Genomic DNA, 228628 nt, shown 5'->3' on the forward strand with positions numbered 1-228628 from the left:
ACACAACCAACACCCCCGGAAATAACGGAAGAAGAAGGCTGCAAAATTTGAAACCAGCTGTAAAAACCAGACCACACCACGGGGTGGCGGATCCAGTCAATTCAACCAATTAATAATAAATTGGTATCAACAAACTTGGCACACTATTGAGTTCTCAAACAACAGACACACCCGGCACCACCACAACAACATTCCGTCATGGATCGCTCCGGAGCAACTTTTCAAACTTACCGGCTGATCTCACTCTTGTCAAACCGGCGTCCGCGACCTTCATCAGCCTAAGGCTTTCGTGTCGATTTTTCCGTCTGACTCCGTGGAGCAGCGCGGAAATAAACTCTACCACCACTTTGCGGGGTTGGCCACCCAGCCCCCGAACAGCCTCCTGCTACCCCTCCATCATCCAACGAAAAAGCCCGGAATCTCAAGGGATTCCGGGCTTTTTCGTCTTCTTTTAAGAGACCGGCTTCACAGCTGGCTGCGCACCGGCCGGCTGTCCATCCGCCGTCTGCGCCCCGGGCTTGAAGTATGCGGCACCCAGCGGAGGCAGCGTAACGGTCAACGTTGCCGGCTGACCGTCAAGGCCTTCGCCGGTGGCAGTCAGGGGCCCGGTGTTCAGGACACCTGATCCGCCATAGGCCGCCGCATCGGTATTGAGCACCTCCACCCAGCCTCCGGCCGCCGGAACCCCAAGCGTGTAGCCCACATGCGGGCCACCGGAGAAGTTGATGGCGACGACCAACGGATTGCCGTCCTTGTCCCAACGGATGAAGGTCAGGACGTTGTGGTCGGCGTCGCCACCATTGATCCACTGGAAACCACCGGGCTCGTTGTCCCGGGTGTACAGTGCCGGCGTCGAGCTGTACAGCTCGTTGAGGTCCTTGGTGAGGAGCTGCATTCCGCGGTGCGCCGGAATTTCGGCGAGATACCAGTCCAGGCCATGCTGTTCGGACCATTCTGCTTCCTGGCCGAACTCGGTACCCATGAAGATGAGCTGCTTACCGGGGTGGGCCCACTGGTACGCCAGGAACGCGCGCAGGTTGGCCAGCTGCTGCCAGCGGTCACCGGGCATCTTGCGGAGCATGGACCCCTTGCCGTGCACTACTTCGTCGTGGCTGATGGGGAGCAGGAAGTTCTCAGTGAACGCGTACACCATGGAGAACGTCACGGTTCCGTGGTGCCACTTTCGGTTAACCGGGTCCTCGGAGGCGTACTTGAGGGAGTCGTGCATCCAGCCCATATTCCACTTCAGCCCGAAGCCCAGGCCGCCATGGCTCGTCGGAGCCGTCACGCCGGGGAAAGCCGTGGATTCTTCGGCAATCATTACCGCGCCGGGGTGGGTCTTGTAGACGGTGGCGTTGACTTCCTGCAGGAACGACATCGCCTCGAGGTTCTCCCGCCCGCCGAAACGGTTGGGTGACCACTGACCGTCTTCCCGCGAGTAGTCCAGGTACAGCATCGAGGCCACCGCATCCACCCGGAGCCCGTCAATGTGGAACTCGTCGAGCCAGTACAGGGCGTTGGCCACCAGGAAGTTCCGCACTTCCGTCCGGCCGAAGTCGAAGATCAGCGTTCCCCAGTCGGGGTGCTCCCCCAGGTTCGGGTCGGCGTGCTCGTACAGCGCCTCACCGTCAAACTGGGCCAACGCCCAGGAATCCTTCGGGAAGTGCGCCGGGACCCAGTCCAGGAGCACACCGATGCCAGCCTGGTGCAGGGAATCCACCAGGAACCGGAATTCGTCCGGGTGGCCAAACCGCGAGGTCGGCGCAAAATAGGACGTCACCTGGTAGCCCCAGGAGCCGCCGAAGGGGTGTTCAGCCACGGGCATGAACTCCACGTGCGTGAAGCCGAGCCACTTGACGTATTCCACCAGTTCCTTGGCGAGCTCGCGGTAGCCCAGGCCAAGGCGCCACGAGCCCAGGTGGACTTCGTAGACGCTCATGGGGGAATTGTGCGGGTCGCGCTGGGCGCGTGCTTCCATCCACTCGGCGTCCTTGAACGCGTAGGACGGCTCAACCACCCTGGAGGCTGTCAGCGGCGGGACCTCGGTGCCGAACGCCAAAGGGTCCGCTTTTTCCACCCAGTTCCCGTGCTTGGTCTTGATCTCGAATTTGTAGCACGCCCCTGCTAAAACGCCGGGGACGAAGACTTCCCAGACACCTGAGGAGCCCAGTGACCGGAGCGAGTTCTCGCGGCCGTCCCACGCGTTGAAGTCGCCCTTGACCCTGACGGCCTGCGCGTTCGGAGCCCAGACGGCGAAGGAAACGCCATCGACGTCACCAAGCGAGGACTTGTAATGCTGGACATGGGCGCCCAGGACTTCCCAGAGCTTTTCGTGCCGCCCTTCACCAATCAGGTGCAGGTCCACTTCACCCACTGTGGGCAGGTAGCGGTAGGGCTCGTCCACTGTTACAGGTTCGGCCCCGGCGTAGGTAACCTGCAGCCGGTAATCCGGTACGTGGCCAGCCTGGAGCGGTTCCAGGACCGCCACCCAAACGCCATGTTCCTCATGCGTCATGGGGACGGAACCGGCGGCAGTCACGACGCTCACGGCCTCCGCGAGGTGCTTGACCGTCCTGACGGTGACGTGGCCGTGGTCGTCCAGGTGGGCACCGAGTACCGAGTGCGGCGCGTGGTGTTCGCCGTTTGCCACCTGGCCCAAAGTGTCCGGGTCCACGTGAAGCGGCACACTCGGCCTGTCTGTTGGTGCTGAGCCTGTCATGTTGATACCTTCCGATGCTGCGCCGGACTGTTCGCCGGAGCCTTTAACGCTAAGGAGCCGCCTGGACGCATTCGTCGGAATGGCCAGCCAGTCAGGTCTGTTCCGCAATTCATAGACGACTTCGTAAAGTGCCTTGTCCAGCCACAATGCCACAAAGAGCGGCGAACGGCGGTCGATGGTGCCTGGCATGACCGTGCCATAGCCGGCGAGGAACGCGTCGGCGCAATCATCCACCCAGGATGCCGGAACGCGTGCCCCCTGGTACTCCCGTTCGGCCGCGCCGGCCGCATAGTCGAAGGAACGCAACATGCCCACCACGTCCCGGAGCGGAACGTCGGGGAAATTGCGTTCGGCGATGGGCCGCAGGGGTTCACCCTCGAAATCCAGGATGGCCCACCGGCCAGACTCCCCACCGTGGCCCGGGACCTGCAGGATCTGCCCAAGGTGGAGATCGCCGTGGATCCGCTGCAACGGTCCGGCCGCCACGCCGTCGAGCCCGGAAAGCAGCGCCTGCAGCGCCTCGTCATAAGACCCGACGGCGGAACGGGCTTCCACCCACGCCTCGCGGACACGTTGGGCTACTCCAGGCGCAATGACCTGGCCCGGCACGGGCTCCACCGATGTGCCAAGTGCATGTGCCAGCCTCCGGTGGACGGTGGCCGTAGCCGCGCCGAGGGCATGTGCCTCCGCAGTGAAATCGGCCCCCGTCCGGGCGGCATCCACGGCCAGTCGCCAGGCGTCGCGGCCGCCGGCAAGGAATTCATGGGCTACTGCAAGCTCGCCCCTGGCCGGGCGGGGACCGGACGGAAGCCCACCGGGCCCGCTCGGCCCCGGCGCCTGCCATTCCCCACGCACCCAACCCAGGGTGGCAGGCACCTCGGAAGTACCCTCGGCGGTCAGCGCTGCGCCTACCTCGACCTCCGGGTTGACGCCTTCCGAAAGGACCCGGAAGAACTTCACGATGGCCGCGGACTCGCCGTCGTCGACGATCACGGAACTATTTGACTGCTCCCCGGACAGCACTTTGACCATGCCGTGGGCAGTGGGCAGGCGGTGGTCCGACGCCGTGCGGTGCCCGGTCGCCGCACCTGAGCGCGAGCCGGACTCGGAACGGATCAGTTCCAGCCAGGCGGACACAAAGGAAGGATCATGCACGGCGTCGTAGATCCAGTGCAAACCGGCATCAGGTGCCCGGCCCACCAGTGCACCTTCGGCACCAGCGAGCGGAACATCGCGATAACTCAGCGGAACCTGGACCACATCGGTCCGCTGTCCGCCGTCGGCCGTCCTGGAGGAAACGGCCAGCAGGAAGACCTCCAGCCGCGCCTGCCCGGCCGGGTCCTCGAGGCTCAGGCTGCCCGCCTGTGCGAGCGAAAAATCGCCTGACTTCACGGGGAACCAGCGCTGGCGCGGAAGCCATTCCCGCAGGGCGGCACCCAGCGTGGGCGTAAGAATGGGCTCGTTCATGTCAGTTCTCGATGGACAGGATGGGGAGTGCCTGCGTGTAAGGGGACGTCGGATTGGACGTCGCCGACCGGACCCTGAGCCAGAAGAAATCATGGCTGCCCAAGGTCAGCGTCAGTGATCCGTCGTCGTCGATCCCGGGGAACGGCTGGCCGCCGAAGACGTCCCGCAGACCGCGGCCGGCGAACTGGGGGATGCGCAGTTTTGCGGCGACGGGGTGCTGGGAAAGGTTGAATGCGCACAGAATGGATTCCCCAGGCAACCCAGCGGTGTTGTCATCCGAGAGTTCCCGGAGGTACGCCACCACGGCGTCATGGTCGGCCTCGACATGCTTGAACGCCCCCAGGCCGAACACCGGGTGGTTCTTGCGGACGCTGAGGATCTGCCGGGTCCAGCGGAGCAGCGAACCGGAATGGGCGGCCTCGGCTTCCACATTGGCCATGTTGTAGTTGTACACCAGCGACTGGATGACGGGCAGGTAGAGCTTGCCCGGATCGGCATTGGAGAACCCGGCGTTCCGGTCCGGGTTCCACTGCATGGGCGTGCGCACCGCATCGCGGTCCTCAAGCCAGATGTTGTCCCCCATGCCGATTTCATCCCCGTAGTACAGGAACGGGCTGCCAGGCAGCGATAGAAGCAGGGCGTTGATCAGCTCGATCTCGGCCCGGGAATTGTCCAGCAATGGCGCCAGGCGGCGTCGGATACCAATGTTGGCGCGCATCCGCGGGTCCGGGGCGTACCAGCCGAGCATGGCCGCGCGCTCGTCCGCTGTGACCATCTCAAGGGTCAGCTCATCGTGGTTGCGCAGGAACGTCCCCCACTGTGCCCCTTCGGGGATCTCCGGGGTGTCATGCATCGTCTCGATGATGGGCGCGGCCTTCTGGTCGCGCAGGGCGTAGTAGAGCCGCGGCATGATGGGGAAATGGAAGGCCATGTGGCATTCGGGCTCTTCTGCTGTCCCGAAATATTCCACCACCTCGTTGGGCGGCTGGTTGGCCTCGGCGATGATGACGCGCCCCGGGTAGCTTTCATCCACCATGGCCCGCAGCTTGCGCAGGAAATCATGCGTGGCCGGCAGGTTTTCGCAGTTCGTCCCCTCTTCCTCGAAGAGGTACGGAATCGCGTCGGCCCGGAACCCGTCGATGCCCTGGTCCAGCCAGAACCGCACCACATCAAAGAGCGCCTCGATGACCCTGGGGTTTTCAAAGTTGAGGTCAGGCTGGTGGCTGAAGAAGCGGTGCCAGAAGAACTGCCGGCGGATGGGGTCGAAGGTCCAGTTGGACTCCTCCGTGTCCACGAAGATGATGCGGGCGTCCTGGTACTTCTCGTCAGTATCGCTCCACACGTAGAAATCGCCGAAGGGTCCGTCGGGATCCTTGCGCGATTCCTGGAACCAGGGGTGCTGGTCCGAGGTGTGGTTCAGCGGCAGGTCGATGATGACGCGCACGCCGCGGGCGTGGGACTCGGCCACCAGCCGCTTGAAGTCGCTGATGGTACCGAACTCGTCCAGGACGGAGTTGTAGTCCGAGATGTCGTAGCCACCGTCGCGCAGCGGCGACTGGAAGAACGGCGGAAGCCACAGGCAGTCCACGCCCAGCCACTGCAGGTAGTCAAGCCTGTCGATCAGGCCCGAGAAATCGCCCGAGCCGTCCCCGTTCGCATCCGCAAAAGCCCTGACCAGTACTTCGTAAAACACGGCCTTCCGATACCACAGAGGATCGTGGGCCAGGCCCGGCGCGTTTAGCTCAAACGTGCTTTTGGGGGTGAAATGCTGACTTGAACTCTGCGGATTAAAACTCACTGATGCAATCTCCGTACGCTCAGAATGTGTGCGGGTTCGACATGCGCGTCCAGACGGACGTAATTGTATTCGCCCCATTCCCAGGATTCACCGGTGATGAGGTCCTCCACCCTGAAGGCACCGTTGGGCAACAAATCCTCGGGATCGAGTTCCAAGGCGGCCAGATCCAGCGATACGGTGCTTTCCCGGGTACCGTGCGGATCCACGTTGACCACCACAATGATGGTGTCCTTGGTGCCGTCCGGCAGGGTCTTGTGCTTGGAGTAGACAACTGTCGCGTCGTCCGAGCTGTGGTGGACGGTGAGGTTCTGCAGGTCCTGCAGCGCGGGGTGCGCGTGCCGGATGCTGTTGAGCCTGGTCAGGTACGGCGCCAGCGTGCGGCCTGATTCGGCGGCGGCGTCCCAGTCACGGGCCTTGTATTCGAACTTTTCATTGTCGATGTATTCTTCCGCTCCGGGGCGGGCTACATGCTCGTAGAGCTCGTAGCCGGCGTACACGCCCCACAGCGGGCTGGCAGTGGCGGCCAGTGCAGCACGGATCTTGAACGCCGCCGGGCCGCCGAACTGGAGGTATTCCGTAAGGATGTCCGGGGTATTGACGAAGAAGTTCGGGCGGAAGAATGCCGCCGATTCGTGGCTGACCTCCGCGAAATAGGTTTCCAGTTCCTTCTTCGTGTTCCGCCACGTGAAGTAGGTGTAGGACTGCTGGAATCCGGCCCGGCCCAGGGCATGCATCATTGCGGGGCGGGTAAATGCCTCTGCAAGGAACACCACGCCAGGAGTCTTTTTGTTGACCTGCGCAATGAGCCATTCCCAAAACCAGACCGGCTTCGTGTGCGGATTATCCACCCGGAAGATCTTGACGCCGTGGCTGACCCACAGCTGGACCACCCGCAGGATTTCCTTGGACAGCCCTTCGGGATCATTGTCGAAATTCAGCGGGAAAATATCCTGGTATTTCTTCGGCGGGTTTTCCGCGTAGGCGATGCTGCCGTCCACCCTGGTGGTAAACCACTCGGGGTTTGATTCCACCCAGGGGTGGTCCGGCGCAGCCTGCAGCGCCAGGTCCAAAGCAACTTCCAGTCCCAGTTCGTTGGCCCGGGCCACAAAGGCGTCGAAGTCCTCGAAAGTGCCAAGGTCCGGGTGGATGGCGTCGTGGCCGCCCTCCTTGGCGCCGATAGCCCACGGCGAGCCGGGATCATGCGGGCCGGCGATCAGGGTGTTGTTTGGACCCTTGCGGTGCTGCACGCCGATCGGGTGGATCGGCGGCATGTAGAGCACGTCGAAGCCCATGGCCGCCACCGCGTCCAGCCGCTTTGCCGCCGTCCGGAAGTTACCCGAGGTCCATGCCCCCGTGTTGTGGTCGCGGACAGCACCTTCGGAGCGTGGGAAGAATTCGTACCAGGCTCCGCGGCCCGCGAGATCGCGCTCAACCAGCAACGGGAACTGCTCGGACACCGTCACCAGTTCACGGATCGGCTGCCGGTCCACCAGAGAGGCCACGTCAGCACTGAACCCGCCAGCGAGGCGTTCTTCCTCGGTGAGGGATGCGTTGCCCAGAATGGAAGCAGCCATGCGCAGGGTGCGCCGGTCCGACGCACTGCGGGAGACGTCGTCGGCCGCTTCTGACAGCAGGGCCTCGCCCTCGGCGAGCATCAGCTCCACGTCGATGCCCGCGGCCACTTTAACCTCGGCGTTGTGGTGCCAGGTTCCATAGCGGTCGTGCCATGCCTCGATGAAAAAGGTCCAGTTTCCAACGCCCGACGGCGTGAGGATGCCCTCCCAGCGATCAGTTCCGAGGCCGCGTTCCCCCCTGGGCGGCGCCAGCCGGACGCGCTGGCGTTCCTTGCCGCGGGGATCCAGGAGCACGGCGCTGACGCCGAGTTGGTCATGGCCCTCCCGGAAAGCAGTGGCACCGACCACGATTCCCTCACCAGGCAATGCCTTGGCAGGGTATTTTCCACCCTCAACCACAGGCTGCACGGCGGTGATCGGAAAACGGCCAAACCTGAGGCCGTCGGTGATTTTGCCTTTGGGCTTTTTCTTGGAGGCGGCGATGGTTCCTGAGTTAGTCGTCACATCCTCGACGTTAGCGAGAAATGATCCAGATAGCTAAGCGTGCGATGCTTTTTGACAACAAGATTCGACTTTTCCGCGACGCCCCCTGTCATTTACCTAAAAGAAAGCCATAGCGGTTCCAGACGTTGATGTTGTCGGTTAGTGTGACGCAGGTGAAGGCAATCCGCAGATTTACCGTCAGAACCGTCCTCCCCGAGCCCATCAGGCCCCTGGTCCGGTTGGCGACCAACCTGCGCTGGTCGTGGCACCGGCCCACCCGGGAACTTTTCGCCAGCCTGAACCTCAGGAAATGGGAGGAAAGCGGGCAGGATCCCGTCAGCTTCCTGGGCCGGGTCAGCCGCGAGGAGTTCCAGGCCCTGGCGGCGGACCAGTCCGTGGTGGAACGCGTCCGGGCCGCCGCCCAGGACCTCGACCGGTACCTTGAGGAGCCGCGCTGGTATCAGGGACTGGGCGCCGACGCCCCCGCCGCCATTGCGTATTTCTCCCCCGAATTTGGCATCACGGAGGTCCTGCCGCAGTACTCCGGCGGCCTTGGCATCCTGGCCGGAGACCACCTCAAAGCGGCATCGGACCTGGGCGTGCCCCTGATCGGCGTTGGACTCCTGTACCAGGCCGGCTACTTCAAGCAGTCCCTCTCCCGGGACGCCTGGCAGCAGGAAACGTACCCGGTCCTGGACCCGGACGGCCTTCCCCTGACCCTGCTGCGGGAGCCGTCCGCCGACGGTAATGGCAGGCCCCTGCAGATCGCCCTGCCACTGCCCAACGGCAGGCGGCTCCTGGCACACATCTGGCGTGCCGACGTCGGACGTGTTCCCCTGCTGCTTCTGGATTCCAACGTTCCGGGTAACGACGACGCCGCCCGCGGCGTCACCGACCGGCTCTACGGCGGCGGCGGTGACCACCGGCTGCAGCAGGAACTCCTGCTGGGCATGGGCGGTGTCAAGGCACTGCGCGCCTACCAACAGCTCACGGGGACCCCGGCTCCCGAGGTGTTCCACACCAATGAGGGCCACGCCGGCTTCCTGGGGATCGAACGGATCCAGGAGCTGATGGCCGGGGAAGCGGCCCTGACCTTCGACGAAGCCCTCGCCGCCGGCCGGGCGTCCACCGTGTTCACCACCCACACCCCGGTACCGGCCGGCATCGACCGTTTTGAAATTTCCCAGATCCAGCACTTCTTCCAGGCCGGGCTGGCGCCCGCCGTGCCGGTGGACCGGATCCTGGAGCTTGGCCGGGAAAACTACGCTGACGGCAACCCGTCAGTCTTCAACATGGCTGTCATGGGACTCCGGCTGGCCCAGCGCGCGAACGGCGTGGCCAAGCTGCACGGCGAAGTTTCACGCGGGATGTTCTCGGCGCTGTGGCCTGGTTTTGACCATTCCGAGGTGCCCATCACCTCCGTGACCAACGGCGTACATGTGCCCACTTGGGTTGACGGGCGCATCGCCCAGCTCGCCCGGGAGAAGTTCGGGCCCGAGGCCGAAGCCAACGGCCGCTGGGACCTGGCTTACAACGTCAGCGACGCCGACGTCTGGGCGCTGCGCCGCGCAATGCGTTCGGCCCTGGTTGACGATGTACGCCGCCGGCTCAGGGCCGCCTGGAAAAAGCGGGGTGCGGCCGACGCCGAACTCGCCTGGACGGATAGCGTGCTGGACCCCGATGTGCTCACCATCGGCTTCGCCCGCCGCGTCCCCACGTACAAACGGCTCACCCTGATGCTGCGCGAGCCGGACCGGCTCAAGGCACTGCTGCTGCACCCGGAACACCCCATCCAGTTGGTGATCGCCGGAAAATCCCACCCCGCCGATGACGCGGGCAAGAAGATGATCCAGGACCTGGTCCGTTTCACGGATGACCCCGAAGTCCGCCACCGGATTGCCTTCCTGCCCAATTACGACATCGCCATGGCCAGGACACTCTTCCCGGGCTGCGACGTGTGGCTCAACAACCCGCTGCGTCCGTTGGAGGCCTGTGGCACGTCAGGCATGAAGGCCGCCATTAACGGTTCGCTGAACCTCTCCGTGATGGACGGCTGGTGGGACGAGATGTACGACGGCGAGAATGGCTGGGCCATCCCCACCGCCAACAATGACGCGTCCCCCGAGGAGCGCGACGACATCGAGGCGGCGGCGCTGTACGAACTGCTGGAAACCCAGGTGGCACCGCGCTTTTACGGCAACACTGTGTCCAGCAGCGCCGGAGCGGCCGGCCCCTCCAGCACCGGAACCGAGAAGGTCCCGACGCACTGGGTCTCCATGATCAAGCACACGCTGTCCCACCTGGGTCCGGCCGTTTCCGCGGAACGTATGCTTCATGATTACGTCAATGTCCTCTACCGGCCGGCAGCCGAGGCCGGACGCCGGGCCGTGGCTAACTCCTACACGCAGGCACGGGCCCTGGCAGCCTGGACGGCCCGGGTGCGTGCTGCCTGGCCGCTGCTGCATGTGGAGCACGTGGACTCCGTGGGGGTTTCCGAGGATCCGCAGATCGGGGACACCATGCAGGTGAACGCCTACGTCGCGCTGCACAACCTGACACCGGCTGACGTTGCGGTGGAGGTCGCCTACGGCCGCGCCGAGGAAAGCGACACCCTGTCGGACGTGACCCTGATGGAGCTGCACGCCAAGGAAGACCTGGGCGGCGGGCGCCACCTGTTCAGCGGCTCCCTGAGCATTGACCGCTCCGGCCCGTTCGGCTACACAGTCCGTGTCCTGCCCCGGCACGAGGCGCTGGCGTCAAAGGCTGAACTGGGGCTGATCGTCAACGCCTGATCCCCACCGTCTCCCTAACCTCGCAAGCTCGCCCAGGGAACCCGGACGGCGTGGGCCCAGGCTGACGGCTAGAGCAGGATGGCTGTGACCGTCAGGTCGTTGCCGGCGTAGCTCTCGGCATCCTGGAGGACCTCGCAGATGATCCCGAAGGAACGGTCGCCGCGGAATGCCGCGGCGACCTGCCAGAGGAGCGTGACCGGGGCGTTGCCGTTTTCGCTGATGCTGTCCGCGAAATCGTGGAGTGAATCGTTCAGTGCGTCCAGGTTCACGCCGTAGTGCTCGGGGAAGGACAGGACCTCGCCGAAGGTTTCGAGGACCGCCCGTTTGCTGTCCGCGGCGGGCACCACCAGGATGCGGCGGCCGGCATCGGCCACCTGTTCCTGCAGTTCTTCCATGGTCCAGGTATCGGCGGAGTAGATTTTCATACCGGTGTTCAGCTGCCTTCTGCGATGAATTTGAACGAGTCGTAATGGTCCTGCGTGTAGTACTTCTCTCCCCCGGCGCCGGTGACGATCCGGCGGGCTCCCCGGTCCGATTCCCCCGGGGTGGGTACGGTGTACTCCCGGTAATAGCCTGAACCCTGCCGGGGCAGGATGCGCTCAAAGTTGCCGAACGTCTTGTCATCCTGGCTGTACGAGTAGGGCCCGCCGGCACGGATCAGGGCGAGGGTCCTGCGTGCTTCCGCCGGGAGGGCCGACTCGCGGATCGCGGGAAGCCCGGAGGGATTGGCGGGAGCTGCGGCCGGTCCTGGTACCTCCGCCGGACCGCGTGTGGGAGCATCCGAAACAGGTGCTCCGCTGGAACTCGCTGCCGGCGTCGGGCTTCCCGTCAGGGATTCAAGGAGCCCGGTGCCGCCGGAAGCGAGCAGGGCAACGGCCAGCAGTCCGGCCAGCAGCAGGGCAACGACAGAGCGGTTGCGCATTTTTGTCCCCTCCGCAGCTACGTGCGGTAAATATTGATCGAGTTTGCCTCGACCAGGTCCGTCTCGCCGGAGGCCACCCGGCCGCCTTGGCGAAGCTCGTGGAGCGGCGAGGTGGTCAGCCGGAGCTCGAACATCCGCCGCGGCGTGCCGTCGTCGTTGGTCACGTCGGGGAGGGTGATCTTGACGTCGGAACTGCTGCCGTTGACCACCACGAGCCCCGCCAGCGTGCCGTCGTCCGAGCCGAGCAGGAGCTGCATTACCCGGTGACGGGGGTCATTCCACCCGTCCATGGACATGGGTTGTCCGGCCTGGTCGAACCAGTACAGGTAGGACTGCTCATCCCGGGCCGGAAAATCGTGCGGCTGGCTGGCCAGGAACTCCTTGCGCAGGCGGACATAGCGTTTGGTGCTGCGGAGCATCTCGTGGGATTCCGGCGTGCGCGTCCAGTCAATCCAGGCCAAGGGGTTGTCCTGGCAGTAGGCGTTGTTGTTGCCCTGCTGGGTGCGTGCCAGTTCGTCACCGCCGGTGATCATCGGCACGCCGAGCGAAATCATCATCGACGCCATGAGGTTGCGCCGGGACTGTGCCCGCTGGGCCAGGATGTCCTCGTCCTCGGTGGGGCCTTCGAAACCGTGGTTGTAGCTGCGGTTGTCCCCGTGCCCGTCCCGGTTCTGTTCGCCGTTGGCCTCGTTGTGCTTGCGGTCGTAGGAAACGAGGTCGTTGAGGGTGAAGCCGTCGTGCGCCGTGATGAGGTTGAGCGACGCCAGCCTGGAACGGCCGGATGCTTGGAAAAGCCCGGCCGAGCCGGACAGGGCATCAGCGAGTCGCGCCACGGAGCCGCCTTGCCCGCCGGACTCGATGGCCGCGCGGTCGGCAAGCCAGAAGGAACGGACACCGTCCCGGAAATGATCGTTCCAGTCAACCCAGCCGCCAGGGAAGCGTCCCGTCTGCCAGCCGCCATAGCCGACGTCCCAGGGTTCGGAGATGAGCTTCACGTCCGACAGCACAGGATCAGCGGCCACAGCCACCAGGAAGGGGTGCCGGGGATCGAATTCGTTGTCCGCGTTCCGGCAGAGCGTCACGGCCAGGTCAAAGCGGAAGCCGTCGATATGGAATTCGTCCACCCAGTACCGGAGCGAGTCCAGGACCAGCTGAACCACCCGGGGTTCGCCGAAGTTCAAGGTGTTCCCGCAGCCGGTGGTATCCACATACTTCCCGTGGCCATCCGTGCGGTAATACGTTTCCTCACCGAGGCCGCGGAAGCTGCTGGTGGGGCCATCAGGTCCGCCCTCGGCGGTGTGGTTGTACACCACGTCAAGGATCACTTCCAGTCCGGCCGCGTGGAGCAGCTTGACCATGCCCTTGAATTCATCCTGGACAGCCTGCGGACCGGCTTCCTGGGCAGCCTTCGTGGCGTAGTCGGGGTGCGGAGCAAAGAAGGCGGCGGTGTTGTAGCCCCAGTAATTAGTCAGGCCGAGGTTCTGCAGGTGCTGCTCATCAAGGTGGAAGTGCACCGGGAGCAGCTGGACAGAGGTGATACCGAGGCTCTTGAAGTGCTCAATGATGGCCGGGTGGGCCATGCCCGCGTAAGTTCCACGCAGTTCCGCCGGCACATCGGGATGCAGCATGCTCTGGCCACGGACGTGGGCCTCGTAGATGATGGTGTTCCGCCACTGCAGCCGCGGCCGCTGGTCGGTACCCCAGTCAAAATCGCCGGCCATCCGGACGCTCGTCAGGAATCCCTCGCGCTGGTCAACCGCCCGCCCGTAAGGATCGAGCAGCAGCGGCTGCCCGGCGTCGTCATCCAGGTCAAGCATAGGAAACGACAGCGGCAGCGCTTCGGACTTGGGGGCAGCACGGAACCCGTAGCGCGATCCATACGGGAAATCCACCACAATCCCGTGGTGTACGCCGTGGGTAACATTGGGAAGGGCCTGCCGGCGCCACTCGCCACCCGGGGCCTTGTAGGCAATCTCGAGGTTCTCCACGCCCGGCGCGAACACAGCGACGTTGGCGCTGGAGGGCACGGCACCGTGCGGACCGGTCCCAGGGCGCGGCACGCTGACACCGAGTGGATGCGCCGAAGAGGCATCCATGGTGGAAGCGGTGTCAAATAGCGGCATAACCATCACCGTCAATGGTAGCGGCCGTAGCCTGTTCAGCTGCACTAACGCTTTTGTGACGCCCCGCCAGCCACAGCCGGCGGTTTGCCCATGGCGGCAACGCAGGGTTGCATACTGGAAGAAACGTCAAGACGGAGGTGCACAGTGCGGGTTGCGCTGGCTCAGATCATCAGCGGCCGGGACTTGGCCGGCAATTTGTCCATCCTGGAACAGGAGGCGCGCAGGGCCAAGGCTGGCGGGGCCGGCATGGTGGTGTTCCCGGAGGCCTCAATGCGGGCCTTCGGGAACACCCTGCTGGATGTTGCCGAGCCCCTGGACGGGCCGTGGGCCTCCCGCGTGCGGAGCATTGCTGCTGCGCTTGAGATCGTGGTGGTGGCAGGAATGTTCACGCCCGGCTCCGCCGCCGGACACGGGGCATCGTCGGGAGAAGGGCCCGGCGCAGCAGCCGGCAAGGTGCGCAACACCCTGCTGGCAACCGGCCCCGGCGTGGAAACCAGCTACGACAAGGTCCACCTCTTCGACGCCTTCGGCTTTCTCGAGTCGGACACAGTTGACCCGGGTACACAACCGGTGACCTTCGACGCCGGCGGCCTCACCTTCGGCCTCGCCACCTGCTACGACATCCGCTTCCCGGCCCTGTTCACGGCCAGTGCCGAACGAGGCGCGGAGGTTAACATTGTCTGCGCATCATGGGCCTCGGGGCCCGGCAAGGTGGACCAATGGCAGCTCCTGGCCCGGGCCCGCGCACTGGACTCCACCACGTACGTCCTCGCCTGCGGGCAGGGTGACCCCGTCACCCAGGGCGTCCCGGCCAAGGCCGGGGCACCCACGGGGGTGGGGCACTCCGCCGTGGTCTCACCGTTCGGGGATGTCATCAACGAGCTCGACGGCGCCCCCGGCATGCTGTTCGCAGACCTGGACGCCGCCGTGGTCAAGGAAGCCCGCCAAAAGCTTCCGGTCCTGGCAAACCGCCGGGAGTTTTAAACAAGAGCGAGACCCCTCCCGCCGTGGTGTGGCGTGAGGGGTCTCGACAGGCTCGAACGCCGGCTGGCGTGGGGCTTCGGCGGCACAGGCAGTGTCCGGAAGCGTGCAGCAGAGCGACGGAGGAGCAGCACGCGGAGGAGCAGCACGCGGAGGACAGCGGCTGTGCCGCCGCCTCGCAGCGCGTTACTTGGCGGCGCGCTGCCTGGAGATTTCGTACAGCGAGATGCCGACGGCCATGGAGGCGTTGAGTGATTCCATGGCGGAGTCGATGGGGATGGAGACAATCTGGTCGCAGTTTTCGCGGACCAGGCGGCTCAGGCCCTTGCCTTCGGAGCCAACCACGATGCACACGGGTTCCGTGGCGAGGGTGAGGTCCGGAAGAGAGACGTCGCCGTCGCCGTCGAGCCCCAGGACGAAGATGCCCATGCTCTTGAACTGCTTCAGCGCGCTGTTAAGGTTGCCCGCGCGGGCAACCGGAACGCGCACTGCTGCGCCGGCGCTGGTCTTCCAGGCCGAGGCCGTGACGCCCACGGAACGGCGTTCCGGGACAATGACGCCGTGGCCGCTGAAGGCGGAGACGGAGCGGATGATCGCGCCCAGGTTGCGGGGGTCCGTGATGCCGTCCAGCGCGACGAACAGCGGCGCGTTGGAAACGTGGCCCTTCTTCCAGCGGTCCACGGTTTGCTCGGCGAGGTCGTAGGCGTCCTGGTACTCGTAGGGCGGGATCTGGAGGACGAGGCCCTGGTGGACGGCGTCTTCGGTCATGCGGTCCAGTTCGGGCTTGCCCGTCTCGAGCAGCGGGATGCCGCGCTCGGCAGCGATCTTCAGGGATTCCTTAACACGGTCATCCATTTCGATCCGGATGGCGATGTGCAGGGCCTTGGCGGGGATACCGGCACGGAGTGCTTCGACCACCGAGTTACGGCCGGTGACGACTTCCTCGGTGGCGCGTCCCTTGGGACCGGAGCGGGCTGCGCCGGCGCTGCGGGCCCCGGTGCCGCGTTTGGCAGCAGAGCGTTCCGCGAGCTGCTTGCTCTTGTGTGCTTTGTGGTACGGGCGGTCCTCCGCCTTGGGCGTGGGGCCCTTGCCTTCCAGGGCCTTGCGGCCGTGTCCACCGGTTCCGATGGTAGGCCCCTTCTTTGCTTTGACCGACCGGCGACCGTTGTTGGCCATGAGAGTTCCACCCTTGATTGTTTGACTGAGTCTGCTTAACAGTCTACTGAATCAAGTAAAATCGCCGGTTCAGTCCCGCTGGAGGCTCCAGGTGGCGCCATCAGCGCCGTCCTCGACGGCGATTCCCGCCGCTTTGAGCGTGTCCCGGATGGCGTCCGAGGCGGCCCAGTCCTTGGTTGCCCGGGCCTGGGCTCGGGCTGCGAGCTGGGCTTCCACCAGCACCTCGAGGGCCGCCGATTCGCGGGCGTCCCCCGCCGCACCGGTTGCCACCGCGTTCAGGCCCAGGACGCGCAGCATGTCATGCACATCATGCAGCGCCTGGCGCGCGTCCTCCAGCCGGCCCTCCGTCAGGGCGGTGTTGCCCGCTCGGACGGTTTCGTGGACCACCGCGAGGGCCTGCGGAACGTTAAGGTCGTCATCCATCGCACGCTCGAACGGCTCCGGCACTTTGCCGTAAGTGGCGAATGAGTAGTTGCCACCCGCGGGCGGTGCGCCCAGAGACAGGGCCCGGACGGTGCGGCTGATGAACCCATCAATACGTTCGACGGCGGCGGCGGCCTCCTCCAGCGACGTGGGACGGTAGTCCAGCACTGACCGGTAGTGGGCCTGGCCGAGGTAGTACCGGACGACGCGCGGAGGGGCGAGTTCCAGCATCTCAGCGGGGCTGATGGTGTTGCCGATGGACTTGGACATTTTTTCACCCTGGTAGGTGACCATGCCGTTGTGCATCCAGAAGTTGGCGAAGCCGTGCCCCGCCGCCTGGGACTGGGCCATCTCGTTTTCGTGGTGCGGGAAGCGCAGGTCCAGTCCGCCGCCATGGATATCAAACTCAGTGCCGAGGTACTTGGTGACCATGGCGGAGCATTCAAGGTGCCAGCCCGGACGTCCGGCACCCCACGGCGAAGCCCAGCTCGCCGTCGTCGGTTCTCCCTCTTTGGAACCCTTCCACAGGGCGAAGTCGCGGGGGTCTTTTTTGCCGCGCGGATCCGCGTCCTGGGCGCCCTGCATGTCATCGATGTTCTGGCGCGTGAGTGACCCGTACTTGTCCCAGGACCGCACGTCGAAGTAGACATCGCCGGAGTCGTCCAGCGCCGGGTAGGCGTGGCCGCGGTCGATCAGCTGCTGGACCAGGGCATGCATCTCCGGGATGTGGCCGGTGGCGCGGGGTTCATAGGTGGGACGGGAAACGCCCAGCGTGTCGTAGGCCTTGAGGAATTCCTGTTCATAGCGGTAGGCCAACGCCCACCATTCCTCCTCGCGGACCGTTTCCGGGCCCGACTCGAAGTCCGGTTCGAAGGACTCGGCGGACTTGGTGAGGATCTTGTCGTCGATATCCGTGACGTTCCGGACGGCTGTGACGCGCAGGCCCCGGTACTCAAGCCAGCGGGTGAGCTGGTCAAAAGCGATGGCCGAGCGGATGTGGCCCACATGCGGCATGCCCTGCACCGTGGCTCCGCAGTAGTACAGGCTCACTTTTCCCGGGACGAGGGGAACGAAGTCGCGGACTTCGGCGGATGCGGTGTCGTAAAAACGGAGGGTCACCGCTCCAGATTAGCCGATGCGGCCCGGTTACTTGGGATACACCAGGGCGGTGGCAACGGCGGAAATGCCTTCACCGCGGCCGGTGAAACCCAACCCGTCGCTGGTGGTGGCCGTGACGCTGACCGGAGCCCCGGCCGCCGCGCTCAGCACGTCCTGGGACTCCTGCCGACGGGGACCGAACTTGGGCCGGTTAGCCACGAACTGCACCGCCACATTGCCGATCTCAAACCCTGCCGCACGGACGATCCTGGCCGCCTCCGCCAGGAGCGTGACCCCGGACGCCCCGGCAAACTCGGGGCGGTCCGTGCCGAAATGCGTACCCAGGTCCCCGATGCCGGCGGCCGAGAACAGGGCATCCGCAGCCGCATGGGCCACCGGATCCCCGTCCGAGTGCCCCGCGAGACCCCGCTCACCGTCCCAGAACAGGCCGCCCAGCCACAGCGGACGGGGAAGGTCTTCGGAGGCGTACGCGTGGACGTCCAGCCCAATGCCCGTGCGCGGCAGGATCATTTTGGCATCGCTCATTTCTAGCCCTCCACCCAGCGGATGCCCAGCGGGCCTTCCAACAGTCCCTCGGCAATGATCAGATCCAGGGGCGTGGTGATTTTCAGCGACTGCGTGGCACCATGCACGGCGTGCACGGGAACACCCAGCAGTTCCACGAGCATGGCATCGTCCGTGACAGCGGCCGCCTGCTTGTCGTCGAAGCCCAACGCCGCCTGGTGGGCCTGAAGCAGCGTGGAAAGCCGGAACCCCTGGGGGGTCTGGACCGAACGCAGTTCCTCCCGGGGAGCCGTCCCGGTAACGAGTTCAGGGGCGATCGTGGTGTCATCACCGCTCGTCGGCGACACTGTTTTGACGGTGTCCACCACCGGTATCGTCGGGATCACCGCAACGGCGCCGGCGGCCAGCGAATCCACCACCCGGTGGAAAACGGATTCAGGCGCCAGCGCCCTGGCGGCGTCGTGGACCAGCACAACTTCGGTGCCATCAAGCAGGGCGGCCAGCGCCGACCGGACGGACGCAGCCCGCGTGGCGCCGCCGTCGACCGTTGTCATCAGGGGAATCTGCGCCTCAGGGTTCCCATCGTGCCCGGCCCGCAGTTCCTCGGCGAACGTCTCGCACAATTCCTGGAGGACAGTATCGCCCGGCGGGAGGGCCACACAGATCTGGCGCGCAACGCCGGCAGCAGCCACACCGCGGAGGGCGTGCGTCAGGACAGTGTCGCTTCCCAGGGGGACCCGCGCCTTGGGCATGCCATAGCCCAGCCGTTCGCCGGAACCGGCAGCGACAATAATGACGGCGGTGACAGGGCGGGGCAGTCCGTTGCTCATGCCGTCTAGCCTACGTCCCGGCTCACCTACCCGGCGGAACGCGACGGAACCGAAAGTGAGGGCCGCAGGCCACAGGTCCGGCCGTAAATGGGCAAAAAGAAACCCCGAAGGTACTTTACGTACCCCCGGGGTTCAATTCTTAGGAAGCCAGGACCTCGTCGAGAACGCTTGCTGCCTTCTCTTCGTCGGTCTTTTCAGCCAGGGCAAGCTCTGAAATCAGAATCTGCCGGGCCTTGGCCAGCATGCGCTTCTCGCCTGCGGAAAGGCCCCGATCGTGATCGCGGCGCCACAGGTCGCGGACGACCTCTGCTACCTTGATGACGTCACCGGATGCAAGCTTCTCCAGATTTGCCTTGTACCTGCGTGACCAGTTGGTGGGCTCTTCTGTGAACTCGGCCCGCAATACGTCAAATACGTGCTCCAAACCTTCCTTGCCCACAACGTCACGGACCCCAACAAGGTCAACGTTCTCTGCTGGAACTTCAATGGTCAGATCACCCTGGGCCACCTTGAGCTTGAGATACATCTTCTCTTCGCCCTTGACAGTGCGCATCTTGATTTCTTCAATTTTTGCTGCACCGTGGTGAGGGTAAACTACTGTCTCGCCGACCTCAAATACCATGTAAACATTCCCCTTTCCCGCAGACCAGTTTATCACGATTCAGGCATATGACCGGCCCGGAACCGGGCCCGGAACCCAGTAAATACGCGGAAAATGGGCGAAATCGGACCCCTCCGACCCCTTGACGGATGCAGATAATAGTGCATGCGGGACCCCCTGCCAAGGCCCGTATGACCGTCCGGAATCCTCGTTTGGGCCGGTTTGCCGCTAGGCTATGGCTGAATAATGTTTCCACACTCTCGAGGAGTACGTGACGTGCGTTTCACTGCGATGAACCGGGCCCAGAGCGGCAAACTGGCGCTGGCGGCAGGAGCCCTGGCCCTGGGCCTGGCAACGATGACCGGCTGCGGCTACATCAACCCCCAGCAGACCACTCACCAGTATGCTTCCTCCGATGGCATCCGTGCGGACCTGGGCCCGCTGCAGCTGCGAAACATGATGATCGTTTCCGCGGGCGAGGACAAGCCCGGCCGCCTGATCGGCGCCGTCTACAACTCCTCTTCGCAGGACGTCAACCTCACGGTCAACGGCGCCGCGGGCTCACAGACGCAGGTACCGGTGAAGGCCAACTCCTACACCCTCCTCAACGACTCCACCGATGAAGCAATCCTGTCCACCAGCGGCGCCATTCCCGGCTCCCTGGTGGACATCAAGGTCACCGAAGACGGCACCAACGTCACCAAGACTGTCCGGATGCCTGTCCTGGATGCCACCCTGGCCGAATACAAGGCGTACCTGCCGGCCGGCAGTGAACCGACCGAATCTGCCTCGCCCACGCCGTCGCCGTCGGAAAGCGCAGCAGGCGCAGCCCACTAGCCAGACACAGCAAAGCAAAAAGGAGGGGCTCCCCGCTGGGGCCCCTCCTTTTGCGCGTGTTGGCTGTTGGCCGCCGGCGGCCGCTCCGGCCTACGGCTCGAACTTGTAGCCGAGGCCGCGGACGGTCACCAGGAAACGGGGCACCGAAGGGTCCGGCTCGATCTTGCCGCGGAGCCGCTTGACGTGGACATCCAGGGTCTTGGTATCGCCCACGTAGTCTGAACCCCAAACGCGGTCGATCAGCTGGCCGCGGGTCAGCACCCGGCCGGAGTTCCGCAGCAGCATCTCCAGCAGCTCGAACTCCTTCAGCGGCAGGAGAACCTGCTCGCCGTCCACGCTGACCACGTGCCGTTCGATGTCCATCCGGACAGGGCCGGCCTGGACTGTGGCAGAGATCAGTTCCTCAGGCTCACCCTGCCGGCGGAGCACCGCGCGTACGCGGGCCACGAGCTCGCGGGAGGAGTAAGGCTTGGTCACATAGTCGTCGGCCCCCAGTTCCAGGCCAACCACTTTGTCAATCTCGGAGTCCTTGGCCGTGAGCATGATGACCGGAACGCTGGAACGCTGGCGCAGCTGGCGGCACACCTCCGTGCCGGACAGTCCGGGCAGCTGGAGGTCCAGCAGGACCAGGTCCGCCCCGTTCCGGTCGAACTCCGTGATGGCATCGAGGCCGTTATCAACCACCTCAACCTCGAACCCTTCCTTGCCCAGCAAATAGGACAACGGGTCGCTGAACGATTCCTCGTCCTCGACAATCAAAATCCTGCTCAAGCGCTGGCTCCTTGCTCATGTACGCCGGGCTCTTTGACACGCTCGGGTACGGCTCGATCTCTAACAACTGAAGTTTCAGGTTCGTCCTGGCTTTCCATCTCGGGAAGCCTCAGGGTAAAGGTGGATCCTTGGCCGGGGCGGGACCACAACGTCACTTCGCCGCCATGGTTCGATGCCACGTGCTTGACGATGCTCAGGCCCAGGCCGGTGCCGCCGGTGTGGCGGGACCGGGCGGCGTCCACCCGGTAGAAGCGCTCAAACACCCGTTCCTGGTCCTCCGGGGCCAGCCCCTCGCCCTGGTCCGTGACTGACACAGCAATGAGTCCGTCCTTCGACCGGACGCCCACTCCCACCCTCGTGTTTTCCGGCGAGTAGCGAATGGCGTTATCGATCAGGTTCCGCAGCGCAGTCACCAGCAGGTCCCGGTCACCATAGACCGTGGCGTCCACGCGCTCACCGACGACGATCTGGATCTTCTTGCTTTCGGCGGGGAGCTGGGAACGGTCCACGGCTTCGGCGATCACAGCGTTGATGTCCACCGCCGTTCCCTCCTGGGTCACGCTGGCGCCCTGCAGCCGGGACAGCTCGATGATGTCCTGGACGAGGGCGGCAAGCCGTCCCGACTCCTTATGCATCCGCTTGGCGAACCGGCGGACGGCCTCTTCGTCATCTGCGGAGGATTCGAGTGCCTCCGCAAGCAGGGAAATCGCCCCGACCGGGGTTTTCAGCTCGTGGGATACGTTGGCCACAAAGTCGTTGCGGATCTCCTCGGTGCGCGTGATCTCAGTGCGGTCATCGGCCAGCAGCAGGATGTATTCCTCACCGAGCATGGCAGCACGGACCTGCACGATGATGGTGCCCTGGCCCAGCGGGCCGCGCGGGAGTTCGAGCTTCTTCTCCAGGATCACGCCGTCGCGGCGCACCCCGGCGGTCATGTCCAGCAGCTCCTTGTGCACCACGGTGTGCCCGCGCACCAGGCCGTAGGCATATGCAGCCGGGCTGGCCCTGACCACGCCATCCACTGCGTCCACCACCACAAAAGCCCGCCCGACGACGGCAAGCACCTCCGCGGCGCCTTTCGGCAGGGAGAGCTCGTCGATATAGACGTCCACCAGTTGGCGCTGCTTTTCGCTGACCCTGAAAGCGAGCACGCCAAAGGTGCCGAGCGACAGGCCGACAAGCCCTGCAATGACACCGATGAGCATAGGATCCACAGCTCCAGCTTATGCTCTGCCTCATGGCCTTCCGGTGCGTCCGGGGGCTTTGCGCAGACGGTTCAGCTAACGTTCATCTACAAGAGACTAACCGTTCACCACACGCTGGCAGAGTTACGGGTTGGAGTGCCGAACGGCGACATGAATTCCGTCTGCCACATGGGGGCGGGATTCCAGAGAAAGGACGCCCCCGTGCGTAAGGTTTTTCAGGAAGAGCTGACCCACGTCGGCGAGCAGCTGATCGAGATTTCCAAGTTGGTCAGCGAAGCCATGGAGAAGGCCACAATCTCCTTCCAGGTTGCAGACGTTGATCTGGCCGAAGACGTCATTGCCGCGGACGCCCGGATCGATTTCCTGCAGAACAGCCTGGATGAGCGCGCCATTGACATCCTCGCCCTGCAGGGTCCGGTAGCCAGCGATCTCCGGATGATCGTCGGATCCCTCCGGATGAGCGCCTCCCTGGAGCGGATGGGGGACCTCGCCCGCCACGTGGCCCAGCTGGCCCGGCTGCGCTTCCCGTCCACCGTCATCCCCGCCTCCATGGCGGAGACGTTCAAGAAGATGGCCGAACAGGACCAGCTGATTGCGGACAAGCTCACCGTGCTCCTTGAAACCCGGGACCTCGAAGTGGCCCGCGACATCCTCAAGGCCAACAACACCATCGATGACCTGCACCTGAGCGTCTTCAAGGCGATCGCCTCCCCCGACTGGGCCGAGTCTCCCGCCACCACCGTGGACGTTGCCCTCGCGAGCCGCTACTTTGAACGCTTCGCTGACCACGGCGTCTCCGTAGCCCGCAAGGTCACGTACCTGGTGACCGGCGAATGGCAGCCGCAGGCCCTCTAGCCGGAAAACTTCACCGCTTACGACGGCGGGCCGGTCACCTCAAGGTGACCGGCCCGCCGTCGTTATGGCTGCTTTTGCTTATTTCTTGCCCTGGTTGGCCACGGCAAGGATGGCCTCCGCGGCGGCGGCCGGGTCGAGGTACGTGCCGCCCGGCTTGACCGGCTGGAACTCCTCGTCGAGGTCGTAGACCAGCGGGATGCCCGTGGGGATGTTCAGGCCGGAGATGGCCTCGTCGCTGATGCCGTCCAGGTGCTTGACCAGGGCGCGCAGGGAGTTGCCGTGGGCGGTGACCAGGACGGTCTTGCCTGCCTTCAGGTCTGCCTTGATGTCCGACTCCCAGTAGGGCAGCAGGCGGACCAGAACGTCCTTGAGGCACTCGGTGCGCGGCAGGGCGTCGCCGAGGTCCGCGTAGCGGGGATCGTGGGCCTGGGAGAACTCGCTGTCATCCGACAGTGCCGGCGGCGGGGTGTCGTAGCTGCGGCGCCACTCCATGAACTGCTCTTCGCCGAACTCGGCCAGGGTCTGTGCCTTGTCCTTGCCCTGCAGGGCACCGTAGTGGCGTTCGTTCAGGCGCCAGTCGCGCTTGACGGGGATCCAGCCGCGGTCTGCCTTGTCCAAGGTGATGTTCGCCGTGTTGATGGCGCGCTTGAGCAGTGACGTGTACAGGACGTCGGGGAGGATGTTGTTCTCCACCAGGAGCTCACCGCCGCGGGCCGCTTCCTCGCGGCCTTGGTCGTTCAGGTCAACGTCCACCCAACCGGTGAACAAGTTCTTGGCGTTCCATTCGCTGTGGCCGTGGCGCAGCAGAATCAGCTTGTAGGTCATGATTTTCATCCTAGCCGAGCCGCGCTGCAGCCCGTTTTCCGTTACGAAGATAGGGTTGGGCCGTGGTGCAAAAAGCTGAACGCGTGAACGCTCCCCATAGTCGGAGCGGCAAGCCTGTGGGCAACGTCACCCGCGGCACCACCAACCCCAACCGGATGCGCCGTGTGGACCGCTGGCTCACCGGTCCCCAGGCCTGGCGCCTGCGCGCCGCCGAAGACCCGTTGGTGGTTGATCTGGGCTACGGCGCCACGCCCGCCACCGCCGTCGAACTCTTTGACCGCCTCCGCACCACCAGGCCGGATGTGCGTGTGTGCGGAGTCGAGATCGAACCGGAACGCGTCCGGGCGGCCAAACCGCTGGAACGGCCGGGACTGAGCTTCCAGGTGGGCGGCTTTGAGCTGGCCCTGCCAGGGCGCCCGGTGCTGGTGCGCGCCTTCAACGTCCTGCGGCAGTACGAAGAAGCAGACGTGGCGGGGATCTGGCGGCTGGTCCAGGACCGGCTCTCCCCTGGCGGACTGTTTATTGACGGAACGTGCGACGAGATCGGGCGGCGGGTGACCTGGATTGCCCTCGATGCGGAACGGCCGCTATCACTGAGCATGTCCATGCGGTTTGGCAGCTTTGACCTGCCGTCGGATATTGCCGAGCGGCTGCCGAAGGCGCTCATTCACCGCAACGTCCCCGGCGACCCGGTACACAAACTCATGCAGGCCATGGACCGGGCCTGGCTGGCGTCAGCGCCGCTGGCCTCGTTCGGCAACAGGCAGCGCTGGCAGGGCATGTGCACGGCACTGCGCGACGGCGGCTGGCCCGTTCAGGACGGGCCGGCGCGGTGGCGTCTGGGTGAGTTGACGGTGGGCTGGGAAGCCGTGGCGCCTGGCTGTCACCAGCCGTAGGGTCCGGTGCTGCGGCTGCCGCCGCGTCCGGCGTCCTTGACGGCCGGGCGGACGTCGGCGAGGTAGATGGACGCTGCCACGACGGCGGCCAGGCCGAACAGTCCGAGCGTGCCGAAAATGCCGCCGCTGCTGAAGAGTGAGATGACGCCGATCAGGGTGGCGCCGCCGGTCAGCGCCAGCCAGAACGTCTTGGTCCGTTTACCGGTGGCTTCAAAGGCTGCCGACTTGTGCCGGACGCAGTCCAGCAGCGCCCACACCTCAAGTCCCAGTGCCACCAGGGCAAGGATAAAAAACACTGCCTGCTCAACAGGCCGAATAATCAGTTCACCGTCCACCGTCCAAGCCTAGCCGCCCAGCGAGTCGAGCGCCTGCTTCAAATCGGCCCAGAGGTCCTCAACATTCTCGATGCCCACGCTGAGACGCACCAGGTTGTCCGGCACGCTTAGCGGTTCGGCAGCGTGCCGGCGGCGCCGTTCGATCAGTGACTCCACGCCGCCCAAGGAAGTGGCCGGCAGCCAAAGCCGCAGTGCCCGCACCAGTTTGTCTGCCGCCTCCGCTCCGTCGAGGCCCGCAACCGGTGCGACCTGCACGCAGACGATCGACCCGAAACCCGTCATCTGCATCTTTGCCCGTTCGTGGCCGGGGTCAGCAGGAAGCCCCGGGAACCTGATGCTTTCGATCAGGGGATGCGTGCTCAGGCGTTCCGCCAGGACAGCCGCGGAAGCCTGCGACCGCTCCACGCGCAGTGCCAGGGTCCGGAGCCCGCGCAGCGCCAGCCAGGCTTCGAAGGGTCCGGCGATGCCCCCGTGAATGGTGCGGTTATGGAGGAGCGCTGCCCGGATGTCCGGGTTGGAGGTCACCAGGGCGCCGAGGACGACGTCGGAATGGCCGGCCAGGTACTTGGTCACCGAATGCAGCACCACGTCCGAACCCAAGGACAGCGGCTGCTGGACCAATGGGGTGGAGAAGGTGTTGTCCGTGACCACAATGGCGCCGACCTCATGGGCTGCCGCTGTCAGTTCGCGGATATCGGCGATGCCCAACATGGGGTTGGTGGGACTTTCCAGCCACAGCATCCTTGCCGCTTTGGCATCGGGTCCCTGCGGCGCGAGCTGTTCTTTGACAGCGGCCGTGTCCGCGATGTCCACAGTCCGGAGTTCCAGGAAGCCCTTCTGCGCCAACTCGCCGGCCATCACCAGCGAGCCCGCGTAGCTGTGCGAGGGCATCACCAGAACGCCGCCGGCGGGCAGCAGGGACAAGGCGGAACTGACCGCGGCGAGCCCCGACGCGTAGAGCAGGCCCGGCAGCGCGGACCCCTCGAGCTGGCCCAGGGCCTCTTCGAAGGGGTCCCACGTGGGGTTGGCGTAGCGGCCATAGCCTCTGTCCCCGTCGCCCAGCGCTCCCGTGCCGAAATACGTCGAGGACAGCACGAGGGGCGGGTTGACAGGCTCGTCGTGCTCCCGCGGGGGCCGGCCGGCGGCAACCACCACGGTTTCGGCGGACAGGGACGCTGCGTGCTGCTCCGTGAGACTCATGGTGAAAGCGTACTTCGACGCGTACAGCGCCCCGAAGTCGGTAGGCTGGAGCAGTGACCACCACCAACAGCCCTGGACTTTTCATCGCCTTTGAAGGCGGCGACGGCGCCGGCAAGTCCACGCAGGCTGCCCTGCTCGCCGAGGCCCTGGAATCACGCGGCCTGACGGTCCTGCGGACCCGCGAACCAGGCGGGACGCCCATCGGCGAAAAGCTGCGTTCCCTGGTCCTCGACCACGGCCATGGCCACATTGATGCCCACACTGAAGCCTTGATCTTTGCAGCCTCGCGCGCGGCCCACGCCAGCCAGGTAATCCGCCCGGCGCTGGAGCGGGGCGAGGTGGTCCTGACCGACCGCTACATCGACTCGTCCGTGGCGTATCAGGGTGCCGGCCGGGATCTTGGCCCCGACGCCGTCCGTTCGCTCAACGAATGGGCCACCTCGGGACTGCAGCCCGACCTCACCGTGCTGTTGGACGTGGACCCGGCCGTTGGCCGGCGCCGCCGCACCGCCGGTGACGCCACTGAAGACCGGCTGGAATCCGAAGCTGATGAGTTCCACACCACCATCCGTGATGCGTTCCTGGAACTGGCAGCCCGCCGCCCGGACACCTATCTTGTCCTGCCGGCACACCTGTCCGTGCACGACCTCGCCGCGCAGATCCTGTCCCGCATCGATTCCCTGCTGGCGACAGCGCGAGGTGCCGCATGACAGTGTGGGAGGACCTCCAGGGCCAGCCCGCCGTCGTCGAACAGCTCCGCCAGGCGACGCTGGGTGAGGGGCTTACCCATGCCTGGCTGTTTACCGGCCCGCCCGGTTCCGGGCGTTCAAACGCTGCGAAGGCGTTCGCGGCCGCACTCAACTGCAACCAGGAAGACGTGGCAAGGCGCGGCTGTGGCGAGTGCGCCGCCTGCCTGACGATCCTCGGCGAGACGCATTCCGATGTGACGTTCGTCCGGACCGAGAAGGTCACCATCACCATCGACGAGGCCCGCGACCTTGTGTCCGCGGCGGGTAACCGGCCATCGTCAGGGCGGTGGCGGATCATCGTGGTGGAAGACGCCGACCGTATGGCCGAGCGCACCACCAACGTGCTGCTAAAGGCGATCGAGGAACCTACTCCGCGGACCATCTGGATGCTGTGTGCGCCGTCGCCTGCTGATGTCCTGGTCACCATCCGTTCCCGCTGCCGCGCGGTGGCGCTGCGCCTGCCCCCGGCCGCCGACGTCGCGGCATTGCTCGTCAAGCGCGACGGCGTGGAGCCGGCCCTCGCCGAACGCGCGGCCCGCGCGGCGCAAAGCCATGTGGGGATTGCCCGCCGCCTGGCGCGGGATCCGGAGGCGCGGGAACGCCGGCTGGAAACGGTGCGGTTCCCGCTCGGACTGCGCGGCGTCACCGCGGCGGTGATGATGGCGGACAAGCTCGTGAAGATCGCCACCGCCGAAGCCAACAGTTCCAATGAAGAGCGCGACGCCGCCGAGAAGGCATCGCTGCTCGCTACTTTGGGTGCCCCCGAGTCGGGGACGCTACCGCCGGCCATGCGGAGCCAGATCAGGCAGCTGGAAGAAGACCAGAAGCGCCGGGCCAAGCGGTCCATCACCGATTCCCTGGACAGGACCCTCACGGACCTGCTTTCGTTCTACCGGGACGTGCTGATTATCCAGCTGGGGAACAGTGTGGAGCTGGTGAACGTTGAACTCAGGACTGAGTTGGAGGAATTTGCCGGCCGGTCCGCCCCCGAAACAACGCTTGCCCGCATGGACGCCATCAATAAAGCCCGCCAACGCATCACCACCACCAACGTTGCTCCGCTGTTGACCATTGAGTCCATGGCCGCCAGCCTCATATAGCCCTTCCAAGGAGACCTACCGATGACTGCTCGCCCCCTGCCCGCAAGCTCCCGATCCCTGGTGATTGGGTTGCGGGCTGCCGGCGCCCTGGTCCTGGCCATAATGCTGGCATCGTGCAGCCTCATGGGCGGCGAAAAACCGGATGAGGGACCCACCACGGCCAAGGCGGATCCCTCCATCGTGGCGTCCGCCCCTGCCGGACTCGACTCGTTCTATTCGCAGGAAGTGGTGTGGGAGCCCTGCGAAAACGGCTTCCAGTGCGCCAAGGTGACAGTGCCGGTGGACTACGCGAACCCTGGCGGGGACACTATCCAGCTCGCCGCGCTGAAGGCTCCCAGCACAGGCAAAAAGGCCGGGAGCCTGCTCATCAATCCGGGCGGTCCCGGCGGCTCGGGCTACGACTTCGTCAAGGACGCCGCGGGGATTCACTTCTCCGAGTCAGTCCGCGCGAACTACGACCTGGTGGGCTTCGATCCGCGCGGAGTCAAACGCTCCGCCCCCGTGACCTGCATGACGGACGCGGAGCGGGACGCAGCGCGGGCAAAGATCTATAACTACGAAACCGACGCGGGCCTGGCCGCCGTGCTGGCCGACAACAAAGCCATCGCCGCCCAGTGCGCGGCCCAGACCGGACCGATACTCGGCCACATCGACACCGTCAGCTCAGCCAAGGACCTGGATATCCTGCGGGCCGTGGTGAACGACGCCAAGCTCAATTACCTGGGCTACTCCTACGGCACGTTCCTTGGTTCCACCTACGCCTCGCTGTTCCCGGACAACGTGGGGCGGATGGTTCTGGATGGCGCCCTTGACCCGTCCATCAGCAACGAAGAGCTGACCAGTGGCCAGGCCGTTGCCTTCGAAAAGGCCATCAGGGCTTACGTAGCCGATTGCCTCCAGCAGGACGGCTGCCCTCTCAGCGGCGATGTGGACAGTGGAGTCCAGCAGATCCGTGGCCTCATCAACTCCGTCCAGGACACACCCCGGAAGGCCAATGACGGCCGCATGGTGAACGGCACGATGTTCGTCAGCGGCCTCATCACGCCGCTCTACAATGACCAGAGCTGGCCCGCACTGACCCAGGCCCTCGAAGCCGCTGTGACAGGAGACGTGAGCCTCATGCTCCGCCTGGCGGACCTCGGCGCAGACCGCGGCTCGAACGGTAAGTACACGTCCAACTCCACCTTCGCCTTCAGCGCCATCAACTGCCTGGACTACCCCATGGTCTCCGACACCGCCGCCATGCGCGCCGAAGAGCAGCGGCTGCGGCAGGCCTCCCCCACCCTGGGCTACTACTTCGCCTACGGCGGCACCAACTGCGTGGACTGGCCGTATGACAGTGTGCGGACGCCGGCCCCGGTGGAATACAGCGGGGACTCCCCGGTGGTCGTGATCGGAACCACCGGAGACCCTGCCACGCCCGTTGAATGGGCCGCCTCCCTGCGCAAGCAGCTGGGGAACGCGTCCCTGATGACCTGGCAGGGTGAGGGCCACACGGCGTACGGCCGGGCGAACAGCTGCCTCGAAGACGCGGTGGACCGCTACCTCGTGGACGGCAAGGTTCCCGCCGACAACACGGTTTGCTGACGGGCGTTCCTGATCCCATTTTGACCCGGACGGCGGGACTCTATTACAGTTGACTCTTGCATGAACCGCCCGGTTACGCCGGGAGATTCCATGCGGTGCTTCCTTAGCTCAGTCGGTAGAGCGTTTCACTCGTAATGAAAAGGTCATCAGTTCGATTCTGATAGGAAGCTCGGGACAAACCCCCTAGAAACCACGGTTTTTAGGGGGTTTTTCGCTGGTTAAGCTACGCCCTGGTTCGAGAGACGGCATCCCCGGCCCAGAGCCGGTGAGTCATGATGACGGTCTCACACTCACAGCATGTTGAAGGCAGCGTTCCAGCAGCATGGCGGAGGATGAGGGTGTCCGTCGCGTGAACTCTCCGTAAAGCCTTGGCTCGGACCTTCCGTGCGGGGGCCCGGTGCCGGACACTGGGTCAACGGTGTTCTCCGTGCTCCAGGAAAGCAGGACCCTCATGAACGACCCGATCACCCTGGTGGCCCTGACTGGGCCCAAAGACGACCGGCCAGCACTCGTCCCCCTCCGGGCCCTTGAACCTGCTGACCTCCCCGAGCTCCGACGAGCGCAAAAGCACGCGTATGCCGATGCGCCTGAGCTGCCAGGCACTCCGTGGGGCCAAACTGCAGACCCAGAGGTCCACGGCGCCGTAATTCAAGAGGCATCACTGGTCGCTTCCGGCCCGGGCCGTCAGATTACTGCCGCCATCATCGTCACTGAACGCGGCGGTACAGCGGTCATCACGGAACTTTTCACCCACCCCGATCACCGCCGCCAGGGACTGGCTGAAGAACTCCTCCGCGAGGCACTGCATGTCCTCCACACATTGGAGCACGGCACTGTGACCGTCAGTGTGGACGACACCAACTCGGCGGCATTGGCCCTGTACCTCTCCCGGGACTTCCGCCGGCTCGTAGGCGACGGCGAAGACGACGACGTGTATGCGTAAGCGGACCCGGGGTTGGCTGGCTGAACGAGTCCGGAGCCTGCTTCATTTTGACCGGATCCGGGACCTGGCCAGCCGCCAGTAAATCCTGGCTAGGCTCCTGAACTCCGGGCCGTTGGTCGAGTGTCCGTCGAGTCAGGATCGAGTACTCCCTACTCGTGTGTTCCGCCTCTCCTCCGGCTAGCGTCAGTTGTAAGTCCTGGGGACGTGGAGTGGTGTGTCGACGGTCGGGGAGATCATGGACGACAAAAACCTGCCGCTACTGGATCGGGCAGCTTTGGAAAGGCTGCGCGACGAACTCGACGACGAAGACGTCTGCAAGATTTTTGTCAGGAACTTCATCGCACTTCTGCCGCAAAGAGCTGAGAATGTGCGGAGGACCCTGACCACCGGAGACGTGCCAGGCGCACTGGATGCGGTCCTCAGCCTCAAGACCTCCAGCCAGATGGTGGGCGCGGAACGCCTCGCGGATCTTGCCACCGATCTGGAGCGGTTCCTCCGTGGAGACGCCCATCACACGGGGCCCGCCAGCCTGTTGCCTCGGCTGGCAGCAGATAACCTCGCGCGGATCACCAGATGCGGTCGACAGACCACTGACTTACTGCTGAAGTACGTAGCCTAAACTGCAACGCCGCCCGGGTCACAAGGTTCGGGTCCCGATGGGCCTGAGCCTGCGCCCTCGGCAGGTTTTCCGTACAGGCACGCTACACGTCACACGTTTTGTCAACGAGTGAACTATCCCTGCAGGAGGCTAAAAAGCTTCGAGACTCGCTCCACGGCAAGAAAAGAAGGCATCACCTTGAGCCCTGCAATATAGTAAGTTGCCTTATGACTTGAAAGTTACCGTGCCGCAATGCACCGGAAGGAACGGGTATGGTGGCGGATTCGCCGAGCTCCATCAGCATTGACGTGGTCGGCGAACGCTACCGGCTGGGCGAGGTAATCGGCCGCGGTGGAATGTCGTCTGTGTACCGGGCAAAGGATGAGAATCTGGGCCGGGACGTGGCGTTGAAGCTCTTCGCACCGCGGGCCACCGACGCGGGCGAACTCAAACGCCAGGAAGCTGAGATCAGGCTGCTGGCGACCCTGAACCATCCCAGCCTCGTGACGCTGTTCGATGCCGGCGTCGACACGCGCATTCCCGATGAGCCCCGGCCGTTCCTGACGATGGAACTGGTCGAGGGACAGGATTTGCGCAGCCGGATCAGGCACAGTGCAGTCCCCCTGGACGAACTCGCCGTCATCGGAGCCGGGATCGCTGACGCACTGGCCTATGTCCACGGTTTGGGCATCATCCACCGCGATATCAAGCCCGGCAACATCCTCCTCGTGCAGACCCGGCCCGGGGAGCCTCTGCGGGCGAAGGTCACAGACTTCGGCATCGCACGAATCGCCGATTCAACACGCTTGACCGTTACGGGGGCAATGGTCGGCACTGCAGCGTACCTCAGCCCCGAACAAGCCACGGGCTCACCCCTCAGCCCTGCAACAGACGTCTATTCGCTCGGGCTGGTCCTGCTCGAATGCGTCAAGAAGGCAATGGAGTACCCCGGCAGCGCGGTCGAATCCGCCGTGGCCAGACTGCACCGCGCGCCGTCCATTCCCCAGGATCTCCCGGCCGGATGGGCCGACCTGATCCGCTCGATGACCTCCCTCGAACCGCGGGAACGTCCCACGGCCGCGGACATCGAGACGGCGCTGCGGCAGGCCCTGGTTTCGCCGACGTTCTCTCCCGGCAACCTGGCACCGGAAACCACACGCGTACTGCCCGCCAGGCCCTTCAGGGCGCCGTCCGTCACAGCAGACTCGCCCTCCCCCAATCTGCCGGCCAGGCCTACCACAGGACACCCCAACGGCAATGATTTTGCCCACGCCAACCAGTCGCTGCCGGGGCCTTATGCACCCCAACCAACCACCCCCCGGGGAACATACCCGCGGCGGCCGTCCCGTGCGGGCGAGAGGCTGCGGCTCCCGGTGGCTATCCTGACCCTTCTTGCGCTGGCAGGTGGGGCCGCCGCATTCACGGCGAGCCAGGCCCCACCGTCCACATCCGGCATCACGCCCTACCCCGCAGTTACCGGAGCGCTCGGCGATCACCTCCAGGAACTTCAGAACAGCGTGCAGCCATGACTTTCACTTACTCCCGAAGCCGGCGCTCAGGAGCACGCCGAGCCTGTCTTGCCGTTGCCCTTGTGCTAGTGGCTTCCCTCACCGCCTGCGGCCCTGCCGCTACCGGCCTGGAGCAGGACACTGCCCACCAGCTCCAGGAACAGGTCCTCGGCGTGACCAAGGCTGCGGCCAGCAATGATCATGCAGCCGCTCTCACGGTCCTGAACAAACTCGAAGCTGACGTGGCGGCTGCAGCCGGCAACGGCCAAATTTCCGAGGAACGGCGCCGTCGTATCATGACCAGCGTTGCTGCCGTCAGGGCCGATCTCACCGGCGCCATGGACGCGGCCGCTGAAGCAGCCAAAGCAGCTGAGGAGGCGGCCGCCGCAGCAGCGGAAACGGCCGCGGCAGAGAAAATCAAAGCTGACGCGGCAGCGGCGGCGAAGGCTGCACAGGAAAACACCACGCCCGTGATTGTTGCCCCCTTACCGGGGCCGGCACCGGAACAGGCAAACGGCAAGAAAGGCAAAGGCAAAGGCAAGAACGAATAACCGGGTTCCGGTGTAGCGCGTCCAACAGGGCCGCGAGTTCACCACCGGAAAGCGCGGGAATCGGCTGGACCGAGGACCTGGCCGCTAAACGGACTCCGCAGCTCTGCCCGGACAGATAACGAAACAAAAGCGGACGACGGCGGGAGGTCCTTGGGTTCCAGTGGTCGCCCGGGCTACCGCCGCGCTATTCAGGAGTTTCCCCTTGACAGTCCCACGATCAGGGGACTCTCATCGAGTACTACGTGAAGACGAGAGGGGGTGGCGGCTATGCCTGCCACTCAAACTGCCCCGGGGAACCAGTCCCGCCTCCGGCTAGGAGCCGCTCTCATGACGCTTGCCGGGCTGGCCTTTGTGGGGTACGCCGCAGTGTTCCTGGTCCTCAACTTCACGGGCGGCTTCCTCGAGCTGGGTATCGGCCCCGATCAAGTGGACAAGGGAAAGGCGGAGGTAGAGGCGTTCAGCCCGCAGCTGCACCACTACATCAGCCACCTGCACATCGCGCTCAGCGGCTTCATCGCTGCGACCGGGCTGGCCGTAGCCGGCCTGTCCTGGTTCGGGGTGCGCCGGGGAGAACGGTGGGCCTTCGCCACCGCCGTCATCGTCCCCACCGTCGGACTCGCAGTAGCCCTCCCCGCGCATTACCCGTGGGGTCTGGCCACGCTTGGGCACCTCGGCCCGGTCTACGTCGCTGTCCTCATTTTCCTGGCAGGGGTTGGGGTGGCGTGCAGCGGAATGCGGAGCCCTGCGATGAAACATCACTGAGACACTGAATCCCGCTTTTCCGGAGTCCTATTGGGGCACGATCGCGTAGAAGATCACCCAGTTCATGGCGAGGTTGAAGCCGGCATGTGCCGCCACAGCGCCAAGCAATGATCCAATGAGCTTCCGAAATCCGTAGAACACCAGGGACGCCACGAACATCGCGGCGACCCAGAACAGCGCCGGCAATGGCAGGAACGCCCAGACACCGGCAACATACACCACACCGAAGTGTGCAAGATGCGTCACTGCGAACGCTGCCGCGTCGATGAGGGCTGCCCGGCGGTCGCCGAGTTGCGCTGCGAAACTCTCGTGGGCCACACCGCGGTACAGCACCTCTTCCCCGATCGGGCTGAAGAGCATTCCGATGACAGCGAAGATGATGAAGTAGATGAGCCGATCGTCCTCGGAGGGTGACACCGGCACGCTCGAGTAGGAGAGCGCGATATAGGCAAACGGGTGGGACAGGCTGTGGCCCCACAGGGTGGTGGCAGCCGAGTGCACCCCGAGCGCCATCGCCACGCCGGCCAGCCCGGCTGGCAGTACCCAGCGGCGCCGCGTCGGCCGGACCATGCCAACGTGTTTGCGCCCTTCCCTGGTCAGAAGCACCCACGGCAAGGCGATCATCGCCACGAACACGACGCCGACAGCCTGATAGCTGCCGGTGACATTCGCCTGCAGGACGAGCGCCACTCGCACAAGCCCGAAAATGATGAGCAGCAGAATGCCGGTGCCCAGGTTCAGCGGGAGGAGCGAGCGGAACGGTGGACGGACAGTTGGGGTACTCACACCGTGAGTGTATTGCCAGCGGGCCGGACACGGCTTGAACCAGGTTTGGCACCCGTTCTTCGTGTCCCAGACAGTCGTGCCTCCCGTTGGAGGCACCCTTCGAGGGCGCAGTGCACGTTTCGCGCGTAGTGGTTGCAATCCACTGCCGCCAGGTAATACCGTCTCGACAAGCGGTTGCAGACCACAAGCGGAGGGCATTCCATGCTGAAGGAAGTCGCTGAGGGCGTTCTGGTTCGCGAGAGTGAGTTCATCCAAAGTAATTCGGTTGTCGTGCAGGGCCGGGACGGTGTGTTGCTCATCGACCCCGGCATAACGGCCGACGAAATGGCGGCCCTCGCGAACGACCTTCGCGAGTTAGGGCAGCCCGTCGTGGCAGGCTTCTCGACGCATCCCGACTGGGACCACGTGCTCTGGCACGCGGACTTCGGCGACGCGCCCCGTTACGGTACAGCCCGCTGTGCGGCCTCTATCCGGGACCTGCTGTCGAACGCGGATTGGAGGGCCCGCGTTGCCGAGGTGCTACCGCCGGAGTACGCCGAGGAATTACCGATGGATCTGCTCGGTCTCATTACCGGCCTGCCCGCCGATACTGCGCAGATTCCTTGGGATGGCCCCCAAGTCCGGATCATCGAGCATCAGGCCCACGCCATAGGGCATGCGGCGCTGTTGATCGAGGAGCGCGGCGTCCTCGTCGCCGGCGACATGCTTTCTGACATCCTGATGCCGTTCCTCGACCTGGAGGCCGCGAATCCCATCGAGGACTACCTCGCCGCGCTACGGCTGTTCGAGAGCGTGGCCGACGGCGTTGATACCGTCATCCCCGGTCACGGCTCAGTCTGCGGAGCTGGTCAGGTACGAGCACGAATCAAGCAGGATCGCGCGTACGTTCAGGCCCTGCGAGACGGCGGTGTTCCCGATGACGCACGCGTCGGTCCATCGGCCACGTTGGATTGGCTGCCCGATGTGCATGCATGGCAACTACAGCAGCTCGCTCAGAAGAAGCGCGACGGAACGCCGGAATAGCGGCCGCCTTACGGAGAATACGCGCCGCTGACCTGCAACGTGGCTGTCTCGCTCATAACTCCATCCGTAACTAGATATTGACGACCGGAATGTCGATGCTGGCCCCGTTGCTCTTGAGCCAGTATTTCTTCAACTCGGCCTCACGAGGCTGGATGACGTCCAGCTGGATCGCGATCCTGTCCCGGTAAGGCTCCAACCGGTACAGCTCCGCGTCGTCGTGGCCGGTTCTCAGATGGCGCCACCGCTTTGATGCTGCCTTCATGTTCGAATCGATGTCTGACCAGCCAAAGCGCTCAGCCTCGTCCAAAGCGGCAAGGATTTTGGGCCTGTTTCGCCGGGGTGTCCGTACTTTGACAACGTAATAGGAGCCGCCCCAGAGGAGCAGCATTATTCCGGCAAAAATGCCGATGGTGATCAGGGCTTCCATGAGACTGTGGCCTTTCGGGGGGAGGGATGGTTGCGATCCGAACGACGGGTGCTTCTCGACCGTACGTCGTTGTGTGGGCTGCACGGGCATCGCGTTAGCCGCCGGATGACGAACTCAGGCTTGCGCCTTTTTCCCGTTCTGGATCGCTTTTGCTTTGCGTTCCTTCAGCCATTCAGCCCGGCGCCTGGCCAGATGGAAACACCACCACGTCTTGTAGGAGCAAAGACCAACCATGACGAAGATGGCGGAAACGACGCCGCCCACGCGGACTCCGGTAGGACTCATGTTGGTCATGACGGTGAACGCCGGAGTGTAATCCGGCGGGGTCCCCCAGGGACCGTACTTCTCGTCCCAGTCTTTCGGCCGAGCCATCAGATTGCTGCCTGCTTACGGAGGATCCGGGATTCCGGGAAGTACTCGAGGGTCACGGGAATGTGCGGCGAAGGGTGCTTCAGGAACCATTCATAGGCGTGGTCGTCTGCCGCCTTCCACCAGGGCTTCGGGAGGCCCTTGAGTTTGCGCGCCTTCCTCCCCCGCCATTCTTCTTTGACATTGAAGCAGCACTGGAGGACACCGAAGCCGAAGAGGGCGCCGAAGAGCACCATAACGAGCGCCATGACTGGCATCTCGAACAGCGCAAGGACCCCGAACAGCAGACAGCCCAAAGCGACCGGCGTGAGCAGGACTGTCAATGCCAAGCTGAAGTAGAAGGACCGGATCAGGTTGTGGTCCCCGCCGCCGGAACTGGCGCCAATGCCCCACTCTTCCCTTGTGTACGAATAGACGGTTTTACCCCTCATCGGATACCCGTAGTAGAAGGGACGGTTGACCATCATTCGGTAGTGCTCTTCGCCTGTCGTCGCCACGGCTTCGATCCTATCCGCACTCATGCTTTGAGTTCCCCGTCAGCCACTCCAGTGCCAGCGCCGGTGAAAGACTGGACGCATGAATTCAGCGTCTGACGGGGAACGGCCCATTCTCGTATTCATCCACGGCGGCGGAATAGGACCGTGGATGTGGGCGGACCAGGCAGCTTCCTTCTCGCATGATTTCGCCGTCCTCACCCCAACCCTTCCTGGCCATCACCTGAATGGCCAAAGCTCCTTTTCCACGCATACCGGGGCAGCAGAGGCCGTTGCGGACGACGTAGGCCTCCTGGAACTTCCCCGTCCGGTGACGGTCATTGGATTTTCGCTCGGAGGGCAGACGGCGATCCAGTTGGCGGCGTCCTACCCGGACCACGTTGAACGCCTCGTGGTGGTCAGTTCGCTCACGAACCCGTGGCCTTGCGCAACCGCCCTCGGCTTCCTCGCCGCGGCTTCCGCTCCATTGTCCAAACCCCGTCGTTTTGCCCAAGCCCAGGCGGCTCAACTCTCCGTCCCGGAAGGGAGTTTCGAAGACTACTACGCCCTGTCCCGGTCCATGTCGGCCCCAACTCTGCGGCGTTTGATTCAGGCAAATTTCTCCTTTGCCGTGCCTGACAAGGTTCTGTCCTCCTCACGGCCGCTTCTCCTCATGGCCGGGAACAAAGAACCAGCCCGGCTTTTGCGCGGCATGGAGGACCTCCATTCAAAAGTCCGGAACAGCTCCCTCCAGGTTCACGAGGGCGTTGGGCACGGTATGCCTTTGGCCCAAGCCGGATTGTTCAACACGTCCCTCCGTCACTGGCTTGAGGCAACTGCCACAGCCTAACCCTGCGACCGGTGCTGGAAAGGAGCTTCCAGGCCGGCCTTAGCTGCCCGGCATTGTGAGTTCGATCGGCGGAGCCTCCGACGGTCCGCCGCATTGGGCCGAGCCGCCCACGCGCTTCCACTCGAGGTCGGTGTCCTTTTCGATGAGAACCTCGCCCGCGGACGTAAGCACCCTCGCCGTGACATGGTCCGGGGAGCTCATGTTGACGGCGAACCGCCAGGTGCCGGCGTCGATCCGCTCGGCGTAGAACGGCGCCATGGCCGGCGGGGCCTGCCGGGTGACCCGAGCGGTGGGATCCAGCGGCGTGGTGACAACAATCCGCGGTTCTGCTGTCCGGGGCTCCGGGCGAAGTTCCGAACACGCGCCATCAGCACACAGCTGCACCGTCGCTACCTGCGACACGTCGCCAGTCAATTCAACCGTGACGGAGTTGACCCAGCCGATCGCCGGACAGGCGGTTGAACAGCCTGCTACCGGAGCACAGACTGCCAACAGCAGCACCGCAGGCCGGACAATGAGCCCCCACCCTCTTCCCATGCGGCCAGTCTAGGCGCTCGACATATCCTGCGGCGGAGCAGGCTCCGCCTATGATGGCGTGCATGGATGACAAGGCACTGACGGCCATTGCGCTGGACCTGTATGCCCTGCCATTCGACGAATTCATGGCAGCCAGGACAGCGGCAGCTAAGGCATCGCCCAGTTCCGCAAAGGAGCTCATGGCCGCTGTCAAAGCCCTCCCGAAGCCGTCCGTGGCGGCCTGGGCCGTCAACATGATGTCGGTGCACGAGCCCGCGGTGCTCGCGCAGCTCGCCGACCTCGGCCAGCGGATGCGCGCTGCCCAGGCATCCCTGGACGCCGGCGCGCTCCGGGAACTGTCGCGGGAGCGCCGCACCCTCCTGGCGGCCGCCGTCGACACCGCCCGTTCTGTCGCGGAACGCCACGGACGCGCCATCAGCGCCACCATCGCCACCGACGTCGAACAGACCCTGCGTGCGCTGACCGCGGACGAGGGCGCCGCGGCCGCCGTCCAAAGCGGGCTGCTGGTCCAGACACTGTCCGCCGACGGCGTGGACACTGTGGATCTCGACGGCGCCGTGGCAGTCCCCGGAGCAGTGCCGCCCCCGCGCACCGCGGTGCCAAATACCGCCGCCGTGCCCACCGCGGCCGCGGCAGAACAGAACGCGCAGGAGCAAGGAAAGCGCACGACGGCGGAACCTGCCCGCCGCCAACCAGCTGACCAGCCGCGGCTCAAGGCAGTCCGGGAGACTCCGCGACCGGCGTCCCCTTCCGCCCTGGAGAAGGCCAAGGCCGCCTTGGCCGAGGCGCGGGAAGCCGAAGCGGAATCCGCCCGGCTGGCGGCAGAACGGCAAGGGCAGTCGGAGGAGGCCGAGGTTGAGGTTGCAGAGCTGATCCTCGAAACCCGGGACCTCAGGGCGCGGCTGAAGACCGCCGAGGAGGAGCTGGACAGAGCCCGGAAACAGCAGGCCACGTCCGCAGCCGAAGCCAAGCAGGCGGCCAGGGCGGCCGAGAAGGCGCAGCGTTCAGCCGTGCTCGCGCAGGAACGGGTACTCCGGCTGGGCAACACGCGGGACTGATGACCGGTGATTGTCAGACCCCGGTTGCACACTGGATTTATGGAAAACCAACTCGCTCACGAATACCACGTCACGTACTTCGACGCCGATTGTGGCCGGATCCGCAACGAAACATTCGACTCCCGGACGGAGGCCGAACGGTTCGCCGGCCGGCACTGCGTCGGCGAGGACTCTTGGGCCGTCATCGACGAAGTCGCTGTAGAACAGGCCCGGATCGCCGCCTGACGGTTTCCGGCTCAACCTAGCCGGAGAGACTCTCCGGCCTGCCGGCGGCATCCTCCGCGAGCCGGCGTTCGGCGTCGGCCACCTGCTCGAACACCGATTCCGCACGCCGGCGCACTGACGCTGCCCCAACTGGGATGGGCCCGACGGCGAGGCGCAGCATGGCGGCAGCCTCGGCCGTGGTGGCCAGCGAGTTGCCGGCCTTGGACAGCGACCGGTGGACACCTGCCAAGGCCCCCGGAATGTCCAGCCCGTCGCTGGGCGAACGCCGCTGGGCCGCAACGCAGACCGTGCGGACGCGTTCCAGGAGGCCGGCCAGCTCATTGGCGATCTCAACCAGTTCGTCATACAGCTGGTCGTCTTCGACGCCCTCAAGCACCTGGTGGTAGCGGTCCAGGCCGCGGTGGAACCGGTCGTGGGCGCGGCGCCACAGGCCCTTGCCGAGATCGGCATCGTCTTTGCGCCCCTGGCGGGCGGCAGTGAAGAATCCCACGGAAGAGGCCTAGAGGTACTGTCCGGGGCCGTGGTCCGGGTCTTCCGGACGGCCTGGTGTTGCCGCGCCGGGCCGCTGGCCTGCCGTGGCCCGCTGCGGTTCGCCGTTCTCTCCGATGACTACTCCGGGGGCGATCATGGTGCCCGGCGGCAGCTGCTTGAGCTGCATCTGTGCGACGGCGTGCTCGCGGGCGGCGTGCTGTGCAGCGATGGCCGTCTGGATGCCGTGGAACAGGCCCTCCAGCCACCCGACCAGCTGTGCCTGGGCGATCCGAAGTTCGGCGTCCGACGGCGTGGCGTTGTCCGGGAAGGGAAGGCTGATCCGTTCCAGTTCCTTAACGAGTTCGGGGGCCAGCCCGTCCTCCAGTTCCTTGATGGAACGCTCGTGGATCTCGGCCAGGCGTTCGCGCGCGGCGTCGTCCAGCGGTGCTGACTTAACCTCTTCCAGCAGCTGCCGGATCATGGTGCCGATCCGCATGACCTTCGCAGGCTCATCCACCAGGTCCTGCAGGTTGCTGCCCTTGGCCTTGTTGCCCATGCCCGGAGTATCAGGCCTTGCAGCCTCTGGACCACTACTGACGGGCCCGGCCGCAGCCGGCACAACTGGTTCGCCGTTGTCGAGGGTCGTGCCCTCAACAGGAACATCATCAGGCTGAGTGTCGTTCGGATCGCTCATGCGTTCATACTCTCACGCGCCGGCGACGCGCGGTCCAGTCGATGACGCAGTGCAACTCCCGACACCGGCCAGCCGTCCCCACGATGATGGATAACGCCAGTCCGCCCCCCAAACGTACACGGCCTGAAGCCGGCCAGCCCGTGAGGGCTGGCCGGCTGGTGCAGGCTCGCGGTGGTCGGCGTCAGCAGCACCGGCCCTGAGGGTTGGAGTCCTGGCGGTCCGTCCTGTCGCGCCAGAACTCCCGCTCACTCAGGGGCGGCTCCGTGTGTCCTGCTGCGCGGTGGTACTCCACATATTTTGTGTAGGCATCCGCACCCATCACACCGCCAAGGTACCGGGCAAACCCGCGGAACCCCGTTGCCAGGGCAGCCAGACCCGTGCTCATCAGTGGTGCCGTGCCCTTTCGAACCGGACGTCTGCCGGCAACTTGTTCCATTCAGCCATCAGTTCCTTCTCTGCCGGCGTGGGAATCAGGCCTGCGGGAGCGAAAACCTTGGACGGACGGGCCGGATCCTCATTGTTCGGGTTCGGGATTCCCGCTTGCTGGTTCCGGAAGGCCCGGGCGGTGGCCATCACCGCGGTGGCAATAACGATGATGCTCAACACCACAAAGATGACCGACAGCCACCCCTGGATGGCGGTATTGCGGACCACGGCTTCCATCGCGGCAACGCTCTTCGCTGAGCCGAACTCGGTTTTGCCGTCCGCGAGGGCCTTGCTGAAGGCCGCGTTGTTGGCGAAGTAGCCGACGGCGGGCGTGGACGAGAAGATCTTCTGGTAGCTCGCGGTGATGGTCACCACCGCAGCAAACGCCAGCGGCAAGGCCACGATCCACAGGTATTTGAATGTTCCGCGCCGGGCGACAATGGCCAGGCAGACAGACAGCGCAATGGCTGCCAGCAACTGGTTGGCGATGCCGAACAGCGGGAAGAGCGTGTTGATGCCGCCGAGCGGATCCGTCACGCCCATCAGGAGCACCAGCCCCCAGGCGGCCACCATGATGGCCGTGCACAGCCAGGCGCCGGGGCGCCAGGAGTGTTCCTTGAACTTCGGGGCGAAGTTGCCGATGGAATCCTGGAGCATAAAGCGCGCAACGCGGGTTCCGGCGTCGACCGCGGTCAGGATGAACAGCGCCTCGAACATGATGGCGAAGTGGTACCAGAACGCCATCATTGCCGTGCCGCCGATGAACTGCTGCATGATGTGTGCCAGCCCGACCGCGAGGGTGGGTGCGCCGCCGGTGCGGGAGACGATGCTTTCTTCGCCGACGTTCCGGGCCGTCTCGGCAAGCAGTTCCGGGCCGATGTTTACCCCGGAGAGGCCCAGGCTGTTGACCCAGGCGGCGGCCGTTTCCACCGTTCCGCCGGTCAGGGCAGCCGGAGCGTTCATGGCGAAGTAGAGGCCCCGGTCAATCGAGATGGCGGCAACGAGGGCCATGATGGCGACGAAGGACTCCATGAGCATTCCGCCGTAGCCGATGTAGCGGGACTGCCGTTCCTTCTCGATGAGCTTGGGGGTGGTGCCGGAGGAGATCAGGGCGTGGAAGCCTGACAACGCTCCGCAGGCAATGGTGACGAACAGGAAGGGGAAGAGCGCCCCGGGGAAGACGGGCCCGTTGTCCCTGCTGGCAAATTCGCTGAACGCGGGGACCGTGATTTCCGGGCGGACCACGATGATGGCCAGCGCGAGCATCACGATCACACCGATCTTCATGAACGTTGAAAGGTAGTCGCGGGGTGCCAGCAGGAGCCAGACCGGAAGGATGGCCGCGATGAAGCCGTAAACGATGAGTCCCCAGGCAATGGTCACCTTGTCCAGGGTGAAGAACGCAGCCCCCCACTCGGTCTCCGCCACGAGGCCACCGCCGATGATGGCTGCCATCAGCAGCACAAAGCCAATGAGGGACACTTCCATGACTTTGCCCGGCCGGAGGAACCGAAGGTAGACGCCCATAAAGAGTGCGATGGGAATGGTCATGCCCACGGAGAAGACACCCCAGGGGCTTTCGGCCAGGGCGTTGACGACGACGAGCGCCAGGATGGCGACGATGATGACCATGATCAGGAGGGTGGCAATCAGCGCAGCCGTTCCGCCGACGACGCCGAGTTCCTCACGGGCCATCTGGCCCAGGGAACGTCCGCCGCGGCGCATGGAGAAGAACATTACGACGTAGTCCTGGACTGCACCGGCGAGCACGACGCCGATGATGATCCAGATAGTGCCGGGGAGGTAGCCCATCTGGGCGGCCAGGATCGGGCCGACCAAAGGACCGGCGCCCGCGATGGCGGCAAAGTGGTGGCCGAACAGGACGTTGCGGTCAGTGCGGACGTAGTCCTTGCCGTCGGCCTTGTACTCAGCAGGCGTGGCGCGCCGGTCGTCGGGCTTGGTGATGTAGCGCTCGATCACCTTCGAATAGAAGCGGTAACCGATGAGGTAGGTACAGACCGAGGCGAAGACGAACCAGATGGCGTTCACGGTCTCGCCCCGGATAATGGCCACCATGAACCAGGCCACACCGCCGAGCAGGGCGATGGCCGCCCATAGGGCAATCTTGGCCGGGGTCCATTTTTTCTCCTCGGCCTCGCGGACCGCGTCATCCACGGCAGTGGGTGGAAGTTCCGCACTGGCGGTCAGTGGGCCGCCCCGTTTCGCTGAACCTGCCGGTTCCTCAGGCCTGTTGGCCATGTCTCCTCCTTGAGAATTAATGCTTCGATCGATTGCTCAAAGGCACCCTACCAACGCGGCACCGCCGCAACTGCGGCCCCGCGCCAGCGCCGTGTGTACATGCGGTGAACGGCAGGCTGGAGGCGCTCAGTGACGGACCTCATGCCTCCCACCGTAGGCCTGCCGCCGCCAATGGAAAAGGCCCAACTTTGTAACGGATTTCGGCTGCTGCCTCGCCCCGGGGCTGGTCAGGTCCCCATTTCCCGGCGGGACACTGGCAGCTTGGCCCGCGTAAACAGCCAGGCGAGGGCTGCACCGGTCAACGGCACTGCGACCAGCAGCGCCGCGAGTTGCAGCCAAGGCACGACGGCGGTACGCGCCAGTCCTGTGGCTGTCACCAGCAGGACTGCGGGGATGATCCCGGCAACACTCCCCAGCACGGTTCCGAGGCCGGCGGTCATCAGCGCCTGGGAACCTGCGAGCGCCTTGCGCAGCCGCGGGGCAGCACCTACGCCGGCCAGGGTGATGTGGTCTTTCCGCGAGTCCGCCATGGACAGCCCGGTGGTGATGCCGGCGGCGCTGAGGGTGATCAGCGCCCCCAGGCCAACGATGGACCAGAGGATCAGGGATGAGTCCCGTTCTGCGCCACGCTCCACGTGCATGGACGCGTACCGGTTCTTGTAGATCCCGGCTAAAGCCGAGGTGACTTTGTCCATCTGGGCGGCACCAGGGTAGACGCTGAGCTGGACCAGCAGGGCGCTGTTGTCCACCCGCATCCCGGCCGCCGCCGCAGCTTCCGGGGACACCACGCCGAAATACTGCACCGGGACCTCCGGCTCCACCACGGCGGCCGCCACGACCGTGCGGCCCGTCTCCTGGAACCCCTGGAATGCTGTTGAGGCGGGAACCGAAGGCTGGGGCTTGCGCACATCATGGGCCACCAAGGACGCCTGTCCGTCGCGGACGAACACCGGGTTGGCGACCACCATGCCGCCCGCCGCCAGCACGTCCCGGGCTTCCGCCGTCGGCGCCTTTCCAAACAGCCGTTCCACGTCCTCCGCCGTTCCGACCACGATGGAGTCGATGCTTCCCTGGGTCGGGTACGGACGCATCGCTCCCTGGCAACGCCAGTCATCCGGATCGAGGACCCGTTGGCCGGCAGACATGGGACATTCGTTGCCTTCCGGCGTTGCCAGCGAGTATTGCAGGCAACTCGACGCCGGCGTCTGGGCCGTCGTCCCAGCTTCGAGTTCCGGGCGCATCTCACAGTTCCGGATGGCAGGCGTGCGCAGGACGTGGGTCCATTCGACAGTGTCCAAGGCCCCATCCAAGGCCGAAACCACTGTGGCCGGATCCATCTGCACCGGCTCCGGCGACGTTCCGTCAGCCAGCATGGGCTGACCGGCAAACAGCGGCAAAACAGCCTGATTCTTCAATGCTGACCACTGGTGGTTCTGCTGTTCGTTCGCTTGCTGGCTGGCGGCAAGCACCATGGCGGCACTGGCCAGGGTTGCCGCCGCGAGGACCGCGGCAACAGCAGGAACCGTCCGGCTGCGGTTCCGGGATGAGTCGCGGGCGGCCATGCGCCCGGCCAAGGGGAGACGGCCGGCTTGGCTGGCCAGAAGAGCCACCACGGTGCCCGTGAGCAGCACGAGGGCCGTGACGCCCAGGACGGCCCCGCCCAGCAGCAACCAGGCGATGACCGGAGTGCGGGCGATAAAAACATCCGGGTCTTCGCTGGTGACCGCTAACCACGTGCCGGCCGCCAACGCCGCAACCGCGACGCCCAGGAGCGCCCAACCCCATACTGTGGGCGCCCGGCCGGCAGTCTGTGGTGACCGGCCCGATTTCAGGGCGCCGAGCACCGCCTGACGTGCCACCTGCCGTGCGGGAGCCAGTGCGGCCAGCAGGCAGGCGGCGAAGCCCATGGCCATGACCAGCACCGTCAGCAGTGCGTCCGGATGGAACCCCGGGAAACGGACCGAGCCGTTCAGGCGCGCCACCATCACCACCGCGCCGGCGGCGGCGAGTCCCACCACAGCGCCGGCAGCGACACCGATGCCGCCAAGCCAGAGGGCAGCTGCCATCACCACGGAGCGGACGGTGGGTGTCTCAGCGCCGGTTGCGGCCAGCAGCGCCAGCTCGCGGACCTGGCCCTTGGCACCGACAGCGAAAGCGGCGCCGGCCAGCAGGCCCACTTCCAGGAGCGCCAGCGCGCCGAGGAGCGCTCCGCCGGCGTAGGCCGCCAACGGGATGGACGAATTGGATCCTGCCGCCAGGTTGTCCGCCCCGCGCTGGTCTGCCGGCGGCGGATTCAGTGCCACCGATCTGGAGAGCACGGCCACCCCCGCAGCGTTGGCCTCCCGGATCTGGCTCCAGGTCACCGGTTCGGCGCCCACGAGGTAGTACAGCGTGGAGTTGATGGATGCAGCCGCGGCAGCCGGAGCTGCGGAGGGCACCTGGTCACGGCTCGCCACAGTGCCCTGCCCGGGCCGGAGATAGGCGATGGAATTGCTGTCGGAATAGCCGGCGTCGCGAAGAGTCCCCACCGCGGTGAATGTTCCGGCCGAGGTGGGCAGCTTCTCCCCCAGTTCCAGCGCGAACCGCTCCAAGAGCCCCGGCGATACCAGGATTTCGGTGTCATCGGCGGGCGCCCTGCCCTGAAGCAACGTGAATTTTCCGGTGAAGGCAGGATTCAGTGCATCCACCGCGCGGCCGAGAAGCGGCAGGTCCGCTGCCCCCGACGCGGCCGTGAGTTCGAGGTCCGCCTCGGTGAGCACGGTGTAGCCCGCTGGAACCAGCTCCCTGGGGTCCTTCGAAGTGAAGTCGGGGTCGCTGTCCCAGTTCGTGGAGTTAATCCGGGTCTCGTCCACCGGATCCTGGACCATGGTGCCGTTGGGCACGGCCATGGCCCGATAGCGCGCCTGTGTGGTGCCGAGCTGGTATTCGACCCGTTCGGCGGCGGTTTCCCGGGTACTCTCGAACAACGTGAGCGCACCCGTCATGGCGGCCACCGGCAGCAGGATGAGCAGGGCGATCAGCAGCGAACGTCCTTTGTGGCGGCGGATATCGCGCCGGGCCATCCGCACGGCCACGCGGAATGAACGCCGGCGCCCACCGGGTGCCGGGGTGAGGCTCAGCGCCATGTCAGTAGCCAGCCTGCGCGAGCAGCATTGCGGGATCGTGCATGGCAGCTGCCTGGTCCACGATCCGGCCGTCCCGAAGGAAAACCACACGGTCTGCCCAGGCGGCGTGCCGGGCCTCATGGGTCACCAGCATGACTGCCGCACCCGCGTCCGCCCGGCTGCGGAGCACTTCCATCACGCCGAGGCCGGTGGTCGAATCCAGGGCCCCCGTGGGTTCATCGGCCAGGATCAGCCGCCGCTCACCCACGATGGCCCGGGCAATGGCCACCCGCTGCTGCTGCCCGCCGGACATCTGGTCCATAAAGCGGTCCGCGAGGTCCGGGATGCCCACCTGGCGCAACGCGTCCAGAGCCTGGCGTTGCGCCTTCCGGGCGACGGTCCCGTCCAGCTCCAGCGGAAGGGCCACGTTTTCGGCAGCGGTCAGGGTGGGCACGAGGTTAAAGTCCTGGAAGACGTAGCCGACGGCGCGGCGGCGCAGCCGGGCGAGTTCGTTAAGTCCCAGCCCGCCAAGGGGCGTCGACTCCACAAAGACCCCGCCCGACGTCGGCCGGTCCAGTCCCCCGGCCAGCGCCAGGAGGGAGGATTTCCCGGAACCGGACGGTCCCATCACGGCGACGAACTCGCCCGCGCTGATGGTGAGGTCAACCTCGCGCAACGCGGCCACCGCCGTCGCCCCTTCACCGAATGTCCTGCTGACCTTGGCGAGTTCCAGGACCTGCTGGGGCCCCTGGACGCTCACCGGCGTGTTTCCGCGGTGAGCGGGGCAGCCTCTTCCGTGGTGACCCCGTTGGACGATTTACGTGTTGTGCCCAGGCCGTTGGAGCCCTGGCCTGCGTTCTGCGTCTGCTGCACCATCCGCGCCTCGCACAGGTCCAGCCAGCGGACCTCCGCCTCCGTCTGGAAGATGAGCGAATCCAGGACCAGCAGCCAGGCCGTGTCCGCCGACCGCTGGGTGGCGGCAGTGTCCCGCCGGGACTTGGTGTAGTCCTGCAGCGCCCGGATGGAGGCCACCCGCTGGGCCTGGATGATTGCCTGCACATCCACGCCGGGAAGCGTCACGGCGAGCGCAAGCTTGATGGCCAGTTCATTGCGTGGAGGATTGGCCTTTTCCACGGGGGCGGCAAACCAGCCCTGGACCTCTGCCTTGCCGGCCGCGGTGATGCTGTAGACCACGTGGCCTTCGCCGTCGCTGCCATCGTTGCTGACCAGGCCGTCGCGTTCCAGGCGGTCCAGTGTGGTGTACACCTGCCCAATGTTCAGCGGCCAGGTGGATCCGGTGCGGTTCTCGAACTCAACCCGGAGCTGGTAGCCGTAACGCGGCTGGTCCTGCAACAGGGCGAGGAGGCTGTGGCGGATAGACATGTCACTCCTGGCGGGGGCGTGAGCTTCGGCATGCACGGACCCCCAAGACGCGTGCATACTGCGTATATAGCGAGACTAGCCCAGCGCGCAGGTGGAAGCAATACTCAGTATTTACCGAGGCCTGTTGCCTTGCCGCCGCTACATGACCAGCAGGATCTTCCCCACGTGATCCCCGCTATCGAAGTACTCGTGCGCGGCACTGGCCTGGTCCAACGGGAAAGTCTTGGCCACCAGCGGACGGATCCTGCCGTCAGTGATGAGCGGCCACACGGACTCACGCACCGCGTTCATGATGGCGCCCTTCTCCTCAACCGGGCGCGGCCTCAGCGCTGTTGCCACCACGGCAGCGCGCTTCCGCAGGAGCTGGCCGAGATCAAGCTCGCCCTTAACACCGCCCTGCAGCCCGATGACCACGAGCCGGCCGTAGTCGGCCAGTGCGTCAACGTTCTTCCCCAGGTATTTGGCACCCACCACATCCAGGATGACGTCGGCTCCCTTGCCGCCGTTCTGCCGGCGCAGGCTGTCCGGAAATTCTTCTTCTTTGTAGTTGATGGCGATGTCCGCCCCCAGGAAGGCCTTGGCGGTGCCAACCTTCTCGTCCGACCCCGCGGTGGTGGCCACCTTGGCGCCGAAGGCCTTGGCCATCTGGATGGCCATGGTGCCGATCCCGCCGGTGGCGCCGTGGATCAGGACAGTCTCGCCCGCCTGCAGCTGTGCCGTCATGATCAGGTTCGAGTACACCGTGGCCGCCACCTCCGGCAGGGACGCGGCAGTGACCAGGTCAACGCCGTCGGGGATCCTCAGGACCTGCTCCGCCGGCACGGCTACCTTCTCCGCGTAGCCTCCGCCGGCCAACAGTGCCACCACCTTGTCACCCACAGAGAACGCCTTGGTGACGCCGGGACCGAAGCCGGCGATCCGGCCGGAGACTTCCAGCCCGGGAATCTCGGAGGCACCGGGCGGCGGCGGGTAAAAGCCCCGGCGCTGCTGCACATCCGCGCGGTTCAGGCCGGCGGCGACGACGTCGATCAGCACCTCCCCGTGGCCGGGCACCGGAGCGTCCACTTCACGGACTTCCAGCACTTCCGGACCACCGGGTTCTGCAATGTAGATGGCTTTCATGGAGTACTCCCGTTTTCTAGCTGATTCGTGCCCCAGAACCAGTGTGCACCGGACGCACGGCAGACTCTGTTTTGTTGCAGCCAACTGCCTATGAAACACTACTCGGTAGGGAAGGTTGTCCGAGCGGCCGAAGGAGCTAGTCTTGAAAACTAGTGTGCGGTAACCCCGTACCAAGAGTTCGAATCTCTTACCTTCCGCGAATGGAACCCCGGTTTGCCAGCTTATGGCGGACCGGGGCTTCTTCGTTTCCGGGACTTTCCGGGGCGGAGCCCCAACCATTGAAACTGTCGGGGCCCGGGCATAGGGTCATTTCTGTTGCCATCCCTCAACAGAAATGAGTCCACTATGCCTGCACCCGAGATCACCCCCGGCGCACCCTGCTGGATCGACCTCATGACATCGGATATCGCCAAAGCCCGCCAGTTCTACGGCGAACTCTTCGGCTGGGAGTACGAGACCGGTGATGAAGAAAAGTACGGCGGCTACACCACCGCCCGGAAGAACGGCAAGACCGTGGCCGGCCTCATGCAGAAGGACGAGGAGCAGGCCGGCATGCCGGATATCTGGTCCACCTACCTCCGCTCAGATGACGCTGCGGCCACCGCGGAATCGGTCACTGCCAACGGCGGCCAGGTGTACATGGGACCCATGGACGTACCGGAGCAGGGCCACATGGCCTTGTTCGGAGATGCCTCCGGCGCGGCCATCGGCGTGTGGCAGCCCCGCGAAATGCGCGGGTATGAACTCGTGGCCGAGCCCGGCGCTGCCGCATGGCATGAGCTGCACACCAAGGACTACGACGCCGCCGTGAAGTTCTACCAGAACGTCTTCAACTGGGACACGGATGTTATGAGCGATAGCCCTGAGTTCCGGTACACCACCCTGGGCGCCGGGGATTCCGCCAAAGCGGGCATCATGGACGCCTCGGGTTACCTTCCCGCCGAGGTTCCGTCCAATTGGCAGATCTACTTCAACGTGGAAGACGCCGACGCTTCGATTGAGAAGGCTGTTTCTTTGGGAGCCACGGTTCTGGATGGTCCCGAGGACTCGCCGTTTGGACGGCTGGCCTCACTGGCCGACCCCACCGGAGCGATGTTCAAAATCATTGCCTAAGGAAGTTCCCTCGACGAATTACCGGCCGGCAGCTTCCAAAAAAGCTACCGGCCGGTACTGTTTGCCGCATGCACGTTCCACCGGATGCACACGCCATCAACCCTGCGTTCATTCGGTGCTGTTTTGCTTTGCCGGACACCACTTGACCAGGAGCGGAGTCCGGTCCAGTCCGTAGGTACAACCCGGACAACATTCCATCGGGTCCCCTATCCGGGACACCCCTATGAAAGTAAGAGCGGATGCACAACAAACCTTGGAAACTAGCGCTGGGCACAGCCCTGTCAGTGGGGCTCATCGCCGCCCCGCTGGCAGCCGTCCCCGCCGCTGCGGAGGTCTCACCTGCCGCCGGAACGTCGCCCGTTGTGATCAACGAGGCGTACCTCAGCGGCGGCAGTGCCGGTGCGGCCTACAAGAATAAGTTCGTCGGGGTGTACAACACGTCCGATACTCCGGTTTCCCTGGACGGCTGGTCACTCCAATACCGTCCGGCCACCGGCGTTGCTGCTCCCACCGGAGTTGCGGCATTGTCGGGGACCATTCCCGCCAAGGGCCACTACCTGGTCCAGGGCAGCAGCAACGGCGCGAACGGCGCGGACCTTCCGGCGCCGGATGCCGTGAACTCCAGCCTGAACTTCCAAGGCCAAAACGGGACGATCGTCCTGGCCAAGCAGGCCACCGCTCTGACGGGCCTGGCCACCGGTCCCGTCATCGAGGCGGCCGGCGTGGCTGACCTGCTGGGCTACGGCACCTCGAATACGTTCGAAACGCAAGCTGCGAAGGCCCCGACCGTCAACACGGACGTCAAGAGCCTGAACCGCGCCAATGCCGCGGACAGCAACACCAACGCCGCCGACTTCGCGCTCAACGCGGCCATTACCCCCACGCCGGCCGGCGGCACCGTGGACCCGCCCGTTGATCCGCCAACCGACCCAACGCCCGATCCTGACCCGGCACCGGGCGCGAAAACCATCGGCGAAATCCAGGGCACCGGCGCCGCCAGCCCGCTTGCAGGCTCAACGGTGACCACCCGCGGCAAGGTCACCGCGGCGTTCCCTACCGGCGGTTTCGCCGGCTACTACGTCCAGACCCCCGGGACCGGCGGCGACATCAACCCGGCCAGCCACACGGCGTCGGACGCTGTTTTTGTGTACTCCCCCGCCACAGCGGGTTCCGTCCAGATCGGCGACTTCGTCGAAGTCACCGGCACGGTGTCCGAGCACCTCGGCATGACCCAGGTCAGCGTGGCGGACGCCGCCGGCCTCGCCAAGCTCACGGACGCTGCACCGGAGGTCAAGGCCACCAACTTCACGCTGCCTGCCGCTGAAACCTTCCGCGAAACACTCGAAGGCATGCTGCTCGCCCCGCAGGGTCCGGTCACCGTGACCGACAACTACTCGCTGAACCAGTACGGCGAAATCGGGCTCGCAGGCGGGACCACCACACTGGTCCAGCCCACCGCCGTCGCGCCCTACGGCTCGGCGGGGTATGACGCCGCCGTGGCGGACAACGCCGCCCGCGGCATCAAGCTCGACGACGGCTCCACTACCAACTTCCTCCGCGACGCCGGCACCAAGGCCCAGGTGCTGCCGTACCTGACGGCTAAGGACCCTGTCCGCGTCGGCTCCCCGGTGACCTTCACCACCAACGTGGTGCTCAGCTACGCCAACAACGCCTGGAAATTCCAGCCGCTGAGCCACCTCACCGAGGCCAACAGGGGCGCCGTCCAGCCGGCGAGCTTCGCTGCCACCCGCACGGAGGCTCCCGCCAAGGTGGGCGGAAACCTGAGGATCGCCTCCTTCAACGTGCTGAACTACTTCCCCACCACCGGCGACCAGCTCGCCGGCTGCACATTCTACGAGGACCGCAACGGTAACCCGATCACCGTGCGGAGCGGCTGCGACGCCCGCGGCGCCGCCAACGCAGAGAACTTCCTCCGGCAGCAGGACGAAATCGTCGCCGCCATCACCAAGTCCGGCGCCGACGTTGTGTCCCTCATGGAGATCGAAAACTCGGCACAGTTCGGCAAAAACCGCGACGACGCCCTGGCCAAACTGGTGGAGGCGCTCAACATCGCCACCCCCGGCATCTGGGACTACGTCCGCACACCCGCCAACGCTCCCCCGCTGGCCGATGAAGACATGATCCGCACCGCATTCATCTTCAAGAAGGCCGCGGCCGAACCGGTGGGCGAATCCGTCATCCACAACGACACTGTGGCCTTCGCCAGTGCCCGCAAGCCACTCGCCCAGGCCTTCAAACCGGTGGGGGCAGCCGATGACAAGACGTTCATCGCCATCGCCAACCACTTCAAGTCCAAGGGCTCCCCGCCTCCGGCTGACCCGTCGGACACCGACAAGGGCCAGGGTGCGTCCAATCTCGCCCGCTCGGCCCAGGCCAAGTCACTCCTGGACTTCGCCACCAAGCTGCAGGCCGACAAGGGCACCAACAAGGTGTTCCTGATCGGCGACTTCAACGCCTACGCCCACGAAGACCCGATGAATGTCTTCACGGAAGCCGGCTACGTCAACCAGGATGCCAAGGCCAAAAACGCCGACGGCTCGGCAAAGCACTCCTACCTTTTCGGCGGGCTGGTGGGTTCGCTGGACCACATTCTCGCTTCCCCGGCCGCCGATGCAGTAGTCACCGGCGCCGACATCTGGAACATCAACTCCGTGGAGTCCGTGGCGCTGGAGTACAGCAGGTATAACAACAATGTGACCAACTACTATGCGCCGGACCAGTTCCGCGCCAGCGACCACGATCCTGTGGTGGTTGGCCTGGACCTGCCCGCCGGCCCGGTCACCCCGGCCAGCGTTGAGCTGAACTTCCTGGGCATCAACGATTTCCATGGCCGCATCGATTCCAACACCGTCCTGTTCGCGGGGACCGTCGAAGAGCTGCGTGCGTCCGCACCCGGCGCCACCGCTTTCCTGTCCGCGGGCGACAACATCGGGGCGTCGCTGTTCGCCTCGGCCGTTGCCAAGGACCAGCCCACCATCGACGTCCTGAACGCCCTGGAGCTGGACGCGTCCACCGTGGGCAACCACGAGTTCGACGGCGGCTGGGCGGACCTGCGCGACCGCGTCATTGCCGGCGGCAGCAACGCCACGTTCCCGTACCTCGGCGCCAACGTCTACAGGAAGGGCACCACCGAACCGGTCCTGCCGGAGTACACGGTCCTGGAGATGGACGGCGTGAAGGTTGCCGTCATCGGCACCGTCACCCAGGAAGTCCCGTCACTGGTAACACCGGCCGGAATTGTCGATCTTGAGTTCGGCGATCCTGTGGACGCCATCAACCGCGTGGCGGCCAAGATCACGGCAGAGAACCTCGCCGACGTGATCATCGTGGAAAACCACGACGGCGCCGGGTCCGGCACCCCTGAGGGCGCCACCCTGGAGCAGGAAGTGGCAGCCGGCGGACCGTTCGCGAAGCTGGTCACCGAAACCTCCGCCGACGTGGACGCCATCTTCACCGGCCACACGCATAAGGAATACGCCTGGGACGCTCCGGTCCCCGGAACAGCGGGCAAGACGCGTCCGATCGTCCAGACCGGCAACTACGGCGAGAACATCGGCCAGATCAAACTCACCGTCGACACCGCCAGCAAGCAGGTCACGGCCTACACGGCGGGCAACGTCAAGCGGACCACCCGCCCGGTCGATGAGCTGAAGACGGCCTACCCGCGGGTGGCGGCCGTCGATGCGATCGTGCAGAAGGCCCTCGCGGCCGCAGCCGAAGTCGGCAACCAGCCGGTGGGCGCGCTCACCGCTGATATCACCACCGCCTTCTCGGCGGACCCCGCAGGCGGACCGGCCAAACGCGATGACCGTGCCAGCGAATCCACTCTGGGCAACCTCGTGGCCGACTCCCTGCGCGACTCGCTGAGTCCCGCTGACCTCGGCGGTGCGGAGATCGGCGTCGTCAATCCCGGCGGCCTCCGCAACGAGCTGTACTACGCACCGGACGGGACCATCACCTACGCGGAAGCCAACTCGGTGCTGCCGTTCGTGAACAACCTGTGGACCACGTCCCTGACCGGTGCGCAGTTCAAGACGCTGCTGGAGCAGCAGTGGCAGACCAACGCCGACGGCACGGTTCCCAGCCGCGCGTACCAGCAGCTGGGCCTGTCCAAGAACGTCAACTACACCTACGACGCCGCCCGCGCCGCAGGTGACCGGATCACCTCGATCCGGGTGGATGGTGCCCTTATCGACCCGGCGAAGTCCTACCGGATCGGCACGTTCAGCTTCCTGGCCACCGGCGGTGACAACTTCCGGATCTTCAAGGACGGAACCGGCACCCGCGACTCCGGGCTCGTGGACCGCGACGCTTGGATTAAGTACCTGCAGGGGCACAACCCGGTGTCACCGGATTTCGCCCGCCGCACCGTGGCCGTGCTGAACACCACGGCCGCCGAGGTCAAGCCCGGCGATGCCATGACCTTGACGGTCAGCAAGCTGGACCTGACCTCCCTGGGCAGCCCGGTCAACACCTCCCTGGCCGCGGCATTCACCGACAGCGCAGGAGCCACCACGGACCTTGGCACAGTGCCTGTTTCAGCCGGCCGCGCCGTGGTGGAGCTGGCTGTTCCGGCAGGCGCCGCTGCCGGAGCCGGAACTTTGGTGCTCACCGCTGCCGAGTCCGCCACGGTGGTGAAAACCGCGGTGCAGGTGGGCGCCAGCGGACCTGTTGCGCCGGCCTGCACGGCCCCCGTGCCGCCGAAAAAGTGGTACGACGTCCTGGGCTGGCTCCACTACGGCATCGCCTGGATCCAGTACCAGCAGTGCCTGCGCGGCTAACCGCCTCGAACTGAAACCAACGCGGGGTCACGTATCGCCCATTCCGAAGGGAATATCCGGCGAAATGTCCCCACCCGCACCCTAACCTCGCAAGCTCGGTCAGGGAACCCTGCGGGCGTGGGCCCATGCCACTTAAGGCGTGGGCCCACGCTGGTCTAAGCGGATTGCGGGATTCGCTCGAAGGAGTTGGCCGGGACTGCCAGTCCAAAGTGGTCCCGGAGCGTGCGGCCGGTGTACTCGCGGCGGAACAGCCCGCGGTCCTGGAGGATGGGAACCACTTGGTCCACGAAGATCTCCAGGCCGGACGGCAGCACGGGCGGCATGATGTTGAAGCCGTCCGCTGCGCCCGCCTGGAACCAGTCCTGGATGGCGTCCGCCACCTGCTCCGGGGTGCCGGAGAACGTCCGGTGCCCGCGGCCGCCGCCCAGCCGGCCGATCAGCTGGCGCACCGTGAGCTGTTCACGGCGTGCCAGGTTCACGATCAGCGTGTACCGGCTCTTCGCGCCCTCGATCTCGTCCTCCGACGGGAGATCGGCCGGCAACTGGGCGTCCAGCTTCAGCGATTCGGGGGCAACCCGCAGGACGTTGGCGAGTTGCCGGCGGGCGTGTTCTGGCAGGATCAGTGCGTCCAGCTCCCGCTCCAGCTTCAAAGCTTCGGCCTCCGTGGACGCAATGACGGGAACAATACCCGGCAGGATCTTGATGGACTGCGGATCCCGGCCCGCCGCCGTCGTCCGCTTTTTCAGGTCGGCGTAGAAGTCCTGCGCATCGGCCAGGGTCTGGTGCGCGGTGAATACCGCCTCCGCGTACCGGGCCGCGAAGTCCTTGCCGTTCTCGGAGGAGCCGGCCTGGATGATGACGGGGTGACCCTGGGCGGACCTGGGGACATCCAGCGGGCCTTCCACCTGGAAATGCCGCCCTTCATGGTTGACGGCGTGCACGCGGGAACTGTCTGCCCACACTCCGGCACCCTTGTCCGCCACCACTGCGTCATCGTCCCAGCTGTCCCAGAGTTTCTTCGCCACGTCCAGGAATTCCGCGGCCCGCTCATACCGCTGCGAGTGGGCAGGCTGGCCGGCCAGGGAGAAGTTCCGGGCGGCAGCGTCGCCCGCCGTGGTCACAACGTTCCACCCTGCCCTGCCGCCGCTGATGTGGTCCACGGAGGCAAAGCGCCGGGCCAGGTTGTAGGGCTCGTTGTAGGTGGTGGAGGCGGTGGCGATGAGCCCGATCCGCTCGGTGACCGCTGCGATGGCGGCGAGAAGCACCGTGGGTTCGAGGCTGGTGTACGGCCGCTGGCCCACGTTCCCGTGCAGCACCGGCGAATCGGCGAAGAAGATCGAATCAAGTTTCCCGCGCTCGGCCGTCTGCGCCAGACGCTGGAAATGTGCCACGTCCGTGCTTGCGCGGCTGTTGCTCTCCGGCAGCCGCCACGATGCCTCGTGGTGGCCGGTGCTCATCAGGAAAGCGTTCAGGTGCAGCTGGCGGGGGCCGCTGGCCGCGCTCACGCGTGGACCCCGGCAGCTTCAGGAGCAGCTGTTTCAGGAACGACGACGGTCTCGGAGTAGGCGGACGAGTCGCCCTTGATGGAGGTGCTGCTGCGGCCGTCCAATCCGCGGGGAATGTCGCCGGCGATGGTCACGCGGTTCAGCTGGCGGGGCTGGTCGTCGTAGTTGGCCGGTGCGTAGTGCTGGGTGATGCGGTTGTCGAAGAGCACCAGCTGGTCCGGCTCCCAGTTCACGCGCACCACGTTTTCCGGCCGGGTGACGTAGGCCTGTAGGAGCCGCAGGATGTCCTTGGACTCGGTGTTGGACAGGCCCACGATCCGTAGGCGCTGGGCGAAGCCGCCGATAAAGAGGCCCCGTTCCCCTGTCAGCGGGTGGACGCGCACCACGGGGTGGGCGGACTCGAAGTGGATCCTGGTGAATTCCTTGCGCCGTTCGTCGGCGTTGGCGTGCTCCAGGTTCTTCGGCACCGAGTAGTCGTAGTCGTTCGTGTGGATGGCCCAGAGGGTGTCCGCGAAGTTCCGCAGTTCCGCCGGCAGGTCCTGGTAGGCACCGGCCGAGGACGCGATCAGGGTTTCGCCGCCGTAGGCCGGCAGAGTGATGCTGCGCAGGGTTGAGGCCTGGGGCGGGTTGACCACAAAGGTGACGTCCGTGTGCCAGTTGTTGGCGCTGCCGTTTTCACTGTCCACGGGCAGGACAGCGGGCTTGCCGTCCACTGAGGCCACCGTGGGGTGGGCCTTGGTGAGCGGGCCGAAGCGGCTGGCGAAGCGCACCTGGTCCTCGTCGGTGCGGATGTTGGCGTTGCGGAAGACCAGGGCCTTGTGGACGTTCAGGGCGGCGCGGATCTGCGCCACGGTGTCCTCGCTCAGGTCTGCGCTGAGGTCCAGTCCGCGGATTTCTGCGCCGATGCGGGAGCCCAGCTTGGTGAATTCGAGCTTGGTTTCAGTAAGGACATTGGTTTCAGTGATGGCAGTCATGGGATGGTTCCTTTGCAGTTTCAGAAGGGTCGGTCAGAAAAGGAAGTTCGGAAAGGGGCGGTTCACAAGGGGCGCCTCAGAAGGCTGGGTGGCTAGGAGGTGGAGCCGACGGCGGTTCGCCAGCTGGAGAAGTGCCGTTCCAGTGCCACCAGCAGGACGTTGACCAGGAGGCCCAGGACCGAGACGGTCAGGATGCCGGCGTACATGTCCGGGATGAGGAAGCTCATCTGGGAATTAACGATCAGGTAACCCAGCCCGGCTTTGGCACCCACCATTTCGGCGGCGATCAGCACCAGGATGGACGAGGTTCCGGCCATCCTGATCCCGGTGAAGATCGTGGGGACGGCGGACGGCAGGATCACTTTCTGGAAGAGCCGGAAGCTGTTCAGCCCCAGCGACTTCGCCGCCCGGATCAGCAGCGGGTCCACGGTCCGCACGCCGGCGATGGTGTTCAGAAGGACCGGGAAAAACGCAGCGTAGGCCACGATGGTGATCTTTGATTCCTCGCCGATGCCCAGCAGCAGCGTGAATACCGGCAGCAGGGCCAGCGTGGCAGTGTTGCGGAAGAGCTCCAGCAGCGGGTTCAGGAACGAATTCAGCCAGCCGTACCACGCGATCAGGAGCCCCAGGACAACGGCGGACACCACGGCGATCCCGAAGCCGGACGCCGAGCGGGTCAGGCTGGCCTGCAGGTGGCTTTGCAGTTGCCCGTTCTCCAAGAGCTTCGCGCCGGCGGCGAGCACTTCGTGCAGCGGCGGCAGGAACACCCGTGTGGCCGGGCTGGCCAGATATGTCGGGCCGAATTCCCACAGCGCCAGGAAAAGCAGCACCGCGAGCGACTTCCAGCCGGCCCGGCCGGCGACGCCTGTCAAGGCACTCAGCCTTCCCGCCGCCGTCGGGCGTTGGCCGCGTTCCTTGCGGGAGGGTCCGGACTGCTGCAAACCAGAGTCCAGTGAAGGGTCGACGGCGGCAGCCGCCTCTTGCGGTCGGGTCAACACAGTGCTCATCAGGCGGCACTCCTTTCCAGGGGCTGTTCGTCGGGGGCGGTACCGTCCGGGAGGATCTTCCGGTGGCCGGAATCCTGGGCCAGGCGGACCTCGTTGTGCAGGAGAGACCAGACCTGGTGGCGGTGTTCCACAAAGGCCGGATGCGAGCGGATGTCCGCGTCGCCGTCGCGGTCGGGGATATTGATGTTCACGATCTCCTTAAGCCGGCCGGGGCGGGCGCTGAGCACCGCCACGCGCTGGCCGAGGTAGACCGCCTCATCGATCCCGTGGGTGATGAACACGATGGTCTTACCGGTGGCCTTCCAGATTCTTAGGAGCTCGTCCTGGAGCTGTTCGCGGGTCTGCGCGTCCAGCGCAGCGAACGGCTCGTCCATCAGCAGAATGTCCGGCTCATAGGCGAGGCTTCTTGCAATGGCCACGCGCTGCTTCATACCGCCGGACAGTTCGTGCGGGTACCGGTCCTCGAACCCTGCGAGGCCCACCAAATCGAGGAACTCGCTGGCTTTCGCCGCCCTTTCCTTCCTGGACAGTCCGGTGTTTTCCAGGCCGATGGAGACGTTGGCCGACGCCGTGCGCCAGGGGAACAGCGCGTACTGCTGGAAGACGACGGCGCGGTCCTGGCCCGGCCCGGTCACCTCCTTGCCGTCCACCAGGACCTGCCCGGATGTCGGGCGGGACAGCCCGGCGAGCAGATCCAGGAGGGTGGTTTTGCCGGAGCCGCTGGGGCCAACGAGGGCGAGGAATTCGCCGTCGGCCACATCCAGGGTGAGGTCATCCAGCGCTGTGAGGACGGAGGGCCCCTCCTGGCGGCGGAGGCTTTTGCCCGAGCCCTTGCCTGACCGGACAGTGAATTCCTTGGTGACGTTTTGGAGACTGATCTTGGCGGTCATCGCCTATCCTTTCGACGTTGGTGCAGCGTCAGTGGTTGCCAGGCCGTTGAACTCGTTGGTGTAGAGCTTTTTGGTGTCCAGCTCGCCGGTGATGATGCCCGCCGACTTCAGGTAGTCGGCCCAGCGGGTGAAGTCCGTGTCCTGGATCCGGCCGCCGGTGGAGGCCACGCCCACGCTCTTCCAGTACTTCAGCGCCTCCGTGCTTTCGTTGCGGCCGCGTTTGGCGATGATTTCCTCGAACTTGGCGATGACCTGCTCGCGTGGGGTGGTGCGCTCCCATTCGATGGCCTTGGCCACCCCCGTGACCACGGTGCGGCTGGTTTCCGGATTCTTGGCGATAAAGTCCTTCCGCAGGACGTACTGGCCTGCGTCGAACGGGCCACCGATCACCCCGGTATCCGTAAACAGGGCGCGGATGCCGCCCTCGGCGAGCGCCCTGTCCTGGAGCACCCCGCCGAGCGTCCCGACGTCGACCTGTTTCTTCCGGAGGGCAACTTCGGTTTCGTTCGGCGGAACCACCACGAGCTGGACCTGCTTGATTTCTTCGGGGGTAAGCCCGCTGTTTTTCAGGTGGGTGGTGATCACGGCTTCGTGGTGGGCGCCCAGGGTGTTCACGGCGACCTTCTTGCCAATCAGGTCCTTCGCCGTCCGGATGGGGCTGCCTTCCTCAACGTAGTAACCGGTGAAGGTCTCCTTGTCCTCGCCGTAGTAGTTGATGACAGCCTGGACGGGGGCGCCGGCCTCGATCAGTTTGATCACGGCACCGGTGAAGGCTCCCCCGATGTCCGTCTGGTCGGTGGCGACGGACTGGATGCTCTGTGGACCGCTGGTGGTGTTGCTGACCCACTCGAGCTTGACGTCGCCGAGGTAGCCGAGGTCTTCTGCGACTTCCAGCAGGGCGACGGTGTTGGGTGACCCCTGGTATCTCACTGTCTTCACCTCGGCGCCACCGGTACTGCTGCCGTTGGCACCGGACTGGGCCGTCGCTGTGCCGCCGCAACCGGTCAGCACCAGTGAGAGCGCCAGGGTGGCTACGGCAGCTGCGATGCCTGCAGTCCTGCGTGCAGCCTTCCCTGCAGTTTGACCTTCGGGGCGTGCCGTTTGTGCGGTTGGATTTCGGTTTTTCATGGCGGAATCTTTCTGAGCTGGGGAAAACCGGCGGTGGTGGGGTCCGGGCCGGCTGGCTTGTGGCAACCACTAGAACAGAGAAAATGCGGCGGCAACAGGGCGTCGTTCACCGCGCGAAACGGCGGGAAATGGCACGAAATAACGAGAAATCCCGGGTAACGGACTGCCGCGCGGCGTAGTGTTTCGCCTTGATGTCCCTTAGCGCGACGCGGGGCGAAACGCTACGTCGTCCGGGGAAAGGCACCAGGTAACGCGCCGTCATGACCGGACACAAGAAGACTCATCCGGAGGCCGGCAGTGACATGTCTGCCCGCTCCTGGAGGCGGCATCGGAACCGCACCTGCGGGTGGAGTCAAGTCGTAGGACTCAGACCCTGACGTTGTGCTGTAGAAGACCTGCAAATATTTCCGTACGGGCCTGCGGGAATTGGATTAAATAAATTTGCTTTATTAAAGCCTGTTTTAGTGTGGACCCCGCATGTTTTTGGGCGTACGCTCCGAGTGGCGGCCCAAGCCGCACCACTTCGGCGATGCCTGTCTCAGCAGTCGAACTAGATCTTCGCCGCAGGTCTCGCGGCTCCTTTCAGTCCGGTGGACAGATTCGAACTACAGCCTGCCGACTTCGCATGCTGGGCTTCCATCCAGACTTCAACTTTGAGCTTCGGGGGCAGTTGTCCCATGGGGGAAGGCAACACCGTGAAACATTCTCTGTCCATAAACAGGTGCGACCAACGCAGGACCAGAACTCGGCGCGCAGCAGCCACGATGATAGGCGCCGCGGCCACTGTCGTCGCGCTGTTTGCCTGGCTGGCAGGCCTCACCCCTGCCTACGCTGCGGATGCCCCAGTGGGGCTGGGAACCGCGGGGAGTTACGCGGTCCTCGGCGGGCAAACTGTCACGAACACCGGTCCTACCGTCCTCAACCGAGACCTTGGTGTGAGCCCAGGAACTGCGATCACCGGATTCCCGCCAGGTCAGACAACGGGCACGCTGCATTCCGCCGATGCCCACGCTGCGCAGGCACAGTCGGATCTCACCATTGCCTACAACGATGCGGCCGGGCGGCCTTCCAGCGCCTCTGTAGGCGTCCTGGTCAGCGAGACGCTGCTCCCCGGCGTCTACACTGCGGGCTCGGCGATGGCCGTTAACGGGGCCTTGACGCTCGACGGGCAAGGCAATGCCAACTCCGTCTTCATCTTTCAAGCCGGCTCAACACTGACTACCGCGTCGGGAAGCAGCATCGTTCTGACGAACAGTGCGCAGGCCTGCAATATCTTTTGGCAGGTGGGCAGCTCCGCAACGCTGGGAACCGGCACCAGCTTCAAGGGCAACATCATGGCATTGACGTCCATCTCAGTCACCACCGGTGTCACCATTGAAGGCCGGGCACTGGCCCGTAACGGCGCCGTCACCCTGGATACAAACGTGTTCCTCGCCCCCGGCTGCGCCACCACTCCCACCGGGACAGCGACAGCGACGGTAACGCCGACCGAGACGACCACTGTCACGCCGACACAGACGAGCACCGTCACCGCGACGCAAACAACCACCGCTTTAGCCACGCAAACCGCGACGGCGACCGACACCGTTTCGCCGTCCACCACCACGCCGTCCACCACACCTGCGGCTGTTGCGCCGCTTGAAACCTCAACAACGACGCCGGCGAACGACGCTCCGCTGGCTGACACCGGCGAAGGGGCGGCCAGAAACAGCGGCGTGAACATAGACTCCGCCGCCCACGCTGCACAGGAAACTCCGGCACGGCTTGCCGGCGTGGCAGCAGCCCTCATCGCGTTGGCTGCCGCGATTTATCTCGGTTGGACTCTGCTGATCCCAGCCAGACGCCGGGTCGGCTAAATCAGTCATCAACGGCGGGTTGGCACCGCGGCCACTTTCCCAGGCAGCGGACAATGGTGCGGTTAGCGGGCCGTCACCGGCTCACTACCGGCCGGCGCCGCATCGGCTCCGCAGCGCCGGCCTGCCCCGGCTCACGCCGGGGCAGGCTGCTGACTGTGCAGAAGCTGCTCGGAGTATCGGTGCTGACCCTTGCCACCATTGCCCTTGACCCGTTGCAACCGAAAGCTTCCGCTCCGGAACAGGACCTTCCCGTGATCAACCAACAGGTCCTCAGCACACCCGAAACCAAAATCTCCCCGGCAACCGAGGTGGTCCGTACGCCAACGCATATCCGCTACCCGGCCGCGGGAATGGACCAGGCCGTGCTTCCGCTCTCATCAACCGAGCAGGAAAGCGGAACCGGATCCCTTACGCCGCCGCAGACGCTGAAAGCCTACTGGCTCACTGCCTACGGCAGTCCGGGGCCGGGGTCGACCAACACCACCTATATTGTGGGGCACAGCTCAGATGTCCTCGACTCGGCCTTTAACAACTTCAGCTCCCTGGCCGAGGTTGGCGATCAGCTGACCATCACCACTGCCGACGGCCCACAGCTTTATCAGGTCCATGCGATCAGCACCGAAAACAAGAACACGCTCAAGGACAGCCATATCTGGACCAAAGTGCCGGGCGGACTTGTCCTGGTCAGTTGCTACACGGCCGATCTCTGGGGAACGAACATCATCATCGAAGCCAGTCCGCTGAACGCCGGCGGCTAGGCGCGTCAAGACGGCCGGGTCAGTAGCCCAGGACGGCCTGCGCGATTTCGTCGGCGTCGCGCAGGGTCCGTTGCCCGCTGGCGTAGAACGGGCCCCCTGGCTGGATCGCTTCCGCAGCGATGGCTGTGCCCCACTGGCTCGAGGACAACTGCAGGCCCAGCACGTACAGCCCTTCGCTCACCGAGCCGTTGGCTGCCACCGGGCGGTACGGGTGTGGCATGACGTCCAGCCCCGTCGCCTGAACGGGGGCACCCTCCGCCGACATCATCAGCCGGGGGCGCACCATGCCGTCCGCAAGGAGCTGCTGCAGGAGCGGTGAATCATTGACGGCCACCCGGTTGCCGGGCGCCAAAGCCTCCACCATCGTGGTGGCCGTCAATGGCGGACTGCCCACCCACGGCGAAACAGCGGTAAACCGGCCCGCCCGGCGGTCCACGCTGAACCGGGGATCGGGCCCCACAAAGCTGACCACTCCGGCGCGCGCCAGGGCGGCCAGCTGCTCTGAACGCAGCGCGGGCGGTCCGCTGGCCAGGCCCTCCACAAACGACTCGAACCAGCCACGAAGTCCGGCAACCCAGGACTCATCGGTGATGCCGCCGTCGGCCACTGCGGTTTTCAGTACTGCGCGCCCGTGGTGCAGCGCCCCGATGGCCATTTTCACCGGATCCTGCTCACCCAGCGCGGAACGGCGTGCGTCATCAAGGAGGTAATCGACGACGGCGGCGTCCAGTTCCGCGCGCGAGGCAAACGACCGCCCGGACAAGGGAGAGGCAAGGCCCAGCAGGTCCAGCCGGTGCCGTGGCCCGACGTGCACGGCCAGGACGCTTTCCACCGCGTCTTCCCAGTTTGTCGAGCTGTGGGCGTGGGGGCGAAGTGCCTCGTCCAGGTCGTCCAGGAACGCCGCCTGGTCAGGAACCGCCCCTGGCTGCGAACGCACCAGCGTGGAGTAGTAAGCCCAGAGCGTGTCGCGGTGCAGCAGCGGCCAGAGATCGTGGTCGAAGCCCGGGCGGATTCCTGCAGTCTCGAACCGGCGCAGCGTGGCTTCCGTGAGGTAGCGCAGCGTGACCGACGACGGGTAGTAGCCGTCCAGCGCGGCCTTGGCACGGTAGGGGGTACCGCGGCGGGACGCGGCGACGATCAGGGGCTCCCGGCCGGAGGGCTGGTACTCGAGCCGGGGTCCGGCGTCGACAAACTTACCGCCGCGCCCCTCCGTGAGCTGGCCCATCACATCGAAGAAGTTCAGACCCATGCCCCGGACCAGGACCGGTTCACCCGCCGGGATGGTGGACCAGTCCACATCCGCGGGCACGGCCGGCGGGAAGTAGCGCAGGCCCAGCTGAGTGGCTGACGCCTTTAGCTCGCGCTGCTCGATGTTGAGCTTGGATGGAATGTGCCCCAAAGCCAGGACCACGGAGTCTGCCGCGAGGGAAGCGCCGCCGGCAAGTCCGACGTCAAACGCGGTACCACCGTCTGCTGCCGCACGCGCCGACAAAGCCTCCGTTTCGTGGAAAACGACGGTGACGCCGTCGGGCAGCTGTTCCAGGAGGTCCGCCACGGTGCAGCGCAGATACCGGCCGTACAGGGCACGGCTGGGAAAGTCCCGGGACCCCAAAGCTTTCAGTTCAGCGAGCTCGTCCGGCGTCAGGAAGGGCAACGGGTCGAGCTGCTGCTGGGCACGCCAGCGGTCGAACGTGGCGCCGGCAAGGGGCGGAGCCAGCCGGGGATCCTCCGGAATGACCGTGGGATAGAACGACTGGGTGTTCATGAGGTACAGCCGGGACTGCCCGGGCTGCCACACGTGCCCCGGACCTGCCGGGTAGGGGTCGACGACATCGATATGGAGGGACACGGGGCCGGTTTGGGCGGCTGCGTGGGCGAGCAGGCGCTCCAGCGCGCTGGTACCCCGGGGGCCTGCGCCGATAATGGCTACCCGGATGCTCGTCGATTTACCCACGGCATACAGAGTATCGGCACGGGCCTTGGACGCTTGACTTGCTTGCTGCGGGCAGATGTTGTTTGGATGGGGCGCATGACCACCACTGCAGCTGATCAAGCGCCCGGTTCATCGTCCGCCAACACCTCCTCTTCCGGGGCCTCCTCGTCCGCGGTTGCCCCGGAGCCCACCGATGAGAACGTCTGGCTGGAGGAAATTTACGGAGAGGAACCGCTGGCCTGGGTCCGGGAGCAGAACGCCCGCACCGAGGACCTCCTGGAGGACGCCGACTACGCGGCCCTGGAAGGCAGCATTCTGGAGGTCCTGGACTCCACGGACAGGATCGCCATGGTGGGAAAGCGCGGCGACTGGTACTACAACTTCTGGAAGGACCAGGCGAACCCGAAGGGGCTGTGGCGCCGCACCACGTGGGAGAGCTACCTCACCGATTCCCCCGAATGGGATGTCCTGCTGGACGTGGACGCGCTGGCCGCCGCGGAAGGGGTCGAATGGGTGTTCCACGGGGCCACTTTCCTGCGCCCGGCCGCCGGGGAACGCTACCGGCTGGCGCTGGTGGCGCTCTCCCCCGACGGCGGCGACGCCAACCGCTACCGCGAGTTCGACGTCGACACCCGCACCTTTGTGGACCCGGCCGCGGGCGGCTTTGACCTTCCGACGGCGAAGGGGAACGTGTCGTGGCTGGACGCGGATACGCTGCTGGTCGCCTCCACCGCGGAGGGTCTGCCCGCGACGGCCTCCTCCTACGCCCGGACGGCCGTCACCCTGCGGCGCGGTGTGGCCCTCGCCGCCGCTCCGCGTTTGTTCGAGGTCCCGGAAGACCACATGCTGGCCGTGGTGGCCCATGATTCCACTCCCGGCTTCGAGCGCACGTTCGCCGTGGACTACATCGACTTCTACAACCGCAGCACGTTCCTCCGGGCCGAGGACTCCTGGGTGGAGATCGAAGCACCCACCGACGTCAACCTCAGCGCCCACCGTGAATGGCTCCTCTTCAGGCCGCAGCAGGACTGGGCTGTTGGCGGCATGACGTACCCGGCCGGGTCCCTGCTGGCCGCCAGATTCGACGACTACCTCGCCGGTTCACGGGACCTCCTGGTGCTCTTCACGCCGGATGCGCACACCTCGCTGCAGTCGTGGAGCTGGACCCGGAATTTCCTGCTGCTGAACCTCCTGCGTGACGTCTCGTCCGAAATCCGGGTGCTGGATCCCGCCGCGCCAGCGTCCGGGCCGGCCGGGTCCGGAGGGGCTGCATCCGGCGAGGCTGTATCCGGTGGGACCGCATCCGGCGGACCCGCATCCGGTGAGGCCGCTGCAGGCGCCTGGGCGTCCTCGCTGCTGGACGCCTGCCCGCCGCTGCACGACGTCAACGCCTATGCCGTGGACGATGAGGATGAAAGCCCTGCCGACGGCGGTGCCGGCGACGATTTCTGGCTGGTCGCCAGCGGGTTCACCACCCCCAGCACGCTGATGCGCGGCACGCTGGAGCGCGCTGCTTCCGGGAGCTCAGATTCCGGGATCACTGGTTCCGGGAGCGCCGGGGCGGGCACTGGTGCGGTGAGCGCCGGCGTGGTGAGCCGGCACGCGGAAGTGAAGGCATCGCCGTCGTTCTTTGATGACGCCAGCTACGAAGTGCAGCAGCACTTTGCCGTGTCCGCGGACGGCACGCGGGTCCCGTACTTCCAGGTGGCCTCCCGCGGCCTGGTCTTGGACGGCCAGAACCCCACACAGCTCTCCGGCTACGGCGGCTTCGAAGTCTCCCGCACCCCCGCTTACAGCGGGACCGTGGGCAGGGCCTGGCTGGAGCGGCGGACCACGGCAACCGGCGTCGCAGGAGAGGCGCCGTACTCCCGCGGCGGTGTCTACGTGGTGGCCAACATCCGCGGCGGTGGCGAATACGGGCCGGGCTGGCACCGGGCTGCCTTGAAGGAAAACCGGCACCGGGCCTACGAGGATTTCGCGGCCGTGGCCAAGCACCTCGTGTCCCGCGGCGTCACCTCCCGTGAGCGGCTTGGCTGCGTGGGCGGGTCCAACGGCGGGCTCCTGGTGGGCAACATGCTCACCAGCTATCCGGAGCTTTTCGGTGCCGTCTCCTGTGGCGTTCCGCTGCTGGACATGCGACGGTACACCAGGCTCTCGGCAGGGCACTCCTGGATCGCCGAATACGGTGACCCGGACGTGCCGGAGGAATGGGAGTACATCAAGACGTTCTCGCCGTACCACCTGCTCAAGGACGGCGTGGAGTACCCCGAAACCTTCATCTGGACAGCTACGTCCGACGACAGGGTGGGCCCGGTCCAGGCCCGGAAGATGGCCGCCCGCATGGAGGCCATGGGCATCCGGAATGTCTGGTTCCACGAGGCGCTGGAGGGTGGCCACGCCGGAGCCTCGGACAACCGGCAGGCCGCCGCTCTCCAGGCCCGCAGCCAGCATTTCCTGTGGCGGACCCTGGCAGGCGGCTGATGCCGGAGTTGTCCGTGCGGCGGGCCGTCCCTGCTGATGTGGAACGGCTGGCCGAAGTCCATTTCCGCTGCTGGCAGGAGACGTACCGCGGCATGCTGTCCGACGCTTTCCTGGCCGCAGTGGATCCGGCAGGCCGGCTGGCACTGTGGCGCCAACTGCTTGACCGGCCGGAACCCGCCGAGGCCTGGGCAGCGTGCCACGACGGCACGGTAGTCGGGTTCGCGGGCATCCGCCGGCTGCCCGCTCCCGGTTCCCCGGAGGGCCACCCGCCGCCGTCTTCCGGCGAGCTGGAGCTTTGGGGACTGTATCTGTTGGCATCGCATCAGGGGCTGGGCCTGGGCCGCCGGCTTCTCGAAGCCGCCCTGGGCAATGACGCCGCGAGCCTGTGGGTCGCAGCAGACAATGCCAAGGCCATAGGCTTCTACACCCGGTTCGGCTTTGCGCCCGACGGCGCCGAGGACGCCATCACGGACTGGGAAAACCTCCGCGACATCAGGATGGTCCGCCCCGCGCAGCCCGAAACGTGTGTTGGATTGCGTCCCCCGCTTCCTTCCCCGGCGCACAGCAACGCGGGGTCACTCGATGCCCAATAACCAGCCTCTCATCGGCGAGGAGTGACCCCGCGTTGGCCGTTTTGCGCTCGGTGCCCGGTTCTGCGTATCCTTGGTGGGCTAGGAATAGCAATTGGAGACGTGCCAGAGCGGCCGAATGGGCTTCACTGCTAATGAAGTGTGGGGCACAACTCCACCGGGGGTTCAAATCCCCCCGTCTCCGCGTTTGGCCCCGGTCCTGGACCGGGGCCTTTTGCGTACCCGGGCCTCCTGCATAACCGGACCGCCACGCCCCCACAGTCCGCGGTGCGGACGGGCACCGCCCGCCCGGCCACGCGGTGGCAGGATGGTGCAATGCCAGCACGCAGCACCCCGGCCGTCGAACCCGGCACCAGCCAGGCGTGGAATCCCCGCCTGGCGCTGCTGGTGGCCGCCACCCTCTTTATGGAATTCCTCGACGGCACCGTCCTCACCACCGCCATTCCCAACATCGCCGGCGACTTCGGTGTGCCGGCCGCCGACGTGAACATCACGATGACCGCGTACCTCATGACCGTGGCCATGGGCATTCCCCTGAGCGGCTGGCTCGCCGAACGGGTGGGTGCACGCAAGGTGTTTTGCCTCGCAATCGCCCTCTTTACGATCGCGTCATTGGCCTGTGCCGTGAGCCCTGACCTCACCGTGCTGACGTTAAGCCGGATCGTTCAGGGTGCCGCTGGCGCCATGATGGTCCCGGTGGGCACGCTCCTGGTGCTTCGCGGGACACCCAAATCGGAACTCCTGCGGGCAACAGCCTTCCTGGTGTGGCCAGCGTTGCTGGCGCCTGTCCTGGCGCCGCTTGTGGGCGGCGCACTGACCACCTACCTCTCCTGGCACTGGATCTTCCTCATCAACCTGCCGCTGGGGGCGGCCGCGTTCATCGCGGCACTGCGAATCGTGCCGGCCGTTGCCGGTAATCCGGCCCGCCGGCTGGACTGGTTGGGGCTCCTGCTGACCACAACGGGAGTCGGTGCCCTGGTGGTTGGCCTGGAACTGGCTACCGCCCATCCCGACGGGCCGTGGGCCGCCATCTGCGCAACTGCCGGAGCGGCAGCCCTCGCGGGCGCCGTGTTCTGGATGCGGCGGGCAAAGAATCCGTTGTTTGACCTTTCGGTCTTTGCCACCCGGACTTTCCGGGCCATGGCCACGGGCGGGTTTGTGTACCGCCTGACCATCAGTTCGGTGCCTTTCCTGCTGCCCCTGATGTTCCAGGCTGGCTTCGGCTGGTCACCGCTGCACGCAGGGATCATGGTGGCGGCCGTGTTCATCGGCAACATCGGCATCAAACCGGCCACCACTCCGCTGATCCGGCGTTTCGGTTTCCGGGCCATGCTGGTCCTGGGTTCGCTGGCCTCCGCCGTAACCTTCGCGTTGTGTGCCCTGCTTACTCCGGACACACCCCAGGCCGTGATCTTTGCCCTGCTCGTGTGCAGCGGGGCCTTCCGCTCCATCGGGTTCTCCGCGTACGCCTCGGTGCAGTATGCGGACATCTTGCCGGCCCAGCTGACGTCGGCCAACTCTGTTTCAGCAACGCTCGTGCAGCTGGCCGCCGGCTCCGGGATCGCCGTCGGCGCGCTGCTGATCCGCCTGTTCGACGGCGTGGCGGTCTTCGACGCGGACTCAGCTGGCCCGTTCCGTGGCGCGTTCCTGACCATGGCGGTCCTGATGCTCCTGAGCACGGCGGACAGCCTGTCCCTGCACCGGCACGCCGGCGCAGAGGTCAGCCGTCCCGGCGGTCCGCGTGGTGCAGAAGTCAGCCCGCCTGGCCAAGGACCAGCGGAAGAACAGCCCCCGCCCCCGCCTGGCGCAGGGCACGTCCAGCAACAGTGACGCTCCACCGGCTGTCTACAAGATCGTCGATCAGCATCACGCCCTGGCCGCGCAGTGATGCCATGGCTGCCTCGAGTTCCGGCCCCACCACCAGCCTGTCCCAGACTCCCGCCAGCCGGTACGCGCTGTTGCCGCCGCGGCCGCCCGTCGGTCCGCCGTGGCCCAGGGACAGCTCGCCAAGATAAGGCATCCGTCCGATTTCCGAGATCCCCTGGGCAAGGGACCGGACCAGTTCAGGCTTGCTCCGGGAGGGCATGCTGACAATCGCTGCCGGCCTTCCCGCACCGCTCCAGCCCGGGTTGCGGCCGTCTCCGGTTGCCCATTCGCGCAGGACCTGAACGCAGGCCTGCAGCATGGCCGGATCCACGGGCCGGTCAGCGGCCCCCGCCGCGAAGAGTTCCCGCAATGACCCGCCCCAGCCGAGATCGGTGAGCCTGGCCAGAATGCGGCCGTGGGCCAGTGCCTCGTCCGCCTTGATCTTGCCCTTGACCGGGACGCCCAGCCGGTCCATGCCGCTGGGCCACTGCAGCCGCGCCTCCAGGACGCCGCCGGCACGGCTCAGTGTCTGGCCCGCGGCCGCCGTGGCATCAGCGGCAATATCTGCGGGGAACCAGCGGCCCGCACAGTTGTCGCACCGGCCGCACGGGTGGGCAGTCTCGTCGTCGAGCACTGATGTGATGTACTCCATCCGGCACCCCGCAGTGTCCTGGTAGATCACCATGGAGTCCTGCTCATCCACCCTGGCCTCGGCAATCCGGCTGTACCGCTCTGCGTCGTAGACCCACGGCATGCCTGTGGAACGCCATCCCCCGCCGACGCGTTCCACCGCGCCGTCCACGGCCAAGACCTTCAGCAGCAGCTCCAGCGGTGTGCGCCGGAGGTCAACGCGTGCTTCCAAGGCAACCGTGGAAACGGCGGTGCCAGCCTCCGCCAAGGCGGTCAGTACGGCAGTGGCTTTCTCCTCCGAGGGCATGGACGCCGTGGCGAAGTACTGCCAGATGTCGCGGTCCTCGGATCCTGGCAGCAGCAGCACATCGGCGTTCGCTGCGCCACGGCCCGCGCGGCCCACCTGCTGGTAGTACGCCACCGGAGAGGACGGTGCACCGAGGTGCACCACGAATCCAAGGTCCGGCTTGTCAAAGCCCATCCCCAGCGCCGACGTGGCCACGAGTGCCTTTACCTGGTTGTCCTTAAGCAGCTGCTCGGCTCGCTCCCGGTCGGCGGGATCAGTCCGGCCGGTATAGGCCTGCACCTCATGCCCTGCTTCGGCGAGGAGCCGCGCGGTGTCCTCCGCGGCGGAAACGGTCAGCGTGTAGATGATCCCGCTGCCTGGCAGATCGGCGAGATGGGTCAACAGCCAGCCCAGCCGTTCGCGCGAGTCCGGCAGGGTGAGGACGCCCAACCGCAGGGAATCGCGGCCCAAGGTGCCGCGGATGGTCAGGACGCCGGCACCAAGCTGTTCCTCGATATCGTGGACCACACGCGAGTTCGCCGTGGCAGTGGTGGCCAGGACGGGGACCGACTCCGGCAGTTGCGTGATCAGATCCGCGATACGCCGGTAATCGGGACGGAAGTCATGGCCCCAGTCGGAAATGCAGTGAGCCTCATCAATCACCAGCAGGCCAGTTCGCCGGATAAGCTCCGGCAGCTGGTTCTCGCGGAAGGACGGATTGGTGAGCCGCTCCGGCGATACCAGCAGGACATCCACCTCGTCGGCGGCGAGCTGCTCCCGGACGGTGTCCCAGTCGAGCTGGTTCGCCGAGTTGATAGCCACAGCACGCACGCCGGCCCGGGCAGCGGCGGCCACCTGGTCCCGCATCAAGGCAAGCAGCGGCGAGACGATCAGAGTGGGTCCCGCACCACGGCGCCGGAGCAGCAGCGAGGCCACGAAGTACACCGCCGATTTTCCCCAGCCGGTTCGCTGGACCACCAGGGCCCGCCGTCCGCCGTCGACCAGTGCCTCAATCGCCTCAAACTGGCCGTCATGGAATGCCGCCTCCGGATGTCCCACGAGTTCCCGGAGGACCGCCAACGCCTGGACCTTTGTGGTGGACGGCGAATCGGGGGAAACGGAAAGAAGAGCGGCGTTCTGGGTATCGACCATTGATTCAGTATCCCAGCCCCCACTGACACGCCTAAGCCGGGAGCTACCCATGTGGACAACCCCACATGCAGAAACCCAACCTGTGGAGCCCCACCGTCACATAGCCGGGCACCTACTCCCCCTCAACAGGCACCTGTGCACTTCCACGTAAGATGAGACCCGTGACTAGCGAACAGACAAAGACTTTTGACCTCTCGGCTTCCTTCAAGGCCTACGACGTCCGGGGCATCGTGGGCGATTCCATTACGGCCGAAATCGTCGAAGCCGTGGGAGCAGCGTTCGTGGATGTCCTCAAGCTGGAAGGCCAGACCGTCCTGGTAGGCGGCGACATGCGCCCCTCCTCCCCCGAGTTCGCCAAGGCCTTCGCCGACGGTGCCGCCACCCGCGGCGCCAACGTTCAGCTCCTCGATCTCATCTCCACCGACGAGCTCTACTACGCCTGCGGCTCCCTGAACGCAGCCGGTGCCACGTTCACCGCCAGCCACAACCCAGCCGAATACAACGGCATCAAGATGTCCAAGGCGGGCGCTCAGCCCATCTCCTCCGAATCGGGACTCAAGGAGATCCAGGCCCTCGCCGAGGAGTACCTGAACACCCGTTCCATCCCGGCTGCCGCCACACGCGGCCAGATCGGCGTCCAAGATGTCCTGAAGGGCTACGCCGAGTACCTCCGCGAGCTGGTGGACCTGTCCGGGTCCCGCCCGCTCAAAGTGGTGGTGGATGCAGGAAACGGCATGGCCGGCCTCACCACCCCCGCCGTGCTGGGCGACGCCCTGCTGCCGAAGCTCCCCTTCGAGATCATCCCCCTCTACTTCGAGCTGGACGGTTCCTTCCCCAACCACCCGGCCAACCCCCTCGAGCCGGAGAACCTCCGCGACCTGCAGGCCGCCGTCATTAAGCACGGAGCCGACATTGGACTGGCTTTCGACGGCGACGCCGACCGCTGCTTCGTCATCGACGAAAAGGGCGAGCCCGTCTCGCCGTCGGCCATCACGGGGATGGTGGCCCGCCGCGAAATCGCGCGAGCCCAGGCACAGGGCGAGGCGACGCCTACCATCATCCACAACCTGCTCACCTCCCGCGCGGTTCCCGAACTGGTGGAGCACGACGGCGGACGCGCCGTCCGCACGCGCGTGGGCCACTCCTTCATCAAGGCAGTCATGGCCGAGGAAGGTGCCGTCTTCGGCGGTGAGCACTCCGCACACTTCTACTTCCGCGACTTCTGGAACGCCGACACCGGAATGCTTGCGGCAATGCACGTGCTCGCTGCGCTCGGCGAACAGGACGGCCCGCTGTCCGAGCTCGGCCACGAGTACGAGCCCTATGTTTCCTCCGGTGAGATCAACTCGGAAATCGAGGACAAGGCGGGAGCCGTGGAGCGGGTCCGCGTAGATTTTGCCGCTGAGGACATCACCGTGGACACCATGGATGGCAGCACGTTCACGGCCAACGACGGCAGCTTCTGGTTCAACCTGCGCCCGTCCAACACCGAGCCGTTCCTCCGGCTGAACGTGGAAGCCACGGACCGCCCGCTGATGGAACGCGTGCGCGACCGAGTGCTGGCCAATGTCCGGCGCTAATCCGCATGTTGCAAACGATTCCGCGGACAGTCCGGCGGCTGTGACTTCCTGGCGGGATTCCGTTCCGGAGGCCTCAGCCACGGACCTGGAGAACCTGCTGGGCACAGGTATTGGTGCCGCCCAGGAACAGCTCCAGCGAAACGGCGGCTTCCTGCCGTTCGCGCTGGTGGTGGAGAACGACGGCGAGGTCCGCCTGATGGCCGTGACGCCGGCGGATGCCGAGGAAGGATCCGACGGCGACTTCGACGCGGATTCGATGATCAGCGACCTCACCGAAGTGCTCCGCCAAAACCGGGCCGATTTCCGGGCCGCCGCTATTGTCTGCGACATCCTGCTGGTCGAAGAGGAGTCGGATGCCATCCACGTGGCAGCTGAACACCGCGACGGAACAGTTTTCGCCGCCGTCCTCCCCTACGCTGCCAATACAGCAACGCACGAGTGGGACTTCGGCCAACTGGCCGCCGACACCAACGAACCCTCCATCTGGGTGGACTAGACCGCATCAGATGGCCATGAAAATCAATGCATTCGCCGACGTCAGCCTCCGTGCCCTCATGGTGCTGGCCGCCGCCCCCGAGGCCACGCTGCTCACCACGCAGAACATTGCCGACGCCGTGGCCACCCCGTACAACCACGTCAGCAAGGCGATGGCCAAACTGAGGGGCCTGGGCCTGATCGAAGTTGAACGCGGCAGAAGTGGCGGGTCCCGGCTAAGTCCCGCCGGCCGGCTCGCCACAGTGGGCCAGGTCCTGCGGGCGCTCAATACGCGCATGGACGCCGCCGACTGCGTCGCTCCGAGCGGCGACTGCCCGCTGATTAATGAGTGCAAGCTCCGCGCCGCCCTCTCCCGCGCCCGCGAGGCGTTCTACCGCGAACTGGACTCAGTGGTTATCTCTGAGCTCCCCGGATCCACACAGATGGCTCCCGTGTTCCGGATGATCGGACTGCGTCCTGGCCTTGAGGCCGGGGCCGTCCCTGTCGCCTAGCCCGGTCCGTAAAAATTCGCTGAGCCGGGCCTACTCCGGCCCGTGACGCCCTCGATTTGCTTCTGATTTCTACGAGGTGTAGAACTTGGGTATCAATACACGTATTTCAAATACACGTATTATCCGACCGGACGCCCCGGTCACCTACCTCAGGAGTACGCATGCTCTCGGACAAATCCCGCCCTGTCATTGAGGCCACCCTGCCGCTTGTCGGCTCCCGGATCGGCGCCATCACCCCCAAGTTCTACGCCCGCCTGTTCGCCGCGCATCCCGAACTGCTCGACGGCCTGTTCAGCCGCTCCAACCAGCGCTCAGGCGACCAGCAGCAGGCACTCGCCGGAAGCATCGCCGCTTTCGCCACGCACCTGGTCAACAACCCCGGCACCCTCCCGGAAACCGTGCTGTCCCGGATCGCCCACAAGCACGCCTCCCTGGGAATCACCGAGCCCCAGTACCAGGTTGTCTACGAGCACCTGTTCGCGGCCATCGCCGAGGACCTCGCCGAGGTCATTACGCCGGAAATCGCGGAGGCCTGGACAGAGGTCTACTGGCTGATGGCAGATGCCCTCATCAAGATCGAAAAGGGCCTCTACGCGGCCCAGGCCAACGGCAAAATGTGGGCTCCGTGGCGCGTCGCAGCCAAGACTCCGGCCGGCACCGGCGCCATGACCTTCACCCTGGAACCGGCGGACGATACCCCCATCACGTCCGCCCTGCCCGGACAGTACGTCAGCGTCAAAGTCCAACTCCCGGACGGCCTGCGCCAGGTCCGCCAATATTCGTTGTCCGACGACGCCGGCACCAGCCGGACCTTCACCACCAAGCTCGACGACGGCGGTGAAGTCTCCCCGGTGCTGCACCAGGCCGTCGAGGTGGGCGACATCCTGGAAATCTCCAACCCGTACGGCGAAATCACTCTCAAGGAGGGCGATGGCCCGGTGGTGCTGGCATCGGCCGGCATCGGCTGCACTCCCACCGCTTCCATTCTGCGTTCCCTCGCCGAAGCGGGGTCGGAGCGGCAGGTACTGGTGCTGCACGCAGAAAGCACCTTGGAAAGCTGGGCCCTGCGCGGCCAGATGACGGACGACGTCGACCGCCTCGCGGGTGCGGATCTGCAGCTCTGGCTGGAGGAACGACGCCCGGGGTCCCGCGAAGGGTTCATGTCCCTGCGCGAAGTTGACCTGCCCGCCGACGCATCGCTCTACCTCTGCGGTCCACTGCCTTTCATGAAGCACATCCGCAACGAAGCCATCAATGCCGGGATCCCCGCCACGAGAATCCACTACGAGGTTTTCGGTCCGGACATCTGGCTCGCCAACTGACGAAATTTACCGGGTAAAAGAACGACGGCGGCCCCGCACCCTTCATTGAAAGGTGCGGGGCCGCCGTCGTACTTTCTGGGAAGTCAGCCCAGGCGGGCCTTCAGGCCGGCCAGCTCGGACTGCAGTGCCTCGGGGAGGGACTCGCCGAAGTTGGCGTACCATTCCTCGATGGATGCCAGCTCGGTGGCCCACTCGGCCGGATCAACACGAACCGCTTCCTCAACCTGAGCCGGGGTCATGTCCAGGCCCTTGAGGTCGATGGACTCGCCTGTGGGAACAAATCCGATGGGCGTCTCGACGGCGTCTGCCTTGCCCTCGAGGCGCTCGATGGCCCACTTGAGGACACGGGCATTGTCGCCGAAGCCAGGCCAGGCGAAGCCACCCTCGGCCGTGCGGCGGAACCAGTTGACCAGGAAGATCTTGGGCAGGCGCTCCGGGTTGGCCTTGGCAGACAGGTTAACCCAGTGGTTCAGGTAGTCGCCTGCGTCGTAGCCCATGAAGGGCAGCATGGCCATGGGATCGCGGCGGACCACACCAACTGCGCCGGCAGCTGCAGCGGTGGTCTCAGAAGACAGCGTGGAACCCATGAAGATGCCGTTGGACCAGCTGCGCGCCTCGGTCACCAGGGGGATGGTGGTCTTGCGGCGGCCGCCGAACAGGATCGCGGAAAGCTCCACACCGTCCGGGTTGTTGTACTCCTCGGCCAGCATGTCGATCTGGTCGATCGGCGTGCAGAAGCGGGAGTTCGGGTGGGCTGCCGGCTTGTCCGAGTCCGGTGTCCAGGAGTTACCCTGCCAGTCGGTGAGGTGGGCGGGCACTTCCTCGGTCATGCCCTCCCACCACACGCCGCCGTCGTCGGTCAGTGCGACGTTGGTGAAGATGCTGTTGCCCTTGGCGATGGCGCGCATCGCGTTGGGGTTGGTGCCCCAACCGGTGCCCGGAGCCACGCCGAAGAGGCCTGCCTCGGGGTTGACGGCGCGGAGTTCGCCTTCCTTGCCGAAACGCATCCAGGTGATGTCGTCACCCAGGGTCTCCACCTTCCAGCCCTCGATGGTGGGATCAAGCAGCGCGAGGTTGGTCTTGCCACAGGCGGACGGGAAAGCAGCCGAGATGTAGTAGGTCTTCTGCTCCGGGGAGGTCAGCTTCAGGATGAGCATGTGCTCGGCCAGCCAGCCTTCGTCGCGGGCCATCACCGATGCGATGCGCAGGGCAAAGCACTTCTTGCCCAGCAGCGCGTTACCGCCGTAGCCGGAGCCGTAGGACCAGATGGAACGTTCCTCGGGGAAGTGGACAATCCACTTGTCCGGGTTGCACGGCCAGGGCACGTCGGTCTGGCCGGGCGCCAGCGGGGCTCCCAGGGAGTGCAGCGCCGGCACGAAGAACGCGTCGGTGGCGGTGATCTTGTCCAGGACCTTCGTGCCAATGGTGGCCATGATGCGCATCGAGGCGACCACGTACGCGCTGTCGGTGATCTCGACGCCGAACTTGGGATCCTCAGCGTCGAGGTGCCCCATCACGAACGGGATGACGTACATGGTGCGTCCGCGCATGGAGCCGGCAAACAGCCCACGCAGCTTCTGCTTCATTTCATCCGGAGCCATCCAGTTATTGGTGAAGCCGGCGTCATGCTCCTTCTCGGAGCAGATGTAGGTCTGCTCTTCCACACGGGCCACGTCCGCGGGATCAGAGAATGCAGCGAAGGAATTGGGGAAGAGCTCCTGGTTCAGGCGCGTCAGCGTTCCAGCTGCGACGAGCTCGTCCGTGAGACGCGTGTTTTCCTGTTCGGACCCGTCGACCCAGTGGATCCGGTCGGGCTGCGTTAGCTCAGCAACCTCTTCGACCCATGCCAGCAGTGCTGCATGCGTGGTGGGTGCTGTTTCAAGCAGCGGCTTCTGCGCCAGATCGCCCATTGCGGTTCCCTTCCTCGGGTTCATCGGTGTGTCCTAAATGCTATTGGCCGCCCGGGGGTCCCAGCGGGCGCCTGCAGTGCACGTTTCTGCTCGTAAGGGGAGGAAACCGCGCAAATTCAAGGAAACGCTAAACAATTTAGTGAAAATAAGTGACGAAGGTCACGTAGACCGGTCTAGTTGGCTATATTACATGCCTCTCGATTTGGCACTAAGGCCCAGCCTCGCGTAAAGTAATTCGAGGTTCGGGGAGCGAGATACTCCGCGAAACAGAATATGCGCCCATAGCTCAGCTGGATAGAGCGTCTGTCTACGGAACAGAAGGCCGGGGGTTCGAATCCCTCTGGGCGCACAGAATGAAGGTCCGCACCGGTTCGCCGGTGCGGACCTTCTGTGTTAAGTACCATGCACTTCCCGCAACGCCCGCAGGGCGCGCAGACCGCGGCGCAGACCGGCGTATCCATGGTTGCCCCCGGCCGGAATGCGTCACCTTTAGTCACGGAACCACTCCGGACCCCTGAAAACGTGCGGCCCCGCCGCCCGCGCCTGGCCAAAAGTTACGCAATTCGGCAGGCAGACCGTGCTCCCCGCCGCACGGAAGCCGGGCGTAGGCTGGATAAATGACACCCCAAGCCCTGGAACGCGAATTCGATGTCATAGTGATCGGCGCGGGCGCCGTGGGCGAAAACGTGGCGGACCGGGTGGTCCAGGGTGGACTCACAGCTGTAGTGGTTGAGGCCGAACTCGTGGGCGGTGAATGCTCCTACTGGGCCTGCATGCCATCGAAGGCGCTGCTCCGTTCGGGCACCGCCCTGCACGGGGCACAGACCGTACCCGGCGCCGAAGAAGCGGTCACCCGCACACTGGATGCCGCGGCAGTTCTCAAGCGACGCGACTATTTCACTGCCAACTGGCAGGACGACAGCCAGGTGAAGTGGCTGGAAGACACGGGGATCGAACTCATTCGCGGACGTGGCCGGCTCACCGGGCAGCGCGCCGTGGAAGTAGCCGGACTGGACGGCAACACCTACCAACTCACGGCCCGCCACGCCGTCGTACTGGCCACCGGCTCCACCCCCAACAGGCCACCCATCGCCGGCCTGGCCGGCCTCCCGGTCTGGGGCACGCGTGAAGCCACGTCGGCGAAGGAAATCCCGGAACGCCTGGCCGTGCTGGGCGGCGGAGTGGCTGGCACTGAACTGGCGCAGGCCTTCGCCCGCCTGGGCGCGGCCGTGACCCTCGTGGCAAGGAGCGGACTCCTGGGCAGCTTCCCGGCCGAAGCCAGCGAACTCGTGGCCGCGGGACTCCGTGCGGACGGGGTGGAAATCCGGCTCAACACAGCCACCCAGAGCATCCGCGCGAACGACGACGGCACGTTCACCCTGACGCTGCACGATCAGGCTTCTGGCGGCCAAACCACTGCGACGGCCGACAAGGTCCTGGTTTCCACCGGCAGGCATCCCGCCCTCGACGGCCTCGGCCTGGAAAGCGTGGGCTTGGGGGCGCAGGACGGCCAGCCCCTGGAAGTCGCCACTGACTCAACCGGCCTAGTCCACGGAGCCCCTGGTGAAGAACCTTGGCTCTATGCAGTGGGGGACGCTGCCGGAAAGAACTATTTCACGCACCAGGGCAAGTACGAGGCGCGTGCCACGGGCGACGCCATCGCCGCCCGTGCGAAAGGCGAACTGCAGGGCGCCCCGCCGGCCTGGAGCCGCTACGCCCAGACCGCCAACCAGCATGCTGTGCCCAGCGTGGTGTTCACCGACCCGGAGCTCGCAGCTGTGGGACGGACGGTGGAGCAGGCCCGGGAGGACGGCTACAACGCCTCGTCCGTGGAACTGCCCATCCAGGTATCAGGATCCTCGTTGCACTCGGAGAACTACGAAGGCTGGGCGCAGCTGGTGGTGGACGAGGACCGCGGAGTGCTCCTGGGCGCCACTTTCGCCGGTCCGGATGTGGGCGAGTTGCTGCATGCCGCCACGGTTGCCGTGGTGGGCGAGGTCCCGCTAGAGCGCCTGTGGCATGCGGTGCCGTCGTACCCCACCGTCAGTGAAGTGTGGCTTCGGCTGCTCGAGAAGTACGGACTGTAACCAACTATTTGAACTGACCGGTCAGTTCGGTTAGTCTAGGCGGAGACATACATCGGCGAAAGGTCACTTTGCTCTCCGTACAGCAGCTCCACGTGAAAGGCCGGCGAGACGATCTCCTTCCGCCCACCTCTCTGCGCGCCAGCCGGGGTGAGCTGCTCCTGGTGGCAGCCGACCGCCAGGACCAGCGCACCGCGCTCGCCCTGGCCATCAGTGGCCGAATGAAGCCCAGCGGCGGCCAGATCTCCTGGGCGGGGAACTCCCGGATAAAGAGCCTCAGGCTCGCCAGCGCGCTGGTTGATTCCCCGGGTGTCAACGAACCGGAGCAGCACCTCAGCGTCAGCGACCTCGTGACCGAGGACCTTGCCCTGGTCCCCCGGCGGTACCGGGGCGCGGTCCTCAGCAAGCCGTGGCTGAAGGTCAACAGGTTCGAGGACATCGCCGATCTCTGGACCGAACAACTGCCCGCCGGGAAGCGGATGGAGCTGCTGACCGCCCTCGCCCTGGCCAACCCGCACACCGATCTCCTGGTGGTGGACTCTCCGGACAGGCACAGCGCCAGCGCAGCGGACTGGCTGCCGCGGCTTGAGCAGTTGGCGTACGACGGCGGCCGGCCACTCGCCGTCGTCGCCACCGTCACTGCCCTCCCGGACTCGTGGACAGGACCTGTGGCGGTGACCGGCAACGCGGTCCACCGGCCGGACGATACTCCCCGGACCCAAGAAACTGCCGTGAACGATGACCCTGCCCCGGCTGACGACGAAACAGAAGCCTTCCTACTCGAAACCGAGGATGCCAAGTGACCGTGCTGCGGCTGGCCCGTTCCGAACTCAAGCGGATGACCGGCGGGCTGCTGCCAAAGCTCACCATCCTGGCTCTGATCATGGTGCCGCTCCTGTATGGGGCGGTATACCTTTACGCCAACTGGAACCCGTACGGGAACCTGGACCAGATCGACGCCGCCCTGGTGGTGGAAGACACCGGAGCCACCTCGAGCGACGGCACCCAGCTCCAGGCGGGCAAGGACGTGGCTGACGGGCTGATCAATGGCCGCGTCTTCAACTGGAAGCCGGTCACCACCGCGGCAGAGGCCGACGAAGGTGTCAGCAGCGGCAAGTACGCCTTCGCGCTGAAGATCCCGAAGGACTTCTCTACCAATCTGGTCTCCCCCGGCAGTTTCGATTCAGCCAGCCAGGCGATGCTCAACGTCACCACCAACGACGCCAACAACTACCTTCTGAGCACCATCGTGGACAAACTGACCACGTCGGTGCACAGCACGGTGGCCAAGGAGGTGGGCGAAGAGACAGCAAACCAGCTCCTCACGGGCTTCGGAACCATCCACGCGCAGATGCTCAAAGCAGGTGACGGCGCAGGACAGCTGGCCGACGGCGTCGCCACGCTCCGCGACGGGGCAGGCACCCTGCACGCAGGGACTACCGAACTCAGCACCGGGGCCAGTGAACTCTATGACGGGCAACTGAAACTGCGGGACGGAGCCAACCAGTTGACGGACGGTGCCGGACAGCTCAGCAGCGGCCTCACCGTCCTCAAGGACAAGACCGCCACCCTCCCCACAGACGCCCAGACCCTGGCCAACGGGGCCGCAAGCGTGGCGGCAGGCAACGCCCAGCTCAATACCAAGATCCAGAACGTTGTCACGCAACTGGACGCCGCGGACCAGGGGCTGCGGGCGCAGGTTGAAACCGCAGCCCTTGCAACTTTGACCCCGGAGGAAGCGGCGAAAGTGATGCAGGCGTTCGACGATGCAGCTGCCTCCAGCCCGGTGGCCTCGGCGAAAACCACCATCCAGGCCGATGCCGCCCAGATCCAGCAGCTGGCGGACGGCTCCGCGGCCGTGAGTGTAGGCGCTGCGCAGCTGGCCACGGCCACACCTGCCTTGAAGGACGCGGTGTCCCAGGCTTCCGGTGGCGCCGACCAGCTCCACACCGGGGCCGCCACCTTGGCCACCGGCCAGCAGGCCGCCCTCGACGGCGCCGGCCGCCTTGCGGACGGGGCGCAAACGGTCGACGCCGGTGCGGGGCAGCTTGAAACGGGCGCCGGCACGGCAGCTGACGGGTCGCGGACGCTGGCCGACGAAATTGCCCGCGGTGCCGGGCAGGTGCCCAACCCGGACAATGCACAAAAGGACAGTCTGTCGCAGGTGATCGCCGATCCCGTTGCGGTCAGTAACGTCTCGCAGGCCAAGGCGGATTCCTACGGCGCTGGCCTGGCGCCGTTCTTCCTGACCCTCGCGCTGTGGATCGGCATTTTTATGCTGGTCCAGGCCATGCGGCCCATCACCCAGCGGGCCCTGGCCTCGAACGCCCCCGCCTGGAAAATCGCCGTCGGCGGCTGGCTTCCGTTCCTTGCAGTCTCAGCGGTCCAGGCGACCCTCCTGACCCTGGTCGTGAACCTCGCGCTCGGGCTCAACCCTGCACATCCAGTGCTGATGTGGCTGTTTATGCTGGCGGCGGCAATGGCGTTCAGCGCCATCATCCAGGGCGTGGTGGCTTTGCTGGGATCCCCCGGCAAGCTGGTGGTGCTGATCCTGCTGGTGCTGCAGCTGGTTTCCTCGGGCGGCACCTTTCCATGGCAAACCACCCCGCAGCCCCTGCACGTGGTGCACGAGGTCCTCCCCATGGGCTACGTGGTCACCGGCATGCGGCATCTGATCTATGGCGCCGACCTGTCCATGATTGTGCCCACAGTCCTGGGGCTGCTCGGATACACATTGCTGGGCGCCGCGATGTCCACGTTTGCCGTCCGCAAGCACAAGTATTGGACGCTAAAGACACTCAAGCCCGAGATTGCGGTATGAGTGCCGTGATACCGGACCACAGTCCGGCTGAGAAGAAACTCCGCCCCGCCCGGACCAACGCCACCCGGCAGAAACTGTTCGATGCCTCCATGGAACTGATCGGCCAGCGGGGTGCTGCCGGCGTCACCGTGGACGAAATCGCCGCGGCGGCCGGCGTCTCCAAGGGGACCGTCTACTACAACTTCGGCAGCAAATCCGATCTGATCGAGCAGTTGCTGCGGCATGGCGTGGACATCCTGAAGGCACGCCTGCTGAGCGCCGCCGGAGACACCGGGGCTGCCGGAAACGTGGGGTCTGCAGGTGACGCCGGGGCTGATCCCCTGGCAGCAATGGAGGAAATGATCGGGCAGGCCATGGATTTCATGGCTGACTATCCATCCTTCGCGCGGCTGTGGGTCAGCGAAAACTGGCGCACGCCGAGTGTGTGGCGCGATACGTTTGCCGTGCTCAGGTCCGAACTCCTGGCCGTGATCGGGGACGCCATCGAGTCCGTGGCGGCTGTCTATCCCGTGGACACGTCCATATCGCGTGGCAGCCTGGAGACGGCGATCTTCGGCGCGTGCTTTGTGGTGGGCCTGGACCGGCAGACCTACAACCCGGAGCGGAGCCGTGACCAAAGCGTTGCAGCAATCATGGCCATCATGCGCGGCTACGTGGTGAAGTAGCTCCACGCTCGGGGATGATTGATCCCATGCGCCACATGGGTATCAGCGGGAAGTTCGCCGTGATCACGGCCGTCGCCGCCTTGGGCATGCTGGTGCTCACCGCCATCACGCTCGAGGAAGCCGTCATGGTCACGTTCATGGGGCTCGTGGCTGTTGCCTATGTCGCCGCCGTGGCTGAGGTTGTGATGCGGCGCCGGCACCTTGCCCTGCTGGCCACCGGCGTGGGAAGCAGCCTCACCATTGCCTTTTCCCTGGCCTTCGTCAGCACATGGGAGCTCGCGTTCGTGGATCAGTCGACCATCATTGGCACGCCGCTCCCCACCAATGACCCGGACAACTACTTCTTCGGGGCCGCCGCCTCAGCCGTCGCCACAGTGCTTGTCCTCTTTTTGGGGGCTGTCTGGCCGTCAGGCCGGCGGCTCGGTGCCGGGGGACGGCCGGTGGCCGGGGGGCGCAAACCTTCGTCGTTGAGTCGCCGTCCGGCCGCGGCTCCTGCACGCCGGCCCGGAGCCCGTGGCACTGCAACCGGTACTACAGGGTCCCGCGGTGGCACTGCCGCTCAGCGTTACTCAGGCTCCCGGGCGCCTGCCCGGCTGCCCGCGGCCGCACGCGGACCTGGGGCACCGGTGCCTGCGGCGGCAGCCAGTCGGCCGTCGTCGTCCGCTGCCCCGGTGCGTAAACCGGCACCCAAATCAGCGCCCAAGCCGGCACCCAACTCCGGTGCCAAAACTGCGTCCCGCCGCTGACGGGGCCTGCGGCCTCCGGTGAGGACCGCCGCCGCCACCCCTCCCAGGAGCAGTGCCCCGCCGGCCAGTTCAGCCGGCGTCGGGATTTCCGCCAGAATCAGCCAGGCAGCGCTCATCCCCACCACGGGAACCAGCAGGGTGAACGGCACCACGGCCGACGATGGATAGCGGGCCAGCAGCCGGTTCCAGATTCCGTAACCCACCAACGACCCGAAAATGGCGGTGTACAGTGCGCTGAGGATGGTGACGGGCTGCAGACCGGCCAGCGTACCGAGGACTGCGTCCGGACCGTCCATCAGGAACGAGAGTCCGGCGAGCGGCAGCGGCACCACGGCGCCGGACCAGACCACCAGCCCAAGCCCTGAGGCGGCCTTGGCCTGGCGGGCGATGACGTTCCCGGCTGCCCAGGACAGCGCAGCGCCGAGCACGATGATCAACGGCAGCAAGGGCGCCACGGCACTCCGGCCCACGGCCACAACGGCCAGGCCCGCAACGCCAAGAATCACGCCGAAAAGCTGGCTTCGGCTGGGCCGCTCCCCGAGGAACCCGGCCGACAGGAGAATGGTCAGCAGCACCTGCGCCTGAAGGACAAGGGAAGCGAGGCCGGTCGGCATTCCAAGGGCCATGGCGACGTACAGGAGGCCAAACTGGCCAGCACTCATAAAGAGGCCGACGCCGATGATCGCCCTCCAGCTGACATCCGGCTTACGGACGAAGAAAATCAACGGGAAGACAACCAGGACGAACCTCATGGCGACGAACAGCAGGGGCGGTACTTCCCTGCCGTCCGTATGCAGTCCCATATCGATGGCCACAAAGTTGAGGCCCCAGAGAACGGCGACCAGGAGGGCCAGGAGGGAGTGTCGGAGGTTCACCGTTCAAGCCTGGCAGACTGGCCGACGGCGGCCCAACGCTGAACACAGGCTGGACGCGGGGTCAGTGGGCGGTGCCTAGTGGGCGCGGGGAACCTTGAACTTGGTGATCCGGGCGTCCTGGCCATCCAGCTCGGCCCAGGACTTTTCTGTTTCCAGGACCGTGAGCGCACTCGTGGGGTAGCGCGTTGCGGCGTCCATGTAGGCGTCGTGGTTCGAGTCCCGCGAGGCCAGGTGCATGGCGAGGTCCTGGACGCCGGGCATGTGGGAGATGAGCATCAGCGTGGTGACGGTGTCCGGCACATGGTTGACCACCGTGAGCATTCGCAGTGCGGAGGCGGCGTACAGGCCATCCTCGAGTTTCGGCGTCGGGGCCTTGTCCCCCAGTTCGGAACACACCCAGGTGCATGTCTGGCGGGTGCGAAGCGCGCTGGAACACAGGATGAAGTCCGGGAGGATGCCGTGTTTGAGCAGCCACTTCCCAGCCAGAGGCGCTTCGCGGTGCCCGCGTTCCTCCAGCGGCCGTTCGTGATCGGCCACGCCGCCGGGCCAGTCAGCTTTGGCGTGGCGCATGATCACCAAGCGTTTGATGTGGTGGTCGCTCATCCCCCAAGCCTAGCGCCCGCTCACTTCAGCCGGGGTGGCCGCTTCCGCTTTCGCGCGACGATCCCTCTGCGCCTGCGCTCGTACCTCACGCAACAACGGCGCTTTCGGGATGTCACGCTGCGCTGCAGCGCCCTTTCCAGCAACTTCCGCTTGAGGCGCCCGGCTCGTGGGTTCGTCTGCGGGGATGGCGTGCCGCCTTCTGGCGGTGCTGAAGTTAGAAGCTAAATCGAGTATTCCGGAGCGGCCCAGACCACTACTTCGGGGTGCTCGTAGAAGCGGTAGCCCTGGCCGCGGACCGTGCGCACAGTGTTGGCCAGGCGGCCAAGCTTTGAGCGGAGGCGGCGGATGTGGACGTCGATGGTGCGCTCGTTGGGGACTTCCTCGGCGTTGCGCCACAGGCCTTCGAGCAGTTCATCACGGCCAACGGTGCGGGTGCCGTTTTCCACGAGGTAGTTGAGAAGTTCGAACTCCTTGAAGGTCAGGTTCAGGGATTCGCCGTCGAGATGGACTTCACGCCGGGCCAGGTCGATCAGAACACCGGACGGACGGGGCTCCGCGGACTGCTGCAGCCGGGCAGTTTCGGTGCGCTTGTGGGCATTCACGGTGGGGTCGCCGAAGGTGGAACGGACGACGTCGAGCGCGGAACCCGGGGTGCCGGCCGGGGCCATGGCCACGGCTGCGTAGGTTTCGGCACCGGTCACGAGGGACTGTGCGTAGGCACGGATTTCCTGGGCAAGCTTGGCAATGGAGGTTCCGGCAGCCGCTGCAGTCTCCTCGTCGATGCCCATGTAGAGGACGAACCCGCGGGCCACGTTGTCGTTGGCGACGGGCCGCGGGGCATTGGTCCCTGTGACAACCGGCGTCGGCGAGGTGAACGGCGCGGTTTCGGCGGGCGGAACCGAGCGCAGCTGGCCATAAGAGTTGGGGTTATAGCCCTGAGGTACGTAGCCGGGGGCGGGAAAGCTGGTTCCGGGGGCGGCCGGAGCGAACGCCGGACGGGTACCAAAACCTTGGCGGAGACCAGAGGCCTGGCTGGGCTTACCTGCGTTACGGACGGAGATGTGGACGTATCCGGATGCAACTGACATGAATGCTTACCTCAATGTGAATGGCCGCCATCGCGGCTCGAATGCTGGGGTTGCCCGCAATGAGAATCTGGGAGGGCGCCCTACGCTGGGCTGGGGGGCGAATGCCTAAGAACTTCGTGGGGTCTGAAGGTCAGGCGTGCATTCGACAACAGCGCATGTCGGCAGCAGCGGATGTGCTGGGCCAATATTCTGCGGCTGCAGGTGCTGTTGAGTTCTTGTTCACAATTGAAAGTGTGCAACGTAACAATGAAAACTTGCAAGTAACAAAGGGCGTATCGTTCCGCATTGTGAGACAAAGCGGCTAATTGTGGTGTAGATCACGATTCTGGCAGAACGATAAAATAACTGTTGTTATCCACCGAAGAGGCCAATCAGCGCCATCTTCGCGAACATTGTTCGGCTGCGACCCTTCGTAAACACTTGAAATTCATCAAGGTATGGTTTACCCAAATTGTCTCCCCCGTTTTGTGCTCTGTCCAACCGCGAAGCCCCATCAGCAGTCAATGCCCACGTTCCTGGCGCGCAGCGTGAGGAACCCGTCATCCGTGCCGCCGGGAGGCCTTTCCACATACGGCCGCATTGCGGTATCCAGGCCCATTCAGCTCGCTAGGCTGGGATTCACAGCTTGCGCACAGGAATCCCAAAGCGCGGGCTAACCGAAAGATCAGAGAGTTGTCCCATGGCCACTTCGCACTCCATGACCAACAACCTTCCGCAGCTGACCCACCCGGACGGCTCCCCGATCCGCGCCCTGGTAGTTGACGACGAACCGAGCCTTTCCGAGCTCATGAGCATGGGGCTGCGGATGGCCGGCTGGTCTGTTGCCGTAGCCGCGGACGGGCCGGAGGCCGTCAAGCTTGCCAAGGAGTTCCGGCCGGACGTCCTGGTGCTGGATGTGATGCTGCCAGGGTTCGACGGCGTTGAGCTGCTTGGCAGGATCCGTGCCTTTGCGCCGGAGGTCCCGGCGCTTTTCCTGACTGCCAAGGACGCGGTCCAGGACCGGATACTGGGGTTGGCTGCCGGTGGGGACGACTACGTCACCAAGCCCTTCAGCATGGAAGAGGTCCTGCTGCGGCTGCACCGCCTGGTCCAGCGTTCCGGCGTAGCCGCGATGGACACGGCCGAGCTGGTGGTGGGCGATCTTGTCCTCAACATCGACACGCGGGAAGTCATCCGGGCCGGAGACGAGCTCCAGCTGACGGCTACGCAGTTCGAGCTGCTCCGCTATCTCATGGAGAACCCCAAGCGTGTGATCAGCAAGGCCCAGATCCTGGACCGCGTCTGGAACTATGATTTCGGCGGCCAGGCGAACATTGTTGAGCTCTACATCTCCTACCTGCGCAAGAAGGTGGATGCAGTGCACCCGCCCATGATTCATACCGTCCGGGGTGCGGGTTACGTCATCAAGCCGGCAGAGTAGCCGCTCCATGGCTACGCCGCGAGCAACCCCCGCACCGGCCCGGAGCTGGCTGAAACCTGCCACCTGGCATTTGCGCACGCGCCTGATCCTGCTGACCATGACCCTGCTGGTGGCCATCTGCGGCGCAGTGGGCCTTTTCAGCTACGCATCCATGGATTCCTTTCTCACCAGGCAGCTGGACGACCAGCTGAGCCAGGCCGCCAAGCGTTCCACTGATCCGGGCCGCCCTCCCCTGGGCGGATTCAACGGCAGGCCCGACCCCCTCGATGCTCGCGGGCAAAGTGTTGGAACGCTGAACGCTCGCATCCTGAACGGCCAGATCCCCAGTGGCGGATTCCTGGACCCGGACACCACACGACTGGCGCTCGACGCCGACGACAAGGAAACCTTGCTCGCGCTGACTCAGGATGGCAATCCCGTGGACCGCTCGCTGTCGAACGGGGATTACCGGATTGTGGCTGTGGAAACCGGCTACGGCGATGTGCTGATCACCGGCCTTCCGCTGGCCGCAAAGGAGAGCACGCTCGCCTCACTCGTATGGACCTTCGTTTTTGTTTCCCTTGGCGGGCTGGTGCTGATCGGGCTGGCAGGGACTGTGCTCATCCGCCGCACCATGAAGCCCCTGGAGCAGCTCTCCGAGGTAGCGACGCGCGTGGCCCGGCTCCCGCTGGACGCCGGCGAGGTGGCACTCGCGGTGCGCGTCCCGCCGTCGAACGCCAATCCTGGAACGGAAGTGGGCAGCGTGGGCCACGCCCTGAACCTGATGCTGGAGAACGTCGCCAGTGCGCTGGAGGCGCGGCAGCGGAGCGAGACCAAAGTGCGGCAGTTCGTTGCCGATGCCTCCCATGAACTGCGCACTCCCCTGACCGCCATCCGCGGGTACACGGAACTGATGCGGATGACCGAGGACTTCACACCGGACGGCCGGAAGTCCCTCGCCCGGGTGCAGAGCCAGTCCGAACGCATGACCACGCTGGTGGAGGACCTGCTCCTGCTGGCCCGCCTCGACGAGGGGCAGCCCCTGAAACTCGGCGAGGTTGACCTGACGCAACTCGTGATCGAGACCGTCAGCGATGAAAAGGTCATCGCACCGGATCACCACTGGCATCTGGAACTTCCGGATGAGCCGCTCTCCGTAAACGGCGATGCGTCGCAGCTGCGCCAGGTGCTGGTGAACCTGTTGTCCAACGCCCGCAAGCACACAGCCCCGGGGACCACCGTGGTCACCAGCGTGCAAAAGTCCGCCGATGGCAGTGCAGTAGTGGCCGTGACGGACGACGGCGCCGGCATTCCGCCGGAATTCGTGGACCACGTTTTCGCCAGGTTTGCCCGCGCAGACGTTGCCCGCAAGGGCTCGTCGCCGGCGTCCGGGGCAGCTGAGGGCACCAGCGGCCTGGGCCTGTCCATTGTCCAGTCCATTATCGAGGCGCACGGCGGCACCGTGGAGGTGACGTCGGGACCGGGCCGCACGGAGTTCGTATTGCGCATACCTACTGGAGTCGCTGTACCGCAAGGCAACGCGCCGATGTCGTGATCCCTGTTACCAAAATGTGACTTAAGCTCCAAGCTCCTGTACCGTCGATTAGGTGCGGATCCCGTTCGGGCCGCATATCCGGATGACGCCAAGCTCTGCCGCTTCCCGGATCTCCGTATTCAGAGGCAGAGGCGGGGGACCCAGAGTCCCGGACCCAAGTGTCCTTGGGGTGAAGCCAGCACGTGATTTTCCGTGTGGCCGGATGCCCTCATCCGAACCCGACAGCTAACTCCGCAGGTGTGAGAGGCGATCCATCATGTCTGAATTCAAGGTACAAACGCGCCCCGAGAACGGGTCAAACAAACGTGACCGCAAGATTTCCTCCCTGGGGCAGCGTGCAGCCGTAGTCACCGCGGCATGCGCACTCCTCATCGGGGTGGGGGCAGCGGGCCAAGCGACCGACGCCAATCAACTGGCAGCGGTCAGCGACACCCAGCAGGTGTCCACTAACGACACCGAGTCAAAGCTGAAGATGGAAAAAGCTGAGATTCAGGCCAAGCCTGCACCGGCACCGAAGGCGGCTGAAATCAAGGTTGCCCCGCAGGCCGCTGAACCGGCGCCCGCCGCGAAGCCGGCACCCGCCCCTAAACCTGCCGCCAAACCCGCTCCCAAGCCCGCCCCCAAGCCTGTTGTGGCCATCAACGACCCCGCCGGAGCCCAGGCCTACGCCGCCAGCCAACTGGCCAACTACGGTTGGTCTGCGGACCAGATGCAGTGCCTGAAGACGCTGTGGACCAAGGAATCAGATTGGACCACCACGGCCACGAACGCCAGCAGTGGCGCGTACGGGATCGTCCAGTCGCTGCCCGCTGAGAAGATGGCGAGCGCCGGCCCGGACTACCGCACCAACTACCGCACGCAGATCAAATGGGGCCTGAACTACATCCAGGAGCGCTACCAGTCACCGTGTGGCGCGCTGAACTTCCACTTGTCGAACAACTGGTACTGAGCCCGATTCTCCTGACCCCGCCAGCCGCAGCAGGCCCTGAATCCCCCGGTTCAGGGCCTGCTGTTCTGCATCCTGGCCTCCACCCAAACAGGAGTTACCGCAGCAGCTTTGCAGTCGTGGGCGGGCAGCCAGGGCGGCCGAAAGCCGCGCCCGGCGGATAGCGACAGTGGTCGCCGACCTCACAGCCGGAAAGAGATGATCCGGCGGCCCTCGGCGTCCGTTTCCACGGCTGAAGTGACTGAACTGTAGTCCGGGATATGCAGCACCCCGTCCGGCAGCTGACCGGTGTTTGGGCCCACCGCCACGGTCCGCATTCCAGCGGCCACGCCGGCAGCAATTCCAGCCGGCGCATCCTCGAACACCACGGCGTCCGCCGGCTCCACGCCCAGAAGTGAAGCAGCCGTAAGATAACCTTCCGGATGCGGCTTGCCTCGAGCCACCAGGTCGGCCGTGACGGCGGTTGCCGGCATCGGGAGCCCGGCGGCTTTCATGCGGATGTCCGCCAGGACGCGGTCAGCCGAGGTCACCAGCGCCACTGCGTCAGCCGGAAGGCTGCCGAGCAGGTGAGCGACGCCCGGCAGAGCGACGATTCCCGCGGTCCGCACGCGTTCCATGGCGCCGAGTTCCTCGGTGAGGCCCACCACATCTGCCCCTGCCGGTGCGAACCGCCGCACAGTGTCGATGGCCTGGACCCCGTGGGAGGTCCGGATGATCTCGGCGATGTCCAGTCCGTAGCGGACTGCGAACTCGCCCCAGACCTGTTCCACAACAGCTGTGGAGTCCACCAGAGTGCCGTCCATGTCGAAGAGGACTGCCCGGCAGGAAAGCGTACGTGTGGGGGCAGGCGCTGGGGTGCTCATCGCTCCATTTTGCCTTAGGACTCACGCCCAGGGATGTATTGCACAGCCCACTTGTTTCCGTCGGGATCCGCAAAGTACACAAAGTGTCCCCAGGCCTGAACGTCCACGTCGCTCACGTCCACCCCGTTGTTTTTGAGGTGGTCATGGGCGGCATGGATGTCGCTTACGACTATCTGCAGGTTGGGCGCACTGCCTGGCGGCGCGTCCGTGAGCCCCTCCCCGATGCAGATCGAGCAGGCAGAGCCGCGGGGCGTCAGTTGTACAAAGCGGATGCCGTCCATAGGCCGCTCATCAAAATCGGCGTTGAAGCCGACCTTGTTAACGTAGAAATCCTTCGCGCGGTCCACATCTGAGACGGGGACAAAGACAAGTTCAAGTTTCCAGTCCATCCGCACAGGCTAGCTGCGGCCTGTTAAATCCGGAAGGCCTTAAATGTCACCGGCGCCCCGAACTGCCGGCCGGATCTGCCGCCCTGAACCCGCAGCATGACACCCGGCCGGAATTTCCAGAACTAACCGGCGATGCCGTACAGCCGGTCTCCCGCGTCGCCGAGGCCCGGCACAATGTACGACTTTTCGTTCAGCTTCTCGTCGATGGAGGCCAGCACGATAGTCACGTTGGCGTCAGCAAGTTCCTCTTCCAGCTTGGCCAGGCCTTCCGGCGCGGCCAAGAGGCAAATGCAGGTGACGTCCGAGGCGCCGCGTTTGAAGAGGAACTTGATGGCTTCGCGGAGGGTCCCGCCGGTGGCCAGCATGGGGTCCAGGACAAAGATCTGCCGGTCCGTGAGGTTCTCAGGGAGACGTTCGGCGTAGGTGATGATGTCCAGGGTTTCCTCGTCGCGGGCCATGCCCAGGAATCCCACTTCGGCTGTGGGGACCAGTTTGGTCATACCCTCCAGCATGCCGAGGCCGGCGCGCAGGATGGGGACCACCAGCGGAGTAGGCTTGGTGAAGGCGGTGCCGACGGTGGTGCTCACTGGTGTCTCGATAGTCACGGGCTGGGTGCGCACATCGCGGGTGGCCTCATAAGCGAGCAGTGTCACCAGCTCTTCCGTCAGCATCCGGAAGACCGGCGAAGGCGTGTTTTTGTCCCGCAGGACGGTGAGCTTATGGGCGACCAGCGGGTGGTCCACAACGAGAGTGCGCATGGGTCAAAACTATCATCCGGGCGGGCAGCCCCTGCCGGGAATCAGCTGGGCTGTTCGTCCCGGATGGCGGGATGCTCGAATGTGGGTGCCGGACCGGCGTGCTCGCGTTTCCGCAGGACATGGAACAGCCGGTGCGCCAGAATCACGATGCCCACCCATGCGAGCCCCAGGAACCAGCCGGCCATAACATCCGTCAGCCAGTGGTGACCGAGGAAGACGCGGCTCAGGCCCATGGCGATGATGAAGACCACCCCGGCAGCGATGGCCGTGATGCGCGCCCACGCTATCTCGAACTGCAGGCACATGATGTAAACCAGGACGCCGATCACCACCGTGGTGTTCAGCGTATGGCCGCTGGGGAAGGAAGGCGACGTCTCGTACGGCGGGACCGCCTCGACATGGTCCGGACGTGTGCGGCCAACCAGACGCTTGCCGATGGTGGTTGCCACGGTGGACACGGCCGCTGCACCGCCCACCAGGATGATGGGCCGCCAGGTTCGGCTCAGGAAGGTAAGCCAGGCCGTCAGCATACTGGCCAGGATCGGCATGCCGATCCCACCGCCAATGTTGGTGAACGCGGTCACCCCCGCGTCCAGCGCCGGGTTCCGCAGGCTCTGGGACAGCTCCAGCGCCGGCAGGTCCAGGGACGTGAGCCCTTCGTCGTCCACCACGTTGTCGTAGACCTCGGCACCCAGCAGCGCCATGATCACCACCAGGACCCCACCCACCAGCATGGTGATCCACAAAGCTGCGTACGGTTTGAACCAATGGCCTGCACGGGCTCGAAATGTATCGAGGTCCACGAATTCCTCCTGGCGTCAGTGGGTGGCAAGGATGGATATCCCTCGAAACTATCATTGAGCCATGGCCCCCGGCGAAAACAGACACACCGAGTGGATGGGCCTTGCCCTTGACGAGGCCCGGAGCGCACTGGCCACCGAGGACGTTCCGATCGGCGCCGTGGTGATAGGACCCGACGGCGGCGTGCTGGGTTCCGGACGGAACCAGCGGGAAGAACTGGGTGACCCCACCGCCCACGCGGAGGTGGTGGCCATCCGCCAGGCAGCGGAACGGCTGCGGGAGCTTTCGAAACTGGACGGTGGTAACGGCGACGGCTGGCGGCTGGCGGACTGCACCCTGGTTGTCACGCTCGAGCCGTGTGCCATGTGCGCCGGCGCCGTGGTGCTGGCCAGGATTCCCCGCGTGGTTTTCGGCGCCTGGGATGAGAAAGCCGGGGCAGCCGGTTCCGTGTTTGATGTCCTCCGCGAGCGCCGGCTCAATCACTGGGTGGAGGTTTACGGCGGGATCCGGGAAGATGAATGCGGCGCCCTGCTCAGGGACTTTTTCGCCGCCCACCGTAGAGGCTAGTCCGAACCAGCAGCGTCCAGGGCGTCGATCCGGTCCTGGCGGGAGGCCGGCGAGTCCAGGCTGAAGGAGCGGAAGTCGCCCAGCTCGTCCCTGATCCAGTTCTCCACCTCGGCGATGCGCCGGGTTACCGCGGGCGTGGGACGGCCAAAGAGCCAGTGGGCGATCCGCGCGTTTTCCGGATCGTACTGCCACAGTCCGATGATCCGGCCGCGGTCCACGATGGCGTGGTCGGGAAGGTCGGCCTGCAGCGCCAAGGTGGAGCCCAGCACTTTCTTGTCCCTGTCCGCTTCGGCGAACATGTCCGCTGAGTTCCGCCGCAGCAGGACCAACGAGTCGGTCCCGGCGAGCAGCTGAATCTGCTCCTCCACAGGTGCGTCGAACGCGGCGAGGCCGCCGACGTCGTCGGGCATCATCCACAGCACCTCACCGTTGGCCGTGGGAACTTCCACGGCACCGATCGCGGCGAACGCCGCCTTGATGTGCGCCAAGGTGTAGCCCGTGAACCACTGCGACTGCTTGAGCGTGGCACCGCCGGTCCAGCCGAGGTAGCGCTCCAGGAGGAGTGCCCGGGCCGCGTCGTCGTCCATTGCAGTGCGCGGCAACCCCCACAGCGTGTAGCCGTAACGCTGCTGATCCAGCCGGCCATTGACCGGCACGCGCCGGATCCGGCCATCCGCCTGGAGGAGGCCAAGGGCTGTGGGCAGCGTGGTGGCGGCGCCCTTCTTCTTGCCTTCCTCGCCCAGGTTCCGCACCGAATCGCCGAGGAGTTCCTTGAGCTGTTTGGGGTCCAGCGGGCCGCTGGCTTCGGCCAGGGCGTGGAGAATCTGGTCCTCCAGGAGCGTGATCTCGCCGCGTTCGACGCCCATCCTGGCAAGGACGCGGAACGGTGCTACGGCGGCGTCGCGACCGATTTGGAGGCCCCACGCGAAGTCTTCCCCGCCCAGGACGTAGGTGCAGCCGCGGGCGGTGGGCAGCTCGTGAATCTTCAGGGACAGGACGTCGGCGTCCGCCTGCGCGCGGCTGATGCCGGCGCGGGCAAAGAGGGTGAGGTACGGGTTGGCGCCGCCGACGGAGCGGGCCCAGCCTGCCTGAGTGAACACATCCGCCGCGTCCGCGCCCTGCAGCGTGCCGTCAAGACCCTGCTTGTGCCAGGCCCACGCCCTGAGGATTTCCGGCGTCAGGAGCTCCGGAGTGGGCAGCTCGTGAGCAAGCGTCTGCGGAGTGGGGCCGACGGCGGTGGTCGCGTGCGTGGTCATGCCTCATTGTGCACCGGCGGTCCCCGTGGCGGTAGGCATCGGTCCCGACGCTCCATGAACGGTTGTCTCGTGAACTGGAGCAGCCCTGTGAACGGATGCGTCCGGAAAGGGTGCCCTGGAAATAGGTGCCTCCAGAATGGCCAGCACCTTCCGCGCGGTGGGGTCCCAGCCGGGCAATTGTTCCCGGGCCCCAAGCGCGGCGGTTTGCCATTCTGCCCGGAGCCCCGGGTCTAACAGCCATTTCCGGATCACCGCCGCGAGGACGTCCGGATGGTTCTGCTCAGGACCGTCAAGTACGACGGCGGTCCCTGGCAGGGCGTCCGCCTTGCCCTCTGGCGTACGGTTACCTATGCCCAGCGCCTCCACAGCCCCGGTTCCTTCCCGGACGATGGCCGGGATGCCACGGGCCAACGATTCTGTAACCACCAGGCCAAAAGCTTCGGCCCGCGACACGAGCAGGGTCAAGTCCGCACGATGCCATTCCTCCGCTAATTTTCCCCCGGCAAGCTGGCCCGTCAGCCGAATCCGATCGTCCAGCCCATGCGAAGATATGGCCGCCCCGACTTGCGCCGCATAGGCGGGATCGGCGTCGACCGTTCCTACCAGGGAGGCAGTCCAAGCCAGGTCCTGGAGCTTGGCCAGCGCCGCCACAACCAGCAGCTGGCACTTGTTGGGCAGCAGGGCAGCCACCGCAATGATGTGTGGCGGCTGCGAACCGGCTGCCAGGGTTGCTGGATCCGTCCCCGGCAAGGCAACCCGGCTGGGCGGCGCGCCGTGACGTTCGCTGATATGAGCCGCAGCCGACGAACTGGTGCAGATCACGCCGGCGGCCGCCCGCAGAGCCCGCCGTTCGCCGTCGCGGTGAGTGGGCGACGGCATGTGCAGCAGGACCCAAGCGGGGTGGCTGGCGGCGGCGGCCGCCTCCAGTTCGTCAGCGGCGCCGCACGCGATCAGCCCATCCACCAACGTGACCGTTCCCGCCGTGGATTCCGCCCCAGGCTCGTGGGCGCTCAGCAGGCTGCCCAACCGCCGTCGTTCATTGGCACCAGCTTCCGGCCAGGAACCATCCACAGTAAGCACTTCAACATCGGCTCCCAACGACCTCAGGCCTTGGGCAATACGCGCGTTGTAGACGTTGCCGCCGGAGTTGTGGCGGATGTTGCCGGGGATCAGGAACCTGACGTGCACGGTCAGGCGGACAGGTCCAGGGCGTACGTGGCCCAGGCGTCCGGATTTTCGCGCAGGGTGACGTCGATGCCTGCAAGCTCGCGGCCGTCGTCGCTGTCTTTGAGCTTCCCGGCCACAGTCTGGGCGATGTATTCGGCCAGCGCCTCGGTGGTGCTGAGCTTGCCGGCAAAGTCCGGATGCTCATCGAGGTTCTTGTAGTTCAGCCCGGCCAGGACGGCTTCGATGATGCCGCCGGCGGCTCCGATGTCCAGCACAATCGCGTCCTTGCTGAGGGCACGACGCCGGAACGTCACCTCCGCCACGAAGGTCGCCCCGTGCAGGGCCTGGGCAGGGCCAAAAACCTCGCGCGGGAGGCTGTGGGCAATCATGAAGTGTCGGCGGATGGTCAGGCTGAACACGGGCTACCTCTTGTCTTCGGGGTTGGCTTCGGCTGCTGCAGTGGATTGTCCGGAACCGTCGGTCTCTCCAGAATCTTCAGCGTTTCCAGGACCGTCAGCATTTGGGGAACTGTCAGCGTTTGGGTATTCGATCACATGGCACAGGGCTTCGAGCTTCCCGTCGGCCAGGTTTTGCACCACTTCCGGCAAGTCCGTGAAGGGAGAGGCGCCGGTGAGGAAAGCATCAAAGACTGGGTCTTGGAGGAGCGAAACCGCAATATTCAGGCGATCGGCATTGGTGCGCCGGTGCCGCCGTGCCCGGGCCACCACGCCCACCTGGCTGGCTCGAATGGAAAGCCGCCGGGCATGGAAGTCCTCGCCGAGCGGCAGCGTGACCTCGCGGTTGGCGTACCAGGACATCTCGATGACGTCGCCTTCGTCGCCGACCAACTGCAAGCTGCGCTCCAGGCCTTCCTGGGACGCGGAGCAGTGGAACACGATGTCGCAGTCCGGCTTGGCATCATCGGGGTGGGCAAATTCCACGCCCAGCTTGTCCGCCAACAGCTTGCGCTCGGGGTCCAGGTCCACGAGCTGCAGCCGGGCCAGCGGGAAAGTCCGCAGGAGCGTCGCCACCATCCCGCCCACCAGGCCGGCACCGACCACGGCGATCCGGTCCCCCAGCCTGGGTCCGGCTTCCCAAAGTGCGTTAACGGCGGTTTCCACAGTGCCGGTAAGCACGGCGCGACGGGCGGGAACCCCTTCAGGAATCCGGGTCAGCTCGTCCGTGGCGATCACATAGCGGTCCTGATGCGGGTTGAGGCAGAAAACCTTCTGTCCCATCCAGTCATCGGGGCCCTGTTCGACGACGCCGACTGACAGATAGCCGAACTTCACGGGGGAAGGGAACGCGCCCTCCTGGTGCGGGGCACGCATTGCCTGCGCCACGCGTGGCGGGACGGAACCGGTGTGGACCACGATTTCCGTGCCTTTGCTGATACCTGAGTACAGCGTCCGAACGAGCGCCTCGCCTTCTCCCGGTACGTGGAGTGTCTCGTCCCGGAGCTCGCCATGTTGCAGGCCAGTGGTCCAATATGCCGTTGCCTGTGTTGGTCCCTTTGTATTAGTCATCTTGCTTACGAATCTAGTCCGCCGGGTGCGGACGGGGGAAGCCAGGACCGGCGAACGTGACCTACGGGACTGCAGTCCAGCGTGAATCTGCTGCAGAGGCACGGCGGTTGCACGCCGGAGGTATCTGGGAAGCGCTGCACTCGGAGTGCTACATCAACGCGCACGAACGCTACAGATACCATCAAAGCTCCGGTGCGGGCATCGTCAGATCCCGAGACTCCCGGCCATCTTGCGGCTCTGGGCCTTGGGGCAGCGGAACTTGTAACGGCAGGCCATCTCGGAGCTCCGACAGTTCGACCGCACCCTGCCCATCCTGACGTGCCGGCTCGGGCCAGGTGGGTGGTTCCCAGTCGGGGTGTTCGCTTTGGTAGTGCCGCCCGGAGGGTGAGATCCAGCCGGGTGGCTGGTCCTTGGTGGGTGTGGTGGGTGTCCAGGCGGTGGTGTGTCTGAGTTGGTGGTGTTTGCGGCACGGCTGGCCGAGGTTGCTGATTCCGGTGATCCCGCCTTTGGCCCAGGCCAGGACGTGGTCGGCTTCGTTGTCCAGGGACTGGTTGCTGCAGCCGGGGAACGGGCATTTGCCGTCCCTGAGTCTGAGCCATTGGCGCTGGGCTTTGGTGACCGGGTAGCTGGTGCGCCCGATTTCCAGCGGTGCGCCGTCGCGTGGGTCGATCAGGACCCGGTGGAAGGAGGTGGCGCCGTCGGCGATCAGTTGGCGGGCCATGGACGGCGGGATCGGCCCGTACCCGTCCAGCATCGCCGGCTCCTCTGTCACACCCAGCAGGGCCATCACCGGGACGGTGATCAGCACCTGCGCCCGCGGCGAGGGCACGCCGTCACGGGGACCGGCATTGTCCGCGCCTCCGGAACTACCGCCGAGGAGCCAGGTCGCGGCGATGTCGGCGCGGAGCTGGGTGAGGGTCCGGGGCTCCTCAGGGCCTTGAAGGGCCCGGGCCGCTGCGGTGGTCCGTTCCCAGATCCCGGAGGCCGTGTCGGCGGGCAGGTAGGCGGAAAGCCAGGCCATCCCGTCCCGGGCAGGAGAAAACAGCACCCGCCGGTCGGTAGCACACTTGGTGTGGCGTTTTTCGATGCTGACCGGGTGGTGCCGCTCCCGCCACGTCCGGGCCCTGGCCCGGAACCGGCCAGCCACCATCTCACCCGCGGGACAGCCCCGGAGCGGGTTCGGCGCCTCCGGGTCCAGGAAATGCGCCTCCAACGCCTGCGCCCCCTCCGGGCCCAAGCCGCTGGTCTCATCCACCATGACCCGGGCATGCCGCCAGGAAATGGACCCGGCCTGTAATGCGGACATCGTCAACGGCAAGGCCGTCATCAGTTCGTGGGCCTCGGCCACCAGATCAGCGGCGGCCGGTTCGCTGACAGTCAGCGCACCCGCCAACTCAGCCACGAGAGCCATCTCCTGCGCTGTATGGTCCTGCAGCGACACCGCCGGCGGGGCCAACGCCTCCGCCGCGCCGACGTATCCTGCGGTCAGATGGACTCGGACCGCAGCCACTTGCGCGTCAATCCTGGACGTTCCAGCCAGCGCGTCCAGGAAATCATCCACCATCTGCCGCAGCGGATCAGCTTCACCAGGCCCAACGGATGCTGGGCCCTTAAGTGCGGCAGCAAGCGCGGCGGCAGAAGCCGCCAGGGCCTCCGCTGCCTCCACCGCTGCTCTGCGTTCCATACTCAAAGCATCCCAGCAGGCACCCCCAAGCCAGCCCAAGCAAATCTCCTATGTGGATAAGTCCCCCCGCGCCAACTGTTGGCTCGCCGTCGTGCCGCCAGCTCTGCGAGAATCCGTTCCCGTCATCCGAATCACCAGCCGTTTTGGGGATGTGAGCCTTGCTCCGGTACCCTATTCAGGTTGGTGACGTGTCCGAGCGGCCGAAGGTGCAACACTCGAAATGTTGTTTGGTGTCAAAGCCAACGTGGGTTCAAATCCCACCGTCACCGCCACCTAGCAAGGCCCCGGTTCCCTTCGTCAGAAGGGAACTGGGGCCTTTGCTTTGTCCGAAACTCCGAAAACGGAGCCCCGCCGGGAGCGCAAGACGGTCAGTACAAGACCATCAGAGCTTGTCCGTCCTGTCGTCCCCCTTGTGCCCGCCGCCCCGGAGGTTCTCCTGGACCTTGCCGAAAAGATCCTTGATGGTGGACTCGGTGTTCGTCAGCATGTCCGGCTGAAGGTAGACGTGCTTGCTGACGGGGAGGCTGTAGCTGGACTGCAGGCCGCCGGTTCCATCCACGCCCTGCAAGGCGATGGTGACGCCACCTTCCTTCCGCGCAATGGCAGCAATCTTGCCGAATACCATAGTGAATTCGTCCGGCTCGAAGCTGACCGTCTGCCCCACATGGGTCCGGTTGAGCTCGCTGGCCAGAACCGCCTTTTCGTTGCCAGTTCCTGAGTAGTTCATCGTGTGCTCCCTGAGGTAGTTGGCGACTTACGCCAGCAGTCTAGCCGCGCCCAATGTCGCGGTACATAGCTCGACGACCGGGCGAAGATTGCCCCCGTCACCAGCAGACTTGGGGCGGGAAGCCAGTGCTGCGAGACTGGACTCCGAAGCCACCAGTGACCGTCCAGGAGCCCCGCATGCCAGCTGCCCAGAACACCTCCGCCCGCCCGAACCGCATCACCGCTCTCTTCGGCACGGACGTTCCGGTGGTCCTGGGCCCCTTCGGAGGTGTCTCCTCAGTCGAGTTGACGGCAGCAGTGAGCGGCGGCGGCGGACTGGGTTCCTACGGACTGTACGGCTACAGTGCCGAGGCCATCCTCACCACCGCGGCCCAGCTCAAGAAAGCCACGGCCAAGCCGTTCGCCCTCAACCTCTGGATTCCCACCGGCGACGAAACCCCGTCGATCCCCAAGGAGGAGTTCGACCATTACGTCGAAACCCTGAAGCCCTACTTTGACGAAGTGGGCCTGCCGCTTCCGGAAATGCCCCACCGCTACCTGCCGGACTACGACGAGCAGGTGGCTGCCGTGCTGGAGGCGCGTCCCGCCGTCGTCAGTTTTGTCTTCGGCGTGCCGGCGCCCGAACTCGTCGAGGAGGCACACCGGCGTGGAATTGTGCTGGTGGGTACCGCCACCACCGTGGCCGAAGCCGTGGCCCTGGAGGCCGGCGGGGTGGACGCCGTGGTTGCCAGCGGCATGGAGTCCGGCGGCCACCGGGTCTCATTCCTGAAGCCCGCGGAAGAATCGCTCATCGGCACGTTCGCCCTGGTTCCGCAGGTGGCGGACGCTGTCAGCATTCCGGTGATTGCCGCCGGCGGCATCGCGGACCGCCGCGGCTATGCAGCAGCACGGGCCCTCGGCGCAGACGCAGTCCAGGTGGGCTCGGCGTTCCTTGCCACCCGGGAATCCGCCGCGGTGCCGGCCTACCGGGCAGTCCTCCACAGCCCTGCCGCGAGCGAAACGGTCCTGACGCGTGTCCTCAGCGGCCGGCTGGCCCGTGGCATCCCGAACCGCGTCATCGGCGAACTCTCGACGACCGCGGGGACGGCACCGTTTCCCGTCCAGAACTGGCTTACCGGCCGTTTCCGGCCGCAGGCGGCGGCTCAGGGAAACACCGAGCTGATGTCACTCTGGGCAGGCCAGGGCACGCCACTGATCCGCCATGACTCTGCCGCAGACGTCCTGGCCGAACTGCTATCAGGCGGCGAAATCCTCGCCTAAAGAGCCGCCGGTAGAATATGATCGTCGTCACCTGAGCGTCCACCGGGCCGCCGGCGCGACACGCCACTGGCAGCATTGAGAGCTGGCAGCATTGAGAGAAGGGAGGGCCAGTGCGCACTCACCACGTCCGCGCCCCCTTCCATTTCCTCCGTGCCACGTCGCTCTCCACCGGAATCCTGAGCCTCGCCGCGGGAGCCCACGTGCTGGGCGGCGGCGACCTCCCCTCCCCCGAAATCCTGCTCGCCGTCCTTGCATTGACCGTCCTGACAGCCACCACCGCCACCCGGATGAAGCTGAATTTCGCCGGCCTGGCAGCCCTCCTGGGCGCCGGTCAGTTAGCGCTCCACGAAGTGTTCACCGCCTTCAGCACCCCTGTCCTCGCCGCCGGTCACCCCGCACCAGACGCCCACCACCTTTCCGGCACGGCAATTCCCGCGCTGGAGGCCACAGCACATCTCCACGCCACGGATTCCACTGCGGGCGTCCTGATGGTGGTGACCCACGCCGTGGCCACCGCTGCGTGCGCGCTCCTGCTCGCCAAGGGTGAAGCCGCCCTCTGGGCGCTCGCCGCCTGGCTCAAGCCGTTGATCCGGCTCCCAGAAGCAACAGCGCCCGACGCCGGTCCGCCCCGTGCGGTGCCCGGCGCACCAGCGGTTCTCCCCCTCCGCCCCTGGCGGAACCTGAGGCAACACAGCCGACGCGGCCCGCCTTCCGCCGTCGTGCTTCCCTGACCCAGCCCGCACCGGACTTCACCGGCAGGCAGGCCCAAACCCCCGTACTTCCGCATGCCACAACTGGCGTGCGACCGAAAGGCCAACCCCATGGACACCACCACGCTCCGCCGTACCCTCACGTCGGCGGCCGCCACTGCCGGCGCCGCCGCCCTCCTGCTGACCGCCGCCACCGGCGCTTCGGCCCACGTTGGCGTCACCCCGGACAAAACCTCCGCCAACTCCTACGCCCTGCTGACCTTCGGCATCCCCCATGGTTGCGAAGAATCCAGCACCACCAAGGTGGCCATCACGCTGCCCGCAGAACTCAACGACGCCCAGCCCACCGTTAACCCCAACTGGACTGTCGAAAAGGTGACCGAACAGCTCGCCCAGCCCAAGAAACTGGCCGACGGCACGTCCATTACCAAGCGCACCAGCCAGATCGTCTACACAGCCAAAGCCCCGCTGGACCACGACCTGCGGGATGCCCTGGTCCTGTCCGTGAAGTTGCCCGATGCCGCCGGCACCACGCTCCACTTCCCCACCTTGCAGTCGTGCGAAAAGGGCCAGACGAACTGGTCGGAGATCGCCAAGGACGGCCAGGACCCGCACTCGCTGAAGGCCCCGGCACCGTCCATCACCATCACCGAGGCAGCTGACGCCCACGGCGCGGCTTCCCACTCGGCCACCACGGTTGCTGCCGGGACCGAGCAGGCGGCCGCCGTCACCGACAATGGTGCCGACGCACGCAGCTGGGCAGGCCTCGTGGCTGGCATCGGCGGACTGGCCCTCGGCGCTGTGGCGTTCCTCCGGAGCGGCGCCAAGCGTAAGCAGACGGCCGGCCAGTAACCCTCCTGAACCCATTTGATGCCCGGATCATCACGATCCGGGCATCAAATCCCCACTGGGACACGCGCCGTCGTTGACTCACGCAACCCCTGCCGTAATGGTTATGGCATGAGGTCTCAGAGAATTTCACACGGGTTGTTGATTACGACGGCGGCTTCCGCGGTGGCACTGTTGCTCACCGCCTGCGGTCCAAGCCAGCCGCAAGCGCAGGGCACCACAGACGCCGGCACCGGCTCGGCCAGCCCCACCCCCTCCGCGACGGCCCCCAGTACGTCCCAGCCGCCGTCGTCGGCTCCTGCAACAACCGCCGGGCCGGCACGCTGCAAGGCTGCCACCCTGTCCGCCGCCACGGACGCCACCGGTGGCGGGGCCGCAGGCAGCGTCTACATGACCCTCACGCTCACGAACACCGGCACCGGGCCGTGCCTCTTGAAAGGTTACGCGGGCGTCTCCCTGGCCGCAGATGCCAAAGGCGCACCCATCGGCGCACCCGCCACGCGCGACGAGTCAACGCCGGTTACGGACGTCCTGCTGGCACCGGGCCAAGGCGGCAAGGCCGTGCTCCGCTACACCCAAGCAGGCAACTACCCCGACTGCAACGTGACGCCTGCGGCTGGCTACCGGATTTATCCGCCGGAGGATACGGCGTCCCTGTTCCTGGCCCAACCCACCCGGGCGTGCAGCAACGCGGCTATTGAACTGCTGACCATTGGCGCCTTCCAGGCGTCGTAGGGCTATGGGCTGAAACGCCGATGATAAGTAGACTTAGCGTCCATGACGTCCCTCTGGTTGGACCGCGAAAAATCGTTCAGCTCTGACCCCTTCCAGGCAGGCACGAAGTACGACACCGTGGTGGCCGGGGCGGGACTGACCGGGCTGGTCACCGCGCTGTTGCTGGCCCGGTCCGGGCAGAATGTCCTGGTGATGGAAGCCCGATTCCCGGGTGCTGTCACCACCGGAAACACGACGGCGAAGGTCAGCCTGCTGCAGGGTACCGTCCTGGCCGCTTTGTCACGGCAGTATTCGGACAAACAGGTTCAGGCCTATGTGGAGGCCAACCGCGAGGGGCAGGCCTGGCTGCTGCGCTACCTCGATGAGAACAGCGTCCCTTACCAGCGCCGGGACGCCTACACTTACGCCACCACTGGTGAGGGGGCCGAGCGGCTCCGCGAGGAAGTGATCGCGGCAACCACCGCGGGACTCACCGTGGAGTACGTGCTCGACGCCGCCCTCCCCTTCCCCATCCAGGGCGCCTTGCTGCTGGCGGACCAGGCCCAGATCAATCCGATGGACGTTTTGGACACGCTGCTGGCCGACGTCCGCGCCCGCGGCGGCACCGTGGTGGGCGGGGTCCGGTTGCGGGGTGTCACCGGCAGCGGGCCGTTGACGGTCAAGACGGACCGGGGCACTGTCACGGCAGGCCACCTCGTGCTGGCGACGGGCACCCCGGTGCTGGACCGTGGGCTGTACTTCGCGAAGCTGAAACCGCACCGGTCCTATGCCGCGGCACTCGAACTGCCGCCCGGGCTGACGCCGCCGCCGGGCATGTACCTGTCCGCCGAGGAGCCCACGCATTCGCTGCGCGACTATGAGGCGGACGGACGCCGGCTCTTGTTAGTGGGCGGACACGGACATCATGTGGGGCGGACGCCGTCGGAAAAGTCCCACTTGGCTGGCCTGCTGGACTGGGCGGGAACCCACTTCCCCGGCGCCACGGCCACCCACACATGGTCCGCACAGGACTACCAGGCCACCAACCTCATGCCGTTCTTCGGCAAACTGCCGCGGGGCCGGGACAGGATCCTTTTCGGCACCGGCTACAACAAATGGGGCATGACCAACGCTGTGGCCGTCGCCCTCGGGATTTCAGCTGACATCCTGGGCGGCCAGCTCCCGTGGGCTGACACGATCCATCATCGCGTGACATCGCCCGCTGGTGCTTTCTCGGCTGTAGCCCTCAACGCCAAAGTGGCTGCGACCCTGGCCACCGGCTGGGGAAAGCTGGCCTCTGACGGGGCGGCGCTACTGCCCGACGGCGCCGGAAAGGTCTATCGCGACGGCGCCCGGCCCGTGGCGGTCTCCACAGTCGGCGGAACCACGTGCAGGCTCTCCGCGGTCTGCACGCACCTGGGCGGAATCGTGCACTGGAACGACAGCGAACTGACCTGGGATTGCCCGCTCCACGGCTCCCGCTTCAGCAGTGACGGACAGCTCCTCGAGGGCCCCGCCACGAAGAACCTTCCCCGGGCTGGGAAGGGTTGACCCGTCCGGTCGGCGGTCCCGGCAATCCCGAGCCCGGAAGCCCTGTCAGTGGGGTAGGGCATGATGGAGGAATGCAGGAGCAGCTACCGCCGGGAGCGGGTCCGGACGCCCTTCCCGGCACTCCCATGGGGCGGTTCAGCCGGCCCACCCGGGACTGGTTCCTGGGCGCCTTTTCGGAGCCAACGCCCGCTCAGGACGGTGCCTGGGACGCCATTTCCTCCGGCTCGCATGCCCTGGTCGTAGCCCCCACCGGGTCCGGCAAAACGCTCGCCGCCTTCCTGTGGGCCCTTGACCGGCTGCTGGTGTCGGCGCCGGCTCCTGACCCTGAACTCCCCGATCTGGGCACTGCGCCGGCCAAGGGCCGCCGGCCGCGGACGCGGACGCCCAAGCGGAAGACCCGGGTCCTGTACATCTCCCCGTTGAAGGCCCTTGGCGTGGACGTGGAGCGGAACCTGCGCGCACCCCTGATCGGCATCACTCAGACGGCCAAGCGGCTGGATCTTCCCGCGCCCCTCATCACTGTGGGGGTCCGGTCCGGTGACAGCACGACGGCGGACCGCCGCTCGCTCCTCAGTAATCCGCCGGACATCCTCATCACCACGCCGGAATCGCTGTTCCTGATGCTCACCTCCAGGGCGCGGGAAACGCTCACCGAGGTGGACACCATCATCGTGGACGAGGTCCACGCCGTCGCGGGCACCAAACGGGGCGCTCATCTGGCGGTTTCCCTGGAACGCCTCGATGCCCTGCTGCCCAAACCCGCCCAGCGGATCGGGCTCTCGGCCACGGTGGAGCCCCGGGAACTGGTGGCCCAATTCCTGGCCGGTTCCGCACCCGTGGAGATCGTGGCGCCGCCGTCGCGGAAGAACTGGGACCTGACCGTCTCCGTGCCTGTGGAGGACATGTCAGATCTCCAGGGCGCCGCGGGTGCCTTCGACTCGGGTCCGGCTTCCGGGCTGCAGCCGCAGGCGTCGATCTGGCCTCACGTGGAGGAAAAGATCGTTGACCTGGTGCTGGCCAACCAATCCACCATCGTGTTCGCCAACTCGCGCCGCCTGGCTGAGCGCCTCACAGCCCGGCTGAATGAGATCTACGCCGAACGCCAGCTCGTGGCAGTGGGCGGCGGCTGGGATTCATCCGGACCTGATGCCGCAGAGTCGGGGCCTACCGGCATACCTACATCCACGGCCACGCCGGCCCACATGATGGCGCAGGCGGGCAGCACCGCAGGAGCTGATCCGTTGCTGGCCCGCGCCCACCACGGGTCAGTCTCCAAGGACCAGCGTGCCATGATCGAGGATGACCTGAAGTCCGGCCGGCTCCGCTGTGTTGTGGCCACCTCGTCCCTGGAACTCGGCATCGACATGGGCGCCGTGGACCTGGTGGTGCAGGTGGAGTCCCCGCCGTCGGTGGCCAGCGGCCTGCAGCGCGTGGGGCGTGCCGGTCACCAGGTGGGAGAGATTTCGCAGGGCGTGCTCTTTCCCAAACACCGGGCGGATCTGGTGCACACGGCCATCACCGTGGAACGGATGCTTGAGGGGAAGATCGAGCGGCTTTTTGTCCCTGCCAATCCCCTGGACATCCTGGCCCAGCAGACCGTCGCTGCCACCGCTCTCGGCAGCATCGATGTGGAGGAATGGTTCGCCACGGTCCGGCGGTCAGCGCCCTTCGCATCCCTCCCCCGGTCCGCGTTCGAGGCAACTCTTGATCTGCTGGCGGGCCGCTATCCTTCGGATGAATTCGCCGAACTGCGGCCCCGCATCATCTGGGACCGCAATGCCGGCACCATCGAAGGACGGCCCGGCGCCCAGCGGCTGGCTGTGACCTCCGGTGGCACCATCCCCGACCGCGGGCTGTTCGGCGTTTACATCATCGGCACCGAGGTGGAGGGCACGGCCTCGTCTTCCGGTGATGGCAAGACGTCCACCCCCTCCCCCGCCAAAGGCGGCCGCCGGGTGGGCGAGCTGGACGAAGAGATGGTGTACGAGTCCAGGGTGGGCGATATTTTTGCCCTCGGCGCCACCAGCTGGAAGATCGAGGACATCACCCACGACCGCGTCCTCGTCTCCCCGGCCTTCGGCCAGCCCGGCAAGCTGCCGTTCTGGAAAGGCGACTCGCTGGGCAGGCCGGTGGACCTGGGCCGCGCCCTGGGTGCGTTCGTCCGCGAACTGTCGGCGTCCGACGTCGGCCCTGCCACCGAGCGCTGCACCGCCAGCGGGCTGGACACGTTCGCCGCGAACAACCTCATCCAGTACTTGAGCGAGCAGAAGCTCGCCACCGAGGTGGTCCCCAGTGACACCACCCTGGTGGTGGAACGGTTCCACGACGAACTCGGTGACTGGAGGGTCATCCTCCACAGCCCGTTCGGCATGCCCGTGCACGCGCCGTGGGCACTCGCCGTCGGACAGCGCCTGCACCAGCGGTACGGCATGGACGGGTCCGCGATGGCGGCCGACGACGGCATCGTCCTGCGGGTGCCCATGATGGAGGACGAACCGCCCGGGGCGGAGCTGTTCCTGTTCGACCCCGAAGAACTTGAGCAGATTGTCACCGCGGAAGTGGGTGGCAGCGCCCTGTTTGCCTCGAGATTCCGGGAGTGCGCCGCCCGTGCCCTGCTGCTGCCACGCCAGACGCCGGGCAAACGGCAGCCTCTGTGGCAGCAGCGCCAACGGTCCGCGCAGCTGCTCGATGTCGCGCGGAAATACCCCACCTTCCCGATTGTGCTGGAGACCGTCCGCGAATGCCTCCAGGATGTTTACGACCTCCCGGCGCTGAAGGACATCGCCGCCTCGGTGGAGCGCCGCGAGCTGAGGATCGTCGAGACCACCACGCAGCAGCCGTCGCCGTTCGCCAAGTCCCTGCTGTTCGGGTACGTGGCGCAGTTCCTGTACGAAGGTGACTCGCCGCTGGCTGAACGGCGTGCAGCTGCCTTGGCCCTGGACTCGACACTCCTCAATGAGTTGCTCGGGCGCGTCGAACTCCGCGAACTGCTGGATGCCAAAGTCATCGACGCCACTGAGCTCGAACTCCAGCGGCTTGCGCCGGACCGCCGTGCCCGCGGGATGGAAGGCGTGGCTGACCTGCTCCGGCTACTGGGTCCGCTGACGCCGGAAGAAGCCGCCGCCCGCCTGGACCCGGTTATGCCAGTCGAAACCGGGGCGGTTGAGCCAAGCGCGGCGGTTGAGCCAGCCGCGGTGGGTGAACCTGTGGAACCCCATGCGGGAGAGCCGGTGGTTGAGCCTGTCGAAACCCCGCATGCCGATACCGCTCTGGCCACGACCCATCTGGTCGCGCTGCAGCGGGCCAACCGCGCCATCAAAGTAAACATCGGCGGGGCCGAGCGCTATGCCGCTGTCGAGGACGCAGGGCGCCTCCGTGATGCCATCGGTGTGCCGCTGCCCATGGGCGTGCCGCTGGCCTTCATTGAACCGGTGGCCGACCCCCTCGGCGACCTTGTGTCCCGTTACGCCCGCACGCACGGACCGTTCACGGCGATGGAAGCCGCGGCCCGGCTGGGCCTCGGCGTCGCGGTAGTCGGCACAGCGCTGAAGCGGCTCGCGGCAGACGGCCGCGTCGTGGAAGGCGAGTTCCGGCCACACGCTGCGCCGCCCGAAAGCCCGGCCACCGGACCGGACGAACAACAGCAGCAGCCGGTCCCCCAGGGACCACAGTCCACCACCAGTGAGTGGTGCGACGCCGAAGTTCTCCGCAAGCTCCGCCGTCGTTCACTGGCTGCCCTGCGCGCCGAAGTGGAACCGGTGGACGCCACCGCATACGGCCGCTTCCTGCCCGCCTGGCAACACATCCGCACGCCCGGTTCCGGGCGCGGCCAGCCGTCCTTGCGCGGTCTGGACGGAATTGTCACGGCCATCGACCAACTGTCCGGTGTGCCGGTGCCGGCGTCTGCCTGGGAGCCGCTTGTCCTGGCGAGCCGGGTCTCCAACTACCAGCCCGCCATGCTGGACGAACTCATGGCTGCCGGCGAAGTCCTCTGGTCCGGGGCCGGTGCGCTCCCCGGCAACGACGGGTGGGTCAGCATGCACCTGGCCGATTCCGCCGACCTGACACTGAATCCCGCCATCGATTACGAACCGGGAGATGCTCAGCAACGGCTCCTCGATCACCTCCGGAACAACGGCGGTGGATACTTCTTCCGGCAACTGACCGACGTTGCCGGCGGCATGGACTCGGTGCTGAGCGACCAGAATGTGGTCTCCGCGTTGTGGGATCTGGCCTGGGCGGGCCGGATTACCGGGGATACGTTCGCACCGGTCCGCGCCCTCATCGCCGGCGGCCACACCGCCCACCGACAGGTCGCCAAGGCGCCAAGGTCACGCGCACCCAGGTTGAGCCGGCTGGGCCGCGCCCACGGCACCGGACTCCTGGGCTCTTCGGGTTTGGGTTCTCCAGGTCTCAGCGGCGGGAGGTACGGCTCGTCTTCCGGTGCGGCGGCCACACCGCCGATGGCTGCCGGACGGTGGTCTGCGCTTCCTTTGCCCGAGCTGGACGCCACCATCCATGCCCGTGCCACCGCAGAATTGCTGCTGGACCGCTATGGCGTGGTGACCCGCGGATCGGTAATGGCTGAACAGATCCTTGGCGGTTTCGGCCTGATGTACAAAGTCCTGGCCCGGCTTGAGGAGGCTGGCCGGTGCCGCCGCGGGTACTTCATCGAACATCTCGGCGCAGCCCAGTTCGCGGTCCCCGCTACCGTGGACCGGCTGAGGTCCTATTCCGAGGACAGCCAGCTGGCGAAGTCCGAACCAGTTGCCCTGGCGCTCGCTGCCACCGATCCGGCGAACCCGTACGGTGCCGCGCTTCCATGGCCCGCCCTCAACGAGGAAGCCGGCACGGGGCACCGGCCCGGGCGAAAAGCCGGCGCCTTGGTGGTGCTCGTGGACGGCGCCCTGATCCTGTACGTGGAGCGCGGCGGCAAGACCCTGCTGGCCTTCAGCGGGGACGAAGACATCCTGTCTGCTGCCAGCGCGGCACTGGTGGGTGTGGTCACCCGCGGTGCCGTGGACAAGCTGATCATGGAGAAGGTCAACGGCCACGACATCCTGGACACCGCCGTCGCCAAGGCCCTGGCAGCTGCCGGCGCCTACTCCACCCCCAAGGGACTGAGGATCCGTGCCTGAGGGGGACTCCGTCTGGCGGGCCGCTGCCCAGCTCCACCAGGCGCTGGCGGGGCAGACGCTCACGGCTTCCGATTTCAGGGTTCCCCGGTTTGCCACGCTGAACCTGGCTGGCTGGACCGTGACCGAGGTTGTGCCTCGCGGCAAGCACCTGCTCATGCGTGTGGCGGGACCGGAAGAACGAGAACTCACCATCCATTCGCACCTGAAGATGGAGGGCGCCTGGCAGGTCTACCCGCCCGGCGGACGCTGGCGGAAGCCCGGATTCACGGCAAGGTGCGTGCTGCGCACGGCGGTGGCGGACGCCGTCGGCTTCTCCTTGGGGATTGTGGAGGTGGTCCGCACCGCCGATGAGGACAAAATCGTGGGTCATCTGGGGCCGGATCTGCTGGGCACAGACTGGGATCCGGCCGAAGCCGAACGAAGGATCCGCTCGGCCCCTGACGTCCCCATCGGCGTGGCGCTGCTGGACCAGCGCAACCTCGCGGGCATCGGCAACATCTACCGCTGTGAGACCTGCTTCCTGTCCGGCGTCCATCCGGCGTCGCCCAGCTCCGCAGTCGCCGATCTCCAAACCATGATGACGGACGCGAAGCAATTGCTGGAAGCTAACCTCGGACCCGGACGGCGGGTCACCATCCTGAATCCGCGCGGGATGCCCGTGGGAAGGATGGCCGGCCGGCCCGGTTACTGGGTTTACCGCCGCGAACATCAGCCGTGCCTGAAATGCGGCACTCCCATCCGCCGCAGTGTGCTTGGGAAACTCAATGGCGAGGAGGAGCGGGACATCTACTTCTGCCCGCAGTGCCAGCCGCTGCTGGACTAAGACCGAAGGACGCCTGGTTCCAGTGGCTCGGACTCCCGGGACCCGGGTGTGAAGGACTCGGGCCGGTGGGACCCGGGCGCGAGGAACTCCGGATTCTGGGGCTGAGGCACTCCGTCTTTAGTCAGGGACCCGGATTCTCCGGCCGCGTCCTTCACGGCGGCGGGGACCATGAACCAGGGCAGCAGCAGCTGAACCAGTGGCCCGATGGCCAGCGCGTAGACCACCGTTCCCACCCCGACCGATCCGCCCAGCAGCCAGCCGACGCCCAGCACCACCACTTCGATCAGCGTGCGGGACAGCCGGACCGACCAGCCGGTGCGGCGCGCCAAGCCCGTCATGAGTCCGTCGCGGGCCCCGGGGCCAAAGCGGGCGCCAATGTAGCAGGCCGAGGCGATGCCGTTCAGCACCACGGCGCCGGCGAGCATCGCGATCTGGCCGCCGAGGTGGGAGAACGCGGGAATCAGCGCCAGCCCGACGTCGGCGAATACCCCCACCAGGACGGCATTGGCCAGCGTTCCGACGCCGGGCTTCTGCCGCAGCGGGATCCACAGCAGCAGCACCAGGAAGCTCACGGCCACCACCACAGTGCCGATGCTGAGCCCGCTCAGTCCGGCAAGTCCCTGGTGAAACACGTCCCAGGGGTCCAGTCCGAGTCCGGCGCGGATGAACATGGCCAGCGAAATGCCGTACATCGCGAGGCCGATCAGGAGCTGGGTGATTCTACGGGTCATCATGAAAATATATTCACCGACAACTGGCCTTGCTTTCCATAGCCAGTTCGGAATACTGGTCTTATGTCCCCGTCATTGAACCCCTCCGCCCTGGCGCGCCTCCTCGGTGCATGGAACCTCGGTGCGGCGCCCGCCTACCGCGAACTGGCCGACGTCGTGCGTCTGTTGATCATGGACGGCCGCATCCCGCTGGACGTCGCACTTCCCAGCGAGCGCGCACTTGCCCAGACCCTGGGCTTGAGCCGGACCACCGTCACGGCCGCGTATGCGGGGCTGCGGGAGCAGGGCTTCCTCAGCGCAGGCCAGGGCAGCCGCGGCCGGACCGGTATTCCGCACCGGACCGTGCCGGTGAGCGCACCCGGTGTCGCCCTCCCGGACGGGATCCTGGACCTGGCTTACGCTTCGCTCCCTGCCACCGGCGAGGTGGTGCACCGGGCCTTCGCGGATGCACTGACGGACCTGCCCGCGCTCCTGCCCGGCTTCGGCTACGACGCGCTAGGGGTTCCCGCTCTCCGGGAAGCCATTGCCGAGCGGTACACCGCCGCGGGCGTCCCCACCACGGCCAGCCAGATCCTGGTGACCTCCGGCGCGCAGCACGCGTTGAACATTGTGTTGCGAACCCTCGCCGGCAGGCAGCAAAGGGTTCTGGTAGACCATCCCACCTACCCGAACGCCCTCGATGCCATCCGCGCCTCCGGTTCGAGGATCATCCCGGTGCCACTGCCGCCGCCCACCGCCGCGGGGGCTGCGGCCAGCCCGGGGTGGGACATGGACGCCATGGTGGCCGCGCTGCAGCAGCAGCGCCCCGCCATGGCGTACATGGTCCCGGACTTCCACAACCCCACGGGCCGGCTGATGTCCGATCTGCAGCGCCGCCGCCTGGTGCGGGCTGCCGCCGCATCAGGGACGGTGCTGGTGGTGGACGAGACACTGCGGGCCTTAAACCTCGACGGCGGAACCACCTCGCCGCTTGCAGCATTCAGTGCCGCCGTGGTGTCCATTGGATCGCTGAGCAAGTCGCACTGGGCGGGACTGCGGACGGGCTGGATCCGTGCGGAAGAGGACCTGCTGGGCCGCTTTATCGCCACGCGGACCACCATGGACCTGGGCGGGCCCGTCGTCGAACAGTTGGCTGCGGCGGGGCTGGTGCGCTCGCTCGAAGAGCCGCTCGGCGCCCGGCTTGCAACGCTGCGCGAGAACCGGACCGTCCTTCTTGAACTGCTGGCCGAGCACCTGCCGGACTGGCAGCCGGAGCGGCCCGCAGGCGGCCTGACGGTGTGGTGCCGGTTGCCGGCCGCGTCGAGCACCGCCCTGACCGTGATCGCGCCCGAGTTCGGCATCCGGCTGGCCGCCGGCCCACGCTTCGGCGCCGGCGGAGCCTTTGAGCAGTTTCTGCGGGTGCCGTTTACGCTCCCGCCGGACCAGCTCGAAACGGCAGTCCGGGCCCTGCGCTCCGCCCAGGACAGGCTCGACGCCGCCCCGCAGCTACGCCGGACGCTGAAACCCGCCCCGGCCGTAGCCATCGCCTGACACGCAGATTCGCAATCGACGCGCAAAATACCTGGCGCACCCGGTATAAGGCCGCGTCAGGTATTTTGCGAGTCGAAGTGCACGTTCCGGGTCGACAGATCCCCTAGGCGTAGACCTTTTCCAGGAACCCGCTCCAGGCTTTGGCGGTGGCTTCCGGGTCCCCGCTGCCGCTGAAGTCGTGGACCGTCATGCCCACGGGTGCCCCGAAGGCGTTGCGGCCGAAGAACCGGTACATCGCGTCGGCGGTCCGCAGTCCGAGGAAGTGCTCGTTGGCGAAGTCCACTTCCCCGGAAAGCTGCCCCACGCCGTCGACCGCCACGTCCACGGCGGAACCCTGCGCCGCAGAGTCAACGCCGAGCGCCTTCTTCAGCCGCTCGAACCCGTCCGGGGCCTGCGATGCGGCGGGACCCTGGATGTCCGTGAACACCACCGGCTTGCCGTCGAAATGCGCCAGGTACTGGCCAAGGGTGTGGAGGTAGAACTCGGTGTGCTTACTGGCGCCGTCGTACTGCTCATCCCAGTTGTCCGCGAAGATCCCGCTGTGCACGTAGTGGAGCCTGGCGCGGCCGCCGTCGAGCGGTTCCAGGACGTGCTCCAGCTGGTTGAACCAGCCGTCCGGGCCATCCATCCGGGAGACGAGATGCGTTGGGTACTCCTGCACGGTCTTGACGTCCGGCCACTGGTCCGTGGGGAACATCCACGCCGGGGTGCCCTTTGTCACGGCTTCCCAGACGCGCTCCGGAGTGCCCGGCAGTTCGGTGTCGTAGACGATCTCAAACTCACGGTTGTCAGTCATTGTCCTGCTCCTTCACTGAATGGGTCTTGTTAGGGGTCTTGAGTACGGGGTGAAGCGCGACGACGAGCCGGTGCTTCCGCCCGCCGCCCGCCGGAGTGCCTCCAGAGTGGGAGGCACTGCCGCCGCTGTGATATTTGTCCACGAGCTGGGTCACGGCAACGCCCAGCTCCTCCGCAAAAGCGGCCCGGTCCGCGGCGGTACGGAAGGTGATCTCGCCGTCGATCGCGAACGTGGCGAGCTTCTGCCGGGCCGCGGCGGCGCCGGCGATCAGCTTGCCCACTTCCTGGACCATCCGGCCGGCGAGCGCCAGCAGCCAGAAGGCGGAAAAGCGGTCCGAGAACCGGTGCGGGTCCGGTGCCACCGAGGCGAGGGCCACCGGTGAAATCAGGTAGGAGGCCGCCGTGGCCTGCAGGACGCGTTCGGTGACGTTGCCCTTGCGCCGCTCCTCCACCAGCTCCACCAGCCCGTGCCGTTCGAGGGCCTTGAGGTGGTAGTTGACCTTCTGCCGCGGCAGGCCCACCTTGGCGGCAAGCTGCGTGGCAGACCCCGGCTCCGCCAGCTCCTGGAGGATGCGGGTGCGGATCGGATCCAGCGACGCTTCCGCCGCGGCCGGGTCCTCGATCACTTCGATGTCCAACATGCTTCCATCATGCCAACCGACAACTTTTCTTGTCAAGAACTTTTTTTCCGTCGGATGGCAGCTCGGTTGCGGGCCTGCTCTCCGAGCCTGGAGCGGCCCGAAGCACGCACGGCAGGCCCCGCAAAGTAGAATGGACCGGTGATGCAATCCCCCCTCCCCGTGCGTGACGGCGTCAACGCCACCCGCCTGCGCCTCCCGGACGAGGGGCCGTGGACCACCGCGATGGACTACATGATGCACCGCTGGGGCCACATCGATCCGCAGGGCATCGAGGACAGGTTCGACGCCGGCGAGATCGTAGGCGAGGGCGGAATCCCCCTGGACCGGGCCACCAAGCTCGATGACCACACCTTCATCTGGTACTACCGCACGCTGCCCCCGGAGGCGCGCATCCCGGTGGACATCAGCATCCTGTACCAGAACGAACATCTGCTGGTGGTGGACAAGCCGCACTTCCTCCCCACGACACCCGGCGGCACCTACATCCAGGAATCGGCCCTGGTCCGGCTGCGCAACCAGCTGGACCTGCCGGACCTCATTCCGATGCACCGCCTGGACCGCATGACCGCCGGCGTGCTGCTGCTGTCCACGAATCCCGAGACCCGCGGCAAGTACCAGGTGCTCTTCGAGAAACGCCAGGTGCAGAAGGAATACGAGTGCGTCTCCGCCGCGGAGCCTGCAGCCGGGTACTCCGCCGTCGACTTCCCTGTGGTGGTCCGCAACCGGATGACCAAGTCCCGCAGCTACCTGCTGGCCGAAGTGATCGACGGTGAACCGAATGCGGAGACCCGGATTGAACGGCTGGAAACGTTCGACGGCGGCGCCTCCCCGAGTGCGGCAGGCACCTCAGCCGCGGGCATCCACGGCCCGCCCCGCCTTGCGCGCTACCGGCTGGAGCCGCATTCCGGCAAAACGCACCAGCTGAGGGTGCACATGGCCTCATTGGGTCTTGGCATCGTCAACGACGCGTTTTATCCCGACCTGCTGGACAAGGCTCCGGACGACTACACCAGGCCGCTGCAGCTTCTCGCCCGCGGCATCCGATTCGTGGACCCCATCAGCAGGCAGCCCGTGGAATACCGCAGCCGCCTCGAGCTCACCCTGGCAGCTCAAACACCGCGCTGAACGCGTCCTCCATCTCGGAGCTGAACAACACAAACTCCACCGCCTCAAGTGCGCTGGCCGGATGCGAGGCACCAAACCCTGTGACGGCGTCGTACGCGGCTTCTGCCACCTGCCGGCCTGTCCACCCATAGACGCCGCCGCCCACCGCCGGAAACGCGACGGAGGCAGCATTCAGCGAATCCGCCAGCCGCAGGCTTTCGCTGAAGCACGAAATCAACAGCACCCGGTTCGTTTGCCCGGCATGCCGGTTTGGCCCCACGGTGTGGATGACCCAGCGGGCCGGGAGCCGGAACCCGGCAGTGGCGACGGCGGCACCCACGGCGAGCCCGTGCGGCAGCTCAGTGGCACGGAGTTCACGGCAGGCTGCCAGGAGCTCAGGCCCGGCGGCGCGATGGATGGCACCGTCCACCCCGCCGCCGCCCAGCAGCGAGGAATTGGCAGCGTTCACGATCGCGTCCACTGCCCGGGTGGTGATATCAGCCTGAAGAATACTGATCCGCATGCGGCCAGTTTGGCACCTGCGGCTTGGCTGATAAATGGTTCAATTAATCACGGCGAAGGACGGCTCACAGGCCCTGCGTCACGGCAGCCGCGGCACGCCGCCACGCCTCGCGGGTGTAGGGCTGCAGCGCCAGGTAGTTGAGTGGACCGCCGGAGACCAGGGAACTGTCGTAGGGACGTCTAGGACTTCCCTCGTCACGCGGAGTGCAGCCGGTCGAACTCACGACTTCCGATGGTGGCGGCCCCCGCGGCGTCCTCGTCGGAGGCCAGGACGTCGAACTGCGTGGAACCCTGATAGCGCACGTAGCGGTCCAGATCCCCGATCCTTCCGTCACCAGGTTGAGCAGCTCGGAAAGCTGGACAATCTGCCCGTCTCCGCGCTGAAGCAGCTAGCTGCGGTCCTCCAGCCCGAGCCTTCAACAGGGCCCAGGAAAACAATCCCCGGAACAGGGGGTCCAGCGATGTGCAAACACGGCATCAGGTGCTGTTGTCACTTTCCCCACCAAGTTGTCACTATTGCCCCTCCCAAGGGTTATGCCTCTTGTTGTGCACTAAATGCGGTGGGCATACCCCGACATTGGAGCATGCCCACCTTTCTTAGAGATCCTGGCGACCTACCGTTGGACAACCAGCAGGTTCTGCCAGGCCTCCGAGTTCGCCACGGAACCTATCGAGGCCGCACTGATGGCCATCGACAGATTCACGGCGACTATGGGAGAGACGTTGATGTTGAAGAACAGCGTTTGCTGGACTACGGCGATGTTCTGGAAGGCAGTGCTATGAGCCACTGCAAACAGTGAGCCGGCGTTCAGTGCGAGAGAGGTGTTGGTCGCGTAAACGTTTGCCCAGTTGGTGTCCAGGAACAAGGTCTCCCGCGATGGCAACAGCTCCACCGGCTGGCCTTCCAGTTCCTGAATTGTGAGTTCCTTCATGTAAATCACCCCCCCTTTCGAAGTCTCCCGCTCAGTCAACGCGGCACCCCTTGGCGTCTTCATTACTGCTGAGTTATTTTGCGTTGTTTTGGGAAACTATGACGTGACAGTCTTTGACTTGGGCGCCGAATAATCTATGCCTAGGATGGTTTATACCCGACAGTAATGTTCGTGGATTATTTGCGAATTACAGACAAGGAAAGCAGGGCGCCCGCTCATGGCGGACATTGAAGGCACAATGGTTATCCGCGCGTGGGCCGAGCCTGCACAAAACAACCGGATCCGCGCACGTCTCATTTCCAGCCGGCCCGGCCAGAGCGGGGAATTCGTGGAGGCTGCCGGCGATGCAGCGGAAGTCCTCCAGGCTGTCCAGCGCTGGCTCGATTCACTGCAACCGGAAGACACCACAGCCAACGCCGGGCGCACCGAAAAGCCCCACCATATATCCGGCCCTACCCCACTTGATCCCCCGCCCTACCCCAGTTACTAAAATGACTTGACATGATTGGGCCAAGTGCCACGATGGTAGCTGGAGGACGCGTGGATCCGGCCGCTTGAGAGGGATGAGCATGACGGTTGCTCTCGCACAGGATTGGCACTTGAGTCTGCTGGGGGCTTGGCGGTTACGCTGCGGCAGCAACACAGTGACGGTGGCCAGCCGTGAGCAGCGGCTTATAGCCTGCGTGGGACTTCTAGGCTGCCGCCACCGGAGTTTTTTGGCCGGCCTCCTGTGGCCGAAAAGCAGCGAAACGCAGGCAGCGGGAAACCTCCGTACCACCGTCTGGTGCATCTCCCACGCTTTCCCTCACCTACTCCATGCGGGGCCAGACACCCTGGAGCTAGACGAATCTGTCCGCGTCGACGTCGCAGCCCTGCAGCAGCGCGTCGCCAGAATGCACGCGGAGCCTGAAGCACAGGTCCCGGACAGCTACCTGGACCACCTGAGCCGGGCCGAGCTGCTGCCTGGCTGGTATGACGATTGGGTGGTCTTCGAACAGGAGCGGCTCCGGCAAATGCGACTCAGCGCCCTTGAGCTGATGGCACGGCAGCATCTGGTGGCCGGTGAACCGGGCTATGCCGTCATCGCGGCACTGTCAGCGGCAAGCATCGAACCGCTCAGGGAATCGGCGCACCTCCTGCTGGTTCAGGCCCACCTTGCAGCCGGCAACAGGGCAGCTGCGGTCCGGGCCTACACGATGTTTGCCAGCAGGCTGGAAAATGAACTGGGCGTCCAGCCCTCAAGCCAGCTGACCGAGCTTGTCTCGGCGTTCCGGCCGCAAGTCGGCCTCGTACCTGGCGGTATGTAGAGACAGTCCATGGACTAACTCTGGACGCCATGCGGCACCTCCGCCACGCCGGACACTGACCAGGACACCCGCGCCGGCCGTCCCACCACCCAAAGTGCGGTACTTTGTGGCCATGGACTTTGGCAACGCGGACAGCTGGGGGGCGGCGATCTACTTTTGGATCATCCCCGTGGTGCTCGGCGACGCCATCTTTCCGCCCATCCCGTCCGAGATGGTAGTGATTACCGGCGGCGCCCTTTCGGCGGAGGGACGGGCCAATTTTTTCCTCGTCGCAGCCCTGTCCGCGGCGGCGTCCTGGATCGGTGACATGGTGGTTTTCCAACTCTTCAAGCGCCGGCTCAGCCATATTCTTGACCGGTGGCGCTGGGGCAGGAAAGTCCACCACGGCATCCATGATGCGATCGCCAAGGCCGGCCGGTCCTCCACGTACGGGACCATCATCGGCGCCCGCTTCATCCCCGGCGGCCGGCTTGCGACGTCGGCCGCAGCAGGGATTGCCGACGTCTCCGTCCGCGGTTTCAGCCTCTGCGCCGGCCTCGGCGCCGTCTTATGGGCCAGCTGGCTGGTAGGCCTGGGCTACTTCACGGGATCGGCAACCAAGCTTCCGTTTTGGGCCAGTTCCCTCATCGGTGTGGGACTCGGGCTGGTGATCGGAGCCGTCGTCGGGGTCATCGTCACCCGACGCCGCGGCACCCGCTCTCCGGTGGACGAACCGCCACCAGTGATTGAGCCCGCGCCCGGCGACTGAAGCGTCAAAGGCGGCGGGGCTACACCGGTGCCCAGCGGCCGCGGTTGCGGCGGAGCACCATCAGTGAGCCGGTCAGCGCAACGCGTTCGACGGCGTCGCGCATCATCGCTGCCGATTCGCGCGCCTGCTGGTTCTCACCGTGGTATTCCGTAGCCTCCACCAGGAACCGAAGGTTGAGTTGGGGAACGCCGCCGGCGAGCTCCAACTGGTTGGCCTCCACATGGTGACGCGTCTCCAGAGCCTCCACGGCGGCGGCCATCACCGCCTCGGGCGGGTTGCCCGGCTTCAGGCCGGTGATCTTCAGGCGGGTCTGGAACGAAGGCATGCCCTCAACCCTATCCCGGCCGGCTTCTTGCCCGGCTAGCCCCGCTGCTCGGGGCCGCCCTCCGTAACGGGCACTGACCAGCGCTCCTCGATGTGGCCGAAACGCCACACGCCCAGGGCAAGGAGCCACGTGAAGATGAACAGCGCAACCGTGGTGTATCCGACGGCTGCGAGGTCCAGCCCGCCAATCACAGCCAGAGGCCCTGAGCGGATCCCGGCGCTGTCCACCAGGAGGGAAATCAGCTGCACAGAGCCGATGCCCAGCGCTACTGCCACGGACAAACCGGTCACCACCACGTTGTAATAGATCCTGCGGACCGGCCGGGAAAGCGCCCACCGGTATGCGAATGTCATGAAACAGCCGTCGAGCGAGTCCAGCAGGCTCATGCCCGCCGCGAAGAGGACCGGCAGTGTGAGGATCGCGTACCACGGCAGCGCCGAAGCAGCGGCTCCGGCTGCCAGGATCAGCAGGCTTACCTCCGTGGCAGTGTCAAACCCCAGGCCGAACAGCAGCCCGACCCCATACATCTGCCAAGGCTTGGTGATCAGGCGGGTGAACCTGCCGAAGAGCCGCGTCATCAGTCCGCCGGGGCACGGCTGGGTCTCCAAACCGGCGTCGTTGTTTTGGCTGGACCGCAGCCGCCGTGCCGATCGGAGTACTTCCAGGAGGATCACCAGGTTCAGGGCACCAATGAGGTAGAGAAAGAGGCCCGAGACTGCCGTTCCGAAGACCTGCAGGCTGGCCTCGGTTTCGCCCGAAACTACTCCACCCTGGTCCGACAGGCTCCGGATTCCAGCGGCCAACAAAGCACACAGGCCAAAGACGATGCTCGAGTGGCCCAGGGAGAACCAGAAGCCCACTGTCATGGGCCGGGGTCCCAACCGGGAGTGCCCGTCACCGGAAAGTTTCCGCGTGGTGTTGTCGATGGCGGCGATGTGATCGGCGTCGAATGCGTGGCGGAGCCCCAACGTATACGCGGCGACGCCCAGGCCAACACCGAAAACGCCGGACGAGCCCGCGGGAAGGTTTCCGGGTGCCACCACTGCCAGAAGCACACCCCAGCCCACTACATGGAGCAGCAACACCACGGCTGCCATTCCTGCGATCGAGGACCGCTCCCGCCTGGTCAAAACGATTGCGGACCGACCTGTCGAGGCCTCGGGCTGCGTGCTGTTTTCAGCTTCCGGTTGCTTCACTTCCGAGCCTCCGGCTTCCGCGTCATTGCAGAATAATGAGACGACTATACGCCCATACTCGATGAACGTGCAGCTGTCAAATTTTTGGGTTGCGTTATGGCCGGGACGAGCCTATCTTGACAGAGAGGGGGCACAGCCGATGCACGAACTCTCGATCGTACAAAGCCTCATAGACGCGGTTCTGGACCAAACCGGCAACCGTGCGGTTACCGGCGTCAACCTTCGGATCGGGCCGTTGTCAGGTGTGCTCCCGGATGCCCTCCGTTTCTGTTTTGACGTTGCCTCGGCGGGAACCACCCTGGCAGGGGCGCGGCTGCGGATCGACGAGCCGCAGGGACGGGGGCTGTGCCGCACGTGCGGCAACGACTTCGCGCTCACCGATATGTTCCTCCTCTGTCCCTGCGGCAGTGCCGACGTCCACGTGGTGACCGGACGCGAACTCCAGCTCGTTTCGGTGGAGGTGGCATAAGTAATGTGCGCAACATGCGGCTGCGGCGAGGACGCCACTCCCCGGGTCTATGCCCTCGATGTCCCCAGCGCGCAGGGGCATGATCACCCCCACGATCACGGGCACGACCACACGCACGCCCACTCTCACGACCCGGGCCACGCCCACACGCACCCCCACGATCACGGGCACGACCACACGCACAACCACGGCAACCTCCACGCGCCCGAGCTCATCCCGCTGGAGCAGAACCTGCTGGCCAAGAACGACCTCCTCGCGGAACGGAACCGCGGCTGGCTGGCGGGACGGAAAGTGCGGGCGCTGAACATGATGAGCTCGCCCGGCGCCGGGAAGACCACGCTCCTGGTGCGGACGCTCACGGAACTGGGAGACAGGCTGCAGGCCGGGGTCATCGAAGGGGACCAGGAAACCTCCCTCGACGCCGACCGGATCCAAGCGGCCGGCCGGCCCGTGGTGCAGATCAACACCGGAGCGGGCTGCCACCTCGACGCAGACATGCTCCGCCGCGGACTCGACGCGCTCGATCCTCCGATGGGTTCAACCGTGTTCATCGAGAACGTGGGAAATCTCGTCTGCCCCGCCCTCTTCGACCTGGGCGAAGCAGCCAAAGTAGTAATCGTCTCAGTGACGGAAGGTGATGACAAACCGCAGAAATACCCGCACATGTTCATCGCAGCTGACCTGGTGATCATCAACAAGTCGGATCTGCTCCCCTACGTCGAGTTCGACGTCGACGAATGCGTTCGCCGTATCCGTCACCTCAACGCCCACGCAGAATTCCTGGTCCTCTCAGCCACTACCGGCGACGGCGTTGCCGCCTGGTATGACTGGCTGGACGGCCGTCCCTCCCGGACAGCGACCCGCGCAGGGTCTTCGACAGGGCCTCTGGAAGAGTCCCTGACAGACGCACACTGAGCCCCCTCACGGGCCGCGGAAAGAGGCAACGATGCCTACCGAAACTTCCCTCAAGGCCGAAGAAACCCTGATTCACGTGCTCTGGATCAACGCAGGGCTGAGCTGCGACGGCGATTCCGTCGCCCTGACAGCAGCCACCCAGCCCAGCGTGGAGGAAATCGCCCTCGGCGCCCTGCCTGGCCTGCCCCGCATCGCCATGCACTGGCCCCTGATCGATTTCGAGTGCGGCCCCCAGGAAGGGGCGGACGACTTCCTGGAGTGGTTCCGCAAAGCGGACCGCGGCGAGCTGGAGCCGTTCGTCCTGGTGGTGGAAGGGTCTATCCCGAATGAGAAACTGCACGACGCCGGGGGCTACTGGTGCGGGTTCGGCAACGACCTGGCCACGGGCCAGCCGATAACCACCAGTGAATGGCTGGACCGCCTGGCACCTAAGGCGACGGCCATCATCGCTGCCGGCACCTGTGCAACATACGGCGGTATCCATGCCATGGCGGGAAACCCCACCGGCGCCATGGGCGTTCCCGACTACCTGGGCTACGACTGGAAATCCAAGGCCGGCATCCCCATCGTCTGCGTTCCCGGGTGCCCCATCCAGCCGGACAACCTCTCCGAAACCATGACCTACCTCCTCTACCAGGCCACCGGACAGGCCCCGATGATTCCGCTGGATGATGCACTGCGCCCCACGTGGCTGTTCGGGAAGACCGTCCATGAAGGCTGTGACCGCGCGGGCTACTACGAACAGGGCGACTTCGCCACGGAGTACGGCTCCCCCAAGTGCATCGTCAAGCTCGGCTGCTGGGGCCCGGTGGTCAAATGCAACGTGCCCAAGCGTGGCTGGATGAACGGGATCGGCGGCTGCCCCAACGTTGGCGGCATCTGCATCGGCTGCACCATGCCGGGCTTCCCGGACAAGTTCATGCCCTTTATGGACGAGCCACCCGGCGGCAAGCTCTCCACCAGCACCATCCGCCCCTACGGCGCCGCAATCAGGGCGCTGCGCGGCATCACCACCCACACGCTGGACCAGGAGCCCAAGTGGCGCCGGCCCGGACGCGAACTGCTGACCGGGGCACAGCGGACCTGGTAGTCCCCCCTTTCCAGACAGGTGAAGAACATGACCTCAACGATTCCTATGCCGTCCGGAAGCGGGACGGATAACAGCAACCTCGTGGAGATGGCCTGGGATCCCATCACCAGGATTGTGGGCAGCCTGGGCATCTACACCAAGATTGATTTCGCGAACAACCAGGTAGTGGAGTGCAAGAGCACGTCCTCGATCTTCCGCGGCTATTCCATCTTCATGAAGGGCAAGGACCCGCGGGACGCCCACTTCATCACCAGCCGTATCTGCGGGATCTGCGGCGACAACCACGCCACCTGTTCCTGCTACGCGCAGAACATGGCCTACGGCGTGAAGCCACCGAATCTGGGTGAATGGATCGTGAACCTGGGCGAGGCCGCGGAGTACATGTTCGACCACAACATCTTCCAGGAGAACCTGGTGGGCGTGGACTACTGCGAAAAGATGGTGTCCGAGACCAACCCCGGCGTCCTGGCCAAGGCCGAAAATACCCGCGCACCGCACGAAGGCGATCACGGCTACCGGACCATCGCGGACATCATGCGCTCCCTGAACCCGTTCACCGGGGAGTTCTACCGCGAGGCGCTGCAGGTCAGCCGGGCCACCCGCGAGATGTTCTGCCTGATGGAAGGCCGCCACGTGCATCCGTCCACGCTCTACCCCGGCGGGGTGGGGACCGTGGCCACCATCCAGCTCATGACCGACTACATCACCCGGCTGATGCGCTACGTGGAATTCATGAAGAAGGTCGTGCCTATGCATGACGACCTCTTCGACTTCTTCTACGACGCGCTGCCCGGCTACGAGCAAGTGGGCCTGCGCCGTACGCTGCTGGGCTGCTGGGGCTCCCTCCAGGACCCTGACTACTGCAATTTCGAGTACAAGGACATGACCGAGTGGGGCCGCAAGATGTTCGTCACCCCGGGCGTGGTGGTGGACGGCAAGCTGGTCACCACGGACCTGGTCCGGATCAACCTGGGCCTGCGGATCATGCTGGGTTCCTCCTACTACGAGGACTGGGAAGACCAGGAGATGTTTGTGACCCGCGATCCGCTGGGCAATCCGGTGGACCGCCGCCATCCCTGGAACCAGCACACCAATCCGCGGCCACAGAAGAGGGACCTGAAGGAGAAGTACAGCTGGGTCATGTCACCGCGCTGGTTCGACGGCGAGAACAACCTGGCCCTGGACACCGGAGGCGGCCCGCTGGCGCGGCTCTGGGCCACGGCCCTGGCCGGGCTGGTGGACATCGGCTACATCAAGGCCACCGGCAGCAGCGTGCAGATCAACCTTCCCAAGACAGCGCTCAAAGGCCCCGTCACCTTTGATTGGAACATCCCGCAGTGGAGCAACACCCTGGAACGCAACCGGGCCCGCACCTACTTCCAGGCCTACGCGGCCGCAGCGGCCCTCCATTTCGCGGAGAAGGCGCTGGAGGAAATCCGGGCCGGCCGCACCAAGACCTGGGAGACGTTCACGGTTCCGGACGAAGCCATCAGCTGCGGCTTCACCGAAGCGGTCCGCGGCGTTCTGTCCCACCACATGGTGATCCGGGACGGCAAGATCGCGAACTACCACCCGTACCCGCCCACCCCCTGGAACGCCAGCCCCACCGACTCGTCCGGCACACCCGGCCCGTATGAGGACGCGGTTCAGGGCCAGCCCATCTTCGAGGAGAACGACCGCGAGCACTTCAAGGGGATCGACATCATGCGCACGGTCCGGAGCTTCGACCCGTGCCTGCCGTGCGGTGTCCACATGTACCTGGGCAACGGCCAGACCCTGGAACAGCTGCACTCGCCCACCCAGACCCTCACCGGAGAGTAAGCCGCCATGCCCGGCGGGGAACGGCCGCTGCAGACCGGCGAGCGCATCAGTACGCTCCTCGACGCGCTCGGAGCCGGCGGCGCGGTGGCCCGCGGCCGTGCCGAAGACCTGGTCCGCCAGGTCACCGACATGTACGGCTCCGGGCTGGAACGGATCCTGGAAATCCTGGATAGGGAGGGAAAGCTCGACGACGGCACGCTGGCGGCGCTCGCCTCCGACGAGCTCGTATCCGGACTGCTCATCATCCACGGCCTGCACCCCGAGTCGATGGAGACGAGGGTGGCCGGCGCCCTGGACAGCGTCCGGCCATACCTTGGGTCCCATGGCGGCGACGTTGAGCTGCTGGACATCAGCCCGGAGGGCGTGGTGCGGCTGAAGCTGCTCGGCACCTGCCAGGGCTGCCCGTCGTCGTCCGTTACGTTGAAGTTCGCCGTCGAAGAGGCGATCGAGACGGCCGCCCCGGAGGTCACCGCCATCGAAGTGGTGGAAGCGGAAAAGCACGCCGCCACCCCTGCCTTCATCCCCGTGGACTCCCTGCTGGTCAGGATGAACCACACAGACCAGCCGGAGGGGTCCTGGGAGCCGGTCCCGGGCGTCGCCGATCTGGAACCCGGTGACGTGGCCGGGTTCCAGGTGGGCGGCTATTCGCTCCTGGCCTGCCGGACCGGGCAGGACGTCTACGCGTACCGGGACTTCTGCCCGCGCTGCGAGAGCTCCATGGCGGGCGCCATACTGCAGCGCGCCCTGGCAGCCCCTGCCGGGGGCGGCCTGCTGCGCTGTCCCACCTGCCGCGCACACTTCGACGTCCGCCAGGCGGGCTCCTGCCTGGAGGACCGAAGCCTGCATCTGGACCCGCTCCCACTGCTCATACGTGGTGGCGTGATGTCCGTTGCCGTGCCGGTTGCCGCAGGGAAGGGCGGCTGAGATGGAATCACCCGGCCTGCCCGTAGCGTTGCTGCGACGGATCGCCGCTGCCCCGCCGGCCGCTCCCGCCGGCGAGCGCTGCGAAATGTGCGGGGAGCCCATCGCCTCCGAACACCAGCACGTCGTGGACCTGGAGAGCCACGCCATGATGTGCACCTGCCGGCCCTGCTACCTCCTCTTTACGGACAGCAATGCCCACCTGAGGTACCGGTCCGTGCCGGACCGGTACCTGTCCTTCCCCGATTTTGAGCTGGGCCCGGGCCAGTGGGACGAGCTGGAGATTCCCGTGGGACTGGCGTTCTTCTTCCGCAGTTCCAGGATGGAGCGGACGGTGGCGTTCTATCCCGGACCTGCCGGTGCCACAGAATCCGAACTGCCGCTGGACGCCTGGGATGCCGTGATGGCGCGGAATCCGGCCCTGTCCATAGCAGCCCCGGATACCGAGGCCCTCCTGATCCGGGGGCCCGGCCAGGAACGCCCCCAGGCCGACTGCCACCTTGTCCCCGTGGACGCCTGTTATGAACTGGTGGGACACCTGCGGCGCCTGTGGCGGGGTTTCGACGGCGGCCAGGAGGCCCGCGACCAGCTCACCTCCTTCTTCGCAAAGATCAGCAGCCGCAGCACCCCGGTCCACGAAACCACCCGGCAATCAACGTCCGGAGGCCTGCCGTGATCGCCCTGGCCTTCGACGTCCTGGACATCCAACCGGAACCGTATGCGGCAGCGCCCCAGCTCACCGCGACGCTGCGGGTGACCGAGTCCACCGGGGCCGCAGTACACGCCATCGCTCTGCGCTGCCAGGTCCGGATCCTGCCCCAGCGCCGCGGCTACACACCCGAGGAAGAGTCCGGTTTGCTGGACCTCTTCGGCGAGCGCGGCCGCTGGCCCACCACCCTGAAGTCCTTCCTCTGGCTGCAATGCAGCACCATGGTCCAGGGCTTCACCGGCCAAACCGAGGTCCGGCTCCCGCTGCCCTGCACTTTTGACTTCGACGTTTCCGCCGCCAAGTACCTGCAGTCCCTGCGAGACGGTTTGGTCCCGCTGGAACTGCTGTTCTCCGGCACGGTTTTCACCCGAGGTGAGGCAGGCTTCGGCGTGGAGCAGGTGCCTTGGGACCTCGAAGCCTCCTACCGGCTGCCGGTCGACGCATGGCGCCGGCTGATGGACCAGTACTTCCCCAACACCGGCTGGCTGCGCCTGGACCGGGACGTGCTCGCGGACCTGCTGCATTACAAGGCGGCCCGGGGCCTGACCTCCTGGGATGCCACCGTGGAGAGCCTGCTGGCACACGCCGCGGCGGTGTCCCCTGCGGCCCTGTCAGGAAACTCGCTGTCAGGAGACCCGCTGCCATGAGCATGAGCCTGAGCCTCGCCCGCGCCGTGGCGGATGCCGTCCTCTACGAGGGCTACCTGCTCTACCCGTACCGCGCGTCCTCGCAGAAGAACCAGGCCCGGTGGCAGTTTGGCATCCTTGGCCCGCCAGGCGCCGCCGCTTCCGGCTCCGGCGAGGAAGCGGACATGTTCGCCGACTGCCTGCTCACCCCCGGCCGGAACGCTGCCGTCGAGATTCACCTGCGTTTCCTGCAGCTCCAGGGGCGGTCGGCTGAGAAAGCGGACGACGACGGAGGGTTCACGGCGGTGGATGAGCTCACGGTCGGTGCCGCCCGCTGGCTGAGCTGGGACGAGGCGGTGGAGCGGGAAGTCACGCTGGGGCCGATCGCGGTGGCCGGGCTCAGCGGGCAGCCGACGGTCCTGCCGGTGGAGGTTCCCGGCGGCGAGGACACCGAGGAACTGCGCGACGCTTCGGGGCGGCTGGCTGGGAGGCTGGTCCGCCGCCGTCGGCCGCTTCACGCTGAGGTGGGGCTGGCAGCGGCGTCAGACGCAGGTGCCTTGGTGAGACTGCGGGTCGGCGTAGAAAACGTCGGGGTTGCTGAAACGGCCGCGGACGCAGCATGCGGTGCGGCTGGCTGGAGCAGGCAGGATGCGATCGCCGAATCCTTTATCGGCACGCACCTGCTCCTGAGCGTTCAGGACGCAGATTTCCTCTCCCTGTTGGAGCCACCACCCAACGCGGCCGCCGCGGCGGCCGCCTGCGGGCAGCACCGGTGCTGGCCCGTTTTGGCCGGTCCGGAGGGGCAGTCGGATGTGCTGCTGGTTTCCCCGATCATTTTGTACGACCACCCCGCCGTTGCCCCCGAAAGCTCGGTGGCACTGTACGACTCCACCGAAATCGACGAGATCCTGACGCTGCGCGTGCTGACCCTTACCGACGAGGAAAAGGCCGAAGCCCGGGCCACCGATCCACGGGCGGCTGCCATTATCGACCGGTGCGAGGCCATGTCCCCCGAAGAGCTGCAGCAACTGCATGGCATCCTGCGCAATCCCCATGCCATGGACATTCCAGAACTCCATGAAGGACGCGGCGCCCCGCAAGATGCGTGGTGGACGCCCGAAGCCGAAGCACTGGTCCAGCCTCACCTGGATGCCGTCCTGATCAACGGGGTTCCGGTGGCCCGGGGCAGCCGCGTCAGGGTCAATCCGAGCCGGCGCGCCGATGCCCAGGACCTGTTCTTCGCCGGGCAGACGGGCCGCGTTACCAGCGTCCACTTCGACGTTGACGGCAGCACCCATGTTGGCCTCGTCCTCGAGCAGGACCCGGCGGCAGACCTCCACGAGGGCTACGGCAGGTCCTTCTATTACTCACCCGAAGAGCTCGAACCCCTGGGTCCGGATGGAAAGGAAGGCACGCCATGAGAATCATAGGAATGGCCACCGTAGCGTTGCTGGCAGGATTGGCACTCGGCGCCATCTACGTTGGGATCCGGTCAGTTCCGGACATCCAGCGTTATCTGAAGGCACGGCGGATGTGACCCCGGGATGACTGTTCTGGTTGCAGGCGTAGGCAACATGTTCCTGCGGGATGACGGTTTCGGGCCGGAGGTCGCCCGCCGGCTGGCTTCGGAAGGACTGCTTCCGGCCGGCGTGGACGTAGTGGATTACGGCATCCGCGGGATGCACCTCGCGTACGACCTCCTTGCCGGTGTGGACGTGCTGGTGCTGGTGGACGCCGTGCCGCCGGACCGCGGAACAGAGCGCAATGGGTCCCTGCCGTCAGCTCCAGGCACCCTCCGGGTGCTCCGGATACACAACGAGGATCTCGACGGCGGCGCCTCCCTGGACCCCCACGGCATGGACCCTGCCGCCGTCCTGGGCAGGCTCCGGACACTGGGCGGCGAGGTTCCCGTGACGTACGTGGTGGGCTGCGTTCCGGCTGACCTCACCGAGGGCGTGGGCCTGACTCCCCCGGTGGCCGCAGCTTTGCCGGGGGCGGTTGCCGCCGTCGTCGATCTCCTCAGCCAGCACACCTCCAGAACCTAAGGCGGACCACATGTGCCTCGGAATCCCCGGCCGGGTCATCGGCCCCATTGATGGCTACGGCGATCAGCTCGCCCTGGTGGACGTGGCCGGCGTACAGCGGAAGATCAACATCGGGCTCCTGGACGAGGGACCGCCGCCGCCGGGCAGCTGGGTCCTCATCCATATGGGCTTCGCCCTCGAGCGCGTGGATCCGGCGGGTGCGGAACGCGCGATGAGCGGCCTGGAACTGATGGGCCAGCCACGGCAATCCGACGACCCCCACGCCGGCGCCGGCTGACCACCACCATCAAGCATTACCGGAGCAAGGAGAACGCCATGACACCGATGAATCCGTCCGAGCCGACCGGCCCTGAACCACGCGACACTGGGCCCCGCGATCCCGAAGCAAACGGCGGGGAGCAGGGAACCTCGCCGGGCACCGCCCGTGCGTGGGGCAGCGAACCGCCGCTGAAGGAGCCCGCGCAGCCGGGTGCTGATGAGACACCCGAGGACGCGGCCATGGCTCCGGACGGCGTCGGCGAGAGCACCACCAGGCGTGGCGAGGACGTCGTCAAGGAGGAAGGCAAAGAGGCCGGCCGCGAAGACACCGGCACCGACGCAGGCCCGGTGGAGCGTCCCACCGGTGAGTCCACTCCCCGCGATGCGACTGGCGTCGAGACTCCGGAGGACCCCGATTCCGCGGCTCCACAGTCACCGTAGGCCCAGGTTCCACGGTGGTGAGGGACCCAGCGCTTCAGGGCTTGGCGGACCAGCCCTTGTTGTTCGAGGACTTATCGCTCAAGGGCGATGGCTGCGCCGCGATGCTCCACGCCCACGTTGGCGATCTTAAGGTGCCTGCCAGTAAAGAGTTTCAACTGCTGCAGCTGGTGGGGTGTCAGCCGGTCACAGACCCAGTCCCAGTGCAGCGACACCACGTCGCCCGCTGCGAGCCCGGCAATGAAGCCGGTTCCGTTGACTGCATACTTGGCGGTTTCCACCACGGGTTCGCCCACGGCCAGGGAAGTCCCGTCCCATGTCAGGGGACGGGACTTGACCACGGCTTCATCGCCCGTAATGGCCAGGACTTCGCCCCACCGGATCCGGCAGCGGTCCAGAACGTTCAGCGCCGTGGCGTAGCGGCGGTCATCACGCAGCAGCCCCAGCCAGGGATAGATTTCGAAGACGTGGAAGCTGTGGTGCGGGACGCCGCCCGCCAGGACGCCTTCCACGAGGTGCGGAAACTGCCGGCCGGTGCGGGCACGGAACCGGTCTTCCATCGAGTTGCCCATCATGCTGATGCCTACGGTGTCCAGGAGGCTATTTCCCACCCAGTAGGCCTCCACCACGCGGGCGTCCAGCGGGTCGTGGATGCCGTGGGAACCGGCAATGAGTTCCAGGTAGGGCCAGGCTCCGGCAAAGCCCTTCGCGAGTTCGCGCAGGCCCTGGTCGGTGACGCCGGACTGGCCGTAGTGCAGCAGCGCGTCACTGTCGGGAGGGCCGCAGCTGCCTCGGGAATTGGGCGGGTACGCGTACCGGACAAACAACTGGGCACCATCGACAACCATGGCGTGGCCACCTTCTCCGAGGGTCTTTTGAACGTAGCACCGCTGCCTGCCCCGGACAAGGGCCGGTTGGCCGCCGCCGCACCACTAAATCCGTTGACAGCATCCGCGCAGGTGCGGGCGCACAAGCAGACCGAAAGCAGGGCTCACACACCATGGCATCCACTGATCTGAACCGCCGCGCCGCCCTACAACTTCTGGTGGCGGGCGGCTCCGCAGCCCTGCTGGCAGGATGCGCCGGCACCCCTGGTTCGCCGCCGTCGTCGGGCCTTGCCACGAACGGCGCGAACGGCGGCAGCGGCGCGATCAGCGTCACCGATCAGCGTGGCAAGACCCTGACCTTTGCCCGGCCGGTGACGCGGGTGGTGACCATCCCCATGCCTGCGGCGTCGTTGCTGGTGGCCGTGGACCGGACGGCGGACCACCTCGCGGCAATGCACAACGCCTCCTGGGTGGCCATGCGTGACGGGATTATGGGCACCATCTTCCCCAAGGCCCTGGAGCTGCCGCACGAGATCGCCACACAGGACTTCACTGCCAATGTGGAGAGCGTGCGTGCCCTGGACCCCGACGTGGTGATCCAGTGGTCCGACGCGCAGCTCATCGACCCGCTGGAGAAGGCAGGCCTGAACGTCATCGGGCTGACCAACCGGGGCAAGCAGGAGGATGTGGACGCGTGGGTGGCCATGTTCGCCGCCATGCTGGGGAAGCCCGAACGTGCCGTGGATATCAGGACCCGGAGCGATATGGAACTGGCCGTGGTCAAGGATCTGGCGGCCGGCAGGGACTCAACCGGGCCCAGCATCCTGTACTTCAACCGCTTCACCGGTGGCCTGAAGGTGGCCGCGGCCAACAGCTACAACGACTTCTACATCAAGCTGGTGGGCGGCACGAATCCCGCCACCGGGGGCGATCCGCTGAAGGGCTCCGGGATGGTGGGCCTGGACGTGGAGCAGGTGCTCCGCTGGGATCCGGAGATCATCCTCCTGGGGAATTTCGACAACGCCATGCCGCAGGACCTCTACTCAGACCCTGTCTGGCAGACCGTTTCCGCGGTCAGGAACCGGCGTGTGTACAAGGTGCCGCTGGGTGGGTACCGGTGGGATCCTCCCGGGCAGGAATCACCGCTGATGTGGCACTGGCTGAGCGATATCGCGTTCCCCCAGCAGCAGTCCCTCCTCAGGAACAAGGTGGTGGAGTACTTCGATTTCCTGTACAGCCACAAACCCTCCGCGGCCGAACTGGACAAGATCCTGTGGACCACCGCCAACGCCGACTCTGACCACTACCGGCAGTTCAATGCTGCATGACGCCAGCGACGAACGGCTTGACGCCAGCCGTGTCCGGGCATCCGGTGGCCCGGACCGGGATGCGGGCGCGGCCGGGGACGTTGACGACGGCGGCCGGCCGCGTGGGGAGCCCGTTGGCGGCGGACGGCGGGGACCGTCAGCCCTCAAGCCGATCGCCATCAGCGGAGTCTTCCTGGTCACCGTGACCCTGGTGGCCCTGGCCGTGGGCCGGTACAACGTTCCGCTCTGGCACGTGGTGCAGATCCTCGTGGGTCAGGTCGTCCCGGTCCCGGTCGAGGCAACCGCCACGGAGGAAAATGTGGTGCTGTTGGTCAGGCTGCCCCGCGTGCTGCTGGCGCTGCTGGTGGGCGGGGGCCTGGCCATCGGCGGCACGGCGCTGCAGGCCATCTTCCACAATCCGCTGGTCAGTCCGGACATCATCGGCGTGTCTGCGGGTGCGTCCTTCGGCGGGGCGCTGGCGATACTCCTCGGGCTGGGGACGTTCGCGCTCATCACGAGTTCCTTTGCGTTCGGCCTGGTTGCCCTGGCCACGCTGTTCCTGATCACATCCGGGCGCGGCGGGACTCCCCTGCTGATGATTGTGCTGGGCGGCGTGGTCACGGGCTCGTTCTTCTCCGCGCTGGTTGCCCTGGTCACCTACATCGCTGATCCGAACACCACATTGCCGGCCATCGTGTTCTGGCTCCTGGGCAGCGTGGCCACTGCCACCTTCGGCAAAGTGGTGGTGGCACTGATTCCTGTTGTGGGTGGCGCACTGGTGCTCCTGGCGTTGCGCTGGCGCATCAACGTGCTCTCCCTGGGCGACGACGACGCCGCCGCCCTCGGGGTCCGGCCCCGGCCGCTGCGCTGGGTGGTGCTGGTTTCGGTGGCATTGATCGTGGCCGGGGCCGTCGCGGTCAGCGGCGCCGTCAGCTGGGTGGGCCTGGTGATCCCCCACCTGGCGAGGATGTGGGTGGGTCCGGACCACCGCGTGCTGCTGCCGGTCTCCTTCCTCCTGGGTGGCGCCTACATCATGCTGGTGGACACTGTGGCACGAACTGCGACGGCGGGCGAGATCCCGCTCGGCGTGCTGACGGCGCTGATCGGGGCGCCTGTCTTTTTTGTCCTGCTGCGCCGGAACCGGGAGAGGATCTGGGAAAGTGCTTGAGCTGGAGGGCGTGGGCTTCGGCTACGGCAGGACGGATTGGGTGTTCCGGAATCTCAGCTTCCAGGTACTGCCTGGAACGGCCACCGCCGTCCTAGGACCCAATGGCAGCGGCAAAACCACCCTGGTGCGCTGCGCCGCCGGGCTGCTCGCCCCAGTAGAGGGAAGCGTCATCCAGGCGGCCAGGGCCGGCTACGTCCCGCAGGCCCATGGCAGTACGTTCGCTTACCGTGCCCTGGACATGGTTCTGATGGGACGGGCGCGGCAGATCGGTCTCTTCCGCTCGCCGGGTGCGGCGGACCGGGCTGCTTCGCTGGAGGCCATGGACCGGGTGGGTATCGCCGGCCTCCGCAGCAGGTTTTTTCCCACGCTCAGCGGGGGCGAGCAGCAGCTGGTCCTGATCGCACGGGCCATCGCCGCCGGCTGCCCCGTCCTGGTGCTGGACGAGCCCGCCACAGGCCTGGACCTGAAAAACCAGGTCCGCGTCCTGCGGCTCCTGCGCGAACTGATGGCGGACGGCATGGCCGTGCTCCTCAGCACCCACCACCCGGACCACGCCCTGTACGTCGCGGACCGCGCAGTCCTGCTCTCCCCCACTGGTCCCCGGACCGGCGACGCCCGGGAACTCCTGAGCGAGAAGGAACTCACGGCGCTGTATGGCGTCGGCGTCAGCACCGTGCCGTATGTCGATGGCCCAAGCACCCGCCGGACCGTGGTGGTGCACTACGGCGACCGGTAGAGAGCGTCCGAGGGGGGTGGCGGGTTAGCCGGTGTTGCGCAGGCCGGCGGCCACCCCGTTGACGGTGATCAGCATGGCCCGCTGGAGGCGTTCGTCGATCTCCGCCCCGCTGATGCTTGCGTCTCCGGCTCCCTGAGCGGCCCGGATACGCCGGAGGAGCTCCACCTGGAGGTAGCTGATAGGGTCCAGGTACTGGTCGCGAATCTCCAGGGAGCGCTTGAGCGTGGGCTGGGCGTCCAGGAGCGTGTTCTCGCCGGTAAGGCTTTGGATCTCCCTGACCGTGAGGTCATACTCCTCGCGGATGGTGCGGAAGATGCGGTGCAGCTCCTCTGGAACCAGGGTGGCCACGTAGTACCCGGCGATGTCCAGGTCCGTCTTGGCAAGGGTCATCTCAACGTTGGAGAGCACCGAGCGGAAGAAGTGCCAGTGCTCCATCATCTCCACGAGCTGGCCGGAATGGCCGGCCTCCCGGGCCGCCTTCAGGCCCGAGCCCACACCGAACCAGCCCGGTACGATCTGCCGGGACTGGGTCCAGCCGAACACCCACGGGATGGCCCGGAGGCCGCCGAGGCCCGCCCCGGAATCGGGGCGCTTGGACGGACGTGAGCCGATGTTCAGCGAGCCCAGCTGCTCCACCGGGGTGGAGGCCAGGAAATATGCGGGCAGGTCGGGATCGTCGATGAGCTTCCGGTACCGGTCAAAGGCGCCGTCGGAGATGGTCTCCATAACGTGGCCGTACCGCTCGCGCTGGTCGTCGGACGTGCGGGGATCACGGTGCAACGCCGAGCCCTGGAGCACCGCGGCGAGCGAAAGCTCCAGGTTCTCCCGGGCAAGTTCCGGCAGGGAATACTTGTCAGAGATGACCTCGCCCTGTTCGGTGAACTTGATCTCGCCTTCCAGGACTCCGTTGGGCTGGGCCATGATGGCATCGTAAGTGGGCCCGCCGCCACGGCCCACGGAACCGCCGCGGCCATGGAACAGGCGGACCCGGACGCCGTGCTTGGCCGCCACGTCGCGCAAGTTGCGCTGGGTCTTGTGGATCTCCCACTGGCTGGTCATCACACCGGATTCCTTGTTGGAGTCCGAGTAGCCGAGCATGATTTCCTGGACATCGCCACGCAGCCGGACCAGGTCGCGGTAGGACGGGACGGACAGCAGCTGGTCCACAATCTCAGCCGAGGCCCGCAGTTCCTCCACGGTTTCCAGCAGCGGCGCGAAGCCGATCTTGGCGTACGGCGACACGCCAAAGAGGTTGATCAGGCCAGCTTCGCGCGCCAGGACCGCTGCGGCCAGGACGTCGTCCGCGCCGCGGGTCATCGAGATGATGTAGGTTTCGACGACGTCCGGACCGTAGGTGCGCAGGGCGCGGCGGATCTCACGGAAGACGTCGTACGTTCCGTCAGCGACGCCTTCGAGCTTGATCGGGTGGCCGGAGAGCGGGCGGCGGGAGGCCAGTTCCGATCCCAGCACTTCGAAGCGTTCGGCCCGGCTCAGTTCCGCGTAGCGGATGCCCGGCCCGCCGAGGCGGTCCATCAGCTGGCCGACGGCGTCGTGGTGGTGGTCGGCGTGTTCACGGATATCGAGGGTTGCCAGATGCAGGCCGAACGACGCCACGGCGCGGCGGACGCGGGCCAGGGCACCGTCGGCTGCGAGCGACGCCGAGTGGTTGCGGAGCGACAGCTCCAGCAGTTCAAGGTCGGTCAGCAGTTCGCTGGTGGAGCTGTAATCCCGGCCGTGTTCATGGGTGGAGTCCGCGGCCACACGCTTGCCGGTGTTGATGAGCTTTGCCTTGATGCAGGTGAGCTTGAGGCGGTAAGGCTCCTGGGCGTTGAGTTCCAGGACACGGCGGTCAAGGCCCGGTAGCTTCCTCAGGTCCTCGTCAATCGAGTCCAGCAGGCCCTGGTCCGCACCTGCAAGTGAGGTGGAGTTGGACAGGATGGAGATCAGTTCGTCCATCATCGCGATGCTGATGCGGACGGCGTGCTGGTTCTGGATCTGCAGGATTTCCCTGGTGACTGCCGCCGTGACGTTGGGGTTGCCGTCACGGTCGCCACCGATCCAGGAACCAAACCGGATGGGGGCGTCCTGGGACGAGAGGCTGACTCCGTGCTGGCCAAGCAGTTCGGAGAAGTCCGACAGCATCTCAGGCATGGCGTCGGTCAGAATGCCGCCGAGGTAGTAAATGGCGTTGCGGGCCTCGTCCACCGGGGTGGGGCGCACCTGGCGCAGCTCGTCCGTCTGCCACATCTGGTCGATGACCTCGGACAGCTGGCGGTCCTGGCGGCGGCGGGCCGTGGTGCCTTCCTTCGTCGATTCGGACAGCACATCGGAGAGCTTGCGGATCTTGTCCAGCACGGAACGGCGCGAGGCCTCGGTGGGGTGGGCGGTAAAGATCGGACGAACATCCAGCCCGTTGACCACTTCCTGCAGCCTTCCGGGTCCCGCCTGGGCGGCGATGTCGGCGACTGCCTTGGCCAGCCAGCCGTCCTTCTCCTCCCTGGTACGGAGGGTGCGGACGCGGTGGACCTGCTCGGCCGCGTTGGCGAGGTGGAAGTAGAACGCGAACGCACGCACCAGGTCCGTGGCCTGCTCAATCGGCAGGGAGCCGAGCAGCTCGCGGACCTGCTCAACGACGTCGTGCGCGCTCCAGGGCCCCGTGGCGTCAGCGCCGCCGCGGGCCGCTTCCTTGGATTCCTTCGTGAGGAGGCGGACCTGCTCTACCAGGTCCAGGAGCTCCGGGCCGTGCTGGCGGACCAGGGACTCGCCCAGTAGGGAGGTGACGCGCCGGACGTCGGCCCTCAGTTCAGAGGCGAGGTCGGTTGTGGGATTCACTGCAGTGTTAGCCATGGAAACTGTCTTTCGAGGGTTCGGACTTGGCTCGTACACTGCGCTGGATACTGTGAGCCGCGTTACTACCTATCGATGCTACCCGTCCGGCGCGGCGAAGGTGGAATCCGTCTCAGATCATGTCTGTGCTTGACGTATGCCGCAGGGAACGCCAGCGTGGAATGAAGGCCCTCCCTGGATGGTTGTAGCCGGCGAATCAGAACCCAGGAGGAACAATGACTGTCACCGCAGCCGCGCAGCTCGAACGCTGGCAGCGCTTCCGCACCAACCGGAACAAGGCCCTCGCCACCCGCCATGGCTGGCTCACCCTCACCTCCTTCCAGTGGCTGGAACCCGAACCGTCCGCCGTCGACCTCGTCCCCGGCGTCTGGTCAACGGACGGTACGACGGCGGCACTCACGGCCGCGGCGCAGGATGGCCTGACGCTCGTGGCCACCGGAGAGCCCGTCAATGGGAGTGTCACCGCCACCCTCGCCGATGAGGAATCCCTGATGTGGGTGCAGTTCGGCGGTGCAGACGGGCAGCAGGTGGTGGTTGAACTGGCCATGCGCGCGGACCGGTACGCCATCCGCACGCGGGATTCCGGCTCACCCGTACTGACCGAGTTCGACGGCGTGCCCACGTTCGGCTACAACCCGGACCTGGTGATTGAGGCGGGCTACGAGCCGTATGCCGAGCCGGTGGCCATCCCGATCGGAACGGCCAATCCGCTGGTGGACGGCATGCATTATTCCGTGGGCGAGGTGGTTTTCCGGCTCCCGGGGATTGACCATGAATACCGCCTGCATGCCGAGGAGGAAAAGCTGGGGGCGCTGACCATCACGTTCCATGACGGGACCAACGGGGAGTCAACGGACGAGTGGCGGAAGGTGTCCACACCCAGGCCCAGGGTGGACGCCGCCGGCAACGCCACGGTGGTGCTGGATTTCAACCGCGCCATCAACTACCCCAGCGCGTTTACACCGTTCGGCACCTGCCCCATGCCGGTGAAGAACAACAGCCTGGACGCGAGGATCGAGGCCGGCGAGAAGCAGCCCACCCTCGCCGACTGAAGCACGGGCTTAGACGATCGCCGAGACTCCGGTGACGGCCCGGCCCACGATGAGCGTGTTGATTTCAAACGAGCCCTCATAGGTGAAGATGGCTTCGGCGTCGGCGAAGATCTTGGCCATCCGGTAGTCGGTCACGATGCCGTTGCCGCCCAGGATGGATCGGCCCAGCGCCACGGTTTCGCGCATCCGGGCGCTTGTGTAGGACTTGGCGAGGGCCACCTGCGGCATGTCGGCGGCGCCGTCGTCCTGCAGCTGCGCGAGCCGCGCCATCATGCCCATGCTCGCAACGGTGTTGCCCAGCATGGTCACCAGCTGCTGCTGGATGAGCTGGAACCTGGCCAGCGGCCGGCCGAACTGTTGGCGTTCGACGGCGTACTGCCGGGCGACGTCAAACGCCGCCATCTGCTGCCCCACGGCCTGCCAGGCCACCATCAACCGTGAGCCGCGCAGGAGCTGGTTGGTGTCCTCGAAGCTGCTGATCCCGGCAAACCGGTCAGCCTCGGCAACCCGGACATTCTCGAGGACAATGTCGGCGTTCTGCACGGTCCGCAGCGCGATCTTGTTCTCGATCCGGCTCCGGCTCACCCCCGGCAGGGAAGCATCAACAATGAACCCGCGGACCGCGCCGGGCCCGGCGGTGCCTGCGGATTCGTCCCTGGCCCACACGAGCATGTAGTCGCAGAACGTCCCGTTCCCGATCCAGCGTTTGGCGCCGTTGAGCACCCAGGCGTCGCCGTCGTCGTCGGGCTCTCCGGTGATGCTGGAGATCCGCCGGGCCCGCGTTTCCATCCCGCCGGCCACATCGGAACCGTGCCCGGGCTCGGTAAGGGCGAACGCGCCGGTGATGCGGAGGCTTGAGGCGTCCGCGAGCAGCCGTTCCTTCTGGCTGGCCGAGCCAAAGCCGTACAGCGCCTCCACAAACAGGTCGTGGTGGACCAGGAAGAACGTGGCGATGGAGGTGTCCACGCGGGTCATTTCGGCAATGACCAGTCCCGCGAACAGGTTGCTGTAGCCGCGCTGGGCCGGGGTGCTCAGTTCCAGGGCGGCCAGTTTGGGAAGGATGTGCGCCGGAAACTCGGCCTTGTTCCACCAGTCCGAGGCGTAGGGGGCGATCTCCGCGGCCAGGAATTCGCGCAGCTCGGCCAGCTTGGCCCGCTCCTTCGAACTGAGGAGCGACTCGAAGTCGAAGAAGTCGGCCGTGGGCAGCCCGTTCACTTCGGGCCCATCCGGATGGCGCCGTCGAGCCTGATGGTTTCCCCGTTGAGCATGGCGTTCTCCACGATGTGGACCACCAGGCTGGCATACTCTGCCGGTTTACCCAGGCGCGAGGGGTGCGGAACCTGCTGGCCCAGGGAAGCCTGGGCTTCATCGGACAGCGTGGCCATCATGGGTGTTTCGAAGATGCCGGGGGCGATGGTCACCACACGCACCAGCGAGCGCGCCAGCTCCCTTGCCAGCGGCAGCGTCATGGCCGCGACGGCGCCTTTGGAGGCGGCATAGGCAGGCTGCCCGATCTGCCCGTCGAAAGCCGCCACTGACGCCGTGTTCACGATGACGCCGCGCTCGGGACCGCCCAGCCCCGTGCTGACCGGCTCGGTGCCCACCATTGCCGCGGCCGCGAGGCGGAGCACGTTGAACGTCCCAATGAGGTTCACTTGGATCACCCGGTTGAATGTGTCCAGCGGGAGGACGCCGTCCCGGCCCAGCACCTTGCCCGGCGTAGCGATACCGGCGCAGTTCACCACGATCCGCAGCGGCCCCATGGTGACAGCGGTGTCGACGGCGGCCTGCACCTCAGCCTCGTTGGTAACGTCGGCAGGGACGAAAAAAGCCCGCTGGCTGGTTTCGGCGCCCCGGCCGTTCAGCTCCGCCGCGAAAGCCGCGCCGGCAGACGACGGCAGGTCGATCAGCACCACCGAGGCGCCGGCGTCGAACAGGCGTTTAGCCGTAGCAGCACCCAAACCGGATGCCCCGCCCGTAATCAGCGCGACCGTACCCATGACGTCCATACATCCTCCTTGATGTAGCCCCGCAAGCGCGCCGGCGGCGACCATTAGTTAGTGAATGTTAACTGAATTTCGGACGGCCCGCACGCGCCCGCGCCCCGCCCGGCACCCGCCCCGCACCAGCCGCGCAGCCGCGGGTCGCCGCAGGCCCCCGGATAGGCTGGACGCATGACTCCGCCGGACACCAGCCCTGAAGCCAGCACTCGGGACACCGCCGACTGGCAGTCCCGGGCCGACGAAGCCGCCCGCTCGGTGACGGCGCGCTTCGGCCAGCGGCTGCTGTTCCTGCCGGGAACCCACCTCGGGGCGGTCCTCTGGCCGTCGAACAGGCTCAGGAACCTCTTCCGCCCTTGGCACTACTGGTGGCAGGCGCACTATGTGGATTGCCTGGTGGATGCCGGCCGCCGCGAACTGGGCAACGGGACCACGCCGCCGGCAAGGTTCAACGGCCCCGGCAACCCCAGTGCCGGCAAGCTGGCGTCCAGGCTTGTCACGGGCATCCGGCTGAGGAACGCCTTCTCGTTCGTCAACAGCTACTACGACGACATGGCCTGGCTGGCGCTCGCCACGCTCCGGCTGCAGAGCCTGGCGGAGGAAACGCGCAAACCGGGCCGCCGCCGCAATGCCAGGATCCACCAGACACTGACCCTGCAGTTCGATTCCGCCTCCACCGACCATCTGGGCGGCGGGACCTTCTGGAGCAAGAAGCGGGACTTCAAGAACACGCCGGCAACCGCTCCCGTGGCGCTCTACTACGCCCGCACCGGCCAGCAGGCAAAGGCGCAGCGGCTGGTGGACTGGCTCAACACCGTCCTCTTTGATAAAGCGCAGGGCCTCTATGTTGACGGGGCGCGGCTCAATGCGGCCGGCGAGATCACGGTGGAGAACACCATCTATACGTACAACCAGGGGCCGGTCCTCGGCGCCCTGCTGGAGCTCGGCGGCGAGGCCAACCTCGCCCGGGCCGCCACCGTGATCGGGGCGGTGGACAAGCGCCTGACGATACCCGCCGATGCAGTGGTGCCAGGCAGCCCCCCGGACACCCGCACAAGCATCCTCCGCTGCGACGGAACGGGCGACGGCGGACTCTTCACCGGGATCCTCTGCCGTTACCTCGCACTCGCCGCCCGTGACACGAGGCTCCCGGAGGGGGCCCGTGCCACTGCCGCTGAGCTCGTGACCGCTACCGCAGAAGCGCTCTGGGCGGGCCGGCGCACCAGCGGTGAGCCGATCTTTTCTGTCCACGCAGCACAGCCCGCGGCTGCCACCTATCCGCCGGGCGCCGCCGTCGAGCTCTCCACCCAGCTGCAGGCCTGGATGGTACTGGAGGCCGCCGCCAGCCTCCAGCAAAAAGCGGCACCGAATTAGGTCACGCAACAGTTCCGTAATGCATGTGATCCTGATCACTTAAAGGCTGCCGCGCTTGGTTTCTTAGGTTTGGCTAACCTACAGTTTCCCCAGTGAGCTACCCCTTCCCCAGGCTCGCCAGGACCCCCGGGTCCACACACTTTTTCCCCAGAAAGTAGCCCCTCAATGAAGATCCGCAACAGCGCCCTGGCCGGCATCGCACTCGCCGCCACCGCAGCCCTCGGACTGACCGCCTGCGGCGGCTCCACCACCCCGGCCGCCACCGGCTCGGCATCCGCCTCAGCCGGAGCCGCCTCCGGCGAGATCACGGTGTACAACGCCCAGCACGAAAGCCTCACCCAGGAATGGATTGAAGCCTTCACGGCTGAGACCGGCGTCAAGGTGACCGTGCGCCAAGGCTCGGACACCGAACTGTCCAACCAGATCGTCCAGGAAGGCGCCGCCTCGCCGGCCGACGTGTTCCTCACCGAAAACTCCCCTGCAATGGCGCAGGTTGAAAACGCCGGCCTCTTCGCCGACGTGGACAAGGCCACCATCGACCAGGTTCCGGCCGAGTTCCGCCCGTCCACGGGCAAGTGGACCGGCATCGCCGCCCGCTCCACCGTCCTTGTCTACGACAAGGCCAAGCTGACCGAAGCCCAGCTGCCCAAGTCCATGGTTGACCTGGCAAATGCCGAGTGGAAGGGCAAGTGGGCCGCGTCGCCGTCCGGCGCCGACTTCCAGGCCATCGTGGCCGCGCTCCTCGAACTCAAGGGCGAGGCCGCCACCGAGGAATGGCTCAAGGGCATGAAGGAAAACTTCAAGGCCTACAAGGGCAACAGCACCGCCATGAAGGCAGTCAACGCCGGCGAGGTTGATGCCGCGCTGATCTACCACTACTACTACTACGGCGACCAGGCCAAGACCGGCGAGAACTCCAACAAGGTCACGCCGTACTACTTCAAGAACCAGGACCCGGGCGCGTTTGTGTCCGTCTCCGGCGGCGGTGTCCTGAAGACCTCCAAGAATGCTGCCGCGGCGCAGGAATTCCTGAAGTTCATCACCGGCAAGAAGGGCCAGGAAGTCCTCAAGAACGGCACCTCGTTCGAGTACGCCATCGCCTCTGATGTGCCTGCCAACGACAAGCTGGTTCCGATCAAGGACCTGCAGGCCCCCACCGTGGACCCGGCCAAGCTGAACTCCGCTAAGGTCACCGAGCTGATGACCAAGGCAGGACTCCTGTAATTCGGTGACCTCTGATCTATCGGCTCCCCCGGCAGCGGGGAGCACGACGACGGCGGGCCGGGGCAAACGCCCCCGCCCGCCTTTCGGCGTTTCCACGCTGTCCATCCTGGCTGTCCTGATCGCCCTGTTCGCCCTGATCCCGCTGGGGTACGTCGTGTACATGACGGCCGCAACCGGGTGGGACACCGCCGTCGGGCTGATCTTCCGCCCGCGCGTTGGCGAACTGCTGCTGAACACGATCCTGCTGATGGTGATCACTGTCCCGCTCAGCATTTTCCTTGGTGTTGGCGGCGCCTGGCTGGTGGAGCGGACACGGCTGCGTGGCCGAAAGATCTGGGCCGTTCTGCTGGCGGCACCCCTGGCCATCCCGGCCTTTGTGAACAGCTATGCCTGGGTGTCGGCGGTGCCGTCACTGGAGGGTCTGGGCTCGGGAGTCCTGATCGCCACGCTCTCCTATTTCCCGCTGGTGTACATTCCCGCAGCGGCAACCCTCAGCCGCCTTGACCCTGCCATCGAACAGTCCGCCGCCGCACTGGGGCTCGGCAATTGGCGGGTCTTCTTCCGGGTGGTCCTTCCCCAACTGCGCATCGCCATGACCGGCGGTGCGTTGCTGGTGGGCCTGCACCTGCTCGCCGAATACGGTGCGTTTGCGATGATCCGCTTCGACACGTTCACCACGGCGATCATGATCCAGTACCAGTCCACGTTCAACGGCACGGCCGGCAACATGCTGGCCAGTGTGCTGGTATTTTTCTGCCTGATCCTGCTGGTGGTGGAGGTCCGCGGCCGCGGCAGCGCCCGCTATGCCCGGATCGGCTCGGGTGCGCAGGCCAAGGCCCTGCGCCTGCCGCTGCACGCCTACCACGTGCCCGCCCAGCTTGCCCTCCTTGCCCTGACGGCATTGGCCTTCGGGCTGCCGCTGTTCCAGGTCCTGCGGTGGGTCGCGGCGGGTGGTTCTGCCATCTGGGCGGCAGACGAGTTCCTCCCCGCACTGTTGACCACCCTGGGCTACGGCCTGGCCGGCGCCGTCGTGACCACCGTCGTCGCGTTTCCCATGGCTTTCCTGGCAGTCCGGCACCCCAGCTGGTTCAGCAAATCCCTGGAACTCTCCAATTACGTCACCAGCTCCCTGCCGGGAATTGTGGTGGGCCTGGCGTTCGTGACGGTCAGCATCCGCGTGGTCCCGGGCATCTACCAAACCGCCGGGGTGCTGGTGGCCGCCTACGTCCTGCTGTTCCTGCCACGGGCGCTGGTGAACCTGCGCGCCGGCCTGGCCCAGGCGCCGAAGGAGCTCGACGAGGCGGCCCAGGCTTTGGGCAAACCGCCGTTCCTGTCCTTCATCCGGGTGACGCTGCGGCTCACGGCTCCCGCCGCGGCCGGAGGCGCGGCTTTGGTGTTCCTGGCAATCGCCAACGAGCTCACTGCCACGCTCCTGCTCTCCCCCAACGGCACCCGGACGCTCGCCACCGAATTCTGGAGCAAGAGCAGCGAGATCGATTATTCAGGCGCCGCTCCGTACGCCCTGCTGATGATCCTCCTCTCCGCCCCAATGACCTACCTCCTCTTCCAGCAGTCCAAGAAAGTGGCCGGACAGTGACCGATTCCTACATTTCGAATGAGGCCCCCTCCAGGCTTCCGGAACCGCGGATCGCTCCGTCCGTGGAGCCGTCCACCAACAGCCACCTTCAGATTGCGGACGTCACCAAGAATTTTGCGTCCCAGGCTGTACTCAAGGGCGTCAATTTGTCCGTGGCCAAGGGCGGCACCACCGCCATTGTGGGTCCGTCCGGGTCAGGCAAAACAACGCTTCTGCGGCTCATTGCCGGGTTTGAACACCCTGCCACGGGCAGCATTTCCCTGAACGGCACCAAGGTGGCGGGCGATGGCGTCTGGCTCCCCGCCCATAAACGCCAGGTGGGGTACGTGGCCCAGGACGGTGCCCTCTTCCCCCACCTCACGGTGGGCCAGAACGTTGCCTTCGGGCTGGACCCGGCCAAGCTGGCGGGCGGCCGCCGCGCGGTGGCCGGCCGGATCAGTGAGCTCCTGGACATGGTCTCCCTCGACTCCGCCATGGCCAAACGGCGGCCGCACCAGCTTTCCGGCGGCCAGCAGCAGCGTGTTGCACTCGCCCGCGCGCTGGCCCGTGAACCCGAGCTCATGTTGCTGGACGAGCCGTTCTCGGCCCTGGACGCGGGCCTGCGGGTGGCAACCCGGCGGGCCGTGGCCAAGGTTCTGAGCGACGCCGGCGTCACCACCATCCTGGTCACCCACGACCAGGCAGAAGCACTGTCCTTCGCGGACCAGGTGGCTGTGATGCGGGGCGGCAAGCTGGCCCAGATCGGCAACCCGTTTGTGGTCTACACCCGCCCCGCAGACCGCGCCACCGCGGAATTCCTGGGCGACGCCGTCATCCTTGAGGCGTGGATGGAAGGCTCCCTGGCCACATGCTCGCTGGGTGGAATCCCTGTCCGCCGGCCGCCGGCCCAGGGCCGCGTGCAGCTGATGCTACGGCCCGAGCAGATCCGCATCGCGGAGGGCGGCCCCATCCGCGGCGTGGTGGTGGACACCGACTACTTCGGACCCGAAACCACCGTGCGGCTGAAACTGGCCGTCCCGCCGGAACTGGCAGGTGGCAGCGACCACCGCTATCCTGGCGGCGGCGAGGTCATCACCATCCGGCACTGGAATGCCTCCATCGCCCGGCCTGGCATGGAACTCTGCTTGCGGGTGGTCGGCGAAGGGGTCGCTTTCCCCCTGGAGGACTGAGCCCAACTCACTGCCGAAATCAGGCGGGCTTCTTCTTCTGCGGGTACGGCGTCTCGCCGCGGGCCAACATCTCCACAAAGCCTTTGATCTTCCGTTCCCGGGTGGCTGCTTGCTTCACCGAGTTCGTCCGGTAGATCAGGGCAAACCGGTTAACGGATGTGAGGACGTCGAACATCGCCTGGGCCTCGGGGACGGCAGCGATTGCGGCGGCCAGATCGGCAGGAAGTTCCGCCGCTGCCTGCCCTACATAGGCTGCCTCCCAGCGTCCGTCCGCTTTGGCGGCTTCGACGGCTGCGCGGCCCGCGGCAGTCATCCTGCCGTCAGCATCGAGCTTCCCGATGCGGTCCACATTCCGGGCGGACCAGACGCTCTTCGGGCCCCGGCGGGTCATCCGCTGGAAGGAACTGTCGTCGTCGCGCCTTTTGCCCTGACCGTCGATCCAGCCGAAGCACAGCGCCTCCTGCAAAGCCGCTTCGTAGTCGAGTTCGGTGACGTTGCCACCCTTCTTGTGGAGGACCAGCCACACGCCGGGACTGTCCGCGTGGTTGGCCTCCAGCCAGGCCCGCCACGCGGCCGCATCCTTCACCAGCAGTTCCTCAAGTTCAATGGCCATGGCACCATTCTGCACGGTGCCGGCGGATTCAAGAGGTGGCATGATGGCGGTAACTTCGCTGTCCCGGATTCGAGGAGAAACCATGCTGCGTGTCAGGCCCGTTCACTTCACGTCCCGCCCGGAAAAATGGGAAGAGCTCCTAACGGCCCTGGGCGTGGCCAAGACTGTTGCTCAAGGCCCGTGGCGGGAGTTCGACGCCGGTTCCGGCCGCCTGGCCCTGCACGTTACAGAGCCCGGCTCCCCCGACGACGGAACCACGTCGTTCGGCGTCGAAGTGGGCGACCTCGCCGAGTTTGCCCGCCGCACCGGCCTTTCCGCGGAGGAATCGGGCAGCACCACCGCTGAACTCATCACCGCGGACCACGGCGAATCCTGCCGCATCACCGGCCGGGACGGCTTCACTTTCCTCGCGGACCTGGGTGTCCGCGAAGTGAACAGCACAGGCTCTGATCCCGCAGTGACCGTCGTCGGCGTCTGGTTCACCGCCGATCCGGGCGCTGCCGCCATGACGCTGCAGGACATCGGGGCCAGGTTCCGTCCCGTCCCGGACGCCGACGAAACTGCCGACTTCACAGCAAAGAACGGCGGGGTGCTGATGGTGCGCCCCGCGTCGGGCACGCCGCGTGCTGGCTTGGGATTTGAGTATGACGGCGACCTGGGCACCCTGCGCAGCCGGCTCGCCGCGGCCGGCCTGGACGTCAGCGAAACGGAGGAAGCCTTCGGCCGGACGCTGCACCTGGCCAACCCGGACGCAGCGGGCCAAGGAGAAACCGGCCTGACGACCACCGCCCCCGAAACCAGCGCGGCCCAGCACGTCCCGCCCACCCTCTGGATCTCGCAGCGGCTCCCCCAGGCGTAACTCAAGGGTGACATCTCAGCGCTAAAAGCGTCGCTTTACGCTGAGAGCTCACCTCTCACCGGCCCGGACGCGTGAGATGGGGTAGAACTTAACCATGAACGTTCGCACTCCTGACCCGAATCCCGGCTGGCTCTCCGAGGAAGACCTCTTTGAGGCCCGCGGGAGGCTGCCCATGATCTATGTGGAGGCGGTTCCAGTCAGGCTGGATCCGCTGGGGTTCGTGAACGAGGTTGGCACGCTGCTGCAGGCCGATGAAGACGGCAACATGATCCGGTCGCTGGTGTCGGGCCGGGTGATCTACCGGGAGACCATCCGCGGGGCGCTCCTGCGCCACATGGAGAAGGACCTGGGCCCACTCGCGTTTCCCCAGCTTCCCATCAGCCCGGTGCCGTTCACGGTGGCCGAATACTTCCCTGCCCCGTCCCACACCGGCTTCACCGACGACCGCCAACACGCCGTGTCCTTGGCCTACGTCATCCCCGTAACGGGCGAATGCGAGCCACGCCAGGACGCCCTGGAACTGACTTGGATGACCCCCGAAGAAGTGCTCAGCCCCGGGGTCCAGCTCGAATTCAGCGGCGGCCGCGGCGCCTTGGTCCGCCAGGCGCTGGCCTTTGCCGGCGTGGGTTTCTGACGCCCGCGGGATCCCCGGCGTCCCGCACTTGGAGTGCCCGCCTTTGTAGACTGTAGGGCGGACCGCAAGTGAATTTAAGGACCCCCATGACCGAAACCCCAGCCGCCCGGCACTACAGCGAACAGCAGGCTGGATCTCTGACTTCCGGCGATCAGCTCCTCCTTCCGGATGGTGAACGCACCGCCGAAATCCAGCGCGTCGAGGTTGAGTCAGACGATTTCGGCACCCCTGCGGTGGTCCTGGCAAGCCTCACCGGCGGTGGCACCATCCGGATCGCCGCCGGCTCCATCGTGAAGATCGCTGACACCGTGGTCCGCGATGTCAGCCTCCAGGACCTCATGGTTGAGGACTCGCAGCACCGGAACGCAGCGTCCGACGCCGTCACGCAGCTTCCCGTGGCAACGCCCGGGTCCCAAGAGGAACAACGCAGCCAGGAAACGCCCGAAAAGCAGCCCCCGGCCGCGGCGGAGGCAGCCCCTGTGGCTCCCGCCGTCGTCGTGCCTCCCCTGCCTGCCATCCCGCCCGCGGTGAGTGGCCCCTCCGCGGAGGAACTCGCACGGATTCCGGAGCCGCAAGGCACTCCGGAGGCCGTGGTGGAGGCTGCCGCCGAAGCCCACCCCGACGCCGTGGGTGTGCTGTTGCTGGCAGACAAGCTGGCCAAGGGCATCAACTTTAAGTCCGGCAGCTGCCTGAAGGACCTCAGCGACCTCGCCCACGAACTGTTCATCACGCTGAAGGACCCGGACGGCGCCCTGGCCGTAGCGGACCTGCTCAACGTCCTCCCGTTCGACGGCAACCCGGGCCGGTGGACCTCCGTGGAGGCGTCGCTGGCGCTGTCCAGCTACATCTGCCGCCAGGACCGGCAGGAAGACCGCGCAGAGGTCTACGAGAAGATGCTGCGCATGCCGGAGAACCAGGAGACGGATCCCTTCAAGGCGCGCATGAACGCCAAGGTGCGCCAGCGTTCCCTGAACGAGCCCAACCTGTACGACAAAGAAATCTTCCGCTCCATCGACAACTCCAACCACGAGGCAGAGCGGGAATGGCGGCTGCTGCGGCTCGAGTCCCTGCTCTTCCTGCGGGCGCACGGCGGGTCTGAAACGATCGGGCTCGGCGAACTGCAGCGCCGGATCAGCAACGAGCTCGAGGCCGTCCGGGCCTGAACCAAACTGCCCCCTACCCGCGGCTTCGCCCGAGTTGTACATTCGTGGCTATGACGAACAATCTGAGCGTAGTGATTAATGCTGATGCGCCGCAGGTCTGGATCATGCTGCGCGAACCCGCCAAAGTGGCCCAGTGGCACGGCTGGGAGGCCGATGAACTGGCGGCCGAAATCGACCAAATCTACTTTGGCAGTGACGTCGTTGAAGCACCGGACCACACCAGCCTGACCACCAACGGCGGGGATGTGTTCGACCTCAAACCCGTAGCAACCGGGACGTTGGTCAGCGTCACCCGCGCGGCCCTGGACCATAACTCCGAATGGGCAGCATGGGACGAGGACATCACCCAGGGCTGGCTGACCTTCCTCCAGCAGCTCCGTTTCGCGCTGGAGCACCATCCGCACGGCAAACGGCATACCCTCTTCTTCGAATTCCCGGGCGGACAGGGGTCAGCCATCGAAAAGCTGGGACTGTCCGATGTTCCCAAGCCCGGCGAGCCGTACCAGCTGACGCTGCCCACGGGGGAGGAAATCTCCGGCAAGGTCTGGTACCGCAGCAACCACCAGGTGGGGCTCACAGTCCACAGCTACGCCGAGCACGGCGACGGCCTGCTGATCGTCGCGGATCAGCCGGTCATCGAGGATGTCAGGCCCGACGGCGGCGCGATGGTGATTGCCTCGACCTTCGATCTGGGTGCCCACAAACTGGAGTCCATCCAGTCGTCGTGGGACGGCTGGCGGGCTGAGAACTACCCCACAGAGAAGGCGGCCAACTGAGGGATCGGCGCTGTTTGCTGGCACACTGGAACCGTGCCAGCCAACCCCGCCTCCGCCCTGCCCGCTGACTCCCCTGCCGCCATCTCCGAAGTGGCAGTCGCGGGGCTGTCCGCAGCGGGGCAATCCGCCGCTGCGCAGTCCGAGTTCTCCTTCACGGTCGGTACACGGCTGGCCGAAAGCTGCGCGCCGTCGGCCGCCCAGGAGTCCGCCAACGGCGGCGAATTCCTGGGCCGCACGGGCACCATCACCACCCCGCACGGCGTGATCCAGACACCGGCGTTCATCGCCGTCGGGACCAAGGCCACCGTGAAGTCGGTGCTGCCGGAATCGATGGCGGAGCTCGGGGCGCAGGCGCTGCTGGCCAACGCCTACCACCTGTACCTCCAGCCCGGGGCGGACATCCTGGATGAGGCCGGCGGGTTGGGCGCGTTCATGAACTGGTCGGGGCCCACGTTCACGGACTCGGGCGGGTTCCAGGTGATGAGCCTGGGCTCGGGGTTCAAGAAGGTCATCGACATGAAGTCTGTGGACAGCTCCGGGCCGGACGACGCCGTGGCGCCCGGCAAGGAACGGCTCGCCCACATCGACGACGACGGCGTCTGGTTCAAATCGCATCTGAACGGCGACCGCCACCGCTTCTCGCCCGAGATCTCCATGCAGGTCCAGCACCAGATCGGCGCGGACATCATGTTCGCCTTCGACGAGCTGACCACCCTGCAGAACTCCCGCGGCTACCAGGAGGAGTCGCTGGAGCGCACCCGGCTCTGGGCGCTGCGCTGCCTGGACGAACATTTCAGGCTGACCACCGAGCGGGAGGGTAAGCCCTACCAGGCACTCTTCGGCGTCATCCAGGGCGCCCAATACGAGGACCTGCGCCGGAAGGCCTGCCGGGACCTTGGCGCGATGAACTTTGACGGCTACGGCATCGGCGGGGCGCTGGAAAAGGAAAACCTTGGAACGATCGTGCGGTGGTGCAATGAGGAGCTGCCGGAAGACAAGCCGAGGCACCTGCTGGGCATCTCGGAACCGGACGACATCTTCACGGCCATCGAAAACGGCGCCGACACCTTCGACTGTGTCTCCCCCACGCGGGTGGCCCGCAACTCCGCGTTCTACACACCCACCGGCCGGTACAACCTCTCAGGCGCCAAGTACAAGCGGGACTTCGGGCCGCTGCAGGACGGCTGCGACTGCTACGCCTGTGCCAACTACTCGCGCGCCTACATCCACCACCTGTTCAAGGCCAAGGAGATGCTGTCGGCCACCCTGATCTCCATCCACAACGAGCGCTTTGTGGTGAAGATGGTGGACGACGCCCGGCTGGCCATCGAAGCAGGCACCTTCTTCGAGTTCAAGGCCGAGACCTTGGCACAGTACTACTCCTGAGCCTCGCTCGCGCGGCCTCGATCCCTGGTGGCGCCGCGCGCCCGAAGGCAAGTCCCGCCGTCGTCCTCGGATATCCTGACCAAATGCTCATCGAGATCCCTGCCGCAGAAGGCGTTGCCGAGGCCCTGGTTACACGTCCGTCCACAGGCGCGGGCCCGTTCCCGGGCGTCATCCTCTACATGGATGCCTTTGGCCTGCGTCCGCGCATCGAGGAGATGGCGCAGCGCGTTGCCGAGTGGGGCTATGTGGTCCTGGCACCGAACGCCTTCTACCGCGACGGAACAGCTGCGGACCTTGCCCCGACCATGGACATGACCACTCCGGAAGGGCGGGCCGCTGCCGGCAAGGCCGCCTTTCCGCGGGTAGGGCACCTCACCACGGACAAAGCGCTGCCGGACATTGACGCGTGGGTTGCCGCGCTGGGAAAGCTCGACGGCCTCGCGCCGGGTCCGATCGGTACGTTCGGGTACTGCATGGGCGCCCGCCTCGCGGTCCGCACCGCGATCGCCCACCCGGAAGCGGTGGCAGCCTGTGGCGGCTTCCACGGCGGCGGGCTCGCAAGCGACGCCCCGGACAGCCCGCACCTGGGACTATCCAACGCGAAGGCGCGGTTCGTTTTTGGCCACGCCGACCATGACAAGAGCATGGATCCCGACGCCGTGGCACGCCTCGGTGCCGCGCTCAGCGCCGCCGGGCTCGAGGCTTCCAACGAGATCTACGTCGGGGCGCCGCACGGCTACACCATGGCGGACACCGCGATGTTCCATGCGGAGGCCACGGAGCGGCATTTCACCGAGCTCCGCGCCCTCCTCGACGGGACGCTGAAGGGCTGACCTTACGCGCCGTAGCTCGGTTCGCGCTTCTTGATCCAGCCGATTACCAGGGACGTCACCGGGACGAACAGGAACTCCACGAGGGTCTTGTAGACAAAGCCCACCACCACGTAGTTCACGAACGTGCCGAAGTCGGTGATGCCGATGACGGACGCGGCGATGCTGCAGAAGATCAGCGTGTCCACGAATTCACCGGCGCCAGTGGAACTCATCAGCCGCGCCCACAGGGACTTCTCCCCGGAGCGGGCCTTCATCTTCACCAGGATCCAGGAGTTGATGGTCTGTCCTGCCAGGAATGCCAGCAGGGAGGCCAGCACAATCTGCGGAACCGGGCCCAGCGCGCCTTCCAGGGCTGCTTGCTTGGAAGTGCCGAAATCGTCGTCAAAACCGGGCAGGGCAATGATCACCCAGTAGCAGACCGAGGCGAACACTGACAGCGCGAAGGTGGTGAGAATGGCCTTGCGGGCCACCTTGAAGCCGTACACCTCGCTGATCACATCGCCCAGGATGTAGGCCAGCGGAAAGAGGAAGAAGCCGCCATCAGTGATGATGGGTCCGATCGCCACGCCCTTGGATGCGCCGATGTTGGACAGGATCAGCACCACGGCCATAAACGCCAGCATGATGCCGAAGTAGGGCGATCCGATGGAGGCGAATTTGGCGGCTGTGCCTGCGGGGTTGGTGACGGGCAAGGCGTCACGGCCTGAGGGGGAAGGCATGGGGGGTGTCCGTTCATAGTGGTTCGCTCGGCCCACCGCGCCATCGGACGATTGCGGGTGACCGCCGGCTGTATTAGCACTGTCACGCCATTCTCCCACCAAGCCGGATGCTACGCGTTTTGAACACGTTCAGTTCCATGCCATACTCATTTCTGAACACGTTCAAAAAGGGGAAATCCGTGGCAGCCAAAAGCGAGCAGACCCGCCAGCACCTGGCGGATGTGGCACTGCGCATGTTCCGCGAGATCGGCTTCGAAAAAACCACCATGCGGGCCATTGCCGAGGAGGCCGGGGTCTCCGTGGGCAACGCCTATTACTACTTCGCCTCCAAGGATGACCTGGTCCAGGAACTCTACGTCCAGGTCCAGGCCGAGCATGCCGCCAAGGCGGAGGAAGCACTTGAAGGCCTGAAAGACCTGGGCAGCCGGCTGAGAGCCACGCTGTACACCGGGCTGGACGTCATGGCGCCCTACCACCAGTTCGGCGCCGACTTCGCGGCCACAGCCATCCGGCCGACGTCGCCCGTCAACCCCTTCGCGGGAGCGTCGACGGCAGCCCGCGAAGCCTCGCTGGGCATCTTCCGGGCGGCGGTTGAAGGCGCCAGTCCGCCGGCACCGAAGAAGCTGCGCGCGGATCTGCCCGAGCTGCTGTGGCTGGGCTACATGGGGATCGCGCTGTTCTGGGTGTACGACACTTCGGAAGGCCAGCGCCGCACCCGGAAACTCGTGGACGGAGCCGTCCCGCTGATCGCCCGGGGACTCTCGCTCGCAAAGATTCCGGGCGTCAACAAAGTGCTGGACGATGTCCTCAGCCTGAGCCGCAGCATCCGCAACTGAAACCCTGGGAGCAGAAATGAACAAAACAAACACCGTGGTGCTCGCCGGAGCCTCGGGCTTCATCGGCACCTACCTCCGGGCGCGCTTCGAGCGGGACGGCTGGACCGTCCGCACCATCGGCCGCCGGGCAGCCAAGGGTTCGGCTGAGTCCGCCAACTGGGACGACGACGGCGCCATCACCCGCGTGCTTGATGGCGCCGACCTGCTGGTCAACCTCGCCGGACGGTCGGTCAACTGCCGCTATAACGCGCGGAACAAGGCTGCCATCCTCGGGTCCCGCGTCGCCACCACCACCGCGCTCGGCCGCGGCCTGTCAGCTTGCCAGGCGCCGCCGTCGACCTGGCTGAACGCCAGCACCGGCACCATCTACCGGCACGCGGACGACCGGCCCCAAGCAGAATCCGACGGCGAACTCGGCAGCGGTTTTTCCGTGGATGTGGCACGCGCCTGGGAAGCCGCCCTGGGTGCGGCGCACACTCCCGGCACCAGGAAAATCCCGCTGCGGATTGCCATCGTGCTGGGGCAAGGTGGCGGCGCACTGGGGCCGTTCGCCACCCTGGCGCGGCTTGGCCTGGGCGGGCATATGGGCCACGGGAACCAGAAGTTCAGCTGGATCCACGTGGAGGATCTCTACAGGACCGTCCGCTTCCTGCACAAACGGACCGACATCTCCGGTCCGGTCAATGTGGCCTCCCCGGATGTTGTGGACAACCGCGAACTGATGCACCTCGTCAGGCGGGCCTATGGTGCCAGGTTCGGCTTTACCACCCCCGCCTGGCTCCTCAGGCTGGGCGCCGTCCTGATCCGCACGGACACCGAGCTGGTGCTGAAAAGCCGGTGGGTGCAGCCGCAGAAACTGCTCGACGCCGGCTTCATCTTCCGGCAGCCGGAACTGGGGCGCGCGCTGCTCAGCATCGCCAAGGACAGGTCGTGAACCGGCCGCTCCGCGTGACGTTCGGCCCCGGCGCCTTCCTCGTTGGCGCCAGCATCACCGTGCTGCTGTTCGGCATTCCGCACGGTGCCACGGGCTACGTTTTCGGAATCGCCGCGGCGCTCCTGTTGGGAATGCCGCTGGCCCTTGCCACCGGCATCCTGATGCGGCCCGTCCGCGACCAGTTGCTGCACGTTGCCGCCATCGCGGGCATTGGACTCGTGACCGGCGCGCTCACCCTCATATTCATGGTGGGCGGCCGCTGGTACACCATGTGGGGCCTGGTCCTGTGGACGGGAGTCTGTGCCGCAATCGGACGGTTGGCGGTGATTCGCCTCGTTACAACGCATGACGATGCGGAGTCCGTCAGGTCAGGCGTCAGATCAGGCGAGCGACACTTCGGCGGCTAGGCCGCGCAGAAGCTCCATCGGAAAAAAGCTGGGGCGTGGCTTGTTGGATCCGCTGAACATCCTCAAAAACCCCACGCAGGTGCAGGCGGAGGGAACTGTCGGCATCGCCCAGGTTGTTCGCTTCGAGCGCGTCCACCACCGCGGTGTGTTGCTGGATCAGCGTGGCGATTGGCCGGGCATCAAGAAGGCTCAGGCGCCGGGCGCGGTCCAGGTGCGCCTTGGCCGAGTTGACGGCGGCCCACGCGGACTCATGGCCCGCCAGCCGCAGGAGTTCGCGGTGGAAGTCCTCGTCCAGGCGGAAAAATTCCTCCACATCGCCGCTGGCCTCGGCAACTGACTGGCCGTGCAGGATCTCCCGCAGGCCCGCTAGGCCGGCTGCGTCCACCACAACGTCCTTCAGGGACGCGCATTCGATGGCCTCGCGGACGAACTGCGCTTCCGATACCCGCCCCAGGTCCACGAGGGAAACGAACGAACCGATCTGCGGGAAGACCTGCACCAGACCTTCCTCCCTCAGGAGGATGAGGCTCTCCCGCACGGGAGTACGGCTCACGCCCAATTCCTGCGCCAGCTCGTTCTCCGAGAGCGGCTCGCCCGGGGGAAGCTGCAGGGAGATGATGCGACGCCTGAGCGTTTCGAGGGTCTGATCCCGGACGGACAGCCGCGGCTGTTGTCCCGTGCCGCGCTTCTCGGTTGCCATGGGACCAGTCTATTACCCTTGACACACTAGAATGGTAGTGCTTGTATGGTAGTAACAAAACGGGGTGCTGACGGTCACACGTGCGGACCTTCGGCCCGGCTTCTCCCCTTCCTCCCCTTCGTTTTTCATCGCCTGCAAAGGAGCAAACTGATGAGCGCAAGCATCGCGCCACCGTCATACGACTTGAAGAAGGTCCGCAAGACTGCGGGCGCCTCCTTCATCGGAACCATGGCTGAGTATTACGACTTCTTCATTTACGGAACAGCCTCCGCCCTCGTCTTCAACAAGATCTTCTTTCCGGACATCGATCCGCTCCTAGGCACCCTGGCCGCATTCTCCACCTACGCCGTGGGGTTCTTCGCTCGACCGCTCGGCGGGATCGTATGGGGACACATCGGCGACAGGATCGGCCGCAAGAAAGCCCTCGTCTGGACGCTGCTCATTACGGGGCTAGGTACCTTCGCCATCGGCCTCATGCCGACCTACGAAACCATCGGCCTGTGGGCTGCAGTCATCCTGGTCTTCGTCAGACTCCTCCAAGGGTTCGGCGTCGGCGGCGAACAGGGCGGTGCCGTGCTGCTGACAGCGGAGGCCGCTCCACCTAACAGGCGCGGGTTCTTCGCCAGCCTCGTCCAAATGGGGTCACCGGCCGCCTACCTTGTCCCCTCGGCTCTCTTTGCTTACCTGACCACCGCACTGACCGAGGAGCAGTTCCTCGCCTGGGGCTGGCGGATTCCCTTCCTTCTGAGCATCGTTGTCGTCGCCGTCGGGCTCTGGATCCGGCTCCGCATTGACGAATCAAAAGTATTCAAGGAAGTGAAGGAGAACGCGAAAGCCCAGCAGGCGCCGATCAAAGTTGTCTTCCGTGAAAACCGCCGCGAAGTCTTCCTGGGCATGGGCTCCAAGTTCGTTGAGGCCGCTGTTTTCCCGTTTTACACCGTCTTCCTGGTCGCCTATTCCAATAATCTTGGCAACGACTCGTCCTTCGTGTTGCAGGCCATCATCATCGCCATCCTTGTCGAACTGGTCATGATTCCGGTCTGGGGCTGGCTGACGGACAAGGTCGGCCGCAAGAAAATCTTCCTGGGCGCCGCGATCCTCAACCTTGTCCTCATCTGGCCGGCATTCGCTGCCATCGCCAGCGGCGACACCCTTCCCATCGTTGCTATTCTCGTGGCTGGCCTAGCGCTGGGGCACGCAGGTACCTACGCTCCGCAGGCTTCCTTCTACCCTGAACTCTTCCCGGTCCGCGGCCGCTACACCGGCGTCTCGATCGTCTGGCAGTTCGGTGCCATGATCGCCAGCGGTCCGTTCACGGTAGTTGCGACGGCGTTGCTCGTTGCCGGCGGAGGATCGATTACTGGAGTCGCGATCTACGTGTCAGCCCTGATCCTGGTGAGCATCGTGTGCCTGGCGCTCCTGCCTGAAACGGCGCCGGGTCAGCGCGGCGGCAAGGAATACGCCGAGTGGCACGCCCCTCACACCCTTGCAACCGGCGCCGACGTAGACCACGGCCCCAGCTCACGTAAGTAAATAGGAAAAACCAATGAAGATCACCGACGCACGGGTAGTGGTTTCGTCGCCCGGACGGAACTACGTGACGCTCGTTATTGAAACTGAGGACGGCGTCACCGGGATTGGGGACGCCACCCTCAACGGCCGCGAGCTGGCCGTGGCGTCCTACCTGTCCGAGCACCTCTGCCCGCTGTTGATCGGCCGCGACGCCCGCCGAATCGAGGACGCCTGGCAGTACTTCTACAAGGGTGCCTACTGGCGCCGCGGACCGGTGACCATGACGGCGATCGCGGCCATCGACGTCGCGCTCTGGGACATCAAAGGCAAGGCCGCCGGCATGCCGGTCTACGAGCTCCTCGGCGGCGCAGCCCGCGAGGGCGTGATGGTCTACGGCCACGCCAGCGGAGCCACGCTGCAGGACCTCAGCGCCGACTTCCAGCACCACCTGGACCTCGGTTACAAGGCCATCCGCGTCCAGGCGGCGGTGCCCGGGCTGGAGAAGACCTACGGCATCGCACCGGTGGACGGGAAGATGTACGAGCCCGCCAGCGGAAACGTCCCGCAGGAGGACACCTGGGAGACGTCGGCGTACTTGGACTTCGCGCCCAAGATGATGGCCCACGTCCGCAAGGAATTCGGCTACGGCGTCCACGTCCTCCACGACGTCCACCACCGCCTCTCACCGATTGAAGCTGGCCGGCTGGGCACATCGCTGGAGGAGTACCGACCGTTCTGGATCGAGGATCCCACGCCGGCCGAGGACCAGTCCGCCTTCCGCCTGATCCGCCAGCACACCACTACCCCCATCGCGGTGGGCGAGGTGTTCAACTCGATTTGGGACTGCCAGCAGCTGATTACCGAACGGCTCATCGACTACATCCGCACGTCCGTCTCGCACGCCGGCGGCATCACGCACCTGCGCCGGATCTTCTCCCTCGCCGACCTGTACGGGGTGCGCTCCGGCTCGCACGGTGCGGGCGATCTCTCCCCCGCGTCCTTGGCGGCGGCCCTGCACGTGGACATGAGCATCCCCAACTTCGGCATCCAAGAATACATGGGCCACCGGGAACCCGCCAACGAGGTGTTCACCAGCTCCTACACCTTCAAGGACGGCTACATGCACCCGGGCGACGCACCCGGCATCGGCGTAGAGTTCGACGAGGAAGCCGCCGCCCGCTTTCCCTTTGACCCCAAATACCTGCCGATCAACCGGCGGCTCGACGGATCGGTGCATGACTGGTGAACAACTCAACCCAGAAACCCGCCGCGGCGTTTGACGTCGTAGTCATGGGCGAGATCCTCGTTGAGGTGGCCACCGACGTCGCGTTCGCCCACGGCGTGCCGGCCCAGCTCGGCATTTCCGGGGACGCCCTCAACGTTGCCGCCGCCGCGGCGGCAGCCGGCGCCCGCGTGGGCCTGCTCTCGGTCCTGACCGACGACGACCTCGGCAAGGCCATCGCCGCCCGGATCGTGGAGCTCGGCATTTCCCCCGACCTGCTGGCATTCCGGACCGGACAGCAGGGCGTGTACCTGGTGCACTGCGACCCCGACGGGCAGCGCGAGTTCTCCTACGCCCGCAGCGGCAGCGTCGGCTCCAGCCTGGGCCCTGACGACGTTGACCCTGGTGTGTTTTCAGCGGCCGGTGCCGTGGTGGCGGGCGGCATCGCATGCGCCATTTCAGGATCGTCCCGGGCAGCGGTTGTGAAGGCTGCGGGGCTTGCCCAGCGTTTCGTCTTCGATCCGAACTTCCGCCCGCGGCTCACGTCCGTGGAGGATGCGACCGCGGCACTTCTGGAGCTTGCGCCGCGCACCTTCCTGGTGACGCCGTCGTTCCCGGGCGAAACGTCCGCGCTCCTGGGCTGCTCCACAGCGGCCGAGGCCGCGGCGAAGCTCCGGAGCCTCGGCGCTGCCAATGTCGCGGTGACCTGCGGACCTGAGGGCATCCAGCTCGAAGGCGAAGGCCAGGACAGCACCTGGATCGACTCCATACCGGCCCCCGCGGTAGTGGACCAGACCGGCGCCGGCGACGCATTCGTGGGCACCCTGACCGCCCGGATGGTCCTCGGCGACACCCTCCCTGTGGCGGCCCGGTATGGTGCGGCCGCAGCATCACTGGTGGTTGGCGGCAAGGGCGGTACCGGGTTCATCCCCACGCTGGCGCAGACGCGCGCCCACGCAGCTGCCGGCTCCGCCCTGGCCGCCGCCGAAGGAGTACAGCCATCACACGCCTAAGCGCAGCTTCCCTCGCCGCCAACGGCGCCCACCAGCCGTTGCTGGCCGCCGGTACGCTCCGGCCCGGCATTGTCCACCTCGGCCTGGGTGCTTTCGCCCGCGCCCACACCGCGGTGTTCACCGAAAAAGCCATGCTCGCCACAGGTTCGTCGGACTGGGGAATCGTGGGGGTGACGCAGCGTTCGGACACCGTCGCCCGCCAACTCGAACCGCAGGACGGACTGTTCACGGTTGCGGAGCGCGGCAGCGGAGCGGCGCCCCTGCACGTGGTGTCCAGCATTATGGAGGCCATCTCCGGCCGGGACCACCCGGAAACGGTAGTGGACCGGATCGCCGCCGGCGCCACGCAGGTGGTAACCCTGACCGTCACGGAAAAGGGGTACCGGATTGATCCGCACACCGGATCCCTCAACACCGCCGACCCACAGGTCCAGTCAGACCTTGCCGGTAACCCTCCCCAGACAGCCATCGGACAGATCACGCGGGGCATCCAGCAGCGGTCCCGGAAAGGCGGAGGGCCGCTCACGGTGGTCTCCTGCGACAACCTGCCGGGCAACGGGGAGCTGACCAGGACGCTGGTCCGCGCATTTGCTGCCGCCCTGCCCGCCGCCGAGTCCGGCCCCCTGCTTGCATGGCTGGACGCCAACGTCACCTTCCCGAGCACCATGGTGGACCGGATGGTCCCGGCCACCACGTCCGGTGACCTTGACGCCGTCGAACATGAACTCGGGCTCCGGGACGAGGCAGCCGTGGTAGCCGAGCCCTTCATGCAGTGGGTCATCGAGGACAACTTCGCCGGTGACCGGCCCGCCTGGGAGGAAGCTGGCGCACTGTTCAGCACCGACGTCGCCGCGTGGGAGGCGGCCAAACTCCGCCTGCTCAACGCCAGCCACTCCATGCTCGCCTACCTTGGCCTGGCCACCGGCAAGGAAACCATCAGCGACGCCGTGGGCGAGGACGCCTTCCGCAAAGCCTGCGGCCGCATGATGGCAGAGGACGCCCTGCCCACCATCAGCCTCCCCGCCGGCCTGGACGGCGGCACGTACTGCGCCCAGGTCCTCGAACGCTTCGCCAACCCTGCCCTTGGGCACACCACGGCCAAGGTGAGCAGCGACGGCTCGCAGAAGATCGGCCTGCGGCTGCTGACCACGGTCCGGGCCAGCCTCGAGGCCGGACGCGAACCGCGGTGGGCCGCCCTCGCCGTGGCAGCCTGGATGCACCACGTGGCCACGACTCCCGCAGCCGGGCTCAACGATCCCCTGGCGGCCGAACTCCGGGCGGCCCTGCCAGCGGAGCGTTCCGCCGCCAGCGTTGTGCCGACGCTCCTTGGCGTGCGTAGCATCTTCGACGCCGGGCTCGCGGCCAACACCACCTTCACTCACCTGCTCACGCACTGGTACCGCATCATCGACACCGACGGGCTGGACGGCCTGAGAAAAGAGATCACCCATGACTGAGGCAACAAGCGTCCTGCAGGTTTCTCCTGTTATCCCTGTCGTCACCATCGACGACCCCCAGCATGCTGTTCCCGTGGCCAGGGCACTCGCCGACGGCGGCGTGCGGATCATCGAACTCACGCTCCGGACCGACAGCGCCCTCGAATCGCTGAAGCGCATCGCCACCGAAGTCCCGGACATCCTGGTGGGCGCCGGCACCATCCTCACGCCCGCCCAGGCCGACGCCGCGGTGGACGCCGGCGCGCAGTTCCTGGTGAGCCCCGGGGTGACGCCGGCACTGCTTGACCACATGCTGCAGCTCAACATCCCGGTCCTCCCCGGAGTGGCCACAGTGGGCGAAGTGATGGCAGTCCTCGAGCGGGGCCTGACGGCCATGAAATTCTTCCCGGCAGGGCCCGCCGGCGGCCCGGATTATCTCGCCGCCATCGGAGCACCCATCCCGCAGGTGCAGTTCTGCCCCACGGGCGGCGTCAGTTTGAACTCAGCGCCCGGGTACCTGAAGCTGGCGAATGTTTCTTGCGTGGGAGGGAGCTGGCTGACTCCCCGTGTAGCCGTGGAAAACAGCGATTGGGCGCAGATCACCAAGCTCGCACGCGAAGCTGCCGGACTCAGCCGGGACTAGATCACCGGGCGCGGTGCGGCCGGCCAAGGCCCGCGCCGAACCGAACCGCGAAAGCCATAGCGAAAGCCTCGGGCGGAAGCTAAAGTGGAAGCCGGTCCGGTATCCACGTCGACGGACCAGAGCCGGGAGGGAGGTGTTTTTGATGATTGCCATTGCCGTGCGCCCTCGGCGCCTCGAAACCATCAAAATAACCACCCCCGTCTCCAGCTTCCGTACCGCATAGGGCACTGCCCGCGGAATGCCGCAACCTTGGGCCTTGCCCGGGCGTGGCCGGTGCCAGGGGACTTTTCCCGAGGTATCACAGTGAAAAATTCTTCAGGCCCCGGCCTGGACAGTCTTGTTACGTCCATCTCCGGCAGCACCGGCCCAACCCTTTATGGCTACAACGCCGTCGTCGCACGGCACTTCAGCGAGAACCCCATCCCTGACTGCAGCGCGGACAAACCCTGCGAGCCCGGCCGCGTGGTGCGGGTTGACCGCAGCCTGGTCCTGGTAGCGGTGGGTGTAGAACTCCTGCACCTTCCCTACCCGCTTGATGCCGGCGTGCCGGCTACCGGCGACTGGGTCTGGATAGGACCCAACCGCGCGGGTGACCGCCAGATTCTCGACGTACTGCCCCGGCGTTCGGAGCTCAGCCGGAAGCGCGCGTTCGAGGACTCCTCGGCCGGCCAGGTCCTGGCGGCCAACATGGACGTCATCGGCGTGGTGGTTCCGGTTGACCGGCCGCTCACGCACAACCGCCTCGAACGGACGCTCGTCGCCGCCTGGGATTCAGGCGCCACTCCCTTGGTGATCATCACCAAAGCGGACCTGGCTCACGTAGCGGACGACGTCGTCGGGGAGGTCATCCGGCAGGCCGCGGGTGTTGACGTGGTCACCACGTCCGCGGAGAACGGGGACGGGATCGACAACCTGTTGGCACATCTGCCGCCGCGCAACACGCTTGTCCTGCTGGGGCCTTCCGGCGCAGGGAAATCCACCCTCATCAACGCCCTGGTTGGCCACAACGTACAGCACACCGGCGCAGTCCGGTCCGGCGACTTCAGGGGCAAGCACACCACCACCTCCCGGGAGCTTGTACCACTGGCGGACGGCACCGTCCTTATGGACACTCCCGGCGTCCGGGGGTTCGGCCTTTTCGACGCCGATGACGGCATGGAGCAGATGTTCGGGGATGTGGAGGAGCTCGCCAGCCTCTGCCGGTTTTCCGATTGCGCCCATCAGCAGGAACCCGGCTGCGCCGTGCAGGCCGCCCTCTCCGACGGCACGCTCGAAGACCGCCGCTGGAACAACTACCGGAAACTCCAGCGCGAAATGGCCGCACTGGCCCGCCGCAAGGACGCCGCAGCCAGCCGCGCCTACCATCGTGAGTGGCACCAAAAAGTGGCGGGAGCAGGGAAATCCCAGCGTTCTGCAGAGCGTGCCAGATCAGAGCGGGAGGAGGAACAGCGGTCAAAGCGGAAGCGGCGCTGATCCCGCAACCGGGCGCCCGGCGCGGGATGGCAGGATGGATCCATGACTTTTGCTTCAACCGCAGCCCCGTCCACCGCCGTATTTCCCGCTGTCGCTCCGGCTGTCGTCCTGACGATTGCGGGCTCCGAGTCCACCGGCGGCGCCGGCGCCCAAGCCGACCTGAGGACTTTTCAGGAACTGGGTGTGTTCGGCATTGCCAACCTCACCTGCATCGTGTCCTTCGATCCGAATGACAGCTGGAACCACCGGTTTGTGCCGGTGGACCAGCAGGTGATTGCCGACCAACTGGAAGCCACGACGGCGGCGTACGGTGCCGTTGCCGGGGCACCTTCAGTGGCGGGCAGGCCTGTTCTGGACACCGTCAAGATCGGCATGCTGGGCAGCCCTGCGACCATCGGCACGGTGGCAGCAGCCTTGGAAGCGGGCGGTTACCGGAACGTGGTGCTGGATCCCGTGCTGATCTGCAAGGGCCAGGAACCGGGTCATGCGCTGGACACCGACCAGGCCCTGAAAGCGAAGATCCTGCCGCTGGCCACGTTCGTCACGCCGAACCATTTCGAGGCCGAATCGCTGTCCGGTCTGGCGATCACCGACGTCGAGTCGCTCAAGGCTGCGGCCATCCGCATCCATGAGCTCAGCGGTGCCGCGGTGCTCGCCAAGGGCGGGGTGCGGCTGGCGGGCACGGACGCCGTGGACGTTTACTACGACGGCGATACGCTTGAGGTCCTCAGCGCTCCCAAGGTGGGCGAGGTGGCCGTTTCGGGCGCCGGCTGCTCGTTGGCCGCGGCGGTGACGGCGGAACTCGCCAAGGGCGCCACCCCTTTGGAGGCTGCGCGAACGGCCAAGGAATTCGTCACGGCGGGCATCCGCAACCGGGTGGCCTCGGGCGCCCCTTTCGACGCACTCTGGCAGGGTGGCGCAGGCTAACCCGCTCTCCTGCCCCAGGCCACCCATCCCAGTACGACGGCGGGCCACGCCCTGGGCGCCACCCTAGCGGGGGTCTGCCACCGTTCCCATGAACAGCGGCAGGCCGGTTTCAACGTGCACGATCTGGTAGTGGAATGGCCGGTCGAAATCGATGGTCCGCTCGGGCTGCGGCGGGGCACTGGTGGCCTCTCCGTTGATCTGGGTCACCGCGGCCGCGATGGTGCCCTTTTCGGCGACCGTGATGTTGGCAGCCTGGGCCGCCTGGGTGATCATCATCTGCGGCTGAATGTTGTTGAAGTCCTCCGTGGTGGCGAGCGTCTTCTTGAGGCCCAGGGATTCGAAGACCTTGCGCAGGTCAAAACTGGACTTGTGGTCCCAACGGGGTAGCTGGATCTGTACTGATGCGGGCTGGGCAGTTTCAAACGTGCCGGCGATTTCCATGAGCTTGTCCGCACCGAAGGCCGCAGAGGCGGGGCGGGCCGCTGGATCGGCCGTGTCTTCCGGCAGGACCAGCCGCATGACGAAACCGTCGGCGTACGGAAGGTCAACACCCTGCCAGCCAGCACCTTCCGCATACTTCATCTTGAGCTCGTTATGCATGGCCGGCGCGTCGATCTCCTCGCCCGCGGCTGTTGTGAAGGGCAGGTCAGAGGTGGCGTTCGGGTCGAACGGTGCGCTCCAGGCGGCAGCAAAGTACAGGGAATTGAGCAGGCTGAACGTGTTGTCCGGGTCGTACTTCGCAGGGGCTTCCTTGATCCGTCCGCCAGTGTTCCCGTTCACCCAGGCATCAATGGCTGGCTTCGTTGCTCCCTCATCGCTGAAATCCACCGGATACACGCCCGTTCCATAATGCCGGGCCAGGGTGTCCAGGAAGGGCTCACCGGTGGGCACGCCCTTGTCCACGAAGAGTCCGTTGGCGGAATGCATGACCGGTTTTCGCGGCGGGTTGTCCTCATCCACGGCGCCGGGGTCGCCGTCGAACTGTTCGAGCGAGCGGAGGACCGAGTTCATGGCCTCATCGCGGTTCTCCGCGGGGAATCGCAGGACACTGTCCATCTCGGCCGCCGTCTCGCCGGATGCTCCCGCCCGAAGCATGGCGAGGGCAATCAGGAGGCTCCCGGGCGAGGACACCACATTCCCGTTGGAGCCGTCGCCGCCATCGGTCAGCAGTGCATCGCCGAGGACGAGTGCGGAAGTCCGGAAGGAACGCAGCTCGGCGGCATATGCCGCGCGGTCCACCGAAACCCGCCCGACGCCGTCGGCCGTGAGGAGTTCCGGCGGCGCCGGGGCCGGGGCCGGCGCCGCACACCCTGCCACTGCCAGTACCGCGCCGAGCGCCACCATCCGCTGTAAACGAAACATTTCAGTTGCCTCCCGCGGCGCACCAGGGGCGGGGATCCGCCTTCTCCCAGTCAAACAGCGACGGCGGTGTGAGGCGATGCCGGCAGGGTCACGCTTTGCACTCTTTTTGGTCTCGCGCGAGGCGCGGAGCGCGCTGGACACGTGGGCGGGACGGTGCGTCGAGCTAGCGCCGCGGAATGTTCCGCAGGTTGCTGCGGGCCATGCTGACCGCCTCACCGGCACCGCGGTTCAAAACCACTTTGGACATTGCAGTAGCGAATCCCAGCACCTGCGATCCGGAAATCTTCGGCGGCAGCGACAGCGCCTGCGGATCCGTGATGAGCTCCACCAGCGACGGACCGGGATGCGCGAACGCCGCGCGGTATGCTCCCTCGATCCGCGCAGGATCCGTGACCCGCACGGCGTGGAAACCGAGGGCCCGGGCGACTCCGGCGTAATCGGCGTCGGGCACGTCCACACCAAAATCGGGAAGCCCGTCCACCAGCATCTCCAGCTTGACCATGCCGAGCGTGGAGTTGTTGAAGACCACTACGTTGACGGGCAGTTTGTGGGCGGCCACCGTGATGAGTTCGCCGAGCAGCATGGAAAGCCCGCCGTCGCCTGATACCGAGACCACCTGGCGCCCGGGATAGGCCAGTTGGGCGCCGATGGCGTGCGGGAGGGCGTTGGCCATGGAACCGTGCAGGTAGGAGCCGATCAGCCGGCGTGTGCCCAGGGGGTTGATGTACCGGGCCGTCCAGACGTTGCACATGCCGGTGTCCGCCGTAAAGATGGCATCCTCGGCGGCCACCTGGTCCAGCAGCGACGCCGCGTATTCCGGGTGGATCGGCTGCTTCGTCTCCACCTTGCGGGTGTAGGCACGGACAGATTTGTTCATCAGCCTGTGGTGCTTCTTGAGCATCTGGTCAAGGAACCGGCGGCTCTTTTTCGCCTTCAGCAACGGCATCAGGGCGGCCAGGGTGGGCAGCACGTCGCCGTGGACTGCGATGTCGACGTCGGTCCGCCGGCCCAGCCGGTGGGCGGCCCGGTCCACCTGGGCAGTACGGGTTTCCGGCAGGAACTGGTTGTAGGGGAAGTCGGTGCCCAGCAGGATCAGCAGGTCCGCGTCCTCGATCCCCTCCGCGGCGGCGCCGTAGCCCAGTAGGCCCGTCATCCCGATGTCGTAGGGGTTGTTGTACTGGACAAAGTCCTTGCCGCGGAGTGAGTGGCCGATGGGCGCGTTGATCAGTTCCGCGAGAGAGATCAGTTCGTCATGGGCGCCCTCCACGCCGGCTCCGGCAAAGATCGCCACCTTCCCGGCTTCGTTGATCGCATCCGCCAGCTCCCGGACGCTGGCCGGATCCGGGACCAGGCTGGCTGGCCGGAAGGTTGCGGGGAGCGGCGTTTCGGCTGTCGCTTCCAGCCCTGCAATATCGCCTGGCAGCGTGACGACGGCGACTCCCCCGAGGCCGATGGCGTGCTGGATGGCGCTGTGCATCACGCGGGGCGCCTGCTCGGCAGTGCTGACCATTTCCGAGTAGACCGAGCATTCATTGAAGAGCCGGTCGGGGTGGGTTTCCTGGAAGAAGCTGCTGCCGATCTGCTTGCTGGGGATGTGGGAGGCGATGGCCAGCACGGGTGCCCCGGACCGGTTCGCGTCGTAGAGGCCGTTGATCAGGTGGAGGTTGCCCGGGCCGCAGGAGCCCGCGCAAACAGCCAGTTTTCCCGTCAGCTGTGCTTCCGCAGCGGCGGCGAAGGCGGCGGCTTCCTCATGCCGGACGTGGATCCAGTCGATGCCGCCCTCCGCGGAACCACCAGTTTGGCGGACGGCGTCCACGATCGGGTTGAGGCTGTCGCCCACAATCCCGTAGATCCGCTGCACACCTGCAGCCTGGAGCTGTTCGATGAGCTGGGTGGCGAGTTCCTTGGCCATGCGTGCACACTCCCGCGATCAGGTTGATGGGCTGAGAAGTTGATCAACTGACAGGGCCAATATAGTCCCCACCCGCATCGGAACGCTCTCCCACTTAACGCAGGAAAACCCCGGAAGCTCTCACACTTTCCCCAAGAAAGTGAAAGAGCATCCTGGTGGGGTGGCGGGGTGGTGGGCGGACGACGGCGGGTGGGCACCCGCCGTCGTGCGTCACCGGAGGCTGTCCCCCACGAAGGGCGCTAGGCGTTGATGAGGTCCTTGTCCTTGTCGTCGTCCTTGGCAGGACGCGTCCAGGCATCGCCCTGTTCGCGGTCCAGGTGGGTGGTCTTCTTGTTCTTCAGGGCGAAGATGTACACCACCAGGGAGATGGCAATGGCCACGGTGACGTAGGTGAAGAACAGGTCCACCCGCTCGGCCTTCTGGAACGCGGCACCCAGCAGCGGGACCGTGCCGCCGAACAGCGAGTTGGCGATCGCATAGCCCAGCCCGACGCCCAGGGCGCGGATCGAAGCGGGGAACAGTTCAGCCTTCACCAGGGCGTTGATGGAGGTGTAGCCGCCAACGATCAGCAGGCCACCCAGCATCAGCATAAACGCGGTGAACGGGTCCTTGGTGCCGGACAGGGTTGAGAGCAGCGGCCAGGTGAAGAGGACACCGGTGATGCCGAACCAGAGCAGCAGCGGCTTGCGGCCCACCTTGTCCGAGATCATGCCGTAGACGGGCTGAAGCAGCATAAAGATGAACAGGGCCCAGAAGTTGATGACTGAGGTGTCGGTCTTGGCGATGCCGGAGGTATCGTTCATGAACTTCAGGATGAAGTTGGTGTACGTGTAGAACGCCACGGTGCCGCCGAGGGTGACGCCGATGCAGATCATCAGCGGCTTCCAGTACTGCGTGAACAGCAGACGCATGGTGCCGGGCTGGGCCTCGCCTGCAGCCACCGGTGCCTGAGCTGCGCGGACCTGCTCTTCAGAAACGGTTTCCTCCATCGAACGCCGCAGCCACAGGACCACGAGGGCGGCCACACCGCCGATGGCGAACGGGATACGCCAGCCCCACTCGGTGAGGTCGCCCTTGGGCATGGCGTTCTGAAGGATGACGAGAACCAGCAGGGCCAGCATCTGGCCGCCGATGAGGGTCACGTACTGGAAGCTGGAGAAGAAGCCGCGGCGCTTGGAGGTTGCAGCCTCGGACATGTAGGTGGCGCTGGTGCCGTACTCGCCACCCACGGAGAATCCTTGGACCAGGCGGATGAAGATCAGCATCACCAGCGCCCAGACGCCCACCTGTTGCGTGGTGGGCAGGAGCGCGATGGCGAAGGACCCCGCGGACATCAGCGTGACACTGAGGGTCAGCGCAGCTTTGCGGCCCTTCCGGTCGGCGTAGCGGCCGAAGAACCAGGCGCCGATGGGGCGCATCAGGAACGACGTCGAAAAGACGGCCATCGCTTCCAGGCCCGCCTGGAGGTCGTCCTGGGAGTTGAAGAAATGGGACTGGAAGTAGGCAGCGAAGACCGTGTAGACGTACAGGTCGTACCACTCCACCAGGTTGCCTGCGGAGCCCTTGAGGATGTTGCTCACTGCCCGGCGGGTCTGGGCTGCCTCACTCTGCACTTCGGTTTGCTGGGTGCTCATCGCTGAACCTTCCTGGGCTGCGGCGCCGCGGCTTCCTGGCTAAATTTCCTGCTATCCATGGCAACATTGCCCATGGTTCCTCCTCGACGTTGACGGTCCCCCGCACACGCCGAGGGCCTCATCCAAGTTATGCGTGATGCACAGCACAGCCAACGTGGAAGGGCACTTCCTAACACTTCCTTAGGTTTCGCCGGGGCCGGGGGGTAATCTCCAAAGCGGGCAGATTTTGGTGCCCAGTCAACGAAAAAGGGACCGGACCATGGAATTGCTGATCGTCGAGGACGACGACGCCATGGCATCCGCGCTGGCCGCAGCGGTAGTGACCGCGGGCCATAACCCCACCCGGGTAGCCCGCGGGGCCGACGCCCTGCTGGTCCACCGGAAGTTCGGGGTGATCCTGCTGGACCTGGGGCTCCCGGACATGGATGGGCTCGACGTACTGCGGAAGCTGCGCCAAGTCACCGCGGTGCCCATCCTGATACTGACAGCGCGCGACGACGAACGCAGCGTGGTGCTCGGGCTGCGGTCAGGAGCGGATGACTATCTCGTCAAGCCGGTGAAGCTGGTTGAGCTGCTTGCCCGCATCGAAGCGGTCACCCGCCGCGCGGGCCGCCACTTCGACACACCGCAGCGGAACATCGTGCTGCGGGACCTGGAGATTGACCTAGAGCGGCGTGTGGCAACCCGGGGTTCTGAAGAGTTGCCGCTGACGGCCACGGAGTTCGACCTCCTCGCACTTTTGGCCGGCCATGCGGGTTCGGTGGTGACCAGGGAACAGATCCTCGACGCACTGTGGGGAGACGCTTTCGTGGCCTCCTCCCGCGCCCTCGACGTGCACCTGACCGGGCTGCGGGCCAAGCTCCAACTTCCGGGCTTCATCATTAATGTCCGCGGCGTGGGCTACCGGATCGAGGCGGACTCCGCTTGAAGCTGCGCGTCCTGGGCATCCTGAGCGTGCTGTCCGTCCTCCTGGTGATCTTTGGCTCCACCGCCATCCTGGCGTCCGTCAGCCGGGAGCTGACCCAGGAACTCCAGATCAAAAGGGTGACCGCGCTGAACCGGTTCGCGCAGGTGGCCTTCGACGCCGCAACTGCCGAAGAGTCCGCGGGGCTGCAGACGGAGATGAACAGATACTCCGAACTCTACGGAGAGGGGGTCCTGATCCGCCTCCAGCAGGGCACCCTGCGCTCGGGTGGCCTGAATGAGGACAGAACCGACGTCGGGGATGCCCTGGCCCGGGCAAATTTGAACCTCAGCGACACCACGCTTGCGCCGCTTCAGCCGTTCGGCCCGGACTCCGAGGTACTGTCCCGTTCCTTCGGCAGCGCCAGCCAGGTGCTGGGCGAGGTGGTCCTGGAAGTGGACCTGGAGGCAGCCCGGCAGAAACTGCGGGAACGGTGGCTCATCGTCGGGTTGGCGGCCGCCGCGCTCGCGGCGATGCTGCTCCTGGCCGCCTCTCGGGTGACCGGGTGGGTGCTGCGTCCGGTCCACCGCCTGAACTCGGCGGTGACTGAACTTGAGGCAACCGGCCGGACCAGTCAACTTCCTGAGGACGGGCCGCCGGAGCTGCGGGAACTGAGCCGTTCCTTCACCACGATGGCCCGGACTGTCAGCAACAGCCTGGAGTCCCAGCGGCAACTGATCGCTGACACCTCACACGAGCTCCGTAACCCAGTGGGCGCGCTGCGGCTCAGGATCGATCTTCTCCAGCTGGAACTCCAGAGCGTCCGCCAGAAGGATGCGGCGGCCGGGGTCCTGGCAGAGCTCGAGCATCTGGAAGGCATCCTCGAGGGAGTCCTGAAGCTGGCGGCGGCTGAGCACAGGGCGAGTGAGGACGCTGCCCGGAGTCCGGCGGGCCCTTCCCGCGGTCCCTTGGGCGGGGCGCAGGCGCCCATCGATCCCTACCCGGTCCTCCAGGACGAGACCGAACGCGCAGAACCTGCGGCACGGCGAAGCGGGGCAACAATCCTGCTGCACAGCGCTCCGGAGCCGGCCGCGCACATTGCCTGCAACCCCGCCGAACTGGCCCAGATGGTGGCGGAACTGCTCAACAACGCCATCAAATACGCACCAGGCGCCCACATCTCGGTCGCTGCCCGCCTGCGTGAAGGCAGTGTCACCATCGAAGTGTCCGACAACGGCCCCGGCCTTTCCGCCGACGAACGGGCAGCAGCCACTGGCCGGTTCTGGCGCTCGCCGCGCAACCGCGGCATCCGCGGCAACGGCCTGGGCATGACCATTGTGGACAAACTGGCCGGCGCCAACGGCGGCCGCCTCGTTCTGGCCGAGGCCTCGCCCCACGGGCTGATTGCGCGCCTCGAATTTCCGCTGGCAGCTGCGGGACCGGATGCGGCGGCCGGACCGGATCCCGCGGCCAGTCCGGGGCAGGTGGACTCGAATGATTGACTTTAACGGAGCCGATGCCTTTCCCCGCCGGACAGCCCTCAAGGCTGGCCTGGCCGCCGGGCTGACCGGCCTCCTGCTTCCAGCCATTAGCGGCTGCACAGCCGAGGAACGTCCGGACACCGTGACCGTGGCCGGCGGCGAACCGGGTGGCTTTTACCTGGAGTTCGCTGGACTGCTGGCGGAATCCCTGCAACGCCACGGTGGAGCAGGCCAGGCCACCGCGCTGACCACCGGGGGCAGCCTGGACAACCTCGAACTCCTGCTCTCCGGCAAGGCAACATTCGCCGTCGCACTCTCTGACTCAGCTGCGCAGCGCGTTGCGGCCGGTGACGCCACCACCGTCGGAATATCCGCCGTCGGGAAGGTGTACGAGAACTACGTCCACTGCGTTGTCCGGAAGGAAAGCGGCATCCGGAACATCGCCGGGCTGGCCAGCCGGACCGTGGCTGTTGGCGAGCCCGGGTCGGGGACATCGCTGACCACTCCCCGCCTGATCGAGGCTGCAGGGCTGACTTCGGCGGCTGTAGGCGCTGGCTCCGAAGCCTCATCCCCCGGGACAGTCACCGTCCTCAATCTTGGGCTCAACGAGGGTCTCGCGGCCCTGCAGAATGGTTCCGTAGATGCGCTGTTCTGGTCTGGCGGTGTGCCTACCGCGGCGATTGCGGCGGCCCACAGCGACGCAGGACTTTCGCTCCTGGACCTTTCCCCGCTCCTTCCGGCGCTGCGCGCAAAACATGGCCTGTTCTACGACCGCGTCCTCATCCCGGAGGGCGCCTACCCGGGCATCCCGGCGGTCTGGACCGTGGGCGTGGCAAACCTGCTTCTGTGCCGGAGCGACGCGGATTCCCGGACGGTGAAAAAGACCGTCGAGATTCTGGTGGGCCATGCCGAAGAGCTGGTCCCGCGGTCGAGCCTGGGCGTCCAGTTTCTGAGTCCGGAGTCGTTGATCAACACCCCGGGGCTGCCGCTGCACCCCGCCGCGGCAGCCGCCTACCGCGAGCTCCACGGTTAGGCGAGACGGCGTCCCGGGTCAGTTCCCCGAGTGGGCCTGCAGGAAGCTGTACACCTCGGTCTCGTCCACGCCGGGGAACGCGCCGGGCGGCATCGCGGCCAGCAGGTGCGAATGGGCACGGGCCGAGGGCCAGGCGTTGCCGGCCCACTCGGAGGCCAGCGACGCCGGAGGCCGTTTGCAGCAGTTCGGGTCCGGGCACGTGGACTTCTCCCGGGCCGTGGTTTCCCGGCCCCGGAACCATTTCACATGCTGGTACGGCACGCCGATCGACAACGAAAACTCGCCGGTAGCCGAACGTTCGGTCCGGGCCGTGCACCAGTACGTCCCGGACGGCGTGTCCGTGTACTGGCTGTAGGCGCTGAACTTGTCCGGCACGTCGAACACCGCCCGCGACGTCCACGACTTGCACGACGGCTGGCCCTCGATGGCTCCCGTGTGGTCCATCGGAAACGTCACGCCGTCGTTCTCATAGGCCTTGTAGATGATGCCGCTCTGGTGGGTCTTCTGGAAGTGGGTGGTGATCCCCAGGTGCTTCGTGGCCAGGTTGGTGAAGCGGTGCGCAGCGGTCTCGTAGGAGACGGCAAAAGCGTCGCGGATGTCTTCAACAGCGATTTCCTTGGCCGCTTTGGCTTTCTGCAGGAAGTCAACGGTGGCCTGCTCGGGCAGCAGCAGCGCGGCCGCGAAGTAGTTGGTGGCAACCCGCTGGGCCAGAAAGTCGCCGTAGCTCTTGGGCGTCTCGTGCCCCAAGACGTAGTGCCCCAACGCCTGCAGCAGGACCGAACGCGGGTCGTGGTCCTGGCGCTGGCTCTGCGTCAGGTAAATTCTGCGGTTCTTCAAATCGGTCACGGAACGGGTGGAATGCGGCAGATCGCCCACGTGGTGGAGGGTGAAGCCGAGCTTTTCCGCGATGTCGGCGATCACGTGCTGGCTGAGCGGGCCAGCCGTGTAGCCCACCAGCCCGAGCACCTTCTGTGCCTCGGCCTCATACTCCGGGAAGTAGTTGCCGCGCTCGCGCATCATGGCACGCAGTTCACCGTTCGCGCGGCGGGCCTCCTCCGGCGTCGCCACCTGCTCGTTAAGCTTGCGTTCGAGTTCGTGCAGCAGCCCCACCTGCGCCTCCAGCACATCGAGCGGGAGCCGCGCGCTGATGCGGATTTTGGGCAGGTTCAGCGACTCGTACAGGGGCCCGCGCTGGTAGCGTTCCAGCTCAATTTCCAGGGCAGCGCGGCGGCTCGGCGGCTCGGCGCCCAGCAGCTGGTCGATGCTCACGTTGAGCGCGGCGGCCAGCCCCTGCAGCAGGCTCAGTTTGGGCTCCCGCTTGCCGTTTTCGATCAGGCTCAGCTGGCTCGGTGCAGTCCCGACGGCGGCGCTCAGGTCATCGAGCGTGTACCCAACCTGCTTCCGCAGATGCCGCACGCGGCGGCCCAGGCTGATGACGTCCAGTTCCGGTGCGACGGCGGACGACGAGGACGGTGCAACGTCGCGATTCCAGCTTCCAGGTGACATTTCTTGAGAATACGCGAAGAAACGCATTTCTTTCTACCCTTTTCCCCTATTGCATAGCTTGGAAGTGCTGAAAAGTAGTGATCACGGAAAGAAACACCGCACCGGGAGAGCCGGCCGGGACTGCAGCGACGCAGCACCGGCCGGCGGATATCCACCCGGAGCTCAATCAAGGAGACAACGATGACTGCAGCATTTGAGCCCACCCAGCAGACGCCCGCCGAGCAGGCTGCCGCCCTGGAGCTTGAGTGGGCCGCCAATCCCCGCTGGGAAGGTGTGACCCGTGACTACAAGGCAGCGGATGTGGTCAAGCTCCGCGGCCGTGTCTCCGAAGAACACACGCTGGCCCGCCGCGGTGCCGAAAAGCTCTGGAAGCAGCTCACCGAAGAGCACAAAACCGGCGGCTACACCAACGCCCTGGGCGCCCTGACCGGCAACCAGGCAGTGCAGCAGGTCAAGGCTGGCCTGCGTGCCATCTACCTCTCCGGCTGGCAGGTTGCCGCGGACGCCAACAACTCCGGCCACACCTACCCGGACCAGTCGCTGTACCCGGCCAACTCGGTTCCCACGGTGGTACGCCGGATCAACAATGCACTGCTCCGCGCCGACCAGATCGAATTCTCCGAAGGCGTCCAGACCGTCGAGGACTGGATGGTCCCGATCGTCGCCGACGCCGAGGCCGGCTTCGGGGGCCCGCTGAACGCCTACGAACTCATGAAATCCATGATCCAGGCCGGCGCTTCGGGCGTGCACTGGGAAGACCAGCTCGCCTCGGAGAAGAAGTGCGGCCACCTCGGCGGCAAGGTGCTCATCCCCACCCAGCAGCATGTCCGCACCCTGAACGCCGCCCGGCTGGCAGCCGACGTCGCAGGCACCCCGTCCGTGGTCATCGCCCGGACCGACGCCGAGGCGGCCACCCTGATCACCTCCGACGTCGATCCCCGCGACCAGGAATTCGTCACCGGCGAACGCACCCCGGAAGGCTTCTACAAGGTCCGCAACGGCATCGAACCCTGCATCGCCCGCGCCAAGGCCTACGCCCCGTACTCTGACCTCATCTGGATGGAGACGGGCACCCCGGACCTGGAGCTGGCCCGCAAGTTCGCCGAGGCGGTCAAGGCTGACTTCCCGGACCAGATGCTCTCCTACAACTGCTCGCCGTCGTTCAACTGGCGCAAGCACCTGGACGACGCCACCATCGCGAAGTTCCAGCGTGAACTCGGCGCCATGGGCTTCACCTTCCAGTTCATCACCCTGGCCGGCTTCCACGCCCTGAACTACTCGATGTTCGATCTCGCCCACGGCTACGCCCGTGAAGGCATGAGCGCCTACGTCGAGCTCCAGGAGAAGGAATTCGCCTCCGAGTCCCGCGGCTACACCGCGACCAAGCACCAGCGCGAAGTCGGCACCGGCTACTTCGACGACATCGCTACTGCGCTCAACCCGAACGCATCCACCCTCGCCCTGGTCGGATCGACCGAAGAGGGCCAGTTCCACTAATCCCCAGCCGCCCCTCCGCTCGCAAGCTCGCGAGGGAACCCGGCGGCCGTGGGCCCACTTAGCGTTCGACGGCGGTTATCACCGCCGGCCCTTCGGACCGGCAACGCTCGGCGTGCTATTCCCCATGGCCGGCTTCTTACCTCGCTGAGCGAGGACGAAGCCGGCCACAGGGCCCCTTTTACGCACGCTGCCGCGTTACCGGCTCCTCCGGCCTTGTGCCCCGCTTACCACGTGCCGCTACCCGCCGTCGAACTTCCCTTTTCGTCTTTAAGGAGACTTGAAATGAACACTTTTACTGACAACTTCACGATCAACGGCATCACTTTGACCGCGCAGCCCATTTGCCGGCAGGACGAGGTTCTTACTCCGGATGCTTTGGAGTTTGTCGCAAAACTGCACCGGGCCACTGCCGGACGCCGGCAGGAACTGCTGCAGGCCCGCCGGACCCGCCGGGCTGAAATCGCCGCCGGCCAGGACCCGCGTTTCCTCCGCGAGACCGAGGACATCCGCAACGATCCGTCATGGCGCGTCGCTCCCCCGGCACCCGGCCTGGAGGACCGCCGCGTGGAAATCACCGGCCCGGTGGATAAGAAGATGACCATCAACGCCCTGAACTCCGGCGCCAAGGTCTGGCTCGCAGACATGGAAGACTCCTCCACCCCCACCTGGCGCAACGTCATCAAGGGCCAGCTGAACCTCACCGACGCCCTGGAGCGCCGGATCGATTACACCTCCCCCGAGGGCAAGGATTACAAGCTCCGCCCCGCCGGCGAACTGCCCACCATCGTGGTCCGCCCCCGCGGCTGGCACCTGCCCGAGAAGCACATGATCATCGACGGCGCCCCCGTGGCCGGTGGCATCGTGGACTTCGGCCTGTACTTCTTCCACAACGCCCGCCGGCTCCTGGCCCAGGGCAAGGGCCCATACTTCTACCTGCCCAAGATCGAGAACCACCTCGAGGCACGGCTGTGGAACGACATCTTCATCCTCGCCCAGGACCTGCTCGGCATCCCGCAGGGCACCATCCGTGCCACCGTGCTGATCGAAACGATCACCGCAGCGTTCGAAATGGAGGAGATCCTCTACGAACTGCGCGACCACGCCTCGGGCCTGAACGCCGGCCGCTGGGACTACATCTTCTCCCTGATCAAGAACTTCCGTACCCGCGGCCCCCGGTTCGTCCTCCCGGACCGCGCCCAGGTCACCATGACCGCCCCCTTCATGCGCGCCTACACCGAACAGCTGGTCCGTGCCTGCCACAAGCGCGGCGCCATGGCCATCGGCGGCATGGCTGCTGCCGTCCCCAACCGCAAGGACGAAGCCGCCAACACCAACGCGTTCGAAAAGGTCCGCGCCGACAAAACCCGCGAGGCCAACGACGGCTTCGACGGCTCCTGGGTGGCCCACCCGGACCTGGTGCCGGTCTGCCGCGAAGTGTTCGACGCCACCCTCGGCGACCGCCCCAACCAGCTGGAGCGCACCCGCGAGGACGTCATCCCCGATGACCGCGCCCTGATCAACGTGGCCGCCACCGAAGGCACCATCACCGAGCAGGGCATCCGGAACAACATCGAGGTGGGCATCCGCTACATCGAGTCCTGGCTCCGCGGGAACGGCGCCGTCGCCATCCACAACCTCATGGAAGACGCCGCCACCGCGGAAATCTCCCGCTCGCAGCTGTGGCAGTGGATGTTCGCATCCGCCATCACCGACCACGGCGAAATCATCACCCACCACTGGATCGAGGAACTGCTCGACGAAGAGTTCGCACGCCTGGAACGCTTCGACGGCGACCGCTTCGAAGACGCCCGCGACATCTTCGAAGAAGTCACCCTCAGCCAGGACTTCCCGTCCTTCCTCACCCTCCCCGCCTACGCCCGCTACCTCACCGAGGCCCGCGAGAAGGCAACCCAGGAAGAGCTCGCCGCCGCGTAAAGCAGCACAGATTTCCGTCTGCCGGGCAGGCACGCCCTTCGCAACAGGCACCCCCGAGATCCGGGGAGCCGGCCCGGCGACGGAACACCCCGTGTGATCCAGCGATGCTCGTTATCTTTCCTCAAGAAAGTGAGAGCATCGCTGGTTAAGCTGCATTAGGTGAGACAGCGTTTGAGGTAGGGGGCGCAGAAGGGGAAGGCGAGACAGAACGACGGCGGGACGTGTCAGCGTCCCTTCGGCACCTTCCGCACGGAGAGGGTTGTGCTGACGAAGAAGACCAGGGTCGACACCAGGATCACCAGCAACGCCGGGGTCCAGGAGCCGGCAGCGTCGTGCACAAATCCAATGAGCGGCGGGGACACCGCCGCAAAGCAGTAGCCAATGCCCTGCACCGTGGCCGACATCCTGCCCGCACTTACCTGGTCCTTGGCCAGCTTGATGATGGCGATGAAGATGATGGTGATCCCGCCGCCCTGGGAGATGCCGCCGGAGACGGACCACAGCCACCACAGCTCCGGTGCCAGCAGCAGCCCGGCCGGAACGGCCATCCACAGGACGCCCAAGGTGACGGCCGTCGTCGTCGTACTGAAGTATTTGGCCGCTAACGGCACGCCGAGCCCGCCGACGATGGCGAAGATCTGGAACAGTGACGAACCCGCCCCGGCCGCCGAAGCGGACATATCCAGCTCATCGTGAAGGTAGCTGGGCAGCCATGCCGTCACCGCATAGTAGGAAAATGCCTGGCCGGCAAAGCCCAAGGTCAGGCCGGCGGTAATCCAGCCGGAACCCTTGACCGCGGAATGCTCCTGCCCGCCATTGACCACGGCCCCGGAGGGCACAAACGCGGTGCGGGGACCCACGGCGAACGTCCAGAAAACGATGGCCACCACGGCCAGGATGCCCACGGACGCGAGCGCCATACGCCAGCCGGCCACTTCGGCGAGCGGCGCCGTGGCCATCGACGTCACGAATGATCCGATGTTCAGGGCCGCCGTGTAAACGCCCATGGCTGTGCCCTGCCGCCAGGGTGAGAAGTCGCGGCGGATGATCAACGGCACGGCGATATTGCCCACTGTGATGGCCACGCCGATCATCACCGTTCCCACCACCACCGGTCCCGGGCCGCCGGCCGACCGGACAATGACGCCCGCCAGGACGCCCAGAATGGTGAGGGAGACGGCGAACTCGGCTCCGAATTTCCTGGTGGCCAAGGACGCCAGCGGGGCGGCGACCGCGAAGCACAGCACCGGAATGCTAGTCAGCAGGCCCAGCATCACCGGGGAAAATCCCAGGTCGGCCTGCATCAGGTCCACCACGGGGGCCACAGCGACGAAGGGTCCGCGCAGGTTGAGCGCCAGCAGGCCGATGCACGCCAGCAGGATCCATGCCTTCGGAACCTTCGCCAGGAAGTGCCCGCTCACGAGATGGCCCGGCGGCTTAAAAATGATTTCATCACCTCCAATTGCTATCACGCCCCACCCCCTGAGAGTTTTTGTCCAGATAATGGGCCCTAGAATGACGGAATCGGGCAGTATCTGGACAAAAACTCGGAACACACATCTCCGGACGAAGGAATAGACATGCAGCAGCGGCTTGCCATCCTCGACGACTACCAGGACGTGGCGCACGGCTTCGCCGACTGGACCTCCCTGGAACAGGTCTCCACCGCCGTCTTCCGGGAGCCGTTCCAGTCCGAAGATGCCCTCGCCGCAGCGCTGGCCGACGTCCAGATCGTGGTGGCGATGCGGGAGCGGACCCCTTTTCCGCGCTCCGTGCTGGAGCGGCTTCCCGGCCTGAAACTTCTGGTGACAACCGGCATGGCCAACGCCGCCATCGACGTGGCCGCGGCTGAAGAACTCGGGATCACCGTCTGCGGCACGTCAGGCTCGCCCACCGCCGCCCCGGAGCTGACGTGGGGTCTGCTCTTGGCGCTGGCCCGGAACCTCCCGGCCGAGGAGAACTCGCTACGGGCCGGCACGTGGCAAACGTCCGTGGGAATGGAGTTGTCCGGCAAGACGCTCGGCGTAGTGGGCCTCGGCAAGATCGGGCGCCGGATTGCCGCCTACGGGCAGGCGTTCGGGATGGAAGTACTGGCTTGGAGCCAGAATCTGACCGAGGAGGCCGCCGCAGAGGCAGGGGTCCAGAAAGTCAGCAAGGAGGACCTTTTCAGGAATTCCGACGTCGTCACCCTCCATCTGCGGCTGTCGCCCCGTTCCGAGGGGATCGTCGGTGAGCGCGAACTGCGGCTCCTTGGCCCGGAAGGCCTCCTCGTGAACACGTCACGGGGTCCCCTGGTTGAGCAGGACGCCCTGGTGCGCGCCCTGAACGAAGGCTGGATCCGCGGGGCTGCCCTGGACGTGTTCGACACCGAGCCCATCCTGCCGGCCCACCCGCTCCTCAGCACCCCCAACACAGTGCTCTCCCCGCACCTTGGCTACGTCACGCAGGAAAGCTACCGGCAGTTCTACGGCGGGGCGTTCGAAGACGTCAAAGCCTGGCTTGAGGGGTCGCCGGTGCGGGTGCTTACTGCCGGATGACTACGGTGTCGTAAATACGAACCCTTAGCCGGCCGCGGCGATCGTTGCCTCGATAGCCGCGGGCGACAACACATATTGCGTGACCAGCTGGCTGGCTCCAAGGATCGCTGCCTTGTCTCCCGCGAGGGACAGGGCGATACGCAAGTGGCTGGTGGCCAGTGGCAACGACCGCCGGTACACCACCTCGCGAACGCCAGCCATCAGGTGTTCGCCGGCCTGGCCCAGGCTTCCGCCGATCACGATGACCGACGGGTTGAGCAGGTTGACCACGGTGGCCAGCACATCGCCTACGTCCCGTCCGGCCTGGCGCAGGGCGTGAATGGCCTGCACATTGCCCTCGCTTACGAGCCGCAGCACATCGCTGCCCTTGCTTGCCGGGACGCCCTGCCGCTCCAGTTCAGCGGCCAGCGCGGGTGCGGATGCGAGCGCCTCCAGACAGCCGTAGTTGCCGCACCGGCAGAGCACGTCATCGCCACGCGGAACGCGGACGTGGCCCAGGTCGCCCGCCGTGCCGTTGGCACCGCGCTGCAGTTCACCGCTGCTGATGATGCCCGAGCCAACGCCCGTGGCAACTTTGATAAACAGGAAATTGGCGTGCTCCGGCCAGTGCGCCGTCCGCTCCCCCAGCGCCATGATGTTCACGTCGTTGTCCACCAGCACCGGTACCGGCAGCGAGCGCTGCACATAACGGACCACATCGAAGCCGTCCCAGCCAGGCATGATGGGCGGCTTAACCGGCCGTCCAGTGGCATGCTCCACCGGCCCCGGCAGCCCGATCCCGACGCCGGCCAGATCGTGGGTGCCCCGCCCCGCCTTCTGGAGCAGCGCCAGGCCCTCCTTGACCACCTTGCCCAGCACGGCTTCCGGACCGGCGGCCACATCCTGGGCCAGCCGCCGTTCGGCCAGGACTTTACCGCTGAGGTCGGTGACTGCCACGATCACGTGGGTGGCCCCGACGTCCACCGCCAGCACTGCGCGTGCCGCCGGGTTGAACGCAAAGCGCGACGGCGGCCTGCCGCCGCTGGAATTCGCCTCCCCCGCAGGCCCCACGAGGCCGGATGCGATAAGGGCGTCGATGCGTGCTGCCACGGTGGAACGCGCCAGTCCGGTGGTCAGGGCCAGCTCGGCACGGGTGCGTGCCCGGCCGTCCCGCAGGAGCTGGAAGAGGTCACCGGCGCGGGCCAGGCCACTGGCGTGATCCGGGGAAGCTGGCTCGGTTGCGGGGGCGGGGCTCATGGATCATGAATAACACACGTCCGTTCTGCCTGTCACGCCAAACAAAGAATGACAGCTGGCATTCAACTTTTGCTTGACGCTCGGCATAAGTCGTTCTAGCTTTAGTGGAGGCCACCCTTGGCAACCAGTCAGTGTTCGTCCGCCCACAGGAGAACCAATGAACTATTCCCTTCAGCTCTACACGCTCCGCGACGCGATGCAAGAGGACCTGCCCGGCACCATCCGGAAGGTCGCCGAGATCGGCTTTACGCAGGTGGAGCCGTACAACTTCGTGGCCACAGCCGAGGAACTCGGGAAGGCGCTGAAGGAGAACGGGCTGACCGCTCCGTCCGGGCACGCGCCGCTGCTCAGCCAGGACCAGGACCAGATCTTTGCGGCGGCCAAGGCACTCGGTATCTCCACGGTCATCGAACCCTTCATCACCGCCGAGCGGTGGCAGTCCGCCGAAGCCATCCAACAGACTGCCGCGAGCCTCAATGACGCCGCCAGGAAGGGCGCCGAATACGGCATCCGCGTGGGCTACCACAACCATCAGTGGGAGCTGGAGTCCGCCGTCGAAGGCCGGACCGCACTCGAATACTTCACAGACCTCCTTAACCCCGAAGTGGTCCTCGAAGTGGACACGTACTGGGTGGCCGTGGGCGGTCACGACCCCGTCGCCGTGCTGGAGCGGCTGGGCGACAGGGTGAAGTTCATCCACATCAAGGACGGCCCTCTGAACACAGACACCAAGGCGCAGCTGCCGGCGGGCAAGGGCAAGGTCGCCGTGCTGGACGTCATTGCGGCCGCCAGGTCCCTGGAGGTCGGCGTGGTGGAGTTTGACGACTACGCCGGCGACATCTTTGAAGGCATTGCCGAGAGCCTGGCGTACCTGAACGCCGCCGGAGCAGTAGGAACCACCGCCGAAAACGCCACAGCATGAGCCGCGCAGCAACAATTCGCAAAGGGCCCGTAGGCGTCGCCGTCATCGGCGCCGGAAACATCAGCAAGCAGTACCTGGACAACCTCATGGTCTTCCCGGACCTCAAGGTCCTCGTCATCGCCGATCTCTTCGAGGAAGCGGCAGCGGCCCGCGCCAAGGAGTATGGCATCCCCGAGTGGGGCGGCGTGGACGCGGCCCTGAACCACCCCGACGTCGAAATCATCGTCAACCTGACCATCCCTGCGGCGCACGTTGAAGTGGCCACGGCGGCTGTGAACGCGGGCAAGCACGTCTGGACCGAGAAGCCCTTCTCCCTGGACCGCGAATCAGGACTGGGCCTCCTCAAGACGGCCGACGCCGCCGGGATCCGCCTGGGCTGCGCGCCGGATACCTTCCTCGGCGCAGGCCTCCAGACTGCCCTGCGCGTGATCCAGCGCGGCGACATCGGGACGCCCCTGACGGCCATGACCACGTTCCAGACGCCCGGCCCGGAGTCCTGGCACCCCAACCCGGCGTTCCTCTTCCAGTCCGGTGCAGGCCCGCTCTTCGACATGGGCCCGTACTACCTCACCACCCTCATCCAGACGTTCGGCTCCATCCGCAAGGTGGCCGCCGTCGGCTCCTCCGCCAAAGCGACGCGCGTCATCGGCTCCGGACCCAAGGCCGGCGAGGAGTTCACCGTCGAGGTCCCCACGCATGTCAGCGCAATGGCCCAGTTCGAGAGTGGCGCGTCCTCGCACAGCGTGTTCTCGTTCGAGTCGCCCCGCGTACGGATGGGCTTCGTGGAGATCACCGGCACCGAAGCCACGCTCTCGCTGCCGGACCCCAACTATTTCGACGGCGACATCCGGCTCTGGCGGGCAGGGGACGAAGACTGGACCACGGTCCCCGCAACCGGTCCCGCCAATGGCCGCGGCATGGGCGTCCTGGATATGGCCCGGGCCCTCCGCGCCGGCGTCCCCCACCGCGCCACCGGGGATCTGGCCTACCACGTCCTGGATGCCATGGTCTCGATCTCCGAGTCCGTGGAATCCGGCACGTTCGTGGACGTCGAGAGCTCGGCAGCGGCGTCGCCCGCCCTGCCCGAGGACTGGGCACCCGAAACCGCTACCCTCTAGGGGCCACGCCATGACTGCACAGGATCCATCCGCACAGGGCAACACACCGCGCAAGACGCCGCTCGGCGTCGCGATGATCGGCTATGCGTTTATGGGCAAGGCCCACTCCAACGCCTGGCGCAACGTGGCGTCCTACTTCGACGTCCCGGCCTTCGAGCAGAAAGTCCTGGTGGGCCGCGACGCTGCCGGAGTGGCTGAAGCCGCCGCGAAATACGGCTGGGCCGAGACCGCCAACGACTGGCGGTCCGTCCTGGACCGCGAGGACATCGACATTGTAGACATCTGCGCGCCGGGCTGGATGCACGCCGAAATCGCCATCGCGGCGCTCCAGGCCGGCAAGCACGTCCTCGTGGAGAAGCCGCTTGCGAACACCCTTGCCGAGGCCGAGGCCATGGCAGCGGCCGCGCAGGCAGCCCGGGCCAACGGCGTGCAGTCCATGATCGGCTTCAACTACCGGCGCGTGCCCGCGCTGGCCCTGGCCCGGGAACTCATCACGGAAGGCCGGGTGGGTACGGTCCGCCAGGTCCGCGCCTCCTACCTCCAGGACTGGCTGGCGGATGAAACGGCCCCCATGACCTGGCGGCTGAACAAGGAAACCGCCGGCTCCGGCGCGCTGGGCGACATTGCCTCCCACACGATCGACCAGGTGCTGTTCCTGCTCGCGGACCAGGTCACCGAGGTTTCCGGCCGCCTGCACACCTTCGTGGGCCGGCGCCCCGGGGCCGGTGGTCCCGCAAGCGGGATGGAGGAGGTAACGGTCGACGACGCTGCCTGGGCCACACTCTCCCTCGCCTCCGGAGCGATCGCCTCAGTGGAGGTCTCCCGGGTTGCCACCGGCCAGAAAAACTCGCTGAAGCTGGAGGTCTACGGGGACAAGGGCGCCATTCTGTTCGATCTGGAGAACCTCAACGAGCTCCGGTTCCTGGACGCCACGGCCCCGGTCCGGGAGCAGGGGTTCCGGCGCATCCTGGTGAACGAACCCGAGCACCCGTATCTGGGGGCGTGGTGGCCGCAGGGGCACATCATCGGCTGGGAACACACCTTCACGCACGAAATCCGCGACCTCCTCACCGCCATCAGCACCGGAACCCCGCCCTCGCCGTCGTTCGAAGACGGACTCGAAGTGCAGCGGATCCTGAACGCCATCGAAGAGTCCGCCGCCGCGAACAGCTCCACCATCCGACTCAGCACACCAACCACGTCTGAAGGAGCCTGACATGCCCCGCCCCTACACCCTGTTCACCGGCCAGTGGGCCGACCTCCCCTTCGAGGAAGTCGCCCGCCTCGCCTCCGGCTGGGGCTACGACGGCCTGGAAATCGCAGTGTCAGGCGACCATCTGGACGCCTGGCGCTGGGACGAACCCGGCTACGTCGAAGCCAAACTCGCCGTCCTGGAGAAGTACAACCTGAAGGTGTGGGCCATCTCCAACCACCTCAAGGGCCAGGCCGTGTGCGATGACCCCATCGACTTCCGCCACGAAGCCATCGTGGGCGCGAAGGTCTGGGGCGACGGCGACCCCGAGGGCGTCCGGTCGCGTGCCGCCGAGGAAATGAAGCACACCGCCCGGCTCGCCAAGGCACTGGGCGTGGACACCGTCGTCGGGTTCACCGGCTCCTCCATTTGGCAGTACGTGGCCATGTTCCCGCCCGTCCCGGCCGCCGTGATCGAGGCCGGCTACCAGGACTTCGCCGACCGCTGGAACCCCATCCTCGATGTCTTCGACGAATGCGGCGTCCGCTTCGCCCACGAAGTCCACCCGAGCGAGATCGCCTACGACTACTGGACCACCGTCCGCACCCTCGAAGCGATCGGCCACCGCGAAGCGTTCGGCCTGAACTGGGACCCCTCCCACTTCATGTGGCAGGGCATCGACCCCGTCTCCTTTATCTGGGACTTCAAGGACCGGATCTACCACGTCGACTGCAAGGACACCAAGCTCCGGCCCACCGGCCGGAACACCGTGATGGGCTCCCACCTGCCCTGGGGCGACCCGCGCCGCGGCTGGGACTTCGTCTCCGCAGGCCGCGGCGACGTCCCCTGGGAATCGTCCTTCCGGGCCCTCGCCGCGATCGGCTACACAGGACCCATCTCCGTCGAGTGGGAAGACGCGGGAATGGACCGCCTCCACGGCGCCCCCGAAGCCCTCGCCGCGCTCAAGAAGTTCGACTTCCCGGCGTCGAACACGTCCTTCGACGCCGCCTTCAAGCAGTAGCAAATTAGACTGCCTGCATGACCCACACCATCCGGAAAGCAACAACGGACGACGCCGGCCCGCTCGCCGACCTGGCTGCGGTCACCTTCCCCCTGGCGTGCCCGCCGTCGTCGTCGCCGGAAGACATCGCCGCGCATCTGGCCAACACGCTGAGCGAGGACCACTTCCGCGGCTACCTCGCCGACCCGGAGGTCACCGTTGTGGTGATCGACGCCGACGCCGGGCTCCGCGGCTACAGCCTCCTTGTGAACCGGCCGGCAGAGGATCCGGACGTGGCGGCGGCGCTGACGCTCCGCCCGTCCACCGAGCTGAGCAAATGCTACGTCCACCCTGAACATCACGGGCTCGGCGCCGCGGCCGAACTGATGCACGCCAGCCTGCAGGCAGCCACGGCCGCCGGCGCGGCCGGGATCTGGCTGGGCGTCAACAGCCAGAACGCACGGGCCATCCGGTTCTACGAGAAGTCCGGCTTCCGGAAAGTGGGAAGCAAGTCCTTCAGGCTGGGCACCACCGTGGAACACGACTTCGTGATGGAACGCGCCGTCCCCTAGTTCCCCGCGTGTCCACCCAGGTTTTCGTCCAAGGGCGGACGCGGCTCCTTCAGCAGTTTGAAGCCCGGCGGAAGGCCTTCGATGTTTCCTTCCGGACCGCGCGCAGTGATGGAGATCCTGGAGTGGCCCAGCCGCACGTTGTCAGCCCTGAAGTCGCCTTTGTCCTCGGCGAGGAACGGCGCCAGGTGGACAACACCCCGCGTGAAGTCCGGATCAAAACGCAGCAGGATACGGGCAAGCTGGATGGGCGCCGCAGCGGCCCAGGCCTGTGGGGAGCACGCCGTCGGGTACGGCACTGGCCCATGATATTCACTGCGGTCGAAGCCGCAGAACAGTTCTGGCAACTGTCCGTCGAAATGTGCTGCTGCGTCGAAGATCCCCCGCGCCAGCCGTTTGGCCTCGGCCACATAGCCGTAGCGCATGAGGCCGGTTGCCACGATGGCCGAGTCATGAGGCCACACTGATCCGTTGTGGTAGCTCACCGGGTTGTAGGCGCCCATATCGGAGGCCAGCGTCCTGATCCCCCAGCCGGTGAACATTTCCGGCGACATCAGCCGTTCCACCACGGACGGCGCTTTTTCCTCGTCGACAATCCCCACCCAGAGGCTGTGGCCCATGTTGGACGTGCATGCGTCAACCGGAATTTTGTCCTTGTCCAGCGCGATGGCGAAGTAGCCCTTGTCCGGCAGCCAGAACTTCTCGTTGAAGGCTTCCTTCAGCGATGCGGCGCGGTCAGCCCAACGCTGCTCCGTTCCGGTGTCCCCGGCCGAGCGCGCCAGCAATGAGCGGCCAACGTAGGCGGCGTAAACGTAGCCCTGGACTTCGCAAAGGGCGATCGGAGGCTCAGCGATCCGCCCGTCGGCGAAGTTTATCCCGTCCCAGGAGTCCTTCCAACCCTGGTTCACCAGTCCGTGCTCGTTTGGCCGAAGGTACTCCACAAAGCCGTCACCGTCGCGGTCCCCGTATTTTTCAATCCATTCAAGGGCCCGGTCTGCGTGCGGCAGAAGAGAATCGATAACCTCATCCGACAGTCCCCACCGGCTGAGCTCGCCGAGGACACTGACAAACAGGGGTGTGGCGTCCGCCGTCCCGTAGTAGGCGGTTCCGCCCAGGGACAGCCCTGCCGTCACGCCCAGCCGCACCTCGTGCGGGATGCGGCCCGGCTCTTCCTCGGAGTCCGGATCGACTTTCGACCCCTGCAGTGTGGCAAGGGTCTGGAGGGTTCCCACCGCCAGCGTCGAGTCCACCAGCAGAGACATGTAGGAGGACAGGAGCGAATCGCGGCCGAACAGGGCCATGAACCAGGGTGCGCCGGCCGCAACGGCCGCACGGTCAGGATGCTCGGCATCGAAGATCCGCAACGACCCCAGATCGGACTGGCTGCGCTGCAGGGTTTCTTCGATATTGCGGTCCCCGACAGAGATGCGCGGGACATTTTCCTCCCATGCCAGGTGCCGCTGCACGCCCGTCCGGTGACGGGGCAGGCCCGCTTCGGTGAAGGGTTCGCTGGGGGCCGCTCCGTTGATCAGCGGCACCACAATGACGCTGGTGGACCACTTGCCTCGTGCCGGGATATGCGCGTGGAACCGCAGCGCGTCCACAGTGACTTCGGCGCCCGCCGCCCGGACCGCCGAGCCGCGCCGCTGCCCGTTCCTGAAGGTCTCGACCAACAGTTCTGCGCCCTTGACAGTCCGGGTCAGGCTGTCCTCATTGATCGGGCGGCCGCCCTTGACATCAAAAAGGTCGGCCTGGTCTGCGTCCACCAGGAGTTCGATCTCGCAGTCGACGGCCTCCGAGGAGTAGTTTCGCAGGGTGATGTCGTCCTGCAGACCGGGTCCGATGTGGCGTTGCTGGCGGACAACGAGCGGGCTGTCGAACCGGCCGTCCGGCCATTTGGCGCGGCCCACGAAGGCGGCCTCGAACGCGTCCGGCCGCTGCGCCACGAGAGGCTCGCGGAGGGCGCCGTTGATGCGCAGGACCCACCGGGACACAATCCGGGTATCGCGGTAGAACGCCCCGTTGGTTCCGCCCTCGGCGCTGATGTCGCCGCTGTGGGAGGAGATGCAGAACGAAGATCCCTCCACCAGGGTTACTGCGCCGGCCCCGCCCACATCGGCTTCCGTGTCGGCATTCCAGGCAGTCATGGATGCGCTCCTCCCTCAAGGCCGCCGGATAGAAACCGGGCCCGATTCCGGCGCCCGGCTAACTGCTCCCCGTATTTGATTCTGGTCCTCGTAGGAGCGCTCCGGAACCCCTGCCGCCTGACTCTTTTCCACGAGCTTTGCGTAGAGGTCCAGATGATTGCCCACCATCTTCTCCGTGCTGAACAGCTTGAGCGCCCGGTCCCTGCAGTGCGATCTGTCCAGCGATTCGGCGAGGGAGATGAAGCGGTGCAGCTCTTCGGTCGGCGCCAGGAATCCTGTCCTGCCGTGGTCCACGATTTCCGGCGCAGACCCGATCGGCGTTCCCACCACCGGAGTACCCGTCGCCAGGGACTCGATCATGACCAGGCCGAAGGGCTCGGACCATTGGATGGGGTTGAGGAAAGCCAGGGCCTCACCCATCAGCCGGAACTTGTCGTCATCGCCCAGCTCGCCCAGGAACTCCTCATTGGCTCCGAGGAGCGGTTCGATGACGTCATGGAAGTACGTGAGCTCAGCCGGCTCACGCATCTTGGCGGCGAGGCGCAGCGGGATTCCTGCGGCTTGCGCGATCCGGATTGCCTCCAACACGCCCTTATCCGGGCACATCCTGCCGACGAAACAGACGTAGCCGCCGTTTCCGGAACCCACCGGAACGGCGGAAACATCCATCCCGTGATGGATGACCCGCGTGATGGGGACATCCGGGACCTTGGATGCCTGGTCGCGGGAGATGCTGATGATCGCGGTATTCGGGGCCATGGCGCGGTACAAATCGGCCGACGCCAGGGTGAGGGGGCCGTGAATGGTGGTCACCACGGGAACGCTGGACTTCCGCGCGATCAGCGGCCCGGCAAGGGTGTGGTCATGGATGATGTCCATGCCGCCCAGGCCGTCATATGCCCTGACCACATGGCTGAGTTCTGAGAGGGTAAAGCCGAGATCCGCTGGCTGTGATTCCCTCATTCCTTCTACCAGGGGCGCTGGGCACGTGCTGTCGGACGCTGCCGCCAGCAACACGTCATGTCCCGCGGCGATGAATCCCCGGGCCAGGGAGTCAACAACCCGCTCTATGCCCCCATAACCGGCAGGGGGAATCGGAATCCACGGCGCAGCAATCAGTCCTATCCGCATGCTTCCTCCGGGAGGATCACATGCCACGCCCCCAGTACCTGGCGATTGGTTGTGTTTCAAAAGGCATCTGCTTAGCCCGTCGTTCCGACTATGGCCCCGGGAGGGCCATCTTTTCAAGCCCCTGTGTGACAAATCTGACACCCCCTCGCGGAATGGCTTCTGAACAGCAGGGGTTGTGGCAGGTATGAAGATTGAGATCTGGTCAGACGTCGCGTGTCCCTGGTGCTACATCGGCAAACGGCGGTTCGAGACCGCCCTGGCCGGGTTCCCGCACCGTGATTCCGTGGACGTGACGTGGCGCAGCTACCAGCTGGATCCCAGCCTTCCGGAGCACTACGACGGCACCGAACTTGAGTACCTGAGCAGAATCAAGGGCATGGCCCCGGAGCAGGTCTCGCAGATGTTTGAGCACGTCACCGCCCAGGCCAAGGGGGAAGGGCTCAATTACCGTTTCGGCCAGGTGGTGGTTGCCAACAGCTTCAGTGCGCACCGCCTGATCCACCTCGCCGCCCAGCACGGACAGCAGGATGCCGCTAAGGAGCGCCTGCTGAGTGACCACTTCGAGCACGGCAAGGACATCGGCAGCCAGGAGTACCTGACGGACCTTGGCCTGGCCCTCGGCATCAATGCCGACGAGGTGGCCGAACTGTTCACCACGGACAAATACGCGGACGACGTCCGCTTCGATTTCGAGGAAGCCCGCGCCCTGGGTATCACCGGCGTCCCGTTCTTTGTGATCGACCGCAAGTTCGGCCTCTCCGGCGCGCAGCCCGCCGAGACATTCACTGCAGCGCTCAACCAGGCCTGGCAGGAGACGAATCCGCTGGTGCTGGTCAGCGCCGCGGACGGCGAAGCCTGCGGCCCGGACGGTTGCGCCGTCTAGACCACAATGCAGTTTTGTCCAGGCAATGTACGAAACCGACGAGTTTGGCGTGATTATCTGGACAAAGACTGCACCACGTTTAGTGACACATCGCGGTAAAGTGTCTGCATGCCCAGGATTTCGGCGGCGAACAACGCCGCGCAACGCGCCGACACGCAGCGCCGGATCCTGACGGCATTCGGTGAGCTCCTCTTCACGCATGGCCTGCCCGGGCTGACCATGACGGACGTCGCCCGTCATGCCGGCGTGGGGCGAACGGCGGTCTATAACTACTACGCCGATATCGAAGAACTGCTGATCTCATACGCCCTGGACGAGACCGAGCGGTTCCTCAGCGAGCTGAGGGAGTCACTGGCTGCCCTCGAGAATCCCGTCGAACGGCTGGCCCTGTACGTGCGCACCCAGGTGGAAGACCTCAGCCGCCGCCACCTCCCGCCCGGACCTGCCATGGGCGCGGTCCTCTCGCCGTCGTCCTTTGCCAAACTGGCCGACCACGTCGGCGAACTCAGCGTCCTGCTGCAAGGCATCCTCCGCGACGCCATGGCGCAGGGCTACCTGCCGGCAGCGGACATCGGCCAGCAGGCGCAGCTGATTCACGGCACGCTGTCCTCCAGCGCCGCCCGCGGCAGCAACGAGCCCGCGGAACTCGAGGCCAGGATTGCCCGGACCGTTCGGTTCATCCAGCTGGGCGCCGGAGCGAGGTTCGACGACGACGGCGCGCCCCTGCGTGTCAGCCAGGGCGCGGCGCCGGTGAGTCAGGGGACGCCGGCAGGCTAGGGAGTGGCGCCGGCGGTCGGAATGACCGGCCACTTGGAGTCGTCGGCGATCCGGCGGCTCTCCCGGGGGCAGCTGAGCTTCCCGGGTGTCTGGTCCACCCGGTCCGCCGCGGCCAGCGCTTTGTAGTCACCGGCCAGGATCACGTCCACGCTGGCGTCTGTCCGGTCATCCTGGAAGTAGTCCGAGCCCGGCACGTTCCGCTGGACGGTGAAGGCAGCCGACTGCCCGGCGGCGCCTGAAACCACTGCCGCCACGCCCCGATAACCTGCCTCAGTGTTGGCCACAGCCCCCACCACAAACTTCCGGCCCAGCAATTCATCCGCCACCGAGCGCGCCAGGCCTGGCCGGCTGGTGGAGTTGTAGACGTTCAGGTTGACCTGTTCGGGTGGCGTGTAATCGAAGGTGGCTGCAGGACAGACGGCCTGGGGCTCGTCGCTGCCTGCCGTCGTCGGAAGCTTCAGCTGCCCGCTGATGATGGCGACCGCCGTGATGATGGCGCCGGCGATGAGCCCCAGCAGCAGGACCAGCACCACGCCATGAACCACCCGGCGGCGGAGGCGCACGGGATCGTCTTGATCGCCGGCGGCCTCAAAGGTGGCCCGCAGTTCGGGACCCGTGACCACACGGTGCCCGTGCAGGACACGGACGTCCTTGGGTTTCTTAGCCATCTATCACCAGCACGCGCGCGTGGATGGCGGTCCGTTGGTGCAGCGCAGTACGGACGGCCCGGTGCAGACCGTCCTCCAGGTAAAGGGTCCCCTGGTACTGCACTACGTGGGGGAAAAGGTCGCCGAAAAACGTGGAGTCCTCGGCCAGGAGCGCCTCAAGGTCCAGAGTCCGTTTGGTGGTCACGAGTTCGTCCAGGCGGACAGGCCGCGGCGGCAGCGACGCCCACTGTTTGGGCGTGTTGAAACCATGGTCAGGGTACGGGCGTCCCTCGCCCACAGCTTTGAAGATCACCCTGCCACCCTAGGCACCTTGGGGCTCCAAGAGAAGGGTCCGGACCGCGCCATTCCAAGGTTGTAGCCAAACGGTGACCATCTGTCACATGCCGCCAACTTTGGGCCGCCGGCACGGGGACCGTGGCCGCCGGCTGACACAATGGAGCCATGACTGCACCCGAATTCCCTGCCAGCTCCACGCCCGGCGTCCGCCTGCTGTCCACCCCGCCGTTGGCCCTCCTGCTTGACGTGGACGGTCCCGTGGCAAGCCCGGTCACCCGCGACGTGCAGCCCGCGATCATCGCCGACATGGTGGCGCTGGCCACCGCCGGCATTCCCGTTATTTTCAACACCGGCCGCTCCGATGCGTTCATCCGGGAACAGGTCATGAAGCCCATGATCGCAGCGGGAATGCCGTCCGGGACGGTCATCCACGCCATCTGCGAAAAGGGCGCCGTCTGGTTCAGCTACACCGCCGCCGGGCCCGGCCCCATTCACCTCGACCAGGAGCTGGCCGTGCCCAAGGCCTACGGCGACGACGTCCGCAGGCTCGTGGCGGAGGACTATTCTGCGCACATGTTCTTCGACGAGACCAAACGCGCCATGGTGTCCGTGGAGCAGCACATTGAGGTGCCTTCCGCCGACTACCTCGCCGAACAGCAGCTCTTCGACTCCGACGCGATGGACCTCATGGCCCGCCACGGCCTGGGCGTGGTCCGCCTGGACCACCATGCACCGGGTTCCGATGACGCGGTGGACTACCGTGTTGATCCCACCATCATCTCCACCGACATCGAGTCCGTGCGGCTGGGCAAGGACCTTGGCGCCAGCCGCGCCGTGGAGCTGCTCGCCGCGCAGGGCATCACGCCGCAGGCGTGGCGCACGATGGGCGACTCCCGCACGGACTACGCCATGGCCGACTGGCTGCATCACAACGACCACCCCGTGAAGCATGTTGACGTCCGCCCGGCGGACGGCGTTCCGGTCAAACCCTACGACGTGCTGACCGCCACGGACCTGGGGCTTGGGGATGATGTAATCCACGACGACGCCGGCGGAGCTTTCCTGCGCAGCTGGCGGGAGGCCGTGGACAGCTGAGCCCCTGCCGGGCGGCGTTCCGTCCGCCGGAAGCGTGCCGTTTTGGGGGTACCGCTATTATTCAATTAAGAACGCCTACCAGTTAACCGCGACGGAGACAACCATTACAGAAGCACCCGTTACAGAAGCACCTGCCCAGGACGAGATCTACTACGGCGGCCAGGCGTCGGTAGAGCCGCGCACTCACGCGGAGGTGACCTCGCCGGCTGCCGAAGCCCGGCTCAAGCACCGGCCCGATGTGGTCCGGCACAAGGGCCGGTACGCCCTGATCAACCACAACCGGACACCGTACCAGGCCATGGTTGAGGATCTCTTGTTCCTGCGCAACGTGCTGGCGGGCGCCGGGCTGGACTACCTCCTGGTACGCGGCAACAACGACCGCCCAGTGATCGCTCTGGACTGGAAGGACCGCAAGAAACTGCGGACCGCGCTGGTGGAGGCCTGCCGCAACGAGCCTGTCTACTCCATGACGGTTGATGCCAAGAAGAAGTCCTCTGTGCTGGTGGCGGACGGCGAGTTGTCACCCAACCGGCAGGCCCGCATCTTCCGCCTTTACCGTCCCCGGGTTGAGCCCGAAGGCGGCTTCGAGTTCGGCTCCTCGGCGGGCGTCCAGATTGAGCTATGGAGCTTCGACGGTAGCGAAATTACCCTTCCCATCGAGAACTCCCTCACCCGGCGAACCATGCTCGCCCAGGACGCGGTCCGTGGAACCGTTGAGCGGTACGGCCACACCTGGCCCACCATTGAGAACATGTTCGCTGACCACGCCAGCGACATCAGCTTCGATATCGACCTGGTTTTTTCCTGGGTCGATGGCAGTTCGCCCGAGTACATCGCAGCACGCCGCTCCCAGCAGCAGGGTGTGGTTCTCGGCGAAGGCGACGATCACGAAGCCCGGTTCCGGCAGATCAACGAACTCAAGTACGCCCTGCGTTCGGTGTACATGTTCGCACCCTGGATCCGCCGCATCTTCATCGCCACGGACTCCCCCGCACCCGAGTGGCTGGCAGAGCACCCCTCCGTCACCATTGTCCGCAGTGAGGAATTCTTCTCTGATCCGTCCGTGCTGCCGACGCACAACTCGCAGGCTGTGGAATGCCAACTCCACAACATCGAGGGCCTGTCCGAGCACTTCCTCTACTCGAACGATGACATGTTCTTCGGCCGGCCCGTGGGGCCGGACCTGTTCTTCACGCCGGGCGGCATCACCAAATTCATCGAGGCGGAGACGCGGATCGGGCTGGGCGACAACGACGCCGAGCGCAGCGGTTTCGAAAACGCAGCCCGTGTGAACCGCAAGCTGCTCTGGGATCGTTTCGGGCGCATCACCACGAGGCACCTTGAGCACACCGCCGCCCCGCTGCGGCGCAGCGTGGTGGCCACCATGGAAGGCGAGTTCCCGGACGAGTTCCGGAAGACTGCGGCCAGCCGGTTCCGCGCCGCGGACAACATCTCGGTCACCAATTCCTTCTACCACTACTACGCCCTGCTCACCGGCCGTGCCGTAACCCAGACCGCAGCGAAGGTGCGCTACGTGGACACCACCGCCCGCGCCGGGCTGAATTATCTGCCTAAACTCCTGGCCAAGCGGAATATGGACTTCTTCTGCCTCAATGACGGCAGCTTCCCGGAAGTTCCCGCGGATGAGCGGGCCCAGCTGGTGACCGACTTCCTGGAGAAGTACTACCCCATCAAGGCGCCCTGGGAATTGTAACCGGTGGAGTGCAGGACCGGGCTTGCTCAGTCCCGCACTCCGGGTAATGCCGCTAAATTGTGCTGGGCAGAGCAACCTTGGCGGCCCCGACTTTTGCCTTGTCCGGGATACTGATGCCAGCGGCGGCCAGGCGCTCGGCGGTCATTTCCGGTGTGACGTGTTCGCCAACGGTGGGTGTGCTGCCCAGCGGAACCACCGAGTGGACAATGGTGTGTTCGTAGACATGCACCAAATTGAAGGCCTGCCCGCCGTCCCTACCGCGGGTGCCCCCTACCGCCACATTGAGGTCCTGCGTATAGCACGTGGCCGACGCGACCGAGACAGGAATCCCGGCAAAGCTCGCGGTGGTTGAGTAGTGCAGGTGTCCGGCAAGGATGGTCCGGACGTCCGAGTTGCGGACAACGGCAGCCAGGCTGGCCTGGTCACGCAGCTCTACCAGAACGGAAAGGTCCAGGACGGATGGGACCGGGGGATGGTGGAGCGCCAGGATGGTGCCATCAGGAGCGGGAGTTTCCAACTCGCGCGTCAGCCACTCCAGCTGTGAGGTGCTCAGCTCGCCGTGGTGGTAGCCCGGAACCGAGGTGTCCATGGTGATAACGCGGAGGCCGTTCATAAAGTAGCTGTGATCCACCGGTGCATCGCTGGCGGGCTGGTCCAGCAGCCCGGTCCTGAAGTTGGCCCGGTTGTCGTGGTTGCCCATCGCCCAGATGACCTTGGCGCCCAGGTCTTCGCACGCCGGATCCACGATGGCCCGCAGTTTCGCGTAGGCCTCGGGGTCTCCCTGGTCAGCAAGGTCGCCGGTGAAGATCACGGCCTCGGGCCGCGCACCGGAAGCCCGGACCTCGTCGAAAAGCTGAATGAGCTTGGCTTCGCTGTCAACAGCGCCGTAAAGGGGATCCGGACCCCCCAACAGGTGGGGGTCGCTCAGGTGGAGAAGGAAGTGGCGTGGCCGGGGATGTTCGGCCTCGATGTGCTTCATTGCTGCCTCTGTGGTTGGTGGGAAGCGGCGCTTCCCTTCTACCCTTCAGTAACCTTTATCAAACCAGATTTTGGGGAAATTTTGAGTAAATTACCGCGGGCAAGTTGGAAAAAAGAAAAAGTTTTGGGCTACCGAGTGACCGGAAGTGACTTTGGTTCATTAAATTCGGCCAGAGCCTCTTCGATGGCGTCGAGAACGTCGGCAGAATCCGGTTCGACGGTGGGGGCGAAGCGTGCCACCACCTCGCCAGCGCGGTTCACCAGGAACTTCTCAAAGTTCCATTTCACCAGGCCCGGCAGCACGCTGGTCTTGAACCTGGTCAACTCGGCATAGAGCGGGTGTTGGTCCTTGCCCCGCACGTTGGCCTTGGCCGTGAGGGGGAAGGACACACCGAAGTTCCGCTCGCAGAAGTCGGCGATCTCGCTGTCGCTGCCCGGCTCCTGACCGGCAAATTGGTTGCACGGCACGCCGAGAATGTCGAAGCCCCGGTCCCGGAACTTCTCGTACAGCGTCTCCAGTCCCGCGTATTGCGGTGTCAGGCCACACTCCGACGCCACGTTAACCACCATGACCACGTTTCCTCTGAACCGGCCGAAGTCGGTCCGGGTGCCGTCGTTGAGCGTGAGCGGGATGGGGTACAGAGAGGTCACAGCGCCGTCCTTGGAAGGTTGGTCATGCAGGTGATTCGTTGCCAACCGTCAAGGGTACGGGTGCATGCTGGGAGTTATCTGTCAGCCGTCCGTCGGCAGGGGGTCCGAGGACGTGGTGGTTGTAGTCCCGGGCGACGCTGTTGTGGTTTCGGCTGGCGCCGTTGAAGTCTCGGCTGGCGCCGTTGTCGTTTCGGCTGGCGCCGTTGAAGTCTCAGCTGGTGCCGTGGGTGTCGCGGTCACAGTCGGCGTCGTCGGTGTCGTGGTCGCAGGCGGTGTGGTGGTCACAGGCGGCGTCGTGGTCGCAGGCGGTGTGGTGGTCACAGGCGGCGTCGTAGTCGCAGGCGGCGTCGTGGTCGCCGGCGGTGTGGTGACTGCAGGGGTTGCGGATGCTGTCGGCGTTGACGGCGATGTCGTTGGGCTGGTGGTTTTGGTTTCGCCCGACGACGGCGCACCGGTGGAGTTCGACGGCTTCGGCGTCGTCGTGGGCCGCGTAGCCGCCACTTCCGGAGCCTCGGCCAGTTCCTCTTCGCCCCCCAGGACCGTGTGGCTGTTGTCCGCCGCGACCGGGATGGCCCAGCGTTGCGCCCCGGACGCGTCAGCGCCCTTGCCGGCATAACTGACCATGGCGATGTCCTGCAGGTCGTCCAGCTGCCGGATGGCAAGGAGCGTCCAGCGGAGCGGGCTGGTGTGCTTGCCGTTAAGGATCGTCTCGAAATGCAGGTGGCAGCCGGTGGACCACCCGGTGGTGCCCACCCGCGCGATAACCTGCCCCACCTGCACGGTGTCCCCTGCCCGGACGGCGATGGCCTCGAGGTGGTTGTACGTAGTGATAAGCCCGTTGCCGTGGTCAATTTCCACGCGGTTGCCGCCGCCCCAGGGGTGCCAGCCGGCGGCCCTGACCACTCCGGCGTCGGCGGCATAGACCCTGGTGCCGCAGCCTGCGGCGAAGTCCTGGCCGAGGTGGAAGTCTCCGTCTGTCCCGCTGATGGGGCTGACGCGGTACCCAAAGGGGGAACTCGACGTGAGCCTTTCAAGAGGTGCCATCAGCGACCCCTCCGGCGGACGCTTAAGCCCGGCAGACGCCACGTTGAGCGGCGCGGTTCCACCCTTGGCAACCGTCCTGACCATGGTGCGGCCGAACGGGACGAGGGCCCTGCTGTCTGTCAGGACGGCAGGGGCCAATCCCGGGGCGCCCACTTGGCCGGTGCCGGCTACCGGCGCTGCGGCGCCAGATTCGACTGGCGGGGCTCCTGGGAACCCCACAGCAAAAAAGGCAGCGGCAGCAACCGCACTCGCCGCCAGTGCACGCACAGCGACCAGGCAGAGGCCTGCAGACTCGTTGTCCCGGCCGGATCCCCCATGAGTTCCCAAGCTTTGACTCCCTGTTTGCCCGCCAGACCCCAATCTCGACGGGTTTACCCACCTATGTGACCACATAGCCCCCCGGCCTGTGAACCCCAAAAAGCATTCATTGCGGCCTTTTTAGGGATTTGCGGCAAGCCCTCGCCTGTCGTCCGGCATGGGCGAGAATGGAAATATGCGCAAATTCCTCAGGGAATGGCAGGGCGAGCTGAAGCGGGTCTTCACTGGAAGCGTCGACGCCGTACCTGACTGGGTCCCACGGCTCGCCGACGGGGATGACACCGGCTATCACCTGCCGGGTTCAGCCGTCTGGGCGGTGCACGGTTCCATGACGCCCATCGTTGGCGGAATCCGGGCGCTGCTGATGCAGGCCCTGCACCCCGGTGCTTTGGCGGGCATCCATGAGCATTCCGACTTCCGGGCGGACCCGCTTAGCCGGCTGGCACGGACCATCCGCTGGATCTTCACGGTCACCTATGGCTCCACCGCCGCCGCCGGACATGCCTCAGCCAGGGTCCGCCGCCTGCACGAGCCCGTCCAAGGCAGCTACAACAACCGGACCGGCTCGGTTCAGCAGTATTCTGCCAACGACCCGGAGCTGGCGCGCTGGGTCCACATCGCATTCGTTGATGCATTCCTCACAGCGCACAAAATCTGGGGAGGGAAGATCCCCGGCGGTCCGGATGCCTATGTCCGCGAATGGGCCCAGGCAGGGCGGCTGATGGGTGTCGAGGATCCGCCGCTGACCGAGGCCGACATGAGGAAGCAGCTGGACCGCTACTATCGCGACGGCGGGCTGCTGGCGGATAACAGGGTTGCCGAGACCGTCGGGTTCCTCCGGAACCCGCCACTGCACCCCTTGTTACGGCCCGGATATCAGATCATCTTCGCCGGGGCCGTCTACAGCCTGGAACCGCAATACCGCCGGATGCTGGGGCTCGAGCTTCCCCGGCTGGGTCCGTTCGCGCTCCCCGTAAGGCTTGCGACGAAAGTCACCCTCGGCGTCGTACATCTTGCCTTGGGACGTGGGCCCGGACCCAGCGAGCAGGCAGCCAGGGCAAGGCTCCGCCGGCTGGGGTATGAGGCCGCTGACGCTGTCCCGCGGAAAACAAAAACCCGGTCCTGACAAGGTCAGGACCGGGTTTCGGTTGGCGGAGAATGGGGGATTTGAACCCCCGAGGGCGTTAACCCAACACGCGTTCCAGGCGTGCGCCATAGGCCGCTAGGCGAATTCTCCAGCTGCTTCTGAATCAAAAGCAGACACTAGACTACCTGAACTTTTCGGCATCGCCCAATTGGCTCCCTTCGGGCGCCCGTTAACGTCAAAATGGACGCCCCCAATGCGCCCATTCCTACGGAACACCGTTGAGCTGCCGGGTCCGGCCCTCCAGCCAGGCCCCGCAGCTCACAACCTTGAGATTGCCCCAATCGGTGTACATACCCATGATCAGCCCTACCCGCCGGATAAGCAATGAAAATGCTCCCCTTAACGCTGGCGCACTTTGGCAGGATGAAGCCATGTCACAGCTGCACGCCCTGGTGATTTACGTTCCGGACACCCACTACGAGGCGCTGCTCTCGGCAATTGGCGACGCCGGTGCGGGAAGGATCGGGAATTATTCGCATTGCTCCTTCGTGGTGCCTGGCACCGGCCGGTTCACGCCCCTGCCTGGCGCTGAGCCCTTCATAGGCGCCGTGGGGGCAGGCGAGCAGGTGCCTGAAATCCGGGTCGAGTGCGTTGTGGAGGAAGAGATGCTCGACGCCGTTGTCCTCGCCCTGCGCGCTGCCCATCCCTATGAGGAACCCGCCTTCATGACCTGGCCGGTGGATGACTGGCGCAGGTAGCCGTTTTTGTCCGGGCTGTCCGGCAGCTTCAGCTGCCCTGCCCCGGTTCGAGCCGCGCCAAAACTTCGGGTAAAGTTGTCTGCGGCCCCTCATGTGGCGTCATCCTGTTGAACTCCCCCAGGACCGGAAGGTAGCAAGGGTAAACGGGCTCTGGCGGGTGCATGGGGGGTCTTTACTATTCCCCACACAGGGCGACCAGCCCGCGAGGGATCTGATTGTCGGCCCGGATTGGTAGGGTTTTTACGTGACTGTTACAACCACCGCCCTTTACCGCAGATACCGTCCGGACTCCTTCGCTGACGTCATCGGGCAGGAACATGTCACGGAGCCGCTGATGACGGCCCTGCGCAAAAACCGCGTAAACCACGCCTACCTCTTTTCCGGCCCTCGCGGCTGCGGCAAAACGACGTCCGCCCGCATCCTGGCCCGCTGCCTGAACTGCGCCGAAGGCCCCACGGACACGCCCTGCGGAACCTGCCCCAGCTGCGTTGAACTTGCCCGCGGCGGTTCGGGTTCCCTTGACGTCATCGAGATCGACGCCGCAAGCCATGGCGGCGTGGACGATGCCCGCGACCTCCGCGAACGGGCAACCTACGCCCCCGTTCGTGACCGCTACAAGATCTTCATCATCGATGAGGCCCACATGGTCACGCCGGCTGGCTTCAATGCCCTCCTGAAGATCGTCGAAGAGCCGCCGGAGCACATCAAGTTCATCTTCGCCACCACGGAGCCGGACAAGGTCATTGGTACCATCCGCTCCCGCACGCACCACTACCCTTTCCGGCTGGTACCGCCCGAGCCGTTGATGGCGTATCTGGAACTGCTGTGCAACCACGAAAACGTGCCGGTTGCCCCCGGAGTCCTGTCCTTGGTGGTCCGGGCCGGCGGCGGATCGGTCCGTGATTCCCTGTCCGTACTGGACCAACTGATGGCTGGTGCCGGCGCCCAAGGCCTTGACTACGAACTGGCCGTGGCCCTCCTCGGCTATACCCACGCGTCTCTGCTTGATGACGTGGTGGAGGCTGTGGCTGCCTCCGACGCCGCGACTGTTTTCCGGGCCGTGGACCGCGTCATCCAGACCGGCCACGATCCCCGCCGTTTCGTCGAGGACCTGCTGGAACGCTTCCGCGACCTCATCATCGTCCAAGCCATGCCCGAAAGCGCCCAGGTGATCCTGCGGGGGATGCCGGCGGACCAGATCGCCCGGCTCCAGAACCAGGCGCACAACCTCGGCGCCGCTGAACTTTCCCGCGCCGCGGATGTTACCAACACGGCACTGACCGAGATGACCGGCGCCACTTCACCCCGGCTCCACCTCGAGCTTCTCTGCGCCCGCATTCTCCTCCCCAGTTCGGAACAGACCGAGCGTGGCATCGCTGCCAGGATCGATCGCGTGGAGCGGCGCCTGAACTACGCCGGGAACGACGTCGGCGCTCCCGCTCCCGCTGCAGCGCCAGTTTCGTCAGTGCCCGGCCCGGCAACAGAGCCGTCAGAGCCCGTGCCTGCACCTCAGGTTCAGGCTGCGCCCGTTCACACCGCGCCCGTACACACCCCGCCCGTCGAAACGGTCCCTGTTCACGGGGCCCCCGACTCCGCGGCCTCCGTTCAAACTCCGGCTCCTGCAGCCGCCGCTGCAGCGCAGCCATCAGCGCAGGCAGCCCCCGCCGGTCCTGAGCCGGCACGGCAGCAGGCCGCCGATGCCGAAGATTCCCGAACGCCACTGACTCCGCCCCGGGTCAGCACCAACGACTGGCCTGTGGACGAGTCTGCAGGAACCCGTCCGGCAGCACCCGCACCGCAGCGACCTGCCCCGTCCGTTCAGGAGAGAAGGCCAGCGTCCGTCGACACTGTGCCCGCCACGTCGTCGCCAGTCACCGGCCCACCAGCCACCTCCGCGCCAGCCGCCGCCGCTGCTGCTCCGGCCGGCCCGGCCTCCACCGGCGACGTGGAGGTCCTGCGCCGTGCCTGGCCAGAGGTCCTGCAAACCCTTTCCAAGATCAAGCGCAGCACGTGGGCGCTGGTGGAACCGAACGCCCAAGTCGGCGCATTTGACGGCCAGGTCCTGACCCTCGCTTTCACCACCACCGGCTTGGCAGGCGCGTTCGGCCGGGCTGATCACTCGGAGAACCTGCGGCAGGCGATCCACAAAACAGTGGGCATCGACTGCCAGATCACCGCCGTCGCAGGTGGCACCAGCAGCTCAGCGAGCTCTGAGCCAAACCCAAAAGCACCCGCTAGCCGGGAAACCCCGGCCAGCTCAGCAGACGTCGCGTGGGGACTGGCCCCTGCGTGCACCGATTCCACTCCGGCTGTACAGGTGCCCACCGCCAGGCCTGAGCCCGCCGGCCCGGCCGTACCGGCGCAGGCGCCAGCAGCTTCGTCTGGCCCCGCGCCTGCGCCGTCCCATGTGGCTGCGTCTGGCCCGGCGACTTATCCTGTTCCCGCACCGGCTCCAGCCCCCGTGGCTTCGCCTGCCCCCGCACCAGAACCGGCCCCGGCCCCGGCCCCGGCCCCGGCGAATGCGACAACGACGGCTGCTGAACCGGCCGCGCAACCCGCGTCCGCCGTCGAACGTCCAGCCGAGACGCCGTCTGGGAAACCGGAGCCTGCACGGCAGGATCAGCCGCGCCCGGATCAGCCGGAGGCGGGCTCATACGCCTACTCCGACGACGACTGGGGTCCCCCGCGGGACGAGGACGCTCCTCCGCTGGAGGAGGAACCGCCCATGGATTGGGATCCCTCCGCTCCGGCGGAACCCCGGCGCTCGCCGTCGCAACCGGTGCCCGCTGCCGCCCCCTCCGGAAAACGGCCGGCACGTGGTGCCTCACGGCCTACTGCGGCCAGCGCCTCACAGGCCACACCCACTGCTGCGGCGGCGCCGTCACAACCCGGCACGTCACACGACCCCTGGGGCCTGGCCGTGGAGCAAGCGCCCGGCGTCTGGGTGGTTGGCACAGAACCCAACCTTGGCAAGAGCCCGGCGGCGTCCGCCCCGGACGAGGCCGTCTCCACTGCTCCGGCACCCAATTACGAGCCTGCCACTGCCCAAATCCCCCAACCTTCAGTCAGCAGCCAGTCCGAGGCCGACGCCAGCTGGGGACTGCCCCCAGTAACGCCCAGCCTCCCGCCGGCCGTCCCCACGGCCGGGAAATCTGCAGCTGACATGCCTGCAGCAGACTTCCGCACGGCGAACGCCCACGAAATCGGGGTCCCGGCAGCGCACGTCCCCGTACCGCATACGGCCCCGTCTGCGCCCCTTCCTGCTGAGCGCACCGCGCCGGGCACCGGAGCGCAGCAAAGCCAACCCCCAGCGGAGCCGGCCCAAGAGTCAGCTGTCCCGGAGCGGGCCGAAGCACGCGAGTACGCCATGGCGTCGGTTGCACCGACGGCGGCACCGCTGCAGCCGGCTCCCGCAACGTCCCCCTCGGCCGCCCAGGCCCGGCAAAGTCTCTACCAGCGGCTGTCCAACAGCCCCGAAGCCGAGGCCGGACGTGCCAAGGCGCCGGCCCGCGCGGTGGCCGCCACCTACGTCCAGGACATCCCCAGCGCCGACGACGAAACGATCGAGGAATCCGGCGTCTTTGGACGCGCCGCGGTCGAGCGTATTCTGGGCGGAAAGCTGATCGAGGAGCGTTCCTCGGACGGAACCCCGATCGTTCCCGGCTTCTAGGCCCGGGTTCTTAGGCACGGGCCGGAACCGCGTCCGCCACTCCACGCATCATCCAAGCCAAACCAAAAGAGGAAAACGTGTACGAAGGTGCAGTCCAAGAGCTAATCGATGAGCTCGGACGCCTTCCCGGTGTAGGTCCCAAGTCCGCCCAACGGCTGGCCTTCCACATCCTCGAAGCCGACCCGCAGGACATGAAACGCCTGGTCGAAGCCATCACCACGGTGAAGGAGCGCGTGAAGTTCTGCACCGTGTGCGGCAACGTCACGGAGCAGGAACTGTGCAACATCTGCCGGGACCCCCGGCGCGACCCGTCGGTCATCTGTGTGGTGGAGGAATCCAAGGACGTCCTGGCGGTGGAGCGCACGCGCTCCTTCCGCGGCCGGTATCACGTACTGGGCGGGGCCATCAATCCCATTGCCGGCGTGGGACCCGAGCAGTTGCGGATCCGCGAGCTCCTGACACGGCTGAACGACGGCGCCATCCAGGAAGTCATCATCGCCACCGACCCCAATCTCGAAGGTGAAGCGACGGCCACGTACCTTGCCCGCATGCTCAAGACGATCGGCATTGCCGTCACCAGGCTCGCCTCCGGACTGCCCGTGGGCGGCGACCTTGAATACGCCGACGAGGTTACCCTCGGCCGCGCTTTCGAGGGCCGCCGAAACGCACTGACCTAAGGGATTTGACCTCACCTGACGTGAACGGGCAGCAGGCCGGGTTTACCCAGGCTGCGTTCAGCTTGGCCTCCACTTTGCGACGACGGACTCTCCCCGTCGGGGACCGGCGGAGAGAGTCCGTTCAGTGGCGGGCTCAGGCGATGCGGGTTCCCCGCGCCAGCCTGTGCGCCGGGGTGCGCAGCGAGCGCCATCCCAGCCACATCAGCAGCCCGGCAAGCAGCAGCTGCAGGCCGAGCCCCAGCGGCCACAAGGGAGTTGACTGTGCCAGGTAGCGTGGCTTGGCTTCACCGTTGGCGCAGGGGTACGTGCCCGCAGGCCCTGCCATGGCGTAGCGCGCTCCCTGGCTAATGGTCTCAATGGCCCCCACCGGTGATGACATACCGAAGGAACTGGAGGTCCGCACAGGGTAAGGAATGGCGTCTGCCACCACGACGTAAGGGTTCATGGCCAGCATCCACGCCACCCGATCAGTGTGAACGGCCGGCTGCTCCTGCAGGGGTCCCGAGCACGTGTACTCCGGCTCCATTGGCGAGGGCTGCTCCTGCGCGGGTTCGTAGGGTGAGTAGCCGCGGTACTGGGCCTGGTTGGCCATGATGGTGCCCTGCGAGAGCCCGGTGCCGAGGCCAAAGGCAATCAGCGAGCCGAAGACGAGTCCGGCCACGGCAAGGTACGTGACCACAATGGAGAACAGCGGGCGCCCCGCGAGTGCGGAAATTCCGACGCCGATGGCACACACCACTCCCACCTCAACCGCCAGCATCAGCAGGGCCACCACGACATGCCCGGGCGTCATTCCGCCCAGGGCCACACCGATCACCAGGAACGGCGTGCTGGCAACCAGGAAAGCCAGGGCAGCGGCCCACGCGGCAAGAAACTTGCCCCACAGGATCTGCCCCGGCCGGAGCAACGTCACCTGCAGGATGGCCAGGGTGCCGCCCGCCCGGTCGCCGTTGACTGCATTGGCAGACAGGGCCGGCGCCACAAGCAAGGCGAAAAGGAGGACAAAGGCCAGGACCACTTCGAAGATCATGGACCCCGGCCCGGGAATGTCCGCCGGGTTGATGTCGATGTAGGCCTGCTGAGCTTCGCGCTGGGCATTCCAACTGGCCCACGTCAGCCAGGTCACCAGGCCGGTCAGGATGAACCAGATGGCCAGCATGATGTACCAGCCGCGTGATCGCAACCGCTGTTTGAGTTCCAGGACCACCACATCCCGGATACCGGCAAGGTAGCCGGTAGCCCGGCCTGCGGCAGGCGCACGGTGTGTCGTATCTGTCAGCTGGCTCATCGCCGCTCCCCCTCAAGGTTCATGTAGGTCTCTTCCAAGGCACCCGAGGCGGGCGCAAAGGACGTGACCGCGACGCCGGCGAGCACCAGGTCGCGCAGGAGGCGGGCGGCGTCGTCGTCGTTCAGCAACATCAGGCTGACGGCGGGCCGGCGGCCGTCTTCCACCCGGAAGGTGAGGCCCAGTTCGGTCAGTTTGGAGGCGAGCACAGCGCCGTCCGTGGCAGCGATGGCGTAGCGCCGCCCTGCGGCCGCGGCCTCGTCAGTGCTCTGGTGCCGCACGGTCCGTCCGCGGTTGACGAAAACGGCGGCGTCGGCGATTTCGTCGAGCTCACTGAGCACATGGGACGAGACCACAACAGACTTTCCCTCCGCCGCCAACTGCCGCAGCATAACGCGCAGCTCTACGCGCGACCCGGGGTCCAGCCCGGACGCGGGCTCATCGAGGAGCAGGACGGACGGATCGTGGATCAGGGCGCGGGCCAGGCTGAGCCGCTGCTGCTGTCCGCGGGACAGTACCCGGGCGGGCTGGTCCGCCAGGTCGGTGAGGCGTACGCGGTCCAGCATGCCGGTAACCCGCTGCGCAATTCCGGCCTTGGGCAGCCGGTAGAAGCGAGCCATCTGCGTGAGGATCTCGCGGGCTGTCAGAGTCTCCCACACGCCCAGGGTGTCCGGCATCCAGCCGATCCGCCGGCGCACCTCCGCCCGGTGGTGCTGCGGATCAAGCCCTTCCACCGTGACAGTGCCGGAATCCGGCGCCAGCAGCGAGGCCAGCATCAGCAACAATGTGGTTTTGCCGGCGCCGTTGGGCCCGATCAGGGCAGTGACTTTACCCGCTTCAGCGTGGAAATCCATGTGCTCGACGGCGTGCACCTGCCCGAAACTGCGGCTCACGCCCGTGGCGGTGATGCCATCATTCCCACGGCCTTCCGGCTGGGCCGGAACGTCCATTTCGTCCTTGTTTGCTGTCATTCCCCGAGCACCTGTTTCCCCCAAACCGTGGCATGCATACCTGTCTGAGCCTACGCCCGCCCCCACGTTCGCGTTGTCCGCCGGAAGGCTGAGATTCGGTCACAATTCCGCGTCGGCGGCCAGCGGCGATAAACTGGGCTGAACACGTCACGCCGTCCAGCCGCTAAGGCCGTGCCTGACCCCCAGAACTCCGATTGATCCAGTGAAGGTACGCGCATGAGTACGCCCACTTCCGAAGTGCACGCAGCAACGCAGCCACAGACGCTGTCCAACGGTGCTGCCGTGACCAAACAGCTGATCGTGCAGAAGTTCGGCGGGTCCTCCGTCTCGGACGCCGCCGGCGTCAAGCGCGTTGCAAAGCGCGTGGTCGACGCCCAACGGGCCGGCAACGAAGTGGTGGTGGTGGTCTCCGCAATGGGCGACACCACCGACGAACTGCTGGACCTCGCCGGCCAGGTCACCGATTCCGCCCCCGCCCGCGAGATGGACATGCTCCTCTCCGCCGGAGAGCGCATCTCCATGGCACTGCTGGCCATGGCCATCAACAAGCTGGGCGCCTCCGCCCAGTCCTTCACGGGCTCCCAGGCCGGCATGATCACCGACGGCATCCACGGCAAGGCGCGCATCATCGACGTTGATCCGCACCGCATCCGCACCTCCCTGGACAAGGGACACATCGCCATCGTTGCCGGATTCCAGGGCATGAGCCGCACCACCAACGAAATCACCACCCTTGGCCGTGGCGGCTCTGACACCACAGCCGTTGCCCTGGCGGCGGCGCTGGAAGCGGACGTCTGCGAGATCTACACCGACGTTGACGGCATCTATACCGCGGACCCACGGGTGGTCCCTTCCGCCCAGAAAATCGACACCATTTCCAGCGAGGAAATGCTCGAACTCGCCGCATCCGGCGCCAAGATCCTCCACCTGCGCTGCGTCGAGTACGCCCGCCGGTTCGGCGTGCCCCTGCACGTCCGGTCCTCATTCAGCCAGAACGAAGGCACGTGGGTCATCCCCAGCGCCGAAGACAAGATCACCACTCAAGAGGGAGTTGCCTTGGAGCAGCCAATCATCTCCGGCGTTGCACATGACCGTTCCGAAGCCAAGGTCACCGTGGTGGGTGTGCCGGACATCCCCGGCAAGGCCGCTGCGATCTTCCAAGTCATCGCCGATGCGCACTCGAACATCGACATGATCGTGCAGAACGTTTCCACCCACGGCACCGGCCGGACAGATATTTCGTTCACGCTCCCCATCGTCGAAGGCGCCGAAGCCCTTGCGGCCCTCAAGGCTGCCCAGCCGGACATCGGCTTCGAGAACATCGAATACAACGAGCAGATCGGCAAGCTGTCCCTCATCGGGGCAGGCATGCGGTCCCACCCCGGCGTCTCCGCGACATTCTTCAAGGCGCTGTCCGACGCCGGGATCAACATCAACATGATCTCCACCTCGGAGATCCGGATCTCCGTGGTCACGCACGCCGATCTTCTCGATGACGCAGTCCGTGCCATCCACAAGGCGTTCGACCTGGACAGCGAAGACGAGGCAACCGTCTACGGCGGCACTGGCCGCTAGGCCGCTTTTAGAAAGCAACGAGGGCCCACGCCCCGCAGGGTTCCCTGGCCGAGCTTGCGAGGCTAGGGCGCGGGCGGGGAGGGGCACTCCCGGCCTGATAACCATGGTTTATCGGGCCGGGAGTGCCCCCGCGTTGCTTTTGTATTAGACCAGCTTGTCCATATCTTCGCGGCGCACCGCATAGTGATGTCCGTCGGAATCTGTTTCCACTACGAAGTGGGAAAGATCCTCGTCAGAGGCCTGCTCGTATTGGTCATGCTTGTGGATTACGGGTGCATCCGAGTCCAGACGCGTTGCCGGCCCGAACACAAAACGGAGCCTGTCCGTCGCGTTCATAAAGCCTGTAAGCGCGTGTCCCATTGTTTCCACCCCCTTCCCACATTGCGGGCGAAAGAGCCACTGACCCCAGCTGGAGTCAGTGCCCTTATTTTACGCCCGGAGCCCCCAAAAGGCCCCGCAAGGGTTTGGCCTGGACGGGCAGCGCGAATTCAGCGCAGGGACTGGTCGCCCGGGTTTTTAGGCACAACGTAAGTGCTTCCGTCCGGGCGCCGCAGGGTCTCCCACTGCTGGGTCTCCTTCTCGCGCTGGGCCAGCAGCGACCTGTTCTCCTCGGTCATGTCATGCACCAGAGAGCTGCGGTTGGCCGGGCCGAGAATGATCCGGAGCCTGCCCATTGCCCGCATGAACCGCTGGGACGCGTTTCCCTTGTCCGCCGAGTTGCCTTTGCCCATGAAGTAAACCCTTCGATAGAACCAATTACTCGTTCCAGTGTACGCTAATAATTAGTGCACTAACTATTGGAGGATTGTGATGACGGCAATATCCGGGGCCGCGTGGCACCAGGACGATGACCTCCTGCTGGAGGAGCAGCTCTGCTTTGCGCTCACTGTGGCATCGCGAAGCGTTGTAGGCGCCTATAAGCCTGTCCTGGAAAAGCTGGGCCTGACCCACCCGCAATACCTCGTGATGCTCTGCCTCTGGGAATCAGCGCCCCGGACACTGCGCAACATCAGCGAGGCTTTGGCCCAGGCCCCGGCCACCGTCTCACCGCTTCTGCGGCGGCTTGAGGAGGCCGGCTTCATTACGCGCCAGCGGGTGGACGGTAATGAACGCAGCCTGGCGGTGGGACTGACTCCCGCCGGCGCCGCGCTGCGGCAGCAGGCCCTCGCCGTGCCGGGCACCATGATGCAAAGGCTGGGACTGACCCGTGACCAGGTGGGCGAGCTGCACAGGTCCATGATGGCCCTCATCGCCGCCACCGAGGATGTCCACGAGGACACAGTCAGAGCGTAAAATGGCAGCAACCTAGGAGGGTTCATGCGTATGCGAACACTACGGCCACTGCTGGCGGTACTCGCCGTGGCCGGGCTTGCTGCGTGCACGGGAACGCCGGACAAAACCGAGCCATCATCCGCCAGCCCCACTGCCACTTCCTCGGCCAGCCAGAGCCCCTCTGACGCCCCCGCTCCGGATACCGAGACCACAGTCCCGGCGCCGCCGCCATCTGCACCCCCGGTCCCGACACCCGGCCCCGGCGCCGGTAACGCCGAACTTTCCATCATGGTGAAGCCGAACTCCACCGACCCTGCCGTGAGCTACACGTTGGTCTGCCGCGACGGCCGCTCCACCGCAGAAAGCAAGCACCCCACGGCTGACGCCGCCTGCGCTGCCCTCAAGGACAACGCTGCCCTTCTCAGCCCAGCAGTAAAGGATCCCAACCGGGCCTGCACCGAACAGTACGGCGGCCCGCAGACCGCCACGGTGACCGGGATTGTGGACGACACGCCCGTGGACGCCACGTTCACGCTCACCAACGGCTGTGAAATCGGTGCCTGGGCGGCAGCCCGGGACGTTCTGGGTGCCAGCGGTGGAGCAACTTAGCCTGCTGACGGCCGATGCCTGGCATGCCCGCGAAGAAGCGCATCAGCAGCGCGTCCGCCGTTACGCTGATCCATACTTGGCCCGCCGCTCGGCAGGGCAGAAGCACCCGGTGGAGGACTTCCTTTTCACGTACTACACCCAGAAGCCTGGCCAGCTGAAGCGCTGGCACCCGGGCGCCGGCGTCGTACTCACCGGCGAAGAGGCGGCGGCCCGGAGCGGCTGGAAGCACTACAGAACGCTCGACGCCGGCGAACTGGCCGCCGTCGGACTGCCGTCAGGGGCTGTGGCAGTCACCTTTGACCGCAGCGCCTTTTTGGCCGACCGGCATGAAGCCGTGACCTTCGCCGGCATCATCCTCCGCGGAACCGCGGCCCGGCCGGCCCAGTTCGGCTGCTTTGGGCTGCACGAGTGGGCCATGGTCTACCGGCAGGACAAATTCGACTTGCGCCATGAATATCTGCAGCTGAGGCTGGGTTCGGCCGGCACGGACAAGGTGGTGGAGGACAACCGGATCCGGTGCTCACACTTCGACGCCTTCCGCTTCTACACCCCTGACGCCGTTGGGCTCAACGAACTGACCCCGAGCCGCGAAAGCCAGCGGCACATGGAACAGCCCGGGTGCCTGCACGCCAATATGGACCTCTACAAGTGGGCTTACAAACTGTTGCCCGCGCTGCCCAGCGAATTGGTCATGGACTGCTTCGAACTGTCCTGGCGGATCCGCGCCATGGACATGCAGGCGTCGCCTTACGACCTTGCAGAGTGGGGCTACCCTCCCATCCCGATCGAGACACCCGAGGGCAAAGCGGCCTATGTGGGCCACCAGCGGGCATTCGCGGCGGAAGCCGCTGGACTTCGCGGGCGCGTGGCGCAGGCGCTGGCCCCGCTGCGTCCTGAAGGGCCGGCATGAAGGACCTGGACTTGACCATCAGGGTGACCGATGATGCCGGTGCCCCTGAGTACAAATTCCGGCTGATAGTCCGCGATAGCCGCCTTGCTGACGGGTGCACGCTGCCTGATCCGGCAGGAGCTTTGTCAGCCTTGGAAGAATTCGGCGAGGACATCTTTTTTCCCCGACCGGGCCCACCGAAACTCTGCACGCAGCAATATGGCGGGCCGCAGGTGGCCATCGTGACGGGTTCCATCAACGGACACCCCGTCAGCGTGACTTTCCGGCGAACTGATGGCTGCGAAATTTCCCGCTGGCGCGCCATGGCTCCGCTGCTAGGCGCGACGCATGGTTCCCGCGGCGAAACCTGACGACGCCGGTACCCTTCGCCGTCGACGGGAACGCCGCCGGACCCATCGGTCCGGCGGCGTTCCCGTGTTGTTTCCGGAGAACTAGAGGTCCATGTTGCGGTGTCCGGAGAACTCCGGGACCTCCCGCTTCTTCTTTTCCTGCTTAGCCCTGTCTTTCTTGGCCGGCGCACCAGCCGTTTCGTCATCAGGGACGGTCACAGGATTGCCGCCTGTGACAATTACGGAGACGAAGGTGGGCAGGGTTGAACCGGCGAACGTCACCCGGCCGATGTAGGAGCCCGCGGCGAGATTTTTCCACCCAAGCCGGAGAGTCCCCGACTGGCCGTTCGCGAGCCGCAGCGGGTTGGGGGTCACCGTTGCATTCCCGACGTTGGCGCCAAGCACTGCGGCGTCCACAGTCGCCTTGGTGGGCTGACCGTTCGGGCTGGCAAACAGGTTCACGAACATCGTGTAGACGCCCGGTGCCGGATTCGGAACAGACAGGGATTCACTGGCCGAGCCGGTCTGTGCCAGCAGTGCCTGTCCCGCCGGGTTGACAACCACCATGTCGAAGTCGGCGTTCTCGTCCGATGAATAGACAGAGAACTTTGCCAACGGCGATCCAGCAGCAACAGTGACCTCCTTGACGAAGTTGGACCCGTCCGCCGCCAGGGCCATTGGTCCAGGAACCAGCTCGATGGCGGAGGAGTCAGCCTTAGACAGACCGTCCAAGCCGATGTTCACAGGCGAATTGGTGCCGGAAACCACGGGAATGTCACCCTGCCCCGTGCCTCCTTCGGACGTGAATGCCACATTCTCGGGCGCCACAACCGACTGCGGACAGACGGCCACCGGCGAGGCCACCTTCTTGCCGGCACCCTCCCAGACCAGGTTGCCCATGGCAAACTGCCCCAAAGCAGCGTTGGCGTTCTCGAACTTGACCTTAAAAGTGCGCTTCTCGCCGGCGGCGCTGAAACTAAGGATCGACGGCGTGACCGTCACCTTGATGCCAGGAACGTTCGCCTTGGCCCGGTAAATGCCGGGCGTCAGCGCGGTCACGGTCCGGGTGACCTCTATTGTCCCGGCGAGCGCCCCCAGCGCAAACGAGGCAACATTCATGTTCCGCGGCGCGGTTGTCCCGAGATCCGGGATGCCCAGATCCAGGCCCGTGCCCTGGATGAACTTCAGGTAGTCGTCCGCTGAATTGTCGTAGACCAGGCCCGGGTCGAGGACCCTGGCAACATCTACCTGGCCTGCGCCGGTGGCGAACACGTCGCCGTTCCGGGTACCGTCTGGATTCTTGATATCAGCTGCCGTTGTCATCATGGCGGACTTGACGGTGGCCGGCGACCATTTGGGGTTCTTTGCCAGAACCAAGGCGCCAAACCCGGCGACATGCGGCGCAGCCATCGACGTCCCTGACATCATGCCGAACTGGTCGCCGCCCGAGCCAATCGGCGACACGCCCGCCAGCACCGCGACGCCCGGCGCTGCCACGTCGGGCTTGAGCAGGTCTGAGCCGGTGGCCACCAGCGGGCCACGGGAGGAGAATCCGGCGACCTGCGGCTGCGGCGGCGCCGGAAGACCGGTAGTATCCGCGTTCACCAGTGCGGCCTTGATGCCCGGGTTGGCGGCGAGCTTGTCTTTGATCTGCTGGGTCGCCGGCGGGTTCACGTGCACCGTGGGCACCGCATGGCGGTCAAGGTCCTCGGAGGACGAGGTCACGTTGACCAGGATCATGCCGACGCCGCCGGCACGCAGCACCTCGGCGCTCTTGGCGACGCGGTCCACCACTCCGCGGTCGCAGACAACAATCTTTCCCGCCACCTTGGCTGGATCCAGGGCATTGGGTGCGCATAGTTCCGGGTTTGCTGCCCCTGCGGCTGCGGCACTTCCTGCGAGCACAACATTGCTCGCAGGAACAGGAGCGGCCATGAGACTGGCGCCGCGGTATTTGCTGCCGTCCGCGAACTCGACGGTTCCCTGCAGCTCCGTGGAAAAGGAACTGGCGGCCACTGTGGTCAACCACGGTGCGCCGTGGTTGACCGTGCTTGGCGTGGGCCCTGAGTTTCCTGCAGATGCCGCAACGAAAATTCCGGCAGAGGCCGCAGAGAGGAAGGCCAGGGAAACCGGGTCCGTGGTGGTTGAGGTACTGCCAGAGATCGAGTAGTTCAGCACATCCACACCGTCCAGGATTGCCTGGTTGATGGCCGCAAGGGAGGCGGAGCTGAAGCACCCGCCCGTGGCCGGGTTGTTGTCCTCCCAGCAGACCTTGTAAACGGAGATCTTTGCCGCCGGCGCCACACCGCTGGTGATGCCCATATCGAGTGCACCAAGGTTGGCCCGGACATTCGCGTTGCCTGCCGCTGTGCTGGCAGTGTGCGTACCGTGGCTTCCCACATCCACCGGCGAAATCAGTTCTTTGGGCGACCGGTCCTCCGGCGGTAAGTAGTTCAAGTAGTCGTCAGCGAAGTAGCGGGCGCTCAGGACCTTGGAGTTGCAGGCGCTGCCATCAAAGGCCGCCCCGGTTCCCTGGCCCTTCTGGCACTCCCCAACGAATGTATCGCCGTCGGACTTGAGCATGGCAATGTTGCCATCCGGGGTCCGGTACGGAGCCCCCACTTGGGCCTGGCCACTGAGTGGTTGCACATCTTCGCCGGCGAAGAACGGGCTGGAGGGCGTGTAGCCGGAATCGATGACGCCTACTACAACGCCCTTGCCTGCGTTCTCCTGCCCCCCGAAGGCGGTCTGCCACAGGCCGTTTTCACCGCTGAGCCGGAGGAAATCCGTGGTGGAGTAATCGGGCGCGTTTTCTGTGTCCGGGGCAACCACCAGGACGGCAGGGTCCTTGGCGAGCTTCACGGCCTGGTCTGCGGTCAGGTCGGCCGAGAACCCATTGATGGCGGCCGTGAACTGGCGTTTGATCTGGACATTTTCCGATCCGGCCACAGCGTTCTGCCGGCCTTCAAGGTGCGCCTGGTACCGCTGGACTTCGGGCCGGTCGGCGTCAAGCTTGCGGCCGTTCTGGGGCTTCGTCGCTGCGAGTCCGGGGGATCCGCCGTCGTACGTGGCCGCCGGCTTCTCGGCAAGGACCACAATGTAGCGTCCGGCCGGGTAGTCGCCGGGGTTGACCTTCTTCAAAGCCACAGCCGTGTTTGGCTCAGCGGGCGCCGCGGTAGCGGGGCTCATCGCCATCGAGCTGAGGAGCAGCGGCAGGCCGACGGCCAAAGCCATCGCTGTCCGGAGTCCCCCGCCCCGAATGGGGCTTTTTCCAGTGGAATTCACGAGCGACTACACCTTTCACGAGGAACGGCCGGCCACATTGCCGGTCTGACTAGCTGGAAACGTCACATGGCATTACAGGTTTTGTAATACTGTGACCAGCCGCTCCAAACAGTACAGACTGATAGCTGAATATGACATAGAACACACGAGAGTTCTAGGCCAATCCCCTACTTTTTCTATTGAGGACCGCAGGGCGGGCCGGAGCCGCCGCCGGCCCCGCGCTCTCGCGAGGTTGGCAGCGAAGAAGGCCCCCTCGTGGGACTGGACTCAGGACGAGTCCGGCTCCACTCGGAGGCCTTCCTGGATCTTATGGAATCAGCCCTGCTCAGCCCTTGGGCGTCACCTGCAGCCGGTCAAAAGTGACCTGCTTGCCAGCCTGGTCCAGCACCACCACGTCGTCGCGGCCATTCTGCACATCGGAGGGCAGGATGAACTCGACCGTGTTGTCCGTGGCGGGGAAAAGCCAGCCGATGCGATAGCTCTTTTTGTTCAGGTACACGTAGTACCACCGGCCATAGTCGAGGCCCTTCAGCGTGACTTTCTGGCCGTTGCGGTACTTGTCCAGCGTCCCCAGGTCGAACGGGGCCGCCTGCTCCTCGAGATCCTGGACGGCCAGGACAGGATCCGTTCCGGGCTGCGCCGGCTTCAGGTCCAGTACCATTTCACCGCCGGAGACTGCGGCCTTGACGGACTTGGTGCCGTTGGAAGCGGTGGCTTCGAACGCGACGGCGTCGAGCCTGCCTGCCGAGATGTCTGCTGCTGTCAGGACGTGTTCACGTGTTGCCGTCACGACGCCGCCGGCAGCCAGCGTGTCCTGGCTGATGGAAGCGTCCGGGGCGGTGAGACCGGTAAGCGAGACATTGCCGGCGTTGCCCACGATGTACGTATAAGTGACGGTGTCCCCCGCGCTGGCGAAGCGGTCGCCGTCGCGGTCGTTCCACTCCGAGGCAACAGTGCCCGCAAGCTGGGCGTCGCGGACCTTGAGGTCCACTTCGCCGCCGTCGATTGCGAACGTTCTGGTGGTCTGGCCCGCGGCGCTGACCTCCCACGTGGTTTTCGGAACGAAGAAGCCTTGCCCGGCTTCCTCCGCGGTGACGGTGTGGCGCGGCGTGGTGCAGGTGTAGTCCTGTCCGGCCGGCAGGGCACTGTAGCGGCAGTTCCCCGGACCGTCCGGGACGAACGGGCTGAAGTTGCCTGCGGTGGGGACCACCCTTTCCAGGAGCGCGCTGGTGTTGGTGACGCTGAAGCTGTACGGGACGAGCTCCCCCGCGGCGTAGGGCTGGGTGGACAGATCGCGCCCGACGTCGGCACGCGCACCGCTGATGTCAGCGGCCAGCAATCCGTCACGCAAGGCCACCGCAGTGCCGGTGAACGGCACCGTTTTGGTGAGCGACGGCGTGGCGCTGGCCGTGACGGTGAAGCTCGCCTCGGGGACGAAGTAACCGCGCTCGATATCCCCTGCGGTCAAGGTGTGCTTGGCTGTGGTGCAGGTGTAGTTGGCACCGGCGGCCAGGTTGTTGAACCGGCAGTTGGGGACGCTGGGCGCTTCCGGAGCGGGCGGCAGGAAGCCGGCGTCGAAGTTGCCGGAGACTGGCACGGAGTTCGCCGTCACGTTGGCGGTGCTCTTGACCGCGAAGGTATACGCCAGGACATCGCCGGCCTGGTAGGGGTTGGCGATGACGTCGCGGGCAGGAGCCGCTCCGGTGATGGTGAGGCCCACCTGCGGGGCCACCGGAACGGTGGCGGTGAACGTGAACTGCGAGACCCGGCCATCCGCCGTCGTAAAGGCCGCGTTGAGGTTTTGCGGGCCGCTGGCGTTTGCGGGGGCGGTCACTGCCACGTTGACGGTGGCCGAAGCGCCGGGCGCGACGTCGGGAACCGGCACTGTGGTGGCGGTCCAGCCGGTGGGGGTGTAGACCGTCGCAGTCGCGCCGGAGAGGGTAGTTGCCTCCTGGTTGGTGACGGTGACCGCTACCTGTGAGGTGGCACTGGGGGCGGTGGTGACGGCGGGGACGGACAGCGGGGCGCAGGCGTAGTTCAGCCACGCGTCGTCGAACTTCGCGAACTGGATGTTGTCCGTGTAGTTGCCCTCGTACAGGACGCCGAACTTGCCGTCCTCGAGCCGGGACACGGTTGAGTAGGCGGAAAAGCCGGAGCGGATGGTGCGCACGCCGGGCCAGGTGGCGCCGTCGTCGCAGGAGACGCGGGCGGAGACGTTCTCGCGGCCGGTCTTGGAATTGGAATTGGTGAAGATGAGCTTCTTGGCGTCCGCCGAGCCCTGCGCTGCGGCCGGGAACATACGGGCGATGGCGCCGTTGTTGGCCGGGTCCGGCAGTTCTGTGTCCTGCGTGACGGGCCCGTAAGTGGCGCCGCCGTCGGTGGAGATGGCCACCTTGCGGTAGCCCTGGTTGGCGTTGTCGCGGGAGTTCAGCAGGACGCGGCCGTCGGAGAGTTCAACCGTTTTGTTTTCATCCATGCGGTCGCCCACGTTGGCACCCTTGTGCCAGGTCGCGCCGTGATCGTCCGAGTAGACGCTGTAGGCCTGGATCTTGTTGCTGCCGTCAGCCTGGCGGACATCGCCGGCGTACTGCTGGATGAGGCGGCCCTTGTACTGGCCGTACTTGAGCTGGATGCCTTCGCCGGAAGACGCGAAGTTGGAGCGGATATCGCCGGCTGCCGGGCTGGTCTTGCTGGTGCCGGGCTTGGTGACGTTGGTGATGAGCCGCGGCTGGCTCCAGTTAACACCTGCGTCGGAGGATTCGATGACCGCCGAGGAGATCACGCTGCGGTCGGCGTCGTTGTTGCCGAACTGGCTGCCGAAGAAGCCCTGGTCCTTGGAGTAGACGAACAACGCGAAGACCTTGCCGGCCTCGGAGTCGTAGATGTAGGAGGGGTCGCTGTAACCGTACTTCGGCGTGGTGGCATTGCCCACGTGACCGGCGGCGATGACCTGCACAGGTCCCCATGTCTGGCCGCCGTCAGTGCTGCGGCGCTGCACGATCGAGTTGGCGTTGGGGGCATCTGCCGCGCTGCCGGGGCGGCCGTCCCAGGACGCGAGGACCACGTTGTTGCCCAAGTACGTCAGGGCAGGGATCCGGTAGAAGAAATTAGCCGCCGTTCGGTCCGCGCCGATGTTGGCCTCGGTGAAGCTGCCGGGGGCCAACGCCGGGCTGTTCGGCGGGATGGGGGCGGCCTGCGCGGCAATCCCGGATCCAGCCAGCAGCGTTAGCGCCACCAGCCCGGCTCCTGCCGCGCGGGCCACGTGTCGGTGTCTGCTGCGTGAGGTGGAAATTCGCAAATCCATATCCTTTCAAGGCGCCGCTGAGGCGGCGGATCGGGAGAATTGGCCACACGTGGTCCTAGTGATACCACCTGCCACATACGACGTCCTATGACCATAGTGTGTAGAGAGTCACCTGGCTAGGAGTTTTGGGAAGTAGCCCAGGTGACAGCCCCGGCCGACACTGAACCGGTGAACAAAAAGCGGGCGCCCCGTCTCGGGACGCCCGCTTTGCGAGTTTTGACTAAGTTTGACCAGCCGGCTGTACGCGCGGCTAAGGCGTGTAGCCTACTGCCTGGGCGTGCGCACCACGTCGCTGATCCACTGGCGCGTCTTTTCGTCCACAGGCCCGGCCACGCGGGTTTCGCGGGCCGCCCGGTCCGCCTTGATCTTTTGCAGCACCATCCGGCCGAGTCCGGCAAAAACGGCAACGGCCATCACCGGCAACAGCAGGGATTTCGATTTTTCAGCCATTCCGCAATCCTAGTGACGCTGGCTCCGCGAGGCCAGAGCCGCCGTCGTTCTGCACCTCCCGAAAGCCCTTCCCGCCGGATGACAGTGACGGAGCCCACCGAATACAGGGTCCAGCACTTCGGCCGGTAGAATGGGCTTGCAAGCTCGCGGAGCGCCCGTCCCCACCGTTGCACAGACACTGCTCAAAAAGCGGTACCCAACTTTTCCGGAACGGCGTAAGACGGCGTGACTCCGCTGCGCCCTTACCCAATGCTCACGCACAGGAGTTGCCGGATGCCCCGGATCGTTGTTGACGTCATGCCCAAGCCCGAGATTCTGGACCCGCAGGGGAAGGCCATCGTGGGTGCACTCCCCCGTTTGGGCTTCACCGGCTTTAGCTCTGTCCGCCAGGGCAAGCGCTTTGAACTGACGGTTGACGGCGAGGTGACCGACGCAATCCTGGCCCAGGCCCGCGAAGCCGCCGAGACCCTGCTGTCCAACCCCGTGATCGAGGACGTCGTCAACGTCGAGGTCGTCGAGGCCTGAGATGACTGAACTTCCCTTGATTGGCGAGGCAATCGCCGTCGCCGCCGAGCCCCGGCTCGCGGGTGCCAAGATCGGTGTTGTCACCTTCCCCGGCACGCTTGACGACCGCGACGCCGCCCGCGCAGTCCGCCTGGCAGGCGGCACCGCAGTGCCGCTCTGGCACGCCGACACCACCCTTGGTGACGTGGACGCCGTCGTAATTCCCGGTGGTTTCTCCTACGGCGACTATCTGCGGGCCGGTGCCATCGCCCGCTTTGCGCCGCTGATGTCCGAGATCATTAAGGCAGCAACAGGCGCCGCGTCCTCGAATCCTTTGCCCGTGCTGGGCATCTGCAACGGCTTCCAGATCCTGACCGAGTCGCACCTGCTGCCCGGGTCCATGATCAAGAACGACCACCTGAAGTTCATGTGCCGCGACCAGGTCCTGCGGGTGGAAAACAGCAACACCGCCTGGACCCTGGATTACGAAGCCGGCCAGGAAATCACGGTGCCGCTGAAGAACCAGGATGGCCAGTACATCGCCGACGAAAAAGTCCTGGATGCGCTCGAAGCCGAAGGCCGTGTGGTGTTCCGCTACGTTGGCTTCAACCCCAACGGCTCGCGCCGCGACATCGCCGGCATCTCCAACGCCGCCGGCAACGTGGTGGGCCTTATGCCGCACCCGGAGCACGCTGTTGAGGTCGGTTTCGGCCCCCAGTCGCTCGACGGAATCGGTGACACGGACACCGACGGCCTCGGATTCTTCACCTCCGTACTGAACAAGATTGTGGGAGGCAACAAATGACCGAGATCAATTCGGTGGTCGAGCCTGTCGAGACCAAGAAGTTCAACATCGACACCGTCGAAAACGCTGCCAAGACGCCGGACACCGAACTGCCATGGGCCGAACTTGGCCTGAAGCAGAACGAGTTCGACGAGGTAGTCAAGGTCCTGGGCCGCCGCCCCACCGGTGCCGAGCTGGCCATGTACTCCGTCATGTGGAGCGAGCACTGCTCCTACAAGTCCTCGAAGAACCACCTGCGCCAGTTCGGCGACAAGGTGACCGACGAGATGAAGAAGGACATGCTGGTGGGCATCGGCGAAAACGCCGGCGTCACCAACCTGGGCGACGGCTGGGCCGTAACGTTCAAGATCGAGTCCCACAACTCGCCGTCGTTCGTGGAGCCCTACCAGGGTGCCGCAACCGGCATCGGCGGCATCGTCCGCGACATCATTTCCATGGGCGCACGCCCCGTGGCCGTGATGGATCCGCTCCGTTTCGGCGCCATCGACCACCCGGACACCGCCCGCGTGATGCACGGTGCCGTGGCCGGCATCGGCGGCTACGGCAACTCGCTGGGCCTGCCCAACATCGGCGGCGAAATGGTGTTCGACTCCGTCTACCAGGGCAACCCGCTGGTGAACGCACTCGCCGTCGGCGTTATGCGCCACGAGGACATCCGCCTCGCCAACGCCTCCGGCAAGGGCAACAAGGTGGTCCTGTTCGGTGCCCGCACCGGCGGCGACGGCATCGGCGGCGCATCCGTGCTGGCCTCCGAGTCCTTCGACGACACCAAGCCGTCCAAGCGCCCCGCCGTCCAGGTGGGCGACCCCTTCGCCGAGAAGGTCCTCATCGAGTGCTGCCTCGAGCTGTTCAAGGGTTCCCTCGTTGAGGGCATCCAGGACCTCGGCGCCGCTGGCATCTCCTGCGCCACGTCGGAGCTGGCCTCCAACGGCGACGGCGGGATGGAAGTTGAGCTGACCTCCGTCCTGCTGCGCGACCCCACCCTGACCCCGGGCGAGATCCTGATGTCCGAGTCGCAGGAACGCATGATGGCCGTGGTCACCCCGGAGAACATCGAAGCCTTCGAAGCTGTGATGGACAAGTGGGCCGTGGAGTACTCCTGGCTCGGCGAGGTCACCGACACCGGCCGCCTGATCATCACTTGGGACGGCGTAGTCATCGTGGACGTCGACCCGCGCACGGTGGCACACGACGGCCCGGTTTATGACCGCCCGTACGCCCGCCCCTCCTGGCAGGACTCCGTCCAGGCCGATTCCTTCACCGGCTCCGTGCAGGATGCCGGCCGCCCCTCCGCCCCCGCGGAACTGGCCGCGGCCGTCACCGAGCTCGTGGCTTCGCCGAACATGTGCAGCAAGGACTGGATCACCAACCAGTACGACCGGTACGTGGGTGGCAACACGGCCCTGGCGTTCCCGGACGATGCAGGTGTGGTCCGCGTTGACGAGGAGACCGGCCTGGGCGTTGCCCTGGCCACCGACGCCAACGGCCGCTACACCTACCTTGATCCGTACCACGGCGCACAGCTGGCCCTGGCCGAGGCGTACCGCAACGTGGCCACCGCCGGCGCCGTGCCGATGGCCGTCAGTGACTGCCTGAACTTCGGCTCCCCCGAGGACCCGGACGTGATGTGGCAGCTCGCGGAGGCCATCCGCGGCCTGTCCGACGCCTGCATGGTGCTGGGCATCCCGGTCACCGGCGGCAACGTCTCGCTGTACAACCAGACCGGCACCACACCCATCCACCCCTCCCCCGTGGTGGCAGTGCTGGGCAAGCTCGACGACGTCGCCCGCCGCACGCCGTCGGGCTGGCGTGAGGACGGCCAGGCCATCTACCTGCTGGGTACGACGGCGGCAGAACTGGACGGTTCCGAATGGGCCAACATGCGTGGCCACCTCGGTGGACTTCCGCCCAAGGTTGACCTCGCCGCCGAGCGCGCGCTGGGTGAGATCCTGATCAACGCATCCCGTGACGGCATGGTGGACTCCGCGCACGACCTCTCCGAAGGCGGCCTCGCGGCAGCCCTCGTGGAGTCCTCCCTGCGCTACGGCGTGGGTGCCCGGATCGCCCTGCAGGACGTCCTGGACCGCGACGGCGTGGACCTCTTCACGGCACTGTTCTCCGAGACCCAGGGCCGTGCAGTTGTTGGCGTGCCCCGCTCCGAGGAAGTCCGCTTCAAGGACATGTGCACGGCCCGCGGCTTTGCCCACGTCCGGATCGGTGTGGTGGACGGAGCCAGCGGCCAGCTGGAGATCAACGGCGTGGACACCTTGTCCCTTGATGCCCTCCGCGAAGCCCACGAAGGGACCCTGCCGAAGTACTTCGGCTAGGCCTCCTGCCCCTTTCATCGATTGCTCCGTAACCGCCCTTTTGAACCTTCAGAACGGCAGTTACGGAGCAATCGATGCTTAATGGCCCTTGCTCCAGCCCGCCTGGATCAAAGCTGTTCGAATCTTAGCCACCCCGGTCTTGGCGTCATTGAACATGTGCCGTTTGGAAATCCTGACTTCGGTCCACCCCAGGGCCTCGTAGCTCTCAGAACGCGTGATGTCCCGGACGATCTGCCCTTCGTCGCCGTGATGCTCGCCTTCGTACTCGATCCCGATCCGGTACTTGCGGTAGGACAGGTCCGGCTCGTGATGGCGGACTCCATCTTCGCCGACGATCGGCACGTTCAACTCCGGTTCCGGCAGCCCTGCCCTGACCACGGCCAGCCGAAGCAGCGTCTCCTGCGGCGAATCGGAGCCGACCCGGATGAGCTTGATGGCTTCCTTGGCCCTGCGTATCCCGCGCTTTCCCTTGTGCCTGTCGATCATTCGCTGAAGATCCGCCACGCTGCAGAGCGCCATGTCCCGGTCCTCAAACGCCGCCCTCGGCACACGCACACAGCTGTCCCCCATCGCCACCAACTCGTCCACCGTGAGCATTTCCGCCATGTCCAGCCACGTTCGCTCAGGAGTGGTCACGGGTATCCCGTCAACTGTGGTGACTTCGTCGCTGTAGAGCTTCATTCGGTGCACAATGACATGCGGCCTGTTCAGGTGTGCCGAGCCCTCAGGCCTGATGACGTGAAACATCTCTGGAGTCCCCTTCTGCTGACGGCGCGGCAGCACGAGCATCTCCGCCGCAGTGAGGTGCGATGCCGCGCATCGCTCATTGACCTCAATAAAAGGCCGCACCCTGACACCTAAGGGAAGCTCCGCCGTCGGGCCTTCAGACCGTATCCCGCGGCCCAAGCGGTGGAGCGTACGGTGCCTCAGCCGCCGGTCCGACACTCCGGCACGCCCAGCTTCGGAAACGGTGAAGGGGCGGTCCTGGAGTGCCGTGGGCAGTGGGCGCGGAGTTCTCATGGGTTCATCAGAGCAGAATCCAGCGGTGGCCGCAGAAGTTATCCACACCCCTCATCGACTGCTCCGTAACTGTCGTTTTCGGGACTCAAAACGACGGTTATGGAGCAGTCGATGAGAGGTTAGTCCTCGCTGTGGAGCTCCCGCTGGCGGGCGCTGAGCAGCTCAAACTCGGGCCTGGCGGCCACAAAACGTTCGACGGCGGTGAGCACCTCCACGAGGTGCGCCCGGTCGGCTGCCACCAGGCCGGCGCCCACCTGCGAGCGCCGGTACTGATCGTGGTCCCCCACCTCTGCGACCGACACATCGAAGCGGCGCTTGAGCTCGGCCAGCAGCGGCCTGATGACGGAGCGCTTTTCCTTCAGGCTCTGGACATCGCCCAGGAGGATATCGAATTCAATCCAGCCGATCCACATGTTCCATATCGTATCGATTGCTCCGTAAGTGTCGTTCTGGGGACTCAAAACGACCGTTACGGAGCAATCGATGGCGGTCAGATGGTGAGTTCTCCCATCCGGTCCCAGCCATCGCCGTCGAGTTGGCGGCTAATGATCCGCGGGGTTTCGGCAAGGGCCTGCGGCATGTCAGCCATGGCCTGCTTGAAGTGCGCGCTGTTGACATGGTCCCCGGCAGCATCATCCTGGAAGGCTTCCACCAGGACAAACTCGTGGGGATCATCCACGCTGCGGGACCAGTCGAACCAGAGATTTCCGGGTTCCTCCCGGGTTGCCTTTGTGAAGTCGTCCACGAGGCCGAGCCAGCGCTCGGACCAGTCTGGCTTGACCTGGAACTTGACCACAATGAAGATCATGGGATTCCTTTTCTGTTCGGTAATGGTTGGCGTGGGGTGCGGGCCGTTCAGCCGGCCGTGACGTCGAGCTCACAGGCCAGGATGGCCTCGCGGGCGTGCTGCTGCTGCGCCGTTGTTCCGGACTGTTCAGCCCACTGCTCGGCGAGCTGGAACTCCACCATTGCTTCGGTGAAGCGTCCGGCACCGTGGAGGGCCCAGCCAAGGCTGGTGTGCAGCGGAGCCATCCAGCGCCGGGTGTGGGGGTCGTGGGCGGTGGACGCGTATTCGAGGGCGCTCCGGGTCCATGCTTCCGCATGGGCGGGGTCGGCGATGGCCAACATGTGTAACGCGTCGACGGCGAGGAATTCGTCGCCGAGGTGGTCTCCCAGCTCCGCTGCCTGTTCGAACAGGGGTACGGCCATGGCGGCGTGGCCGCTGGAGTTCAGGACGCGTCCGCGTTCCAGCAGGATGCGTACGCCGACGCTGGGTTCTTCCTCCCCGTCAAGCGAGTCCAGGAGGGCATCCGCCTCCTCGTAGCGGCCCTGCAGGCCAATGGCCCGGCCCAACTGCGTGGCGAGTTCGGCTTTTTCGTCGGTGTCGTAGGTCGGATCGGCAAGGGCGTCCCGGAAACGCTGTTCGGACAGTTCGGGATCCTCAAAATTCCAAAGGCGGTCAAGGGTCTCTTGGTCCAGCATGTACCTTCTCCTGATCAGCTTTCACCTGCGGCGAGTTGGCGTGCCCCTTCAACGTATCGCGAAGTGACGTGCCTCTGCGCCGCCCGGGTCACCGGGCCTCCCGCCCGATAGAACCAGTTGGCAGGCTTGCTGAAGGCGGTGATCTTAAGGAACACCCGCCCAGTGTCGTCAATCTCCACCTCAAAGGCCTCTTCGCCGCGCGCCGGGTGTCCGGGCAGCGTTCCGTACCCGAAGCCCGCCGCCTGCGGCCCGTCGCCCGGCAGCGGCCGCCGGACCCAGACCACCTCGCAGGGGGCGTTGATGCGGAAAGGTCCGACGCCGAATCCGCTCACCACGCGCGTTCCCGGGCGGACGACGTCAGACTCGGCCCGGACGCGCAGACCGGACCGCCGCTGCAGTTCCCACGTCAGGATGCCCTGCGCCACGCGGCGGTAAACCGGCAGACCATCGCCAAGGTAAACCTGGGACACCAGGCAGGGGTACCCCGCCGGCGGCCGGCCATTCTCCGTGGCGCCGACACCGGGGTAATCTAGCCGGCCGCCTACCAGCCGCTTGTCAGCCAACGTGGCCGTCCAGGGATCCCGTCAACCGCGCCCACCCGAGCTGTTCCTGCTGTTTCCGGCTCAGGGACGCCACCACCAGGTCGTAGGAATCCTCCACCATGTCCCGGACCATGGCATCCGGGAGGCCCCCGTCCAGCCGCACGCCGTTCCAGTGAGTCTTGTTCATGTGCCAGGCACCGGTGATTTCGGGGTGGGCGGCCCGCAGCTGTTCTGCCAAGGCAGGCTCACATTTCAGGCTCACAGACAGGTCGCGGGCATCCAGCGCGGACGACGCGAACATCTTGGCTTCCTGCCTCGCGCCGCCGGCAACGTGCGCCCGGACCTTGAACACGGATGTTTCCGGGCCGAAGGGAAAATCCTCGAAGGCGCCGGGAAAGCTCAGGCAGAATTCCCGGAGTGCAGCAGGGTCCATGGCACGAGCCTATCGGGCCGTGCGCACATCCCTAACCCGCCGTGCGCACATCCCCGATGCTGTGCAGTCCTTCCGGGGTAGTGCCGTTGATTTCGTAGTCGCCCACGATCCGGGCCTTGAACACTGCCGGGTTGTGCGTGGAAACTGTCCGGGCGTTCCGCCAGTGCCGGTCCAGGGACTTCGACTTGGACGTGGACGAGGCTCCGGTAATGTCGAAAAGCTGCTGGGCGGCCGACTGCACCAGCTCGGGCACCAGCAGCTGGGCCTTTTCCACGGCGACCTCGCCACGGACGTACCGCTGCACGTGCGTGAGGTCCAGTTCCGGATCGGCCGCGGCGTCGAGCTCCCGCGCGGCGGCAAGCACCACGGACTCCGCGGCGAAGACCTTGGCGGACAGATGCCCCACCAGCTGAAGGATCAGCGGGTCATTGCGGAACAGCTCACCTGAGCCGGTGTTGAACGTACGCTTCCGGTCACGAACCAGCGAGCGGGCGTCCGCCAGCGCCGCCCGGCCGATCCCCGCGAGGACGGCGAGCAAAACCAGCTGGAAAAACGCCGGTTCGTGCGTCGTGGACACCGACCGCTGGATGATATTCGCTTGGGGCACGACGGCGTCGCGGAAGATGGTGGTGCCCGTCCCCGTCAGCTGCTGGCCGAAGCCGTCCCAGTCGTCAAGGATTTCGACGCCCGGCTGCGTGGTGCGGACCACGGCATACTGCCGGCCGTCGATTCCCTCGGTACTGGCCGTCACGGCGATCCACTCGGCGAAGATGGTGCCGGTGGTGTAGAACTTCCTGCCGTTGAGCAGCCAGTCCTCACCGTCACGGCTGAGAGTGGTGCCGGTGGTCCCGATGACGTTTCCGGACCTCTCTGTTGCAGCGTTCCCGAAGATCTCGCCCGCCACCACGCGGGGGTACCAGCGGTTTTGGAAGTCCTCAGGCTCCAGGCCCACCGTCTCCACAAAGGCGAAGTGCGAGCGGTAGAGGTGGGCCACGGACGAATCGGCCTCGGCGAGCTCGATGAGTAACCGGAAGAATGGCTCGAAGCCGATGCCGTCACCCCCGTGCTCCACCGGCACCCGCAACCGTCCGAAGCCGGCCTCGTTCAGCCAGCGGACCTGCTCAAACGGCAGGACCCTGTCCTGCTCACGGGCCAGCGCCCCTTCGGCGATGCGGGCAAAGACCGGCCGGAACCGCCCCGCCAGCTTCTCGTACGCCGCCTCGGCCGATGCTGCCTGCGCGGGCACTGTGGTCTCGGGTGCGTAGGTCATGAGTTCTCCGTTTTCATGGTGCAGGCCAGGGTGCCCGGGCTAGAGCTTGGTAATGTCAGCGGCCGGGTCCTGGTCCCAGGGCGTGGGCAGGATCCCGTTCTGGTAGCTGGCAAACCAGGCCTTGACCTCGGGCGACTGGTACGCCTCTTTGAGAGCGGCGGCCTTCTCCGAGCCGGCGAAGTCCTTGCGGCCTGCCACCACGATCCGGAACGGAATCTGGTCCGTGTCCGATTCGAAGGCGAGCGCATCCGCTTTGGTGTGTCCGGCGTCGGCTGCCATCCGGGCCACCAGGAAGCCTGCGTCCACATCGGGCAGGGTCTTGGCCAGGGACTGCTGGTCAACCTCGACGAACTGCAGCTTCTTCGGATTCGCGGTGATGTTCTCCTGCGACGTGTGGATCACCGTTGCCTCCGAGAGCTCCAGCAGGCCGGCGTCCCGCAGCATAAACAGCGCACGGCCGTTGTTGGCCGGGTCCACCGGGATGCCGATCTTGGCGCCGTCCGGGAGCGCGTCAAGGGACTTGTATTTGTCAGACCAGATGCCGCCCGGTGCACTGTAAACGTAGAAGAGGCCCACGTTGTCCAGCGACTTGTCCTGGTTGAACTGCTTCAGGTAGGCGTTGTGCTGGAAGAAGGTGGCATCGAATTCGCCGTTGGCCACGGCCAGGTTGGGCTGGATGATGTCCGTGACGTAGGTGGGCTCCAAGGTCCAGCCTTTGGCTTCGAGGAGCTTCTGGGCAATCTTGGTGGGTTCCTGGTACGGCGCCGACTCCGTGACGATGATCTTGATGGTCTTGCCGCCGCTGGCCGCGGTGGCGCCGCCCGGGTTCACGAGGCCGCAGCCGGTGAGTGCCGAAACGGACACGGCGCCGGCACCCGCGAGGGCATACTTGAGGAAACTTCTACGCTGCATTGTTCTTGGTCCTTCTGGAAGTGGGGCGTACTAAACGCTGATGGTGGCTGGCTTGTTTTCTGCGGCTGCGGAGAATTCCGTGAAGGCTCCCCGGAAGGCTGCGGCCGGGTGCCGGTCGTTAAGGCGGGGTCCGGCGCTGAAGAGCTTCTCGCGCAGGGTTCCCGGCGAGTAGTCGGACTGCGCCAGGCCGCGGCTCCGGAGTTCGGGCAGCACACCCTCGATGAAGTCGGTGTACGAGCCCGGGATGGTCTGGTTGATGATGTTGATGCCGTCGATTCCGGCGTCCTGCCATTCCTCGAGCCGATCGGCAATCTGTTCTGGTGTTCCCACCACGCGGTTGGCCCGGCTGCGGTAAAGCGCAATGTCACGGAGGGTGGGGTTTCCGCCGCGGACGGAGGCCCTTATCGCCGTCAGATGGCCCTGGCTGCCCTCGGTCTCAAGGTCGCCGAGCGGGGTGTCCAGCGGCAGGCCGCCGAGGTCGACGCCGAAGCCGCCGCCCACGTGGGCCAGCAGGGCTTCGATGTCGAGGCTTTCCTCCAACTCATCGGCCTTGCGTGCGGCCTCGGCCGCGGTGCCGCCCACCACGAAGTGCATGCCCTGGAGGAACTTCACGTCATCAGGGTGGCGCCCCGCGGCGACGGCCTGTTCGCGCACTGCTGCCGTGTACTTCGCGGCCACGTCCGTGTTCGGTGCCAAGGTAAAGGTGGCCTCCGCGTTGGCGGCGCAAAACTGCTGGCCGCGGCCGGAGCTGCCCGCTTGGAAGAGCACCGGGGTGCGTTGCCGTGAGGGGGCTGAAAGGTGCGGCCCGTCAATGGAGTACCGGGGCCCGCGGTGGTAGATCTTGCTGACCTTTTCCGGGTCGGCGTGGACGCCGTTTTCCTTGTCCAGGAGCAGGGCGCCGTCCTCCCAGGAGCCCTCCCACAGTTTGTAGGCGGCCTCGACGTATTCGTCTGCCCAGTCGTAGCGTTCGTCATGCTTCGTCAGCTCAGTGGCGTTGAAATTCCGGTGCGCGTTTTCCAGCACGCTGGTGACGATGTTCCACGCGACGCGTCCGCCGCTGAGGTGGTCCAGGGTGGACATCTGCCGGGCGAACTGGAATGGGTGGCTCTGGATGACAGACGACGTCGCGGCCAGCCCGATGTCCTTCGTTCCCACCGCGAGCGCAGACAGCAGGATGAGCGGATCATTGGAGGGCACTTGCAGGCCCTTTTTCAGCAGTGACGCCCACCCGCCGTCGTAATCGCCGTAAAGGCCCACGACGTCGGCGAAGAAGATCGCGTCAAACTTGGCGTCTTCGAGCTGGCGGGCCAAGTCGATCCACAGTGGAAGTTCGTTGAAGCGGTGCTG

Annotated in this window: 205 protein-coding genes, 6 tRNA genes, 1 other RNA gene and 1 riboswitch (1 of these 213 cut by a window edge); of the genes, 118 read left to right on the forward strand and 94 right to left on the reverse strand. The window is 65.8% G+C overall.

What is annotated here, in order from left to right; all coding sequences use genetic code 11:
• Positions 1–451 precede the first annotated feature (451 nt).
• From J2808_RS03880 to J2808_RS03890, 3 genes are read right to left on the reverse strand one after another with little or no spacing between them, the layout of a single operon-like run.
• Positions 452–4186 (reverse strand): 1,4-alpha-glucan branching enzyme, encoded by a 3735-nt coding sequence (locus J2808_RS03880; protein WP_309811900.1) that lies wholly within the window; start codon positions 4184–4186, stop codon positions 452–454.
• Between the two features lies 1 nt (position 4187).
• On the reverse strand, positions 4188–5984 hold the full coding sequence (gene treS, locus J2808_RS03885) for a maltose alpha-D-glucosyltransferase (RefSeq protein ID WP_309811903.1): 1797 nt from the start codon (positions 5982–5984) through the stop codon (positions 4188–4190).
• Positions 5981–8062 carry an alpha-1,4-glucan--maltose-1-phosphate maltosyltransferase gene (locus J2808_RS03890; RefSeq protein ID WP_309811906.1) on the reverse strand — a complete coding sequence of 694 codons (2082 nt, stop codon included), beginning with the start codon at positions 8060–8062 and terminating at the stop codon, positions 5981–5983. Before J2808_RS03890 ends, treS begins: the two co-directional genes overlap by 4 nt.
• A gap of 152 nt (positions 8063–8214) precedes the next feature.
• Between J2808_RS03890 and glgP the strand changes: the two genes are divergently transcribed.
• Positions 8215–10833 carry an alpha-glucan family phosphorylase gene (glgP, locus tag J2808_RS03895; RefSeq protein WP_309811908.1) on the forward strand — a complete coding sequence of 873 codons (2619 nt, stop codon included), beginning with the start codon at positions 8215–8217 and terminating at the stop codon, positions 10831–10833.
• 68 nt (positions 10834–10901) lie between these two features.
• On the opposite strand, the gene J2808_RS03900 is transcribed toward glgP, so the two are convergent.
• From J2808_RS03900 to glgX, 3 genes are read right to left on the reverse strand one after another with little or no spacing between them, the layout of a single operon-like run.
• Positions 10902–11258: a barstar family protein gene (locus tag J2808_RS03900; RefSeq protein ID WP_309811911.1), complete on the reverse strand. Its 357-nt coding sequence runs from the start codon at positions 11256–11258 to the stop codon at positions 10902–10904.
• An 8-nt stretch (positions 11259–11266) separates the two neighbouring features.
• The gene (locus tag J2808_RS03905) at positions 11267–11755 is read right to left on the reverse strand and encodes a guanyl-specific ribonuclease (RefSeq protein ID WP_309811914.1); all 489 of its coding nucleotides are present in this window, start codon (positions 11753–11755) and stop codon (positions 11267–11269) included.
• A 17-nt stretch (positions 11756–11772) separates the two neighbouring features.
• Positions 11773–13884, reverse strand: coding sequence for a glycogen debranching protein GlgX (gene glgX / locus J2808_RS03910; RefSeq protein ID WP_309811918.1), 2112 nt, complete (start codon positions 13882–13884; stop codon positions 11773–11775).
• Positions 13885–14022: 138 nt separating this feature from the next.
• Between glgX and J2808_RS03915 the strand changes: the two genes are divergently transcribed.
• Positions 14023–14862: a carbon-nitrogen hydrolase family protein gene (locus tag J2808_RS03915; protein WP_309811921.1), complete on the forward strand. Its 840-nt coding sequence runs from the start codon at positions 14023–14025 to the stop codon at positions 14860–14862.
• A 183-nt stretch (positions 14863–15045) separates the two neighbouring features.
• Here the strand turns inward: J2808_RS03915 and rlmB are convergent, their stop codons facing one another.
• The 5 genes from rlmB to J2808_RS03940 form a co-directional block, all read right to left on the reverse strand.
• The gene (gene rlmB, locus J2808_RS03920; protein ID WP_309811923.1) at positions 15046–16035 is read right to left on the reverse strand and encodes a 23S rRNA (guanosine(2251)-2'-O)-methyltransferase RlmB; all 990 of its coding nucleotides are present in this window, start codon (positions 16033–16035) and stop codon (positions 15046–15048) included.
• A gap of 69 nt (positions 16036–16104) precedes the next feature.
• Positions 16105–17577 (reverse strand): cysteine--tRNA ligase, encoded by a 1473-nt coding sequence (cysS, locus tag J2808_RS03925; protein ID WP_309811926.1) that lies wholly within the window; start codon positions 17575–17577, stop codon positions 16105–16107.
• Between the two features lie 27 nt (positions 17578–17604).
• A complete protein-coding gene (gene ispF / locus J2808_RS03930) occupies positions 17605–18102 on the reverse strand; it encodes a 2-C-methyl-D-erythritol 2,4-cyclodiphosphate synthase (RefSeq protein ID WP_309811928.1) in 498 nt (165 codons plus the stop codon).
• Between the two features lie 2 nt (positions 18103–18104).
• Entirely contained in the window at positions 18105–18911 is an 807-nt protein-coding gene (ispD, locus tag J2808_RS03935; protein ID WP_309811931.1) for a 2-C-methyl-D-erythritol 4-phosphate cytidylyltransferase, read from the reverse strand.
• A 139-nt stretch (positions 18912–19050) separates the two neighbouring features.
• Positions 19051–19533, reverse strand: coding sequence for a CarD family transcriptional regulator (locus J2808_RS03940; protein ID WP_026266570.1), 483 nt, complete (start codon positions 19531–19533; stop codon positions 19051–19053).
• 270 nt (positions 19534–19803) lie between these two features.
• Between J2808_RS03940 and J2808_RS03945 the strand changes: the two genes are divergently transcribed.
• Positions 19804–20349: a hypothetical protein gene (locus J2808_RS03945; RefSeq protein WP_309814120.1), complete on the forward strand. Its 546-nt coding sequence runs from the start codon at positions 19804–19806 to the stop codon at positions 20347–20349.
• A gap of 90 nt (positions 20350–20439) precedes the next feature.
• Here the strand turns inward: J2808_RS03945 and J2808_RS03950 are convergent, their stop codons facing one another.
• Positions 20440–21120, reverse strand: a complete 681-nt coding sequence (locus J2808_RS03950) for a response regulator transcription factor (RefSeq protein WP_164202237.1) — start codon at positions 21118–21120, stop codon at positions 20440–20442.
• Entirely contained in the window at positions 21117–22325 is a 1209-nt protein-coding gene (locus J2808_RS03955; RefSeq protein WP_309814123.1) for a sensor histidine kinase, read from the reverse strand. The genes J2808_RS03950 and J2808_RS03955 overlap by 4 nt, the downstream gene beginning before the upstream one ends.
• A 201-nt stretch (positions 22326–22526) precedes the next feature.
• On the opposite strand from J2808_RS03955, the gene phoU reads away from it, so the two are divergent.
• Positions 22527–23180, forward strand: coding sequence for a phosphate signaling complex protein PhoU (gene phoU, locus J2808_RS03960; protein ID WP_309811987.1), 654 nt, complete (start codon positions 22527–22529; stop codon positions 23178–23180).
• 78 nt (positions 23181–23258) lie between these two features.
• Here phoU and J2808_RS03965 read toward each other — a convergent pair whose 3' ends face one another.
• Positions 23259–24005, reverse strand: a complete 747-nt coding sequence (locus J2808_RS03965) for a phosphoglyceromutase (RefSeq protein WP_309811989.1) — start codon at positions 24003–24005, stop codon at positions 23259–23261.
• 62 nt (positions 24006–24067) lie between these two features.
• Here J2808_RS03965 and J2808_RS03970 point away from each other — a divergent pair, with 62 nt between their 5' ends.
• Complete coding sequence (locus J2808_RS03970) at positions 24068–24901, forward strand: class I SAM-dependent methyltransferase (protein ID WP_309811992.1); 834 nt, start codon at positions 24068–24070, stop codon at positions 24899–24901.
• On the opposite strand, the gene J2808_RS03975 is transcribed toward J2808_RS03970, so the two are convergent.
• Entirely contained in the window at positions 24889–25236 is a 348-nt protein-coding gene (locus tag J2808_RS03975; RefSeq protein ID WP_309811993.1) for a DUF2516 family protein, read from the reverse strand. The two genes, J2808_RS03970 and J2808_RS03975, sit on opposite strands and share 13 nt — an antisense overlap.
• A gap of 9 nt (positions 25237–25245) precedes the next feature.
• Complete coding sequence (locus tag J2808_RS03980) at positions 25246–26436, reverse strand: trans-sulfuration enzyme family protein (RefSeq protein WP_309811996.1); 1191 nt, start codon at positions 26434–26436, stop codon at positions 25246–25248.
• Between the two features lie 53 nt (positions 26437–26489).
• Between J2808_RS03980 and tmk the strand changes: the two genes are divergently transcribed.
• From tmk to J2808_RS04025, 9 genes are all read left to right on the forward strand, one after another.
• On the forward strand, positions 26490–27146 hold the full coding sequence (tmk, locus tag J2808_RS03985; protein ID WP_309811998.1) for a dTMP kinase: 657 nt from the start codon (positions 26490–26492) through the stop codon (positions 27144–27146).
• The gene (locus J2808_RS03990) at positions 27143–28285 is read left to right on the forward strand and encodes a DNA polymerase III subunit delta' (RefSeq protein ID WP_309812000.1); all 1143 of its coding nucleotides are present in this window, start codon (positions 27143–27145) and stop codon (positions 28283–28285) included. Before tmk ends, J2808_RS03990 begins: the two co-directional genes overlap by 4 nt.
• Before the next feature lie 21 nt (positions 28286–28306).
• Entirely contained in the window at positions 28307–29872 is a 1566-nt protein-coding gene (locus J2808_RS03995; RefSeq protein WP_309812003.1) for an alpha/beta hydrolase, read from the forward strand.
• Between the two features lie 97 nt (positions 29873–29969).
• Positions 29970–30042: transfer RNA gene (locus J2808_RS04000), tRNA-Thr, on the forward strand.
• Between the two features lie 281 nt (positions 30043–30323).
• On the forward strand, positions 30324–30815 hold the full coding sequence (locus J2808_RS04005; RefSeq protein ID WP_309812006.1) for a GNAT family N-acetyltransferase: 492 nt from the start codon (positions 30324–30326) through the stop codon (positions 30813–30815).
• Between the two features lie 235 nt (positions 30816–31050).
• Positions 31051–31434 carry an Hpt domain-containing protein gene (locus J2808_RS04010; protein ID WP_309812008.1) on the forward strand — a complete coding sequence of 128 codons (384 nt, stop codon included), beginning with the start codon at positions 31051–31053 and terminating at the stop codon, positions 31432–31434.
• 251 nt (positions 31435–31685) lie between these two features.
• The gene (locus J2808_RS04015) at positions 31686–32942 is read left to right on the forward strand and encodes a serine/threonine-protein kinase (protein WP_309812012.1); all 1257 of its coding nucleotides are present in this window, start codon (positions 31686–31688) and stop codon (positions 32940–32942) included.
• 68 nt (positions 32943–33010) lie between these two features.
• On the forward strand, positions 33011–33472 hold the full coding sequence (locus tag J2808_RS04020) for a mucin-associated surface protein (RefSeq protein ID WP_309812015.1): 462 nt from the start codon (positions 33011–33013) through the stop codon (positions 33470–33472).
• Between the two features lie 327 nt (positions 33473–33799).
• Positions 33800–34234: a hypothetical protein gene (locus J2808_RS04025; protein WP_309812018.1), complete on the forward strand. Its 435-nt coding sequence runs from the start codon at positions 33800–33802 to the stop codon at positions 34232–34234.
• 27 nt (positions 34235–34261) lie between these two features.
• Here J2808_RS04025 and J2808_RS04030 read toward each other — a convergent pair whose 3' ends face one another.
• Positions 34262–35020 carry a CPBP family intramembrane glutamic endopeptidase gene (locus tag J2808_RS04030; protein WP_309812026.1) on the reverse strand — a complete coding sequence of 253 codons (759 nt, stop codon included), beginning with the start codon at positions 35018–35020 and terminating at the stop codon, positions 34262–34264.
• Positions 35021–35221: 201 nt separating this feature from the next.
• Between J2808_RS04030 and J2808_RS04035 the strand changes: the two genes are divergently transcribed.
• On the forward strand, positions 35222–36043 hold the full coding sequence (locus J2808_RS04035; protein ID WP_309812028.1) for an MBL fold metallo-hydrolase: 822 nt from the start codon (positions 35222–35224) through the stop codon (positions 36041–36043).
• Between the two features lie 70 nt (positions 36044–36113).
• Here the strand turns inward: J2808_RS04035 and J2808_RS04040 are convergent, their stop codons facing one another.
• From J2808_RS04040 to J2808_RS04050, 3 genes are all read right to left on the reverse strand, one after another.
• On the reverse strand, positions 36114–36470 hold the full coding sequence (locus tag J2808_RS04040) for a hypothetical protein (protein WP_309812031.1): 357 nt from the start codon (positions 36468–36470) through the stop codon (positions 36114–36116).
• Between the two features lie 114 nt (positions 36471–36584).
• Positions 36585–36842 (reverse strand): hypothetical protein, encoded by a 258-nt coding sequence (locus J2808_RS04045; RefSeq protein WP_309812034.1) that lies wholly within the window; start codon positions 36840–36842, stop codon positions 36585–36587.
• Complete coding sequence (locus J2808_RS04050; RefSeq protein ID WP_309812037.1) at positions 36842–37360, reverse strand: hypothetical protein; 519 nt, start codon at positions 37358–37360, stop codon at positions 36842–36844. The genes J2808_RS04045 and J2808_RS04050 overlap by 1 nt, the downstream gene beginning before the upstream one ends.
• A 55-nt stretch (positions 37361–37415) precedes the next feature.
• Between J2808_RS04050 and J2808_RS04055 the strand changes: the two genes are divergently transcribed.
• Positions 37416–38162 (forward strand): alpha/beta fold hydrolase, encoded by a 747-nt coding sequence (locus tag J2808_RS04055; protein ID WP_309812039.1) that lies wholly within the window; start codon positions 37416–37418, stop codon positions 38160–38162.
• A gap of 39 nt (positions 38163–38201) precedes the next feature.
• Here the strand turns inward: J2808_RS04055 and J2808_RS04060 are convergent, their stop codons facing one another.
• The gene (locus tag J2808_RS04060) at positions 38202–38699 is read right to left on the reverse strand and encodes a hypothetical protein (RefSeq protein ID WP_309812042.1); all 498 of its coding nucleotides are present in this window, start codon (positions 38697–38699) and stop codon (positions 38202–38204) included.
• A gap of 62 nt (positions 38700–38761) precedes the next feature.
• Between J2808_RS04060 and J2808_RS04065 the strand changes: the two genes are divergently transcribed.
• Complete coding sequence (locus tag J2808_RS04065) at positions 38762–39757, forward strand: hypothetical protein (RefSeq protein ID WP_309812045.1); 996 nt, start codon at positions 38762–38764, stop codon at positions 39755–39757.
• 39 nt (positions 39758–39796) lie between these two features.
• Entirely contained in the window at positions 39797–39982 is a 186-nt protein-coding gene (locus tag J2808_RS04070; RefSeq protein ID WP_309812048.1) for a hypothetical protein, read from the forward strand.
• A gap of 16 nt (positions 39983–39998) precedes the next feature.
• Here J2808_RS04070 and J2808_RS04075 read toward each other — a convergent pair whose 3' ends face one another.
• The 8 genes from J2808_RS04075 to J2808_RS04110 form a co-directional block, all read right to left on the reverse strand.
• Complete coding sequence (locus tag J2808_RS04075) at positions 39999–40472, reverse strand: hypothetical protein (RefSeq protein ID WP_309812051.1); 474 nt, start codon at positions 40470–40472, stop codon at positions 39999–40001.
• Between the two features lie 9 nt (positions 40473–40481).
• Positions 40482–41147 (reverse strand): bacterial proteasome activator family protein, encoded by a 666-nt coding sequence (locus J2808_RS04080; protein ID WP_309812054.1) that lies wholly within the window; start codon positions 41145–41147, stop codon positions 40482–40484.
• A gap of 181 nt (positions 41148–41328) precedes the next feature.
• Positions 41329–41532 (reverse strand): YbdD/YjiX family protein, encoded by a 204-nt coding sequence (locus J2808_RS04085; protein ID WP_309812057.1) that lies wholly within the window; start codon positions 41530–41532, stop codon positions 41329–41331.
• Positions 41532–43832, reverse strand: a complete 2301-nt coding sequence (locus J2808_RS04090) for a carbon starvation CstA family protein (RefSeq protein WP_309812060.1) — start codon at positions 43830–43832, stop codon at positions 41532–41534. The genes J2808_RS04085 and J2808_RS04090 overlap by 1 nt, the downstream gene beginning before the upstream one ends.
• A 227-nt stretch (positions 43833–44059) precedes the next feature.
• Positions 44060–46957, reverse strand: a complete 2898-nt coding sequence (locus J2808_RS04095; RefSeq protein WP_309812063.1) for an FtsX-like permease family protein — start codon at positions 46955–46957, stop codon at positions 44060–44062.
• A 1-nt stretch (position 46958) separates the two neighbouring features.
• Complete coding sequence (locus J2808_RS04100; protein WP_309812067.1) at positions 46959–47696, reverse strand: ABC transporter ATP-binding protein; 738 nt, start codon at positions 47694–47696, stop codon at positions 46959–46961.
• Positions 47693–48319, reverse strand: coding sequence for a PadR family transcriptional regulator (locus tag J2808_RS04105; protein ID WP_309812070.1), 627 nt, complete (start codon positions 48317–48319; stop codon positions 47693–47695). Before J2808_RS04105 ends, J2808_RS04100 begins: the two co-directional genes overlap by 4 nt.
• 138 nt (positions 48320–48457) lie before the next feature.
• The gene (locus J2808_RS04110; protein WP_309812073.1) at positions 48458–49441 is read right to left on the reverse strand and encodes an NAD(P)H-quinone oxidoreductase; all 984 of its coding nucleotides are present in this window, start codon (positions 49439–49441) and stop codon (positions 48458–48460) included.
• A 109-nt stretch (positions 49442–49550) separates the two neighbouring features.
• Between J2808_RS04110 and J2808_RS04115 the strand changes: the two genes are divergently transcribed.
• The 3 genes from J2808_RS04115 (at position 49551) to J2808_RS04125 (ending at position 55356) form a co-directional block, all read left to right on the forward strand.
• Positions 49551–49638 (forward strand) — tRNA-Ser (locus J2808_RS04115).
• Between the two features lie 148 nt (positions 49639–49786).
• Entirely contained in the window at positions 49787–50554 is a 768-nt protein-coding gene (locus J2808_RS04120; RefSeq protein ID WP_309812076.1) for a VOC family protein, read from the forward strand.
• Positions 50555–50793: 239 nt separating this feature from the next.
• Entirely contained in the window at positions 50794–55356 is a 4563-nt protein-coding gene (locus tag J2808_RS04125; RefSeq protein ID WP_309812080.1) for an ExeM/NucH family extracellular endonuclease, read from the forward strand.
• Between the two features lie 155 nt (positions 55357–55511).
• On the opposite strand, the gene J2808_RS04130 is transcribed toward J2808_RS04125, so the two are convergent.
• The 5 genes from J2808_RS04130 to J2808_RS04150 all read right to left on the reverse strand — a co-directional run bounded on the left by J2808_RS04130 (position 55512) and on the right by J2808_RS04150 (position 60860).
• On the reverse strand, positions 55512–56861 hold the full coding sequence (locus tag J2808_RS04130; RefSeq protein ID WP_309812083.1) for an LLM class flavin-dependent oxidoreductase: 1350 nt from the start codon (positions 56859–56861) through the stop codon (positions 55512–55514).
• A complete protein-coding gene (locus J2808_RS04135) occupies positions 56858–57835 on the reverse strand; it encodes a TauD/TfdA dioxygenase family protein (protein ID WP_309812087.1) in 978 nt (325 codons plus the stop codon). Before J2808_RS04135 ends, J2808_RS04130 begins: the two co-directional genes overlap by 4 nt.
• A gap of 92 nt (positions 57836–57927) precedes the next feature.
• On the reverse strand, positions 57928–58842 hold the full coding sequence (locus J2808_RS04140; RefSeq protein ID WP_309812090.1) for an ABC transporter permease: 915 nt from the start codon (positions 58840–58842) through the stop codon (positions 57928–57930).
• Positions 58842–59732 (reverse strand): ABC transporter ATP-binding protein, encoded by an 891-nt coding sequence (locus J2808_RS04145; RefSeq protein ID WP_309812093.1) that lies wholly within the window; start codon positions 59730–59732, stop codon positions 58842–58844. The genes J2808_RS04140 and J2808_RS04145 overlap by 1 nt, the downstream gene beginning before the upstream one ends.
• A 3-nt stretch (positions 59733–59735) precedes the next feature.
• Positions 59736–60860 (reverse strand): ABC transporter substrate-binding protein, encoded by a 1125-nt coding sequence (locus J2808_RS04150; protein WP_309812098.1) that lies wholly within the window; start codon positions 60858–60860, stop codon positions 59736–59738.
• Positions 60861–61624: 764 nt separating this feature from the next.
• Here J2808_RS04150 and J2808_RS04155 point away from each other — a divergent pair.
• Entirely contained in the window at positions 61625–62716 is a 1092-nt protein-coding gene (locus J2808_RS04155; RefSeq protein ID WP_309812101.1) for an ice-binding family protein, read from the forward strand.
• 53 nt (positions 62717–62769) lie between these two features.
• Entirely contained in the window at positions 62770–63474 is a 705-nt protein-coding gene (locus J2808_RS04160; RefSeq protein ID WP_309812104.1) for a class F sortase, read from the forward strand.
• 19 nt (positions 63475–63493) lie between these two features.
• On the opposite strand, the gene J2808_RS04165 is transcribed toward J2808_RS04160, so the two are convergent.
• Complete coding sequence (locus tag J2808_RS04165) at positions 63494–65428, reverse strand: FAD/NAD(P)-binding protein (RefSeq protein WP_309812106.1); 1935 nt, start codon at positions 65426–65428, stop codon at positions 63494–63496.
• A gap of 75 nt (positions 65429–65503) precedes the next feature.
• Between J2808_RS04165 and J2808_RS04170 the strand changes: the two genes are divergently transcribed.
• The 4 genes from J2808_RS04170 (at position 65504) to J2808_RS04185 (ending at position 70308) form a co-directional block, all read left to right on the forward strand.
• Positions 65504–67888, forward strand: coding sequence for a prolyl oligopeptidase family serine peptidase (locus J2808_RS04170; RefSeq protein ID WP_309812109.1), 2385 nt, complete (start codon positions 65504–65506; stop codon positions 67886–67888).
• Positions 67888–68481, forward strand: coding sequence for a GNAT family N-acetyltransferase (locus J2808_RS04175; protein ID WP_309812112.1), 594 nt, complete (start codon positions 67888–67890; stop codon positions 68479–68481). Before J2808_RS04170 ends, J2808_RS04175 begins: the two co-directional genes overlap by 1 nt.
• Before the next feature lie 93 nt (positions 68482–68574).
• Positions 68575–68662, forward strand: a tRNA-Ser gene (locus J2808_RS04180).
• Between the two features lie 131 nt (positions 68663–68793).
• Positions 68794–70308, forward strand: coding sequence for an MFS transporter (locus J2808_RS04185; RefSeq protein ID WP_309812117.1), 1515 nt, complete (start codon positions 68794–68796; stop codon positions 70306–70308).
• On the opposite strand, the gene J2808_RS04190 is transcribed toward J2808_RS04185, so the two are convergent.
• The gene (locus tag J2808_RS04190) at positions 70232–72412 is read right to left on the reverse strand and encodes a RecQ family ATP-dependent DNA helicase (RefSeq protein ID WP_309812119.1); all 2181 of its coding nucleotides are present in this window, start codon (positions 72410–72412) and stop codon (positions 70232–70234) included. The two genes, J2808_RS04185 and J2808_RS04190, sit on opposite strands and share 77 nt — an antisense overlap.
• Positions 72413–72573: 161 nt before the next feature.
• On the opposite strand from J2808_RS04190, the gene J2808_RS04195 reads away from it, so the two are divergent.
• The 4 genes from J2808_RS04195 (at position 72574) to J2808_RS04210 (ending at position 76300) form a co-directional block, all read left to right on the forward strand.
• Positions 72574–73992 carry a phosphomannomutase/phosphoglucomutase gene (locus tag J2808_RS04195; protein WP_309812124.1) on the forward strand — a complete coding sequence of 473 codons (1419 nt, stop codon included), beginning with the start codon at positions 72574–72576 and terminating at the stop codon, positions 73990–73992.
• On the forward strand, positions 73979–74488 hold the full coding sequence (locus tag J2808_RS04200) for a hypothetical protein (protein WP_397427980.1): 510 nt from the start codon (positions 73979–73981) through the stop codon (positions 74486–74488). The genes J2808_RS04195 and J2808_RS04200 overlap by 14 nt, the downstream gene beginning before the upstream one ends.
• 16 nt (positions 74489–74504) lie before the next feature.
• Positions 74505–74978, forward strand: a complete 474-nt coding sequence (locus tag J2808_RS04205) for an RrF2 family transcriptional regulator (RefSeq protein ID WP_309812130.1) — start codon at positions 74505–74507, stop codon at positions 74976–74978.
• A gap of 161 nt (positions 74979–75139) precedes the next feature.
• On the forward strand, positions 75140–76300 hold the full coding sequence (locus J2808_RS04210; RefSeq protein WP_309812132.1) for a globin domain-containing protein: 1161 nt from the start codon (positions 75140–75142) through the stop codon (positions 76298–76300).
• An 83-nt stretch (positions 76301–76383) separates the two neighbouring features.
• Here J2808_RS04210 and J2808_RS04215 read toward each other — a convergent pair whose 3' ends face one another.
• Positions 76384–78210: a phosphoenolpyruvate carboxykinase (GTP) gene (locus J2808_RS04215; RefSeq protein WP_309814126.1), complete on the reverse strand. Its 1827-nt coding sequence runs from the start codon at positions 78208–78210 to the stop codon at positions 76384–76386.
• Positions 78211–78485: 275 nt separating this feature from the next.
• Here J2808_RS04215 and J2808_RS04220 point away from each other — a divergent pair.
• From J2808_RS04220 to J2808_RS04240, 5 genes are all read left to right on the forward strand, one after another.
• A tRNA-Arg gene (locus tag J2808_RS04220) sits at positions 78486–78559 on the forward strand.
• A 268-nt stretch (positions 78560–78827) separates the two neighbouring features.
• The gene (locus J2808_RS04225) at positions 78828–80297 is read left to right on the forward strand and encodes a dihydrolipoyl dehydrogenase family protein (protein WP_309812135.1); all 1470 of its coding nucleotides are present in this window, start codon (positions 78828–78830) and stop codon (positions 80295–80297) included.
• 68 nt (positions 80298–80365) lie between these two features.
• Positions 80366–81097 carry an ABC transporter ATP-binding protein gene (locus tag J2808_RS04230; RefSeq protein WP_309812138.1) on the forward strand — a complete coding sequence of 244 codons (732 nt, stop codon included), beginning with the start codon at positions 80366–80368 and terminating at the stop codon, positions 81095–81097.
• Positions 81094–83115 (forward strand): YhgE/Pip domain-containing protein, encoded by a 2022-nt coding sequence (locus J2808_RS04235; RefSeq protein WP_309812142.1) that lies wholly within the window; start codon positions 81094–81096, stop codon positions 83113–83115. Before J2808_RS04230 ends, J2808_RS04235 begins: the two co-directional genes overlap by 4 nt.
• Positions 83112–83780, forward strand: coding sequence for a TetR/AcrR family transcriptional regulator (locus J2808_RS04240; RefSeq protein ID WP_309812146.1), 669 nt, complete (start codon positions 83112–83114; stop codon positions 83778–83780). The genes J2808_RS04235 and J2808_RS04240 overlap by 4 nt, the downstream gene beginning before the upstream one ends.
• A 565-nt stretch (positions 83781–84345) precedes the next feature.
• Here J2808_RS04240 and J2808_RS04245 read toward each other — a convergent pair.
• The 3 genes from J2808_RS04245 to J2808_RS04255 form a co-directional block, all read right to left on the reverse strand.
• On the reverse strand, positions 84346–85401 hold the full coding sequence (locus J2808_RS04245; RefSeq protein ID WP_309812149.1) for an EamA family transporter: 1056 nt from the start codon (positions 85399–85401) through the stop codon (positions 84346–84348).
• A gap of 75 nt (positions 85402–85476) precedes the next feature.
• The gene (locus J2808_RS04250) at positions 85477–86004 is read right to left on the reverse strand and encodes a SixA phosphatase family protein (RefSeq protein WP_309812152.1); all 528 of its coding nucleotides are present in this window, start codon (positions 86002–86004) and stop codon (positions 85477–85479) included.
• 221 nt (positions 86005–86225) lie between these two features.
• Positions 86226–87092, reverse strand: coding sequence for a winged helix-turn-helix domain-containing protein (locus tag J2808_RS04255; protein WP_309812155.1), 867 nt, complete (start codon positions 87090–87092; stop codon positions 86226–86228).
• Positions 87093–87193: 101 nt separating this feature from the next.
• On the opposite strand from J2808_RS04255, the gene J2808_RS04260 reads away from it, so the two are divergent.
• The 4 genes from J2808_RS04260 to J2808_RS04275 all read left to right on the forward strand — a co-directional run bounded on the left by J2808_RS04260 (position 87194) and on the right by J2808_RS04275 (position 90995).
• Positions 87194–87397 (forward strand): hypothetical protein, encoded by a 204-nt coding sequence (locus J2808_RS04260; protein ID WP_309812158.1) that lies wholly within the window; start codon positions 87194–87196, stop codon positions 87395–87397.
• A gap of 374 nt (positions 87398–87771) precedes the next feature.
• Positions 87772–88512, forward strand: coding sequence for a response regulator transcription factor (locus tag J2808_RS04265; protein WP_309812160.1), 741 nt, complete (start codon positions 87772–87774; stop codon positions 88510–88512).
• Between the two features lie 7 nt (positions 88513–88519).
• Entirely contained in the window at positions 88520–90046 is a 1527-nt protein-coding gene (locus tag J2808_RS04270; RefSeq protein WP_309812164.1) for a HAMP domain-containing sensor histidine kinase, read from the forward strand.
• A 101-nt stretch (positions 90047–90147) separates the two neighbouring features.
• Positions 90148–90297, forward strand: a riboswitch (cyclic di-AMP (ydaO/yuaA leader).
• 5 nt (positions 90298–90302) lie between these two features.
• A complete protein-coding gene (locus tag J2808_RS04275; RefSeq protein WP_309812167.1) occupies positions 90303–90995 on the forward strand; it encodes an aggregation-promoting factor C-terminal-like domain-containing protein in 693 nt (230 codons plus the stop codon).
• 179 nt (positions 90996–91174) lie between these two features.
• Here the strand turns inward: J2808_RS04275 and J2808_RS04280 are convergent, their stop codons facing one another.
• The 4 genes from J2808_RS04280 to J2808_RS04295 all read right to left on the reverse strand — a co-directional run bounded on the left by J2808_RS04280 (position 91175) and on the right by J2808_RS04295 (position 93736).
• On the reverse strand, positions 91175–91855 hold the full coding sequence (locus J2808_RS04280; protein WP_309812170.1) for an HAD-IA family hydrolase: 681 nt from the start codon (positions 91853–91855) through the stop codon (positions 91175–91177).
• A gap of 14 nt (positions 91856–91869) precedes the next feature.
• Entirely contained in the window at positions 91870–92244 is a 375-nt protein-coding gene (locus J2808_RS04285) for a glyoxalase superfamily protein (RefSeq protein WP_309812172.1), read from the reverse strand.
• 122 nt (positions 92245–92366) lie between these two features.
• Entirely contained in the window at positions 92367–93002 is a 636-nt protein-coding gene (gene upp / locus J2808_RS04290; protein ID WP_309812175.1) for a uracil phosphoribosyltransferase, read from the reverse strand.
• Between the two features lie 41 nt (positions 93003–93043).
• On the reverse strand, positions 93044–93736 hold the full coding sequence (locus tag J2808_RS04295; protein WP_309814128.1) for a phosphatase PAP2 family protein: 693 nt from the start codon (positions 93734–93736) through the stop codon (positions 93044–93046).
• A gap of 130 nt (positions 93737–93866) precedes the next feature.
• Here J2808_RS04295 and J2808_RS04300 point away from each other — a divergent pair, with 130 nt between their 5' ends.
• Complete coding sequence (locus tag J2808_RS04300; RefSeq protein ID WP_309812177.1) at positions 93867–94370, forward strand: nucleoside deaminase; 504 nt, start codon at positions 93867–93869, stop codon at positions 94368–94370.
• On the opposite strand, the gene J2808_RS04305 is transcribed toward J2808_RS04300, so the two are convergent.
• From J2808_RS04305 to J2808_RS04325, 5 genes are all read right to left on the reverse strand, one after another.
• Positions 94367–95626 carry a DNA glycosylase AlkZ-like family protein gene (locus J2808_RS04305; RefSeq protein WP_309812179.1) on the reverse strand — a complete coding sequence of 420 codons (1260 nt, stop codon included), beginning with the start codon at positions 95624–95626 and terminating at the stop codon, positions 94367–94369. The two genes, J2808_RS04300 and J2808_RS04305, sit on opposite strands and share 4 nt — an antisense overlap.
• A gap of 3 nt (positions 95627–95629) precedes the next feature.
• The gene (locus J2808_RS04310) at positions 95630–96814 is read right to left on the reverse strand and encodes a glycosyltransferase family 4 protein (RefSeq protein ID WP_309812182.1); all 1185 of its coding nucleotides are present in this window, start codon (positions 96812–96814) and stop codon (positions 95630–95632) included.
• A gap of 2 nt (positions 96815–96816) precedes the next feature.
• On the reverse strand, positions 96817–97212 hold the full coding sequence (locus J2808_RS04315; protein ID WP_309812185.1) for a 6-pyruvoyl trahydropterin synthase family protein: 396 nt from the start codon (positions 97210–97212) through the stop codon (positions 96817–96819).
• 3 nt (positions 97213–97215) lie between these two features.
• Positions 97216–98319 carry a zinc-dependent alcohol dehydrogenase gene (locus J2808_RS04320; RefSeq protein ID WP_309812189.1) on the reverse strand — a complete coding sequence of 368 codons (1104 nt, stop codon included), beginning with the start codon at positions 98317–98319 and terminating at the stop codon, positions 97216–97218.
• Positions 98320–98500: 181 nt separating this feature from the next.
• Positions 98501–100003 carry an HNH endonuclease signature motif containing protein gene (locus J2808_RS04325; protein ID WP_309812192.1) on the reverse strand — a complete coding sequence of 501 codons (1503 nt, stop codon included), beginning with the start codon at positions 100001–100003 and terminating at the stop codon, positions 98501–98503.
• Positions 100004–100185: 182 nt separating this feature from the next.
• Here J2808_RS04325 and J2808_RS04330 point away from each other — a divergent pair.
• Positions 100186–100275 (forward strand) — tRNA-Ser (locus J2808_RS04330).
• A gap of 110 nt (positions 100276–100385) precedes the next feature.
• Here J2808_RS04330 and J2808_RS04335 read toward each other — a convergent pair.
• Positions 100386–100730, reverse strand: a complete 345-nt coding sequence (locus J2808_RS04335) for a hypothetical protein (RefSeq protein WP_309812195.1) — start codon at positions 100728–100730, stop codon at positions 100386–100388.
• 176 nt (positions 100731–100906) lie between these two features.
• Here J2808_RS04335 and J2808_RS04340 point away from each other — a divergent pair, with 176 nt between their 5' ends.
• The 7 genes from J2808_RS04340 to J2808_RS04370 all read left to right on the forward strand — a co-directional run bounded on the left by J2808_RS04340 (position 100907) and on the right by J2808_RS04370 (position 111774).
• Positions 100907–101989 carry an NAD(P)H-dependent flavin oxidoreductase gene (locus J2808_RS04340; protein WP_309812198.1) on the forward strand — a complete coding sequence of 361 codons (1083 nt, stop codon included), beginning with the start codon at positions 100907–100909 and terminating at the stop codon, positions 101987–101989.
• Between the two features lie 110 nt (positions 101990–102099).
• Positions 102100–102720 carry a hypothetical protein gene (locus tag J2808_RS04345; RefSeq protein WP_309812201.1) on the forward strand — a complete coding sequence of 207 codons (621 nt, stop codon included), beginning with the start codon at positions 102100–102102 and terminating at the stop codon, positions 102718–102720.
• Between the two features lie 90 nt (positions 102721–102810).
• Positions 102811–103551, forward strand: a complete 741-nt coding sequence (locus tag J2808_RS04350) for a YcnI family copper-binding membrane protein (RefSeq protein WP_309812204.1) — start codon at positions 102811–102813, stop codon at positions 103549–103551.
• A gap of 108 nt (positions 103552–103659) precedes the next feature.
• The gene (locus tag J2808_RS04355; protein ID WP_309812207.1) at positions 103660–104283 is read left to right on the forward strand and encodes a DUF4232 domain-containing protein; all 624 of its coding nucleotides are present in this window, start codon (positions 103660–103662) and stop codon (positions 104281–104283) included.
• Positions 104284–104325: 42 nt separating this feature from the next.
• Positions 104326–105813 (forward strand): FAD-dependent oxidoreductase, encoded by a 1488-nt coding sequence (locus J2808_RS04360; protein WP_309812210.1) that lies wholly within the window; start codon positions 104326–104328, stop codon positions 105811–105813.
• Between the two features lie 71 nt (positions 105814–105884).
• Entirely contained in the window at positions 105885–110951 is a 5067-nt protein-coding gene (locus tag J2808_RS04365) for a DNA glycosylase AlkZ-like family protein (protein WP_309812213.1), read from the forward strand.
• Positions 110944–111774, forward strand: a complete 831-nt coding sequence (locus tag J2808_RS04370) for an Fpg/Nei family DNA glycosylase (RefSeq protein WP_309812216.1) — start codon at positions 110944–110946, stop codon at positions 111772–111774. Before J2808_RS04365 ends, J2808_RS04370 begins: the two co-directional genes overlap by 8 nt.
• Here the strand turns inward: J2808_RS04370 and yczE are convergent.
• Complete coding sequence (gene yczE / locus J2808_RS04375) at positions 111771–112508, reverse strand: membrane protein YczE (protein ID WP_309812218.1); 738 nt, start codon at positions 112506–112508, stop codon at positions 111771–111773. The genes J2808_RS04370 and yczE overlap by 4 nt on opposite strands.
• 60 nt (positions 112509–112568) lie before the next feature.
• Between yczE and yczR the strand changes: the two genes are divergently transcribed.
• Positions 112569–114035, forward strand: a complete 1467-nt coding sequence (gene yczR / locus J2808_RS04380) for a MocR-like transcription factor YczR (protein WP_309812221.1) — start codon at positions 112569–112571, stop codon at positions 114033–114035.
• 103 nt (positions 114036–114138) lie between these two features.
• Here yczR and J2808_RS04385 read toward each other — a convergent pair whose 3' ends face one another.
• Together J2808_RS04385 and J2808_RS04390 are read right to left on the reverse strand one after the other, a co-directional pair.
• A complete protein-coding gene (locus J2808_RS04385; RefSeq protein WP_309812224.1) occupies positions 114139–114831 on the reverse strand; it encodes an SRPBCC family protein in 693 nt (230 codons plus the stop codon).
• Positions 114824–115471, reverse strand: a complete 648-nt coding sequence (locus J2808_RS04390; protein ID WP_309812227.1) for a helix-turn-helix domain-containing protein — start codon at positions 115469–115471, stop codon at positions 114824–114826. Before J2808_RS04390 ends, J2808_RS04385 begins: the two co-directional genes overlap by 8 nt.
• Positions 115472–115612: 141 nt before the next feature.
• Between J2808_RS04390 and J2808_RS04395 the strand changes: the two genes are divergently transcribed.
• The gene (locus tag J2808_RS04395) at positions 115613–116596 is read left to right on the forward strand and encodes an RluA family pseudouridine synthase (protein ID WP_309814131.1); all 984 of its coding nucleotides are present in this window, start codon (positions 115613–115615) and stop codon (positions 116594–116596) included.
• Here J2808_RS04395 and J2808_RS04400 read toward each other — a convergent pair.
• Both J2808_RS04400 and J2808_RS04405 read right to left on the reverse strand, forming a co-directional pair.
• Positions 116568–117098, reverse strand: a complete 531-nt coding sequence (locus J2808_RS04400) for an O-acetyl-ADP-ribose deacetylase (RefSeq protein WP_309812230.1) — start codon at positions 117096–117098, stop codon at positions 116568–116570. The two genes, J2808_RS04395 and J2808_RS04400, sit on opposite strands and share 29 nt — an antisense overlap.
• Positions 117099–117711: 613 nt before the next feature.
• Positions 117712–118029: a hypothetical protein gene (locus tag J2808_RS04405; RefSeq protein ID WP_309812233.1), complete on the reverse strand. Its 318-nt coding sequence runs from the start codon at positions 118027–118029 to the stop codon at positions 117712–117714.
• 217 nt (positions 118030–118246) lie between these two features.
• On the opposite strand from J2808_RS04405, the gene J2808_RS04410 reads away from it, so the two are divergent.
• The 3 genes from J2808_RS04410 to J2808_RS04420 all read left to right on the forward strand — a co-directional run bounded on the left by J2808_RS04410 (position 118247) and on the right by J2808_RS04420 (position 120084).
• Positions 118247–118519 (forward strand): hypothetical protein, encoded by a 273-nt coding sequence (locus J2808_RS04410; protein WP_309812236.1) that lies wholly within the window; start codon positions 118247–118249, stop codon positions 118517–118519.
• 226 nt (positions 118520–118745) lie between these two features.
• Positions 118746–119336, forward strand: coding sequence for an AfsR/SARP family transcriptional regulator (locus tag J2808_RS04415; RefSeq protein ID WP_309812239.1), 591 nt, complete (start codon positions 118746–118748; stop codon positions 119334–119336).
• Between the two features lie 112 nt (positions 119337–119448).
• Positions 119449–120084 carry a DedA family protein gene (locus J2808_RS04420; protein WP_309812242.1) on the forward strand — a complete coding sequence of 212 codons (636 nt, stop codon included), beginning with the start codon at positions 119449–119451 and terminating at the stop codon, positions 120082–120084.
• A 19-nt stretch (positions 120085–120103) separates the two neighbouring features.
• Here J2808_RS04420 and J2808_RS04425 read toward each other — a convergent pair whose 3' ends face one another.
• Entirely contained in the window at positions 120104–120409 is a 306-nt protein-coding gene (locus J2808_RS04425; protein ID WP_309812245.1) for a hypothetical protein, read from the reverse strand.
• A 35-nt stretch (positions 120410–120444) separates the two neighbouring features.
• The gene (nicT, locus tag J2808_RS04430) at positions 120445–121605 is read right to left on the reverse strand and encodes a Nickel transporter NicT (RefSeq protein WP_309812248.1); all 1161 of its coding nucleotides are present in this window, start codon (positions 121603–121605) and stop codon (positions 120445–120447) included.
• A 139-nt stretch (positions 121606–121744) separates the two neighbouring features.
• On the opposite strand from nicT, the gene J2808_RS04435 reads away from it, so the two are divergent.
• The 12 genes from J2808_RS04435 to J2808_RS04485 are packed head-to-tail and all read left to right on the forward strand — an operon-like array spanning position 121745 to position 130900.
• Positions 121745–122074 (forward strand): hydrogenase maturation nickel metallochaperone HypA/HybF, encoded by a 330-nt coding sequence (locus J2808_RS04435; protein WP_309812251.1) that lies wholly within the window; start codon positions 121745–121747, stop codon positions 122072–122074.
• A gap of 3 nt (positions 122075–122077) precedes the next feature.
• The gene (gene hypB / locus J2808_RS04440; RefSeq protein ID WP_309812253.1) at positions 122078–122989 is read left to right on the forward strand and encodes a hydrogenase nickel incorporation protein HypB; all 912 of its coding nucleotides are present in this window, start codon (positions 122078–122080) and stop codon (positions 122987–122989) included.
• 31 nt (positions 122990–123020) lie between these two features.
• A complete protein-coding gene (locus J2808_RS04445) occupies positions 123021–124079 on the forward strand; it encodes an NADH-quinone oxidoreductase subunit B family protein (protein WP_214964773.1) in 1059 nt (352 codons plus the stop codon).
• Positions 124080–124106: 27 nt separating this feature from the next.
• A complete protein-coding gene (locus tag J2808_RS04450) occupies positions 124107–125900 on the forward strand; it encodes a nickel-dependent hydrogenase large subunit (protein ID WP_309812257.1) in 1794 nt (597 codons plus the stop codon).
• A 6-nt stretch (positions 125901–125906) separates the two neighbouring features.
• Positions 125907–126824, forward strand: a complete 918-nt coding sequence (locus tag J2808_RS04455) for a NifU family protein (protein ID WP_309812260.1) — start codon at positions 125907–125909, stop codon at positions 126822–126824.
• 1 nt (position 126825) lies between these two features.
• Entirely contained in the window at positions 126826–127497 is a 672-nt protein-coding gene (locus J2808_RS04460; protein WP_309812265.1) for a DUF5947 family protein, read from the forward strand.
• On the forward strand, positions 127494–128177 hold the full coding sequence (locus J2808_RS04465; protein ID WP_309812268.1) for a DUF6084 family protein: 684 nt from the start codon (positions 127494–127496) through the stop codon (positions 128175–128177). The genes J2808_RS04460 and J2808_RS04465 overlap by 4 nt, the downstream gene beginning before the upstream one ends.
• Complete coding sequence (locus J2808_RS04470) at positions 128174–129577, forward strand: hypothetical protein (protein ID WP_309812270.1); 1404 nt, start codon at positions 128174–128176, stop codon at positions 129575–129577. The genes J2808_RS04465 and J2808_RS04470 overlap by 4 nt, the downstream gene beginning before the upstream one ends.
• Complete coding sequence (locus tag J2808_RS22240) at positions 129574–129693, forward strand: DUF6893 family small protein (RefSeq protein ID WP_397427981.1); 120 nt, start codon at positions 129574–129576, stop codon at positions 129691–129693. The genes J2808_RS04470 and J2808_RS22240 overlap by 4 nt, the downstream gene beginning before the upstream one ends.
• A 7-nt stretch (positions 129694–129700) precedes the next feature.
• Positions 129701–130201, forward strand: a complete 501-nt coding sequence (locus tag J2808_RS04475) for a hydrogenase maturation protease (RefSeq protein ID WP_309812273.1) — start codon at positions 129701–129703, stop codon at positions 130199–130201.
• Between the two features lie 10 nt (positions 130202–130211).
• Complete coding sequence (locus tag J2808_RS04480; protein ID WP_309812275.1) at positions 130212–130478, forward strand: HypC/HybG/HupF family hydrogenase formation chaperone; 267 nt, start codon at positions 130212–130214, stop codon at positions 130476–130478.
• 38 nt (positions 130479–130516) lie between these two features.
• Entirely contained in the window at positions 130517–130900 is a 384-nt protein-coding gene (locus J2808_RS04485; RefSeq protein WP_309812278.1) for a hypothetical protein, read from the forward strand.
• 71 nt (positions 130901–130971) lie between these two features.
• On the opposite strand, the gene J2808_RS04490 is transcribed toward J2808_RS04485, so the two are convergent.
• Positions 130972–131745, reverse strand: a complete 774-nt coding sequence (locus J2808_RS04490) for a DUF6390 family protein (RefSeq protein ID WP_309812281.1) — start codon at positions 131743–131745, stop codon at positions 130972–130974.
• Between the two features lie 152 nt (positions 131746–131897).
• Between J2808_RS04490 and J2808_RS04495 the strand changes: the two genes are divergently transcribed.
• From J2808_RS04495 to J2808_RS04505, 3 genes are read left to right on the forward strand one after another with little or no spacing between them, the layout of a single operon-like run.
• Positions 131898–133052, forward strand: a complete 1155-nt coding sequence (locus J2808_RS04495; RefSeq protein ID WP_309812283.1) for an ABC transporter substrate-binding protein — start codon at positions 131898–131900, stop codon at positions 133050–133052.
• Positions 133042–134199, forward strand: coding sequence for a FecCD family ABC transporter permease (locus J2808_RS04500; RefSeq protein WP_309812285.1), 1158 nt, complete (start codon positions 133042–133044; stop codon positions 134197–134199). The genes J2808_RS04495 and J2808_RS04500 overlap by 11 nt, the downstream gene beginning before the upstream one ends.
• Entirely contained in the window at positions 134192–134935 is a 744-nt protein-coding gene (locus tag J2808_RS04505) for an ABC transporter ATP-binding protein (protein WP_309812288.1), read from the forward strand. The genes J2808_RS04500 and J2808_RS04505 overlap by 8 nt, the downstream gene beginning before the upstream one ends.
• Positions 134936–134959: 24 nt before the next feature.
• On the opposite strand, the gene ppc is transcribed toward J2808_RS04505, so the two are convergent.
• Positions 134960–137782, reverse strand: coding sequence for a phosphoenolpyruvate carboxylase (gene ppc, locus J2808_RS04510; protein WP_309812291.1), 2823 nt, complete (start codon positions 137780–137782; stop codon positions 134960–134962).
• 215 nt (positions 137783–137997) lie between these two features.
• On the opposite strand from ppc, the gene J2808_RS04515 reads away from it, so the two are divergent.
• A complete protein-coding gene (locus tag J2808_RS04515) occupies positions 137998–138834 on the forward strand; it encodes a DUF1684 domain-containing protein (RefSeq protein ID WP_309812294.1) in 837 nt (278 codons plus the stop codon).
• Between the two features lie 9 nt (positions 138835–138843).
• Here J2808_RS04515 and J2808_RS04520 read toward each other — a convergent pair whose 3' ends face one another.
• Positions 138844–140049 (reverse strand): acyl-CoA dehydrogenase family protein, encoded by a 1206-nt coding sequence (locus tag J2808_RS04520; protein ID WP_309812297.1) that lies wholly within the window; start codon positions 140047–140049, stop codon positions 138844–138846.
• On the reverse strand, positions 140046–140843 hold the full coding sequence (locus J2808_RS04525) for an SDR family NAD(P)-dependent oxidoreductase (RefSeq protein WP_309812301.1): 798 nt from the start codon (positions 140841–140843) through the stop codon (positions 140046–140048). The genes J2808_RS04520 and J2808_RS04525 overlap by 4 nt, the downstream gene beginning before the upstream one ends.
• 165 nt (positions 140844–141008) lie before the next feature.
• Between J2808_RS04525 and J2808_RS04530 the strand changes: the two genes are divergently transcribed.
• The 4 genes from J2808_RS04530 (at position 141009) to J2808_RS04545 (ending at position 146198) form a co-directional block, all read left to right on the forward strand.
• Entirely contained in the window at positions 141009–142208 is a 1200-nt protein-coding gene (locus J2808_RS04530; RefSeq protein WP_309812304.1) for a glycoside hydrolase family 76 protein, read from the forward strand.
• Positions 142209–142373: 165 nt separating this feature from the next.
• Positions 142374–143432, forward strand: coding sequence for an iron ABC transporter substrate-binding protein (locus J2808_RS04535; RefSeq protein WP_309812307.1), 1059 nt, complete (start codon positions 142374–142376; stop codon positions 143430–143432).
• Between the two features lie 4 nt (positions 143433–143436).
• Positions 143437–145029: an ABC transporter permease gene (locus J2808_RS04540; RefSeq protein ID WP_309812309.1), complete on the forward strand. Its 1593-nt coding sequence runs from the start codon at positions 143437–143439 to the stop codon at positions 145027–145029.
• The gene (locus tag J2808_RS04545) at positions 145026–146198 is read left to right on the forward strand and encodes an ABC transporter ATP-binding protein (protein ID WP_397427982.1); all 1173 of its coding nucleotides are present in this window, start codon (positions 145026–145028) and stop codon (positions 146196–146198) included. The genes J2808_RS04540 and J2808_RS04545 overlap by 4 nt, the downstream gene beginning before the upstream one ends.
• A 19-nt stretch (positions 146199–146217) precedes the next feature.
• Here J2808_RS04545 and J2808_RS04550 read toward each other — a convergent pair whose 3' ends face one another.
• Entirely contained in the window at positions 146218–146811 is a 594-nt protein-coding gene (locus J2808_RS04550) for a YdeI/OmpD-associated family protein (protein WP_309812312.1), read from the reverse strand.
• Positions 146812–146893: 82 nt separating this feature from the next.
• Here J2808_RS04550 and J2808_RS04555 point away from each other — a divergent pair, with 82 nt between their 5' ends.
• The 6 genes from J2808_RS04555 to J2808_RS04580 all read left to right on the forward strand — a co-directional run bounded on the left by J2808_RS04555 (position 146894) and on the right by J2808_RS04580 (position 152462).
• Entirely contained in the window at positions 146894–147670 is a 777-nt protein-coding gene (locus J2808_RS04555) for a VOC family protein (protein WP_309812316.1), read from the forward strand.
• 94 nt (positions 147671–147764) lie between these two features.
• Positions 147765–148304: an NUDIX hydrolase family protein gene (locus tag J2808_RS04560; protein ID WP_164202427.1), complete on the forward strand. Its 540-nt coding sequence runs from the start codon at positions 147765–147767 to the stop codon at positions 148302–148304.
• A gap of 86 nt (positions 148305–148390) precedes the next feature.
• Positions 148391–149467 carry a DUF6707 family protein gene (locus J2808_RS04565; protein ID WP_309812320.1) on the forward strand — a complete coding sequence of 359 codons (1077 nt, stop codon included), beginning with the start codon at positions 148391–148393 and terminating at the stop codon, positions 149465–149467.
• A 50-nt stretch (positions 149468–149517) separates the two neighbouring features.
• Complete coding sequence (locus J2808_RS04570; RefSeq protein ID WP_309812321.1) at positions 149518–150243, forward strand: SRPBCC family protein; 726 nt, start codon at positions 149518–149520, stop codon at positions 150241–150243.
• A gap of 33 nt (positions 150244–150276) precedes the next feature.
• Positions 150277–151629 carry a tRNA guanosine(34) transglycosylase Tgt gene (tgt, locus tag J2808_RS04575; protein ID WP_397427983.1) on the forward strand — a complete coding sequence of 451 codons (1353 nt, stop codon included), beginning with the start codon at positions 150277–150279 and terminating at the stop codon, positions 151627–151629.
• Positions 151630–151712: 83 nt separating this feature from the next.
• A complete protein-coding gene (locus J2808_RS04580) occupies positions 151713–152462 on the forward strand; it encodes a dienelactone hydrolase family protein (RefSeq protein ID WP_309812323.1) in 750 nt (249 codons plus the stop codon).
• A gap of 2 nt (positions 152463–152464) precedes the next feature.
• Here J2808_RS04580 and J2808_RS04585 read toward each other — a convergent pair whose 3' ends face one another.
• A complete protein-coding gene (locus tag J2808_RS04585) occupies positions 152465–153181 on the reverse strand; it encodes a queuosine precursor transporter (RefSeq protein WP_309812325.1) in 717 nt (238 codons plus the stop codon).
• Between the two features lie 179 nt (positions 153182–153360).
• Between J2808_RS04585 and J2808_RS04590 the strand changes: the two genes are divergently transcribed.
• Genes J2808_RS04590 through J2808_RS04600 form a run of 3 tightly spaced genes read left to right on the forward strand, consistent with a single transcriptional unit; the run spans position 153361 to position 155358 of the window.
• On the forward strand, positions 153361–154017 hold the full coding sequence (locus J2808_RS04590; RefSeq protein WP_309812328.1) for a TetR/AcrR family transcriptional regulator: 657 nt from the start codon (positions 153361–153363) through the stop codon (positions 154015–154017).
• Positions 154018–154033: 16 nt separating this feature from the next.
• On the forward strand, positions 154034–154951 hold the full coding sequence (locus J2808_RS04595) for a TIGR01777 family oxidoreductase (RefSeq protein WP_309812330.1): 918 nt from the start codon (positions 154034–154036) through the stop codon (positions 154949–154951).
• The gene (locus tag J2808_RS04600; protein WP_309812332.1) at positions 154948–155358 is read left to right on the forward strand and encodes a hypothetical protein; all 411 of its coding nucleotides are present in this window, start codon (positions 154948–154950) and stop codon (positions 155356–155358) included. Before J2808_RS04595 ends, J2808_RS04600 begins: the two co-directional genes overlap by 4 nt.
• On the opposite strand, the gene J2808_RS04605 is transcribed toward J2808_RS04600, so the two are convergent.
• Complete coding sequence (locus tag J2808_RS04605) at positions 155327–156058, reverse strand: GntR family transcriptional regulator (protein WP_309812334.1); 732 nt, start codon at positions 156056–156058, stop codon at positions 155327–155329. The two genes, J2808_RS04600 and J2808_RS04605, sit on opposite strands and share 32 nt — an antisense overlap.
• Before the next feature lie 150 nt (positions 156059–156208).
• On the opposite strand from J2808_RS04605, the gene J2808_RS04610 reads away from it, so the two are divergent.
• The 7 genes from J2808_RS04610 (at position 156209) to J2808_RS04640 (ending at position 164284) form a co-directional block, all read left to right on the forward strand.
• The gene (locus tag J2808_RS04610) at positions 156209–157591 is read left to right on the forward strand and encodes an MFS transporter (RefSeq protein ID WP_309812336.1); all 1383 of its coding nucleotides are present in this window, start codon (positions 156209–156211) and stop codon (positions 157589–157591) included.
• Positions 157592–157604: 13 nt separating this feature from the next.
• Positions 157605–158816 (forward strand): D-mannonate dehydratase ManD, encoded by a 1212-nt coding sequence (manD, locus tag J2808_RS04615; RefSeq protein ID WP_309812338.1) that lies wholly within the window; start codon positions 157605–157607, stop codon positions 158814–158816.
• Between the two features lie 44 nt (positions 158817–158860).
• On the forward strand, positions 158861–159805 hold the full coding sequence (locus tag J2808_RS04620; RefSeq protein ID WP_309814141.1) for a PfkB family carbohydrate kinase: 945 nt from the start codon (positions 158861–158863) through the stop codon (positions 159803–159805).
• 38 nt (positions 159806–159843) lie between these two features.
• Positions 159844–161262, forward strand: coding sequence for a mannitol dehydrogenase family protein (locus J2808_RS04625; RefSeq protein ID WP_309812340.1), 1419 nt, complete (start codon positions 159844–159846; stop codon positions 161260–161262).
• Positions 161255–161884, forward strand: a complete 630-nt coding sequence (locus tag J2808_RS04630; protein ID WP_309812342.1) for a bifunctional 4-hydroxy-2-oxoglutarate aldolase/2-dehydro-3-deoxy-phosphogluconate aldolase — start codon at positions 161255–161257, stop codon at positions 161882–161884. Before J2808_RS04625 ends, J2808_RS04630 begins: the two co-directional genes overlap by 8 nt.
• A 303-nt stretch (positions 161885–162187) precedes the next feature.
• Positions 162188–163357: a ribosome small subunit-dependent GTPase A gene (rsgA, locus tag J2808_RS04635; protein WP_309812344.1), complete on the forward strand. Its 1170-nt coding sequence runs from the start codon at positions 162188–162190 to the stop codon at positions 163355–163357.
• A gap of 42 nt (positions 163358–163399) precedes the next feature.
• On the forward strand, positions 163400–164284 hold the full coding sequence (locus J2808_RS04640) for a hydroxymethylpyrimidine/phosphomethylpyrimidine kinase (protein ID WP_309812346.1): 885 nt from the start codon (positions 163400–163402) through the stop codon (positions 164282–164284).
• 63 nt (positions 164285–164347) lie between these two features.
• Here the strand turns inward: J2808_RS04640 and J2808_RS04645 are convergent, their stop codons facing one another.
• The 3 genes from J2808_RS04645 to J2808_RS04655 form a co-directional block, all read right to left on the reverse strand.
• The gene (locus J2808_RS04645) at positions 164348–165646 is read right to left on the reverse strand and encodes a serpin family protein (protein ID WP_309812349.1); all 1299 of its coding nucleotides are present in this window, start codon (positions 165644–165646) and stop codon (positions 164348–164350) included.
• Between the two features lie 163 nt (positions 165647–165809).
• Positions 165810–167558 (reverse strand): pyruvate dehydrogenase, encoded by a 1749-nt coding sequence (locus J2808_RS04650; RefSeq protein ID WP_309812351.1) that lies wholly within the window; start codon positions 167556–167558, stop codon positions 165810–165812.
• A gap of 239 nt (positions 167559–167797) precedes the next feature.
• Positions 167798–169192 (reverse strand): MFS transporter, encoded by a 1395-nt coding sequence (locus J2808_RS04655; protein WP_309812353.1) that lies wholly within the window; start codon positions 169190–169192, stop codon positions 167798–167800.
• A gap of 259 nt (positions 169193–169451) precedes the next feature.
• On the opposite strand from J2808_RS04655, the gene J2808_RS04660 reads away from it, so the two are divergent.
• Genes J2808_RS04660 through J2808_RS04670 form a run of 3 tightly spaced genes read left to right on the forward strand, consistent with a single transcriptional unit; the run spans position 169452 to position 172610 of the window.
• Positions 169452–170120, forward strand: a complete 669-nt coding sequence (locus J2808_RS04660) for a response regulator transcription factor (protein ID WP_309812355.1) — start codon at positions 169452–169454, stop codon at positions 170118–170120.
• Positions 170117–171598 (forward strand): sensor histidine kinase, encoded by a 1482-nt coding sequence (locus tag J2808_RS04665; RefSeq protein WP_309812356.1) that lies wholly within the window; start codon positions 170117–170119, stop codon positions 171596–171598. Before J2808_RS04660 ends, J2808_RS04665 begins: the two co-directional genes overlap by 4 nt.
• The gene (locus tag J2808_RS04670; protein WP_309812358.1) at positions 171591–172610 is read left to right on the forward strand and encodes a TAXI family TRAP transporter solute-binding subunit; all 1020 of its coding nucleotides are present in this window, start codon (positions 171591–171593) and stop codon (positions 172608–172610) included. Before J2808_RS04665 ends, J2808_RS04670 begins: the two co-directional genes overlap by 8 nt.
• An 18-nt stretch (positions 172611–172628) precedes the next feature.
• On the opposite strand, the gene J2808_RS04675 is transcribed toward J2808_RS04670, so the two are convergent.
• Positions 172629–174143 (reverse strand): helix-turn-helix domain-containing protein, encoded by a 1515-nt coding sequence (locus J2808_RS04675; RefSeq protein WP_309812360.1) that lies wholly within the window; start codon positions 174141–174143, stop codon positions 172629–172631.
• Positions 174144–174296: 153 nt separating this feature from the next.
• Here J2808_RS04675 and aceA point away from each other — a divergent pair, with 153 nt between their 5' ends.
• On the forward strand, positions 174297–175613 hold the full coding sequence (aceA, locus tag J2808_RS04680) for an isocitrate lyase (protein ID WP_309812361.1): 1317 nt from the start codon (positions 174297–174299) through the stop codon (positions 175611–175613).
• A gap of 282 nt (positions 175614–175895) precedes the next feature.
• Positions 175896–177548: a malate synthase A gene (aceB, locus tag J2808_RS04685; RefSeq protein ID WP_309812363.1), complete on the forward strand. Its 1653-nt coding sequence runs from the start codon at positions 175896–175898 to the stop codon at positions 177546–177548.
• Positions 177549–177772: 224 nt separating this feature from the next.
• On the opposite strand, the gene J2808_RS04690 is transcribed toward aceB, so the two are convergent.
• Positions 177773–178969: an MFS transporter gene (locus J2808_RS04690; RefSeq protein ID WP_309814144.1), complete on the reverse strand. Its 1197-nt coding sequence runs from the start codon at positions 178967–178969 to the stop codon at positions 177773–177775.
• A gap of 159 nt (positions 178970–179128) precedes the next feature.
• On the opposite strand from J2808_RS04690, the gene J2808_RS04695 reads away from it, so the two are divergent.
• Entirely contained in the window at positions 179129–180085 is a 957-nt protein-coding gene (locus J2808_RS04695) for a D-2-hydroxyacid dehydrogenase family protein (protein ID WP_309812364.1), read from the forward strand.
• 24 nt (positions 180086–180109) lie between these two features.
• Here J2808_RS04695 and J2808_RS04700 read toward each other — a convergent pair whose 3' ends face one another.
• Positions 180110–181321, reverse strand: a complete 1212-nt coding sequence (locus J2808_RS04700) for an ROK family transcriptional regulator (RefSeq protein ID WP_309812366.1) — start codon at positions 181319–181321, stop codon at positions 180110–180112.
• A 157-nt stretch (positions 181322–181478) separates the two neighbouring features.
• Between J2808_RS04700 and J2808_RS04705 the strand changes: the two genes are divergently transcribed.
• From J2808_RS04705 to J2808_RS04725, 5 genes are read left to right on the forward strand one after another with little or no spacing between them, the layout of a single operon-like run.
• Positions 181479–182243: a sugar phosphate isomerase/epimerase family protein gene (locus tag J2808_RS04705; protein ID WP_309812368.1), complete on the forward strand. Its 765-nt coding sequence runs from the start codon at positions 181479–181481 to the stop codon at positions 182241–182243.
• The gene (locus J2808_RS04710) at positions 182240–183361 is read left to right on the forward strand and encodes a Gfo/Idh/MocA family protein (RefSeq protein WP_309812370.1); all 1122 of its coding nucleotides are present in this window, start codon (positions 182240–182242) and stop codon (positions 183359–183361) included. Before J2808_RS04705 ends, J2808_RS04710 begins: the two co-directional genes overlap by 4 nt.
• A 10-nt stretch (positions 183362–183371) precedes the next feature.
• The gene (locus tag J2808_RS04715; protein ID WP_309812372.1) at positions 183372–184577 is read left to right on the forward strand and encodes a Gfo/Idh/MocA family protein; all 1206 of its coding nucleotides are present in this window, start codon (positions 183372–183374) and stop codon (positions 184575–184577) included.
• Position 184578: 1 nt separating this feature from the next.
• Positions 184579–185574 (forward strand): sugar phosphate isomerase/epimerase family protein, encoded by a 996-nt coding sequence (locus J2808_RS04720; protein ID WP_309812375.1) that lies wholly within the window; start codon positions 184579–184581, stop codon positions 185572–185574.
• 17 nt (positions 185575–185591) lie between these two features.
• On the forward strand, positions 185592–186125 hold the full coding sequence (locus J2808_RS04725; protein WP_309812376.1) for a GNAT family N-acetyltransferase: 534 nt from the start codon (positions 185592–185594) through the stop codon (positions 186123–186125).
• Here the strand turns inward: J2808_RS04725 and J2808_RS04730 are convergent.
• Entirely contained in the window at positions 186122–188269 is a 2148-nt protein-coding gene (locus J2808_RS04730; protein WP_309812377.1) for an amylo-alpha-1,6-glucosidase, read from the reverse strand. The genes J2808_RS04725 and J2808_RS04730 overlap by 4 nt on opposite strands.
• 15 nt (positions 188270–188284) lie before the next feature.
• Positions 188285–189400 carry a glycosyltransferase family 4 protein gene (locus J2808_RS04735; protein WP_309812383.1) on the reverse strand — a complete coding sequence of 372 codons (1116 nt, stop codon included), beginning with the start codon at positions 189398–189400 and terminating at the stop codon, positions 188285–188287.
• 184 nt (positions 189401–189584) lie between these two features.
• Here J2808_RS04735 and J2808_RS04740 point away from each other — a divergent pair, with 184 nt between their 5' ends.
• Together J2808_RS04740 and J2808_RS04745 are read left to right on the forward strand one after the other, a co-directional pair.
• Positions 189585–190283: a DsbA family oxidoreductase gene (locus tag J2808_RS04740; RefSeq protein WP_309812386.1), complete on the forward strand. Its 699-nt coding sequence runs from the start codon at positions 189585–189587 to the stop codon at positions 190281–190283.
• Between the two features lie 108 nt (positions 190284–190391).
• Complete coding sequence (locus tag J2808_RS04745) at positions 190392–191060, forward strand: TetR/AcrR family transcriptional regulator (protein ID WP_309812389.1); 669 nt, start codon at positions 190392–190394, stop codon at positions 191058–191060.
• On the opposite strand, the gene J2808_RS04750 is transcribed toward J2808_RS04745, so the two are convergent.
• Positions 191057–191728, reverse strand: a complete 672-nt coding sequence (locus J2808_RS04750; RefSeq protein WP_309812393.1) for a LytR C-terminal domain-containing protein — start codon at positions 191726–191728, stop codon at positions 191057–191059. The two genes, J2808_RS04745 and J2808_RS04750, sit on opposite strands and share 4 nt — an antisense overlap.
• Positions 191721–192020 carry a type II toxin-antitoxin system VapB family antitoxin gene (locus J2808_RS04755; protein ID WP_058930154.1) on the reverse strand — a complete coding sequence of 100 codons (300 nt, stop codon included), beginning with the start codon at positions 192018–192020 and terminating at the stop codon, positions 191721–191723. The genes J2808_RS04750 and J2808_RS04755 overlap by 8 nt, the downstream gene beginning before the upstream one ends.
• Positions 192021–192169: 149 nt before the next feature.
• Between J2808_RS04755 and J2808_RS04760 the strand changes: the two genes are divergently transcribed.
• The gene (locus tag J2808_RS04760; protein WP_309812401.1) at positions 192170–193099 is read left to right on the forward strand and encodes a Cof-type HAD-IIB family hydrolase; all 930 of its coding nucleotides are present in this window, start codon (positions 192170–192172) and stop codon (positions 193097–193099) included.
• Positions 193100–193133: 34 nt separating this feature from the next.
• Entirely contained in the window at positions 193134–194813 is a 1680-nt protein-coding gene (locus tag J2808_RS04765) for a stealth family protein (protein ID WP_397427984.1), read from the forward strand.
• A gap of 52 nt (positions 194814–194865) precedes the next feature.
• Here the strand turns inward: J2808_RS04765 and J2808_RS04770 are convergent, their stop codons facing one another.
• The 3 genes from J2808_RS04770 to J2808_RS04780 form a co-directional block, all read right to left on the reverse strand.
• Positions 194866–195792 carry a phosphodiesterase gene (locus tag J2808_RS04770; protein WP_309812404.1) on the reverse strand — a complete coding sequence of 309 codons (927 nt, stop codon included), beginning with the start codon at positions 195790–195792 and terminating at the stop codon, positions 194866–194868.
• Positions 195793–195920: 128 nt separating this feature from the next.
• Positions 195921–196442 carry a glutathione peroxidase gene (locus J2808_RS04775; RefSeq protein WP_309812406.1) on the reverse strand — a complete coding sequence of 174 codons (522 nt, stop codon included), beginning with the start codon at positions 196440–196442 and terminating at the stop codon, positions 195921–195923.
• A gap of 81 nt (positions 196443–196523) precedes the next feature.
• A complete protein-coding gene (locus tag J2808_RS04780) occupies positions 196524–197813 on the reverse strand; it encodes a M23 family metallopeptidase (RefSeq protein WP_309812408.1) in 1290 nt (429 codons plus the stop codon).
• 166 nt (positions 197814–197979) lie between these two features.
• On the opposite strand from J2808_RS04780, the gene J2808_RS04785 reads away from it, so the two are divergent.
• Positions 197980–198930, forward strand: coding sequence for an oxygenase MpaB family protein (locus tag J2808_RS04785; RefSeq protein WP_309812412.1), 951 nt, complete (start codon positions 197980–197982; stop codon positions 198928–198930).
• A 23-nt stretch (positions 198931–198953) separates the two neighbouring features.
• Here the strand turns inward: J2808_RS04785 and J2808_RS04790 are convergent.
• Positions 198954–199041: transfer RNA gene (locus J2808_RS04790), tRNA-Ser, on the reverse strand.
• A 281-nt stretch (positions 199042–199322) separates the two neighbouring features.
• Here J2808_RS04790 and J2808_RS04795 point away from each other — a divergent pair.
• The 4 genes from J2808_RS04795 (at position 199323) to recR (ending at position 203996) form a co-directional block, all read left to right on the forward strand.
• The gene (locus J2808_RS04795; protein ID WP_309812415.1) at positions 199323–199649 is read left to right on the forward strand and encodes a YqfO family protein; all 327 of its coding nucleotides are present in this window, start codon (positions 199323–199325) and stop codon (positions 199647–199649) included.
• A gap of 80 nt (positions 199650–199729) precedes the next feature.
• Positions 199730–199826: signal recognition particle sRNA small type (gene ffs, locus J2808_RS04800), an RNA gene on the forward strand.
• Between the two features lie 67 nt (positions 199827–199893).
• The gene (locus J2808_RS04805; RefSeq protein ID WP_309812418.1) at positions 199894–203319 is read left to right on the forward strand and encodes a DNA polymerase III subunit gamma and tau; all 3426 of its coding nucleotides are present in this window, start codon (positions 199894–199896) and stop codon (positions 203317–203319) included.
• 77 nt (positions 203320–203396) lie between these two features.
• Positions 203397–203996: a recombination mediator RecR gene (gene recR / locus J2808_RS04810; RefSeq protein WP_164202505.1), complete on the forward strand. Its 600-nt coding sequence runs from the start codon at positions 203397–203399 to the stop codon at positions 203994–203996.
• 133 nt (positions 203997–204129) lie between these two features.
• Here recR and J2808_RS04815 read toward each other — a convergent pair whose 3' ends face one another.
• Together J2808_RS04815 and J2808_RS04820 are read right to left on the reverse strand one after the other, a co-directional pair.
• Positions 204130–205284, reverse strand: a complete 1155-nt coding sequence (locus J2808_RS04815; RefSeq protein WP_309812424.1) for an ABC transporter permease — start codon at positions 205282–205284, stop codon at positions 204130–204132.
• Positions 205281–206252 carry an ABC transporter ATP-binding protein gene (locus J2808_RS04820; protein ID WP_309812428.1) on the reverse strand — a complete coding sequence of 324 codons (972 nt, stop codon included), beginning with the start codon at positions 206250–206252 and terminating at the stop codon, positions 205281–205283. Before J2808_RS04820 ends, J2808_RS04815 begins: the two co-directional genes overlap by 4 nt.
• Before the next feature lie 216 nt (positions 206253–206468).
• On the opposite strand from J2808_RS04820, the gene J2808_RS04825 reads away from it, so the two are divergent.
• Positions 206469–207827, forward strand: a complete 1359-nt coding sequence (locus J2808_RS04825) for an aspartate kinase (RefSeq protein ID WP_309812430.1) — start codon at positions 206469–206471, stop codon at positions 207825–207827.
• A 144-nt stretch (positions 207828–207971) separates the two neighbouring features.
• On the opposite strand, the gene J2808_RS04830 is transcribed toward J2808_RS04825, so the two are convergent.
• Positions 207972–208187 (reverse strand): hypothetical protein, encoded by a 216-nt coding sequence (locus tag J2808_RS04830; RefSeq protein ID WP_309812432.1) that lies wholly within the window; start codon positions 208185–208187, stop codon positions 207972–207974.
• A gap of 128 nt (positions 208188–208315) precedes the next feature.
• Positions 208316–208558, reverse strand: a complete 243-nt coding sequence (locus tag J2808_RS04835; protein WP_309812437.1) for a hypothetical protein — start codon at positions 208556–208558, stop codon at positions 208316–208318.
• A 79-nt stretch (positions 208559–208637) separates the two neighbouring features.
• On the opposite strand from J2808_RS04835, the gene J2808_RS04840 reads away from it, so the two are divergent.
• Genes J2808_RS04840 through J2808_RS04855 form a run of 4 tightly spaced genes read left to right on the forward strand, consistent with a single transcriptional unit; the run spans position 208638 to position 210968 of the window.
• Complete coding sequence (locus J2808_RS04840; protein ID WP_309812439.1) at positions 208638–209120, forward strand: MarR family winged helix-turn-helix transcriptional regulator; 483 nt, start codon at positions 208638–208640, stop codon at positions 209118–209120.
• 24 nt (positions 209121–209144) lie between these two features.
• Positions 209145–209708 carry a subtilase-type protease inhibitor gene (locus tag J2808_RS04845; RefSeq protein ID WP_309812441.1) on the forward strand — a complete coding sequence of 188 codons (564 nt, stop codon included), beginning with the start codon at positions 209145–209147 and terminating at the stop codon, positions 209706–209708.
• On the forward strand, positions 209686–210618 hold the full coding sequence (locus tag J2808_RS04850) for a 3-methyladenine DNA glycosylase (RefSeq protein WP_309812443.1): 933 nt from the start codon (positions 209686–209688) through the stop codon (positions 210616–210618). Before J2808_RS04845 ends, J2808_RS04850 begins: the two co-directional genes overlap by 23 nt.
• Before the next feature lie 23 nt (positions 210619–210641).
• Positions 210642–210968, forward strand: coding sequence for a serine protease inhibitor (locus J2808_RS04855; protein ID WP_397427985.1), 327 nt, complete (start codon positions 210642–210644; stop codon positions 210966–210968).
• Positions 210969–211049: 81 nt separating this feature from the next.
• Here the strand turns inward: J2808_RS04855 and J2808_RS04860 are convergent, their stop codons facing one another.
• The 3 genes from J2808_RS04860 to J2808_RS04870 all read right to left on the reverse strand — a co-directional run bounded on the left by J2808_RS04860 (position 211050) and on the right by J2808_RS04870 (position 217986).
• Positions 211050–214181, reverse strand: a complete 3132-nt coding sequence (locus tag J2808_RS04860; RefSeq protein WP_309814150.1) for a S8 family peptidase — start codon at positions 214179–214181, stop codon at positions 211050–211052.
• Between the two features lie 376 nt (positions 214182–214557).
• Positions 214558–217536 (reverse strand): exo-alpha-sialidase, encoded by a 2979-nt coding sequence (locus J2808_RS04865; RefSeq protein WP_309812450.1) that lies wholly within the window; start codon positions 217534–217536, stop codon positions 214558–214560.
• A gap of 264 nt (positions 217537–217800) precedes the next feature.
• Positions 217801–217986, reverse strand: coding sequence for a hypothetical protein (locus J2808_RS04870; protein WP_309812454.1), 186 nt, complete (start codon positions 217984–217986; stop codon positions 217801–217803).
• A 273-nt stretch (positions 217987–218259) separates the two neighbouring features.
• Between J2808_RS04870 and purS the strand changes: the two genes are divergently transcribed.
• Genes purS through purL form a run of 3 tightly spaced genes read left to right on the forward strand, consistent with a single transcriptional unit; the run spans position 218260 to position 221622 of the window.
• Entirely contained in the window at positions 218260–218511 is a 252-nt protein-coding gene (purS, locus tag J2808_RS04875) for a phosphoribosylformylglycinamidine synthase subunit PurS (protein ID WP_066287204.1), read from the forward strand.
• Position 218512: 1 nt separating this feature from the next.
• Positions 218513–219295 (forward strand): phosphoribosylformylglycinamidine synthase subunit PurQ, encoded by a 783-nt coding sequence (purQ, locus tag J2808_RS04880; protein ID WP_309812459.1) that lies wholly within the window; start codon positions 218513–218515, stop codon positions 219293–219295.
• Positions 219292–221622: a phosphoribosylformylglycinamidine synthase subunit PurL gene (gene purL, locus J2808_RS04885; RefSeq protein ID WP_309812464.1), complete on the forward strand. Its 2331-nt coding sequence runs from the start codon at positions 219292–219294 to the stop codon at positions 221620–221622. The genes purQ and purL overlap by 4 nt, the downstream gene beginning before the upstream one ends.
• A 78-nt stretch (positions 221623–221700) precedes the next feature.
• On the opposite strand, the gene J2808_RS04890 is transcribed toward purL, so the two are convergent.
• From J2808_RS04890 to J2808_RS04930, 9 genes are all read right to left on the reverse strand, one after another.
• Positions 221701–222303, reverse strand: coding sequence for an endonuclease domain-containing protein (locus J2808_RS04890; protein WP_309812466.1), 603 nt, complete (start codon positions 222301–222303; stop codon positions 221701–221703).
• Between the two features lie 458 nt (positions 222304–222761).
• Positions 222762–223055, reverse strand: a complete 294-nt coding sequence (locus J2808_RS04895; protein WP_309812469.1) for a DUF503 domain-containing protein — start codon at positions 223053–223055, stop codon at positions 222762–222764.
• A 77-nt stretch (positions 223056–223132) separates the two neighbouring features.
• Positions 223133–223450, reverse strand: coding sequence for a putative quinol monooxygenase (locus J2808_RS04900; protein WP_309812473.1), 318 nt, complete (start codon positions 223448–223450; stop codon positions 223133–223135).
• A gap of 47 nt (positions 223451–223497) precedes the next feature.
• Positions 223498–224124, reverse strand: a complete 627-nt coding sequence (locus J2808_RS04905; RefSeq protein ID WP_309812476.1) for a tetratricopeptide repeat protein — start codon at positions 224122–224124, stop codon at positions 223498–223500.
• Positions 224125–224138: 14 nt separating this feature from the next.
• On the reverse strand, positions 224139–224687 hold the full coding sequence (locus J2808_RS04910) for a DUF1990 family protein (RefSeq protein WP_309812478.1): 549 nt from the start codon (positions 224685–224687) through the stop codon (positions 224139–224141).
• Complete coding sequence (locus J2808_RS04915) at positions 224680–225099, reverse strand: MmcQ/YjbR family DNA-binding protein (protein ID WP_309812481.1); 420 nt, start codon at positions 225097–225099, stop codon at positions 224680–224682. Before J2808_RS04915 ends, J2808_RS04910 begins: the two co-directional genes overlap by 8 nt.
• A gap of 31 nt (positions 225100–225130) precedes the next feature.
• A complete protein-coding gene (locus tag J2808_RS04920; protein ID WP_309812484.1) occupies positions 225131–226369 on the reverse strand; it encodes an acyl-CoA dehydrogenase family protein in 1239 nt (412 codons plus the stop codon).
• Between the two features lie 39 nt (positions 226370–226408).
• Complete coding sequence (locus J2808_RS04925) at positions 226409–227281, reverse strand: MetQ/NlpA family ABC transporter substrate-binding protein (protein ID WP_309812487.1); 873 nt, start codon at positions 227279–227281, stop codon at positions 226409–226411.
• Positions 227282–227311: 30 nt separating this feature from the next.
• Positions 227312–228628 carry the 3' portion of an LLM class flavin-dependent oxidoreductase gene (locus J2808_RS04930; protein WP_309812490.1) on the reverse strand. 120 nt of this gene lie beyond the right edge of the window, so 1317 of the gene's 1437 nt are visible here — the last part of the coding sequence; its start codon lies beyond the right edge, outside the window — the gene reads right to left on this strand; the stop codon is at positions 227312–227314.

This window comes from Pseudarthrobacter sulfonivorans (assembly GCF_031454915.1).
GTDB classification, from domain to species: Bacteria; Actinomycetota; Actinomycetes; order Actinomycetales; family Micrococcaceae; genus Arthrobacter; species Arthrobacter sulfonivorans_C.

Coding starts and splice junctions, on each gene's coding strand:
- J2808_RS04455 (WP_309812260.1), top strand. CDS start 125,907: ATGCCCGGCGGGGAACGGCCGCTGCAGACCGGCGAGCGCATCAGTACG.
- J2808_RS04190 (WP_309812119.1), bottom strand. CDS start 72,412: ATGGTCGATACCCAGAACGCCGCTCTTCTTTCCGTTTCCCCCGATTCG.
- J2808_RS04390 (WP_309812227.1), bottom strand. CDS start 115,471: ATGTTGGACATCGAAGTGATCGAGGACCCGGCCGCGGCGGAAGCGTCG.
- J2808_RS04915 (WP_309812481.1), bottom strand. CDS start 225,099: ATGGACCCTGCTGCACTCCGGGAATTCTGCCTGAGCTTTCCCGGCGCC.
- J2808_RS04385 (WP_309812224.1), bottom strand. CDS start 114,831: ATGACTGACAACCGTGAGTTTGAGATCGTCTACGACACCGAACTGCCG.
- J2808_RS04295 (WP_309814128.1), bottom strand. CDS start 93,736: ATGCTGGTGGGTGGGGTCCTGGTGGTGATCATGGCGCTGCTGGGTGCC.
- J2808_RS04205 (WP_309812130.1), top strand. CDS start 74,505: ATGAAAATCAATGCATTCGCCGACGTCAGCCTCCGTGCCCTCATGGTG.
- J2808_RS04090 (WP_309812060.1), bottom strand. CDS start 43,832: ATGGCCAACAGGCCTGAGGAACCGGCAGGTTCAGCGAAACGGGGCGGC.
- J2808_RS03900 (WP_309811911.1), bottom strand. CDS start 11,258: ATGAAAATCTACTCCGCCGATACCTGGACCATGGAAGAACTGCAGGAA.
- ispF (WP_309811928.1), bottom strand. CDS start 18,102: ATGAGCGATGCCAAAATGATCCTGCCGCGCACGGGCATTGGGCTGGAC.
- J2808_RS03880 (WP_309811900.1), bottom strand. CDS start 4,186: ATGAACGAGCCCATTCTTACGCCCACGCTGGGTGCCGCCCTGCGGGAA.
- J2808_RS04040 (WP_309812031.1), bottom strand. CDS start 36,470: ATGGAAGCCCTGATCACCATCGGCATTTTTGCCGGAATAATGCTGCTC.
- J2808_RS04815 (WP_309812424.1), bottom strand. CDS start 205,284: ATGAGCCAGCTGACAGATACGACACACCGTGCGCCTGCCGCAGGCCGG.
- J2808_RS04720 (WP_309812375.1), top strand. CDS start 184,579: ATGCCCCGCCCCTACACCCTGTTCACCGGCCAGTGGGCCGACCTCCCC.
- J2808_RS04105 (WP_309812070.1), bottom strand. CDS start 48,319: ATGTCTATCCGCCACAGCCTCCTCGCCCTGTTGCAGGACCAGCCGCGT.
- J2808_RS04630 (WP_309812342.1), top strand. CDS start 161,255: ATGACTGAGGCAACAAGCGTCCTGCAGGTTTCTCCTGTTATCCCTGTC.
- J2808_RS03905 (WP_309811914.1), bottom strand. CDS start 11,755: ATGCGCAACCGCTCTGTCGTTGCCCTGCTGCTGGCCGGACTGCTGGCC.
- J2808_RS04360 (WP_309812210.1), top strand. CDS start 104,326: ATGACGTCCCTCTGGTTGGACCGCGAAAAATCGTTCAGCTCTGACCCC.
- J2808_RS04670 (WP_309812358.1), top strand. CDS start 171,591: ATGATTGACTTTAACGGAGCCGATGCCTTTCCCCGCCGGACAGCCCTC.
- J2808_RS04860 (WP_309814150.1), bottom strand. CDS start 214,181: ATGGCTTTGGCCGTCGGCCTGCCGCTGCTCCTCAGCTCGATGGCGATG.
- J2808_RS04365 (WP_309812213.1), top strand. CDS start 105,885: ATGCAGGAGCAGCTACCGCCGGGAGCGGGTCCGGACGCCCTTCCCGGC.
- J2808_RS04560 (WP_164202427.1), top strand. CDS start 147,765: ATGAACGTTCGCACTCCTGACCCGAATCCCGGCTGGCTCTCCGAGGAA.
- J2808_RS04485 (WP_309812278.1), top strand. CDS start 130,517: ATGACACCGATGAATCCGTCCGAGCCGACCGGCCCTGAACCACGCGAC.
- J2808_RS04320 (WP_309812189.1), bottom strand. CDS start 98,319: ATGACTAATACAAAGGGACCAACACAGGCAACGGCATATTGGACCACT.
- J2808_RS04175 (WP_309812112.1), top strand. CDS start 67,888: ATGCCGGAGTTGTCCGTGCGGCGGGCCGTCCCTGCTGATGTGGAACGG.
- J2808_RS04065 (WP_309812045.1), top strand. CDS start 38,762: ATGGATGACAAGGCACTGACGGCCATTGCGCTGGACCTGTATGCCCTG.
- ppc (WP_309812291.1), bottom strand. CDS start 137,782: ATGGCTAACACTGCAGTGAATCCCACAACCGACCTCGCCTCTGAACTG.
- J2808_RS04895 (WP_309812469.1), bottom strand. CDS start 223,055: ATGTGGATCGGCTGGATTGAATTCGATATCCTCCTGGGCGATGTCCAG.
- J2808_RS04120 (WP_309812076.1), top strand. CDS start 49,787: ATGCCTGCACCCGAGATCACCCCCGGCGCACCCTGCTGGATCGACCTC.
- J2808_RS04760 (WP_309812401.1), top strand. CDS start 192,170: ATGACTGCACCCGAATTCCCTGCCAGCTCCACGCCCGGCGTCCGCCTG.
- J2808_RS04595 (WP_309812330.1), top strand. CDS start 154,034: ATGAACAAAACAAACACCGTGGTGCTCGCCGGAGCCTCGGGCTTCATC.
- J2808_RS04920 (WP_309812484.1), bottom strand. CDS start 226,369: ATGACCTACGCACCCGAGACCACAGTGCCCGCGCAGGCAGCATCGGCC.
- J2808_RS04250 (WP_309812152.1), bottom strand. CDS start 86,004: ATGAGCGACCACCACATCAAACGCTTGGTGATCATGCGCCACGCCAAA.
- J2808_RS04445 (WP_214964773.1), top strand. CDS start 123,021: ATGCCTACCGAAACTTCCCTCAAGGCCGAAGAAACCCTGATTCACGTG.
- J2808_RS04550 (WP_309812312.1), bottom strand. CDS start 146,811: ATGGCCATTGAACTTGAGGAACTGCTGGTGAAGGATGCGGCCGCGTGG.
- J2808_RS04535 (WP_309812307.1), top strand. CDS start 142,374: ATGAAGATCCGCAACAGCGCCCTGGCCGGCATCGCACTCGCCGCCACC.
- J2808_RS04410 (WP_309812236.1), top strand. CDS start 118,247: ATGGCGGACATTGAAGGCACAATGGTTATCCGCGCGTGGGCCGAGCCT.
- J2808_RS04870 (WP_309812454.1), bottom strand. CDS start 217,986: ATGGCTGAAAAATCGAAATCCCTGCTGTTGCCGGTGATGGCCGTTGCC.
- manD (WP_309812338.1), top strand. CDS start 157,605: ATGAAGATCACCGACGCACGGGTAGTGGTTTCGTCGCCCGGACGGAAC.
- J2808_RS22240 (WP_397427981.1), top strand. CDS start 129,574: ATGAGAATCATAGGAATGGCCACCGTAGCGTTGCTGGCAGGATTGGCA.
- J2808_RS04470 (WP_309812270.1), top strand. CDS start 128,174: ATGAGCATGAGCCTGAGCCTCGCCCGCGCCGTGGCGGATGCCGTCCTC.
- J2808_RS04015 (WP_309812012.1), top strand. CDS start 31,686: ATGGTGGCGGATTCGCCGAGCTCCATCAGCATTGACGTGGTCGGCGAA.
- J2808_RS04300 (WP_309812177.1), top strand. CDS start 93,867: ATGGCCCCCGGCGAAAACAGACACACCGAGTGGATGGGCCTTGCCCTT.
- J2808_RS03980 (WP_309811996.1), bottom strand. CDS start 26,436: ATGAGTCTCACGGAGCAGCACGCAGCGTCCCTGTCCGCCGAAACCGTG.
- J2808_RS04610 (WP_309812336.1), top strand. CDS start 156,209: ATGAGCGCAAGCATCGCGCCACCGTCATACGACTTGAAGAAGGTCCGC.
- J2808_RS04275 (WP_309812167.1), top strand. CDS start 90,303: ATGTCTGAATTCAAGGTACAAACGCGCCCCGAGAACGGGTCAAACAAA.
- J2808_RS04570 (WP_309812321.1), top strand. CDS start 149,518: ATGACGAACAATCTGAGCGTAGTGATTAATGCTGATGCGCCGCAGGTC.
- J2808_RS04865 (WP_309812450.1), bottom strand. CDS start 217,536: ATGGATTTGCGAATTTCCACCTCACGCAGCAGACACCGACACGTGGCC.
- J2808_RS04645 (WP_309812349.1), bottom strand. CDS start 165,646: ATGTTTCGTTTACAGCGGATGGTGGCGCTCGGCGCGGTACTGGCAGTG.
- J2808_RS04655 (WP_309812353.1), bottom strand. CDS start 169,192: ATGAGCACCCAGCAAACCGAAGTGCAGAGTGAGGCAGCCCAGACCCGC.
- J2808_RS04525 (WP_309812301.1), bottom strand. CDS start 140,843: ATGGACGTCATGGGTACGGTCGCGCTGATTACGGGCGGGGCATCCGGT.
- J2808_RS04530 (WP_309812304.1), top strand. CDS start 141,009: ATGACTCCGCCGGACACCAGCCCTGAAGCCAGCACTCGGGACACCGCC.
- J2808_RS04350 (WP_309812204.1), top strand. CDS start 102,811: ATGGACACCACCACGCTCCGCCGTACCCTCACGTCGGCGGCCGCCACT.
- J2808_RS04745 (WP_309812389.1), top strand. CDS start 190,392: ATGCCCAGGATTTCGGCGGCGAACAACGCCGCGCAACGCGCCGACACG.
- J2808_RS03940 (WP_026266570.1), bottom strand. CDS start 19,533: ATGGTATTTGAGGTCGGCGAGACAGTAGTTTACCCTCACCACGGTGCA.
- J2808_RS04640 (WP_309812346.1), top strand. CDS start 163,400: ATGACTTTTGCTTCAACCGCAGCCCCGTCCACCGCCGTATTTCCCGCT.
- J2808_RS04260 (WP_309812158.1), top strand. CDS start 87,194: ATGCCTAAGAACTTCGTGGGGTCTGAAGGTCAGGCGTGCATTCGACAA.
- J2808_RS03995 (WP_309812003.1), top strand. CDS start 28,307: ATGACTGCTCGCCCCCTGCCCGCAAGCTCCCGATCCCTGGTGATTGGG.
- J2808_RS04265 (WP_309812160.1), top strand. CDS start 87,772: ATGGCCACTTCGCACTCCATGACCAACAACCTTCCGCAGCTGACCCAC.
- J2808_RS04145 (WP_309812093.1), bottom strand. CDS start 59,732: ATGACCGCCAAGATCAGTCTCCAAAACGTCACCAAGGAATTCACTGTC.
- J2808_RS04495 (WP_309812283.1), top strand. CDS start 131,898: ATGGCATCCACTGATCTGAACCGCCGCGCCGCCCTACAACTTCTGGTG.
- J2808_RS04080 (WP_309812054.1), bottom strand. CDS start 41,147: ATGAGCGATCCGAACGACACTCAGCCTGATGATGTTCCTGTTGAGGGC.
- J2808_RS04060 (WP_309812042.1), bottom strand. CDS start 38,699: ATGGGAAGAGGGTGGGGGCTCATTGTCCGGCCTGCGGTGCTGCTGTTG.
- J2808_RS04160 (WP_309812104.1), top strand. CDS start 62,770: ATGGTGCGGTTAGCGGGCCGTCACCGGCTCACTACCGGCCGGCGCCGC.
- J2808_RS04200 (WP_397427980.1), top strand. CDS start 73,979: ATGTCCGGCGCTAATCCGCATGTTGCAAACGATTCCGCGGACAGTCCG.
- J2808_RS04715 (WP_309812372.1), top strand. CDS start 183,372: ATGACTGCACAGGATCCATCCGCACAGGGCAACACACCGCGCAAGACG.
- J2808_RS04405 (WP_309812233.1), bottom strand. CDS start 118,029: ATGAAGGAACTCACAATTCAGGAACTGGAAGGCCAGCCGGTGGAGCTG.
- J2808_RS04785 (WP_309812412.1), top strand. CDS start 197,980: ATGCGCAAATTCCTCAGGGAATGGCAGGGCGAGCTGAAGCGGGTCTTC.
- J2808_RS04185 (WP_309812117.1), top strand. CDS start 68,794: ATGCCAGCACGCAGCACCCCGGCCGTCGAACCCGGCACCAGCCAGGCG.
- J2808_RS03945 (WP_309814120.1), top strand. CDS start 19,804: ATGAACCGGGCCCAGAGCGGCAAACTGGCGCTGGCGGCAGGAGCCCTG.
- J2808_RS04215 (WP_309814126.1), bottom strand. CDS start 78,210: ATGGGCGATCTGGCGCAGAAGCCGCTGCTTGAAACAGCACCCACCACG.
- glgX (WP_309811918.1), bottom strand. CDS start 13,884: ATGGTTATGCCGCTATTTGACACCGCTTCCACCATGGATGCCTCTTCG.
- J2808_RS04095 (WP_309812063.1), bottom strand. CDS start 46,957: ATGGCGCTGAGCCTCACCCCGGCACCCGGTGGGCGCCGGCGTTCATTC.
- J2808_RS04795 (WP_309812415.1), top strand. CDS start 199,323: ATGTCACAGCTGCACGCCCTGGTGATTTACGTTCCGGACACCCACTAC.
- J2808_RS04420 (WP_309812242.1), top strand. CDS start 119,449: ATGGACTTTGGCAACGCGGACAGCTGGGGGGCGGCGATCTACTTTTGG.
- J2808_RS04225 (WP_309812135.1), top strand. CDS start 78,828: ATGACACCCCAAGCCCTGGAACGCGAATTCGATGTCATAGTGATCGGC.
- J2808_RS04830 (WP_309812432.1), bottom strand. CDS start 208,187: ATGGGACACGCGCTTACAGGCTTTATGAACGCGACGGACAGGCTCCGT.
- J2808_RS04335 (WP_309812195.1), bottom strand. CDS start 100,730: ATGAACTACTCAGGAACTGGCAACGAAAAGGCGGTTCTGGCCAGCGAG.
- upp (WP_309812175.1), bottom strand. CDS start 93,002: ATGCGCACTCTCGTTGTGGACCACCCGCTGGTCGCCCATAAGCTCACC.
- aceB (WP_309812363.1), top strand. CDS start 175,896: ATGAACACTTTTACTGACAACTTCACGATCAACGGCATCACTTTGACC.
- J2808_RS04820 (WP_309812428.1), bottom strand. CDS start 206,252: ATGACAGCAAACAAGGACGAAATGGACGTTCCGGCCCAGCCGGAAGGC.
- J2808_RS04240 (WP_309812146.1), top strand. CDS start 83,112: ATGAGTGCCGTGATACCGGACCACAGTCCGGCTGAGAAGAAACTCCGC.
- J2808_RS04325 (WP_309812192.1), bottom strand. CDS start 100,003: ATGGAACGCAGAGCAGCGGTGGAGGCAGCGGAGGCCCTGGCGGCTTCT.
- J2808_RS04710 (WP_309812370.1), top strand. CDS start 182,240: ATGAGCCGCGCAGCAACAATTCGCAAAGGGCCCGTAGGCGTCGCCGTC.
- J2808_RS04110 (WP_309812073.1), bottom strand. CDS start 49,441: ATGAAAGCCATCTACATTGCAGAACCCGGTGGTCCGGAAGTGCTGGAA.
- J2808_RS04480 (WP_309812275.1), top strand. CDS start 130,212: ATGTGCCTCGGAATCCCCGGCCGGGTCATCGGCCCCATTGATGGCTAC.
- J2808_RS04125 (WP_309812080.1), top strand. CDS start 50,794: ATGCACAACAAACCTTGGAAACTAGCGCTGGGCACAGCCCTGTCAGTG.
- J2808_RS04840 (WP_309812439.1), top strand. CDS start 208,638: ATGACGGCAATATCCGGGGCCGCGTGGCACCAGGACGATGACCTCCTG.
- J2808_RS04070 (WP_309812048.1), top strand. CDS start 39,797: ATGGAAAACCAACTCGCTCACGAATACCACGTCACGTACTTCGACGCC.
- J2808_RS04890 (WP_309812466.1), bottom strand. CDS start 222,303: ATGAAGCTCTACAGCGACGAAGTCACCACAGTTGACGGGATACCCGTG.
- J2808_RS04150 (WP_309812098.1), bottom strand. CDS start 60,860: ATGAAAAACCGAAATCCAACCGCACAAACGGCACGCCCCGAAGGTCAA.
- J2808_RS04055 (WP_309812039.1), top strand. CDS start 37,416: ATGAATTCAGCGTCTGACGGGGAACGGCCCATTCTCGTATTCATCCAC.
- J2808_RS03955 (WP_309814123.1), bottom strand. CDS start 22,325: ATGCTCATCGGTGTCATTGCAGGGCTTGTCGGCCTGTCGCTCGGCACC.
- J2808_RS04210 (WP_309812132.1), top strand. CDS start 75,140: ATGCTCTCGGACAAATCCCGCCCTGTCATTGAGGCCACCCTGCCGCTT.
- J2808_RS04835 (WP_309812437.1), bottom strand. CDS start 208,558: ATGGGCAAAGGCAACTCGGCGGACAAGGGAAACGCGTCCCAGCGGTTC.
- J2808_RS04730 (WP_309812377.1), bottom strand. CDS start 188,269: ATGACTGCCTGGAATGCCGACACGGAAGCCGATGTGGGCGGGGCCGGC.
- J2808_RS04845 (WP_309812441.1), top strand. CDS start 209,145: ATGCGTATGCGAACACTACGGCCACTGCTGGCGGTACTCGCCGTGGCC.
- aceA (WP_309812361.1), top strand. CDS start 174,297: ATGACTGCAGCATTTGAGCCCACCCAGCAGACGCCCGCCGAGCAGGCT.
- purQ (WP_309812459.1), top strand. CDS start 218,513: ATGACTGAACTTCCCTTGATTGGCGAGGCAATCGCCGTCGCCGCCGAG.
- J2808_RS04620 (WP_309814141.1), top strand. CDS start 158,861: ATGGGCGAGATCCTCGTTGAGGTGGCCACCGACGTCGCGTTCGCCCAC.
- J2808_RS04135 (WP_309812087.1), bottom strand. CDS start 57,835: ATGACTGCCATCACTGAAACCAATGTCCTTACTGAAACCAAGCTCGAA.
- J2808_RS04735 (WP_309812383.1), bottom strand. CDS start 189,400: ATGCGGATAGGACTGATTGCTGCGCCGTGGATTCCGATTCCCCCTGCC.
- J2808_RS04340 (WP_309812198.1), top strand. CDS start 100,907: ATGCCAGCTGCCCAGAACACCTCCGCCCGCCCGAACCGCATCACCGCT.
- J2808_RS04500 (WP_309812285.1), top strand. CDS start 133,042: ATGCTGCATGACGCCAGCGACGAACGGCTTGACGCCAGCCGTGTCCGG.
- J2808_RS04675 (WP_309812360.1), bottom strand. CDS start 174,143: ATGCGTTTCTTCGCGTATTCTCAAGAAATGTCACCTGGAAGCTGGAAT.
- J2808_RS04750 (WP_309812393.1), bottom strand. CDS start 191,728: ATGGCTAAGAAACCCAAGGACGTCCGTGTCCTGCACGGGCACCGTGTG.
- J2808_RS04700 (WP_309812366.1), bottom strand. CDS start 181,321: ATGAGCCCCGCCCCCGCAACCGAGCCAGCTTCCCCGGATCACGCCAGT.
- yczE (WP_309812218.1), bottom strand. CDS start 112,508: ATGATGACCCGTAGAATCACCCAGCTCCTGATCGGCCTCGCGATGTAC.
- J2808_RS04255 (WP_309812155.1), bottom strand. CDS start 87,092: ATGTCAGTTGCATCCGGATACGTCCACATCTCCGTCCGTAACGCAGGT.
- J2808_RS04155 (WP_309812101.1), top strand. CDS start 61,625: ATGATAGGCGCCGCGGCCACTGTCGTCGCGCTGTTTGCCTGGCTGGCA.
- J2808_RS04045 (WP_309812034.1), bottom strand. CDS start 36,842: ATGGCTCGGCCGAAAGACTGGGACGAGAAGTACGGTCCCTGGGGGACC.
- J2808_RS04395 (WP_309814131.1), top strand. CDS start 115,613: ATGCAATCCCCCCTCCCCGTGCGTGACGGCGTCAACGCCACCCGCCTG.
- J2808_RS04660 (WP_309812355.1), top strand. CDS start 169,452: ATGGAATTGCTGATCGTCGAGGACGACGACGCCATGGCATCCGCGCTG.
- J2808_RS04825 (WP_309812430.1), top strand. CDS start 206,469: ATGAGTACGCCCACTTCCGAAGTGCACGCAGCAACGCAGCCACAGACG.
- rlmB (WP_309811923.1), bottom strand. CDS start 16,035: ATGGCCAACAACGGTCGCCGGTCGGTCAAAGCAAAGAAGGGGCCTACC.
- J2808_RS04285 (WP_309812172.1), bottom strand. CDS start 92,244: ATGGACTGGAAACTTGAACTTGTCTTTGTCCCCGTCTCAGATGTGGAC.
- purS (WP_066287204.1), top strand. CDS start 218,260: ATGCCCCGGATCGTTGTTGACGTCATGCCCAAGCCCGAGATTCTGGAC.
- J2808_RS04280 (WP_309812170.1), bottom strand. CDS start 91,855: ATGAGCACCCCAGCGCCTGCCCCCACACGTACGCTTTCCTGCCGGGCA.
- J2808_RS04905 (WP_309812476.1), bottom strand. CDS start 224,124: ATGCTGGACCAAGAGACCCTTGACCGCCTTTGGAATTTTGAGGATCCC.
- J2808_RS04565 (WP_309812320.1), top strand. CDS start 148,391: ATGACCGAAACCCCAGCCGCCCGGCACTACAGCGAACAGCAGGCTGGA.
- J2808_RS04770 (WP_309812404.1), bottom strand. CDS start 195,792: ATGAAGCACATCGAGGCCGAACATCCCCGGCCACGCCACTTCCTTCTC.
- J2808_RS04605 (WP_309812334.1), bottom strand. CDS start 156,058: ATGGCAACCGAGAAGCGCGGCACGGGACAACAGCCGCGGCTGTCCGTC.
- J2808_RS04450 (WP_309812257.1), top strand. CDS start 124,107: ATGACCTCAACGATTCCTATGCCGTCCGGAAGCGGGACGGATAACAGC.
- J2808_RS04435 (WP_309812251.1), top strand. CDS start 121,745: ATGCACGAACTCTCGATCGTACAAAGCCTCATAGACGCGGTTCTGGAC.
- J2808_RS04925 (WP_309812487.1), bottom strand. CDS start 227,281: ATGCAGCGTAGAAGTTTCCTCAAGTATGCCCTCGCGGGTGCCGGCGCC.
- J2808_RS03965 (WP_309811989.1), bottom strand. CDS start 24,005: ATGACCTACAAGCTGATTCTGCTGCGCCACGGCCACAGCGAATGGAAC.
- J2808_RS04580 (WP_309812323.1), top strand. CDS start 151,713: ATGCTCATCGAGATCCCTGCCGCAGAAGGCGTTGCCGAGGCCCTGGTT.
- J2808_RS04140 (WP_309812090.1), bottom strand. CDS start 58,842: ATGAGCACTGTGTTGACCCGACCGCAAGAGGCGGCTGCCGCCGTCGAC.
- J2808_RS04460 (WP_309812265.1), top strand. CDS start 126,826: ATGGAATCACCCGGCCTGCCCGTAGCGTTGCTGCGACGGATCGCCGCT.
- J2808_RS04695 (WP_309812364.1), top strand. CDS start 179,129: ATGCAGCAGCGGCTTGCCATCCTCGACGACTACCAGGACGTGGCGCAC.
- J2808_RS03990 (WP_309812000.1), top strand. CDS start 27,143: ATGACAGTGTGGGAGGACCTCCAGGGCCAGCCCGCCGTCGTCGAACAG.
- J2808_RS04355 (WP_309812207.1), top strand. CDS start 103,660: ATGAGGTCTCAGAGAATTTCACACGGGTTGTTGATTACGACGGCGGCT.
- J2808_RS04515 (WP_309812294.1), top strand. CDS start 137,998: ATGACTGTCACCGCAGCCGCGCAGCTCGAACGCTGGCAGCGCTTCCGC.
- J2808_RS04305 (WP_309812179.1), bottom strand. CDS start 95,626: ATGACCACGCACGCGACCACCGCCGTCGGCCCCACTCCGCAGACGCTT.
- J2808_RS04555 (WP_309812316.1), top strand. CDS start 146,894: ATGCTGCGTGTCAGGCCCGTTCACTTCACGTCCCGCCCGGAAAAATGG.
- J2808_RS04170 (WP_309812109.1), top strand. CDS start 65,504: ATGACCACCACTGCAGCTGATCAAGCGCCCGGTTCATCGTCCGCCAAC.
- J2808_RS04900 (WP_309812473.1), bottom strand. CDS start 223,450: ATGATCTTCATTGTGGTCAAGTTCCAGGTCAAGCCAGACTGGTCCGAG.
- J2808_RS04400 (WP_309812230.1), bottom strand. CDS start 117,098: ATGCGGATCAGTATTCTTCAGGCTGATATCACCACCCGGGCAGTGGAC.
- J2808_RS04050 (WP_309812037.1), bottom strand. CDS start 37,360: ATGAGTGCGGATAGGATCGAAGCCGTGGCGACGACAGGCGAAGAGCAC.
- ispD (WP_309811931.1), bottom strand. CDS start 18,911: ATGAGCAACGGACTGCCCCGCCCTGTCACCGCCGTCATTATTGTCGCT.
- J2808_RS04725 (WP_309812376.1), top strand. CDS start 185,592: ATGACCCACACCATCCGGAAAGCAACAACGGACGACGCCGGCCCGCTC.
- J2808_RS04270 (WP_309812164.1), top strand. CDS start 88,520: ATGGCTACGCCGCGAGCAACCCCCGCACCGGCCCGGAGCTGGCTGAAA.
- J2808_RS04085 (WP_309812057.1), bottom strand. CDS start 41,532: ATGAGCACGGGTCTGGCTGCCCTGGCAACGGGGTTCCGCGGGTTTGCC.
- J2808_RS04650 (WP_309812351.1), bottom strand. CDS start 167,558: ATGGCCAAGGAACTCGCCACCCAGCTCATCGAACAGCTCCAGGCTGCA.
- J2808_RS04740 (WP_309812386.1), top strand. CDS start 189,585: ATGAAGATTGAGATCTGGTCAGACGTCGCGTGTCCCTGGTGCTACATC.
- J2808_RS04035 (WP_309812028.1), top strand. CDS start 35,222: ATGCTGAAGGAAGTCGCTGAGGGCGTTCTGGTTCGCGAGAGTGAGTTC.
- hypB (WP_309812253.1), top strand. CDS start 122,078: ATGTGCGCAACATGCGGCTGCGGCGAGGACGCCACTCCCCGGGTCTAT.
- J2808_RS04005 (WP_309812006.1), top strand. CDS start 30,324: ATGAACGACCCGATCACCCTGGTGGCCCTGACTGGGCCCAAAGACGAC.
- J2808_RS04585 (WP_309812325.1), bottom strand. CDS start 153,181: ATGCCTTCCCCCTCAGGCCGTGACGCCTTGCCCGTCACCAACCCCGCA.
- J2808_RS04025 (WP_309812018.1), top strand. CDS start 33,800: ATGACGCTTGCCGGGCTGGCCTTTGTGGGGTACGCCGCAGTGTTCCTG.
- J2808_RS04705 (WP_309812368.1), top strand. CDS start 181,479: ATGAACTATTCCCTTCAGCTCTACACGCTCCGCGACGCGATGCAAGAG.
- yczR (WP_309812221.1), top strand. CDS start 112,569: ATGTCCCCGTCATTGAACCCCTCCGCCCTGGCGCGCCTCCTCGGTGCA.
- J2808_RS04490 (WP_309812281.1), bottom strand. CDS start 131,745: ATGGTTGTCGATGGTGCCCAGTTGTTTGTCCGGTACGCGTACCCGCCC.
- J2808_RS04010 (WP_309812008.1), top strand. CDS start 31,051: ATGGACGACAAAAACCTGCCGCTACTGGATCGGGCAGCTTTGGAAAGG.
- J2808_RS04425 (WP_309812245.1), bottom strand. CDS start 120,409: ATGCCTTCGTTCCAGACCCGCCTGAAGATCACCGGCCTGAAGCCGGGC.
- purL (WP_309812464.1), top strand. CDS start 219,292: ATGACCGAGATCAATTCGGTGGTCGAGCCTGTCGAGACCAAGAAGTTC.
- J2808_RS04475 (WP_309812273.1), top strand. CDS start 129,701: ATGACTGTTCTGGTTGCAGGCGTAGGCAACATGTTCCTGCGGGATGAC.